This is a genomic window from Chryseobacterium fluminis, assembly GCF_026314945.1.
In the GTDB taxonomy this organism is placed as follows: domain Bacteria; phylum Bacteroidota; class Bacteroidia; order Flavobacteriales; family Weeksellaceae; genus Chryseobacterium; species Chryseobacterium fluminis.
In genome coordinates this window covers 3,863,996-4,094,681 of the sequence record NZ_CP111121.1, presented here as the reverse complement: position 1 = coordinate 4,094,681, position 230,686 = coordinate 3,863,996, and the positions used below count along the sequence as shown (strand labels likewise).

The following is a 230,686-nucleotide window of genomic DNA, read 5'->3' as shown; positions in this document are numbered from 1 at the left end:
TCTTTGTTATTCTTTTCTTCGCTTTCAGATATTTACTGGTGGGAGAATTCGGGTTTAAAGCAGTAGAAATGGGACAGCTGATCAAAGGAGTTATTTATCCTTTCATTTATGCGGCCGGTATTGCTTTAGCATTCTTAATTATGAGCTCTGCTGAAAACAAGGTGGAAAAACAGAGAATCTGGGTAATTTATATCGTATCATTCTTTATTATTTTCTTCTGGGCAGCTTTCGAGCAGGCAGGTTCTTCATTAACATTTATTGCAGATAATCAAACAGACAGAAACATCTTCGGATGGAACATGCCTCCATCCATGGTTCAGATTTTTAACGGTATCTTCGTTGTCCTATTGGCGGTACCTTTCAGTCTGTGTTGGGATAAATTAAGAGCTAAAGGAAAGGAGCCGGTATCTCCTATGAAGCAGGCGATTGGTTTGGCTTTGATTGCATTAAGTTATTTTATCATTGCACACAACGTAAAAGATCTCGGAAATTCTGGTTTATTGGCTATTAAATGGTTAATGCTTTTATATTTCATTCAAACTTGCGGGGAGCTTTGTCTATCACCAATCGGTTTATCATTGGTAGGTAAATTGGCTCCAAAAAGATTTGCCTCTTTATTATATGGAGTATTCTTTATTTCCAATGCTGCCGGATATGCATTGGCAGGATCGCTGGGAGCATTGATTCCGGCTACGGGCGATAAATTCTCCAAAGCACAGGAAATCGGGGTAAATCTTCAGGATGTTTTAGATAAAAAGGTTACCTTAAATGCAAATCAGGTGGCCGCTTTTGAAAAGGCTCAGTTACCTTTGGCAAACCCTACGTTCGCCGGATTTGAGATCCATAACTTATTCGAATTCTTTATGGTATTCGTGGTACTGTGTGGTATTGCTGCTGTAATTTTAGCTTTAATCTCTCCTATTTTAAAGAAAATGATGCACGGTGTAAACTAACTGCATTAATAAAATACAATGAAAACCTCTGCCAAGTCAGAGGTTTTTTTTATTTTCGTAAGATGGAAATTTCCGAAGATTCTTTATTTCAATCAGTAAGAGAGCTTATTACCCAATCGCGCGAAAAAGTTTTTCGAATGGCGAATTCTACTCTTTTGCTTACGTATTGGCAAATCGGAAAACTCATCGTTGAAGATGAACAAAAAGGAAAAGAACGTGCAGCGTACGGAAAATTTACTTTAAAAAACCTTTCAAAAAAGCTGACTGCAGAATTTGGAAAAGGCTTTGACTACACGAACCTTTCCAATATGCGTAAGTTTTATACTGCATTTCCAATTGTTGACGCATTGCGTCAACAATTGAGTTGGACCCATTACAGATTATTAATAAAGCTTGATAATTCAGATAAAATGAATTATTATATCAATGAATCTGTTCAAAACCACTGGAATTCCCGGGACCTGAAAAGACAGATCAGTTCTCTCGCTTATGAAAGAGTTCTGGAACATAAAAAGAACACCGACGAAACGATTCATAGTGTCTTAAAAGATCCTTACATTTTTGAATTCTTGGGACTAAAAACCGATGAAAAAATTTCCGAAAAAGAGATTGAAACGGCTATTATCGATCATATTCAGAAATTCTTACTGGAATTTGGGAAAGGCTTTGCTTTTGTTTCAAGACAACAGCATATTTCCACAGATACTTCAGATTTTTATATCGATCTGGTTTTTTACAATTATATCTTAAAATGCTTCGTTATTATCGATTTGAAAACCGGCGAACTTTCACATCAGGACATCGGCCAGATGGACATGTATGTAAGAATGTATGACGATCTGAAACGCGGTGAAGGTGATAATCCGACGATCGGAATTTTACTGTGCTCCGAAAAAGATGAAACCATTGTAAAGTATTCGGTTCTTAATGACAAAAATAATCTTTTCGCCAGCAAGTATCTTCTGTATCTTCCCAAAGAAGAAGAATTAAAACAAATTATTGATCAGGACAGAATTCGTTTTGAACTCGATCAACAAGACTATAAAACCCCTAATTAAATTAATCATAGATCATTATGAGCTTAACTTTAGATGAAATACAAAATTTCAAAGGAAAATACCCTAGGCAAATCTGGAGTCTGTTTTTCTCTGAAATGTGGGAACGCTTCTGTTTCTACGGAATGAGAGGAATGTTGGTTTTCTTTATGATTTCACAACTCAATTTTCACGAAAGTGAAGCCAATCTTCAATATGGTGCGACGCAGGCTTTTGTGTATGCTTTTACATTTATCGGAGGGTTATTTGCCGATAAAATTTTAGGCTTCAGAAAATCTCTGTTCTGGGGCGGACTTTTAATGATTGTGGGAAGTCTGATTCTCGCAACAGATCCGCACAAATTTTTCTTCCTGGGAATTGCATTTACCGTGGTAGGAACCGGATTTTTTAAGCCGAATATCTCTTCTATGGTAGGACAGCTTTATAAGCCCAATGATTCAAGGGCAGACGCCGGCTTTTCACTTTTTTATGCCGGAATCAATCTTGGAGCCTTATTGGGCGGATATTTATGTATTGCGATCGGAAAAGGAGAAATTCTTGCCAGCTATATTCCCGAAGATCTGAGATGGCATCTTGCCTTTGGATTTGCAGCTATCGTTATGGTGATCAGTTTAATTAATTTTGTTTTTACCCAAAGAAGTTTAGGATCTATAGGCCTTCAGCCGGGTCATCCTGATCATGAAACCAAATCTTCTCCAATCCCGAAATGGCAGGAGTATGGGGTTTATGTTTTATCACTAATTTTTGTTCCCATCATCATGATCATGGTGGCAAAAACCCAATATACTGATTATTTTATGTGGACAATAGGACCATTAACCCTGGTCTATTTATTCTACGAGATGACAAAAGTAACGCCGTCGGAACGTAAAAAATTATGGGCGGCACTGGTCTTCATCCTGTTCTCCATTTTATTCTGGGGAATTTATGAGCAGAGCGGAGGTTCGCTAAGTATTTTTGCAGCGAAAAATTTAAATAAAGATCTTTTAGGGTTAGATCCGAACGGGGTTAACAATTCCGGAGGTGCATTTTTCATCATTTTCCTCGCTCCGCTTATCGGTCTGCTCTGGATTTGGCTCAATAAGCGAAAAATAGAACCCAACACCATTATCAAATTCGGTCTTGGATTCATTTTCCTCGGATTAGGATATTATGTATTATTTGCCACAAGACTTTTCGTAAACCTTCAGGGATCACCTCATTGAATTTCTTTACCATTGCCCTGTTGGTTATTACTTTAGGAGAACTGTGCCTGTCACCGATCGGTTTATCCATCATGACCAAGCTTTCTACCAAAAATCTGCAGGGAATGATGATGGGCATGTGGTTTCTGGCTTCGGCGTACGGACAATATGTAGCAGGAATTATCGGGGCGGGGTTAGCCACAGCTAAAGAAGGATCGACCAATTATGATGCCTTTATCACTTATACCGATGGATATAAACAATTGGGATTATACGCTGTGATTGCGGGCGTAGTGTTAATTTTGATCTCTCCTTATGTAAGAAAATTAATGCAGGAGGTAAAATAAAGATAAGTAAATTATGCTTATTTTTACTTAAATATCCAATCATGAAGAAAATAATAAGCATAATCTGCATTTTTTGGTTAAGTCTCAGTTTTGCCCAGGTAAAGTGGATGACGATTGAAGAGGCTTTACAGGCACAGAAAGAAAATCCTAAAAAGATCCTGATTGATTTCTACGCAGAATGGTGCGGACCCTGCAAAATAATGGACAAAAAAACATACGGACATCAGGTGATTGCTGATATTTTAAATGAAAATTTTTATCCCGTAAAATTTAATGCAGAAGAAAAAAAATCCGTTGAAATTTTCGGAAGAACTTTTGCCAACGCAGATAAAGAACACAAGAAAGGTAAAAACTCCCTTCACGAATTCACCCAATATATGAATGTGGGTGCTGTTCCAAGCACTGTATTTCTTGATGAAAGCGGCGGACCTATTACCATTCTTCAGGGGGAGCTGTCTGCAAAAGAACTGGAACCTTATTTAGAATTGATTTCCAAAGACCTTTATAAAAAAATAAAAACAAGACCACAGTGGGAAGATTACCAGAAGAAGTTCAAATCCAGAATTAAAGATTAATCCATTGTTTTTTAGGTCTGTTCTCAAAATATATAACTAAGACTTTCAATTTTTTTGGAAGTCTTTTTTATTTTACCGAAATTCGGGCTTTAATTTTCCGTTCAAACTTTGATCTGAAATCCCGGGTCTCAGATAAAATGACTTTAGAAACTTCCATAGAATATGTAAAGGGCATCGGCCCGGACAGAGCCAAACTCATCAAAAATGTGCTGGCTATTTCCAATGTAGAAGATCTTCTGAACTTCTACCCTATCCGTTATCTGGATAAAAATAAGGTATATACCGTTTCCCAGCTTCAGGAATCAAACCTTGATGTCCAGTTGAAAGGAAAAATTACAAATATTCAGGAGATCCAGACTGGTAAAACAAAAAGACTCGCTGCCAAGTTCAGGGATGATACAGGATCGATGGATCTGGTATGGTTTCAGTATTCAAAATGGCTGAAGGAACAACTTCCGGTCAACAAAGAAGTCTTTATTTTCGGAAAAATTAATGTTTTTAACAATCAGTACTCAATGCCGCATCCGGAGATTGAAGTTGAAGAAAAAAAAGAAAGTGACAGCCGTCTGAAACCCATCTATCCAAGTTCTGAAAAACTGACCAAAAGAGGATTAAACCAAAGGTTTTTCCAGAATGTTCTCAGAAACATCTGCAAAGAGATTCCTAATCTTATTGAGGAAAATATGCCTGACTATATGATCAGACATTTTAAGTTTTTATCAAGACAGCATACTTTTTTAAATATTCATTTTCCCAAAAATATGGAGTATTTTGAAAAAGCCAATTACAGATTAAAATTTGAAGAATCATTCTTTTTCCAGTTAGGATACGGACTGAAGAAGCTTCACCATAAAACCCATAATTTCGGGAATCCTTTTCCCGTTGTGGGTGAATATTTTACCGGTTTTTATGAAAACCATCTGCCTTTTGAGCTTACCGGTGCTCAGAAACGGGTCTTAAAGGAAATCCGGCTGGATATGAAAAGACCGGTCCAGATGAACAGACTTTTACAGGGCGATGTGGGTTCGGGAAAAACAATGGTTGCCTTACTGACCATGCTTATCGCGATGGATAACGGTTTTCAGAGCTGTATGATGGCTCCTACTGAAATTCTTGCCCAACAGCACTATAACGGAATTAAAGATCTTCTGGCTGAAACCGGTATCAACGTACGGTTATTGACCGGTTCTTCAAAAGCTTCCCAAAGAAAAATTATCCACCAGGAACTTGAAAACGGTGAACTTTCCATTCTGGTGGGTACCCATGCCATTCTGGAGGATAAAGTAAAATTTAAAAATCTGGGATTAGCCATTATTGATGAGCAGCACCGGTTTGGGGTGGCACAGAGAGCCAAGCTCTGGGCAAAAAATAAAATTCCCCCACACATTCTGGTAATGACTGCAACGCCCATCCCCCGAACGCTGGCTATGAGTTTCTATTCTGATCTTGATGTTTCCGTGATTGATGAGATGCCGGTAGGCAGAAAACCTATTATTACGGCTCACCGAAGAGAAAAAGATCGGGCGTATGTCTATGATTTCTGCCGGGAGGAAATTCAGAAAGGACGACAGGTATATTTTGTTTATCCCCTGATAGAAGAATCTGAGACATTAGATTACCGAAACCTGATGGAAGGAATGGACAACGTAATGGATAATTTTTCAAAATATAATGTTACCATGCTTCACGGGAAAATGAAACCTGATGAAAAAGATGCGGCTATGAATTATTTTGCCTCCGGAAAAGCGGAAATTATGGTGGCGACCACTGTAATTGAGGTTGGAGTAAATGTTCCGAACGCTTCGGTGATGGTGATAGAAAGTGCTGAAAGATTTGGTTTATCACAGCTTCATCAGCTCCGTGGGCGCGTAGGTCGTGGTGCGGAACAGAGCTACTGTATTCTGATGACTTCCGATAAATTATCTTCCGACAGCAGGACCAGGATAAAAACCATGACCGAGACCAATGACGGTTTTAAAATATCTGAAGTTGATATGCAGCTGCGCGGGCCCGGCGACATCCTGGGTACTCAGCAAAGCGGAGTGGTAGATTTTAAAAGACTGGATCTTGTTCATGATTCGGCTATTATAAAACTAACAAAAAAAACGGTAGAGAAAATTCTTGAAAATGACCCGCATCTCAACAGACCTGATCACATTGCTATTAAAAGTTATTATCTGAAATATTATAAAGGGAAAAATAAATGGAGCAAGATTTCTTAAAATAAAAAACCGCGCAAAGATTCTCTTCACGCGGCCCCCCTTATAAAACTGTTATTTAGAAGAAATTACTATTTCAATTTATTAGCTATGGTTCCTATATTCACAAAATTTATATAAATATCAAGGATGGTAATAACCCGGGTGACGACTAAAATAAAAAACAAAATGAATTATGTTTCCAATCATTATTATAAAAACTAACAGGCTTTCGATAAAGGATATTTAATATGAACACATTAAAATCCGTCACTACTTACGAGTTTTCATGATTGTACCGTTTTGTTTAAAGATCTTCTGCGCTTATCAATTGGAAAGTGATATAATTCATTTTGTTTAACTAACATTGTGATCTATATAATTCAGTTTCAATACTGAAACAACTATTTTTTTTATTTACCTGTCTTTAAATGCTTTATTCGCATTGCTTGTCTGTCGTTACAAAAATGATGATACCTGAGGAAATAATCTTTATATGATTTCAATAATTAATTACACAATTTTCACCTTTGTGTGAATACTATGTTACGAATATATTCCTACCTGATGAACGAACAGACCGTATTTATATTGAAGTCTTTAAATTTTCAGAATAAAATTATCTCTATTAAGTCCTGAGGTCTGGTACTGCCATATTACGGCAACTACATCTGAAACGATCTTTTTAAGATCTGCATAGGTATTAGGTTTTCTGATAAAAACATGCGCACCGGCTACAAAGAAATCCTCTATTTCACTTTCAGGAAGATTTTCACCATAAACTGCGATAATCATATTGCCAAACCTCACTTCTGATCTGATCTCCTGAATAGATTCTTTACTTATTCCTCCCGATAACGTATTATGGAGCAGTAAAATCTCAGGGATGCGACCCTCTGTACTGTTCAGATAATCCATTACCTGTATCTCACTCTGGAAACACTGAACCATGATCTCTATTTTTAATTCCTTAAATATACTTTTCAGAAGAATTTGGCCGGCTTCGTCGTCATCAGCAAGGATAACATTCAGAAATTCCCTATTCATAATTCATTTGCGAAGTAATCATGAGACTTTTTGCCTTTCTCTTTTTCATTACAATCCGATGAAACTGCGAAGGGGTAATTCCTGTGGTGTTTTTAAATTGCGTACTTAAATGAGCAACACTGGAATAATTCAGCTTATGAGCAATTTCTGTAAGACTCTGCTTATTTCCTATGATCAGTTCTTTGGCATGTTCAATTTTCTGAAGGATAATAAAATTCTCTATAGAGGTATGGGTAACCTCAGAAAATAAATTTGAAAGATAGCCGTAGCTGTGATTTAATTTTTCCGCTATATAGATAGAAGCTTTCACCGGTATTACTTCTTCTGAAAAAACCAGCTTTACAATAATATCCTTTATTTTTTGAACCAAAGTCGATCTTTGATTCTCAATAATCTCAATACCGTAATCTTCAAGATTCTTTTTAAAAGTTTTATGCTGCTCCTGAGTGAGCGTTTCATAAAATTCTACTTCTCCAAAATTCAGCAGTCGGTATTTTAAGCCGTGCTCTTTAAGCTTTTCATCCAATATCTTTTTGCAAAGAGCATTGAAATCAAATTTTACATACATTTTCATCCTGATTGAGTGTCTAAATTTCTTCGTAAATATACTAATTTATTTCATATCAGCGTGAAATAGAAAATCTTTCTGTATTTTCCTTTTAAACACAAAAAAATTCCTGCATAATGAAATACAGGAATTTAAACACTAAGGATGAAAAAAATATACTGATAAAAAGCTTTACAGCTTAAACCAAGCATATGAATGTATTGTTATAGGTGATTTGGTTCTTATACAAAGATCTGACAAAATTAAATATCACTTGTTATAGAATTACAGGATAATGTTACAGAATTTTAAGTCTATTCCATGTGAATTATGAATTCCATCAGATAATCGTCCATGACATAGTTGTTACCAATATCAAAAACACCTTCATCATATATTGTATATCCCTGAGATTCATAAAATTTTCTTGCAGGGTTGTATTTATTGACATTCAGAATAATTCTTGTATCCTGATTTTCCGAAACTTTTTGGGTTAAAAACTGTAATGCTTTTTTGCCAAGACCTTTTCCTTTACTCCCGGGTACCAGGTAAATCCGGTGAAGCTTTGTCGTTGTGTCTTCATAGTGATTTTCATATCCGATGAAGCCTTCAAAGGCATCATTCATGTCATCCTGAATTAAATAATAATGATAATTGGGATGCCGTAACTGGCCGGCAATTTCATCGTGTGAATACATGGCTCTCAGCATATACTCCATCTGTCCGGCAGACAGGATATCTGCATAAGCATTCTCCCAGGATCTTTTTGCCAGGTCCTGAATCAGAGGAATATCATTTTCTGTTGCTTTTATAAATTTCATTGTTTTAAACTTTGTCTATTGTTAATACAGAATCTTAAATATTTCTAAAGAAACAATGGTATAGAAAAAAGGTGAAAAGTAACGGACTTTCCACCTTTAAATCTCATTGTAATGTTGAAAATTTCACAGGAAATTTCAGTTTGTCTTATCCGGCAATTTTTGCCATTTCAGCTTTAATTTTAGCATACAGTCCTTCCGAGGCAGGAACCAGAGGAAGCCTCAGGTAATTTTTAATAATTCCCTTTTCTGCTAGAACTACTTTAATTCCACAAGGATTTCCTTCAGCAAAAATTAATCGTGTAATATCCACCAGCTTATTGTGAATAGCATAGGCTTCTTTTACTTTTCCCTCGAAAGCTAACTGTACCATGGAAGAAAATTCTTTTGGATACCCCTGTCCAATCACAGAAATTACACCATCACCACCCGCCAGTGTTACAGGAAGGGTGAATTCATCATCCCCGGAAACAAGAGAGAATCCTTCGGGTTTCTTTCTTAAGATATCAAAATACTGGAGAATATTGGGTGACGCCTCTTTGATCAGGAATAAATTCGGAAATTCATTGGCTAAGCGCAAAGTCGTTTCCGCCTCCACATTTTGTCCTGTTCTTGAAGGAACATTATAAATAATAATATTTTTACCTGTAGAAGCCAATGCTTTATAATGCTGATAAAGACCCTCCTGATTTGGTTTGTTATAGTAAGGAGATACAGAGAGTACCGCTTCGAATTCCGATAAATCTGTTTCCTCGATCTGTCTTTTAACTTCAAGCGTATTATTCCCACCGATTCCCAACACCAAAGGTAAGCGTTTACTGTTCACCTTAATGATATGATTTACCACCTGTTTCTTCTCCTCATTGGAAAGCGTTGCTGCCTCTGCTGTAGTCCCCAAAACAACTAAATAACTGGTTCCGTTTTCGACATTGTATTCCACAAGTTTCGTTAAACTGTCGAAATCAACGGATAAATCTTCATTAAAGGGTGTTACCAACGCAACACCTACTCCTTTTAAAATGCTCATCTGTTAAAATTATTTTTGTCAAATTTAATAATTTACGATAAGAATTTATAATAAATAAGAATGTTTTATTATACATATAATTATATTTGCATATACTAAAAGATGATATGAAAAATAAATTCTTATTACTGGGAATTGCTCTGGCTGCACTTTCTGCCTGTAAGACGGCTTCTCCGCTACAGGTAGCCTATGTGCAGGCTCAGGAAAATATTTCTATTAATAATGAGCTGAGGAATGATGAGGAGTTTGTAAAATTTATCGAACCCTATAAGCAAAAGCTGGACAGAGAAATGAATCAGAAGATATCTCATACCAGTACGGATCTTACCAAACAGGGCGACAACAGCAATCTGGGCAATCTTTTAGCAGATTATACTTTCGATGGCGCAGATGAATGGGCGAAAAAAAACCTTCAGAAAAACGTAGATGCTGCCCTGATCAATATCGGAGGAATCCGAACTACGATCGGAAAGGGTGATATTTTACTCAAAAACGTCTTTGAAGTAATGCCTTTTGAAAATGAAATCGTCATTGTAAAAATGAAAGGAACCGATTTACAAGGACTTTTTGACTATTACGCAAAAACCCAGGTCAATAATCCGGTTTCTCATTTATATATTGAAACCAATAACGGACTATCTGCGAAATCTTTAATCAACGGAAAAGCGGTAAACCCAAATCAGGAGTATTATATCGCAACGTCTGATTACCTGGCTTTAGGTGGTGACAACATGAAATTTTTCGCAAAAGGAGAATCTATTCCGACAGGATTGAAAATGAGAGATCTATTTATCGATTATTTTAAGAAAAATCCTGAGGTGAATGCAAGTACAGAGGTTCGTTTAAATTTTATCGGCAAAAAGTAATGGATAGAAAAAAGTTTTTAAAAGCAATAGGTGGCGGAACTTTAGCGATGACCTTAGCTCCCAATATGATGATGGCAGAAGGGTTGAATATTCCTGATTTAAAATCTGCCCGTAAACTGACTATTCTTCATACCAATGACCAGCACAGCAGGATAGAACCTTTTGATGCAAGCTATACCAAAAACCCGAATCAGGGTGGTTTCGCAAGAAGAGCCAGTCTGATTCAGCAAATCAGAAATCAGGAAAGTAATGTATTGCTTCTCGATTCCGGTGATATTTTTCAGGGAACGCCTTATTTCAATTTTTTCGGGGGTGAGCTGGAGTTTAAACTGATGTCTATGATGAAGTATGATGCTTCCACCATGGGAAATCATGATTTTGATAACGGCCTGGACGGGTTTTTAAAGGTTTTGCCAAACGCGAAATTTCCTTTTATCTGTTCGAATTATGATTTTAAAAATACCGTTCTTGACGGAAAGACTTCCCCTTATAAGATTTTCAGTAAAAACGGCATCAAAGTAGGCCTTTTCGGCGTAGGCATTGAGCTTGAGGGACTGGTTGGCAAAAAACAATATGGAGAAACCGTATATTCCGATCCTGTAGAGGTCGCGCAGCATTATTCCAACTACCTCAAAAATGAACAGAAGTGTGATCTTGTGATCTGTCTTTCGCACATTGGCTACGATTACAGGGATGAGTCCGATAAAATAAGTGATAAAGTCCTGGCGGCTAAAACAGAAAACATCGACCTTATTTTAGGGGGACACACCCACACCTTCCTGCCGGAACCTCAGACTTTTATCAACCGGCAAGGTAAAAATGTCCTGGTAAACCAGGTAGGCTGGGCCGGGCTTCTTTTGGGAAGAATAGACTTTTTCTTCGATTCTAATAAAAACGTAAAACATATTTCCTGGAATAATCAGGTTATTGACAGCAGCATAATAGCATAATATGAAAAAACTTTTAATCTCTCTTGGTATTCTGGCGTCACTGCCATCGGTACAAGCACAAATTATTTCTTCTAAAAAGTGGCAGGATCTTTTCTCCTACAATAATGTTTTGGCGATGAAGGAAGACAACGGAAAAATTGTTGCCGCTACAGAGAACGGAATATTTTATTATACAATTTCATCAGGAGAAATTACAAAGTTATCCAAAGCCAATGGCTTACATGAAGTGAAAATTTCTGCTTTTGACTATAATCCGCAGACCAAAACAGGACTGGTAGGATATCAGAACGGATCGCTGGATGTCATTACTCCGGACGGTGTCACATATATTGTTGATATTCCCATTGCAACAGGATACAGCGGATCCAAAAAGATCAATCATATCTCTATTACAGGCGATCAGGCGATCATTTCTGTAGGCTATGGGGTTTCTATATTTGACTTAAAGAAAAAGGAATTTAAAGACTCTGCATTTTTTCTTACGGCAGGGGTCTATGAAGCCAGCAATGAGGCCACCATTCTCGGAAACAAAGTATTTGCCGTTACCAATACGGGTTTAAAAAGCCACGAACTGAATACCACATTTCCTGTATTCACAACCTGGACAACGGAAATGCCGGGAAATTTCAAGCATATCGATTCTGAATCAGCATTGGTTTATTCGTCGGCAACTACGGCTTATCTGTATAATAACGGGGTATCAACGCCCCTTTCGCAGACTTTTACCGCTGTGCGGGATATGGTGATTAACCCCAGTAATATTATCGTAACAGACCAGAACAGGACCTATACCTTCAATACCAACGGAAATTTTCTTGCTGCAGCAAGTTTTGGTGAAGAATGTAATACGTCGACAACCATTGGCGGAAGGCTTTATGCAGGAACCGTATTATCAGGAATTAAAGATGAGACCAATAATCTTTTCAGACCGGACGGACCTTATAAAAATACTTCTTATAAAATTTCGTTGTTAAACGACCAGATATGGATCTCTACGGGCAGTATGGAAAGTTATAATGCCCCTAGCTACAGAAATCTGGGTTATTATCATTTCGACGGCGGAAAATGGAATTATCCTGATTATTTTATCAACAATCCTATTGTTTTCAATATTCTGGATGTCGCACCCAACCCATCCAATGCGGGTGAAGTTTTCTTTGTGAACTATTCCTTGCGTCCCAACGAAAAGGGGATCTACCGTATGGAAAATAATACGTTCAAAAAAGTATATAAAAATAATGACTCCAACAGCAACTACAATCGTCCGGGAGGATTGGCTTTTGACGAAAACAATCAGCTTTTTGTATCATTAGGAGTGATCGAAAACCAAACAGCAAATACAGGATATTATTTCTATAACAGAAGCGGAGACGACTTTGCGACTGTTCCTGTCATTGCAGGCGGAAATGTACTGAAACCCCTGACCAAAGACGGGATTCTTTATATTCCAAGTCCGTTTTTTGATCCCGGCGGCTTAATTATGAAGCAGTATGGCAGCAATCCTACTTCTACCTCTACCCCTTTAAAAATTATCAATAAAAGTAATAATCTGCCGGCGAGCGGAACAGTTTCTGCCTCTGTAGATAAAGATGATAACGTCTGGATCGGAACCCGGGGTGGATTAAGGATTCTTTCCAATCCGAAATCGGCCATTACGGAAGCTTCCCCGCAAACGGAGGCCATTGTCATTGAACAAAACGGTATTGCCGAAGAATTATTCCGGGATAATACGATTCTACAGATTGAAACAGATTCCGGAAATCACAAGTGGGTATCTGTAGATGGCGGTGGTGTATATTATATGTCTGCAACAGGCGAGCAGACCATAAAACACTTTACCAAGGAAAATTCACCTTTGCCCACCAACAGCGTAACGGATATTAAAGTCGACAGTAAAACCGGAAAAGTATATTTTGTGACATTGGATGGCGTTATGGTCTATCAGGGAGATGTCGCTGATGTAACTTCCGGATTTGGAAATGTACTGGTATATCCGAATCCTGTGGTCTATTCAAACTTCAAAGGAAAAGTAACCATTAAAGGTTTAGCGGAAAAAACCAATATCAGAATTACAGATGCTGCCGGAAATGTAGTACATGCTGCCGTAGCAAGAGGCGGATACTACGAGTGGGATCTTAATAATAACAAAGGAAAGAGAGTAGCTTCTGGAATTTATTTTGTACTGATGACCAATGAAGATGCTTCCGATAAAGCTACTGCAAAAATAGCTGTGGTCAATTAATGAATGCACAAGACAGTTTTTTACTATCTTACATAAAATACGGTGAAAATGATGCCGTCCTCCACTGCTTTTCAGAGGAGGACGGTTATCAGACCTATTTTCTGAAAGGTATCTATTCCAAAAAAAATAAAAAAAAAGCACTGCTGCTGCCTTTAAATAAGCTTAACTTTTCGGTTAACCCGGGCAGAGGCAATGGTATCCAGTCTGTTTCCAGACTGGAACTGGTAAAAAGCAATGATATTTACAACGATATTAAAAGCACTACGGTTATCTTTTTTATCTCAGACTTCCTGAACCAGGTCCTAAGAAACGAAAATAAGAACTTAAATGTTTTTTTCAGGATCGAGGAGTTTATTGAGGAGCTGTCGCATCAAAATTATCAGGCCCACCTGATTTTTCTGGTCATTATTTTAAAAATACAGGGCGTCGCCCCGCTGATCAACCAGGGGAATTTCCTGGATCCTGAGACCGGCACATTCTCACAAAATACGACCCATCCCCTGTTTACTGAAGAGATTTCCATGATCTGGAAAAATATTCTTATCACCGAAAATCCTTACCAGATTAAGATTCATTCTTCTTTCAGGAAAGATTTTTTAGACAGTCTGCTGGTTTATTATCATTATCATGTCACTGATTTTAAAATTCCGGCATCGCTGGAGGTCATTCAGCAGATCTTTGAATAACGATCGTGAACAGAACTTTGTCAAAGTTATCGTGGATCATCCGGCATTTCCGTTTCAGCTTCTGCAATGTCTTTACGGGTAAATCTTGGCTGAAGGATCTTTGCGATGAGCCCGGTCCATCCGGTCTGATGAGAAGCCCCTGCTCCACGCCCGTTATCTCCGTGAAAATATTCATAAAAAAGAATATAATCCCTGAACCCCGGATCAGTCTGAAATCTCGGATACTGCCCATTCACCGGCCGCATTCCGTTTTCATCTTTCAGAAATATGGATGATAGCCTTTTGCTTAAGGACTCCGCTATCTGATCCAAATTCGAATAATTTCCGCTTCCCGTAGGATATTCTACCATAAAATCGGGGCTGTAATAAAAGAAAAAACGCTGTAGGCTTTCTATGATTAAAAAATTAACCGGAAACCAAATCGGACCACGCCAATTGCTATTGCCGCCAAAGAGACCGCTGTCGCTTTCTGCGGGTGTATATTTCACGGTATAATCCGTTCCGTTTAGATTTAACGTATAAGGATTTTTTTCATATTCTTTTGACAAAGCACGGATCCCATATTCACTCAAAAATTCATCAGGGTTCAGCATTCTGTGAAGCAGTCTTTTTAAACGGTGTCCGCGTAAAAGCGAAAGCAGATGTTTTGAATCCTGACCTTTTACTTCCCAGTGAGACACCAGAGCGGCCAGTTCAGGTTTGTTTTCCATGACCCATTTCATTCTGGCTTTAAAATTCGGAAGATTTTCTATCATTTCATCATCAATTACCTCAACGGCAAACATGGGGATCAGCCCCACAATTGTACGCAATTTCAAATACATATGATTTCCGTTACCGGAGGAGATGGCATCATAAAAAAATTCATCATTCTCATCCCAAAGGCTGAAGCATTCGTCTCCCATATTATCCAGAGAATTGGCAATGGCGAGGAAATGTTCAAAAAACTTCGTCGCCATTTCCTCGTATACCTTATTATACTGAGCCAGTTCCAGTGCAATTCTCATCATATTGAGCGCGAACATCGCCATCCAGCTGGTGCCATCCGACTGTTCCAGGTGCTCACCGTTCGGAAGCGGCGTATTCCTGTCGAAGACCCCTATATTGTCAAGTCCTAAAAAACCTCCTTCAAAAATATTATTGCCATTGATGTCTTTTTTATTGACCCACCACGTGAAGTTCATCAGAAGCTTCTGAAAAGCACTTTCCAGAAACTCGATATCCGGTTTATCCTTAAAATATTCGTCAATTTTAAAAACCCTGAAAACGGCCCACGCATGGACCGGTGGATTGACATCGCTGAAATTCCATTCGTAGGCAGGAAGCTGCCCATTAGGATGCATATACCATTCAAAAAGAAAAAGTTTCAGCTGTTGTTTTGCAAAATCAGGATCTATTAATGAAAAACTGATGGCATGAAAAGCCAGGTCCCAGGTCGCATACCAGGGATACTCCCATTTGTCGGGCATAGAAATAATATGCTCATTATTGAGGTGCTTCCATCCGTCATTTCTTATCTGTTCTCTGGATTTTGAGGGTTTTATGCCTTCAGGATCACCCTTCAGCCATTTTTCCACATTATAATGGTAAAACATTTTATTCCAGAGCATTCCTGCAAAAGCTTGTCTCTGAACCAGCTTTTCATCTTCGGTCTGAATTCCCTGCTGGATTTCAGCATAAAACTCATCACATTCCTGTTGTCGCAAATTAAAAACCTCATCAAAATCTTTAAAAGGTTCTTTCAGATCCTTATCAGACATTCTGAATTCGAATATTTTGGATTCTGAGGCGGCAAAATTTTCATCAATCAGGAAGGCTGCTTTTGTTCCGATATCTTTCGGGTTTACGGCTTGGGAGTTGCCCTTAATGATAAATTCATTGATTCCGTCTTTTGTATATTTCGACGTATTAGTCGACTGATAAAGCCTTTCATTATTTGTTTCATTATCACAGAACAATGTTTTCAGCGATTGTTTGGCATAAACGTTTTTAACGTCTGAATCGTGATGATCTACTTTAATGGTAGTTGCTTCTTCTGAGTTTAATTGGGGCCTATAGTTATTATATCCCCAGTTCCATGTATTTCTGAACCAGACGGTCGGAAGAATAACAAGAGAAGCTTCTTTTTCGGACCTGTTGACAACCGTAAGTTTCACCAGAATGTCAGTCTGACTTTCTTTTGCATATTCGATAAAGATGTCGAAATATTCATTTTGGTCGAAAATCCCTGTGTCTATCAGTTCATATTCAGGTTCATCTTTTGTTCTTGAAGCGTTTGTTTTTACAAGATCTTCATATGGAAATGCATTCTGCGGATATTTATACAACATTTTCATATAAGAATGGGTAGGTGTAGCATCGAGGTAATAAAAGTATTCTTTAACATCTTCCCCGTGGTTTCCCTGATCATTGGATAACCCGAAAAAACGTTCCTTCACCATTCTGTCCCTTTTATTCCAGAAGGCGACGGAGAATACCAGTTTCTGCATATCATCACAGATCCCACAGATTCCTTCTTCGCCCCACCGGTAGGTTTTTGCTTCAGCAGAATCATGGTTCGTATAATTCCAGGCATCTCCGTTGTCGCTGTAATCTTCGCGCACCAGTCCCCATTCCCGATTGCTCACGTAGGGGCCCCATTTTTTCCATGAGACCTCGGACAGTCTTTCTTTTTCTTTCATATTGATGTCAATATCTGATGTTGATTGAGAAAACTCTGTGCGTTTCCAAACCTGACAATTATTTTAATAGTATATGCTGAAGGCTCTGAATTCTCATTCCTGATTACAAAAGTGTGAATCGCTATCGTATCTCCGAACCTACGGCCATTATAAGATTCACCTGCGCCCCGGATTGAACGGTCTGTCTGAGCTCTTTTTGTAAGCCTGGGAAATGCAAGGCACAAAAAAGCGAGTAGTGAAAGCCGGAGATGTGCGCCCGAAACTATCCGCCGTTCGAAAAACTTTCCAAAGTCGTCATGCCTCCATCCACAAAGATGCTGGCTCCTGTAATATAATCTGAGAGGTCGCTCGCCAGGAATGCAGCCAGATTTCCTATATCCTGGGGCTGTCCGATTCTGTTGTACGGAATTAAGTCAAGCAGAGCGTTCAGTGCTTCGGGGGTTTCCCATGCGTCTTTATTAATTGGAGTCTGAATGGCACCCGGACAAATGGAATTGACGCGTATTTTATCGGCGCCATATTCCTGAGCTAACGTCTGCATCAGCATTCTGACGCCACCCTTACTTGAGGCATAGTTAGCATGACCTGCCCATGGAATAGTTTCATGAACTGAACTGATATGAATGATTTTTCCACAGGCCACGGAACGGGAGGTATCGATTCCGCGTCGCAGAAATTCTTTAATCGCTTCTCTTGCACACAGAAACTGACCGGTAAGGTTGATGCCCATAACCGTATTCCACTGGTCGAGGGTCATTTCCGTAAACTTGGCATCTTTCTGTACGCCTGCATTATTGACCAGGATATCAAAGGTCCCGAATCTGGAAATGACATCCTGAAACATTTTGATGACCTGATCTTCTTTAGAAACATCACACTGATAAGTAATTCCTTTTCCACCCGCGTCGGTAATTTCTTTCAAAACGGCTTCCGCCTCTTCTGTAGATCTTTCCGAAGAATGGTTGACAATAACGGTTGCTCCTGCTGAAGCAAGGGATTTTGCAATTCCTGAACCGATTCCGCTGGAGGCTCCTGTGACGACAGCAACCTGCTGATGAAGTGATATTTCCATATTGATTATTTGATGTATCCGAATTTATGGAAGAATCAAGCCAAACAGAAATGCGGTCCTTAAAAATTCCTTAAAGTTTCAGATCATGGGTATGAATGATATTACAGAGATCTGTTTTCAGTGAATTTTAAAGTTTTTTGGACATTAAATACTGCGGTCCGCTTCTTCCTTCTCTCATATTACCCTCAAAAATATACCCCGATTTTGCATACAGCTGAAAAGCCGATGTATTTTTTTCATTGACGGCCAGAACAATCTCGTTGCAGTCTGAAAAATGCTCTCTTATAAAATGCTCTGTTTCAGTCATGGCAGATCTGCCGATTCCCTGACCCTGAAAAGCGGGATTCACAGATAATGAACGTAATAAAACCGAATCAGGATTTTCGGTAAGACCCAATTTATCTTCCCCGAAATCCAGCACAAAGAAACCGGCCACTTTTTCTTGATAAAGAATCGTGATCGGATAGGCAAAAAAATCTTCATTCTGGTTTCTCGCTTCGATTTTTTCCAAGGCCTGTTTGGCCGTTGCCGTATACTGCGACTGAATTTCGTCCAGTTCGTAATCGAGTTCAGGAAAATCTTCGGGCTCGTAAAATTTTAGTTTAATCATATCTATTTAGTGATGGTAAATATCTTCATACATGACACCGGCACGGATTTCAACCGGCAGTCTATTTTCTTCAGGAACGATCGGGCAGTTGTAATCGTAAGCATTATATGCACAGAAGGGCTGATAGGATTTATTAAAATCCAGCACAATGGTATTTCCTCCGGGAATGGTGAGATCCATATATTTTCCGCCCCCGTAGGTTTCTTTTTCATTCGTAGCATCACGGAAAGGAAGAAAAAGATAATTTTTGTATTTCTTCTGCTTCATTAAGTCGAGACTTTGATATACGGTTAATGTATATTTTTTACCGTCCAGATCGAAACTTGCTTTCCCATATTCTCTATAAGATTTTGTTTTCCCGGAAGAAGTGGGAAGATCAAAAGGTTTGGAGTTTTCAGTTTTTACCCATGTGGCGTTTACCCTATATTTTGGATCAAACGGAAAAAACGGGTGTCCTTTAAAATTTTTAAAATGATCTCCTCTCAAAGGAGTTTCCTTTGGATTTAAATACTCAGCATTAAGATCTTCCTGAAATTTTTTCACTTCCAGGATTTCTTTTGAAACCATTTTCTGAGAAAAGACAAACAGGGGAACAACCAGTAAGATCAGTATTAATTTTTTCATAAATCGTTTTTAAAGTTTAAAACTATGTATTTTTGATGGTCCCCGTTTCAAAAGCTTACAAAATCAGCCAACCGTAAGAATATCCGTTCCGCTTCACCGGCCGTATATAATACTGCGGTACAGGAACTCATAATATATGCTCTCAGAGCCATTCCTGATCAGTAGGATTCTGAAATTTTCACCCGATATATATCTGAAGAATTCCTTTTGATTGATTCCACAAAGAAACCGCCTTCTTCGGGGATGACTTCTTTCAGGTCAAAACTTCTGCAGTCTTTCGGAAGGCCGGAAAACACCAAGGTAAACCAGAAATCACGCATGAAAGGAACGGGTGTCCAATTCGGAAACACGGTGATATTTTCCGTATGAATCAAAGAGCTCCGGTGCTCAGACTGATTATCGAAAAGATAGGTGGAATGCCAGATCCTGATCAGGTTTCCTAAAAACGGGGATGCAGGAAAACAGCAATGTACGATTACCTGCTTCTCCTCTTCTATTTTTGTCTGAAGAGATTCCAGCAATTCTTTAGCAATAACAGGTTTAATAACGACTTCTTCCACTTTTTATGAGATAACAGAATGAGTAATAAGTAATGGTAAAGATACTCCATTTACTTATTACTCAATGTTTATTATGTATTGCTAATAGTCCAGTTCCAGTTTTTCTTTAGTATAATTTCTCACCTGATCTGTAAGTTCAGGATTGGCAGCCAGCTTCTGACCGTAAGAAGGAATGATTTCCAACAGTTTATCTTTCCATTCGCCATTGATCTTTTCAGGAAAACATTTTTCAAGAACATTCAGCATCGCATATACTGCTGTGGAAGCTCCCGGAGAAGCCCCTAACAATGAAGCGATGGTGCCGGCTTTATTGACGACAACCTCAGTTCCGAACTCCAGTTTTCCGCCGTTTTTTTCATCTTTTTTGATAATCTGAACCCTTTGTCCGGCTACTTTAAGCTCCCAATCCTCTTCTTTGGCATCTTTCACAAATTCTCTCAAATGCTGCATTCTCTGGGTTTTATTCATCGCCACCTGCTGAATGAGATATTTCGTTAAAGGGAGATTGTGCCACCATGCCCCGAATAAGGATCTTATATTTTTTGTGTTGACACTTTCCGGCAGATCCAGATAGCTGCCCTCTTTTAAAAATTTTGTAGAAAATCCGGCAAATGGTCCAAAGAGCAGCGCTTTCTGTCCGTCAATGATCCTGAGGTCAAGATGAGGTACAGACATCGGCGGTGCATCTACCGTTGCCTGCGTATATACTTTTGCCTGATGTTTTTCCACCAGCTCCTGATTATGGGTTACCAGCCACTGCCCGGAAACAGGAAAGCCTCCATATCCTTCACTTTCTTTAATATCGGAACTGTCCAGCAATGGAAGTGCATATCCTCCGGCACCGATAAACATAAAATCGGCAACAACCTCCTGTTTATGCTTGTGGATTCTGTCTTTTACCTTCATTTCCCATTTTCCGTCGCTTCTGGGATCGATATCTTTCACTTCATGGTACAAGAAAACATCTACGTTAGAATCTTCCACCAGATGCCGTCCCATTTTTCTGGTCAGAGTTCCGAAATTCACATCGGTTCCCATTTCCATTTTAGTAGCTGCCATCACTTCGGATTCTTTTCTTTTGCTCATGATCAAAGGAATCCAATCTGTAAGTGTTTTATGATCCGTGGAAAATTCCATGCCTTTAAAAAGAACAGATCCGCTCATTTTATCATGTCGTTTTTTGAGGTATTCGGCATCTTTTTCACCGAACACCAGACTCATATGAGGGCAGGAATTAATAAAATCCTTAGGTTCCTGAATATATCCTTTAGTAACCAGATAAGCCCAGAACTGCTTTGAAATTTCAAACTGTTCTGCAATGCTTTCCGCTTTGGAAATATCAATGCTTCCGTCCGGTTTTTCCGGGGTATAATTCAATTCGCAAAAAGCCGAATGCCCGGTTCCGGCATTATTCCAGGCTGCCGTACTTTCCTTGGCAAACCTGCCCAGTCTTTCGAAAATCGCGATCTCCAGATTGGGATCAAATTCGTGAAGAAGGGTAGCTAAAGTGGCACTCATAATTCCTCCACCTACGAGAACAACATCATATTTTGGTTTCGGCGTTCTGCTTATCAGCGATTGTGGCATAATTCTAAATTTTATATCAAATTTCGGTAAAAGTTTTTAAAATTAGAGATGCGTTTGCCAATTTATTTTTTAACAAAAGCAAGTTTTTCTTATGCTAAAAAATATGATCGAAATTATCAATTAACCGGTATTGAAACGATTAATCAGATTCGATAAGAGAAATGCTGCAACGTCAAGGATGTCACGTTTAATAAATAATCCGGATAATGTCGGCGATCTTTCCGAAGGGTCTCTGAATCGCTTAATTTAATTTTGAAGTCAGTTTCTTAAACTGTTTTTCAGCATTTTTTCCTTCATAAAGAATGGCATAAATAGTATCAATGATAGGAAGTTCCAGACCTTTCTGTTTGGCTGTCTTATAAATAGAATCTGCCGCATAATATCCTTCCGCAACCATGTTCATGGACTGAATCGCTGATTTCACCGTATATCCTTTTCCAATAAGATTTCCCAGATTGCGGTTTCTGGAGAATAAAGAATAGGCCGTTACCAGTAAATCTCCGAGATAAGCACTTTCATTAACATCTCTTGGCGCTTCATAGATCGCTTCAAGAAAAATTTCCATTTCTCGGATGGCATTAGACACAAATACAGCCGTAAAATTATCACCATAACCCAGCCCGCTTGCGATTCCCGCTCCGATAGCGAAAATATTCTTCAGGATGGCGCTGTATTCATTTCCTAAGATGTCTTTACTCGAATGTACTTTTATAAAATCGGAATTAAAGATATCTACCAGTTTTTTAGACGTTTCTTCTTCAACGGTTGCCACTGTAAGATAAGAGAGTCTTTCCATGGCAACTTCTTCGGCATGACACGGTCCTGCAATGACCGCCTGGTTTCTGAAACCGATTTTAAATTCGTCTCTCAGATAATGTGCCACGACATCATTGACTTTAGGAATAATACCCTTGATCGCGGAAACAAAGATTTTATCTTTACATTCACATTTCATTTTATCCAGGGTATCTGACAGATAAATAGACGGGGTCGCCAGGACCACAATATCACAGGCTGAAACCAGCTCATTGATGTCTGTTGTCAGTTTCAGATTTTTAAGGTTGAAATTAACGGCGGTAAGGTAGGTTGGATTGTGTCCCCGAAGTTCGATTGCTCCTTTTACAAACTCATTTCTTACACACCAGTGTACCAGTTTACAGTTTTCAACCAGCATTTTTACAATTGCCGTCGCAAAACTTCCGCTTCCTACAACACCTACCGAAATATTATTTTTATTCTTTTTCGGATTCGAAGATTCCGAATTCGTTTTCTTTTTAGCCATAAAACAAAATGTGATTTGCAAATATATTAAAACAAAGGTTGAGAAGGGCTTTCGCCAGCATGATAAAAGTGATTTTTTGATAAAATTAACACTTTCAGATGATTAGTTCTTACAATAAAATAATTATATATTTTAAGTTCTATTTTTATTGTTTAGTTACCTACTTTTTTAGTGGTTAGTAATTTTCATTATCAGATCAACAGGCGTTCGACATTGCAGTGATTACCTCTCCAGACATGTTTCGGAGGTATGGCTGAAAGTTGAGGCGATAACTTCGCTTAACATCCTTGGATAATGTATTAAATGAAGAAGGTTATCCGAAATGGGATAACCTTCCTGATTATTAAGGTAATCTATGCTGCCTGCAGGTATAGGAACAAAAATTTCGTTTAATCTTTTAAAATTTTCTGAGAAACTGTTTCGTTATTAACAGTTCCGGTAATAATATAATTTCCTTTCTGCAAATCTGCGATATTTAAAGCTTCATTTGTCTTTACGGAAGAAGTTTTAACTAACTGTCCTGAAATCGAGTAAATTTTAAGATCTTTTACATCAGTTCCGAATACGATTTCATTGTTCTTAACTAAAGAATTCTTAATAAATCCGTATCGTGTAGACTGGTTGGTTATATCATTTACCGCCAAAACTCCGGATTGTGGTGTAGGAGCAGTAGCTGTAAAATCTACGTTATTATTATTGGTATCCCCTGAAACTCTCGTAATTGAATTTAAAATGCTTGGAGAAGGAGCTGCTCCCGAACCTTCGTATTGATTAGCCAGGCCATATCCTACAAAGTCTAAAACATTTGATGCAGTAGATCCGGTAACCTGTGTGGTATTGCTTGCCAAAGCAACCTTTCCTGAAGTGAGTGCGAGACCTAAGCCCAAACCTACGGTAGGACCGGTTCCGTCAAAATTAAGCACGACGTTAACGATAAGGTTGGGGTTGACAAGATTGATGATCCCGCCGCCATCAGAACCTTCCTGAATTAAATAGGTCTGTCCGGGAGCCAAAGTAATAGCAGGAAGTGTATGGTACTGGGTAAACGGCCCGGAAACGGGTCCATACTGTATGGTTGCGCCAGTAAGCGTAGAGGTAGAAGTCCCAATATTTTTCAGTTCTATAAAATCATTGGTCAGCGTTGCTCCTAGAATTCCACCTCCCGTATAAATTTCATTAATTACAATCTGAGCATTACAAAATGCAGCTGTCGAGATAAGCCCGATAAGAGTAAAAATTTTTTTCATGATATATTAATTTGTTTGGTTAATATAATTTGTGCAATTTCAATGCCAAATAACCAAACATATACCACATTTTATGCGATATTGACACCACATAAAACATGAATGTAAATTTATTCAGAATGCTAATTAAACTAAATGCTGAATGTTGAAGCATTCTATAGAAGTTGTCACGAGATGTAAAATAAGCGTATTTAAATAAAATGATTTTTGTTGATTGATTAAGATTAAAGAATTTTATTAATTAAATACTTAAAACAATAAACTATTTTCTCACTGATAATATTCAGAATTCAGAGAAAATAATATGAAGCATTTTTAGAGTAATCTGCAATGAGAAATGAAGAGCAATAAAATTCAGGTTTATTGCTCTATTTATTAATTTCTTCTATTACCGATTGTAGCTTCTATCCGTGATCAATAAAATCTCAAACAGATCAAATGCAATGAAACAAAAGGTCCAATTAAAGTATTCGTTTTAATATATTCTGGTAATCTATTGAATTCAAATAGTTAAGACAATCTAGTATTGTCTTTTTTGTTTAAATGATAAGCCGCAGAACACAATTCAAGATTTGAGGTATCCAGATTCCATGATGGCTCATTTTTGTTGATCACAACAAGTGAGCGGTCGTTCATATCAAATTTCTTGACAAAACAATAATACAGATATTTGTATAGTCTTATCTGAACCCGTTTGCCATTATAACTTAAGTTGGTATACAAGGTGGAGTTTGTATTGGAACGAGTGTCCAGAAAAAGAGCAATAATACGCTCGTTATAAAAAGTTTTGTTTCTATTCTCACTCCAGCTGTCCAGTCTTTTTATTCTTCCTTTATTGGAAATGGCAAAATAACCTGTAAGATTAGGATTCGGTTTCCACTTTTCACCGGGAAGGTCTTCCAGTGATAAATTCATACACGCAGGAGGATTATCTTGATCAAATTATAGCCCATAATAAACTTCCGATAGGACTTTAAAATAAAAAAGGCCGGAAAAAATTCCGACCTGATTAGATTAATCTTCGTTTTTCTTTTTTGACGTTATTACGCTTATAGCGACGGCTGTCACTGTAGCGGCCACAGCCATTTTCAGGAGAAAATTTTTCCTGTTATATTTCCATTCGGCTCCCCAGCCGCGCTCGGCAAAAATATTGGGCAAATGACCTTTCTTCAGGTCATCAATAATTCCTTCCACTGCGCCGACACGGTCTGCCAGGACAAGAGGAAGCCATCTGCCATAGCTGGATTCACTATATTTAAAAGCAAATTTTCTGATTTCACCGTTAAGACCTTTAGGCGGTGATGCGGTACCAAAAGCAGCAGTTAAGTTGGGCCGCTCTACGGATTTCAGAATTTCTACGTCTTCAGGTTGCTGTGGCGGTCTTTCCCATGCATAGCCATCATGTTCTTCGTTGGTACGCTTTTTCATGGGATAAACGGGATCATTTTCAGGATCGGCATCTATTCCCCAACCTTTTATATGACTGTAATCTGCCTGTTCACTTTTTTTAAAATCGGAGGGTTTTGTTTCGTCTGTAATCATGTCGTGATTTTTTGAGTTAAAACTAGTTAAGCAGTTGGCGGAATAAGCACTGTCTTTATGCAGCCATCCAGCTTGCGCGAAAATATATGATAGGCCTCGGCCACTTCTTCCAGTGGTACCCGGTGAGTGATGATCTGTTTAGGATCAAGAATACCGTTTTTTACGTGTTCAATAAGCTTTGGCAGGTGACGTTTTACGGCTGCCTGGTTAGCCCGGATCGTAATTCCTTTATTCACGATATTTCCAATAGGCACCAAGGCATCCGTAGGACCGTAAACACCTACAACAGAAACAATTCCACCCTTCTTCACCGAATTAATGGCCCAGTGAAGTGCCGTGGTAGAACCGCCCTGTAAAAGTAATTTTGTTCCCAGGATCGTATTGGTAAGATTTCCTTTCGCCTCGCAGCCTACTGCATCTATACAGACGTCTGCACCCAAGGAATCGGTTTGTGTTTTTATAAAAACCACCGGGTCGCCGATACTGTTAAAATTATAAGCTTCGCATTGTGCATATTTCGCTACAAAATCAAGTCTGTACTCCAGAGAGTCGATCACGATTACCCTTCCTGCACCAAAAAGCCATGCAGATTTGGCTGCCATAATACCGATAGGACCTGCGCCGAAAACCACTACGGTATCGCCTTTCTGAATACCTGCCATTTCTGCCGCCTGGTAGCCTGTAGGCACTACATCGGTAAGCAACACTGCATCGTCGGGATCCATCCAGTCAGGAATCACAGTAGGACCTACATCTGCATAAGGCACCCGGGCATATTCTGCCTGCCCGCCCTGATATCCGCCGGCTGTGTGGGAATAACCGAAAATGCCTCCCACTGCAGTTGCCATTGGATTTGATTCGTGGCAGTTACCGTAAAGTTCCTGCTTGCAAAAAGCACATTTTCCGCAGGAAATATTAAAAGGTACCATTACCTTGTCGCCTACTTTCAGTTTCTGTACAGAGGAGCCAATTTCAACCACTTCCCCGATAAATTCGTGTCCGAATGTAGTATCTACTCGAGTATCGGGAACAAGGCCATGGTAAAGGTGCAGATCGGAACCACAGATACAGGATCTTAAAACCTTCACAATGGCGTCTTCCGGATGTTCTATTTGCGGCTCTGGCATATTGCGGTCTGCGCGCACGCGGAAAGGTCCGCGGAAATTCATTGCTAACATAAGTGTATATTTTGTATTGGTGTGAAAAGATTAAAGCAAAATAGAGACCGTGATAAGGGCTTAACTATAATTTATGATTTTTTTTGAAGGAAAACCGCATTCAGCAATGAATGCAAAATATTGTTTTTCATATACTTCAGCTAGATCTGTCGTAATTTCTGTCTGTATGTAGACCTATGATCTATAAAAAAATATTTAAACAGCTGTTTGATCAATTATCCGTTTGAAAGCATTGTGATCTTTCCCTCTGCTAATATGAAACCTAATCCGAAAGACAATAAGAAATCCTATATCACATTGCGTATATTTAGTATCTTGTTATCGCAGAAGTTATGTTTGAAATCGTAAAATATTAATGATGGTGGAATAGAAATTACCATCACAAAAGATACACACAAATCACTTTCTGAACTGTATATGTTGAAACTTATTTTGAAAATAAAAAAGCAATATATGAAAAGCAATATGAAAACGGAGAACTCAATACTGTTTCTTTTTATGCCTACTCTGATGATGAGGTAGAAAGTATTCTGAAGGATAAAAAGGGGAATGCTGCAATTACATTTATCTCTTATCATCAATCCTATAAAATAACAGAACATTTAGCCTTCAGAGAAAATAAGCTCGAAAGTAAAATGAGTACAGTTCAGGACAAAAATGCAGATCATATTTGCTTTAAAAAATATGAATGGCAAGGTTCAGAACTGGTTTGTACGTATACAGATAAAGCTTTTATGAGAATGGCGCGGAAAAATTCGCCTTTACTTATAATTATGATGGAAGCTGTTTTATGATTGATAGCGTTGAAACCTATCAGCAGGATATCTTCGCAGGGGATATTGGGACATCTAAAACAGATTTTACCCGGATGGATTTAAGTATTATAAAAATTCCGAGCCTTTAGTTCCCTATTAACATAGTAAACGGGCATATTGAATTGTCGCATGCTCTTATGCAAGTCATTTTAAATAATCATACGTTCTCTGATAAATAAAAAGACTGCCTTTTTAGACAGTCTCTGAATGTACCTGATAGGAAATTTGATAAGGGTAGAATTTTATTAAGAACGTTCATCTCATATTCCGGTTATAGCTCTATTGCATGTATCGAATTTCCGGAGAGAATAATCTTCTTTATTGCTGCTTACTCATCTTTTTTATAACCTTACCGCCCTGATCATCTTCCATAACGAAAATATACATCCCCGCGCTCAATTCCTCCAAATGTAAAACTGAAGTTGGATTTCTGATCATCCTCACCATTTTTCCTGATACATCATAAATACGAATGGACTTTATATTTTGATCCCGATCAATATGTAAAGCATTTTTAAAGGGATTAGGATAGATCCTTAACTGTTCTTTTTCAGCATCTCCGACCGCCAGGAGAGGCGATTCTTCGTAAATGATATCATCGATAAGAACACTATAGGACGGATTTCCGGTGTGTTTCATGGCCAGCCTGTTTACTCCAGCAGGCAACACCGGTATTGCAAACGAGAAATTATCAACAGCAGTGGTGCTGGCAGAGGTGTAGGTCGTCAGTACATTGAAATGATCAGAACTGTCCAGATAACCGATCTCTACCGTTCCGCCGGGAGTTGTGTTGGCTCTTGCTTTAAATTTTAAACGATGTGTCCCCAGCTGTAAGGTATTTACCGGAGGCAAAGATATAAATCCGGTAGAAGGTAGAAATGTATGGATATACAAAGCATTGGGAGCGCTTCCCACTGATTCCTGCTGAATTCCCGCATAATTCCCGGCTCCCAGATTCTTCCAGCACCCTGGTAACTTACCCACCTGACCGGAGTCAAAATTCTCAGTAAAATTCGCAATATCTGCGCATTCGGTAACGAAATTGGCAATCGCACTCCAGACACTTTTTTCTGATGCCGAGCATACCGATCTCACCCATATGTAATATTTTGACGCCGGATTTAAGTTGGATAAATGAACGGATGACTGATTGACAGCACCTGTAGGTACCGTAGCGCTGCCCGGAGCAGTATTACTGGTAGAAATATAATATTCGTACCCGTTTGTGGGTGGTGAAGCCGGAGCTGCCCATTGGACGGAAGCTGTACTGCCGGTTATGGTATTCACAGCTACATTCGAAGGCTCATCACATAATGGCGCCACGGTAATATTGATATCATCTAACTCCAGCCTGTTCATATTAGCATCCGAATAGGCTTTAAATCCTAAATAATAAATTCCGCTACTGGCAGGAGTAAAATCTGCAGAGTTACCGGCGGCGATGCTGTTCGTTATATTGGGATGGTCTGCCAATGGATAAAGCATTCCGGATTCAGAGGCTGAAATACCGTAGGCTACTTTTAATTTTTCAGGGTAGGAAATTCCGGAATTTCCATATTTATATTTTATTCTGTATCGGGTTCCGCCGGTAAGATTGATTCCCCGTGAAAAAAACCAGGTATTGGCAGGATTTGTCTGGTGATACTGATACCTTAAAATATTGCCTGTAAAGCCATTGCCGTGAAAATTTACGATTTTCCAGCTGTTTCCTGTACCGTAATTAATTACCGAAGTACATTCCGGAAAGAGTGGAGGCACGGCTGAATCGAGAGGGACAACGTAAGGGACATTCACCGCGTTACAGGCATTGGATTGAGCTTTAAAAAAACCAACAAACGTGATGCTGATGATAAAGGCTAAGGATATTTTTTTCATGAATATATTTTGTGACAAATTTAAATATATTTAGAATAAATAAAAATAACAAGCCTGTTATAAGGTCCTCAACGATCCGGCTCCGGAATTCTGATCTCTCTCTGAAGGCAAGGCTTATTAAAAATAACCTACTGAATAGCAGAATTAAAACAAAAAATCCCGAACATAAGGTTTTTCATATTAATTTATCCCTATATAGAAATTATCAATAGCGGTTATCAATTGAAGAGTCCACAAAATAAAGACTCCAAAAGTTGTCATATGTTGAATTCTTTTTGCGCGAATGATTTAGCTTTTCAGGAGACTCAGCTATCGAAGTATATTCTGCAGCTCATTGAGCGATTTGAGCAAAACCCGCACTCTACCTGATCGCATGAACTGCAGAACAAAGATTAATTCAACTGCAGGGAAGCCGGTCCGAATTCTTCAAAATGAATATGCTTTTTACTGACCCCATTCTGCAAAAGAAACTGGTAATGTTTGCTGATAAACGGCGCAGGTCCGCAAATATAGAAGTCGGATTCAGGCATCAGGACATCTTCTTTAATCATGGACAAATCTACCCAGCCGGAGTGAAAATCAGCACCGTCTTTTCCCGGAATGTCGTAAAAAATATGTTTTTTTAAGCAATCCAGATTTGCCAGTTCTTCTAACCTGTCTTTAAATGCATGTACCGCCTCGCTTCTGCAGCCATGAATCCACGTGATCGGCACACCAGCCGCATTATCATTTGAAATTAACTTTTCAAGCATAGACATGAGCGGTGTCTGGCCTACCCCTCCGCTGATAAATACTTTCGGATGATCGGAATTTACATCTAAAACAAAATTTCCGGCAGGAGCAGATACCTCAACTATGTCACCTTCCTGGATAAACTGATGAAGACGGTTACTGATCATCCCATCAGGATGCTGGCTTCCGGCTTCGCGTTTCACCGATATGCGGTAATACATGCCGTTCGGCGAACTCGAAATACTGTATTGTCTGGGCTGTAATAAATTGAGTTCCGGAAGAAACAGCCTTACACTGAGGTATTGTCCCGGAATAAAATCAGAAACAGCTCCCCCATCTGACGGATATAAATAAAAAGAGGTAATCTCTTCCGATTCTTTTATTTTTCTCTGAACTACAAATGATCTCCAACCGGCCCAGCCCCCCTTTCTGATCGTTTTCTGATCGTAAATATCCTGCTCATGACCTGCCATTAATTCGGCTAATTGCTGATAAGCTACCGTCCAGGCTTCCAATAATTCATCACTGGCGTCATCTCCCAATACTTCTTTAATGGAAGCAATTAAATGCTTTCCCACAATGGGATAATGATCGCGTCTAATATCTAAGCTGGTATGCTTATGACCTATGCTGTCTATTACCGGCAATAGTACACCCGGATCTTCAATATGTTCAGCATAGGCCAGAACAGTCATAGCCAAGGCGGTCTGCTGCTTTTTATTCTTCTGATTTCCCATATTGAAAACATGCTTCAGCTCAGGATTGTGCTCAAACATCCTGTTATAAAAATGGCTCGTCAACAATACTCCATGCTCTCTTAAAACAGGGATTGTTTTTTTCACTAATTCTTTTTGATTTTCTGTCATTTTATTAAAGATTATAATAAAGGACAAAAATGTCCTTTATTTGATTAAATTTTTTTTTCACTTATTTAAAGTTAACTGTCCATTGATTAATTCATTATTAAATTTTCCGATGGTGGTCTGATGCAGCATGAGCGTAATTTGACTTCTTACTTTTTTGAATTCGTCGTGCAAAGGACATGGGTTAGATTCCGAACAGTAACTCAGACCCATTCCGCAACCTTTAAACAGATCGTCTCCCTCTATCGCAGAAACAATATCGGCCAGCGGACGGCTCAGATCCTTCTCGTCCAGATAGAAGCCTCCATTCGGGCCTTTTGCAGAACTGATCAGTCCTTCTCTGCTAAGTTTCTGCAGAATTTTAGCCAGAAAAGATTCCGGAGAATTGATATTTTGTGCAATTTCCCTGATCCCTGTTTTATGGCCCTGATGTGATTTCTGAGCAATATAAAATACTGCCCGCATCGCATACTCACATGTCTTAGAAAAAACTCCCATATCAGATTCTTTTTGCGTTATTAAATCTCCACACCACTTTGGATCCGTATTCTACTGTCTGATCCTTGACCAGACATCATATGGCATTTCCAAAATTAGGATAATTAATTTTTATTGGGTAAAGATATAAAATAAAAGACAAAAACATCTTCTATTTTGTAATTTTTATTTACAGCTAATTCTGCTATTCTGCCCCGAATAAGTTGCGAAGCTGAAAGTTAAAATAGAAAGTTAAAAAAAATTGTACTCAAATCTTTCCGGGCACACTAAAAAAGGGGATTATCCGTTATTACCGGATAACTACACAATTGAATGTTAAATAACATCCAATCAAGTCAAAGAAATATTAAGTAAGAACGAACACATAAACTTATTAAGTTAATAAAAATAATGCTGAAAATTTATTTTTATTTAATTTTGCAGACTTAAACCGCTTTGTTTCATACTAAGAAAAGAAAAATGAAGAAATTTCTGAGCCGCAAAAAGAATGTGAATTTCCTTTTGGGAGCACTTCTGCTTATCGTTTTTGCACAGGGTATTTTTATAGCCAGCTTATTTTCAAAAAAAGATGATAAAACCTATGAAGTAAATCTTGTAAAAATAAACACAGAGAAAGACAGTGTCGATTACTTAAAAATCAAAACAGACCTTACCCTGGTAGATCAGACGGTTACCGAGCTGAATACGTTTCTGAAATCTAAAAATGTCCCGAGTGAAAAGGTAACGGTTCTGAGCAAAGACAGTATTTCAAACGCCATTTATCTGGCTAAGCAGGCCAACCGCTACAGCCAGTACCTGATGGATCTTCAGAAAAAACTGATGCAGGTCCCTTTGGGAATGCCTACCGACGGCTATATTTCATCTAATTTCGGAATCAGAAAAAATCCCATTCCTTTTAAGACGGTATATGCATCGGTAAAGGGAAACACAGCCGCTGAAACAAAACCTGCCGTGGCGGCCGCTCCGAAACCAGAAGTGAAGGCAGAACCCGTTGAAAAAATCATTGAAATTACCGACAGCTATGGAGATAAAAGGCAGGTTAAAGTGATGGTAACTCCAAAAGCAAGTTCCGCGCCTGCTGCTGCCCCTGCCGCGAATTTACCCGTAAAAAATACAGCAACGACGAAACCGCCGGAAAAAAATAATCCACCTGCCGAAGCTGATCAGATGCAGTTTCATAAAGGACTTGACATTGCTGTTCCGTTTGGATCCGATGTCATCGCTACTGCTGCAGGAACCGTCATTTTCTCGGGTCAGAAGGGAGGCTATGGAAACTGTGTCATTGTTTCTCACGGGAATGGGCTGGCCACCCTTTACGGGCACCTGTCTCAACTGATTGCCAAAGTAAATGATAAAATAAAAGTGGGTCAGGTCATTGCGAAGTCCGGAAACTCAGGCCGTTCTACAGGTCCTCATTTACATTATGAGGTACATAAAAACAATACGCCCGTCAATCCGAAATTATTTATGAATTTGTAAGAAATTTTCAGTTAATAATAAACGGCCGTTTCACTTTATCATGAAACGGCCGTTTTATTAATTTTACCGGCTCCCTGAGTAATCTGGTGATCATCTTCAGCGCCTCTATTTTAATTTGATTAACAGTAAAATAACAGATTAGTATGCTGCTGTAAATCGTTCTCGGATGTGATTGTTCTGTTCCAGTTCGTCTACCAAAACCACCGCAACATCTTCTACCGAGAGCACACTTCTTCCATTTTCATCAAAAACGGGGTTTTCCAGCGCCGTTCTGTATTTCCCTGTACGCACGCCTGCAGTTCCCTGATGCATCTCAATAGCCGGGCTGAAGAACGTCCAATCCAATGTACTGTTTTCTTTAATTTTATTTAAGTAATCTCTTGCTGCCGTAGCTCCCGGTTTGATGTCTGCAGGGAAATCCGGGCCGTCTACCAGTTGTTTCCCGTCGATATAAAGGCTTCCTGCTCCACCCACGGTAATGAATCTTTTTATCCCGGAATTTTCAACTGCCTTTTCTATATTGACGGATCCGTTTAAGAAATCATCATAAAGATTAGGATTGGTCCAGCCTGCATTAAATGCACTGATGACGGCATCATTTCCTTTAACGGCATCCGACAGTTCTTCCACATTATTCACATCAACGCTTTTTGCGCTTACCTGCTCACTTTCCTGAACTTTTGAAGCATCTCTTACAATTGCTTCTACCTCATAACCTCTGTTAACCAGTTCTTTTACAACCTGTGCTCCCACAAATCCTGTGGCGCCGATTACTGCTACTTTTTTCATAATATTTATTTAATTAACTGTAATAAAATTTGTTACATTTAAAGTCAAAAAAATTTATTCAAACTGATCTGTAAATTCTTTCAGACTCTTATTCCCTAAAAAATTAAGCACCAGTCTGTCTGTTTCAGCAAACAGATCGGTTAAATGATCGTTAATATCCCTTCCTACACTACAGACCGGATTAGGGTTTTGATTTTTTTTACCCAGAACGTCTGTATTTTTAACAGCTGAATAAATTTCTGAAATCGTAATTTCATCTGCATTTACTGAAAGCCGGGTTCCTCCTTCTTTTCCCTGTCTGCTGACTATTAATCCTGCTTCCCTCAGAACGCTCAACTCTTTCCGGACAACCGCGGGATTGATATTGATACTGCCAGCCAGCCATTCAGAAGTAAGCCACTCCCGAGGACTTTTAGCCAGTAAGGTCATGATATGTACTGCCGTAGCAAATCTTGTATTATTCATTGAATTACCGGACAAAGGTAAATAAAATTTTAATTGTAACAAATATTATTACAGTTAAATTCTTCTTAAAGAATTAATTTATCCAGATCCAGGAGTAAATAATTGATATTCTGATTAATGGTCCTGGTGGCAGACTGCATCTGATTAAGCATGGCTGCACGGTTATGGAGATCATCCGCGCGGTAAAAACCTCCGTCGCTGAAAATAACAGACTGGTCCGCTGCGGCCTTGTCATCATCAAACTGATAATGGAGCCACCTTTCTCTCATACTGCTGATGATGGAATGCTTTTCCATATTTGAAAACTTTTTTTCTGTATACATATACCAGATAAATGGTGGAAAATTGGGCGATTCCAGTTTATCTTTCCATATATCCCGCAAAAGATTTCTGGAATGGATAAATTCTACTTTTTTCCCTTTCGGATTAAGGGTTGCGAGACCAAATCCTGCTCCCAATACCCCCCCGCTGATATCTATCGCATTACTCCACCCGTTATCTTTCACAATGCCTCCGGCAATAGAGGCAGCAGCGCCCGCTGCAATAGAATATAGAATAAGTTTATTATTCCTGGAAGCATTCAGGTTATCCACATAGTTTCCGATTTGGGCTACCCTTTCCCCTTCGCAGTCAAATTCCGCGGCTACGGCGTCCAGTTCGGTCAGTGCGATGGTAATTTTACTGTTGATGATGCTCTTCAGCTGTAAAACCTTCACCTGGGACTGTATGGTCGAATCTTTTTTAAGTTCAACGATTTTATGTACTTCGTCAAGATTTCCAAGGGCGTTCAGAATCAGGATGCTTTGATCAGAAAACAATCCTTTCAGTTCCTGATTGGCCGCTATAATAGAATCTGAATCGGAGGATGGTAAAGTATTAGTGTAATGATACAGAAAAGGTGCTTTACAGTAGCTGTCTCTTAAGGTAAGAATATTCTGCCTGATTACCTGGTTCCGCTTTGAAACGCAGGACATCAATAAACTGAAAACAGCAATAAGATAAAATATTTTTTTCATTGATGTGTGCTATTAATTGCCGCATTGTGCACCGGAGCTTCTTTATACGAAGATACATAAATAAAAAAATTTACCCGGAAACCAGGTAAATTTTTAAGCTTTTTTTAATCTGAATTTATTTAATATCCAACAATTCCACTTCAAAAACAAGGGTACTGTTAGGTCCGATCTCTTTACTGATCTGCTGGTCTCCGTATGCCAGATGCGGGGGTATAATCAGTCTCCATTTGCTTCCTACGGGCATTAGCTGAAGCGCTTCAGTCCATCCCTTAATTACTTTATTCAAAGGGAAAGATGCTGGCGTTCCTCTTTTTACAGAACTGTCGAAAACCTTACCGGAAATTATTGTACCGTGATAATGACATTTTACGGTGGACTTCGGACCCGGCTTTGCGCCCTCTCCTTCTGTAATAATTTCGTACTGCAACCCGCTCGGCAATTCTACTACGCTTTCTCTTTTGCCGTATTCTGCCATATATTCCTGACCGTCTTTCAGGTTTTTCTCTGCTTGTTCTTTTTTACGTTTAAATAACATATCTGCTACTCCCATACTTGATAATTTTTACAAAGATAAGATTTTGAGGTAGTCCTATGGTGAAAACCTGAAGTTTTTGATAGGTGATCCGATATTTAGATAGATGCCCGGTGTGGCTTTGGTTACACCTATTACGGATACCATTCTACATAAAGAAAAAAGTTAAAAAGAAGATTTGATAAAGGGAAATGCTTTGATGGACAGGTAAAAACCTGATGGAATAAGAGTGTGTTTATTATCAGGATATTAATCATACTTATCTCGTTAATATATAAAGAATTTAAAAATTCAAATAACATTAATACTCCGTTAACGTCCTTCTCAAAACTTGGCGCTATAATTGAATTTAAAAACTAAATGCCAGATCCAGTAAAATATAATAAGAAATTTGATCAGCTTTCTGATGAGGAAAAAGAACTACTCGACATTGCAAAAAACAGCATTGCTGATTTTGTCGAGCATTCTCCTTCGGTAAGTGATGTAAACTATGCTACCAGAAACGCCCATGCCAAAACGTATGGCGTCGCAAAAGGTGATTTTCTGATCAGTAAAAATATTCCCGGGCAGTTTCAGAAATTTTTTGACAGGGAAAAATACGCTTTAACCATTCGTTTTTCAAATGCCCATCTGAAGATAAACCATCATAAAAAAGATATTCCTGCGTACGGTTTTTCTGTCCAGATTAAAGAGGAAAATGGTGACCTAATCGCCAACTATCCACTGGTTAATTTCCCTTTGTTTCCCATCAATTCCGTGAGTACTTTTCTGAAGTTATTTACTTCAGTCAATCGGTTTTTCATAAAAAAATGGAGTTCATTTTCTTTGGTGAGCCAGATACTGAAGGTCATCCCCTCAACATTCACAGGTTCATTTCTGAAGAATCTTTTTAAATTATGGTCTAAAAGAAATGATTTTCTGCTGTCATTTGACTACCATTCTGTAGGTGCTTACCGACTTGGTGAAAATATGATCAAGATAAAACTGAGACCGAAATCCGTTGACAGAAACTACGGTAAGAAGCTGGAGGTAAAAGAAGCTCTGGAAAACTACCTGAGAAATTCCGATTTTACTGCGGAAGTTCTGATCCAGATCTGCTACGATCTGGAAAATCAACCGGTGAACCGGTTGAATGTAGAATGGAAAAAATCACCTTTCATCAAAATTGGAGAAGTAAAAATAGATCAAAACAACCTCTTAGATCCGCGATCATGTGAAAACGAGCTGCTGTCTTTTAATCCTTTTGAAAGTAAGCCATTTTTTCAGCCTGTGGGTAAAATACAGACCCTGAGAAAAGAAGCATATAAAGTTTCCATGCAGACCAGACTGAAGATTAATAAGCTGTTGAAGTACAAATGATAAAATCCGGATATTTATACCGCTATTCCGGATTTGAATTTTAATTTCTACCACGTACGCGCACATCAACTGCTGACATTTCATCAAAAACAAATAAAAAAGGCTTTACCGTGATCTGCAAAGCCTTAATTATTTATATGATTCAATATTCAATCAATGTTATAGAATCTAATATTGCATCCATTTGAATGGATATCACTGAGTTTATTTTTCAATTTCTTCTTTATTCTGTATTTCTTCCTTTTTGTCAGGGAAAATAACGGATAAAATAACGGAAATGGCCAGCACTCCTCCTACGATTCCCAACGAAACCGGTGAAGAAATATGAATCCATGGTGCGATCAGCATTTTCACCCCGATAAAGGACAGGATAATGGCCAGTCCATAAGGAAGTTTGCTGAACATATGAATAAAATTGGCCAATAGGAAATATAAAGATCTAAGTCCTAAAATAGCGAAAATATTTGAGGTATAAAGAATGAACGGGTCATCCGAAATCGCAAAAATTGCAGGAATGGAATCTACTGCAAAAAGTACATCGGTGAATTCGATAACGGCTACAACTACTAAAAGCGGAGTTGCCATTTTAATTCCGTTCTGAACGGTAAAGAATTTATCTCCGACATAGTTATCGGAAACCTTCCAGAACCTTTTGATCAGTTTTGCACCTGCCGTATTGCTGTAATCTTCATCGTCATCATCATCACCGTCACCCCAGGATTTTATTCCCGCGTACACAAGGAAAAGACCGAAAAGCACCATCACAATATTAATCTGAACAGCTTTTCCAAAAATAGTCATTTCAGGTAAATAGGTCAGATTAATCAACCCTACTCCCGCAAAAATGAAGATGGCCCTGAAAATCAATGCTCCGATAATTCCCCAGAAGAGAACTTTGTGGTGCAGATATTTAGGAACTTTGAAGAATCCGAAAACAAGGATGAATACGAATAAGTTATCCACCGACAATGCTTTTTCAACCCAATACGCGGCCTGGTACTGTGTGAATTTTTCTACTGCTATGTCGTGGCTCATCGGAGATCCGTCGGTATTGAAAACCCAATACACCACGCCCGAAAAGATCATAGACAGCGAGATCCAGACGATTGACCAGATTGTGGCTTCTTTGGAAGAAACCTCATGACTTTTTTTATTGAAAACTCCTAAGTCAAGCAGGAGCATGATAACGACTGTTACCGCAAATCCCCACACCAGTCCTGGATGAAGATCTAAAATACCTTGATGTTTGTCCACTTTTATACTATGTTATTATACTACAAAAGCAATAGCTGTACGATGTACAATTATTGCCAGTTTTTTCACTTTAAAAATATAATTTTCAACAGCAAATAAATTTTTACGAAAAAAAATCGCAATTTTCGATTAACCTATTGCTGCTCAGTATTAGATTTTACAAATATTTCTGCTTAACCGTTTCAATAGTCTCCTGCAATTTTTTATCTGCTGTAGGATCTCCTATGGCATTGAATTTCCACTCGTTATTTCTCTTATAGAAAACACCCATCACCATAGAAACGTGTCCTTTGAAAGACGCATCATTGGCAATATCATATTTGGCAAAAACGTCTTTTACCTGGGTTGGAGAGCCTTCGAAAATACGGATTGACGCAAAAGGGATCGACCCGAAATCCTGACCTCTGTAGCTGTTCAAAACCATCGCAACATATTCAACATTGGAATCCAGACTGCTGAAATCTACCGTAATAACCTCATTATCGAGACCATCGTTGCCGTTGACATCCCCTGTTAAATCATCTCCACTGTGTCTTACAGATCCGTTTTTTGATTTCAGGTTACCGAAATAAATGACCTCAGTCGAGTTTTTGTTGGAGTCATACAGAATACAGCTTCCATCCAAATCAACCGCTTCCTTGGTTACCCCGCCGAAGAAACCTTTTTTCTCGATTGCTCCCCAGTTTATTCCTACACATGCCTGCGTAAGAGTGGTTCCATTTTCCTTCGTAAGGTTAATTCTTTGACCTTTTTGTAAGTTAATAGCCATCTTTTTATGTTTAGTTTGTTATTTAAATGAAAATCCGAGCGCACTGCCCTTTTCATTTTTAATTGTTATTTAAGTTTAAATTAAGCATTGCCCGTAAAATATTTGTTTCCTCATTGATATCAAATATTTTGCTCATAATATCTACATTTTCGAGATTTTTAAGATAATCTGCCAATACCCCGATAACCTGTTCGGGTAATACCCGCTTTCTTTCGTTGATGGTTTCTTCCAGATGTTCATTTTTTCTCCGTAGTTGATGAACAATCGTTCCCTGATTGGATTCGTTAGGCATCGTATTCAGTTTTTCCAGTTTTTTAGGATCTATTAAATACATTTTTTTGCCTTCGATGTCAAAAATGAACTGATCATCCGACTGGAAGATCTTAAAAAGCTCATATTCATTTCCCGCAATCGCATATCCACAGACAAAACGAACTTTAAAGTTCTGAATATTCAGTCTTCCCAGTAATTTCCTTTCGATCTGGTAATCCTGGTACTGATACGCCGGAAACGATCCTGATTTTAACAGTTCTTCATCAACATCAGACCTGTAAAACTCGGCAGCATATTTTTTATAAAAATACAGAACATTATCCCAGTTTACCCGAAATTTATCTTCCGTAAGATCTTTATAAATATTTTTTAACTGATTGGAAAACACACTGCTGTACATTTTCCTGTCGGTTTCAAAGCCATCTGTCTTTTTTTCTTCGAATCCTGAGATGTACTTATTATTAACGTCAATCTCATTAATAACAGCGAGCAGATCGGTTTCTTTCTGACGTTTGATTTTGGTTAGCAATTCGATCAGGCTGTCGGTATACTGAAGATGAAAAAGCTCAAGTTTACTGTAATCCAATCCGGTATTATCCTGAAAAAGGTGATGAATGATATCGGTCTTAATGTAGATCGATATGATGTCAACATTTTCAAAAAAATTGGCAAGAAGTTTAAGCTTGGTTAATCTTCTTTTGCTTTGAGACAGTATGTTTACCGCTTCATCATCCACCTTTACACTTTGTTATTTATCCTCTTACGTTTGCTTTTAATTCGTGTTCTAAAGTCATCAAATCCTGATCCAGTTTTCTTCTGCCTTCTGCACCCTGTTTCTGAATCTGCTTCACCTCGTTTAAGGTACTGATTAATTTCGAAGTGGTCTCCCTTAATGTATCAATAGAAACAATGGTCTGTTCATTGGCCCTGGCAACATTAACTGAATTCTGCCCTAAACGCTCAGCATTTTTTCTCAGAATTTCTTCTGTGGTGGCTGATACTTTCTGCTGAATTTCAATATTCTGCTGCTGTCTGTACATGGCTACGGCAAGAGACAGCTGGTTTTTCCATAATGGCAGGGTTGTGGTCAGAATCGTCTGCGCTTTTTCAGCGATCGAAACATTATTGTTCTGCACCAGTCTGATCTGGGGAAGCGACTGCATCATGATGACCCGTACGACTTTGAGATCAGCCAGCCTGCGGTCTAATCTCGCGATGAAATCTCTTTTATCTGCAATCTGGTAATCCTGGTAATTCTGGGGTGCGGCTTCCATCCCGGCCAGTTCCACTCCTGCTTTTTCCATTCTCATTTGCCCGGCAATGACAAGACCTTCGATTTGCTTGACTGCATTAACATTGCTTTCAAAAATCGTTTGTAAAACCGCATTATCCTTGGTAGAAGTAATAATCCCTGCATTTACCTTATAAGCGATCTGATCGATATTATTAACGATCTTATCATATTTTGCAAACAGATTCTCAATCTGCGTTACAATGCTTTTCATAAAGGGCAGCTTGCTTAAAAAGCTTTTAAATTTATTCTGATTTAATTCCTCTACGTCTACATAATTAAGTTCGACCAATAAATTATTAATCAATTCACCTACTTCCCCGGAATTTGATCTTCTGACATTTCCAAGGAAACTGTCACTCTGGTTAGACAGTGTCCTCTGAAGGTCGGCCCCGAAATTCACAATGGAACCCGGATTGGATTCATCAATGGAATCTGCCAGGACTTCATATTTCTGGCGTTCCTCTGGCTGCAGCTGAGCGAGGTTTACATTTCCTTCCCGATCGACAAGAACGGCAGGGGCTGCATTCTGGGCAGGCTGGTTCATCGCCGGTGCAGGCACAGGTGTCGGTTCGAATGTTTTAAGCGGCTCAATTGATCCCAGCGGATCTATGGGTTGATTTTCCTGATTATCCATGGTAAATTATTGATAGATTGATACAAATTTTTCAAGACCTTCTCTCTGTCCTGCTCCTACTGCTTCAAATTTCCATTCTCCGTTTCTGTTATAAATTCTTCCGAATTCTACAGCGGTCTCAATTGAAAAATCTTCATCCAGCTCATATTTCAGGATTTCCTCATTTGTATCGGTATTGAAAATTCTGATAAACGAATTTCTTACCTGCCCGAAGTTTTGTCTTCTCGCATCTGCATCGTGAATTGTCACCACTACCGTAATTTCTTTTACGGCATCATCTATTTTGGTAAGATCAATCCTGATCTGCTCATCATCACCGGCACCGTCGCCCGTAAGATTATCTCCTGAATGGATCACTGCTCTGTCCGGAGATTCGAGGTTATTATAGAAAATAAAATGATTATCAGAAACTAACTTTTTGTTCTCACCCAATAAAAATAAAGATGCATCTAAGTCGAATCCTGTTCCTGTAGACGTATTATTGGTATCCCAACCTAAACCTACAGTAAATTTAGGTGCATTTATATTTTCTCTCTGTCCTTTTTGTAAGTTAATAGCCATAATATAATTCTGTTTTCGTTAAAGTGTTAATGTTATTTCCGTATTCTTCTATCAAGTGATAATTGTTACTGATTGCCAATTCCAAAAGGCTATCCATGTGCTCCTTTGTTATTTTAGACGTAAGATACTCAAAATTACCTGAATCTAAGCTTAAAATATATTTTACAATCCTGGTATTAAACCGGAAACCGGGCTTCAGCATTACTTCAGCAATATGTTCAACATTTTTTACTGCATAATAATTAAAATAATTTTCAATTTTAGGATCCAGTTCAAAATTGACCAGCTCGGCATAATACATAAATAGGAAATCTGCTTCTACATGGTATTCGTCAAGAATTTTATTCACCGTATACTCATGACTTCCTGTTATTTTAATATCATCTATAAAAATACAAAGTTTTCCTTTTAAAAAATCTTTATCCAGATAATAAGTATCATTGGCAATCAGATTTTTACGGTCTTCAAAGCTTAAATTCCCATAATCTGTAGTATACGTATGGTTTCTGTTGATCTTTGATAATATGCTGGATTTTTTTCCTCGTTGAAACAGATAAAAATCCAGATATTTTTTAAAATAAAAACATAAAAAATTGGAAGCGGTCGGAATGGCCATATAAGGACTCGGCAATACGACAATTTCTTTATCGGTATTTAAAATTTCTTCGTGACTGGAAACAAATCCTTCGAATAGTTCTTTTGCAAATTTTTCGGCATATGACGTATCGCCATATTTGAAATAGCTGTATTCTGCAGGTGAAAAAGTAAATTCATCTGCCGAATGAATGTGGTGTAAGCTATACCTCTTGTTCATAATTATATTTTGTGGGTAAGTAAGTGTGCGTTGAAACCAAAATCTTTTGCGCCTTTATAATCTGCTATCGGGTTATCTCCGATATGCAGAATCTGATGCATTTCCAAATCCTGATTTTTAATTAACTTTTTTACTTCCTGAAAAATCTGCGGATTTGGTTTCGAACAGTTGATTTCATCAGAATAAATATGGAAATCGATAAACGGGTCCAAATTTTCACTGGCCAGGAATTTACGCATGGTTTTTCCCTTGATAAATCCGGTATTGCTTAAAATATTAATGGTTTTTCCCTGATTTTTGATTTCATCAAAAAACTGATGCAAACCGTCGAATATCACCACAGGTTTATATTCCAGGAACAGATCCTCGCTCTTCTGATAAAACTCATTGAGCTTACCGGGGTCCAACTGTTTCAGATCTATCCCTAAAGAATTCAGAATCAACAGATAGATTTCATAAGTATCCACATTACCGCCAATTACTTCATTGATCGTATTGCAGAGATCGTCATAATATTTTACGACTTTTGCCACCTCTTCCATCGGTTTTTCGACTTCAAAAAACGAGGAGAACAGCTCAACTCTTTTTGCTTTAAATTCAGGATGAGATTTTATCAGGGTAAGCCACAGATCAAAAGAAAAATGGGAGTGACTGCGGATGTCTATATCTGTTTTCAAAATAATGTAAGTTAAAAGTTTTTATTTAGCTTTGAAAAAGATTTAAATGGTTATTTTTAATTGTCATCAATCCGTGTTTAAAATTTTCCAGTTCTCCCAAAGATAGAATTTTTCTTATTAATGGATAAATGTAGGGTGATGTTTTAAGATATTTTTATGATTTCCCGTAATTAATTTATTTTTTTCAGAACGTTGAAATACGATCTGAAGATTCAGATCTCAGAATGGTAAAATGTATTGGCAGTATCTTTAACTATTCGTCCTCTCCAATTCCCGGCTTTACACCTTTTCTACTTTTCAGGCATCACTTTGTAAGTAGGGTCGTCCTGAATGTTTACCTCAATGACGGCTTCGGCATTCTTCAGCATTTTCCTGCAGTCTTCGCTCAGGTGTTTTAAATGCAATTGTTTATCTAACAGAGCATATTTTTTTGAGAGTTTATCCAAAGCATCAATCGCGCTCATATCAACAATTCTGCTGTCTTTAAAATCAATAACAACCTGCTCAGGATCACCGGCGGGATCAAATTTATCGGTAAAAGCTGTTACAGAACCGAAGAATAAAGGTCCGGAAATCTCATAATATTTGGTTCCGTTTTCGTCAATATACTTTCTTGCCCGAATTCTTCTGGCATTATCCCATGCAAAAACCAATGCTGAAATAATAACACCCACTAAAACTGCCAACGCCAGATTATGCAGTATTATTGTGATTAAGGCCACCGTAATGCCCACAAATATATCTGATTTCGGCATTTTATTGATAATTCTGATTGACACCCACTGAAAGGTACTGATGGCTACCATCATCATGACACCTACCAAAGCAGCCATCGGGATTTTCTCAATGAGCGGAGCGCCTATCAGAATAATAATCAGAATGGTAAAAGAAGCAATAATTCCCGACAGCCTCGCCCTTGAGCCAGCATTAAGATTTACAAGAGTCTGAGCCACCATTGCACAGCCTCCCATTCCGCCAAAGAAACCATTGGTGATATTAGCAAGCCCCTGAGCTACAGATTCTTTATTGGCGTTTCCTTTAGAATTGGTAATTTCATCAACCATTGAAAGGGTCAGAAGAGATTCGATCAAACCGACTCCTGCCATAATTAAAGCATACGGAAAAATAATCTGAAAAGTTTCCGGAGAAAACGGGACTTCCGGAAAATGAAAACGGGGAAGATGACCACTGATATGAGCAATGTCCGCCACTGTTTTTGTATGGATATTAAATCCAAAAACGATGGCAAAAACAATAATAATGGCCATTAGTGAAGCCGGAACTACTTTGGTGAGCTTTGGAAAAAAGTAAACGATCGCAATGGTAAGCGCCGTTAATCCCAGCATAACATATAAAGAAGTACCCTGAAGCCATCCGGCTGTTCCGTCGGTATTAATAATTTTAAACTGCTCAACCTGAGCCATGAAAATAATAACTGCCAGACCGTTTAAAAAACCGTACATTACCGGTTGGGGAATAAGCCGGACAAACTTTCCAAGTCTGAAAAATCCGACCAGCAGCTGAAAAATACCGGCCAGAACCACTGTTGCAAAAAGATATTCTATACCATGGGTCTTTATTAATGCGATTAAAACTACAATGGTAGCACCTGCACCACCGGAAACCATTCCGGGACGGCCGCCCAAAACTGCGGTGACCAGCCCCATCATGAAAGCGGCATATAATCCGGTAAGAGGGGAAAGCCCCGCCAGGATAGCAAATGAAAGTGATTCGGGAATCATGGTCATTGCTACAGTAAAACCTGCCAGAAGCTCGTTTTTGTAGTTTATTTTTTTCGAAAAATCGAATAAAGCAATAGTATTTTTCATGAGATCGCAAAGGTAGGAAGTTGAGAAGTAACGTACAATATTTTATAATAATATGCATATTCATGGACAATTTTAACATTAAAACAGGCTATAAAACATTATCTATAAGAATATTATATTTCACATAATTGTCCATTTAATTTATAAATTTTTCATTAATAATAATATTAAATAAAAAATATAAAGCTAATTCTTTGCATTGACTTATATTTTTTTTAATTTTGACTGCCAGCAAGTTGATTTCTTAAGGATTTCTGACAATCAGGATATTTCCTTAGCATTCGACATAATTATGGCAGAATTAATACACAGCTAAAAGAATAGCATGAAAGTGCTTTGGTAGTAATATTTTTGTACTTAGAGGATATCTTTACTACATGAAGTCAGATGATAACAGGAATAAACGCTAAAAGCAAACAGATGATTGAATGCGCAGGAAATTCTTTAACACGACTTATAAGTAGATTAATTCAACAGAATTTATAAAGATTCCACAATGAGTATTGTCGTAAATAAATGAAAACATTTGGTTGACGTCTTCACTCATCGAAAAATTTACTAATAAAACTTACAATCATGCGACATTGTTTAACACAAAAGAAATATTTTATTTAATAAAATGTTATATAAAGACATACATATAGGTCAGTTTATCAAGGAGAGGGTAAATGATATGGAAATTACCGTTGACAGAATCTGTAATTTTTTGAATAAGGACGAAGATTTCGTCGAGAATATCTATAACAGTAAATCTATTGATACCGATCTGCTTTTAAGGTGCTCCAAACTTTTAGAATATGATTTTTTCAGACTTTACAGTACACACCTGATCTTATATTCTCCCCCTTCAGCGATCAACAAATCTGCAAAAACAAAGACGAGTACGATTCCTTATTTCAGGAAAAACATTTATACCCAGGAAATTAAGAACTTCATTATTGGAAAAATTATATCCGGAGAAATGACTCATAATGAGATCATTAAAGAATATTCTATTCCAAAAAGTACGCTTCACCGCTGGTTGCAGAAAAAGTAGTAATAACGGATAAATAAAAAGCAATGCGTCCCAACTATAGTAAAATTTATTATGATATGCTGAAGCAGGATGATCCTGAAAAGTTAAAAGACCCCAAAATAAAGGAGCTTTTGAAGAAACTCAATACAACAGAAGATGTATTGAATTTTAACGAAAAAATCTTTAAGCAATCTAAAGAGAGCCAGCAGAATAACCAGAAACTGAAAACTTACGACAAAAAAACCATGCTTAGGCTGTTACAGTATCAAAAAAAGCATGAACTTTCCACCAGTTTTATGTCGAAAAAATATAAGATCAGCAGAACCACCATTGCCAAATGGAGAAAAACTTTTGAAAAGGAATTAGAAACAGCATCCGGTGAATAATTTCACCGGATAATTTTCTTGCTTTTACGATAGTTCTATATTAGCACAAGTTTTTATTTGTAGTTTATTTTGTGATTTAATTCAATTGGATTATTTTCTTGTAAAATATCATTTTGCATTTCTTTACTCTTTATTGAAATATCCATTGTATTACCATTCGGGTCGGTAAATGTAACTGTTTTTCCCATTCCCACTTTTGCATTTACATCATATGGATCATTAAAATATGATTTTGCAAGTGTTTCATATTTTTTCCAATCAATTTTTATTGCTTTTGTGCGGGCGTCAAATATATTCCCGCCTTTTTTGACTTCTATCAAATTAAATGAATATTCATTGTTTGAATCTTGAATAGAAACAATCAACCCAGGTAAACCATTGAAAATATATGGACCGTCTCCAAAAGGCAATTCTGTAGTAAACCAAGCAATCCAGTTTCTTCCTCCATAATTTGTTTCTGCTTTTTGAGATTTATATTTTCCGATTATTTTTTGTTCGGAAGATATTTTCCAATTTAATATTTCCTCAATCGGAAGAAAATAATCTGTTCCCAAATAAGTTATTACTTTTTCAATTCTTTTTTGAGTTAGATTCTTTTTGACATAGAATTGGTTTTCAACACCCATTTTAAACCTTCCGTTTCCATTATTCAACTTTATTGAATCTGTTTTTTTGTCTTGTGATTCTCTAAAAATTGAAATATTATTTTTTAAATCCAAAATCATAATATCGGAATTAACATCATCTGGTTTTTCTGAATTCAGTTTGTATTTTGTTTCGTAAATAAAACTAAATTTTTGGGAGAAACAAAATGTAGAAATTCCAAGAAAAAATATTATAAATTTCATTTTTTTAATGTGAGCATCAAACTCTTTACAAAAATCATCATTTTGTACAAAAATATTTGTAATTTGGCCTTTCAAAACCATACGCAATAATTCGTTTAAACATTTGAACATCAAAACTTTGAATATACGAATTATTACTTTTTCATACAAATTTTATTTCATTTCCTTATCCCGAACTCAGGTTGTTATTATTCTCTTGATTTGATTGAACAAAACAAGACAGGCTTTGTTTTCACAAAGCCCGTCTCTATAATGACAGTTACTAGTTTTCCTATTTTGCAAAAATTTCTTTCAGCTGGGAAACAATGTTGCTGTTTCCGGAAACCGTGATATCTCCGATTTTATCGGCAATTTTCTCCATATATTCCATTTCTTTCAGCTTCCAGAGCACTTCATTTTCTTCCATAAGTTTTGCCGTATTCAGCAGACTTCTTGTGGAAGCGGTTTCCTCCCGGCGCATGATACTGTTGGCCTGGGCTTTTTTCTCCGCAATCAGAACCTGATTCATGATTTCTTTCATTTCCCCGGTTAAGATCACATCGCGGATTCCTGCATCGGAAACTTTCAGTCCCAATTCTTCAGCTTTATTTCCGAGATTTTCCAGAATTTCTTTTCCTACAGCATCTTTTTTCACCAACAATTCATCCAGTGTCACTGCCCCGACCAATTCACGCAAAGCCAGCTGCATCAGAATATATAACTGTTTATCATATTCTTTGTTTTCCATTAATGCCTTTTCAATATTTTCCACCTGAAAACGCACATAGAAATTGATACGCAACATCGCTTTATCTTTTGTCAGCAATTCCTGACCCGCAATCTCCATCTGCTGCATCCGCATATCAACGGATTTTACCTCAACGGAAATCTCATTATTCCAGAAATAGTATGTTCCCGCATTCAGAATGCTGTCCAGTTTTCCGTCTATTAACAGCAATCCTTGATATTGATTTGTCACAACAAACTTTCTTGTGAAATTTTTAAGTTTCATGTTCTCCAGGATGGTCTTCGAAATTTTTTCTGTGATGTCAACTTTCGTTAAATCCACTTTCTGAAATGCTCTGTTTATAATACCTCTCCAGAAAGCGTGCTGGCCTACACTTAATACTTCCCTGAAAATTCCATTTTCATAAACCAGGACAATTTCACCGTCTTTTACTTCTATTACTTCAAGCATTGCGTTCAGATTTTCATTCCTCAGCAAAAGATTCAGATCTTCACTGGTCATAAACTTATTTTTCAGGTCATAGATCTCTACGGTTTTATTTCCGAAAATCCATTGGTTTCCTTCTTTTAAAATTTCAGTCAGATTACCGTTTCTGAAAACCAGACCTACCTGATAGGCTTTAATCTGTATATTTTTAAACATCATATTTTATTTTAAAGTGTTATTAATTTTAACTTAAAAAAGGAAAAACTGAAATTTTCTCTTCCAAAAATGGCGGAATCATAGTTTTTCAGAAAACTCCATTTGTTTCAGAACAGATATTAAAACTTATGATCTAATGAGTCAGATCCCGGGCGTGTCCCTAGCCATCGCTGAAAGCAACAGCCCGGGTCGCTACGTTCGCTTCTACTCCTCGTTCATCGCCTTCCGGCTCTTCCCTGCGGGGTATCCGCTACCATCGCTCACGCGGAAATTGTCCTTCTTAGACCATTCTGTCTAATATTACGTATTCATCATACAAATCTTATTTCCGGAAAAAATCTTTTCTTACAGGCTTTTCAGAATGTTGATCCAACAACTGAAAAAAATTCAGATTTTCCATAGTGAACATTTTTAACGAGATGTTCAACTCTAATGAAAATAGATGAACTCTATTTCCAATCTACAGTGAAAGTGTAGTGCTCTGACCAACTGAGCTGCCTCATTCGAAGTGAGGGTGGGAGTCGAACCCACGCATCCAAAAAAGCTATTACTCTAACCGGACTGAGTTATATTCCCCGAAGGAAACAGAAGGATTCGAACCTCCGACCCATAGCGCATGGCAGAAGTTTTTTGGCAAACTCCCAAAGCCTTCAGGTCAAGCTGAACAGAATCAATAATGTCTTTCAACAAATTCTCCTGCAATGGTGCTGTACAGAAACACTCAACAAGACCTGCCTGATATTTTGACTAAAATTTATTTCACAAAATTTCAGTATTGTTTTATGTTGATGATGCAAAGTAATAATACGATTACGCAATCTTTTTGCGCAGAATATGATGATGATAAAAAAAAGACATTTTTAATAAAAAATGTCTTCATTGTATTCGCAGATAAGAATTTAAAACTTATCTTGCTTTGAAAATCAATCCATTGCTGCCGATATAAAACCAGTCTTTCGGATGATCAGTATAAACAGGGATGAGTTCAAGATTTCTGACAGGACCTGAAGTATAAAGCGTTTTATTCCAGCTATGCAGTTGGTATTTGGGTTCTACATACTTTTGGGTATCAATAAAATAAAACCCTTTTCTGTTATATTTAGTAAAGGTTAGCCTATCGTACCGGTCTTCTATTTCCTGAAAATCAACCGGGATTAATGAGTTTCCAAGCTCATCTATCAGAAGATTTTTTTCATTTTTTGTTGCCAACAGGTATGTTTTGTCACCGGATGATTTTATAATTTTCAGGCTTTCATATTCGGGCTTTGTTTTTTTATTCAGTTCAAAATCATAAAATCCGTATTTATTGTTCTGCCTGTAAATACACTTTTCTTTATAATAGGGATCGCATTTTGAAAGATTGTATTTAGCCTTTAGTTTTTCAACAGCTGCTGCATCAGCAGTCTTTGTGGCCCCGGGAGGAGAAAACCCTTCCTGATAAATAGAACGCGTGGATCTGTTGGAGAACTTTGCTGCAGGCGTAGTGATATATTTTGTTTCTTTATCATTAGAAACCAGCCATTTCACCTCTTTGGCATTCCCTTCAATATAGTTAATCTGCTGATATTCTACCGGGATAACGGTTTGTCCGGTATGATCAATCATGCCGATTTTCCGGTTCTTTTTAACTAGAAAAGAGTCATTTCTTATCAATTCGATTTTATCAAATTCTTCGGGATCAGCAATGTGTTAAAATTATATACCCCAAATTTTCCGTTTTCATTTTGTACGATGACAGACATACCGTATTCACCACGGTCGATATCAATCATTTTATATTTTGCATCCAAAACCATTTTGCCTTTTTCATCGATCAGTCCGTATTTTCCCTTATCATTAACCTTGGCAAAACGATGGACATTTTCCTCGGTGAATTTCGTTTCAAAAAAAGTAACACTGTCATATTTCGGACTGATCTTTACGTTTCCGGATTCGTCGCTGTATCCCCACAGATTTTTATCACGATACGGAACGAGGGTCTGTGCATTCATGAAAGAGAATACAGATAAAAAAAAGAGAGTGATAAAATGTTTCATCATTTTTTTTCGAAGATTATTTGAGTATTGGATTTCTTAACATCAGCAGTGGAACTGTATTCGTCCAGGTGACTGTTTAAGCTTTTAATCGATTTTAAAAATCCTGTTGCTTTCAGGTCATCATAAAAAAATTTTGGAGCGTTTTTTTTCTGGATTTCGCAGACCACAAGTTCATATTTTCCCGTGGTTGGATATCTCAGAATCAGAATGTGATCTTCATTCTCTTCTATTTTTTTATAGTCACTCCCTTTACATTCATCATTGAACCTGTAGGCTCCGGTATAGTAAAAAGTACCCTCTTTCAAACTTCCGGTTAAAACGGAATTATTGGGCTGATCATAATAATAGGCTTTATTTTCATTCGTCTTTTTATCCGTGAAAGATCTGATGAAAGTGGTTCTGGTATCATCTGAAAATCCGGAATATTCTCTGGTAAACTCCCTACCTGTATATTTTTCTGAAATTTCATACGTGAATTTTTTTTCTTTAGGTATTGATACCAATGCCAGATCCAGTTTCCGGTTTTCTTCAAAGTTTTTCATACACTTGCTGTATTCCGAATTTCCACCGCTCCAGATAAAGTTTTCCAGACTGCTTTTCATAAAACTTTTTTCCTTTTTCCCGGCAGTGCTGTTATCAAAAACGATATCATGAAGACTTACTCCGACCAGTTTTTTATTTTTAGGGATATTTTGCAGTACATTCAGATCCTTCAGATAACCGTACATTTCATTTTCGGCCTGGGTTCCGTCTGCAAACCACAATTTAATCGGAGAAATATCGCTGTCAAAATTATATTCTTCAGCTTTTTCTCCCAGGAAATTTTTCGTATTACCTGTTTTATAGAAACCTTTTTTAGGGAAGAGTTCACCAAAACCATAAAAATTCACCTGCCTTCTGTTACTGACGGCGTAAATATTCAGAAATTTTATATACAATAGGGATTTTGCTGTTTTGTTATCAAAAAGCAAGCGGTTCATAACATAAAATTTATTTTCATAATTATTGAACTGAAATTTCATTTTATAATCCTGATCGTTCTTTGAAATATCCACAAAGTACATATTCTCCGTGTTTGGATAAAAAACTTCAAAACTTTGGGCCAAAGCAAAATTTGAAATCATTAAAAATAGAAATGCCTTAGTTTTCATGTCGGCAAAGATAGAATAATTCATCATCGCTATATAAATAAAAACTCCCGTTTTAAAAAAGGGAGCCAATAGTATACAAATAAAATTGTTACATTGTTACATTGTTACATTATTATACTGGTAAATTGTTAAATTGCTCACTGCTACACTGCTACACTGCTACATTGCTACATTGCTACATTGTTACATTATTCATCCGCTGCAGACACCAGTGTAAAATTTTTGCAATGTTCTTTGCGTCATCCACCCCCCTGTGATGGGTGCCTTCAAGTTTAAAATTCAGCTCGCCTAAAGCCCTTGCCATTCCGACACTTTTGCGGACGGTCGGATGCAGTTCTCCGAACAATGTTTTCACATTGATATGAGCATCACTTAAAGGATAATCGACATTAAACTTTCCTGCCTGATCTTTAAGCATATTCAGATCATAGTTTCCGTAACTCGCCCAGGTCAGGTCTTCAGAATCGTATTCTGCTCTCAGAATATCTAATGCATCTTCCAATAGAATGCCTTCGTCATCAAGCATCTCCTGGGTAATAGAAGTCAGCTCCGTACAGAACGGGCTTACTTTTGAAAATTGTGGTTTTACGAGAATTCCCTCATTTTGTGAAATCCTGCCGGTTTTTGCATCCATGATACAGACGCCGATTTCTATAATTTCACTTGCCTGACCTCTCGGCGGGCGGTCATTCCAGCACGTCGCTTCGAGATCTATAATTAATATATTGTCTGTTGTTTTCATTCGTTTAAATTTTTATTGACATAAGTCGCAGATCATCTCTTACTTGATAAGTAATATGTCTTTTTATATTCTGATAATAGGATTTTTTTACACTTAAGAATACTTTAGTTTTTTTAGTTGATCACTTTGAAAAATAGTAGGTCACATAAGAAGAAAATCAGAGATTTTCATAAACTTACATGTACTTTTCACAAGCATTATTTTACTTAATACTGCTTTAGTGTTAAAACATGATGTCTTTTATAGTCTGCTGCTAAGATTTTTTTACACTTAAGAACACTTTAGTTTTTTTAGTGGATCACTTTGAAAAATAGTAGGTCACATAAGAAGAAAATCAGAGATTTTCAAGACTTACGTGTTCTTTTCACAAGCATTATTTTTACTTCATACTACTTAAGTGTTAAAACATGATGTTTTGATAATCTGCTGCTGAGATTTTTTTACACTTTAGAACACTTTAGTTTTTTTAGTGGATCACTTTGAAAAATAGTAGGTCACATAAGAAGAAAATCAGAGATTTTCAAGACTTACGTGTTCTTTTCACAAGCATTATTTTTACTTCATACTACTTAAGTGTTAAAACATGATGTTTTGATAATCTGCTGCTGAGATTTTTTTACACTTAATAACACTTTAGTTTTTTTAGTGGATCACTTTGAAAAATAGTAGGTCACATAAGAAGAAAATCAGAGATTTTCATAAACTTACGTGTACTTTTCACAAGCATTATTTTTACTTCATACTACTTAAGTGTTAAAATGTGATGTCTTTTATAATCTGCTGCTGAGATTTTTTTACACTTTAGAACACTTTAGTTTTTTTAGTGATCACTTTTAAAACTAATATTACCTGAGTGTCAGTAATCTGCAAATTTCTGTTATTTAATTGGTTAATCATCAGCCCAAAATTTCTCTTAAAATTCTGGCTGCATTGTAAGCATCGTCTGCTCCGTTGTGATGATGGCCTTCAAAATTCATATTCATCGCGCGAAGAGCTCTTTTCAAACCCATCATTTTATGAAGTCCGTTATAATTGCTGAATAGATTCATCACATTAATATAATGTTGCGAGAAAGGATTTTCAATACCGAGAGCATCACATTGCTGCATCATCTGTTCTTTATCAAAACTTCCGAAACCTGCCCAGCTAAGAGAATGAGAGTGATATTCCTCTTTAATTTTCTCGCAGGCATCTTCGAAATCAATTCCTTTTTCTTTAATTAACTGCGGTGTAATTCCTGTTAAATCCGTACAAAACTTACTGATTTTAGACCTTTCAGGAATGATATAAATGCTTTGCTTTCTGGAAATTATTTTGCTTGTTCTGTTTAATTCGCAAATTCCTATTTCTATAATATCGACTTTCTGACCCGTCGGGATCCGGTCGTTCTCCCAACATGTAGCTTCCAGATCGACCATTAATATTTCGTTGGTTGTATTCATTTCTTTTATTTCATCTGTTCCAAGACTCAAAAGGTCCTTAGTAGAATTTTATCATATTTTCGTGCCTAAGTGTTGGTCTGTTGTAAAAAAAATATAAGTTTTTTTAATTTCCGTGAAACGCTTTATAAAATGCCTCTTCAATTTCCAGTTGATCGCTTTCTACATATCTTCGGGAAAAATGGATTGGGACCGATTCTTTTACTTCACATTCTTTCATGATTCTTCCGGATGCAGAGGCATAACTGTGGTAATTAATCTTGGCAAATTCCTGATCTTCATCTTTGTAAAATGTTTCGATATACACCTTATCCGCTCCTGTAAAAACCTTTTTTATTTTTTCATAATTGCTTTCACAAACGGCGTGATCCATGATTACCCCTAATGTATAACCTTCATTTCTTGTCAGAAGATAAAATAAATCGGAAGCATTGTAAACGGCTTCTTCTATCTGAATTTTCCGGTCCGGATCATCATTTTCAAAAGCAGCTTTCAGTTCACTGATCCATTTCCCATTTTTAAATACGGAAGCATTTTCATGAAAGGTAATCGTGTCTTTTTCCCTGAACAGATACGCTATAGAATCTGTTTTATGATCCAGAATGGCAAAGTCAACGTTCACATAATCGTCTTCAAAAAGGAAATTCTGGCGGGTCACCAATTCAAGATTCCAATAGGGCGGATGAATTTTATAAACATGGATTTCTTTTTCCGAAACAATTTCACGTATCTCATACTCAATTGCTTTTTCACCCACCAAATTCCAGGTGTAAGATTTCAACCTTGATTCAACTTGTAAATGTATATTTTTTGGTCCGCAGATCACAACTTTTTCTCCGCTTCCTATCTGGTGCCTGAAAATTCCGTCAAAATTTGAAAAGTGATCAATATGCGTATGGCTGATGAATATTGCTGAAACGGACTGCACTTCTCTAACGGTCAGTAAACCGGCTTCACCGCAATCACACAGGTAATGTTTTCCGGAGTTGGGAATTTTTATTAATATGCTGATGTCTTCTTTTAAAAGATTTTTTATTTCTGCCTGTATCATTTTTTAATTTTTATTAACCATAAAAACTCTGGAGACGTTTGTCATTCTGAAAGAATCAAAGCACGAGATTTAATCATTACTTCCGCAAAGTTTACTAAATCTTTACTGGATAACAATTGTATTCAATCAATAAAACCTTTGTCATTTTATGGTTCAGTTTAACACTTAAAAAGTTTCGGTCATTAACTACCGAAACTCCAATTTTACCGTCATTAATTCTTCTTTTACCAGATCAATGGCTAAAGAATTCATTTTTTTGTTGATTCTTTTCTGTTCTTCTTTTTCTATGGTTGTAAAAACTTCCGGAAAATCTTTTTCAAAGTCCTCCAAAATATCCTGTGCCAAAAGCCCGATCACTTTCCCCATCATTTTAGGTTCAAACTCACCAGTCTTGCTGATAACGTTATTCAACCTGTTTACAGTAACATATTTTTGGATTTCATCCCAAATATCCTGAGCTTTTTCGCTAAAGTTAACTGTTTTTTTAACCGTTTTATCCTGTTTTCTGATCACCCTGGATTTTTCAATCCACTTTTCATTTTTATTTTTCAGAATGACCCTTGAGCCATTGCCGAAATATTTGGTTTTCAACGTTTTTATAATGGTTCCTTCACAGCTGTTATTTTCCAGTTCAGGTAATCCTAACCATGCCGGAATTTTAGAATCGAAAGCGTTGGGGAATTTCAAAGCCTCATCCAAAGTCCCTTGAAACAAGATTTTTGCATAGAAAAATCCGGTTTCTTCAAAAATTAGGTTGACTAAATCCGTATCCAGATAAGTTACACCATTCAGTTTAATATCGAATGCGTAAAATTCGTTGTAAGGCGCATATTCAATACCTTTCTGAACTGTTACCGCGTCTTTTACAGGCTCAACTTCTTTGTGTCTGTAGCCACCCCCGAACAATTCTCCGTAAATAATAACACTTTCGACATCCGGATACATAGTTTTCACTTTTTCGAAGACACTGATTACATTTTTTCTGTAACGTTCTAAGATTTGATGGGCATTGTAGAATTTTTCACCCTTCTCGATAAAGGCGGTTCTTTTGGCAATTTTAATTTCCTTTCCATCGGTAAAGAAAGAGAAATTAGCTCCGTGAACTTTCTCCTGCACGATGAAAACCTCATCCCCAAAACCCTGCAACCTGATCTGATCGATCACGCGGGCCTGGTAAGCATTTTCCATAGAATTGTATGTTTTAAAAATCATTTTTTTAGTTTTAATAGTTATTGAAATTTCTTAAAAGGCTTTCAATATTTTCCTTTCCAACGGGATTCATGGAGTGACAGTAGAATTTTGGCAAGTTCAAATAATGATCCATACAATACTCTACCAGCCATTTTGCGCAGTCGTATCCTGTTTTTTCAACCCTTTCCCGGGAATTGGGGTCCCAATAATGTTCATCAGCAAGGTCATGGTCAAAAGAAATCATTTCGGGAAGTCCTTTTTCCAGGATCCGGTTAATGAACTGCTCATAATTCCGGACAATATGCCAGTCTTTTCTAAGGAAAACATCTTGTTTGGTATACCGGTATACCTCAACCGGATATCTGATATCATCCAGGAACAATAATCTTTTTGTCATTTCCATCGGTTTATTTATTAATGGGAAAAGTAAATATTCAATGCTCTGAAGATACTTTTCACATTGGTATTCGGATAAAATCCGGAACTGTTGATACAGTTGATTTCCACAATCTTCCAGCCTTCACCGGTTAAACAAATATCCATAACAAAAGCTTTTTCAAGATCGAAAATCCGGATCATTTCATTGGCAAAATGCAATCCGTCTTCTGAAACTTTTTCTTCAAAAAGAATATAATCATCAAATTTGTAATATCCTGCATCGATTATTTTCCCGCCAACAATCCAGAGCCTCGCTTCTTTTATGGGCCGTTTGGCTTCAGAAACCTGAACCAGGGAATCTACTGAAATTCTGTTGGATTTATTTTCTATTGATTCAAAAACAAAATCTTTCCATTCTGATTCATTGAAAACTTTTCCTGTGAAAATTTTCGCTTCGCTGTAAGGTTTGATAAATTTTATTTCATTATTTTTCCAGATCAATTCTTCCGAAATTTTATGAACAGATACGGTATGATTGAGAAGGTTTTCACTATAATATGTTGAATACACTTCGTACAGATGATTGCCTCCGTAAAAAGATCCGGGAAACCAGCCGGCATTTTGTTTTGCCAGCCTTGCTAGGGTCACCGAGCCATATACAAAAATATCTTTTCTGTCGGTTTCAAAGTCTATTTTTTCTGCAGTCGGAAGAATATTAATGACGGTGTACTCAATATTTAATTCTTCCAAAGCATCAAAAATTTTGTAATGATCGGGATCTAAATAGACATTAGCCTGAATTAGAAAATACATGGTTATTAGTTTTTATGGTTTATTTATTTTTAGATGGAAGCCGGAGGGATGGAAGTAATTGAATCGTTTAAAATCCAGCCTTTTACACCATCATATCGGCACAATTGGAACTTGCGAATGCGTAAGGTTTTGCTTTAAACACATACCCCATTCCAAGGATATATCCCATGGCATCTTTCAAAGCCACATTGGATTTGAAATCCGGATCGGTGTTAATATCTGCGTGTACCTCCATTTCCACTTCATAAGTTTCCAGTATCGAGCAAATAGCATAGGCAATTTCTACGGATTTGTTGACTTCATTCAACATTCGCTCCTTGATACTGATACGCTGTATTTCTCTTTCTTTTCTGATAAAGGAAAACGCTCCTTTTCCCTCGCGAATAAAGACTACTGCCGTGGCATAATTAATGGCGTCACCATATACGTGGGAGTCTGAACCTACACATACTTTCAGCCGGTGTCCACTGGCCTGTTCGCGGATGATGGCTTCTTCTACCAGCTGTGTGATAGCGTGCTGGAAAAATTTCCCGTTCATATTCTGCCATTTTGGTTGTTGCGTTTCCATTTTTTCTACATGTTTTTAAATTTGTTTTGTAAATTATTTTAATAATAAGCTATAAATCAACACACTATTGATGTATACATTGTACGGAAAGAGGGACTCGAACCCTCAAAACCCTGAGCCTAAATCAGGTGTGTCTGCCATTTCCACCATTTCCGCGAATAGATGAGTTCTAAACATCAGCAGAATTAAATCTGCCTTCCAATATTAACATTGTACATCATACATTGTACTTTTTACATTATACATTATACTTTTTACATCATACATTATACATTGTACTTTTTACATTATACATTGTACATTATACATTGCTACCACTCACCGTTAAGGTCTGAAAAAGTACTCTATAAGGGAATCGAACCCTTATTTTCTGCCCGAAAGGCAGACGTTTTGAACCGTTAGACGAATGGAGCAAAAAAACACTGACCAGGAGTCGAACCTGAACAACAAGAGTACATTTCCTGCATGCTGCCATTACATTATCAGTGATATTGGTAGAAGTAATAGGATTCGAACCTATTCAGCAATGAAGCAACAAATTTTAACGCTATTTTTCATTTTTTAGAAGAATTGTTCAATTCATTTCTCTTGTCTCTGTGCCCCGACTTTTCAGCTTTGGCGTACTTCCGGTTTTATGAGTTGACCGTTTTGGATCATACCAGATTCCTGAATTCTGGCATCTCATTTCTTTTTTGTGAGGAAAAACAAAGCCTGTATTTAATTTTTAGTTTGATGTAAGAACTTCTGCGCTCGACAAACTTTTTCTTTCTTCGGAACTCATCTCATTTTAGTTATTAGAGATGGTTATGGGATTCAAACCCACTCAGCTTACGCAGCGGTTTTGCAGACCGCCCCGACTCTTCCACTTCGGCGAACCATCGTTTTTCAGGATCCATACTCAGAAATATTTCTTTATAATTTCTGATCTTAAATTATTTTGAAAATAAAGCCTGTCTTCATTTTTTGTTTGATATAAGAACTTCTGCGCTTTGACAAGCTTTATTTACCTAAAAATGTAAATTATGTTTAAACTTTCCTCAGCAATTTTAATCATCCAGCTTCAAGTGAGTTAAGAAAAAGCCTGCCTATATTGTGTTTTTGGCGTAAAGATCTTCTGCTCCCGACAGACCTTTTCTTTTCTCTTCTGAAACAATTAACATTTAGTTTTTGCGATTCCGGAAAGATTCGAACTTTCAACTTCTGGTTTAACAGACCAGTGCTCTACCATTGAGCTACGAAATCTTTTGTGCTCCATACGGTAAATCGAACCCTTATTTATTGCGTCTTAAAACATTAGACGAATGGAGCAATGGTCTGGAAAGCAAGATTCGAACTTACGACCTCCCGCGTCCAAGGCGGGTAAACAACCACCGTTATCTTTCCAGTTTTGCAGATTCACTTCAAAATTCTATTCCGAGAGACAGTCGGATCAGAAAATTATCCGTGAACCTGTGCGGTCTGTGCGGGAATCGAACCCGCAGTGCCTGAGCGACAGTCAGGCAGGTTAGCCATTACCTCAACAGACCTTTTTTTGTAATCGCAGAAGGATTCGAACCTTCAGCCTTCGACGTATCAGGTCGATGCTCTAACCCGTTGAGCTATGCGATTTTATAAATTTGGGTCTCTCCGGGAATCGAACCCTGTTTTCCGGTGCCACAAACCGACGCTTTACCAAATAAGCTAAAGAAACCATAAAAAAAACGCCTCTTTTCGGGAGGCGCTTTATATTTTAGACGTGTCAGTTTATTAGCTGACCGTTATATATAAGCACCTTTTATCCACAAATTCCTTATCAAGAAGCATAATGCAAGCATACCCGTTCCCTTTCGGTTCCTGTCTGTATAGTCCTGAAAATGTATCAGATATGTTATGCAATGGTTTCATAATATTCTTGTTATTTAAAAATTGTTTTCACTGAAAGGCTGAAAACTTGTTGCTTTCAATTTTCGGTTGCAAAGTAAAGATGATTTTTTTTAATCTGCAAATTTATTTTTTATTTAAAATATTGATAATCAGTTATTTAAACGCAATATTTAGGGTAGAAGATTTCCGTCCGTAATATTTTACAGATGCCTTAAATACCTAAATGACTGTCTCTCACCGGATTATTGATCACGCTTTATTTTCTTATTAATGGTTCATTTGTTATTAAATAATTTTCAATTTTATGGTTATTTTTTTTCATTCTAAATAATTTACACCCTTAAAAACACAAAAAACGCCCCGGTAACCGAGGCGTTTCTGCAGTATTTTGATTAAATCTTTACGAGTTTACAGTAAATAATTTTCAAAGCAAGCACATTTCGCCTCATCTGATATCATCCATTCATATCCAAACGATCCCTTTAGTAAAGGGCGATCGCATAGATTTAAACTGATATGTGCTCTTTGTATTGTCATAATTTTATTGGTGCAAAGATAAATGATTTATAAATATATTTCATAATTTGTTATTGCTAACCAAAGGTGAAGCAATGTATATTATATAATTTCACTTTGAGATTGCTTCGTCGCTTTGCTCCTCGCAATGACGAAGCATTACCATCATTATTAATTCCTGAACATCTTATTTCTCCCTGTCTTATATCTGGAAATATCCTTTAGAATCACCTGATCATCGGGATTGAAATATTTTAATTCATTAACGATTTCAGAACGTGTCGCCACTTTTTCCGCAATGATTTCATAAGCTATATTTCTTGAGGTGTTCTGAAGTTTCTGATCTTTTTTAAATTCATACTTCATCGCTTCCAGATAAATGATTTTTTTATCGGACGGTGTTTTGTCGTACAATTCCTGAATTTGTATGTTGAGTACTTTCACGTCGGAAATATTGGCAAAATAATTATTCAGACAGTTAAATGCATCTTTATTTTCTTCCCAGCCTTTCAGCAGAATTTTCTGTGCTTCACCTGGCATTTCCATTTTCTGTCGGTAGATCAGAGATCCTTTTACCATCTGCCCATTGCTTACATAATCATCTATCACCATCTGATAATACAGGTGTGCATTTTCAGTATCATTCATCTCTTTATACAGATCTCCGACTTTCTCTTTATGCTGTAGTTCCCGATAAAGGTCGATTGCCTTTCGATACTGCTTTGCCTGGACATAACAGTCAGCGGCTTCTACTTTACTGTTCAGCCTTTTTAAAAATACGGCAGCAGCTTCATTATACAGGCCGCCTTCCTTTAAGGTCTGGGCAGCGCGATAGTCATTTTTCAGCAAATTCATATATACGACGGCTGCTTTTTTATATTCTTTTTCAGCAATATGCTTTTGAGCGATCTCTTCATAGATACTTCTCAATTTATCAAATAGTGAAGGATCTACATACGTTCCTTTTCCTATTCCTCCGGCGTTTCTGCCTACAGGTGCCGGTGACGCATCCTTTTGCTTGTCCCGTAAAACGACAATGATAAAAAAAACGATGGCTGCGATGATGGCAAATAATACAAGATTCCCCAGAACGGTCACCAGGTCAGCACGGGAGAGCTGCACGAGTATTCCCACTATTTTTAGGGCCGCAAGGATAAAAAATACCGTCAGAAATTTATCTAAAAACTTTTGTTTATTCATTTTTCCCGGATTTTAAAATTGTTTCATCTTCACTGAACAAACGGTACAGAACCACTGCAATAACCACTACAAGAATCCATACCAGCCAGTTGTATCCGAACATCGAAATCAGGGGATAAAAAATATACAATATCATTCCTGCAAGCAGTGTCATCAAGAGTATTTTAATTCCCTGCGGCATATGGCTCCCACCTATATCCAGCGGTTTGTCTTTTACAAAGTAGATGTAAAACGCTACCGCTCCTCCTATTGAAAGCAGTAATAGAATAAGTCCGGGAAAAGAAGCTCCGGATTCTCCTGACGAATTTTCATTAACCTTAAACATCTTTTTAAAAGAATTATTTTTATAAACAACAACAGGATCGATGGTATTAGCGGTTCCGTATCTATTCGTCAGCGAGTCTGTGATTGCCATTCTCCGTTTTTCTACCGTTTCATCCATTAAAAGTTTTCTTGAAGCAGAGGAAATGGTTATATATTTTCTCAGAGAATCCGCTACTTTTTCCTTGTAGAACTTTGTCTTTTCATCAACATATTCGGCAATTTTTTCGTTATAGATCACTTTAAGTGAATCACGTGACTGCTTTTCCCGTACCCGGTAGCCTTCAATTTCCCAGTTTAATGAAGATGGGATTTCCCCCGAGGAATTTTCTGCTATCGCGGCATCATAAGCAGCCATCAGTCCGGCTCTTTCCTTTCGGTACAGAGAATCTATTTTCATATCAATTTCCGTAAATCCGGATTCAAATGCCAGTGTTGCCATCTTCTCATCACCGGTCGGAGCCGTCTCCACTGCAGAATCGCTGTAAAGATCCGCTGATTCTGATTTTATTCTGCTCTTATGATCCGAACCTACCGCAAATCCCACGACAATAACAAGAAGTAATACGGCCATCAGAATTTTATGGTAATCTTTTGATTTTCTCTTCGGGCTGTTATTTGATTCTGGCTGACTGTGATCTCCCTCCGGAAGAGCATTTCCGAAAAGACCGGCAAACCAACCCGGGTCAAAATTAAAATTGCCAAATCCATCTCCCCGGAATGTGCCGCCGATATCTAAAGGAATTCCAAGATAAATTGCCCGTTCGGGATACCTGGTAATATAAGCAAGGTATTTTTCAATTTCTTCCTGATTTCCCTCCAGGAGCTTCTTTTTGTCAAATGGAAGATTTTTCATCCACTCTTCATCCGTCTGGGGTTTTTCCAGCTCTTCCAAGAGACGGTCATCATTCATCTCCACCAGAAATGTTTTGATCTCCTGAGGAATGGGTACACCGTTCAACGGTTTTCTGACGAGATCTTCAGCTTTCGGAGATTCCTGCAGCAGAGAAACCCAGTCTATGGGTTCCTTTAACTTTACCAATCCGAATTCAGGATGAATAATTAAATATTCGGTGTCTGCATTTTGCCAGTCCTCTGCATTTATTTTTGGATAAAAGTCTGTATTTTCGGGGATAAACAGCATATCATCAAAACACTGGAAATAGGCATTCTTCCCAATTTCTGCCGGAATATTCTGATCAAAAATCAAAAAGCAGCCATACAGAACATTCGGCTCGTTGGAAGGAACTGCAAAAGATTTTACCACACTGATGTCAATAGCAAGAGCATCGATTTCCCTAAGCCATACCAATGGTGACGCACCTTTAACTAAAAGTCCTTTTCTGGGGTACTTATTTTTCGGAAACGGTTTAATTCTCAACTCCATAACTCAGCACGTGATCTATAAATTTATGTAAATAATCTTCGCACATTTCCTGTATCGTCTTCACTTTTAACAAGGTGCTTTCAGGCAAATAATACTCAGATCCTCCAAATTCGGTTTCCGTTGCCAGCGCCGCAGCACTGAATTTTACAGTGGGCATATAAAATATCGGGATATTGGCATTGATACTTCTGAAAGTCAGCATTCCCCGGGAATCGGCAATGATCTCACTTCCATCTGAAAAAGTAAATTTATTTTTATTCTGACTGGCCACAACTTTCATGGCCGATTTATTTCTGTATAAGCAGATAGAACTGTTATACATGGTCATCAGCTCACTTTGTGAAATCACCAGATTATCATTTTTATTGATTCCGATCTGCGTAAAGTTGCTTAGAATTTGATGTTTATTATTCAGTAATTTTCCTACCTCAACCTTCACTTTAGCTGTATTTTTCTCAATTTCCGGATCACGATCCACGGCCTGTAAAGAAACATCCCCTTCTATATTAATTTCAAAAAACGAATCTGCTTTCTCTCCGTACAGGTAAAAATGTTTATTAAAATAAATCAATTCAAAATGGGAAGGGATATGCCACCCTGTTACATTCAGCTCAGAATATTCCTTTGTATTGATATTAAGTTTTGAGAGCAGCTTTTTATCCGGTTGATACTGGCACAGTATAAATTCATGCTGTTTATTTTTCGCCAGGGCAAATATGCCTTTATCTTTTATGGAAATTTCATCAAACAACACGGAGCATCCGTGGAATGTCCTATAGTGATCATAATACGTTTTGTTATAATAATTATCTGATAAATACGTTCTTAACAGTTGTTTTTTACTGCTCAGAATAAAGTACTCTCCTTCATGCATAAATCGGGTGATCTGATTTTGAGGAGTCGGAAACAATATCGGGTAATTCTGAGGCACCTCCGTTTTATTGCCTTTCTGAGTGGAGGTATTTGATCTTTTGTGTTTATTTTTAGGCGGATCCGACCACAATTCCTGTAAAGGCAGCACTATTCTCTGGACATGCTTTCTGGTTCCCTGATGGTGTTTATAAAAATTCAGTTCACCGTCAGCAGACGTGGTGATTAGAAATTTAAGTTTATTCCTGTTTTTCTGAATGACCTTCTGTAATTTTTCATGGACCAGATTTTCATGATGGGTTATAAAAAATACCTCCAGATCTTTTTCGGTATGCACTTTTTGAAAAAAAGTCTCCAGCGTTTCCGAGATATCCAGAATTCCGCTGACAAGATTCAGATTTTCGATGACCTCGCTGATATTATTCAGGGAAACAGGGATCGCGGTCTGTCCCAGCGCAAAAACTCTACATTCTGAATGTGCTTTCGGATGTCTGACTACTGCAATAGCCGATGCAAAAGCCAAAACCTTCGGCGTTCCCCAATTTTTCAGGGAAGTATCTATTAAAATAATTCTTTCAAAAACATTCTCTTCCGGCGGAATTTCCCTTTGAATATATAAGGCTTCGTTATTGGCCACGCGGTTCATGAAGACCTCATCTTCATTGGCAAATTCGGATAAAAGCATTCTGTGGAACTCACCTTTATTTGCCATATCGGAAATTCCTCCAATGGGCTGTTCTCCCGGTGAAAGATCGCGCATGGGGATTTTCAGTCCGCTCCATATTCTTTTAATTAAGCTTCCGACCTGAAAAGTTTTAGGCTCTTCAGTCAATTCTTCAATAAAACCACGGCCTGATTCTGCAGCGACCACTTCATCTGTAATTTCTGCATCAAGCTCAGGCTCGCTCCCTATTCCCTGCATGGCATTTACTATCGCTTCTGTCGTGGGATATTTTTTATAGAGTAACGAAAGCGTCCGGATATCTTTTGATATTACAGCATCAGTCAGCGGGATTTTAATGGCCGCATGAAATAATTCCTGAGGCCCTCTATTGAAGCTCTTGATGATATATCCGGATTTTTCTGCAGACATCAAATAATGAGAATCTTTGAAAATAGTCTGCAAAAGATTGATCCTGTTCTGTCCTTTTTTAAGAGATCTTCCTATTTTACTTAAATTTTCTAAAAATAAGCAGGCATCTTTTATGTTATCATTAATCTGATTGTTTTCCTCTTTTTTTAATCTTCTTAAAAAATAAAAAACTCCATCAAGATTTAAATATCCTTCCTGAGTGGCGTACATTACCAAAAGTAAGGACCCCAACGGAGGAATTCCCTGCCCCTGCAGTTCCTTTAAAATCTCGATTAGATAGGGTCTGTAGGCAATGGTTCCTACATTCGGAATAGAAACAAGGTTATTTTCATGGTACCCGGAATTGTCACGGAGATCGTTATCGGTCTCCCATTCCCAGAAATAATTTTCATACGATTGGAAATATTCTATCAGTTCCATGCTCTTGCTTTTTCAGTCAGACGAAACGAGCTTACAGACAGTTTCCGGAAATCTTTTTTACTGAGGGCTAAAACACTTCCGTTTTCATTCCATAAAAGCCAGTGCCCGTGATCTGCATTATATTTTCTCTGTAATAAAACGCTCAGATTTCTGAATTCGAAATCAAAACCCGACGGCAAAAGATGTCCGTCTTTCGTCCAGTAGGTTTTTCCCGGAAAGCTCAGCAGTGGAGTTCCGAGGAATAATGCTTTATCATTAATCACAATCCAGCTCATTTTTTCCGCTTTGAATTTGGGTAAAGCGATAACCGTTTCTTTGATTTCCTCTATTGAACTCAGCAAAGCATAGGCAGGCTGCTCTTCGTCACTGGGCTGCAGTCTGACCTGGATTTTCTCATCAATGCCGAAAAAATTCTGATTGGAAGGAGGAAAAGTTAGTCTTAAAGCTCTGTCAATGGGTGACCAAAACAAAGCTGTCCGTACTTTCTTACTCGGTACCAGGGCATCCCTGCGAAATAGAAGACCTTCTCTTAATTCATACAACAAAAAATCAGGAAACTGCCTGATTTGTGATGAGGCAGCCTGCTCATCAGTAAAACCTTTCAGCCATATCACTTCTTCTTCTACCGCCATCTGAATATTTTTCCAGTCCCGTATCGAGCCTAAAAAATCTTTATTTGCCCGGGGAAGCTCTGCCCAGAATTCTTTTACACTGTCTGAAGAATCTTTTGCCATAGACTTTCGATTTCCTGTTGAATATATTGTTTTTGTTCGGAATTTCCGATCCAGTCGCAGCGTGTCTGAAGGTATCGCAATTTGTCTTTAATTACATTTTGTTCTTCAAAGCTCAAAGTTTCACTGTTCCATTTTTCCACCAAAATCTTTATGTCTTTCATTACTTCCTCCGGATTCGGCGTCTTGTTCTGCAAAGCCTGCGGATGAGATGCCGGGTGATCTTCTTTTTCAATCGTTCTGTTAATAATTCCTTCAAGAATTTCAATCTGCTCTTCAGTATCCCAGATGTGTTTCAAAACCCACAAATCTGAAAGAATGGCTTCACCACGACCACAGATTAAAGCGCTTGCCGCAATCAGATTCTGAAGTTTTACGGCTCTTCGGTCTGAAATCGCTATTCCTGTATTCCTGAGACTGATAATGGTGTTCAGATATACCTCATAAATAGGTTTAAGATCTATGGTTTTACACTGATGCTGAAGTTCTGTGATCTCATGCGGCAGAATTTCAGGGGTTTCCGTATAAATATTGTTTTCAAGTTTCCTTCCGGCTAAAAGTACCTGCTGAAGAAGATCCGGATTCACATAATCTACTTTAATTCTGATCAGAAAACGGTCGAATAAGGCATTCAGTGCTTCATCCTCGGGAAGAACATTGCTTGCTCCCACAAACATCAGTGCCGGAAGATTTTTCGTTTCTTTTCCTCTTTTAAAAATCTTTTCATTTAAGGCCATTAAAAGCGAGTTCAGAATGGCAGAATTCGCGTTGAAAATCTCATCCAGAAAAACCATAGACGCTTCCGGCATCATGCCATCTGTATTGGTAAGCAGTTCGCCTTCCTTTAATTTTCTGATATCAAATGGTCCGAAGATCTCGTTAGGTTCGGTAAAGCGGGTCAAAAGATATTCAAAGTTTTTACCGTCTTTTACGGTTTTTGCCAAGGTTCTTACAATAGCTGATTTTGCGGTTCCGGGAGGACCGTACAGAAAGGCATTTTCCCTTGCCAGCAAACAGATTCCCAATAAGTCGACGACGTCATTTTTACCGACAAAGGTATCTTTAACGTAGGTAAGAACTGTGTTTAATTTTTCTATGTTTTGAGTCATTAATTAGATTTTAAAAATTCCACCGGTTTTTATTTTCCGGTTTTTCTTCTTTATTTTAAGCATCTTTATCTTTTTTCCAGACAAAAAGGCGATTCTCTGATGCGCATCGGTAATATCAAAATACAATTCAGATCCGTCTTCCAATGTTAAAACATCGGGATATCTACCTTCATTTTTCATTAACCTCTGCTGAATATGTTTTTTTCTTTATTCTTTAATCTGGTAAAGCTTTTCCATAATATCCACGTCATCAGAGTGAGAATTTTAGTCCGGACTGGTAATGACTAATTCTCTGCATGTAAGAAAATTTTCTTTTGTGAGATCTTTGATCAAATCAAATACTGTTTCCTTGCTCATTATCCTTTGGGTTTATTTTTAATTCTCGCCAGAAAATATCCTTATATATTCCGAATTCAGCGGTCAGCAACTGAAAGATATAGGGAATTCCTGCCAGATGATAAGCCTTTTTATCTACAATTCTTTCCAGGTACAATTTCCGGTAGGTTTTATCTTTTAGTTCTTCTTCCCATCTTACATTTTCCAGATCAAGCTGAAGTCCTATTCCTGAATAATGAAATTGTTTTAAAATATTTTCAAGCATTGTTATCAGAGGATCCTGTGGGTCAGCATTTTTCAGGACAGCTATCATCTGTGGTAAAAATCTCAGTGAAAGATCTGCAGATAATATAGCTGATACGCCTGTTTTTCCATTAAATGCCGGAATTAATGTATGTAAATCTTTTGCGGTATTTCCTCTTATCAGATGTAGCTGTGCACTATGATAAAACACTTTTCCCGCCCACACTGCCGTTTCACTGTCGCAGTCTATGCTGTCCGAGAGAAATTCCAATCTTTCTTTCTGAAATTCAGATTCAAAATATGCTGCAGCGTCCTGCTCTTCTTTTCTGGAAATCTCCTGAATATCTGTATAAACAGTGATACACTCCTCCTTCCGAAGCAGAAACAGGGTATCTAAAAAGGGACATTCGGTTGGCATCATGTAACAAAAATAAAATTATTTCTGAGAGAATAAAATTTTTAATTGAATCATTATGAATTAAATAGTATTTTCTGTTTCTTCTTTTTAAAGATAATTATATATAATGATGTACCAATCGATGATTTTAAATTTTCAAAATCATAACAAATAACAAAATAATTATAAGTTTCATATCATTTAAATAAGGGTATTCATCAATTAATGTTGACAATAGTTTTTTACTATCAAATTGCTTGCTTTCGTTAATTTGAAGGCTTTCTTGTATTGCTTGTTTTAACGATTTCATAGTATCTTATTTCGTCAGATTATAAAAAATACTTTATTTTTCTTCTGATGCAGGTTCTTCAGAATTTGGTTATCCAGCTTCTTGAATGTTTGTTTGATTAACTTCAGGATTTTGTTCTTCCTTTATAGGGTTTTCGATTGGGCTTTCTAATTGTTCGTTGATAAATTCTTTTAAGGATTTCATATTATTGAAATTTATATATTGAACTCATCTCGACTTTTTCATCATCTTTTTACAGGCAATAACAATAAAAGCTAAATAATTAAATCCTATCCAGCTGGTAATGGTGGTATCAAACCTGTTGAGCACCGATCTGAAACTATCCAGCCAGGCATTTGTTCTTTCTATGGCGTATCGCTCTTTGTATAGTTGATGATCAAAATAATGGTCATTATCTGTATTAGAGTTTCTTTTATTATGAGCAATATTGGCTATTATCCCCAATTCTGACGCTCTTAAACGTAGATTCTCCGCATCAAATCCGGCATCAAAATTCACAAAAAGACCATCCAATGAGATACCCGACTCCTGTAAAAAATTGGTCATTTCTGTAAAATGTTTTTCAATATTAAACAAATCGTTATGATTTCCACACACAGGGATCGACATGGCCAGTGGCAAGCCATTTCGATCCGACAAATAAAGGGCATTAGTTGTTTTACGCTTTTTCCTACCCTGATATCCAACGGCTTCACCTCCCCTTAACGCCGGAGTGTGGCTGCCGTCTACATCTGCGCTGGACAAATCGATCATTGATTTATTGTTTTGTAAAATACCACTCCAGCAGGCTCTCCATATTCCGGCTTTACACCATTGACGGTAGTAGCCGAAAACTGTCTTATAATGTAGAACTTCTTTACTGAACAATTGTAAAACAGGTAAAAGATACCATTGAATGCCTGTTTTAAGTTTATATAAAATACAGTTAATAATCTCACAAATAGGTGCTTTTGATTTGAAACCTCTTTTTCCAATTGGAATATAAGGTGCAATTTCTAATTCTATTGTATCTTTGCTTAGTACTTGGTACAAGGGATAGGATTTTTTTTTGTTTAGCGGCACTAATTTCCTAATCCCTTTTTTTATAGCAAACAACTAATCTATTTTTTTTTAATAAGTCAAGATCACTTCATTTATAAGAATATTTCTTCAACTGATGCATTGAGTAACTTAAAGTCAACAAACGAAAAAGATTAGCTAGCGGCTAATCTCGTTCTAATTCTATTGGGTTTTCGTATTTTTTATTTTCTTCTTTTTCTTTTTGTCGTTGTCTTATAATTTCCTGGCCTTGTATAATTGTTGTTTGAGAACTTTGAAGTGCACCAATTAAATTCGCATTAGCATCTTTTAATGCTTTTTCAAATTTAGGCCGAGTAGTTTCTATAGCGTCGGTATACCTACTTTTCTTAATGGTAATTAATTTATTTTTTAATTTAGATGCAGGTATAGATTTTACTAGTTCAAAATCATAATCTCCTTTGTCGTCTGTTATTTTGACAATTAATCCTGGTAAACCTCTAAATTTATATGGACCATAAGGCAGCGGAATTTCAGGAGAATACCATGCTATCCAATTACGACCTTTAAAAGTAACTTCTGCTTTCTTACAATTGATTGTATTGATAATTTTTGTTTCATTTATAAGTTTCCAATTTTTTATTATTGGTTCTTTATAGGTGAGTATTGACATTCCAACTAAATTAAAATACTGTATATTTTCATTTGATTGTATTATGGTAAAGGAAAATTTTGTTTTTGGAACGGATACTCCTTTTGAACTTAATAGCTTTGCTCCATTTTCTAAATTTTTTATTGGAAGTGCTTGGTATACTGAATCTCTTTTCAGTGATTGAATACTCGCAAAAAATGCGCGTTTATCACCTATCTGCAATGAAAAAAATTCTTCATATTTATAATCAGGAGTTAATGTATTCAATTTAGCTTTTAATAAATAGGTAAATTCACCACGCAGAGTATCTTTTTTATGCAATTGAGAAAAAAATAAAATACTAAAAAATAAGGCTAATAATTGAAATAGTTTTTTATAATAATACATAGAATTATCTTTAATTGTAAAGCAAAATGCACCTATAACTTTATTAGGTCATAAGTGCAAATAATTAATATGAACAAATATTAATTACAGTAATTTGCTTCAAGATTAGCCAGCCACTGATTTGCTTGTTGTGGTGTCCAATCTTGAGTTGTTGTAGCAGTCTGACCACAAAATTCTGCAATCCACACTTGTTTAGCTCCACCTTTTACAGTTTTAAGGTCTTCACGAGTTAACTTTTTTAATTTTTTCATAATTGTATGTTTTTTAAAATTAAGTTTCAAATATATACAATTAATTCATATCAAAGAGATATTTTTTATTATGTTAAGTCCCTTATTTAGTACGGAAAACCGTAATTTATATTTAAAAATATTTCTCATTATATTGAATTAATTTGTCTTATTATGTAAATAAAAAAGCATTTTTGACGAATGCTTTTGATATTTTTGTATAAGTTAAATAATTAACATTAGACAGAAATTTTTAAAACTGAAAGATGTTTAATTATTTGGTATATCATTGTCTATAATTATTACAAAGGACACCTAAGACAGATCATTCCACTATTTCGATAATTGTTATCTTTGTCCATTCAAAATAAAATTATGAGTATTCACATCAGTGCAGAAAAAGGAGAAATTGCTAAAGTTTTGTTGCAGCCGGGGGATCCGCTCCGTGCACAGTATATTGCTGAAAATTATTTGGAAAATGCAAAATTAGTCAGCAAGACGAGAGGCATTTTTTATTATACCGGTCTTTATAAAGGCAAGGAGATCACCGTTGGTGCAAGCGGAATGGGTTTTCCAAGCATCGGCATCTATTCTTTTGAGTTATTCACAGAGTATGAAGTGGATACCATCATCAGAATCGGAACCTGCGGGGCCTATACTACCGATTTGAAAACTTTTGACATTTTAAATGTTGAAAACGCAGCCAGTGAAAGTACTTATGCAAAGTATGCCTGGGAAATTGAAGAAGATCTTCTTTCTCACCAGGGGACTATTTTTGATACCATAAATGCTACAGCGGCTGAACTGTCGTTAGAAGCAAAAGCCATCAATGTTCACAGCAGTGATATTTTCTACAGAAAAGATCCGGCTGTTCCTGCGATCGCTACAAAATACAACTGTCCGGCTGTAGAAATGGAAGCCTTCGGATTGTTTGCCAATGCGAAACATTTAGGAAAAAATGCAGCGACCATTCTTACGGTGACAGATATCATCCCTACCCACGAAAAAATTTCAGCAGACCAGAGAGAAACAGCATTAAAACCAATGATGGAACTGGCTCTGGAAGCCGCCTGGAAAAGTTTATAATAATCTATGTCGGATAAGTCATGTGCCGACCGTTATAAAAAGAGTTTTACACAATCTGTAGAACTCTTTTTTTATATCCCGAAAAATTGACGGGTGACTTCTGTGGTTTTTTCGGCAACTTCAGCAAGGCTTAATTTTTTTAAACCGGCGATCGTCTGTGCGACGTAAGGTAAAAATGAAGGTTCATTCCTGCGATTCTGCACCCGCGGCATATTTTTCGGAAGCATAAAAGGCGCATCTGTTTCGATCATTATCCTGTCGAGAGGAACATATCTTATGATGTCTTCCAAATGTCCGAATCTGTTCCGATCACTTATTGCTCCTGTAAATCCCAAATAAAATCCTTTGTCTAAATAAATTTTAGCTTCACTTAAAGTTCCTGTAAAACAGTGGACGACCGCTTTTGGAAGTTCAGACAAATATTCATCTGTCAGTTCATTAAACCTTCTGAAAGCTGACCTTTCGTGAAGAAAAAGAGGTTTACCTACTTCAACAGCCAATTCCAGCTGAGCCTGGTAACATTTTTCCTGAACAGGTCTCGGTGAAAAATCCCTGTCGAAATCAAGTCCGCATTCTCCGACAGATACGACGTGTTCCTTTCGCAGCAATTTTCTTAATTCGTTAATGCTTTCATGATTAAAAGATTTGGAGTCGTGCGGATGAATTCCCGCTGTTGAAAATAAAATTTCCGGATAGTCTTCTGCAATTTCCGCGGATTCTTTACTTCCACGGACACTTGTTCCCGTGAGAATCATCTGCTCCACTCCCTGATCAAGGGCCCGATTGATGATCTCTTCCTGTTCGTTGTGAAACTGTTTATTGGTTAAATTGATACCAATGTCAATGAATGTATTCATTTTTATCTAATTAAATTTCTTGTTTTATTTTTATTCTGAGTTTCCTGATATTTTTAGCAATTTTATCAATTTTTGTAATCAAAAGACATCATTCCTTTAAGGCATGTAAGTGTAAAACATGATTCCCCTTTCCGTGCTTAAAAAGATTGGATCAGGAAAACCTCTTTCTTTGTATCTGCATCGGCAAAATTATGTGTATTATACGCAATGTTTTTACGCAGGGAATATTTTTATGAGGAAATGACATATGTTAGGAGTACAAAATATCCAAATAAGATTTGAATCCCTAAAAATCAAAATCATTTGTCCTGATCATACCTTATTGCTTAAAAATGATTCGTTTACCTAGGTTTTAATTTATTCACTGTTAAAAACTTCCAGAAATCCGATGAGGTTTGTTCCGCTGTGACTCCAACGGATTCCATGGCCGCCTTCTTCCCTGACTTCGTAAACAAGTTGGTGTTTGTAATGAAAAAATACGTTCCACCATGTTTTATGATCCAGAATATAACTGATTTTTTCCATGACGAGTTGCTGTTTCTGCTGATTATTTCCTTTGATCTCACCCCAAAACCTATCGTCTCTTCTTCCCACATGTTTTTCCCAGGCTCTCTGCGCCATGGTGATCTCATGATTAAAAGGCTTTTCGCAGGCCTCTATCAATCTGTCTTTCAATGGCGGAACGGCATTTTGATCCCGCTGACTTGCCGGGGTTAAGCGTTGTCCTAAAATATTCAGCCAATGTTCAAAAGAAGTTTCTTCCAGTTTTTTGGTTTTAAACGCCTCTGAATTTTGTGATTCCAAGATACCAATGAATTTTTTAAAACTATTCTCCCGATCAATTTTAAGTTCATCAATGAAGGAAGGCTGATCCCAGTTTAACGTCCGCTCTTTAAATTTCTGAATATTTTCACTTAAACTTTTTACATGCTCTTCGGCTAAAATTACATTATATTTTTCTTTCCATTCCTGAGAGAAATAGGGTTCCAATTGCCCGAATACATTCATCATAAAAACATTTTTACCAGATTAACAGAAAGTCGTTCTTCGTGAGTTAGAAAGGCTGCAAGATTAAACCAATTTTTACAGTGATCCAGGATCCATGCATCGGAAGAAACGACGATTCCGGCATTCTGAGCTAAAAATTTATCCGGATTAAATTCCAGTTCAACTTCCCAGTTCAGAGTATCTGCTTCGGTAAATTCCATAATAATTTCTTTAATTCTGCCACTGTTGAAAACGGGTTTATCGAAAATCCAGATCAATTTTCCGGCACCAGATTTCTGAAAAAAAGATGCAATAAGTTCAATGGCAGTTAAAGTTTGATTTACTCGTTTATAAGTCCCATGAACGCCTGAAAGATCTCTAAAACAGCCATCGGCTCCTTCAAAAATATAGGCTTCTGAGAGTAGGCTTTCCAATAAAATCAGAATATTGAAACCATCGAGGTAGATGGTCTTATTCCGTAAATCTGAAATTTCCAGTTCTTTTGATTTTCTGTTCTGAATCTGATTTACCGACGCAGAAGCTCCACGAACGGCCTGAATTTGTCTGGATTTTAGTCTGTAATGATTTCCAACCAGTTCGGAAGACGTTTTTTCGGCGTAGTTCCTTCCCAAAAGATAGTGCATATCCTGAACTGCATGCTGAAGTTTATCAATCTGTTTTTGCGAAGAAAATAAGATATCGTCACCTGTATTTTTTCCGCGATTCCTGTTGTTCATGATCAAATGTAGACGTTATTTTTCGGTATAAGTATAATAATTCGCATCAGAATCAAAAATCATAAGAGCGTTTTCCTTTACGCCGTACGTTGCATTACCACCGATATAATCAAAATTTTCAGTTAAACTTTCTCCGTTGATTTTTAACAGATTGTATCGGCTGCCTTTTTTGAATGCCCCGATAACTTTAGCCTGATAGGCAGGCGTAATACATTCTACCGGAGTTGAAAGAATAAGCCTTAGCTGATTATTTTGATAGAGATAATAATTCCATCTTTTATTTTGGAGCAGCATGATATAATTTCCTATGAACCTGGCATTTTCATATTGTGTCTGGAGAATTTCACTTCCGTTGGTGTGAAACAGCCCATATTTATTTTTCTTTTTCACAATTAATATATTTCTGCCTGAATTTCCTTCATACAGGAAATCAGTACGGGCTATGATGGTATCCAGTTCTGTTTTAAATACCTTTTCATTTTTTTTGTTCCTCAAATTATATTTTCCGGTTTTCGATGTTGTCAGAAAATAGTCGGGAGTGGCGGGTTCGGCACAATAAATAGAATGTTTTTGTAAAGTGCCGGAGCTTAGATCATACATTATGGTATTATCAAATACTGCATATTGCTCGTAAGAAGTTAGTTTTACAGGATAATCGGATTCCGAATAATAAATAAATTTTCCGCTTCGGTCAATCAGCCCCCACCGGCCTTTATATTTTACAACAGCTGTTTGTCCTACAAACGGATAAGCCATTTCAAATCCGTAAGGAAACAGTTTTTTTTTCGTTTTACGATCACGAAAATAAAAATCGCCGTCGTTGGTAGAATCAGGTGCCTCATATTGGTATGTGCTGCTGACAAAAATACTGTCATTTATAGTCCGGGAAACAAAATTCTCCAATAAATAGAAATCTGTTTTTTCCTTAAACTTATCAAGTGGATTCTGTGACGAAATCCTCTCCGAAAACGATATTAATATTAAAAAAGTGCCTAATATCCGAGTCTGCCATCTCATGGTGTACAATTATTAATAGTCTCACAAAACTATTCAAATAAACCATAAAAAAAGCCGGAATTGTTTCGTAATTCCATTTTCGGGGGAACTCAGATCATTTTCTGTCTGCTTTATTTGAAAAATTATCTTAAAAATAAGGTTATAGAAAAACGATTAACATACTGTTAAATAATAAACTAAACCTACCCTTATCATACAAAATAAGATATTGTAAAAATTTGATTGCATATTACATAAAATTATTACATTTAACGACTATGAATTATTAATAAAACATCCGTTTTAATTGATAATTGACATCGAAAAATCAATCGGACTGTACAAACTCCAAAATATTATCTGTTTAAATAAAAAGATGTTTTGGAATTGCGGTCAGAGTGTAATCGATTGCATCTAATTGAAAATTTAATTAAACAAAATATAATGGCAATTACATTAGGTAACAAAGAATACTTTAAGGGAATCAGCAAAATCCAATTTGAAGGGAGGGAATCCGATAATCCTCTTGCTTTTAAATTCTATGACGAAAATAAAGTGGTTCGCGGAAAAACCATGAAGGAATACTTTAAATTTGCCACTGCTTACTGGCATACCTTCTGTGCCACAGGAGGAGATCCGTTCGGGGTGGGAACGCAAAATTTTGACTGGCTTACAGCTTCAGACGCAAAACAGAAAGCCACCGAAAAAATGGATGCTGCTTTTGAATTTTTCACCAAATTAGGGGTTCCTTACTACTGTTTCCATGATTATGATCTGATAGACGAAGCCGATCATTTCAAAGAGTCTACCAAAAGACTGGAATTCATCACGGACTATGCCAAAGAAAAGCAGACTGCTTCCGGTGTAAAGTTACTGTGGGGGACATCCAACTGTTTTTCCAACCCAAGATTCATGAACGGAGCTGCGACCAATCCGTCTTTTGATGTATTGGCCTATGCAGGCGGGCAGGTAAAAAATGCACTGGATGCCACCATTAAGCTGGAGGGCGAAAATTATGTTTTCTGGGGTGGACGGGAAGGATATATGTCCTTACTGAATACCGACATGAAGCGTGAGCAGGAACATCTGGCAAAGTTTTTACATCTGGCAAAAGATTATGCCCGCTCCCAGGGCTTCAAGGGAGTTTTCTTTCTGGAGCCCAAACCTATGGAACCTACAAAACACCAATACGATTTCGATGCCGCCACTTGTCTGAACTTCCTGCGTCAGTATGATCTGCTGGATGACTTTAAGCTTAATATTGAAGTTAACCATGCGACGCTGGCTCAGCATACTTTTGAACACGAACTTCAGGTGGCAGCAGACCATAATGTATTGGGAAGCATCGATGCCAACCGCGGGGATTACCAGAATGGCTGGGATACAGACCAGTTCCCTGTTGATTTATATGAAATGACTCAGGCCATGCTGGTGATCATCCAGGCCGGGGGCTTTCAGGGCGGCGGTGTTAATTTTGATGCAAAAATCAGAAGAAACTCTACAGATTTAGAAGATATTTTTATTGCACATATCAGCGGAATGGACAATTTTGCACGGGCTTTTCTTGCTGCGGATGCTATTCTGGAAAAATCTAAATATGCTGAAATCAGAACCGACAGATATTCCTCTTTCGATAGCGGAAAAGGAAAAGATTTCGCAGACGGAAAGCTTTCTTTAACAGATCTTGCCGCTCATGCTGAAGGCCTGGGAGAAGTGGGAAGAGAAAGCGGAAAACAGGAATATCTGGAAAGTTTAATTAATCAGTATCTATAATATTCCGGATAGTGTTTGTTGGTAAAACGCACGGATGTAACGTATCTTAAATAAATTATCTCTGTGCAGTTTACCGACGCTAAAATCCTACAGCTTAACCATTTAAACTATGAAACTATGCAAATAATAGATTCGGGTCCGAAATACTCCCCCGGAACCAAGGCGGAAATCAATATGACCTATGTTACTATGCTTACCCTGGTTGCCACTTTGGGCGGGCTTTTGTTCGGATACGATACTGCCGTGATCTCCGGAGCCGAGAAATCGATTCAGGAATACCTCATCATTCCTCTCGGCTTAAGCTCTCTGGCGCACGGAGCCACCATTTCCAGCGCCTTAATCGGCTGCATTATCGGAGGAGCGGTCTCCGGCTATTTTTCGTCTAAACTGGGAAGAAAGAAATCATTGATGCTTTCTGCTTTCCTATTTTTTATCAGTGCTTTAGGAGCTGCATATCCTGAATTTTTGTTCTTTAGGCAGGGCGAGCATTCAATAGGTGTTTTACTGGCGTTTAATTTTTACAGAATTATCGGAGGCATCGGTGTTGGGCTAGCATCTGCAGTGTGCCCGATGTATATCGGAGAAATTGCCCCTGCAGAAGTAAGAGGAAGACTGGTCTCCTTAAATCAGTTTGCTATTATTTTCGGGATGCTGGTCGTTTATTTTGTGAATTGGGGAATTGCCGACGGAAAACCGGTAGCGTGGATCAATGATATCGGATGGCGTTATATGTTTTTATCATTAACGATTCCTGCAGCCTTATTCGGAATTCTACTATTCTTCGTTCCTGAAACACCACGTTACCTCACGTTGATTAAAAAAGATGATGAAGCGCTTAAAATTTTAACCAAAATTAATGGTCAGCTCCGCGGACATCAGATCTTCAATGAGATTAAAAGCACTGTTGCCGCACATAAAAGTGAGATTTTCGCTTTTGGAAAGACGGTTATTATTATTGGTATTTTACTATCCGTTTTTCAGCAGTTTGTAGGGATCAACGTTGCATTATACTATGCGCCCAGGATTTTTGAGAGTATGGGGGTACACAAAGATGCATCGATGCTACAGACCGTCGTGATGGGACTGGTCAATGTCATTTTTACCGTTGTCGCCATTTTTACCGTTGATAAATGGGGGCGGAAACCTTTATTGATCGTAGGTTCTGTCGGAATGGCAATTGGAATGTTTGCCATCGCGGTTTTCTCATACCTGCACATTATCGGTATTGCTACTTTAGTATTTATCATCGTATATACCGCTTCATTTATGATGTCCTGGGGACCGATTTGCTGGGTATTAATTTCCGAGCTCTTTCCTAACAAAATCAGGGGATCTGCCATTGCGATTGCTGTAGCAGCTCAGTGGGCGGCAAATTATTTAATTTCTTCAACCTACCCGTTCATGATGGAATTCAGCGGAGCTTTCACCTATGGTTTTTATGGGGTAATGAGCCTTTTATCATTGGTTTTTGTATGGAAGATGGTTCCGGAAACCAAAGGAAAATCATTGGAAGAAATTGAAAAGATCTGGAAGAAATAAAATATTTTTTCACATCATACTTAGTAATTCAGGGACATCGGTTTTCGGTGTCCTTTTCAGTTGAGCCAATGATTATTTTCTGCCACCTTTTACCATAGAAGCAACAGCTGTTTCAGTCTTATCCAACCATTGTCATTCAGTTCAAAAAATCATTTATCCGCAGCAATACGCAATTTAATTTAAACATAATCAATCACTTAAAAAAATATGACAGGCATTTGAATTGCCGTTAAAACCCATCTTCTATAAAATACATAATATTTAATTTTTGATAGATATAATTTGATTAAATTTACGTCATCATGTATTTCATTTTGACATACGAAAACAGCCAGAAAAAAACATCTATGAATAAAAAAGGTGCCACCATATACGATATTTCGAAAAAGTTAAATGTAAGTGTGGCCACTGTTTCCAGAGCACTTAATGATCATCCGAGAATAAGCCAGGCAACCAAAGACCTGGTCAAGAAGACTGCTAAAGAAATGAATTATAAGCAGAATAATCTGGCCAAAGCTTTAAAAAGCGGTGAAACAAAAAATGTGGGAATCATTGTGCCTTTTGTGAATACCAACTTCTTTTCGTCCGTCATCCGTGGCATTGAGGAAGAGCTTTCGCCGTTCGGTTATCATGTGATCATTTGTCAGAGTCATGAAGACGTTACTATAGAGAAAAGACACCTGAATACTTTGCTTAACGCACAGGTAGACGGGATCTTTATGTCGGTTTCGAAGACGACCGTTGATACGGAGCATATTCAGAGTATTTTAGATACGACCAATACCCCCATCCTGTTTTTTGACAGGAAGAAAGATATTCCCGGAATCAGTACCGTTGTTATCGATGACTACCGCGGAGGATATATCGCCACCGAACATCTTATAAAAGAAGGGTACAAAGATATCTGTCATTTTTCCGGTGATCTTAATCTTGAGATCTATCAGAACCGTTTAAACGGATACAAACAGGCTTTAATAGATCACCAATTCCCAGTAAAGGAAGAAAATATCATTACCACCGGAAGTTCAATTGATGCCGGCATTGAAGCGATCAAAAAATTATGGGACCGAAAGTCTATTCCTGATGCAATTTTTTCTTCAAGTGATTTTGCTGCATTAGGGGCCTGTCAGGAACTGAAAAAACGGAAGATCAAAATCCCTGAAGAAGTAGCTGTTATCGGCTTCTCCAATGAACCTTTTACCCAGTTTATGGAACTTCCTATGAGTTCTGTAGACCAAACCCCAGTGACAATGGGAAAAATGGCAGGACAGGTTTTCCTGGAAAGTGTAAAAGAGTATGGTTCGGGAGTTTCTACCGAGAAAAAAGTGGTTCTGGCGCCTCAGCTTTATATCAGGAAGTCTTCGAAAAGGCAATAGTTTAGATAATAAATAGCACGGATTGCAAATCCGCGCTATCAAATACAAAAATATTTTGTAGATTTAAATAAAAACACAAATGTCTACAAAGTACAAAGCCCTGAATATTGATCAGGCCTATTTTATTACCATAACTACTGTTGGATGGATCGATGTATTTACAAGATTATCTCAAAAAATGGTTATTATAGAATCGTTAAAATACTGTCAGGCTCAAAAAGGTCTCATCATTTTTGCCTACTGTATAATGTCAAACCATCTGCATTTATTTTGCCAAGCGGATGGTAAATATACCTTACCCGAAATTATGCGTGATTTTAAAAAATTTACTTCAAAAAAAATTATCGAAACGATATTTTCTGAGGCTGAAAGCAGAAGAGAATGGATGTTAGCATATTTCAGCAGAGCGTGTGAACATCTGTCCAGACAACAGAATTTTAAAGTATGGCAAGATGGATATCATGCGGAAGAAATCTTTTCAAAGAAATGGATCAGGCAAAAGATTAATTACATTCATCAAAATCCTGTGAAACAAAAAATAGTGACAGAACCGGAACATTACTATTTCAGTAGTGCCCGAAACTATGCTGAGTTGGAAAGTCCGTTAAATGTTATTGTTGTTAGTTAAGCACGGATTACAAATCCGCGCTATCATTTTACCGCGCTATCATTTTACTCCGCGCCATCATTTTACGCTATCATTTTACACCCGCGCTATTATTTTAACGCGCTATCATTTTAACAAACCCTCGCTATTATTTTAACACTGTCATTTTAACACCACCATTTAACCGCGCTAACATTTACCAGCGAGGAAGAAATGGTTTATTATCCGTCCTGAGCAATAGGCTTTTATAACACGAACTAAAAATTTTGTATTATTATTAATTTCATTATTTTTGCCAGATTATAGTTTGGATTGGTGCATTGTGTACAATCAAATCGTAGCACAAATTTTATGATGATAAATCAAATTACTTTTACCCGGTTTTTAGCTGCAATATCAATTGTGATATTTCATTTCGGACATAATACTTTTTTTTATGAAAATGATTATATCAATTTTATCATTTCTCATGCTAATATTGGTGTAAGCTATTTTTTTATCTTATCGGGTTTTATTATGGTTATAGCCTATAATAATAAAAGTATTAATGCATTTGATTATTATAAAAACAGATTTGCCAGAATATATCCTATGTACATTTTTGCATTACTGTTGTTTTTAACAATTTCGGACAATAACAGTAAGACACTGATTCTTTATCATATTTTAGGTATACAATCGTGGATCCCCGGATTTCCTTTAACATTAAATATGCCTGGATGGTCTATTTCTGTTGAAATATTTTTTTATAGCTTATTCCCTCTCATTTTTTACTTTCTTAAAAAGTATACTTTTAAGACCGTATCAATAGCTATAATTACATTTTGGATTATAAGCCAGTTATTTACCCACTTTTTTCTTATGTATTTTTATGAAGGATATCCTTCAAAAAGCCATGATTTTGTATTTTATTTTCCAGTCATACATTTAAATGAATTTCTAATTGGAAATTTATCCGCATTGTTTTTTTTAACAAAAATAAAAGTTAAAAACTATGACATTTTAATAATAATATTTGTATTAATAACAATTATCATTTTCAAATTCACATCATTACAACTGCATAATGGTTTGTTGGCTGTAACATTTGCTCCACTAATAATTTTGATATCTGCAAATAATGGTTACATAACAAAAATATTTAATAATAAAATATTACATTATTTAGGAGAAGTCAGTTATTCACTATATATACTTCAATATCCTGTTCATGTAATAATGGAAAAAGCATGTATACATTATCATATACCAACTAATAACCTACAATTCTTTTCTATTTTCGTTTTGGTTTTATTAATTTTTTCAGCAATTTCATATGAATTAATTGAAAAAAATGCCAGACGGTTAATAAAAAAATTTTCCTAGAAATTATTGAATAAGCCCATTTACTATATACAAAGTTTAAAAGTTGGTTTATTTCTATTAGTATCTATATTTTAAAAATGCCTGTACTTTTGTGGGCAAATCAAAAGAAAATGCCTTCCATCAATGGAAAGCATTTTCAACCCTAATATTTATATAATTAAAACAATAATTATTAAATTAAAATTAATTATAAGCTTACTCCTCTTCTCCAGGGAATAAAATCATTTTGATTAAGAATGGCAGCCTTGGTTTTTACTCCTCCGCTGGCAACTTCTATAATAAATTCCAACAGTTCTTCGGCTTTTTCATCGATCGACTTTTCACCGGTAATTACATCACCTGTGTTGAAGTCGATGATATCAGGCATTCTTTCTGCTAATGTTGTATTTGAAGAAATTTTCACTACCGGAACGACAGGGTTTCCTGTAGGTGTACCCAAGCCTGTGGTAAATAAAACCACATTGGAGCCGGAACCGACCAAAGCGGTCGTACATTCTACATCATTTCCGGGTGTGCACAGCAGATTTAAACCGGGCTCCCTGATGTATTCTGTAAAATCGAGCACATCATTGATTGGCGATGATCCGCCTTTTTTAGCCGCTCCTGCAGATTTCATAGCATCGGTTATTAGTCCATCTTTAATATTCCCCGGCGACGGATTCATATCAAAGCCAGATCCTGCAGCAACGACTGAATTTTCAAAATCTTTCATTAATTGTAAAAACCTTTCTGCATCAGCTTCATTCACGCAACGGTTAACCAGCTCCTGTTCTACTCCACATAATTCCGGGAATTCAGAAAGAATGGTTGAACCTCCGATTCCTGCCATTAAATCCGACAATTGTCCTAAAACAGGATTGGCAGAAATCCCTGAAAAACCATCTGAACCACCACATTCCAATCCTAAAACCAATTTAGAGATCGGGGCAGGTTTTCTTTCTATTTCATTAGCCTGTTTGATGGCCTGGTAGGAATCTTTGATGATTCCGTTAAGCATTTCATCTACCGTTCCGGACTTTTGCTGCTCGTAAACGATGATCGGTTTTTTGTTATCGGGACTTATCTTTTCTAAGGCCTCTCTAAAAATCTGAACCTGCAAATTCTGACATCCCAGGCTTAAAACCGTTGCTCCTGCCACGTTCGGATTGTTAACGTATCCGGCAAGCAGTCTTCCCAGTGCTTCGGCATCCTGACGAATACCGCCACAGCCGCCCTGATGTGTAATGAATTTAACATCAATATTTTGAAATACTTTTGTTTCTTTTTCTTCTTCAACAGGAGTTTCTGCTTCAGAATTATTAATTAGTGATCTTAAAAGCAACTGATGCTTTGTCACTTTTTCAAACAACAGTTCTTTCTCAAAAACATCTTTTAAGATCTCGACATTTCTATTTTCACAAAAAACCAATGGAAAGAACAGCCATACGTTTTCCGTTCCGACCTGTCCGTCTTCACGGTGATAGCCCATGAAGGTTTTATCTTTCCATTTAGCCACATCCGGAGCCGTCCATGAAGTGGTTTCTGTTTTTCCTTGTACTTTTGCGCTTTGGTGTTTTACATTTTCAGTGGTAATCACTTCTCCTTTCCGGATCGGCTGACTGGCTTTTCCTACCAAAACACCGTACATGATGATAGAATCACCTACGGCGAGGTTTTCGGTCACGAATTTATGTTTTGCTTTCGTGTCTTTTATGATTTCATAAGTCAGTTCATCCAAAGTAACCGTTTCCCGCTGCGCAAGATCTACCAGCGCAACCGCTACATTATCTCTGGGATTTAATTTCAGTACTTTCTTTTGCATTTTTTTAAGAATAAAATTGTATAAAGTTGTGATAGGCCTTTTCTACACCATTGTGATCTATTTCCCACAAGGCTTTTGCCACCGCCTCTTTCAGTCCGTTTATCTGTGTAAGATCTAGATTCCAAAAGATGGTTTCACCTAATGACAGTTCTGCTACTTTCTCATAATCTGCATTTTTCCAGATTTCTTTGAATCGATCAACAATAGCTTCCTCATCATTAACAGGTAATGATTTTTCTCCAAAACTTCCCTGATAGAACCTGATTAAACTGGCTAAAGAAAATACCAGATTCAGCGGTAATTTTTTGTTGATTTCAACATAACCCAGCAAGCTCGGAAGAATTCTGACTTTAAATTTAGAAACAAAATATAAAGCGATACTGGCCTGATAATGCTTAATAAAAGGGTTTCTGAATCTGTCGAAAACTTCATCTGCAAAATCCTTCAGTTCCGATTCATCTAGCCCTAAAGTAGGATTCACTTCATTAAAAATGGTTTTCTTTAAAAATTTACCGATAAACGCATCTTCAATAGATTCCTTTACTGTTTCTTTTCCTGATAAAACCGCCGGAGCCAGCATTAACGTATGACCACCATTCAGAATTCTCACTTTTCTCAGGCGATAAGGCTGAATATCGTTCACTACTAAAATCTGTTCATTGATCTGATCAAAAGGGATTCTGGTTCTCAGATTTCCGGCATCCTGAATCACCCAAAGCAGGAATGTCTCAGAAACCACCATCATCTGATCTTCGTAATCCAACTGATTCTCGTATGATTCTGCGTCATCTTTAGGATAACCCGGAACAATCCTGTCCACTAAGGTATTATGAAAATAATTATTCTGGTTAATCCATTGCACAAAGTCAGGGTCTAGGTTCCAGAGTTCGCTATACTTCAGGATAATATCTTTTAATGCAAAGGCATTGTCTTCAATTAACTCACATGGAATAATTCGGACGCCCTTATCGCCCGCCCCATTAAAATGCTTAAATCTCTCATAGAGTAAAACCGTTAATTTTGCGGGAAAATTTTTGTGCGGTCCAAGATAATTATTCTCCGATTCATCGTAAGCAATTCCTGTTTCTGTGGTGTTTGAGAAGATAAATTCTAATTCTTCTTCTTTTGCCAACGCTAAGAATTCACCGTAATTTGTATAGGGATTGATCGACTTCTGAATTGCAGAAATTACCTGTTTTTCATCAATGATCTCTCCTTTTTTAATTCCTCTTGTAAAAAGTGTGTACAGATTATCCTGCTCTTCCAGTTTATGAACCGAGCCGCCCGCCGTTGGCTGAACATTTACAATTCCTGCATTAAATCCTGCTTCTTTATTTAATTTATCAATTACGTAATCTGTGAATCCTCTCATGAAATTCCCACCTCCAAACTGTACAATTTTGACTGGAAGTTTTTCCTGGGAACCTTGTAATTCACGATTTAATTTTTGTTTTGTCTGATTTTCCATCTTTTTATTGATGATTTTATTTTTAACACAAAAGGCGCTAAGGTTTCTTTTTAAAACCTGATATATATATTTTTTAAATCAAACCTTCAAGGTTTAAAAACCTTGAAGGTTTAATACTAATTTATTTATCGAATACTATTTACTTATTACTTTATATTTCGGAACCAATGTTTTCATGACCGTCCATGCGATAAGATAAGCTACGGCACAGACTGAAAAAATGATCATATATCCCTTATCAATTCCGTCTTTTATAATGGCTCCTGATTTCTCCAATTGCTCAAAAAATCCATCCGGCAATCTTTCATTAATATACTGAGGATATTTTTCCAATAAAGGAATTCCGTCAACCGTTGACCAGGCTTTATGCGCATGATCAAACAATAACCCCGAAGATTTATTGATTAGGAATGACCCGATTCCTCCAGCCATCCCACCAATTCCTGTAATAGTGGCAATCGCCTTTTTAGGGAACATATCGCCAACGGTAGAGAAAATATTTGCTGACCATGCCTGGTGCGCTGCTCCTGCAATCCCGATAATTAAAACCGGAATCCAATAGGTCGCTGAACCTAAAGGTTGCGCCAATAATGCCAATAACGGGAAAAATGCGAAGATCAACATGGCTTTCATTCTTCCTGAATAAGCATTCATTCCTTTCTTTTCAACAAAATATTTCGGAAGCCATCCTCCTATGATAGACAACAACGTAATCATATACAGAACAAATAACGGGAATGCGCTTTGTGTGGAATCCATTTTGTATACTGAGCTCAAATAGGCCGGAGTCCAGAATAAAAAGAACCACCAGACTCCGTCTGTCATGAACTTTCCGAAGGCAAAAGCCCAGGTCTGTCTGTAGCTGAAACATTCTCTGAATGTAAATACCTTTTCCGGAACCGAAGTATCTTCGTTGGGAAGATCGTCCTGATCCTGATTGATATAATTTAATTCATGCTCATTAACTCTTCTGTGTAAATGGGGCTTCTTGTATACGAAAACCCAAAGTCCCATCCAGACAAATCCTAATGCACCAATGATGATAAATGCCCATTCCCAGCCCATTGACTTTGCAATGAAAGGAATTGTGATGGGTGCTGCCAAAGCTCCTACCGTAGCTCCTGCATTCCATATACTGGTAGAAAATGCACGGTCTTTTTTAGGAAAATATTCTGCTGTGGTTTTAATAGCTGCCGGAAAATTTCCGGCCTCACCAATAGCTAAAACAAAACGGGCAAAAATAAACAGAGTTACGCTGGTACTGATGATGGCAGAGGTATTGGATACTGTTCCTATCAGGTCTTTAGATCCCTGAAAACCTGCCAGCCAATTGTCTGTAAGAATACCTGCCGTTGCCATTCCGCAGAATGCGTGCAGAACTGCACCAACAGACCATACGCCGATGGCCCAGAGAAAACCTCTTTTGGTATCCATCCAATCTACAAACTTTCCGGCAAAAAGCATTCCTATGGCATAAAAAATAGAGAATAGCGCAGTGATATTGCCATAGTCATTATTATTCCAATGAAATTCCGGAGCGATGAAGTCTTTCCACGTCAATGATAAAACCTGACGGTCTAAATAATTAATAGTGGTGGCGAGGAATAACAGTAAACAGATAGTCCACCTGTATTGACTTGGTTTAAGAGATTTAACCGAACTCATAATAATATTTTGAATTAGTTATATTGTTTTTTTGATAATGAAATTATTTTAGTGCAGAGTCCGAAAAGATTTATTGAATACGATCTGTTCCAGAGAACCTTACCCTGCTGAACCATTACTGCTTTAAAGTCTGAATAATTTCCAGCACCTTCCTGGTTTCATTTTCTATCGTGAGATAGTCTTTCGCAAGCATCAATTCTTTGCTTACCAGTTTACTACCCATTCCTACTGCGGCAACACCGGCACTAAACCAGCTTGCAATACTTTCTTTAGTGGTGTCTACACCACCGGTAGGCATAAATTTCAGATTTGGGAAAACATCTTTAATGGCACTCATAAAACCTGTTCCCAAAGCATTTCCAGGAAATAATTTAATGAAGGTTACGCCTGCAGTTTCAGCCGTAATAATTTCCGTAGGTGTCATACAACCCGGGCTGTATAACAGATCTTTGGGAATTAAATAGGCGGCCACTTCTGCTACAAAACCAGGACTGATGAAAAAATCCGCTCCCGCTTTATAATATTCCTCAGCCTTCTGTAGATTTTTTATGGTTCCGATTCCCAAAAGCATTTCGGGCATTTCCTCGTTACGAACTTCCACCATTTTAATGAAATTACTCAACGCAGCTTCCCCACGGCTTGTATATTCTACTGCACGGATTCCTGCTTTGTAAAGTGATCTTAATATCTCTAAAGTTACCGTTTCATCAGCATTATAATACAGAGGTAAAGCTCCCTGATTGATGATGGTATTGGTAACTGATTGAATCTTTGTCATTTTATTAAATTATTTTGTTGAAAATAATCTTTAATAGGATTAAATCCATCCTTTAGTATGCTGTTCTTTCAAGACTTTTTGGAGAACTTATCTCTTGATACGTCCTCCGGAGTTTCCGTCCATTACTTCGAGAATATCTTCTGCGCTGCTGTAATTAATGTCGCCCAAAATCGTGTGTTTTATAGCACATGCCGCGTTCGCAAAATTTAGAGCTTTTGCGTCATCGTAATTCATTAAACCATAAATTAAACCTGCTGCGAAAGCATCTCCTGTTCCGATTCTGTCGACCACAGGATTCACTTCCAAAAGATTCGTTTCAAAATAATTGCCGTTTACTAAAGCTCGTCCCTGCGTCTGCTGGGAACTCGCCGTAACACCGATTCTTATTTTGTCGAAGATTTTATGAACAGAAGGACATTGCTTCTTTAATTCTTCAGCAGCTTCCAGAAAACCTTCTTTATCTGAAGGAAACTGAGTTTCCAATATTTCATTAATTTCATTCACTCCGCCGACAAAAATCGTTGATAAAGAAACCAGCTCTTTCAGAACTTCATTTCCGTTTTTACCATATTTCCAAAGATTGGAACGGTAAGCAGGATCGGTGGTCACTTCTATTCCCAGTTCACGGGCAGTTTGTAGACCTTCTTTCAAACTTTCGTAAGCTGCATGGGAAATTCCCGGGCTGATGCCTGTCCAGTGAAAATACTGACAGTCTTCCAGTGCCTTTTTCCAGTCAATTTTTTCAGGCTTAATATTGGCAAAAGAGCCGTTCAGCCTGTTATAGGCAATTCTGCTGGCACGCACTGACGATCCTACTTCTAAAAAGTACAAACCTAAAGGATGTTCATTTTTAGAAATAAAACGGGTGTCAATTCCGAAACTTTTAACAAAAGAAAGTGCCGATTCTCCCACAAAATCATCAGAAACACTACTGATATGCCTCACATCACAACCCATGGTTGCCAATGAAGATGCTACATTAAGCTCTGTTCCGCCGAAAAAGAACTCCATTTCGTGACTTTGTTTCATGGTTCTGTTTCCGGGTGGGGAAAGTCGCATGATCACTTCTCCGAATGTGACTATTTGGTTACTCATTTTTTTAAACTTGAATAGAATTTATTCTATTTTAATTTGAAATTTTGTTGAAATCAAAGATAAAACACGTCGACAGGCTCAGTGTGACATTTCGAGTGCTAAGTGTAACTTCAACGCTGTCATGCTTAGCCTGTCAGAGCATCTCATCGTTTTCAGCTTTAGTTATTTAAAAATCAAAATAATTTTTAGCATTATGATAACAGATATCTGAAATGGTTTTCCCGATAAGCTCGATATCATCCGGCAGTTCGCCGTTTTTCATTTCTTCTCCGAAAAGATTACACAATACTCTTCTGAAGTATTCGTGTCTTGGGTACGAAAGAAAACTTCTGGAATCCGTTAACATTCCGACAAAACAGCTGATCAGCCCCATGTTCGAAAGGGCGTTCATCTGCTTGATCATCCCGTCTTTCTGGTCCAAAAACCACCATCCTGAGCCGAACTGTACTTTTCCTTTGATGCTGCCGTCGTTGAAATTTCCGATCATGGTCGCGAAAATCTCATTGTCTGCAGGATTTAAATTGTATAAGATTGTTTTCGTTAATTTATCTTTACCATCCAGAGTGTTTAATAACTTAGACAGAGTTTCAGCCTGCACGAAGTCACCGATAGAATCCCATCCCGTATCCGGACCCAGAATTCTGTGCATTCTTTCATTATTATTTCTCAAAGCTCCCAGGTGGAACTGCTGAACCCAGCCGTATTGGTGGTAAGCTTCACCCAGGAATAATAAAATAGCAGTTTTAAACTGATTCACCTGTTTTTCAGCGATCACTTTTCCTGAAATTTTATCATTGAAAATTGTGCTTACTTCTTCTTCTGTAAATTCTTCGAAAGAAATATTATTTAATCCGTGGTCGCATAATCTGCATCCGTTTTCGTGGAAATACTCAATTCTTTTCAGTAAAGCATCACACAAGGTCTGGTAAGAATTAATTTCTATTCCTGCGGATTCTCCCAATTTCGAGATATAATCTGCAAAATTGTGGTTCTCGATTAAAATGGCCTTATCCGGGCGGAATGCCGTACTTACTTTAATACTAAAATCGCTTTTCGCCAAATCCTGGTGATAATTCAGAATATCTGTAGGATCTTCCGTTGTGCACAGCGATTCCACATTCATCATTTTTAATAATCCTCTTGTTGATTTTTCAGGCGTCTGAAGCTGAGCCGTGATGTTTTCATAAATTTCAGATGCATTATCTGCATTGAGCAATTCATTAATCCCGAAATATCTTTTTAACTCCAGATGCGTCCAGTGATACAGGGGATTTCGCAGAGTGTAAGGAACGGTTTTAGCCCATGCTTCAAATTTTTCTTTATCTGAGGCATCTCCTGTAATGAATTTTTCATTCACGCCCATGGTACGCATGGCTCTCCATTTGTAATGGTCTCCTGCAATCCAGACCTTTGAGATATTTTCGAAGACCGTATCTTCTGCAATATCTTTAGGAATCAAGTGATTGTGATAATCAATAATGGGTTGTTTTTCTGCATACCTGAAGTAGAGTTCTTCAGCGTATTTATTTTGTAATAAAAATTGATCTGTTATAAAGGGTTTCATTCTAATTTGAATCTGTTGTTACTCATTAGCAGGTTTCCCGATGGTTGCCAAAATGCCTCCATCCACGTAAATAATCTGCCCGTTGATGAATCTGCTGGCATCAGAAGCTAAGAAAATAGCTGTTCCTGCAAGGTCTTCGGGATTTCCCCATCTTCCTTCGGGCGTTCTGCTGATGATAAAATCATTAAAAGGATGTCCATCTACCCGTATTGGTTCTGTCTGGGAAGTAGCAAAATATCCGGGACCGATTCCGTTTACCTGGATGTTATGTTTTGCCCATTCTGTAGCCAGATTTTTGGTAAGCATTTTCAGGCCGCCTTTAGCAGAAGCATATGCTACTACATTGTCGCGTCCCAGCTCACTCATCATCGAGCAGATGTTGATGATCTTTCCGGATTTTCTTTTTATCATATGTTTGCCAATTAATTTCGACATGATAAAAGGTCCCGTAAGATCCACATCAATTACTTTTCTGAAGTCTTCCACGTCCATTTCAATGGCGGGAATACGTTTGATGATTCCTGCATTGTTGACTAGGATGTCTATTTTTCCATGGGTAGCTTCCATTAAAGCTACTTTCTGAGCGGCTTCCAGCTCGTCCGTTACGTCAAAAAGGTATCCGGTTGCCTGGTATCCTTTAGAATGGTAATAGTTTAAAGCTTCCTCTAATTTTGACGGGGTTGTACTGGTGATCGCCAGTTCAGCACCTGCAGCGGCCAGACCTTCTGCCATGGCCATTCCTAATCCGTGAGTACCGCCTGTAACGACTGCTACCTTACCGGATAAATCAAATAAATTCATCAGAAAAATTACTTTAGTTCGTTTGTTTTGATACCGTCCATATCACCGTAGTCCATATTTTCCCCGGCCATACCCCAGATAAAAGTATAATTGGAAGTTCCTACTCCCGAATGAATAGACCATTCCGGAGACAGTACTGCCTGCCTGTTGGTCATAAAGATATGACGCGTTTCATCAGGCTGTCCCATGAAGTGGCTTACCGTCTGTCCTTCTTCCAGGTCGAAATAGAAATAAGCTTCCATTCTTCTGGTATGGGTATGTGCAGGCATTGTATTCCATACGCTTCCAGGATGAAGTTCGGTCATTCCCATCTGAAGCTGGCAGGTTTCCAGTACAGAATTTACAATTAGCTTATTGATGGTACGCTTATTAGCATACTTTTCTTCACCCAATTCTACAATTTCGGCTTCAGCCTTTGTAATTTTTTTGGTAGGATAAGTGTGGTGTGCAGGCGCTGAGTTGATGTAAAAATAAGGTTGTGCATCGCCTGATTTTTCAAAAACCACTTCTTTTGCCCCTTTTCCGATGTATAAGGCCTCTTTGTTTCCAAGCTCATATACTTCTCCGTCTACTGTTACTTTTCCGGCATCTCCCACATTGATGATCCCAATTCTCTTCTGTCCAGAAAATGCTGAGCCTTCAGATCATCAGTAGGTTCCAGCCTTAAAGACTGTGCAGAAGGCATGATACCTCCTACAATGAGCCTGTCGTACATAGAATAGACGAGTTTGATTTTATCTTCACTGAATAAATCATGGATTAGAAACTCCCTCCTAAGATCTTCAGTGGTATACTTTTTTACATCTTCGGGATGATGGGCGTAACGAAATTCTGACTGTAACATACTGCTTTATACTTTTCTTTTGCGGTTTTAACAAAACCTGTTATACATTGCGTAATCGATTGCATAAATTACACTAAAATCTGATAGAAATACTTATGGGATAAATATATCATTATTCTTCAATTAGTTAACAAAAAATTAATTTTAATTTATAAAATACTGACTGTCAGTTCAAAAAAATAAAATCGTTATGCAATTTAATAGAAATTAAGAGAAAAAAAGGTATTGAACAATTACCAAAATAAAGGTTGAACTAAAGTATTAATATAAAATCATGCCAAAATAAAACAGTCATTATCGAATAATGATTTGATAAACATATGTGAAATTTAAGCTATATCTTATATACAATACCGATAATTATTATTAAGTATCAAATATGACCGTTTATATCTTTATAAAAGATGATAAAAATCAGGTAACTTAGTAAAATTTGGCTCGCTCCTGACAATTTTGGGAATTTTTTATGATAAAAATTAAGCAATTTTTAAGCAAATTTTAAGTTTTTAAATAGTTAATTAATAGATTTTTTACTTTTCAAGTATAATTTGTATTAAACTTAATAAATCATATAAAATATTCATTTACAACTATTTAAATTCACCAAAGAAATGATTGTGCTTTTAATTTTAATAAATCAAACGGTCAAATTAATAGAAAAATAATATTTTTTTCTTTGTGTATTGGAAAATAATATTAGTTTAGGAGCCAGGATATTTTATTACGATCAATTACGCAATCGATTGCACTCTAAAGCGTACGACTTCTAAAATATTGACCGCTATTATTAACATAGAATACTTACAAAATCCACAAAAAAACAAAGATTGAGAAAACTTTCAACAAAGAATTAAAACTATAAGGATACTAAAATGGATAAAAGAGTACATTCAATAAAGTGGTTATATTTAACTGTCTTTCTACTTCCTGTCCTTGCTATGGCTCAAGAAAAAGAACCGAAAAAGGAAATCGAAAAAAACATTGATGAGGTGGTTTTGGTGGGATATACCAAAGTTTCTAAAAAAGATGTTACCAATTCTGTTGCTTCTGTAAAAGCAGATGCGATCAAAGATATGCCTTCCACCAATGCTGCTGAAGCAATTCAGGGAAGAATGGCCGGGGTACAGGTTTCATTAAGTGAAGGCTCTCCGGGAGCTGATGTGGATATCGTCATTCGTGGAGGTAATTCTATTACGGGGAGCAATGCCCCCCTGTATATCGTGGATGGAGTACAGATGGATAATGCACTATCGGTCTTATCTCCAAAAGAGATTGAGTCTATCGAGGTTTTAAAAGATGCCTCTTCTACCAATATCTATGGAGCCAGAGGAGCTAACGGAGTTGTTTTGATTACAACGAAAGGAGGCCGTAAAAGAGCTAAAACACTGATTAATTATAACGGATTTTTAGGCGTAAGAAAAATACAGAATACCATTGACGTATTAGATCCCTATCAATTTGTGCTCTATCAGTATGAAGTATATAATAAGGGTGGCGTACAGACCGATATGGATGCATTTGTAGCAAGATACGGTACGTATGATCAGCTTGAAGACTACAAGACCGTAAAAAAAAGAGACTGGCAGGATGAAGTATTCGGAAGAGAAGCATTTAACTTTACTCATAACCTCTCTGTCACCGGAGGGTCTGATAATTCTTCTTTCTCTTTATCGTTAAATAATGTGGAGGAAGACGGAATCATGATCGGATCCGGCTTCAAAAGAAATATGGCCAACTTCAAGTATGATTACGAGATTTCCAAGAAATTGAATATGACCCTGAATGCCAGGTACAGCAGACAGACGATTTTCGGAGCGGGAACATCATCTACGGGTTCACAAAGTACCAACAGGCTTAGAAATGCGGTCAGGTATCAGCCTTTTGAAGGAGGTTCTTCAGTAGATGTGGATGATTTCGACCCATTGTTTGCCAATGAGACCAATCTTGTAAACCCTGTCCTTTTAGCCAATAACGAGATCAAGGAAAATGGCAGAAATGATTTACTACTTAACGGGACCATAGAATACAAAATCAGTAAAGATTTTACATTCAGAAGTGTGATCGGATATGTACAGAGAGATGAATACATCAATCAGTTTTCCGGACCGATAACATCCGTTGCAAGACAAAATAACGATCAGCCGGTTGTTCTTTTAAGTAAATCTCAAACAAGAAGAATCACGAATACCAATACTTTAAATTACAGAAAAACATTCGGTAATCATAAAGTAGATCTATTAGCCGGTCAGGAAATTGTAAAAACTGACGGCGAATCGTTAGCAATGACCATTAAGTGGTTTCCCAAATCTATCAGCGCTCAGGAGGCATTTGCCAACATTCAGTCGGCGTCTCCCCCGGGAGGATTGGTTCAGGATGCACCGAGAGCGGGAAGAAACCCCGATCGTCTGGCATCATTTTTTGGGAGAGCCAATTATATTTTCAAAAATAAATATATCCTTACCGCTTCCATGAGAGCAGATGGTTCCAGTGTTTTCGGGCCCGGAAACCGATGGGGATATTTCCCTGCCGCTTCTGCAGCCTGGAAGATCACCGAAGAAGATTTCTTAAAAGGCAATAAAACAGTCAGCGAATTAAAACTTCGTTTGGGATACGGACTTTCAGGAAATAACAGGATCGGATCTTTCCTGTATGATACCTTCTTTATAACATCTTCTGATTACGGATATGCATTCGGAAGCAATGTAACCCCCGGTGCGACAACCGGAAACATCCTGGCGAATAAAAACGTAAAGTGGGAATCTGCAACGTCTAAAAATATTGGTTTAGACTTCGGATTATTTAAAGGAAGAATTTACGGAACCCTTGATTTGTATCAGACCGACACCAAAGACTTGTTACTTTTAGCACAGATTCCTAAAACCACAGGATACGAATATCAATACCAAAACTCCGGAAGCACTACAAATAAAGGAATTGAATTTTCCATAGGAAGTACCCTTATCAGCAATGATAAATTCACCTGGAAAATGGATGCCAATATTTCGTCAAACAGAAATACCATTCAAAGTCTGGGTGACAATGCTTCGCCAAGCTCTTTTTCTTACCTTTATCCTTCAGGATGGCAAAACAGCCTGAATGACTTCCTGGTACAGGTAGGTAAGCCTGTAGGTACCTACTGGGGATACCAGACGGCAGGAAGATATGAGGTAAGTGATTTCGATTATAACGCTGCTACGCAGGTATATACTTTAAAAGCAGGTATTCCAAGTTCTGCTGCGGCAGCCAATGGTGCGAAACTGGTACAGCCTGGAGATCTGAAACTTCAGGATTTGAATGGTGACGGCATCATCGACAATAAGGATATGACTGATTTAGGAAATGCACAACCTAAGTTCTACGGTGGTTTCAACCAGACTTTCCGTTACAGAAACTGGGACATGAGCTTACTATTCAACTTTTCGGTCGGAAATAAAGTGTATAATGCCAATAAAATCGAATATTCAACTCAATATTTATATAGAGACAACAATATGCTTGCTGAGGTGGCAGACCGATGGAGATGGTTTGATGATGCAGGGCAAAAGGTGAATGATCCCGCTGCTTTGGCCGCTCTTAATGCCAATACTACCGGATGGACTCCTCCTGCAGGTGCCTATTTCTTACACTCGTATGCTATCGAAGACGGTTCTTTTTTAAGATTAAATAACGTTACTATCGGTTATTCCCTTGGAAAAGAATTTACCAAACAACTGGGTCTTTCAAATTTCAGATTGTATTTTACCATGAACAACGTATTTACCATCACCGGATACTCAGGATATGATCCGGAAGCCAATACAAGAAGAAACCCTTTAACCCCCGGGGTAGATTATGCTGCCTATCCACGCAGCAGATTTATCTTATCCGGAGTTGATATCACTTTTTAAACCCTATTATTATGAAGAAGAATAAATTTTTAGCTATAGTCTTTTCCATTGCAGGATTAATATCTTTAAGTTCATGCGACCAGTATCTGGATGTGGAAAGCTTATCCAACACCGCAGAAGCACAACAATTCGACTCTGCTTCCGACACTTTCTCTGCATTGGTTGGCGTTTATAACGCAACGATGGGTGATAATACCTATGGCCAGAGAATGAATCTTATCCTTACCCAATCCGGAGATGATCTAAGAACTTCCGGAGACTATAATGCCAATGACAGAAGAGGAATCAGCTGTTTTGGGGCTATTACTACCAATACAGAACTTTTAAGACCTTTTTTAGATACCTACGCAGGTATTGAGCGAGCCAACCTTGTTATTAAAAATATTCCGCTTTCACCGGTTTATAAAACAGGTTCCGATGCAGATAAAAAACTTATGGACAGGTATCTGGGTGAAGCTTTAACGCTTAGAGCTCAGTTCTATTCTGATCTTATCAAGAACTGGGGCGATGTACCTTTTCAGGATGTTCCTTCAGCAGATCTTCCAGACTTATACCTTCCGAAAACAGACAGAGACATCATCTATGATAAAATTCTCGATGATTTGTTAAGGGCTGAAAGTCTGGTTCCATGGAGATCAGAAGGAGGCACCACTGCTCAGAGAATTTCGAAAGGAGCCGTTAAAGGACTGAGAGCACGAATCGCGCTTGCAAGAGCTGGTTACTCATTAAGAAGAGCACCACAGCAAATGCTGCAGGGATCCAATCCTCAAAAATATTATCAGATCGCTTATGATGAATGTAAAGATATCATCAATTCCGGACAGCATCAGTTAAATCCAAGCTACGAAGGTTTATTCAGATCTTTACATACCAATTCTCAGGATGCAACGAACGAGGTTATCTATGCTATCGGAGCATTCGGAGGAAACTCCAGAACAGACAGTAAAATCGGTTACTACAATGGTCTCAGACATGATGACACCGACTGGAAATCTTCAGGAGGTATCAGTGCCATCCCGACTTATTTTTATGAATTCAGCAAATACGATCTGAGAAGAGATATCAATATTGCCATCTTCAGAGTCAACACGACAAAACAGGAGGAACTTCAGACTTCCATCAACTGGAATGACGGGAAATTCAGAAAATCATGGTCCAATATTACCGGTACTTCCCAGAACCTGGGTATCGACTGGCCTCTATTAAGATATTCGGATATCCTGTTAATGTTCGCGGAAGCAGATAACGAATTGCACGGCTCTCCTTCCCAGGAAGCGATCGACGCAGTAATGGCGGTGAGACGAAGAGCGTACACGGGTAATCTAGGTCAGGTAGGAACCATTCCTACAGGCAAAACCGCCTTCTTCAATTATATTGTAAAGGAAAGACAATTGGAATTCGGAGGGGAAGGACTGAGAAAATATGATTTGATCCGTTGGAATCTGTTAGAAACCAAAATTAATGAAACAAGAGCTAAGCTTACCCAGTTTATGAATGGTACAGGCGAGTACGCGAATGTTCCGGAATATATTTTCTATAAGAAAGTAGCCTACGACAAAACCAAAACGGCTCAACAGAACATTTCGGATATCGATTTCTATACTGCAACAGGAGTTGCAAAATCAGATATTTTCTACACGCCGAACCAAAGTGTGGCAACACCTTCCGGCTATACAAAAGTAAACTGGAGACTTGCCATGACGCAGCCATACATCAGTGGTGACCCCATTAAGAGTTATGCCTATTATTTCCAGCCCAACAGAAAAGAATTGCTTCCATTAGCGTTGGATGTGGTAAACTCAAACTATAATCTTACTCAGGATTACGGCTATTAGACATTAAAAGTACATTCATATCAAGTTAAGAATACAGGCTTAGCCCCAGGTTAAGTCTGTATTTTAAACAAATTTAAAACTTTATGAAAACTCCCCGGATTTATAAAAATCTTACCTTTATTTCAGTATTTTCTATACTATTGTTAAGTCTTCTTTCTTTTAAAGCTGCCGATAAAACAATCGTGGTTTCAAAAGACGGAAAAGGCAACTTTACCACCATACAACAAGCGGTAGATGCAGCTGAAAACGGGTCTCTGACAAGAACAAAAATTATAATAAAATCCGGAGTTTATAAAGAAAAAATTATCATCCCTGAAACAAAAGGGGCCATTATACTGGAAGGAGAAAACCCTCAGAATACCATCATCACCTATGATGATTTTGCTTCAAAAAAGAATGCTGAAGGAAAAGATATCGGAACGACAGGTTCTTCCACGATTTTTATTTATTCCAATGACTTTACAGCAAAAAACATCACCTTTGAAAACAGCTCGGGAAGAGTCGGACAGGCTGTAACCATCCTGACTTCCGGTGACCGGATCATTTTCGAGAACTGCAGATTTTTGGGAAACCAGGATACGGTATACTTAAAAGGCGCTCAGGATTCACCTGATAAAACAAAACCCTCAAGAAATTATTTTAAAAACTGCTATATCGAAGGTACTACCGATTATATTTTCGGAGCCGGAACCGCTGTTTTTGAAAACTGCACCATCTACTCCAAAGAAACAGCAAGCTATGTGACTGCCGCTTCTACTCCACAGGAAAACGAATTCGGATTTGTTTTTATCAATTCAAAAATTACCGGAAATGCTAAGGAACACTCCGTGTATTTAGGAAGACCCTGGAGGCCTTTTGCAAAAACGGTTTTCATCGATTGTGAAATCAGTTCAACGATAAAACCTGAAGGGTGGCATAACTGGAATAAGCCTGATGCCGAGAAAACCACTTTCTATGCAGAATTCAATTCAAAAGGAAGCGGAGCCGGGATTTCCACGAGAGTCCCTTGGTCGCACCAGCTGACAAAGGAAGAAAAAAAGAAATACACCCTGCAGAATATTTTAGGAGGAAAAGATCACTGGAACCTTAAAAAAAGTCCGAAATAAATCGACTCCCAACCTCAGAAACACCAAAGAATTTTCAGTCATGAAAAAACACTTCATAAAGCTCTCCACCATAGCAATTTTATCCGGTATTTCCACATGGGCAAATGCTCAGCAAGTGTTGAGTTTCCCGGGTGCAGAAGGTTTCGGAAGATATACTACAGGGGGCCGCGGCGGACAGGTTTATTTCGTGACAAAACTAACGGATGACGGTTCAGAAGGAACTCTGAGATATGCTTTGGACCAGAAAGGGCCAAGATATATTGTCTTTAAAACGGGCGGGACCATTTACCTGGAATCGCCATTGAAAATTAAAGAGGGCAATGTAACCATTGCAGGACAAACTGCTCCCGGAGACGGAATTACGGTGGCCAACTACGAAACTTTTATAGGTGCAGATCATGTGGTTATACGTTACATGCGTTTCAGAATGGGTGATCAGAAAAATTTCGAAGGTGATGCGTTAGGGGCAAGATTCATAAAAAACCTGATCGTAGATCATTGTTCGATGAGCTGGTCTACGGATGAGACGGTTTCGATCTATGTTAATGAAAATACAACCCTTCAATGGTGCATCATCACGGAAAGTTTAAGAAACTCTGCCCATCAGAAAGGCGCTCACGGATATGGCGGAATTGCAGGAGGAAAATTTGCATCTTTTCACCATAATATCTACGCCCATCACGACAGCAGAAATCCAAGACTCGGAGAGTATGCAGGAAGTAAATTTGCCCTGACTGACCTTACGGATTTCAGAAATAATGTGATCTACAACTGGGGACACAACAATTTGTATGGAGGTGAAGGAATGAATGTAAACATCGTCAATAATTACTACAAACCGGGTCCTGCAACGCTGACCAAAGACCGAATTGTGGCCATCGATAAAAATGAAAAACCCGAAACCGAAGTTTACAACATCTGGGGGAAATATTACATCAGCGGAAATGTGATGGAAGGAAATCCTGAAATCACAAAAGACAACTGGACACAAGGCGTTTTTGCCCAGATGAAACCTTCTTATAACCTGACGGCTCAGGATAAAAGCAAGATAAAAATCAGTCAGCCTCATGCTATTCAGAATAATGTAAAAACGGATACTCCGAAAGAAGCCTATCATAAAACATTGCAGGTTGGAGGGGCAAGCCTCGTGAGAGATGCAGTAGATCTTCATGTTTTACAGGATATAAAAAACGGAAGCTTCACTTATAAAGGTTCAAAAGGCAGCAGCAATGGAATCATCGATTCTCAGAAAGATGCAGGTGGATTCCCGGATCTGAAAACAGGAAAACCTCTACCCGATTCTGATGAGGACGGAATGCCTGATGAATGGGAAATGAAGAACCAATTAAATCCAAGAGTGGCCAATGCCAACGGAAGAGATCTGGATCAGAATTACGATAATATCGAAATTTATTTTAATGATATTGTAAAAAAAATAACTGAGAAACAATAAGCGATAACCATGAAAACTCTTTGTTAAAATCAGTTATCTAATGAAAAATATTATGAAACTCAATTGGTTTAAAATAGTAACGGCAGGAGTATTAGTATCTTCAAATCTTTCAGCACAGAATTCTGTGATTGAAAGCATCAGAAAGAATCCTAAAATGCCATTTTCATACGCAGAGCTTTCTGTAAAGGAGGGCGGAAAATGGGAAGGCAATAAATATGTTGGCGGAACATTCAAAAATATTCAGGAAATTACCCTTCCCGAATCTCATACCGATCACTCTACTTTCATCAGATATGAAGGTATCGGACTGGAAAACAACCAGATTGCCTACAGATTATATCTGGACTGGAGAAATGCAACGGATATTTTCGGTAAAAAAGTAAACACTTTGGTTTTACCTGAAGTGGGACAGGACGGTTTTGAGTCGTATCATCATGATGCACCCTGGGGACAGGATATTCTGAAATCCGGACGGACAATTGGCGTGGGTTCCTATGGAAGGTATGATGAACAGAATGATTTTGTTGAAACATTTAAAATTGTAAAAAATACAACGGCAAAAGTGGTCAATGAAAAAGATCAGTCTTATGCAACAATTGATTACAAAGGCTGGAAAACCTGGGGTGAAGCCATCGATTTAACCTCAAAATTAACGATCTTTAATAAAGACCGTTTTGTAAAAGTAGATCTGAACCTGAGTAACAGCATTTCAGGTCTCTGCACCGGCATTGTTGCCATCAAAAATATTCCCCTGAAAAACGGAATCAGTAAAAATAAAAAATGGGCTTACATAGCCACTTACGGTCAGCAGACTTTAGCCAAAAAAGAAGATAACCTCGGAATGGCCGTCTTCTACCCTCTCGAAAGTTTTGATAAATATGTCACTACGAAATCTACTCATACCGTCGTTTTTAAAAAAACGAAAAATGTATCGTATTACTTTATGGGTGCATGGTCACAGGAACCAAACGGCCTGGCAACAGAAGAAGCCTTCTATCAGGATTTAGATAAAAAACTGGACATTTTAGATAAAAATAATCAACTTTAAAGTTTAGAATCATGAATTTCATCAATCATACAATAAAAGTATACGCCGTTGCCATTTTAGGATCAGGAATGTTCCTGGCATGTGCACAGACCAAAAATGCAACTGCAGCAAAAACTGCTTCAACTGAAACTTCAAAACCTGGTAAAAAAGTTCCGACCAATCTTAAATGGTCCGAAAGAATGCTGCTTTCCGAAATGCACAGATTCCCTGAAGCCTGGATGCTGGATTTCAGTAAAAGTCCGAAATGGACTTACCCGTCAGCGATCGTTCTGGATGGTGCAGAAAAAGTATATGCAAAAACAGGTAAAAAGGAATATTATGACTATATCAGCGGTTTCGGTGAAGATTTGATTAAAGAAGACGGGACCATTGTAACTTACGATATTTCGAAATATAATATCGATATGCTTAACAGCGGAAATGTTCTTCTTTACCTTTATGAGAAAGAGAAAAAAGAGAAATATCTGAAGGCCCTTCAGACTTTGCGTTTACAGATCGACGGGCAGCCACGAACCAATGAAGGGTCTTTCTGGCATAAAAAAATCTATCCTAACCAGGTATGGCTGGACGGATTGTATATGGGAATGCCTTTTTACACGCATTATACGAAAGATTTTACCAAAGGGGCCGATGCTCAGAAAGCGTACGATGATATTGTGTTCCAGTTTGATTCTGTTCAGAAAAATCTTTTAGATAAAAAAACGGGATTGCTGTATCATGCCTGGGATGAAAGTAAAAAAGAAGCATGGGCCAGTAAGGAAACCGGTCTTTCGGCGAATTTCTGGGGCAGAGCAATGGGCTGGTATGGGATGGCTATGGTAGATGTTCTGGACTATTTACCAAAAGATCACCCGGGAAGAGCAAGATTAATTTCTTATCTGAAATCCTATGCAGATGCTGTCATTAAAGTGCAGGATAAAAACTCCGGTCTTTGGTATCAGGTTTTAGACAAACCCCTCAAAAACGGGAATTATGAAGAAGCTACCGCATCTGCCATGTTTGTGTATACCATCATCAAATCGGTGAATGAAGGATATCTTCCTAAATCATACAAAGCTGCCGCAAAAAAAGGGTACGACGGAATTATTAAAAATTTAATCACGGTGGATGAAAACGGAGTGGTGAATCTAAATAAATGCTGTGCCGTTGCCGGATTGGGAGGAAAACCTTACAGAGACGGCTCATACGAATATTATGTAAATGAGGAAATCCGTTCCAACGACGGGAAAGGAACCGGGCCTTTCATATTGGCAAGTTTAGAATTTGAGAAATAATTAAACAACAATAAGTTAAGCCATTTTAAGTAAAGCTTTAAAAAATTAAGGATAACCAAAGGTTACCCGATATGAAAAGTTAGCCAACAGATTTAAATCTGGATTTTATGAAGACGAAAAACATTGTAAATATACTTTCAGTAACCATTTTTTCAATGGCATCAAGCTATTTGAATGCACAGGAAAAAAATTACGTTTCCGAAGTGTGGACTGCCGATCAGGGAAAGAACTACAGAAATCCGGTTCTTTATGCAGATTATTCAGATCCGGATGCCATCCGTGTAGGTGAAGATTATTATATGACCGCTTCCAGCTTCAATGAAACTCCCGGACTGCCGATTCTTCATTCGAAGGATATGGTCAACTGGAAACTGGTTAATTATGCGATTCAGGATGTTTTGCCAAAAGAACATTTCTCCGTTCCCAGGAGAGGAGATGCCGTTTGGGCGCCAAGTATCCGTTTCCATAAGGGAGAGTTCTACATTTATTGGGGTGATCCTGATTTCGGAATTTATATGGTGAAAACCAAAGATCCGCTTGGAAAATGGGACGAGCCTGTTTTGGTGATGGAAGGAAAAGGACTGATCGATTCGTGCCCGTTCTGGGATGAAGACGGGAATGCCTATCTCGTTCACGGTTGGGCAGGAAGCCGTGCCGGAGTAAAAAGTATCCTGACGCTCAATAAGATGAATCCTGAAGGAACAAAAGTATTAGATAAAGGCGTTCATATTTTCGACGGTCACGATGCCCACCCTACCGTTGAAGGTCCGAAAATGTATAAAAGAAACGGCTATTATTACATTTTCGCACCGGCCGGAGGAGTAGCTACGGGCTGGCAACTGGTTTTAAGATCAAAAAACATTTATGGCCCTTATGAAGAAAAAGTCGTATTGGAACAGGGGTCATCAAAAATCAACGGGCCTCATCAGGGAGCCTGGGTTGATACCCCTTCAGGAGAAGACTGGTTTTACCATTTTCAGGACGTGGATGCAGGCGGAAGAATCGTCCATTTACAACCGATGAAGTGGGAAAAAGACTGGCCTGTTATCGGAATTGACAATAACAAGAACGGAATCGGAGAACCGGTTTTAACATACAAAAAACCAAACGTCGGCCGATCCTATCCTATTGTTACGCCTCAGGAAACAGATGAATTTGATGGTGAAAAATTAGGAATACAATGGCAATGGAGTGCCAACGAAAATATGGTCTGGTCTTCAAAACTTCCGGGACAGAAATTTTTAAGATTATTCTCTGTAAAAGTTCCGGAAGGGGAAAAAAACCTTTGGAACGTCCCGAATTTATTAACGCAAAAATTCCCGGCTCCGAATTTTGCCGCTTCCACCAAAGTTAAATTAACCCCGGAGGATGCTAAAGAAGGTAAAACTGCAGGACTTCTGGTGATGGGATTAGACCATGAATCCATTGTAATTACCAACAAACCTGACGGATTTTATCTTCAGTTGAGAAGAGCAGAAAAAGCAGATAAAGGAGGGGAAGAAAAAATTTTATTTGAAACCAAATTAAAAGGAAACGAAGCTTATCTGAAAGTAAATGTGAGCGAGCCTAATGGCCTGTGCCAGTTCAGCTACAGCGAAAATGGGAAAAACTTCACAAAAGTCGGCGATGTTTTTCAGGCCAAACCGGGAAAATGGATCGGTGCAAAGGTCGGTTTATACAGCGTAAGTACAACAAAAGCACCTCGCGGAGGTTACGCAGATTTTGACTGGTTCAGAATAACTAAAAATTAAGATGGCGTTCCAATGTAAGCTTTATAGGTTTTCGTAAGGATTAACCCAATATATCAATGAACAGGAAAATTTATAATATAGTTTCATTTTTATTCGTTGTTTTGCTGTTGTCGGCATGTCAGTCACAAAACAATGCCCAAAAGGCAACGGCAAAACACAATAAAAAAATCACCTATATCTACCTTATCGGAGATTCCACAATGGCAGATTATACCGGAAACTACGAACCTGGAAAAGATTATATGAAAGTCCGTTACCCGATTACAGGTTGGGGCCAGGTTTTTCAGCCTTTTTTCGTGAAAGACAGTCTGGCATCACTAAAACCGGGGCTTATAACAGATTCAGTGGTCATTATCGACAGAGCGCATGGCGGAAGAAGTACAAGAACATTTTTCCAGGAAGGAAGATGGAGATCGGTTTATGAACATCTGCAGCCTGAAGATTATGTGATCATGCAGTTCGGTCATAATGACGGTTCTGAAAAGCATACGGAACGGTACGTAAATATTGAAGGGTATAAAGAATTTTTAAGATTATTTGTTAATCAGACCAGACAGAAAGGAGGATTCCTGTGATCTTAACACCCGTAGCCAGGAATTATCCCTGGAAAGACGGGAAACTGGAAAATGTACACGGTGAATATGCCCGGGCTCCGATTGATATCGCCAGAGAGCTGAATGTTCCTTACATCGATTTAAACCGTCTCTCCATGGAATATTTTTCCAAAAAAGGACAGGATTTCACAACAAATCATTACTTCATGAATCTGCCGGAGAATGTGTACGAAGCCTATCCGAAAGGACAGAAGGACAATACGCATTTTCAGCCGGAAGGAGCGGAAGCAGTGGCGTCAATAGTATATCAGGAATTTAAAAAAGTAATCAAAACTCAAAAAAAATAAAATGAAGAAGTCTCTTAAAGTGATCGGTTTAGCAGCAGCAATGATATTTTCAGGGCAGATCTGTGCTCAGAATCTGGATATTTATAAAAACATTGAGTTTAAAATGCCGCAGGTTACCGAAACATCATTCGCCGCCAACACAGTTTCCATTACACAATATGGAGGCGTTGCGGGCGGAAATGTAAAAAATACGGAAGCTTTCAAAAAGGCCATCGCCGATTTAAGTAAAAAGGGCGGCGGAAAACTGGTTGTTCCGAGAGGAATGTGGTTAACCGGTCCTATCGAGCTGAAAAGTAACATCAATCTTCATGTTGAGGAAGGTGCTTTTATCGTTTTCAGTAAAGATAAAAACGATTATCCTTTAGTAGATGTAAGTTTTGAAGGATTAAACACCATTCGATGCCAGTCCCCTATTTCTGCGAAAAATGCAACCAATATTGCGATTACGGGAAAAGGGGTCATCGACGGAAGCGGCGATGCGTGGAGAGCCATCAAAAAAAGCAAAGTTTCAGAATCTGAATGGAAAAACATCGTAAAATCCGGAGGTGTATTATCTGCAGACGGAAAAAACTGGTATCCGTCAGAAAGCTATAAAAAAGGATTTGAAAGCAGCTCGAGCTTCAATGTTCCTGATAAAATTTCCAAAGATGAATTAACGTCCGTTAAAGATTTTCTCCGTCCGGTAATGGTAAGTCTTGTGGGTTGCGACAAAGTGTTGTTGGATGGTCCTACTTTCCAGAATTCTCCGGCATGGAATCTTCATCCTTTAATGTGTTCAAATTTGATTTTAAGGAATCTTACGGTTAGAAATCCGTGGTTTTCCCAAAATGGCGACGGTGTAGATCTGGAATCCTGTAAAAACATTCTGATTTATGACAATACGTTTGATGTCGGTGACGACGCGATCTGTATTAAATCCGGAAAAGATGAGGATGGCAGAAAAAGAGGAATGCCGACTGAAAATGTAATCATTAAAAATAATGTCGTCTATCACGGTCACGGAGGTTTTGTTATCGGAAGTGAGATGTCCGGTGGCGCAAGAAATATCCACGTTTCCGACTGTACTTTCATCGGAACCGATATCGGTCTGCGTTTTAAAACAACCCGCGGGAGAGGCGGGATTGTTGAAAATATTTACATCAAAAATATTGATATGATCAATATTCCGACACAGACCATTGGTTTTAATATGTTCTATGAAGGCGCTTCTCCGGTTTTGGAAGACGGACAGAAACAGGAAGGCAACAAAGCACCGGAAAAAGTTTACCCGGTAACCGAAGAAACCCCTACTTTCAGAAATATTTTCTTTAAAAATATCAATGCGGTGAATTCTGATGAAGCCATTACCTTATTCGGGTTAGCAGAAATGAATCTTAAAAATATTGTCATTGAGGATTCACAGTTTGATACGAAAAAGGCCTTAACTATAGTAGATGCAGACGGAATTCAGTTGAAAAACGTAAAACTGAAATACTCCCAGGGAACGGGAGCCACCATTTACAACAGTAAAAACATCAACCTTTCAACAGTGAAGTTTGAATCTTCAAACAAACCGGTTGTGAAAGTTTTGGGAAATAAAACAGGAGCAGTAGTGTTGCCGAAAGAAGTTACAGCTGATAAAAGTTCGCTTTCTATCGGAACGGACGTTGCGAAAAATGCAGTGAAATAGTTGGTAAATCGCAAAGACACAAAGATATTTTATACTTTATGTCTTTAAGACACAAGGATTTTATCTTTGATAAAATTTCACACTGAATCTTGTTAGACTGATGCTACGACAAGCTCAGCATGACAAATTATGACCAGTTAGTATTAGAGATGTCACACTGAGCCTATCAAGGGTCTTTGAGTCTTAAAATACATTCTAAAAACAAAAAAACTTTGTGTCATTGAGAAAATCCAACCCATCAAAAATAAAAAACAGTATTAAAAAAATTTCGTAAACGAATGATTTTTAACAGAAGACATACTTATATTTCTATTTTTTTTGTAGGGACCATGGCATTCGGGCAGGTAAACCGCCCGAATGCTACTCCTTATACCAACGAAGGTACGTTTGAAAAATTCAGGAAGAAATATCCTTTTACCACTCCCATAGACCGCCCGGTTCCGCAAAATATCGGGATTGATAAAGATGTGGAATATTCCCATATCAACGGAATTTCTTTAAAATCTGATGTATACTATCCCTTCGATAAGTCAAAAAAATATCCGGGCATTGCCATGGTTCATGGTGGCGGATGGATCTCAGGAAGCAAAGAAAATGAAAAATTTATGGCCATGGAACTGGCTTCAAAAGGCTATGTCGTGATCGCTATCGGTTATCGGCTGGCTGATGTGGCAAAATACCCTGCCGGCGTCGAAGATATCGAAACAGGTATCCAATGGCTGAGAAAAAATCACAGAAAATATTCTTTAAACAAAAAGAAAATAGCGGTGCTGGGTGAATCTGCAGGAGCACAGATGGCGACTTTGGTCGGCGTTAAGAAAAAGAACAGACTACAGGCCATTGTGAATGTAGATGGCGTGGTTTCTTTTGTTCATGAGGAATCCGGTAAAGAAGGGACTTATGATGCCTACTGGCTCGGTTACCCACAAAAAGACAATCCGGAAATCTGGAAAGAAGCCTCACCGTTGGAATATGTGGATAAAAATACGCCTCCTACTCTTTTCATCAACAGCTCTCAACCCCGTTTTCATGCCGGAAGAGATGATATGATGAAAAAGCTGAAGAGCTATAATATCCCGACAGAGTTTCATGAAATCAAAGATACCCCCCATTCTTTCTGGTCGGCAGAACCCTGGTTTACAGAAACCTTGAATTTAACGGTTGACTTTTTAGATAAAGTTTTAAAGTAAAATTAATGATGATTTTAAACGCAAAGATTTATTTAATCTAATGAATTTTTAGTGGGCAAAGATGAATCAGCAGGTTGATTTGATGAAGTTATCGTCATAGCTTCGCTAAGCAGATTTTATTTGCCTTTGTTTTCTAAAATTATAAGTTTCATAAAAACCTTTGCGTCAAAAAAATAATTCAGTCTATGAAAAAATTATTTTTAATTCTATTCATTTCGATGATCAATTTCCTCTTGGCAGGAAATGATCCTTATCTCAAAATTACTGTTGCCAAAGACGGTAGCGGGGATTTCACTTCCATTCAGAAGGCGATCAATTCCGTGAGGGATCTGGGTCCGGCTGAAGCTTTGATTACCATTAAATCAGGAACGTATCATGAAAAGGTGGTTATTCCCTCTTCAAAACATAAAATCACATTGGAAGGTGAAAATAAAGACCATACGATTATCACCAACAATGATTTTTCCGGAAAATCAGATTCGTTCAATGAAAAAATGACGACATTCAATTCCTATACTTTACTGGTCATGGGTGATGATATTAAAATCAGCAATCTGACCATTCAAAACGCTTCATGCAATGAAGGACAGGCGGTTTCTCTTCATGTGGAAGGTGACCGTTTTATGATTAAAAATGCTAAAATTCTGGGATGCCAGGATACGGTTTATTCGGCGACAAATCACAGCAGACAATACTTTGAAAACTGTTATATCGAAGGAACCACCGATTTTATTTTCGGCCAGGCCACTGTTGTTTTTAAAAACTGTACCATTAAAAGTCTTGCAGATTCTTATATTACCGCAGCCGCTACAAAAGCCGACAGACCCTATGGTTTTGTATTTTTCGACTGTACCTTAATCGCAAAAGAAGGCATTACAAAGGTTTATCTGGGAAGACCCTGGAGACCTTACGCAAAAACGGTTTTTATCAATACCGACATGGGAAAACACATCCTTCCGGAAGGCTGGAATCCCTGGAAAGGCGATAAAATGTTTCCTGATAAAGAAAAAACGGCTTATTATGCAGAATCCGGAAGCAAAGGTGAAGGCGGAAACCCGTCAAAACGTGTAAGCTGGTCGCATCAGCTGACCAAAAAAGATTTGAAAAATTATACTATTGAAAAGATTTTTGATGGATGGAATCCAAATAAATAATAAATTATTGAAATGTTTCAACCAACTCAACATGACAACTCAACATTAACTGTCCCATTTCAGCAACATCGGTAACGGTATGATGCTGAGCCTGTCGAAGCATCTTCAAGTTTAAACAAATAAATTAAAATGAAAAAAATAATTTTAATATTCACCTTAGCGGTATCAACTTTAATTCTGGCTCAACAAAAACCAACGCTTTTCCTCATCGGCGATTCTATGATGGCCAACAAAGAAAATCCTGAAAAAAATCCCGAACACGGCTGGGGACAGGTTTTAGGGCAATTTATGACTACAGGAATTGAAATTCAGAATCATGCAATGAACGGAAGAAGCTCAAAAAGTTTCAGGACGGAAGGCAGATGGGATAAGGTGGAAAAACAACTGAAAAAAGGAGATTTCGTAATCATTCAGTTTGGGCATAACGACCAGAAGGTGAAAGATTCGACGAAGTTTACCAATCCTTACACTCAGTACAGAGCCAATCTGGAAAGGTACGTGAATGAAGCCAGGGCAAAGGGGGCGACTCCTGTTCTGATGACTTCTATTGTCAGAAGAGACTTTACGGAGAACGGTGTCCTGGTAGATACTCATAAAGAATATCCTTTGGTGGTAAGAATGGTAGCCAATGATCTGAAGGTCCCGTTTGTGGATATGCAGTTATTGACAGAACAACTGGAAATTTCTTATGGTCCGGAAAAGTCCAAAAAGCTACATTTGCACTATAAAGAAGGCGAAGAACCTTATTATCCGAAAGGAAAGGATGATGATACGCATTTATCAAGATTAGGGGCGGAGTCTGTTGCAAAACTGGCAGTAAAAAATCTGAAGACTCTGAAAATTGGTTTAGAGAAGTATATTAAATAAAATTCGCGCTGATTCTGCAGATTACGCTGATTTAAAATAGTCCACACTTTTCATCTATGTTTATTATTCAGAATGAAGCAAGCGGAGTCACCAACCTGGATTCCTTCTTAACCGGCATAAAAGATAATGTGGAATAATTTAGTTTAAAATATCAAAAATATAAACAATGAATTTTAAAAAAGAACCCTTCTTTGATGGGAATTCAGACTGGGAAGATTTAGGAGCCGGTGTTTCAAGACAGTTTATAGGCTACAATTCTCAGGTGATGATGGTGATTGTAAAGTTTGAAGAAGATGCCGTAGGAGCATTGCATCAGCATTTTCACTCCCAGATCACTTACGTTGCTTCAGGGAAGTTTGAAGTGACTGTAAATGATGAGGTTAAAATTTTACAGCAGGGTGACGGTTTTTTTGCCCAGCCCAATATTTTTCACGGTGTAAAATGTCTGGAAGCCGGACAGCTGATTGACGCTTTTACCCCTTTCAGAGAAGATTTTCTGAAAGATTAATTTAAAAATAAAACCTTCAGGGTTTTAGAGACCCTGAAGGTTGGAATAATAAATAATTTACCAAATCATCGGTTATGAAAAAAATAGCTTTCCTGGTATTAATTTCCCTTTTCATTCAATTACCGGCACAGGAAAAAATAATGGTCTGGCCAAAAGGTCAGATGCCTAATTCTAAAGGATTACCATTAAAAACGGAAGAAAAAGACGGAAGAATTATACAGATTAAGGAAACTGAACTCTTTGCTTTTTTACCTCCGAAGGAAGAGAGAAAACAGATGGCCGTTGTTGTGATCCCCGGGGGAGGCTATTATAAACTGACGTACGATCTAGGGGGCTATCAGATTGCCAAATGGTTTAACACCCAAGGAATTTCGGCTTTCGTTTTAAATTACAGGCTTCCGACTTCTCCCGATCTGAAACAAAAAGAAATTGCTCCGCTGCAGGATATTCAGGCAGCAATAAAATATCTCAGAAAAAATGCTGACCAGTATGGCATTTCACCGGACCAGATCGGTGTCATCGGAACTTCCGCAGGCGGACATCTGGCGGCGTCGGTAAGTAATATTCCTACAGACTATACCGAACTGAAAGGAGACTGGGCTCCAATTCCGACTGTTCCCAATTTTGCTATTCTGGTTTCCCCGGTTATTGATTTGGGAGAATTTGCTCACGTCGGAAGCCGGAACAGCCTGCTGGGGGAAAATGCTTCTGCTGATAAAATCAAAGAATATTCGATGCAAAACCGGGTGACGGAAAAAACGCCGCCTACTATTTTGTTTCATGCTCAGAATGATAAAACAGTGCCTGTGATGAACAGCATCATGTATTATCAAGAAATGGTGAAAAATAAAGTAAAAGGAGCCCTGTTTATTTTCCCTGAGGGTGAGCATAAAATCGGGATTACCAATAAATCTGAGCTTACGGATAATTGGAAAACGTTATGCTCGGACTGGCTGAAAACAATACCTAAATAATAATTCTGAACTGGGTTAAAAAATTGTTCATATAACAGCGTATCGAGAACTTTTGAATTGGGAATAATGTCTTTTTCTCACCGGCTCCGGATACATTTTTCTTAAATATGCCTCGAAAAAAAATCGAACTGACGGAGTGGATTTTATAGCGTAAATGTTCTCCCTTTTAAAAAATAAAAAATGCTGAAATTCATTCAATATAAAATATTTTCAATAGCTTTCGTAAGCGTATTTTCAGTTTCTGTCCAGGCACAGCAGAGTTTAAAATTAATGTATCATAAGCCTGCCGAAAACTGGAACGAAGCTTTACCGATCGGAAACGGAAAACTGGGGGCAATGGTCTATGGCGGAGCTTCACAGGAACATCTTCAACTTAACGAAGAAACCATCTGGGCAGGAGAACCGGGAAATAATGTTCCGAAAAATACGTTTGACAGCATTCAGAAGATCAGAATACTCCTGAATGAAAGTAAATTTCAGGAAGCACAAAATGTTTCCAACAGAACCTATCCGAGGCAAGCTCCCAAAGATCTGAATTACGGAATGCCCTACCAGACCATGGGCGATCTGTTCCTGGATTTCAAAGGTCATGAAAATTTTTAAAATTATACCCGCACTTTAGATATTGAAAAGGCAGTCAGTACCGTTTCTTATGAAGTAAATGGTGTGACTTTCAAACGTGAAATTTTCTCGTCTTTTGCAGATCATGTAATTATGATTAAACTGTACTCCAGTAGAAAAGGAAGTTTGAATTTTTCCATCAACGCCTCTACTCCACACCTGCAGAAATCAATTTTTACAGAGAAAAACCAACTGGTAGTTTCCGGAACCAGCGGATCGGTGGATAATAAAACCGGTAAAATTAATTTTAAAACAGTGGCTGTTCCGGTTTTAAAGGGCGGAAAATTAACCTCAACAAAAAATCAACTGGATATCTCCGGAGCGGATGAAGTGGTCATTTATGTTTCCATAGCGACGAATTTTAAAAAGTATAATGACCTTTCAGCAAATCCTGATGCAAGAGTTTCAGAATATTTAAAATCTGCTTTAACTAAAAAATACGATACCGAATTAAAAGCTCACATTGAAAAATATCAGAAATATTTCAAGCGGGTAAGTTTAGATTTAGGAACTATCGGGCAGGCCAAAAAAACAACCGACCTCCGGATAAAGGAGTTTGGAAATTCAAAAGATCCGGATTTAGTGGCTTTATATTTTCAGTTCGGACGCTATCTTCTGATTTCCTCTTCACAACCCGGAACTCAGCCTGCCAATCTCCAGGGCATCTGGAACTATCAGCTGAATCCTGCCTGGGACAGCAAATACACGGTGAACATCAATACGGAGATGAATTACTGGCCTGCTGAAAACACCAACCTCAGCGAAATGCACGAGCCTTTATTTGATATGATTCAGGACCTGTCGGTGACAGGACAGGAATCGGCAAGAGAAATGTACCATGCGAGAGGCTGGAATATGCACCATAACACAGATTTGTGGAGAATAACGGGAATTGTAGACGGTGGTTTTTACGGAATGTGGCCGATGGGCGGAGCCTGGCTGACCCAGCATCTTTGGAATCATTATCTGTATACCGGAGATAAGGAATTTTTAAAGAAATATTATACTGCTTTAAAAGGCTGTGCTTTGTTTTATCTTGATGTTCTTCAACAGGACCCTACGAAGAAATACCTGGTGGTTTCTCCTTCTATGTCGCCTGAAAACACGTATATGAAAAGTGTCGGAATCACATCGGGAACGACCATGGATAACCAGTTAGTTTTTGATGTATTTAACAACTTTATTCATGCTTCAAAAATTTTAAATGAAGATCACCGCCTTTCGGATGAAGTTCAGTCTGCTTTAAAGCAACTTCCGCCTATGCAGATAGGTCAGCATGCCCAATTACAGGAATGGCTGGAAGATAGGGACAGAACCGATGATAAACACAGACATATTTCACATTTATACGGTTTGTTTCCTTCGGGACAGATTTCGCCGTTCAGAAATCCTGATTTAACGGAAGCTGCAAAAAATTCTATGATCTACCGCGGCGACAAATCCACAGGCTGGTCGATGGGCTGGAAAGTAAACTGGTGGGCAAGACTGCTGGACGGAAACAGAGCATTTAAATTAATTTCAGATCAGCTGACTCCTGCTCCGATGGAAGGCAAAGGTCAGTCGGGAGGTACCTATCCGAATCTTCTGGATGCGCATCCGCCCTTTCAGATTGATGGAAATTTTGGCTGTACTTCAGGAATTGCAGAAATGCTGCTGCAAAGTTATGACGGCTGTCTTTATATTTTACCGGCTCTTCCGGATGCTTTACCTAACGGTTCAGTAAAAGGTCTGAAAGCACGTGCCGGTTTTGAAGTAGATATCGACTGGAAAGATTCCAAGCTGACAAAACTGGTTGTAAAATCTTCTTTGGGAGGAAACGCGAGAATCAGGATTTCCAGAGATACTACAATCAGAACCAAGGCAAATTTACAATTGGCAAGAGGTGAAAATCCTAACGAATATTATCAGGTCAATTCGATTAAAACGCCTTTAATTTCAGAAAAAGCCCCATTGAAAGGGTATCCTGTCCCACAAACCCATGTATTTGATTTTGAGACCGAAAAAGGGGGTACCTATATTTTCTTAGGGAAGTAATCCCGTCAATTCCATTATATTTCCAGAAAAAAGATAAAAAAAACCTGACGGTTTTGAAGATCCGTCAGGCATAGTAAGTCGTTATACTTTTTTATTTTTATCAAGCCATTTCGGAAACTCTTTATTGATCAGCTTATCGGCAAAATCACCGAACCAGCTGTAGCCGTTTCGTCTTTCTTCGGAAACTTCGTTGTAATCGTATTTTACACTTCCGTCACGGTCTCCGAAAAGGGGTTTATTGGTATTGATATCATAGAATCTTGCCCAGATCACCGAATTTTTATCTTCTGCCAGAGTTCGTACGGCTTTGCCGTTGACTTTGGTTACATTGTAGCTATAGCCTTCTATTTTATGTTGTTTAAACCAGGTAACCGCTGACTCTATTGATTTTTCAATTTCGGGAGTCACCGGCTGCATCATCAGAAACCTGACAATACCTACTGATTCTGCGGTGGCCAGGGAAACAGGCTCAAAAGCCCGGGCTTTATCGGGCTGAAGGGTAATTTCGTTGTACTGATCGCCCCAGATGGTAGGTATTCCTTTTTGCAAAACCTGGGTTTTTAGGATGCATTCAATTCCTTTTTGTACGGCGATTTTAGACTTTTCTTTTAGGGCCGGGCTGACTCCGTCAAAATTATTTTTTCCTTCTGCTGCATTGTATAAAACGGTCAATGCATTAATCATCGCATTATCATTATAGGTGATCTGTTTTCTGTACAATCCGGTATTGGGATAATACTGCGGAAAACCACCGTTTTTATACTGCATAAGAAGAAGATAACTGATTCCTTTTTCTGCAGCTTTCAGATACTGGCTGTTTTTAGTTTCGGAATAGGCTTTTATCAATGCATTGATTTCTCTTGAAGTGGCATTGTTATCAATGGTGGCATGATCATCACCCGTCTCTTTTATTTTCTTTAAGAGGGCTTTGTCGATGGGGACATTATAATCAACCACCGATTTATCATTCAGCTGTTTTCCCCATCCGCCGTTGGGAAGCTGATAAATCAGCATTTTTTCTGCCAGGGTATCTTTCACCTGTGCAAAGTATAAAGCAGAAGCCAAAGAAAGTATGGCTATTGAAATTTTCATGTGTATCATTTTACATCTTTAATAAACTTAACAGCTATGGGATTAGCTACGATCTGCGATTGCCTGTCCAGGATCTTCTCCCAATCTGCCTGCGTCTGAACCTGTCCGCTTTTCTGCCATGCAAATCCTGCATAATAGATCAGTTTTTTCTGAGGTTTTGTCACCACTAACAGATTGCTCTGATCGGGGGTTTCAGTTCTGTGCGCTACAGATTTCTGGACGATGTTCGGATTGACGACAATGCCTTCTCCTACAAAAGCATCATCTATCTTTTCCCAATGCAGATAAAATCCCTTTCTGTCATTTAATTTGGTAAGCCCTTCGTTTTTATGTAAACTGATTCCGATGGTATAATTCGGAACGGGATTCTGGGATATGAAATCAGATTCGAATCTGGAAAAATTGGATCCGATGTCCAGGGATATTCTTTTTGTTTCCTGTACTTTATAATCACTCCACGGAAAGTAGGTCAGTTCGAAGACAGTCCTTAACGGACCTTCTGCAATCGTTCTTGAGCTGATAAAATTCTTTGAAACCTGCAGCTTTTCATTGACCCAGATTCCGATTCCTCCTGTTCCGCGGCTGTCCCCTACATGATACGGATCGTACCCTTCTCCCCTTGTATCTTTATGATAATACATCGGATCGGTAAGGTATCCTTTATACCATTTATTAATCACCGGCTGATCTGTTTTTTTAAACCAGATATCCACGCCACTGGAAAGTGTACTTCCTTTAACGCCCTGTTCGGCTTCCTTCTGACCTTTCGGACCATATACTCTGAAAGCTACCTTATCATTTTCCCAGGCATAGTCATCCACTCTCTCCGGAACCAGTCTGGAGTAAGTGGTAACTTTTGGCTGAGGGATGACCGATTTTGAGTCGGCCACTAATTTATAGATGACCGATTTCTTCGCATCCATGTTGGCCAGAAAAAGCAATTCATCACTTTTTCCATCATTATCATAATCAATCCACTGAATTGGAATAAATTTATTATTTTCGTCTTTAATTCTTAGATCTGCTTCTCTTGTTTTCTTTAAAACTGATTTCAAATCGTTTACAGAAAGGGAAAGCACCTCATTTCTTGGAAAATCAAGTGGATTGGTGAGCTCAATTGATTGTTGTGCCTGTAAAAAGTTCACCCCAATGCAACCGATTGCACTCATTAATCCCAGCAAAGAAAATTTAGTTTTAAACATCATTTTTCTCAATTTGTTATTTCATCAAAAGTAAAAATAATTTTCGGGTGCGCATAAAAAATGCTCTTTAATCCTTCTAATTTAACATTATTTTAAGATCCTGACTATCATTAACTTGTTAAGGTTACATAAAATCTTCCTGTTAATATATAATTTTAAAAGTCTGTAGTGCATTGGAATATAATAAGGCTGTACAATATCTCCTGCATTTGCCTGTGCTCTTGGTATTTCCGGCGGGCCGTCTGCGACGGCCCGCCGGAAATACTTGTGAAATTATATTCAGCAAGCCGCTTTTGAAAACTTAACTGTTGAACTTTTTAATACATCAGGTGTTGTTTGTCTTTATTCCTCCACCCTGCCTGACTGTCGTATTTTACAAAAAATATTTTTAAATCTGCCTGGCTTTCGTAGTCGGTAAAATATATTTTTTTCGCCGCCTGACTTTCATACTGGGTGAAAAACCATTTTCCATTGTTGTTTCCGGCCTGGCTGTCATACGTTACTTTATAGACTTTCAGATCTGCCTGGCTTTCATACTCCGTCACAAAAACTTTTACCTCTGCCTGGCTTGAATATCGGGTGGAAAATACCTTCTGGGCACTCAAATTGGCTGTCAGGACAGAAAAGGAAAGTACGGCGATACATTTTATCATTTTTGTATTATTCTGTGATAGAAGATACAAAATTTATTTCCCGATGCACTACTTTCCATAAAAAGCGCCCGCATTTCTGCGGGCGCACGAACTAATTTGTGTTTCTACCTAACCTATTAATATTAAAACTCGAATTCTCCTATTAAAATACCGTTTCTGTTGCCTCCGGGATCTTTCTGATTCTGAAAGACAACGATTTTTCGCTCCTGCTTTCCGGTGGCATAGTTGATATAAACTTCAGCCATAATCGCGGTAGGTCCTGCGATATTGATCTGCCTTTCTCCAAAGAAATTTGTCTGAATCTGATATTTCCCTTTGACTGCTTTTTTCAGTAAAAACTGCTCCGGGCCAAAGCCCCCGGTAAAATCGTTGCTTATTCTTCCTCCGATCTGAGTCGATTGATGAGAATACATACATCTTTCCTGATTAGGATCCGTCACCCAGAGATCGATGTCGGTATCGTCTTTGTTCCAGTTCAGAACCACGCGTATATTTACGGGCAGATCGGCAATAATTTTAGGATTGATATTTTTTACGCTAAGCCTGTCACTGTGCCTGCTGATCAGTTCATTGATCTCCATGATGATGGTCTCTTCAATTCCGTAATCACGGGCAGCCATTTCACGGGTATACGTCTGATTCAGAATTTTATATAAGTTATCCAGAGCCTCCTGGTATCTTCCGTTATCTTCCAGGGCCAACGCATAATCTCTGTAACTCTGAGGATCAAAAGGCCTCCACTCCAACACTTTCTGACTGATCCAAAGCTCTTTATCAAAAATATCCTCCTGCTTTAGCCGGTAACCCAATAATTTATACAACTCTTCATTTTCAATATCCAGATCTGCAATAGAACTTAATACCTTTAATCCTGACTTTTTATCATTCATTTTGAAAAGAAGCTGGGCAACATCAAAATAATATTGCGGGGTTTCCTGATAATCAAGCCTGTTATTAAGGTACGTCTGGTAAATTTCGGCCGGTTTTTTATAGCCTTCAAAGAGCTTCATGTATTCCGCATCGGATTTCACATCAAACGTGCTGATTTTTCCTTTACTGATTACACTTTCCTGAATCTCTTTTCTCTTATCGCCCAGTGAGCTCATTCCTCTTACTGACACATTAACACCGGAAACGGAACCCTTTAAACTTGAGATTCTGTCTGCTACTGCCGATTCTGCGACGATTGAACTGCTCACCGTAGCTATCGAATTGGGAGCTCTTTTTGCAGAATACCCTAGCATGACCACCTCTTCAATTCTTCTTTCACGCTCCGTTGTATCTGTCTGAGACTGCCTGCCTGACGGCTTGGGGTATATTTTTTCTCTCTGCTCAAAATCTGTATTCCACCATGCTTTAAGATTTGCGGTAATGCTTTCGGCTCTCTGCATCAGGTCACTTACCCGCTGATCTTTGAACTGCTGATTATTTTTTACGATCCTGTCATATTCCTGGCGTAATTCAGCAGGAGGAGTGATTTCATACCGGACATAATCCGTGATATTCTCCAGCACCATCAGGCTCATATTATTGCTTACCAAGCCAAATTGTCTGCTTAGATTTTTGATATCTGCCTTGTTTTTCTTTTCAAAAATTTCCAGTTCGTTCAATTTTTTCTGAGCCCAGAATTGCGATATTTCCCAATCTGTAATAGTCTGACTGTCTGCATTCAGATGGATTATTTTAGATTCTGTCACTTCATTTCCATACCCGAATAACACTTTTATTGTGGCCTGATTTCCTTTTAAAATACCCGTTAGAAGGAAATGATCTGAAACCGCCTGCGGAAGTGACGGGTATACTTCTGAAACAGCAGCATCCTTTTCTACTCCTAAGAACTTTAAAGGTTCATAAAGCAGTTTCTTAACCTCTTTGGAGGGTAGATTTTCATTAATGTTCAGAAATTCACCTCCCGTTTTACTGCTGATAAATTTTAACTGATTAAAATTGGCATTATTGGAAGCTGCCACAGTGTACACCGGATTTTTCCATACTAGATTCAGCTCTCCGAAAGACGAAAGACCATCTGTAAAAAACAAAATTTCGTCTTCCCTGAGGGGTTTTAACTGCCCGAAATCCGTACCTCCGTCATATGTTGCCTGGGAAAGGTAGGTCTTAAGTTCGGTCCAGTCTCCTCTGCTGATCCTGAATTTTTTGCCTTCATCAAAGCTGTTGTTAATGAAATATACGTTGACAACAGGGCTTTTATTTGTTTTAAAATATTCATTCAACAATTCAAATTCCTTTTTGTGATCACGTTTGGATCCGCTTAAGGAATTATCCCAGACAATAGCTATTCTGTTGGCCGGATTTTTTGCTCTTTCCTTTGCTTCGGCTCCCAAATCAGCAAGAAAATAAGAAGACCGGTCTGATGCTTTCTGCATTAATATGCCTGGATTGCTGTCATTCTGAGGTACATTTATTTTAAGATTGTGAGACGGTCTGTAATTGGTTTTATGGGTTTCTGCAACCCAGACGTTTCCGTTTTTCGTGAAATTGAAACTTCCGTCGGGTTTTTCTTCCAGCTGCGGCGATACTGCATTTTGAAAAATGCTTGTCTTTATGGTAAAGTCGGGAATTGTTTCCGGATAATTCAATGGCAAAAAGTACTGAAAATCATTTCCCGTCTTTTTTAATTCATAATGGTAAGTAATCTGAACCGTTCTTTCTCCCCCGTTGGCGTTGATCGGATAAATTCTTGTTCTGAAATTATTTCCTTCCACTTTTTCAAGAATACCCGGGTCTACCTTTCTTTTTTCGATGGTTTCAAAAACCTCTTTTGCCTTTTCTTTTTCTACAGGAACCGCATTTCTGAGCTTTCCGTTGATATCCAGCGCATAGCCACTGACATTGACTCCTTCCGGAAGCGGAAAAGTAAGTCGGCCTTCCATCAGCCGGCTTGACTTATTTCTAAATACCATGGTGATGATATTGGTCGAAATTCCGCCCGTGATTTTTGTTTCAATACTGAGTTTCTGCAGTACAACCTGTGTATTCTTATCAAACCCTCCTTTTCTGTCCGGTGTTTCGATAACCGGGATCTGTGCCCAATATAATATGGGAAGCACCAATAGAAATGCAATATATAAGTTTTTCATTGTATTCTCTTTTTGTTTTATGAGTCTCATTACTATTAAAGATGTCATCCGGAGCAAAAAGGTTGGAATTACTTCTGAAATTTTTTAAATAAAGGTAAAACACTCTTTATAAAACACTGTATTGTGATTTATTTTTATTGAATTTACCCTTTATACATCAAATAATCAAGAAAAAAGAAAACCAGAAGATGTTAACTACACTAGAGTGTAGCTTGTATCATGTCACATCCCCCTACATTTGTATCAAAGCATCAGTTATGGAAGCACAATACACCCGAAACAGACTTTATGTACACGAAGAAGAACAGAACAGGATAAAAAATATTCCGATATTACTTGCCGGAAGCGGTATCGGAAGCAATATTGCCGAATGTGCCCTCCGTTTTGGTTTTGAAAATATTACGATCGTAGATGGTGACACCATTGAACAGTCCAACCTTAACAGACAGAATTATACTCATAAAGATATCTCTACGTTTAAGGCAGAGACTCTCTATAACCGGTTGAAAGACATTAATCCTAGAGCAAATATTCAGTTCCGGAAAGAGTTTATCACCCATGAGAATGTGCACGACATCATTGAAGGGCATGGCATTGCCATTAATGCGCTCGATTTCACGAGTGATATCCCTATCGTTTTTGACAAGATATGCCAGGAAAAAGGCTTGCATATTTTACATCCTTACAATCTTGGCTGGGGAGGCCTGGTTGCTGTCATCACGCCGACAGGATTATCGCTGGACAGCCTTACGGATGAAAATTTCAACGAGCTGAAAATGGTCGAATATGTCGCCGGATACCTGCGGTTCTGGGAACGCCCGAATGAATGGCTCGAAAACATCATCCATGAGTACAAAACAGAACAGCAGAATCTTCCCCCGCCGCAATTATCCATCGCTTCATGGATCGTTGCGGGAATGTGCACGCATGTGATGTTTAAAATTGCTACCGGAAAGCCTTTTAAAACGTTTCCGCAGTTCTACATCAATGCCATTTCGGATTAAGAGTTAGATTATATCAATTTATAGCTGGTAGCATAGGACATTGCTTCCGTAATATTGTTGACTCCCATTTTATCAAACAGTTTCCTTCTGTGGAATTTGACGGTATCTCCTGTCACAAATATTTTTTCTGCGATCTCATTGATCGTAAGCCCCTGTGCATACAGACGCAGGATTTCGACCTCTCTTTCGGAGAGTTTAATTTTCTCATCTTTTATCCATTTACTCTCACTGAGGTCATAGTTCCAGATCTCATCGGTTCCTTGTTTTACAATGGAAATGTTTCCTGACTGATGATTGTGTGAAAGGGATACCAGACACATGGCTTTCCAGATTTTCCCTTCTGAGGAAAGGAAAAGCGGCGTCAGCTTATGGTTGATAAGGACCGCATTCTTATTTTCGTTAATCAAGTGGAAATCGTAAGAAATGGTATATAGTTTACGATCTTCAACAGGCAGATTCTCATAAAAATCGAACCCTACTTCATTGATCTTTAAGAGCAGTTCCAGATCTTCTTTCTTCACATGTCTGAAATAAAAGGCATATCCCATGGTTTCTACTTCCTGAGGGGTATGATCACACAAAAACAGAGGATTGTCGGATACATATTCGAAGTTCTGTTTCTGGTAATCGATCACGTACACACTCATGTAGGTAATTCTCGAAAAAGCTTTAATGACTTCTAAGTAATCAGCGGTCTGATTGCTTTCTGACTCGGAGATACTCTGGATACTGTTTTTTGTTGTAAAGAATTTATTTATTTCTTCCATGGCTTAGTTTTAAAAAGAGGATTTTCCTGTGACTACACTATAGTGTAGACTTTAACAAATCTACACAAAAGTGTAGCATTATTTACTATTCAGTGAAATAATTTTACCTAAAGATAATAAAAATATGGAATATTTTAACTTTTGTTCTTTAAGTAATAAAGACCTGCGCGAACTCTCAGAATTCGTTGTTACAGAGAATTTTAATCATCACGAAAATGACACAGACGCGGAGCAGTTCAGGGCTGAAGTAGATGACATCTATCAGGAAGAAAAAAGTTTTAATAATTCTAAAATTTTTGTATCCCGCGACAGCGATCAGAAAATTAATGGATCAATCAGGGTGCTAAAATGGAATCGTACGGATGTTCTGCCATTGGAAAAACTTTTCAGTATCAATCCTCAGGATATTATCAAAAACAAAGGCACCGATATCTGGCATATCGGAAGATTCGCCATCAAAAAAGGAATTGATAAAACCGGGTTCGGCGTTTTCAAAACTTTAATGGCTTATGCGCTTAACGAAGTTTGCCAAAATGAAAATTCTGTTGCCATCGCGGAGTGTGATGCCAAGCTTTTAAAAGTTTTGAAGTTAATGGGTATCGAAGCCATCACTCTGGCCAAGCCGATTCATTATTTAGGCTCTGAAACGATTGCTGTTCTTCTGACTTATAACGGATTGAAAAGGTTTCTTGACAAAAACTGCCATTTGATGTCAAAACCTGCGAGCGACCTACACCAAAGTGTAGTATTGCAGCAGATCGCCTAAGACTACCCAACAGTGTAGCAAGAAAGAAAACACAACCTGATACTTTTGAAATAAATAAAAGACATGACACAGAAATACTTAATATCACTATTATCCTTCATAGGAATGAGCATCAGCTTAAGTGCTCAGAGTATTTCGGGAAAAGTATCTGACGAACAGGCGAAAAATATTCCCTATGCCGAAGTGATGCTGTCAGCAGATAAAAACAACTATTCCGCGCTTACCGATGAAAATGGAAATTTTACCATCAGCCTGCCCAAAAATGATGCGTATACCCTGAAGATCTTTTTGAACGGAAATCAGGTATTGGAGAACAGGATCACGATAGATGGCAATATCAAGGAAAATTACACGATCAAAGACACCCCTGCTACCAACAAAGAAATTCAGGAAGTTACCCTGAGTAAAAAGAAAAAACTCGTAGAGAGAAAAGTGGACCGCCTGGTGTTTAATGTGGAAAACTCGGTGTCTGCAACAGGAGGAACCGCTCTGGATGCTTTAAAAACCACTCCGTTGGTCCGGGTACAGGACGAAAAAGTGTCCATTGTCGGAAAAGGGGAAGTTCTGGTGATGATCGATGACAGGATCCAGAGAATGTCGCAGGATGATCTTTCGGGTTTATTAAGGTCGATACCTTCGGACAATATCCAGTCGATTGAGGTGATCACTACCCCACCGGCAAAATACGACGCGGAAGGGGACAACGGATTAATCAATATTAAACTAAAAAAAGCTAAGGCCAACTCATGGAATGCCAATATCGGAGGGTCTTATACACAGAAAACGTATGCGGGAGGCGGCCTTCAGGGAATATTCAATTATAATTATAACAAACTGTCATTACAGGTTTCTGCCAATACCAACTCCCAGAGACTGCGTACCACTTCCGACAGCAAGATCTATTATCCTGACGAACTCTGGTTAATGAATGTAAAAAATAAGTCTGAGGAAAGCAGCCTGGGCCTGGGATTTGGAATCGATTATAAAATCAGCGAAGCCTGGACGACCGGAGCTAAATATCTTGGAAGTTTCACAAAAGATACCTCATCGAACAGTCCGCTGACGACAAGGATTAATAATACAACAGGCGCTGTAAATTCCTATATCGCATCTGATGTGGAGGCCAATAATAAGCCTGATATGAATTCTGTAAACTGGTACAATACCTTTAAGATAGATACTGCAGGTACAAAAATAACAACCGATTTTGATTATTTCAATTATAAAAAAAGGGATTACAGTTTCTTTGCAGGCAATGAACTCGACAATCAGAAAAACATCATTCCGCTGAGCTTTTTCTCAGCAACCAATACCAATGTAAACCGCATAGAAAACTACTCCGGAAAAGTAGATGTAGAAATGCCGCTGAAATGGGCAAATCTGAGCTTCGGTGGAAAATATACCTATACCAATACGGATAATGACCTGGTCGTATTTGACCAACAGACGGGCGTTCCCGTGCTGAACACCGATCAGACCAATGTATTTAATTATAAAGAATATAATGAAGCATTATACGTTTCGGCAAATAAAAAACTGGGTGAAAAATGGGAAACCCAGGCAGGACTGAGAATGGAAGCTACCCAGACAACGGGGTATTCTCAGAATCTTAACCAGACGAATAAAAACGATTATGTTAAACTTTTTCCCACCGCTTATGTGACGTATAACCCAAATGATCAGAATTCTTTTTCCCTCAACTACAGCCGGAGGATCCGAAGACCTACCTTTGAATATCTGAATCCTTTTGTGATCCGTACAAGCCCATATTATTATTCTGAAGGGAACCCTTTTCTGAAACCATCGGTGATCGATAACCTGGAATTTTCCTATGTCAGAAACCAGAAGTGGGCCTCATCGGTTTATTATTCGCAGGTATCCGATTTCAGTCAGGAGCTGGCCATCCTGGATCCCAATACCAATATCACGAGAAGTACTCCTCTGAACTATGCAAATACCTATCAGATCGGTGTGTCCACCTATTACAACTTTAATAAATGGTCCTGGTGGAACAGTTTTACGGGATTTAATATCAATTATCAGAATGTAAAATCCAAAACAGATGTTATCCGGTCCATTGATGGCTATAATGCCTATTTCTATTCAAACAATGATTTTACCCTGAACAAATCGAAAACGACATTTTTCAGCATTAACTACGGATTGCAGCTGCCGGGCCGTTATCAGATCTTTCATATCTCAACGATGAATATCCTGGATATTTCGATGAAATTTTTACTGCTGGATAAAAAATTAACCTTAACGGTGACCGGACAGGATTTATTGAATGGACAAAGACCGGTAATCAGTTACGAATCCAATGGCGTAAAGACAGACTTCAAAAGCTATGGTGACACAAGAGGCTTCAGGATCTCTCTAAGCTACAAGTTCGGAAACAACAATCTGAAGTCCGCACAGGACAGAAACTTCGGAAACGAAGACGAAAGAAACAGAGTTAACTAAACAGAAATATACTTGCAAGTAAGGTCCAATAAAGGTTTTAAGACTTGAAAAGATAACCGGAAACTAATCATTTTAAAATTTAAACATCATGCACAAAATCAAATTAACCAAAGGTTTACAGATCAACAAAGAGCAAATCAGCAAACTGCAGGAAGAGCAGATGAACAGCCTTAAAGGAGGAACCAACAGCCTACAGGCGGCGGCTCAGTCTTGCGGACAGTGTTCTTGCGGTGGAAACACAGTGGTAAAAACAAGAATTGCTTAACAGACATCTACACCAATCACATTATATACTTACAAACAATTTAAAAATTAACATCATGCACAAAATCAAATTAACCAAAGGTTTACAGATCAACAAAGAACAAATCAGCAAACTGCAGGAAGAGCAGATGACCAGCCTTAAAGGGGGAACCAACAGCCTACAGGCGGCGGCTCAGTCTTGCGGACAGTGTTCTTGCGGTGGAAACACTGTGGTAAAAACAAGAATTGCTTAACAGGCATCTAAACCAATCACATTACAATAATTACAAACAATTTAAAATTAACATCATGCACAAAATCAAATTAACCAAAGGTTTACAGATCAACAAAGAACAAATCAGCAAACTGCAGGAAGAGCAGATGAACAGCCTTAAAGGGGGAACCAACAGCCTACAGGCGGCGGCTCAGTCTTGCGGACAGTGTTCTTGCGGTGGAAACACAGTAGTAAAAACAAGAATTGCTTAACAGGCCTCTAAACCAATCACATTACTATAATTACAAACAATTTAAAATTAACATCATGCACAAAATCAAATTAACTAAAGGTTTACAGATCAACAAAGAACAAATCAGCAAACTGCAGGAAGAGCAGATGAACAGCCTTAAAGGAGGTACCAACAGCCTACAGGCGGCGGCTCAGTCTTGCGGACAGTGTTCTTGCGGTGGAAACACTGTGGTTCAGACAAGAGTGGCGAAATAATCCATTCCTTATAAAATTCGAAAATATTTATATAACAATCTAAAATTAAACATCATGTACAAAATCAAATTAACCAAAGGATTACAGATCAACAAAGAGCAAATCAGCAAACTGCAGGAAGAGCAGATGAACAGCCTTAAAGGAGGTACCAACAGCCTGCAGGCCCCGTCTCAGTCTTGCGGACAGTGTTCTTGCGGTGGAAACACAGTGGTTCAGACAAGAGTGGCGAAATAATTTATTCCTTATAAAATTCGAAAATATTTATATAACAATTTAAAATTAAACATCATGTACAAAATCAAATTAACCAAAGGATTACAGATCAACAAAGAGCAAATCAGCAAACTGCAGGAAGAGCAGATGAACAGCCTTAAAGGTGGTACCAACAGCCTACAGGCCCCGTCTCAGTCTTGCGGACAGTGTTCTTGCGGTGGAAACACAGTAGTTCAGACAAAAGTGGCGAAGTAATCCTTCCCTATAAAAAGAGGGAGATCTTAAAGTTCCCTCCCTCTTTTTAACCTTTTATATAATCTCACAGCTCTCAGATCATGCAAAAAGAAAGACAAATCATCTCAGAAATAGAAGAATGCATCCGTACAAAAGAAGCTAAGCTCACGAGCATAGGTCTTAACAACGGGATTCTAAGTGCCTCTATGTTTTACTATTATCATTATCTAATGACCCAGGAGTCTGAATCATTAGAACGGGTAACCCATTATATCGAGAAATCTTTATCTGTTTTAACGGAGGATTATAAAAGTCTTCATTTCAACGATGAAATTAGAGAGCTGGGATTATATATCATTTTCCTTAGACAGCAGGGAATTTTAGACAGCGATACCGATTCTCTACTGGAAAATATAGATGATATACTGGAAGAAATACTGATTCAGAAAACAGGGAAAGGTGATCTTGACCTTACCAGCGGTTTTCCGAGCTTTGCCAAATATTTCGTATTGAGAAACCTTGATGCTAAAAGACATTTGCTGTATAAAACGCTTGATAAAGTCATAGAACTTGCACAATCCCATGAAAATGGAAGTTACTGGATATTTAACCTGAGAAACCCTGAAGATCCTTATGTAGAGCTTGGTTTGGGACATGGTGTAACAGGAGTGATCAACTACCTTTTATTCCTTTACAAAAACAATGTCTACAGTGATGATTCTATAAGGCTTATTCATGAAGGGTTATCATTTATCTGGAGCTGCAAAGAACACGATTCTGAAAACATAAATCTTTTCCCATTCAACGCATTTGAAGATGTTTATATCGATTATCACAACCTGGCTTACGGAGAAATAGGAATCGGCTATACCTTTTACAATGCCGGACTTCTCCTACATCATCAGGACTATTGTGACAGAGGATTACACATCTTACTAAACACAACCAAATTTAAAGATGCTGATCGCGAAGCCATCCTGGAAGCAGGACTTATCTATGGCTCAGCAGGATTATCTGCACTTTATAAAAAACTGTATCACCTGACGGATCATAAAGATTTTCTGAATGCTAAAAACTACTGGCACCAACACCTTCTTCAGTTCAAAAAAAATGAAAATTCAGGCTGGGCAGGATTCAAAGCATATTACAACAGTGAATACGACAGCATCAATATGGCCTTCGGGCAGGGCATCGCCGGAATAGGAGTTACCTTGATGACCGATGTGATCAGTACCGGTCACGACTATGTTTCATTCTATAATTATGATCTATAATGGAAACTTTACGCTCTAAAAATATTGCTGATATCGTTAAAGAATACGACCGGAAGATTCTTGATTTCGATTATAGAGCATTACCCGACGACGGACTGCTGTTCGGAAAGCTGGGATTGCTTCTTTATTTTTTAGCCAATTATCACGCAAATAAAAACGAAGCCTATTTACATAAAGTGGGCGAAATCCTGGAAGAAGTTTTCGAAAACTGCAACACCGGGAAAGAAGGCAATGTGTATGCACTCCCTACTCTATCCAAAGGAATGACAGGCTTAGCCATCATCCTGGATTTATTAAAAAAAGACGGATTAACAGATGATGATTTTGATGATCAGATTCAGGAAATCGAAGAACTGATTTTCGAACAATCTGTAAAAATGCTGCAGGAAGACAATTTTACTTTTTTTGACGGACCCATCGGAAACCTATATTATTTCAATACCGTTAAAAATGAAAAATACAGCAGCGGAATTGTAGACATTCTTTATCATGAATGCATTTCCAAACCCATTCCATTTGAAAACAAACTTAACGACAGTTATGCAGATGGGATTAACTTAGGATTCAATTACGGCTATCTATCCATTGTTAATAATCTTTTATCGCTTCCTGTAATGACGGAAAAAGCAAAATATATTATTGACCGATGCATGAATTTCATTATTTCTAATTTTGATATTCATGAAATAGAAAATGCCAGAATATATAAACCCTATAATTACAAAGGAACCCCGGAGCAGCTGAAACCTTACCATAACAACCGGCTTTGCTGGTGCAACAGCGATCTCTCCTTCTCGTACCTGCTCTACAAAACCGGAGAAATCCTACAGGAAGAAAAATACCGCATACTGGCCCGCGAAATTGGTCTGGAAACCACAAAACGAAAAATGATGGCCAACACCGGAGTGGAATTTATCCAGTACTGCCACGGAACTTCAGGAATTGTAAAGCTCTACGATGAAATTTACAGGAAAGATCCTCGTCCGGAGTATAAGGAGGCCAAAGACTTTTGGCTCAAAAAATCCCGGGAAATTCTGGAAAAGGAAACAGATCTGCCCTTCACGGAGCCTGACAGCTCTTTAATTTTCGGAAAAACCGGAGCTTTAATCGCTCTTAATGATACTATTGAAAAAACGAAATATCTAAAATTTTTACTGTAACATGAAAACAAATAGCATAGGATTACTAGAACTGGGATACAGAAGCGGCAAAGACTCAATCACTGCTCTTAACGACGTAGTGGATTATGCCCTTCATGCAGAGAGACTGGGATACAGCAGATTCTGGCTGGCGGAGCACCATTACTCCGACATCAGAAATCTCGCCTTCTCCAATCCGGATATTCTGATCGCCATGATCGCCGGAATGACAGAAAAAATCAGAGTAGGCTCTGCAGGAACTTCTGTTCCGAGCTACTCTCCTTATGCCGTAGTGACCAACTATAAATTAATCAACAATATATTCAGCGGAAGAATCGATCTTGGATTATCCAAAGGAGTTCCCGAAAGCGAGCACACCAAGAACCTTTTAAATCCGGATATGCTGGAAAAAGGAATCGGAAATGTTTTTAAAGAAAATGCAGAAGAGATCCATAATCTCCTGTATTCGGAAACCGAAAAAAATGAGAAACAGGGGATCCTGATCCCTCCGTACGGCGGACTCATTCCTGAACTCTGGTACCTGTCCTCTTCTCTAAATAATGTAGATGATGCGGTTAATCTGCATGCTAACTACTGTGTATCCTCATTTCACAACAACGGCAGGTTCCTGCAGGATCTTGAAGGTAAAAAAGAGGAAATTACCAGATACAAGGATTCATTTTCAGAGAAAAACGGCTTTGTTCCTCAAGTTTCCCTGGCATTGGCTATCAATCTCTCGGAAAACCATATCGTAAAATCCGATGCCGTGCAGGAATCGGAATCCTTTAAAATTCTTGACCTCGGTTTTGAGCAGCTTTTTGAATTGCTGGAAACGCTTGATGAAAAGCTTGCAATCGATGAATTTATTCTGTACGATACAGAAGGAGACAGTGATAGAAAAACAGCCAATGCCGAGACGATAAGCAACTTCTTTAACCTGCAATCTATTCAACATGAAAACGCAATTAGATAACATCAATATTGGTTTTATGAGGAACGCCCTTTACTCATTTAAACAATTTAAAGATATTCCCAAAAGTACCACGGATCTTGATCATTTCGTTCTGGAATTATGGAATGACAGCATCTTCAGAGAATCTATTTTTCTGGCATCTTACGAGTTGTATAACGAGTGGGCAAGATTGTGCCAGGACGATCCGTCTTTATCTGCGGTAAAGAGAAGTAAAATCAATAATTCCATTCTGAAATATTACATCAGAATTACCACGAGATCTACTCCCTTCGGAACATTTGCGTCTCATTCGGCGTTCGAATTAAACTCAGAAAATAAGGGTATAGAAATAGAAAATATGAATTCTATCAGTCGCTATACGACCCTGGATTTATCTTTTCTTTTTCAGGTGATCGCATTAATTAACAGAGATTTTCCGGAAGTTCACGAATATGCGCTTAATGATTCGGTTTACAAATTAGGTGACTATTACCGCTATATTGAAACAACGATACAGAACGAGAAAAGAATCTATACTTTAAGCTCATTGGAAAAAGATGAACTTCTGGACTTCCTGGTTAATACCACTGCCGGAAACCATTACTCTTTCAAAGATCTGGTAGCTCTGGTCGCAGAAAACGTTGAAGGTGTTTCTGAAGAAGATGCAAGATATTACATTTTCAGTCTTATTGAGGCACAGTTCTTTAAGAGTACTTTTGATATCTGCCTCAATGAACATTCACCTTTACACCAGATCATTGTCTACCTTCATTCGAAGAAGGATTTTCATGCTGATCTGGAAGAATATCTGAAGATCCTCATTGAAATGGACGGCCTTCTGAAGATATTAAATTCCGGTGTAGGACAGCCCCAGGACTATTATGATGATCTTTTCACCCTTGCCAATCAGTTTGCCGTTCTATATGACCGCAAGCATCTGATTAATTCATCCCTGAAGAGAAACCTTGACTTTTCACCGGTTTCAAAAGATGATCTTGTGAAAATTAAGAAAGCAGTCAATGCGCTTACCTGCTTTTATGACAAGGAAAATGAGATCGTAAATGAAAATCTTGAAAAATTTAAAACTGCATTTTATTCACGGTATGAAGAAAGTCTGGTTCCTTTGGTGGAGGTATTGGATAATGAAAGCGGAATCGGATATATCCAGGAACAAAACAGCGAAAATGATTTTTCCTCTCTGCTGGATACCCTGAGCTGGCCAGATATTGATCAGGATTCTTTCACAATCACTTACAATAAAAAGATTCATGAGTTCTGGAGAAGAGCGATTAATAAAGCGATTGGAAACAGCGAAACTGAGATCGACTTAAGTCAGTACGACCTCAACAGCATTAAAGGTTCCGAAGAAATCAACCTTTCCAAATCTTTATCCGTGATGATAGAAAAAGTGTCGGATAAAATTGCGGTAAATACGGTAGGAGGCACCAGCGCTGCGAATCTTATTGCCAGATTTTCCAATGAAGATGAATCTGTCGTGGCGCCGATGAACAGAATTATCCATGAAGAACAAAGTGATGACCATTTCATCTACGCAGAATTACTGCATCTACCGGACAACAGAGTGGGAAATATCCTGCTGCGACAGGTGAAGAGGGGAAATCAGTTATCCTATCTTACCAAGGCTTCGGCTTCAGAAAACACGATTAACCTGACGGATCTTTATATTAAAATGATGGATGGCCGAGTGGTTTTATTCCATAAGGAACTGAATAAGGAAGTCAAAATCTTTCATTCTACAGCGCATAATTTTGATTATAATTCCCTTCCCGTGTATCAGTTCCTGTGTGACCTGCAGAATCAGGATATTTCAGCATCCCTCATTCTGAATATTGGAGATACCAATTACTTAATGTACGACCATATTCCCCGCATTACTTTCGGAAGCGATATTATTTTCACACCGGCGCTATGGAGAATATATCAGAATGAAGTCGCAGGAATTAAAGTTAAAAATAATGCAGAAAGCCTTAAAACACTGAAACAGCATCTGTCAGATAAAAAGACAGGCCGCTATTTCTTTATTTCTCAGGGGGATAATAAATTGCTGATCGATTCTGAAAATGAAAACTTATTACTGTTTCTGGTTGATGAGCTGAGATCCAAGGAAATGGTAACGTTAACAGAATGTCTCTATGACCTCAATACGGATGAATTCAACAATGAAATTATCATCCCGATGATCAACAGAAATTATAAACCTTTAAAAACAGCACTGGACGGACATGTTTTACATGTAAATGCATCTGACAATAAATTTATTCCCGGAAACAAGTGGCTGTATTACAAAATCTATTGCGGAACTAAATTTTCTGATAAAATACTCCAGGATGTTTTCCCCGGCCTTTTACCCCAGCTGAGTGCAGAGGAGCTCATCAAAAAATGGTTTTATATCAGATACAACGACCCGGATAATCACATCAGGCTAAGAATGGAAATCAACGATGGCGACTCCACTAATACTGCTAAAATCATTACCGCTTTCAACGATTATTTTGACAGATACATCGGTGAAGGTATCGTGAACAAAGTAGAAATAGGAACGTATGACAGGGAGTATGAAAGATATGAAGGTGAATTCATCAATGTAGCAGAGCATATCTTCCACTATGACAGCCTATTATCTACTGACCTATTGAAAAACATTCAGAATAATGACGATCTCTGGCTGTATGCTATTAAAAGTATTGACACGTATTTTACTGTTTTTAATCTTGATCTGGATAAGAGATACGAAATCATCAGTAAGCTGTACACCGGGTTCCAAAAAGAATTTAATGTGGACAGCAATCTTAAAAAGCAGCTCGACCTGAAATACCGGAATAACCTGAATATCATTACGGAGATCGTAGAAACAGAAAATAGCGGTTCTTATTTCTCGGACTTTGCAACTTCCATTACAGAAAACTGCAGAGAAATAGATAATCTGAAAACGGAACAAAAGGAAAGATTAGTCAGCAGTTTCATCCATATGCACATTAACCGGCTGATCAGATCCAGACACAGAATGCACGAACTGATTATTTACGGTATTGTGGAAAAGTATTACAAAATGAAAATCGGCAAAAGAAAATATCTCGTATCATGAAGCTAAAATTTATCCCTCAACACGATCAGATGGACTGCGGCCCTGCATGTATCGCCATGGTGGCTTCTTACTTCGGTCAGAATATTCCGCTCCATTTTTTAAAAGAAAATGCCAATCTTTCAAGAGAAGGCGTTAGCTTACTAAGCATCAGCGAACTGTGCGAAGAGATCGGTTTTGAGACCTATCCTGCCAAACTGACACTGGCTACGTTGGATGAAAACGGCAGCTTACCCTGCATCCTTCACTGGAACAAAAACCACTTTGTCGTGCTGCTCGATGTAAAGAAAAGCCTGATCTCTGGCAAAAAAAGATATAAAATAGCCGATCCCAGCCATGGAATGATCTGGATGAGCGAAAAAGATTTCCTGAAAAGCTGGCTTTCTGACGGAGAAAACGGAGTAGCTCTTTTTGTAAGCCCTACCAACAGTTTCTACCAGCAGACTTTTCCCGAAGAAGAAAAAATAAGCCTTTCTTTTGCCTTAAAGTATTTTAAAGAACATAAAAAGAAATTTCTTTTCCTTTCAGGAATGCTTTTAATTGGAAGTTGCCTGAGCCTTGTTTTTCCTTTTCTTACTCAGAATCTTATTGATAAAGGAGTAAATACAAAGGATATAAACATCATCACCGTTATCCTTATTTCCCAGATTGTTCTGTATTTGGGAAGTATCACCATAGAAATTTTAAGAAACTGGCTGATGCTGTATATCGGAACAAGGATAAGCATCTCCATCATTTCAGATTTTCTTAAAAAAATGCTGCTCCTTCCGATGGGTTTCTTCGACACCAAAATGAAAGGAGATTTCACCCAGAGAATCCAGGATAATGAAAGAATAGAAGATTTCCTGACCTCCCAGAGTCTGATGACCTTCTTCTCCATGATCACCTTTCTTGTATTTTTCGGAGTTCTCTGGTATTATAATGTTGCTATCGTATTAATTTATTCAGCTTTAACGGCGTTATCATTAGGCTGGGCGCAATACTGGCTTAAGAAGAGAGAAATCCTGGATTATTACCGTTTTAGGGAGAAAGGAGAAAGCCAGGAAAGTGTATATGAAATTCTGAACGGGGTTTCAGAAATGAAACTCAACCAGTTTGAAGACTATAAAAGACAGGAATGGGAAGGTATTCAGAACAAACTTTTCAAAACTACCCTCCGCATCTTACGGGTTGACCAATACCAGTTTTCGGGATTTGAATTCCTGAATCAGGTAAAAAACATACTGGTAACTTTCTTTGCCGCCCTACAGGTGGTAAAAGGAACCATGACGATCGGAGAATTATTGGCGATCTCCTACATCATCGGACAGCTGAACTCTCCTGTTAATCAGATGATCTCGTTTTTCCGTTCCTTACAGGATGCCAAATTAAGCCTTTCCAGGCTGAATGAAGTTCAGAACCATGAAGAAGAGGAAAAAGAAGGAATGAAAGCTCTTGCCGTGGACAATACCACGATACAAAATGAAGAAGAGAGAGGCATCACCTTAAATAATGTTTCTTTCCAATACGAAGGCCCGAAATCACAGTTTGTTTTAAAAGATGTCAACCTGTTTATTCCGGAAGGTAAAGTTACCGCCATCGTCGGAGCCAGCGGAAGCGGTAAAACAACTTTGATGAAATTATTATTAAAGTTTTATGATCCGACTTACGGATCGATTCATTACAATGAGGATGATATTCTTACCTTATCACCGAAAAGTATTCGCGAAAACTACGGCGTAGTGATGCAGGACGGATTTATTTTCTCCGACACCATAGAAAGAAATATTGCGACCAGCGAAGTGGAAATCAATACCCGGAAAATGGAAAATGCCGTAAGGGTAGCCAATATTTCATCTTTTATCGATAATCTTCCTTTAGGCTATAATACCAAGATCGGTGCTGCAGGAAACGGAATTTCGGGAGGCCAGAAACAGCGGGTGCTTATCGCAAGAGCCGTCTATAAAAACCCTCATTTCATTTTGTTTGATGAAGCTACTTCTGCTCTGGATGCCGAAAACGAGAAGATCATTCATGATAATTTACAGGAATTTTTTAAAGGCAAAACGGTTATTATCGTAGCACACCGTTTAAGCACCGTGAAAAATGCTGATCAGATCATTGTTCTGAAAAACGGATCGGTGGTTGAGAAAGGAAATCATCAGGATCTAGTAAACAGAAAAGCAGACTATTACAGTCTTGTTAAAAACCAGCTTGAACTGGGGAATTAATTAGGTTACAGTTTTTTAGATATATCATTTTCACAGTAAAACTCCCTTGATTTTTCAGGGAGTTTTCGTTTGCATAAATGGATAAAAACAAAAAAATATTACAGTAATCATCAAAAGTACTGTAATAATATCCATGTCCTTTCTTCTGAATTATTCAGATGTATATTCTATTGATCTATCTCATCAAGAGCATCCGATGATTGTGAAAACAAATGAGCACCACTTACGGATTCCCTTAATTATTAATGATTTAAATCCTGTACTATTGTATCAGATTGCAATCCCAAATAATTATTAATCAAAAATGTGTAACTATGAAAAGTTTAAAAAAATTGAGCCGGAATGAACTTAAAAATGTAAAAGGGTCCGGACCGGCAAATCCAAGTTTTGAAACCGGGAATTGTGGAGATTCATGCGGAATTGGTGATGGGGTGTGTGAGAGGTTCGGTTTGTCCTGTGGATTTTTTGCACTCACCAACGGTCAGGGCATCATTACTTCTACCTGTATGAAATGTATGTAAACCATAAAGGAGGTGTTTTCATCTCCTTTATACTAATATATTTAACATGAAAAAAATTATTCTAACCCTCCTGTTGATGTTATCAAATATACTGATGTCTCAAAATTTATCTTTTGTCTATGAACTTAGGTATAAACCGGATTTTACAGAAAACGGCCTAACTAACAAAATATTTATTTTAGATGTTTTAGGGAAAGAATCTGTATTCAGATCTGAACAGGAAAGGAGATCTGACTCCCTGAAACAGAGAACAGGATTCGGAACCGGACAGAGTGTGATTTACTCTGACCAGATTTATATTCAGAAAAATCTTATCCGTAATCATATTATAAAAAGTATCACGACACCTTTTATTAAAGAAGATTATTTTATCACAATTTCTGAACCGCTGGAATGGAATATTGTTTCCGAAAAACAAAAAATAGGCGAATACGATACTCAGAAGGCAACAGTGCGTTACGGTGGAAGAAACTGGACCGCCTGGTTCACATCCCATATTCCTATTCAGGAAGGACCTTATATTTTTCACGGGCTTCCAGGCTTGATCGTGAAAATTTCTGATGAAAAAGCAGAATATGATTTTAATCTGATCAGCACCAGAAATTCGAGCAATACCAGTCTCTTCATCCTGAAAAAAGGCAGAGAAATAACCTGGGATAATTTAAAAAAACTTCAACTAGACTATTATACAGATCCATCCGCTCCCATAAAATCAACCGGTGCCAGGATAAAAATTGTTGATCCAAAAGGAAATGAAATTAAAATGGATACAAGAAATATTTCTCAAAATATTAAAAAAAGAATCAGAGATCAAAACAATTCTATTGAACTTGACAGATTGGTCATTTATGAATAAAATATCATTACGGTATATCCTGAAAATTTATTCACTAATTTAGAGTCACCATATATTTCTGAACGGCAATTAAAACTTTTAACATGAAATATAGTCAATTAGGTAGCAACCTGAGAGTAAATGTGTTAAAGATGTTTATTCGAATCACGATTCTTACAACAGGATTTTCTGTCCAGGCGCAAGACGGAACTTACGAATTGAAAAATAAAAATGGATCTTACAGTTACATTTCATTAATTAAAAAGCAAAATCATATTACTGCTGAAATATTTGCTTGGTGGAACACCACTACTGCACAGACCGGCTCATATTACGGGACAGGAATTCTGGCAGACCGGCAGTCTGTCTTAAAAAGTGATGAAAACGACCCTGACTGTACGGTAAGACTAAAACTCATCAATAATGCTCTACATGCAAAGTTCGAAAAATGCGCCCCGGATCATTTAACCGAAGATTTCAATGGAATGTATACCAAAATTTCGGATGCGACAGCAGGAGACTATAAGGTAACATCCGAAAAATCATTTCTCTATTCGGAACCGGCTGAGAAATATAAACAGAGCGCATATTTAATAAAAGGGGACACAGTCACTTTAAATCTTGACCGTATAACAAAGGGAAACTGGATTTATATTTACTTTAAAAGTGCAAACGGCAAAGAAACTTCCGGATATATAAAGCCAGGTGATGTCAGAAAGATATAAATTCATACAAACCTTCCACTGTTACATGCGCCACAGGCTCCATTCTGATGTTACGGCCTCTGGTCTGATTTCTTTTACTCTCTGATAAAAATTACGGAAGTTTTTATTCCAAATGCTAAAATTGTGTGTAAACTTATATTCTATGAGCTCTGGACCCCTGTATACTTTGATCTTCCAGACCCGGCTGTTGTTCAGCTGAGTCGAGGTACTGCAGAGTTCAGCGATATCTGACAGCGGATATTTTAATGCCGATGTTCCGTCATCCACTGCGTAAAAAAAGTCCCGGTCAAAATAAAAATCTTCTTGGCTGACGAAACTTTTTTCTATGCCCAGAAGAAATGGTTTCCGCGAAATCCTGAAAACAGATGTACTGTCAAAATTTACAGTGTTACTTCGATCAGAAGCACCCGCCGATGGCCTGTTATCCTGAGCTGAGCGTCTGAAGTACTGGTACACCCCTAGAGCAAAGAAAACAGCAAAAACCATATTCAGTAAGACCAGAATGGTAACGAATGACTTCTTTTCAGAAATGGTAACCGTAAGAAGTATAGTCGCAGCAGCATAGATTGCTGCCAACAGTAAAATTCTTTTTATCATATGAGTAGATTAATATCTGCATCAGCTTACCATTCACGTGATTTTCAAACCCTATGTAATTAATCATTCATTATCTCACATTACAGATTATGGCAATTTTCAAAGGATTAAGATAATTGTTCGTTGCTATCTATCTAAAAGCATGCCTGACAACTCAATGGTATGCGGCGGCTTAACTATGTCATGATCAGTTTCTAGTATAAATCGCCTTTTATAATGATCTCAGGATGATAAACAACAGCTTTTTCCAGGAGATGTTTTCTCTGCACAGGATTACTGTCGATTGAGAAAAAAAAAGACCTTCCTTTAGTTTTTTTAAATATAACCAGTTTATTTTGCCTTCCTCTGGTGAAGATATTGGTCTTTATCTGAATTTCTTTTAATTCTGAAAAGTAAAAGTCGGGTTGTCTGAGCCAGGTAAAGATCCTGATTTTTCCGGAGTAAATGATAAATGAAGGAAGATATTTTTCCAGCCAGAAGCGGGATTCACTTATTTGGATTAAGGTCTGCAGATCATCGTCATTCATTATCCTTAATACTTCTGTGTAACTTTTAAAGAAAAAAAGATTGAGAACCAGCACCATAATTAAAAGCATCAGTACAATGATAAAAAGTATTTTCGCAAAACTGTAGACGTGCAGTTCTTCATCAAAAATACTATAGATCACAATACACGCCGAAATGAGCGTAATGAATATTCCCAGGATAACCCCCGTGATTATTCGTACTCTGTTAATCTTTTTAAGGAACCATTGACGATTATTTTTATTTTGTATCATGTGTATAGAAATTCAATCTCATAATTACTAAAACTAAATAATATTATTTAGTTTATTTTGATATTTCTTTAAAAATTTTAATTATTTTTACCATATAACATCATAATAATTAAATATGAAAAAATATTTAGTACCAGCACTTCTTATGTTAGCTATCTCTGGCAATGCGCAGGTAGGCATTAATAACGTAATTCCAAGGGCAACGTTAGACATCTCTGTCGTTAACAGCAATACGCCAGCCAATACAGACGGACTGCTCATTCCCCGGATTAACTCGTTTCCGGTGACTAATCCAACGGCGGATCAAAACAGCATGCTGGTGTATTTAAGCTTACCTACACCCGCGGGATCACCTTTCGGAGCAAATTCTCCGGGATATTATTACTGGAACTTCCCTCAGTTAACCTGGGTTCCCTTGAATAATTCCGGATCGGTCTGGCTCATCAATGGCAACAGTTCCACAGTAGACGGTACGAACTTTTTAGGGACTATCGACAATACCCCACTGAACTTCAGAATCAATAACGAACGGTCCGGAAGAATAAGTACGATACAGACTTTCTTCGGATACAGGTCGGGGAACAGTGACGCCGGAAACAATAATGCAGGAATCGGCGACAATGCCTTATATGCCAACACTACGGGAAATAATAACGCTGCTTTCGGTTCAAGCACATTATCCAATAATACTTCAGGAAGTGAAAATGTTGCTGTTGGAAAAAATGCAATGAATCAAAATACAACTGCTTCCGGAAATACGGCAGTCGGGTTTGAAGCCTCCTATTCCAATGCTGTTACCGGCGGAAATGTATCTGTAGGTTATCAGGCTCTGAGAAACAACACAACAGATTCCAATACGGCTATAGGATACCAGGCTTTAACCGGAAATGTATCCGGCAGCGCCAATACGGCCATCGGGCGAGGGACTTTAAGTGCCAGCGGTAATGGGAGCTCCAATACGGCCGTTGGCAAGGAATCTATGCAGAATAATACCTCCGGAGAGAATAACAGTGCGGTAGGCATCCAGTCGCTGCGAAGCAATACTACCGGAAATGACAATACAGCATCCGGCGCTTTTGCGCTCTACTCCAATACGACCGGTACCAACAACTCGTCTTATGGAATCAATTCCATGAGATCTACCATTACAGGAAGCAGTAATACAGGGATGGGTAAAGAAGCCATGTATAACAATACCACAGGAAATGGTAATGTAGCCCTGGGGTTTGCCTCTATGTATGCCAATATGGATGGTAATGATAATGTAGCTGTAGGTACAGACGCGGGAAGAGACAACTCGTCAGGATCAGGGAACGTGGCAATAGGCCATGACGCTTCCCGCATCAATACTTTAGGCAGCTGGAATGTGGCCGTAGGTAATCTGGCCCTTTACAATAATATAAATGGCAACAATAATACCGCGCTGGGTAATAGTGCCGATGTTACAGCTGCCAATATCAGCAATGCCACTGCGATCGGGAACGGAGCCAAGGTCAATATTTCCAATAAAGTAAGAATCGGTAATGAAAATGTCACGGTGATTGAAGGTCAGGTAGCGATGTCGGTGGCCTCAGACAGAAGATATAAAGAAAAAATAGCTCCGATACCATTGGGGTTAGACTTTATCAACCAACTTGAACCTGTAGAATATATTAAAAAAAATGATCCCGAAAAGCGGATGGAATGGGGACTGATTGCTCAGGACCTTGAAAATACACTGGGTAAGAATAATTACAAAAACGCAGCCATTATCAATAATGGGCGATCGGATAATGATTTTCTTTCGGTACGGTATAATGATCTTTTTGCCCCGATTATCAGAAGCATTCAGGAATTATCTGAATCAGACAAAAAAAATGAAAAACTGGAAAAAATTATTAGTGAGCAGGAGTTAAAAATCATGGATCTACATTCAAAACTGGATATGCTGGAGAAAAGAATAAATGAATTGACAGCTTCCGGCATCCGATAACCAGTAATAAGCCTCACAAAAAAATAATGTATAGTATGGATTTGCATTTACAGTAGAGAAAGATGATTGGATTGATTTATTTACAAATAATTGAAAATAACTTTTAGGTTTAAAATTTATTTTTATAAAAACTCTTTAATTAATATCTACTTTAAATGTCTACATTTGTACCTTCTTATCCATGTTGAACCGATTGAGATTTAGCGGGTAAGCTTTATAAAATTTATCTCTTTTAAATCTATGATTGGATTTTTCTCTGCCTTGGGTACGGAAGCACTTCTTGAAATTCTTAAACAATCCAGTGATGCAACAGCGATCTATACAGGATCAGACATTACGATACAGCTTGCTAATGATGCTATGCTTACCATTTGGGGAAAAGACCGGTCTGTTCTGGGAAAACCGATTGAAGAGGCTTTACCCGAAATAAAAGGTCAGCCTTTCACCCAGCTGTTAAAACAGGCATGGCAAACAGGCGAAACGTATGAAGCAAAGAATACGCCTGCCACCCTTGAAATTAATGGCGAAATGGTCACCTCCTATTTTGATTTTATCTATAGACCTATCCTGAACGATGAAGGAAAGGTTTACTGTATCCTCCATACCACCGTGGATGTGACCGAAAAGGTCAGAGCATGGGACTTGGTGAAGGAAAAGGAAGAACGCGAACAAAAAATCAATGAGGAGTTAGCTGCTGCCAATGAAGAATATAAGGCGACTAACGAGAAACTCAACGATACCCATAACCGTTTGTCAAAAGTATTCCAGAAGCTGGAGTTTACCGAAAACAGAATGCAGGAATTGGTGAGGACCACTCCCGTCGGACTGGCTTTATTAAGAGGTCGTGATATGCTCATTGAAACAGCCAATCCCGAAATGCAGACCATCTGGGGATATACGCAAAAAACAGTATTAGGCAGACCGTTACTGGAAATCTTCCCGATGCTCAAAGGCCAGGTTCTGTCTGATCAGCTTGATCTTGTTTATTCTTCAAGCACAGCGATCTCCATCAGGGAAATTGTTTTTAATGCTTATGCAGATGGTAATATAGAAATGAAATATCTCGACATCAGTTTACAGCCTCTTCTGGATGTTAACCGTCATGTAGATGCAGTAATGGCAACAATTGTAGATGTTACGGAGAGAGTAACGGCAAGAAAGGAATTGGAGGCACGCGAACTCAAGTTACAGGAGTACACTGAAGAGCTTACGGCTTTAAATGAAGAGATACAGAGCACTAATGAAGAACTGGGTACACTGAATGAGGAATACGCTGCCACCAATGATCACCTGGATGCAGCCAATCAGCAGATTACGATATTAAACGATCTGCTGCAAAACCAAAATGCTGACCTCAGGGTAGATAATCAAGGGTTTCAGAAGGATATTTCCAATTTGGACAGCTCTAATAAACTTCTGGAAGACAGAAACAGAGAACTCATCCAGTTAAATAACACTATTCTAAAACTTAATGACCAGCTTTCTGACAGTGAGACAAGCTTCAGTAATCTTATTGCACAGGCGCCGGTAGCCATGATGCTGGTCAAAGGAGATGATTTTATCATTACGATGATTAATATCTCTATGTTGGAACTGATCGGTAAAGATATTTCAATCATAGGGAAGCCATTATTTGAAGAACTTCCGGAGCTCAAAGGGCAGCATGCAGCCAATATGCTGATCGAGACCTACCGGAAAGGATTGCCTCATTCGGATTATTCCAATTCTGTGAAACTAAACCGTGGCGGGAAAGAAGATAAAGGCTTTTTTAATTTTACCTATACCCCATACATGGAAAACGGTAAAGTGACGGGAGTAATCGATATGGCCATGGAGGTCACGCCGCAGGTTTTGGCCATTCGGCAGAAAGAGCAGACGATCCTGGAGAAGATTGCGCTTGAAGAAACACTCAGGAGCAGTGAACAGCGTTTACACAGTATTCTGGAAACAATGGCTGAAGGAGTGGGTGTAACAGACGCTAGCGGGCAACTTATTTATGCTAATCCCATGGCACAGCAAATATTAGGAATAAGTGAAAGTACCATCAAAGACAGAACCTACGATGACCCGCAATGGCAGAACTTAAGGCTGGACGGCTCTCTCCTCCCTTCTGAAGAACATCCCATGTCTATTATGTTTGCCACAGGAAAACCGGTGTTCGACCACGAAATCGGAGTACAGCCTCCGGACAGAGATAAATTCTACATTTCCATTAATGCTGCACCGATCTTTGACAAAGAGGGAAAAATTTCCGGAGGTATCGGAACTTTTATGGATGTAACGGCCCGCAGAATGATTACACAGGGAAAAGATGACTTCATCAGTATTGCCAGCCACGAACTTAAAACGCCGGTCACGGCCTTAAAGGCTACCCTGCAGCTTCTGCAGCGTTCTCACGAAAAACTTTCCGGTGAAACCAGAGCAAGACTTCTGGATCAGTCCGTTAAAAGCTTAGATAAACTTTCGCATTTAATCTCTGATCTTTTAGATACCAGCAGAATTGAGCAGGGACACCTGAGACTGGATAAAAAACCTTTTGTCCTCTCAGAACTGTTTGACAATTGCTGTTCTAACCTAGGAGACAGTACAAAACAGGAAATTATATTCCAGGGTGATACGGCCCAGATGGTGAATGCTGACAACCAGCAGATTGGGCAGGTGATGATCAACTTTATCACCAATGCGATTAAGTATGCTCCCCAGTCGGAAAAGATTTTCGTAAAGGCTGAAAAAATAAGTGAAGAAGAAATAAAGATCAGTGTAAAAGACAACGGACCGGGGATTCCAAAGGAAAATCTTATTCACCTGTTTGAACGTTATTACAGAACCAATTATCATGGTCAGAAGTTTACAGGTCTTGGTTTAGGCCTTTACATCAGTGCGGATATTATAAAAAATCACGGGGGAAAGATCGGAGTGGAGAGTGAGCTGGGAAATGGCAGCGAATTCTGGTTCACCTTGCCGCTTGAGAAAAACGAGTAAGGTGGATAAGATGATAATGGCGTATCATCTTCATCAATTCTACAGTAAAGTCATCTTTAAGGTATGGGCTCATATCACAGAATTGCAGGAAAGTTCTTCCGGGGCTCTTAGGACCAGAAAAATTTGATCCGATGATCACATGTGCCTATTCATAATTCAGCTGAGCTTTTGTCCGTTTATCGGTAAAATAAATGAAAATACAGTACCTTCTTCCGGCAAGCTCCGGACCTCGATAGTACCACCGTGAAGTTCAATAATTTCCTTACAGAGATAAAGTCCTATACCAAAGCCGGCGACTGATGTGTCATTAATATCCTTTACTCTGTAGTAGCGCTCAAATATACGCTTCTGATCATCCGCGGAAATCCCTTTTCCGTAATCCTGAACATTTACTTTCAAACGGTTATCACCAATCGTGAGATATTCTACGGTAACTGATGTGCCCATCGGGGAATACTTCACTGCATTTCCGATAAGATTATGAAGTACCTGCGAGATCTTCTCACGGTCTGCCAATATAGATTGCGATCCCGAAGACTGAAAGATAAAACTGTGGGTAAAAATAGTGGAAAGAACCTCATCCTCAATTTCCGAAAACAACACCTGGAAATCAAAGACTGTTTTATCAATATGCATCTGTCCTGAGTCAAGTCTTGAAACATTAAGAAAGCCATTAATCATTCCCGTCATATTATCCACCTGCTTTAAAGACTTTTCCAGCGTATTTTGCTGCAGGAGGTTTTCTGTTTTTACTGCCATCCGGTGTAAAACCTGGAGATAGGCCCTGAGTGAAGTAAGCGGTGTTTTGAGTTCATGACTTACCATCCCCATAAAATCATCTTTTCGTTCTTCCTCTTTCTTCTGTTGAGTAATATCCCTCAACGTACCGTTAAGGCTCAGCGGATTACCCTGCTGATCATAGAAAACTCTGCCGTTGGCCTGGAGCATCCTTATCTTTTCGTCGGTATTATTTTTAATCCGGTATTCTATAAAATAATAGCCATCCGAATCTTTCGTAAAAGAGTTGGTAATCGCTGCCATTACCCGATCCCGGTCCTCCGGCAGGATGACCGCCAATGCTAGGGAAAGCTCTACATCTTCATCGGAGGACAAACCAAACCAAGTTTTGAGAAGAGTATTTCCGGAAAAGAGATTGGTCGCGGGCTGATAGTAGAAGGTGGCAAGTTCCCCTGCATCTATGGCAAGGGCCAGCATCTGCTGGTCATTTTCATTCTTCTGCCGCTCCAGGACCTGTCGGGTGATCTCTTCCAGAATGATCAGAACTCCTGAAATATTACCGTTATCAGAAAATATAGGCTGGTATATCGAGTTTACGATGGCATCTCTCAATCCATCTTTATGGCGCAACTTTACCTTAAACTCAGTATTTATTTTAGGCTTTCCGCTTTCGTAGACTTCCCTGAGCCAACCATTTACTGGCTGGTCCCGCAACTCGGGGCGGGCATTTTCATGAGGGTGGCCAATAACCTCCGCCTCTGTGCGACCCCATATCGTGAGAATGGCCGGGTTGGCAATTTCAATGATATGTTCCGGGCCTTTCAGCATGGCAATTCCTACAGGAGCCTGTTCAATGATCGTTCGGATGTACTCCCTGCTATCAGCCAGCTGCTTTATAGAATGGCTGAGCTCTTCATTGGTACAGGTCAGCTCTTCAAGCGTGGCGGCCATTTCTTCATTAAGAGCGTGCTCCCGTTCTTCTTTCTGCTGTATTTGCTGCAAAAATTCACGGCGTGAAGTTACTTCTAATGCCGTATTAAGTATACACCATGTTTTATGATCATCACCAATCAGTGCTTTATATTCGTAATCAAAATAATCGAGCGTTTCCTCTCCGTTTTTTATCAGTTTTGCAGGAGCATCGGATACCGAATACGTTTTGCCGGTACGCCAGACCTCCCGCAACAGTTCTAAAAAGGGCTGTCCTTCCAGCTCCGGGATTGCCTCCATCAATGGCTTGCCTATTACGGATGAGTCTTTGCCCCACAGCGCTAACATGCCCGCATTGGCAAAACGAATGATCATATCTTCTCCTGAATAGATGGATGTAGGTGCCGAAGATGAGGTTAATGCCTGAATGATTAAATCCAGGCTGAAGCCTTTATCCGACAAACTTTCTTGGGTAATCATAATATGACAAATATATACAAAGTAATTTATTTGCCCATCTAAAATGGTATATGAATACCAGAAAAAATCATCTTACCTAGTGATGTCTTTCCCGGAATGATAAACCCTGCCTATGTCCTCTGAACTTGAATGGAAATTAAATTAACATGAAAATAGATTACAATAATTTATAAATCGTAGGTCAAACGGCATAAAATTAGTTTTTATAAGTTGATTAAACATTTAATCGATCCTTAAATCCATTAAATTTGAGGATTATATATACCCAAACCATCACAAAATAGTAAATCTCATGGAAAAATCTATTACACGAAGAAATGCTTTAGGAAAAATAGCATCTACCATTGCTATTGCAACTGTGGCTCCGGCAGCGCTGGCACAGTCATCTCAAAATCAGAAGCCACGAAGTATGACAGGGCCTGACCTTACTGACCCAACGACCAAATATCCGAGGCCTCCTTTCAAAAGTCAGTTTCAGCCCTTTCCCGGACTGGCCAGTAAAATGGATCCGGTTCCGGACCATGGTGAAAAAAGCTATGTAGGATCCGGAAGACTGATGGGCAGAAAAGCACTGATCACCGGAGGAGATTCCGGGATCGGCCGCGCAGCAGCCATTGCCTACGCGCGCGAAGGTGCCGACGTGGCAATCAATTATCTTCCTGAAGAAGAATCTGATGCCGCAGAAGTTATTGAGCTGATCCGGAAAGCGGGACGCAAGGCCTTTGCCATTCCCGGCGATATCCGAAATGAGGAATTCTGCAAAAAACTGGTCGCCCAAGCCGTACAGCAATTGGGCGGACTGGATATCCTGATTAATAATGCCGGTCACCAGAAAAGCAATGATTCGATACTGGATATCAGTACCGAAGCGTTTGACAGGACCATGAAGACCAACATTTATGCGCCGTTCTGGATCACAAAAGCAGCACTTCCGCACCTGAAGCCAGGCTCTTCTATAATAGGGCTTTCATCAGTTCAGGCTTATGACCCTTCAGAAAATCTGTATGATTATGCCCAAACCAAAGCAGCAACCACCAGCTATGTGAAGTCTCTGGCCAAACAGCTCGGACCTAAAGGAATACGGGTAAACGGGGTGGCACCGGGACCGGTTTGGACCGCTCTGGAAGTCAGCGGCGGGCAGACCCAGGAAAACCTTGTTAAATTTGGAGAAGATACCCCGTTAGGAAGACCGGGACAGCCTGCTGAACTCGCTTCGATCTTCGTTCAGCTTGCTGCCAATGATGCCAGCTTTACCACTGGGCATATTTATGGAGCTGCGGGCGGAAGCGGGCAGCCATAAACATTTATGAAAAGAACCTGCCCGGCCACTGAATGACCGGTAGAAAATTATAATATAAAATCATTTCCGCATAGGAAGCTAACAAATATATAAAGGCCATTTCATAGATTGAGACGGCCTTTTTCAGAATCTATTGCTTTTGAACTCTTACAATAAACTGCTACCGCACGATTCTATCATGTGGTATTTTATTATCTCAATCCCATATTCACAGCTTATCATATAAAGACCAATTACATAATACAGCAAAACCCTCTATAAACATCTCAACAACGCTACCGCACGATTCTATCGTGTGGTATTTACTATCTTAATCCTATATTCACAGCTTATCATATAAAGACCAATTACATAATACAGCAAAACCCTCTATAAACAGTTCAACAACAACGCTACCGCACGATTCTATCGTGTGGTTATCTACTATCTCAAACCTAATCCACTTTAGAAAGCTTAAAAAAATACCGCAGAATTAAGTGTACCTCAGAAGAAAATCAAGATTCAACAAAGCTTCCGTGTACTTCTTCTGCACAAAGTATACTACTTAAATAACTTAAGTGTTAAAAAAACTTTTGGATTTCAGACAACCACACGAAGGGATTCGTGCGGTAGCGGTGTGGTATTTACTATCTCACACTTAAATACACTTTAAAAGGTTAAAAAAAATACCATAGAATTAAGTGCGCTTCAGAAGAAATTAAAGATTTTCAACAAAACTTTCGTGTACTTCTTCTGCGCAAAGTATACTACTTAAATAACTTAAGTGTTAAAAAGACTTTTGGATTTCAGACAACCACACGAAGGGATTCGTGCGGTAGCGGTGTGGTATTTACTATCTCACACTTAAATACACTTTAAAAGGTTTAAAAAATACCATAGAATCAAGAACACATCAGAAGAAAATCAAAGATTTTCGAGACTTATGTGTACTTCTTCCACGTAAAGTAGATTACTTAAATAACTTAAGTGTTAAAAAAACTTTTGGATTTCAGACAACCACACGAAGGGATTCGTGCGGTAGCGGTGTGTTTATTTACTCTCTCTTTAAGTAAACTTATAAAGCTAAAAAAAATACCGTAAAATTAAGTGCGCTTCAGAAGAAATTAAAGATTTTCAACACAACTTCAGTGTACTTCTTCCAAGCGAAATATATTACTTAACCTGAGTTCGGGATAAGGAAATGAAATAAAATTTGTATGAAAAAGTAATAATTCGTATATTTAAGTTATTGATGTTCAAATATTTAAACGAATTATTACTTATGATTTTGAAAGACCAAATTACAAATATTTTTGTACAAATTAATGATTTTTGTAAAGAGTTTGCTGCTCAAATTAAAAAAATGAAAAAACAGGCCCTTGGGGATAGCAAGAAAAGAAGAAACAGAACATCCAGAATGTCTGATTCTGAAATTATCACCATCATGATAGGATTTCACTTAGGTGCCCACAAAACATTTAAGCATTATTACAAAGAAATAGTTTGTGGGTATTGGAAAGATTTATTTCCCACCAGTCTTTCATACAATCGGTTTATTGAACTTCAGCAAAGAAACTTTGTGGTTTTGGCCTTGTTTCTGAAAGAAAAATGTTTGGGAAAATGCACCGGAATAAGTTTTATGGATAGTACAGCTCTGAGAGTTTGCAGAAATCAAAGAATACACAATCATAAAGTTTTCAAAGGTTTGGCAGAACGTGGAAAATCTTCAATGGGTTGGTTTTATGGCTTTAAGCTTCATTTGGTTTGTAATGAAAAAGGAGAACTCTTATCCTTCTATTTAACAAAAGGAAATGTAGATGACCGAAATCCAAAACATATAAAAAAAATGACTCAGCAGCTGTTTGGAAAATTATTTGCAGATAAAGGATATCTTTCAAAAGCTCTATGGGAAATGCTTTTCGCTGATGGCATTCAGCTTTTTACCAAACTCCGAAAAAATATGAAAAATCATATTATGAAGATGGAAGACAAAATTTTATTAAGAAAAAGAGCAATAATTGAGACTATAAATGATGAACTTAAAAATCATTGCCAGATAGAACATACCAGACATAGAAGTGTGAACAATTTTATAATCAATATTTTGGGAGGATTAACCGCATATTGCTTCTTCCCTAAAAAACCCTCACTAAACCTCAATAAAGGAAATGACGGCCAATTGTTTTTACAATTCGCTTAAACCGAACTCAGGTTACTTAAATACCTTAAGTGTTATAGGTATACTGCTATCCGATGATGGTTTTTTCAGTATGCTCCTTTGCACAGTTTAACGCTTCTTCAGCAGCATCATACGGTACGTTCATCGATATTTCGAATCCGTTAGCCATAAAAAAAGTTACTTTGCCTTCTACATTAAAACTAAGAAAGCCTATCTGGTTAACATTAACAATTACCGGCTTACCCAAAATTTTCGCCCCGTCAATAGCATTCGGCTTTTTTACATTGATCACTCTGGATGGCCATATGTAAATAAGTCCGGCTGTAGTTGTTTTCAGTATATATGACATAGAAATTTTAAGCTAAATTACTAATAGAAGATATGGTTTTCTGAGACCATCTTATAAACCCGCTAATAGTCTCATTAAATAACTGCCCGTTATTTATATTCGCATCAAAAGGAGGAAGATATTCCTGTTTCTGCAGAGATACAAATACCAGATAATTAAAAGGTCTGTTTCCCTGGCAGGTATCTGATGCTGATACCATCTTTATAAGATTTTACTTTAATCTGCTCAGAATGGGCTATCTTGTACCTGCAGTCAGCTGTGCCACTTTATCCAGGAGATCATCCATATTAAAAGGTTTGCTGATGAATGCATCGGGTCTGCAGGCCTGATCTATTTCAATGGCTTTGGCATGGGCACTCATTATAATAACCGGTACATTGCAGGTTCCGTCTGTCTGTTTAACATAGTTGCACACGTCTATGCCCGAACCGTCCGGCAGCATTACATCGAGAAGATACAGATCGGGAATCACAGTAGATGATTTTGTGTAAAACTCACTCACGTTAGGGCAACAGATCACATTATAATTATCAAACGATAATAAAATTTCTAAAGCTTCTCTTATATTTTTTTCATCCTCAAGGATAAAGACTGTTTTCATATTCTGATAGTTTAAGGGATGCTTGCCATACTTTGACAGGCAAACTTCAATATGCAAAAATTATGCAATGAATACGGATGTGGTACCTATTTTCTATTGATCAGACATTTTTTTAAACCTGATAGTAAAGGTAGTCCCCTGTCCCGGCTCACTTTCAACCGATACGGAAGCATTAAGTTTATCCGCAATTCTTTTTACAATAGAGAGCCCGATACCTGAGCCTTCAAAGCCATCGGTATTTGGCAGTCTCTTAAAGATCTCAAAAATATTGAGGTTATCCGATAAATCCATTCCGATTCCGTTATCCGTAATGGTATAGCAAATCTCGTTGTTTTCATATTCACTGTACACTTCAATGGCAGGTTCGGTTTCTTGACTGCTGTATTTAATGGCATTTCCTACGAGGTTTAAAAACAGCTGGTACAACAGTGTTCTTTCGCCCCATATCGGAATACAGTTTTTTAGCGTAAATCTAAGATGTGGAACCTTATATTGCTGCATGGCATTTTCTATTATGCTCAGGATTTCAGATTCGGGATCGATCATTTCAAACTCAAATTCTACCTGGGTCACCTTGGAGATCTTATAGACTTTATCCATCATTTCGGTAATGAGTTTCGAACCCTCGATGATATTAGCCGCCATCTTCAGCTTCATTTCTTCGGAAAGATTCTTTTTGCCTGAAATCAGCTGTGCCGACAGCTGAATGGACGTCAGGGGATTTTTCAGATCATGCATAAGCGTGTAACTGAACGTTTCAAGGGCATTATTTGAACGGACCAGTTCCTTATTAAGCTCTTCAATCTCGCCACCGCGTTGGGCGATAGACTGCTGAACAATCTGGCCGATGTCTTTTAAAAACTGAATTTCAGACAGCTTCCACTCCTCTGATTTTCCTTCCGTAGTTTTGATCCAGGCATCAAACGATGTACGTGGTGAATAGAAGCTTACGCCATTAACATTGTCAACCTCCTGTATCTTTACAGGTTTCCCGGCCCAGATTTCGTCTACGATTCTTTCCTTCCTGAAAACATAGATATACCAGTTACTACTGGGAATGACATCCAATCGGACCACACCCGGAAAGATCCCTGCTTTTCCTGATTCCTCATTCTCACCATCCGTCCTGAACTGATGGGTCGAATAAATCGCTTCGTATCCGCTTTCGCCAATGGTGTGGTCCATCTGTAAGATCTGTTCCGGCGAAGGTACTTCTCCATACTGTTTAAATCCCTGATCGTGGCGGATGATCACCCCATCAGCAGACATGATATCCATAATCTGTGAACCGAACTTTTCTAAAATAGTAAATCTGCCCCTGTTTACCAACAGTTCGGTTTTTAGCTCAGTCTCCATATGACCGATCGTATCCTGAAAAGCTAACATTTCTTTCTGTTTTCCGGCCAGATAGTTATTCACTGCATACTGTGTCAGAAAAACGCACAAATGCCTCTGCGAAAGATCGACATGTCGGGGGTGATAATGCTGGCAGGTAACCAGACCCCACAGCTCACCATCGATAATAATTGAAAAGCTGGCACTGGCCTTTGCCCCGGAGTTCCGGATATACTGAAGGTGTAGCGGTGACATGGCCCTGATACTGCACCGGCTGAGATCCACAGATTCCTTCGACAGTCCTATCAGCCCATGCACAGGTGCATCGACATCAGCCGTATGTCTGGCATGAAAAACTTTATAGAGTTCTCTTGCCTGTCTCGGTATATCAAACTCAGGATAACGATACCCTAAAAATGATTCGATATCGTCCCGTTTCGATTCTGCGATAACCTGTCCCCCTTCATCTTCCAGAAATTTATACACCATCACCCGATCAAAACCTATAATCTCACGAACCAGATCGGTAAGCGACTGCCATGTGCCAATACGGCTCTGATCTTCAATATATTTAGCATAATAATACAGTTTGGTGGTCTTGATCTGTTCGGGATGTGCCAATTCGGTTTCCAGATAGATCCTACCATCGTATTGGTAGATGCTCAGAAAATAATCATGCTGTGCCAAGCGGATCCGTTCAACAAAACGGTAAAATATCTTATCCTGAATATTCTGTTCGACCTGTTCAACGCTATACCCAGGTAACAGACTTTTAAGGATGTCAGCCAGAGAATTCCCTACCAATGAGGAGGATTCCCATCCTTCGATACGGGCATTGTCACTTGCGGCGACACAACATCTGTCCTGGAAGACCAATAGAAAGCCTAAATCCTGTACCTGACCGGCGAGATGGATCTTTTCCTCATGACACTCGATTATTCTCATAAATTTCTATTCGTATTAAAGTCATAACCGACAAAACTATCAAATGAAATCTAGTTAAATCAAATAATCCGGAATGGTTTAGACATTTTTAGATGGTGTAAATGTATTAATTTTAATGAAATCTGTCAATAGTGTTTATTGATGTCATTTTGTTTTTTTTGTATGTTCAGCCATTGATCTTATTGGCAATATTCGTTAACTAAATACTACAGTATAAAGGATTAGAAATATTTAAAATAAGCTTCTATAAGTTTCATATCTTTTTCGGAAACATTTGTCAGATAAAATGTATAGTTACTGAATGCGTTTTGCGATTCAATTTGCAACTGCGCCGTATGGGCTCCTGTTTTTTCAAATTCCTTTATAAGAAATCCTCCAAAAGTAAGGTGTCTTTTTTACATACCGTAAAAGGACCATTATAAATTCTAATGGGAAAAAAAACGTCAGTATTATTAATTTTTAATTAAACATATTTTAATTTTCAATCTCCTTACTAATTTTTAATTGTTTTTCAGAGCTCTATCTAATTTTGTAATTCAGGGTTCAAAATATTCGGCGATTCCTGGTAAAGGAAGTGAAAATAAATTATTCTTCACTCATGTTTACGATTTCAGCAGAAATTTGACTGTTGGCTGCAAATTTGTTAGTACCATGACCTTCTTATTATCTATTCACAAAAGTAAAAACTATGAACTTAGATTGGAACGAAATATTCATCGGAGACCTTAATTTCAGCTTTGCCCTTGAAATTGTCATACGCACACTCATCATGTTCAGCATGGTACTTCTTATTTTACGACTCTCCGGGAAAAAAGGTGTACGCCAGCTCTCCCTGTTCGAAGTGGCGATCATTATTGCCTTAGGTTCTGCCGCCGGCGATCCTATGTTCAGCAAAGAGGCGCCGATAGTTCCGTCTGTTATTGTATTTGCAGCCATCATTCTCCTCTACCGTGTCATTACCTATTTTGCCATTAAGAGTGAAAAGTTTGAAAACATTATCGAAGGGGAACCTATCTACGTGATCGAAGACGGCGAATTTGTAATGGGCATCAGAAAAGATCATACTTTCGCTAAAGACGAGTTTTTTTCTGAAATGAGACAGGAATCTATTGAGCATATCGGGCAGGTAAAAACAGCCATCCTGGAAACGACGGGAAAAATCAGTTTCTATTATTTTACCGATGATGAGGTTAAATATGGTCTGCCGGTTCTCCCTAAGCCCTACCAGAAAAAATCAGAAAATGTCTCTGATGAAGATATCTATGCATGCACCTATTGCGGACATGTCAAAAAGCTAGTTCCCGGAAATCATCAGTGTACCCGCTGCGACCAATCTGAGTGGGTCCGTGCTATCAATACTGTGAGATTAACCTGATGTGATGTAGATCATCATTACGGAGGCCGGATATACTTTTCTCTCACCGCTATCGGACTTTGTTCCGGAAAAGACCTCTGCCTTGCAGCCTGATCTTATTTTGATTGAGGACCACCTTTATCACCTTCCGCAGGGCCGGGAAATAAGCCGCAGCCAGAAAAGATCAGCATTAACTTCTTCCTACCCATTATCATCATGACGACCACCATAGAAACAGGAAATCTGCTGTCGGAATCTGAGGCTGATGCTTTGCTCATAAAGCCGTTCGACATAAAGAGTCTTGAAACTTTGTTGTACCGTTGTGTTCAGGATAACAGGCTGATATAAGTATCCGTCCATAATGGATTTCAACCGGTATTACCAATAAAGGCATCCTGTTTGTATAAATTCAGGATGAGCAGCAAAAAACCTACCTATTTAAATTTCAATTCTGCAGACTATCCCTGGAAACCGGACATCGATTACAGGAAATCTCCGGAAAAATACAGAGTGGGTAAAGGTGAACAGGGCGTACTGATCTGTGAGCCTTACAAAAGTGAAATTGGCCGGTACTGGCGGTTCAAGACGGCCGATATTGCCACCGAAAGTTCTGATAAAATCTATTCCCTTTTTCTTCAATACCTGGACACCGCAGACTTTGTAGGTGCAGACATGGCCCGAAAATACCTTCAGATGGGATTTACGCGTGCCAGACGTTATTTTAATTATAAAGGCGGTAAAAAATATGATGCTGAACATGATTACGAACCCCTGAAGCGCGGAACCGGTGATCCTGAAAAAGCGATCGCCGCCGACATCTTTTTTAAAAAGTGGAAAGAGGCAGAGCAGAATGAAATCTACACCCGCCTGAAAAAGGAATGGAAAGAAAAGTACGGATAAGTGTCTAGTAGAAAATAAGGGGCAGCCATAAATATATTTTCAAATATATTCATGAATTAGCGGCATGATGTATTCGATCCAAAGGTCAGATTGATTTTTAACTAATTTTTCAGATATTTTTTTATACTTTAAACTAGACTTAAATGTTGTGCTAAATTTCAAATCACATAAAAATAATTTAGAAGAATAAATTCAATTACTCCAGTTCAATGGGGTTATGTCCTTTTTTCTCCGTCTCGGTTATTTTGGGTCTGGTCTGGTCTTGTGAAAATACAGTACCCATACTTTCTAACTCACGTCTGGCGTTTGCTCTAAAATTTTTTCTTGCTTCTGACAATTCTTTTTGTGTGACCAATTTAGCCCCTTGATACCGTGCTTTATTTACTGTGACGGTTTTACCCTTTAATTGATGACTAGGCACTGCTTTAACTAATTCATAATCATAATCTGCTGTTTTATCAGTTATTTTTACTATTAAACCCGGCAGACCACTGAATTTGTATGGACCATAGGGGAAAGGAATTTCGGTAGAATACCAAGCGATCCAGTCTCTGCCTTTAAAATTTACCTCTGCTCTTTTGCAATGAATGGCATTAATCACTTTCGTTTCATGAATCAACTTCCAATTATGAATTACGGGATTAGTATATGATAACAGAGTCATTCCAACTGACTCGTAAAATTGTGAATTTTCGTTTGTCTGAATGATTAAAAAGTTAGATCTGGAAACAGGAATACCGCTTAAATCAATAATACTGCCCTTTTTATGGTATTCCGCCGAAAAAGCTGAGTCAAATTTCAGTTTATTTTCACTACTAAAAAAAGAACGTTTATCTGTGATTTGTAATGTATATAATTCTTTTATAATGTGATCTCCATGTAAAGTATTAGGCTTATACTGAAGCAAGTAGGTAAATTCACCTCTTAGCGAATCCACCGTAGCTGTCTGAGAAAATGAAACAGCGAAAATCAATAAAAATAGAGTTATGAAGGTTCGTTCTTTTATAAGATTCATAATTTAGTACTTGAAAAAAGTTCAGAAAATATTTATAGGTCTTTCTTCCACATTATATCTTAATGAGTTAGCTACTAATTACAGTATAACTTTTTAAAAGCAGACACAAATATTTTTTGAACGATTTATTTTAGATTAATCTAGTTAATCAACGTATTTCAATAGTTGAATTTTGTGCACCCATTAAGGTGTATACGGGCTGTCATACATACAGTAATTGCTTTGAATATTAGTCCCCCATGTATTCCATTGATCTTCAGACCAGTTCTGACAAGTATATGCAGATGTACATGACACTACTACTGTTCTGCATTCTGCACGCACAACGGCTTTAGCTGCTGTAGTTCCTTTACTTTTGTTTTTTTAGTTTGAGATTTTACTGTACTCTCTTTTTTTATACTACCAGATTTTGCATTTCAATATCGGAGCCTAAAATATCAGAACTCTTCGCAAATCCCAATGTTGTAACAGTTGATAACACTGCTGTAAATAATAATTTTTTCATCGTTATAAAATTAATAAATTAAAGGCACATTTAGCTATCGATAACACTTCAAATATAATATTTTATTCAAAATATCAAAAATAAAATCGATAAATTTTACATATGTCGTTTTTATTAAATTAAATATTTAAATAGAAATAATTTAATAAGCTGTATTAATTTTAAAAACAGCACGATTTACAGTTACTTATTTCATATTTTAATGATTTATTGTTAAATTATTTATTTTTGATATGCCTTAATAATGAACTCCTCTTGATTTTAAAAATTTTTTTATAGGTAACAATAAAAATCAGCAAAAAGAACATAAGATGATAAAGAAGGACAAGAACTGCTGAATCTTATGGTGACCAATGTCTGTTGAACGGTAATGATTTCAATGTACAGTATGACCTGCCATAGTACTTTAAACTGTAATTTTAGGCTCTTGAATTTACTTGGAAAAACTTCTTTTTGAATAAAGCTATCAAACTACTATATTCACCATACGCCTGTGATAATGCGAAATATATAGCTTCCTGAAAACTGTGATTATGACCAACTATTTCTAAATCTTCACTAGAAATTAGAGTCATTGGCTCTTTCCTAGCAGAAAAATATACTCATCAAAAAAAATAATATGGGAAACGAGACCTTATTTTTTATTGTTTTCTTTGAGCTGATAGTCAGGATGTCCTAATTGCCATAATGCAAATGCGAAAATATTTGATAGATTGGCGTATTTCTGTTTTAAAAGAAGATCACGTCCACCATGTCCGCCATTATAGTCCACTTTAAGCAAAACGGGATTCTTGATACATTATCTGCTTGCAATTTTGCGGCAAATTTAACAGGCATCCAAGCGGCTACCCGCGGATCGTTAATCCCAGTGGTAATAAAGGTTGCCGGATATTTTATATTTCATTAGAACACGATCAACCAACTAAATTCTGCTCTTGTATGCAAATTATCTACACTTTAAAAGAATAAAACATATAAGTGAATGGGTATTTTACAGATAATTTTTTAATTTCACTATTCAAATAAATTAACAGAAATGGCTTATCTTTAAGCCTTTAAAATTTTGATTACCGCTATGGAACAGAGAATACATCAGGGCAGAAATGTGAAACGCTTTAGAGAAATGCTTGGCATCAAGCAAGAAGCTCTGGCTTTTGACTTAGGTGAGGAATGGAATCAAAAGAAAATTTCTCTGTTAGAGCAGAAAGAAGTCATTGAAGAAAATCTTTTGAAAGTAATTTCTCAGGCTTTGAAAATTCCAGTAGAAGCCTTTCAGAATTTTGATGAAGAAGCTGCTATTAATGTTATATCAAATACATTTACTAGTAATGATGAATCAACGTTAAACGCAGTTAATCCATATTGCACCTTCAATCCTATTGATAAAGTTGTTCAGTTATACGATGAAAAAATTGCTTTGTACGAAAGAATGCTGAAAGAAAAAGACGAAATGATGGATAGGCTTGAGAAGCTTATCAATAGATAGAACATTAGTAATTCGGGATAATTAATTTTCATTTGAAGTATTGGTTTAATTAAATATCTCGATTGTATATCTAGGGCAAGCACCAAAACTATTAAATCTGTTGACCTAGCTTCTTTAAAGAAAAGTTAATTTTCACAATAATTACATTTTAGGGATACTAAAAAAGGACACTATTTTATGAATATAATTGAACAATCTTAAAAGTAAATAAACAAAAAAATCCTTGTATTACTAATGATACAAGAATTTAACTTTTAGCTGTGTTTAGTTATTTTTAACTGTTTTCAGTCCATATGGTCCCACCTGGGCTCGATGTTTTTTATTTTACCTTTTATTTATAGGAGTTTCAAGCAATTGTATTTACAAAGGGGAAATTATAGGGGAAACTTTTCTTTAAATCATGTAAAAATATTTAGTGTTTCTATAATTATTTTCTAAGACAAAAAATTAATTATGGTAAACCGTAAATGCTACATTTACTAATGTTTGTATATTTGAAAAAACTAATCGAATGTAAACAATTTAAATATGGCAAAAAAATTCGAAAAAATTGGAGAAAATTTAGAAGTTAAAAATATAGTAATCCATCAGCTATTAAAAGATGCTGGTAATAGACTTGTTAATCCTAAGGCTGCTAATAATTTATTAACAATTGGAGAAAAGGAAAAAACATTTCTTGGAAATCTTGATAAGTCTTATCATAAAAAATCTAGTCCAATTTATGGGATTTTCGCGGAAGAACACCCGAAGTTTAGAGATTGTTTAGTTGATTATATAAATGGTGACTGCCAATTTTATGATTTTTCTATTAATGTGATGAATCATTATAAAATTGTATTAGAAAATACCGTAGCTGCAACTGGCGGTTATATGATTATATGCGAATATAAAAATATAATAACATCCAATGATCTACTTTTAATTTTAATGATTAACAACAAGGAAGGATTCGTTATTGATGAAAAAAGTTTAACATTAGATAATATTAAAAACTTAGATTTAAGTAAAGTTGATGTTGCTTGCTTAATCAATCTAACAGAATGGGTAAATATAGAAAATAATCTTCCTTCAGAGAGAAAGACATATCTATCCTTCGTTAAAGGAATGAAAGAAGTCAGTTATTATTTTATGTCATTTATTGATGTTGATAATAAAAATACAAGTACAGAATCTACAAAACGGTTAATTCATGCCATTGAAGCATACGCTGATATTGAACAGTGGGATAGAAATACAAAAATTAATAAAAAAAATAAAGTATTTACTTATTGCCACGATTGTATAGATAATAAAAAAGAAATTCTTTTATCGACAATTTCTAGTATTCTAAATCCTGATAATCCTGAGTATTTTCAAGATTTTGCTACTGAAGAAGATTATAGAGTTAGTGAAATCATAAGCGGAGATAAAGCACGTATGAAGTTCCTAAAAACAATTACTTATTCTGATAAAGAATTTAAAATTGAGTTTGATACCAAACTAATTTTAGATAATACAATTGTCTTAGATAGCAGTGGGAACAAATTAACTATCAAAAATATTTCTCCTATATTAAGAGACAAAATTAAAGAATGTAAATCGTCAGCAAAAAGTGGACATTAGACATTAAAAATTTAAGGAGTGTTTTCATAAAAAGAGTAATTTTAATTATGGCAACACCGAAAAAGAAACCGACCGAGAAATTCGTAAAAGATATTCGGCAGAACACCCGCAGAATATTCACTGCAGAGCAAAAGATTTTAATCGTGATGGAAGGTCTTCGAGCGGAGACTTCCGTAGCCGAACTTTGCAGGAACCATAATATTGCACAGTCGCAGTTTTATGCCTGGAACAAGGAGTTTATGGAAGCAGGAAAGAAGCGCTTAAATGGAGATGTCGCTCGCGAGGCTACGAGTGATGAAGTATCAGATCTGAAGAAGGAAAATGCACGTTTGAAAGAGATCGTAGCTGATCTGGTCGTTCGCTATGACATTGTAAAAAAAAGTTTAGACAGGCTGGATTAATCGATAAATACAGGAAATATATGAGATTATCGGCAGCTGAGAAATACGAGATCATTCAAACGGTAACCACAAGTGAACTCGGCGTGAAACGAACCTTGGAAAGTTTTGGAATTGCTAGAAGCAGCTTTTACAAATGGTATCAAAGCTACTTGGAAAACGGCTATGATGGCTTGGAAACTACGAAAAGAACAAACCATAGGCAATGGAACAGCATTCCTGAAAGACAGAAAGATCTGGTAGTAGAGATCGCTTTGGAACACACCGAATTATCTGCAAGGGAACTGGCCTACAAAATTACCGATGAGCAAAGTGTTTTTATTTCAGAATCTAGTGTTTACCGGATTTTGAAGCAAAGAGACTTAATCCCGGCACCGAATCATTTTCTTCTTTCGGCAGCAAATGAGTTCAAAGACAAAACGGAATTTGTGCATCAAATGTGGCAGACAGATTTTACTTATTTCAAGATCATAGGCTGGGGATGGTACTATCTGAGCACGATCTTGGACGATTACAGCCGCTACATCATTCACTGGGAGCTATGCGACTCAATGAAAGCCGAAGATGTGAAACGAACGGTGGACACAGCCATTAAAAAAGCAAAATTAAAGACCAAAGCCAAACCGAAACTGCTCTCGGACAACGGTTCCTGCTACGTCTCCAATGAGTTGAAAAGCTATCTGAAAGACGATTTAAGGATGAAACAGGTTCACGGAAAACCAATGCATCCGCAGACCCAGGGCAAGATTGAACGTTATCACAGAACGATGAAAAATGTAGTGAAACTAAATCATTTTTATCATCCCGAGGAACTCATCCAGGCACTGGAGAAGTTTGTAGAAAACTACAATAACAAGCGCTATCACGAGTCGATAAATAACCTCACTCCAGCAGATGTGTACTTCGGAAGATCAGAACAGATTTTGGAAAAAAGAAAGCAAACAAAAGCGGAATCCATCCGAAAAAGAAGACAAATATATAACCAACAAAAATTAGTAAGTTTATAAATCGAAAATCCTCCTTAAGGATTTAAACTAAAATGTCTAAGTTGGTTTGAAGACGTACAATTAAAGAATTGAGCAACAAAAATGCTTAATCAAATAGTTGATATAATTAATGCTTCATCCTCAAAAAGTATTGAGGATAATGTTTTATTTTGCCAAAATGTAATTGACGATAAATCATTTTTAGATACACTATACAATTCAGAATTAATTGAAAATTCTGATATTGATGATTATTCACTAGGAGATTCTATAACTTTAGAATTTTCTCTCCCAAGACTTTCTAGTATTGGTTTTTTTGAAACTAGAGAATCATTTTTAAGAAAAAATTATTACAATATTCCTCGTGATGAAATTTATATTTTTGAAAGAAGCTCTTATTTATCGAATGATTTACCTTTTCATCAAAATTATTCTCTAATTGTTAATTTAATATCCAAAATATCCAGTTTTTCAAAACATACTTATGAAGATGCAGAAGTTTTGAACGCAATTATTTTAAGAGAGGAAATTTCTTTATTTCTACCATTAACATATTCCTATGAAGATTTAGAATCCTTGAATGTGGATGTAGCAAACAGAATAGAACAGTTTGTTTCACTTCTCCAAACTAATGCTTTTGTAGATAAGAAAAATGTTTATTTGAACTTTTTAGTTGAATATCTAGTTCCAAAAGAAGAAAATATTCGTTTTTCATATTTAATCCAAAATTTTTATGATTACGACGATAAAGCGGAATCTAGTTATAACTATTATTTACGGAATTTTTCATATAACAAACTGAAAGTCGAGCTTGATTCAAAAGCGTTGGAATTTAATCAAAAATTACAGTCTGTTATAAATGATTCACAAACAAAACTAATTGCCATTCCAACTGCCTTAGTATTCACTTTATCTACGTTGGACTATCAAAGTATAAATTCTTTTAAAAATTATTTGCTAATAATAGGATTGATAATATTTTGTGTATTCATTCAAATCTTTATTAATAACCAAAAATCCTCTATTGGCTTCATTAGCGACAATATTCTTCAATATAAATCAACTTTTGAACAGAATAAAATTATAGAACTAGAAAAATCTTTTAGTAAGGTTGAAAAAGAAAAAATAAAGCAAAGTAATAGAATACTATTAATGCAGCTTTTCTTATGGCTATCTCCCTTATTATCCATTTCAACAGTTTTATTTTTGAACGCTTACAAATTAATAGCAATACTGACAATGTTAGCTTATATTATATGTTCGTTGATTTTTTATTTTATTCTTGTTTTCAAAAAATAATAATATAAAATTAAAACTTAACTATTAGAAAAGTATTTATATTATTTAAAATAGCAAACAACCAATTAATAATTTATTTGATGACAACAATATTATCCCCCATACCGTATAAGACTACTGCTAACGAAGAATTAGCAGGTGAAACTATAATCCGGATTGAAGCATCTAAATTTGACAGCATTGATTATCAAGAAGGGAGGCCATCTATATCATATGTAAATTGCAGATTTACAACATTGCATATTGAAAATCAAGAAGAAATTGAATTTAGAGATATTAATATAAACTTTTTAAATTGTTATATTGGAGATTTAAAAATAAAGGAAATAAAATCAACAAATATTTCATTACATTTTAGTAGTTCTATAATAAGTGGAAATATAAACAATCAAAATATTAATTATGTTGGAATTAACAATTGTATAATTAACAATAATATTTTTATTCAAAATATTAACAAGGTTTACATTAGCTACACAGAGGAGAATATTTTTGCAAAGAGATGGATTAATCTATTTAAATCAATAAACACAACTTTTGAGCAAATCCTACCAAAGAAAAACTCATTCTTTATTAATGACTGTAAAGAATTAACTTTCCAATTTAATGAAGATAGTAAAACTGGATTTAAATTATCAGACAGGCACACTACAGGAGAAAAAAGTCTGCATTATTATTTGACAAATGAAGATAAAAACAAACTTAGTATTAACCTAAATCTAAAAAATTCTGCTGGTAAAGGTCATATAATATCAAAAATACATAATTCAATACTTAATAGTTTGTCTATCACCGGCAATTTTGAAGGAGAAATTCAATTAGAAAATTCAAGTATTAACAATTTTTATTTACATAATTTTTCAACAGATAAGGGAGCAATTTTCTTTGATATAAAACCTCGTACTATTTCTGATACTGTAAGTACAAAACTAGAACTTCACAAATCAAATTTAGATAACGTCATTTTTGATAATTTCTCATTAGCAAAATATGCTGAAATTTCATTATATAGAAATAAATTTGGGCAAAGCACATCATTTATATCTTGTGATTTTCCAAATAACTTTGCTGAATTCGAAAAAATAAAAACCATTGAAAATATACATTATCCTGAAAAAAAGGATGATAATTATTACAAAAACAGATATGAAGTTTTTTTAAAATTAAAAAAAACAGTAGAAAATTCAGGAAATTTTTATGAATCACAAAAGCTTCAAATGGTTTCTAATGAAGCTTTAAAACAAATAGAATCCATTCCTGCACAAGATAAGTTAATACTATGGGTTAATAGCTTCTCTAATAATCATGGACTTTCAATTGGCAGACCTTTTAAATGGCTTATCATAGTTTCAATAATTTTTTATATCTGCTATCTTTGGACTCTTGATAAAATTTTTATTTGTTCTTCAATAGACTGGAATCTTATTGGTTATTATTTTTCATTTCTAGATATCACACACAGGACTGATTTTTTAGTTAACAAAAATGAACTTAATGGTCTAAGTCTTTTTATAGACTATTTTAATAAAATTATTACAGGATTCTTTATCTATCAATTTGTAGCTTCTTTCCGAAAATACGGTAAAAAGTAAGAATATTTAAAGCTTGTATCACTACGGTACTTCCAATTCTTAAGGGTAAAAGTATTTGGTAATTCGCAAAAATAAAAACGTCATAATCAAAAACTAATTATAACATTAATTCTTATTCTCAAACACGTTTTTTAAGGGATCAAAATACTCTTTTAAGTACCATGGTGGGAAAATATATTACTAAAAAAAGAACATCGAAATTTGTCTTATTAATTACCTCCTCGTGTTTATTAGTTCGTACATAAGTTTCATTAACTATGATAAAGACTTTGAAGAAGAAAAAATAAGCTAAGTTAGTTATAACAGTTAAAGTAATAAAATTTAATTCATAGATAATCAACGTCTTATGCTTTCATTTTCATTTTTACAGTCTAAATTCACCCTAAGTCATATTCTATCAGAATCAGGTAATAGCATTTCTTTTGAAAACACTACGCCATTGAAGCCCTTCAGGAATTAAGGATCAACTACCGTTGGGAAGCTGTAGAGCTGGAAAACAGACTGCTCGATGAAGCAAAGAAAAACAGGGAGCCTATTGAGATAGAAACGTTTGAAAACAGTGATACCCGCAAACAGCTTCTGGCAAGAAGCCGGTATTTACTCTACAAAGCAGAGAAAAGTGGACGCCTTCTCAAATTCAGAGGGCTGAAATTTTATTTACCGAATATCCCGATTTAAAGAAGGCTTATGGACTATCGGATGGACTACGAGAGATTTACAATCAGAATATTCCCAAATCTATTGCCATGACAAAGTTGGCGCATTGGTTCAGAGATGTTGAAATATCAAATCATTCTCCGTAAGGAAAACAATAATAAATCATTACAGCGATATCTTAAATTTTTTCGACATAAGAAGTACCAACGCTTCAGCAGAATCTTTTAATGCTAAAATCAAAACTTCAGATTACAGCTTCGGGAGTAAAAGACAAAGCGTTTTTCCTGTCCAGACTCGCTCAACTTTTTGCATAGTCCCCAGCTTTGTTCATGATCCATGATCCCTAAACTATCGCAAAGCATTTTCACTACAAAAAAAGCACCTACATTTCTGTAAGTGCTTGATTTAAAAAGTGGTCCCACCTGGGCTCGAACCAGGGACCACCTGATTATGAGTCATTGCAGGATTTTCGTAATCCACTGTCAATCAAGGGGACAGAAAAGGGGACGTTTTATTTTGTTTGATCATTTCCTATCTTCTATGACCATCTACTATAAAAGTCTTGCAACAAATCTTGCAACAAATTGTGGAGTTGGAGGATATAGAACTTCGTCCTAGCCATAGTGGTTTATAATAGTGAATTTATTTTTGCTACCACTGTTGCTACCACTTTAGTTATTAACATGTCATCATCGGTTTTTTTTTATTCTTTCAGTTAAAGAATCTCTAAAATTAGACGCTAAATATTTGGCGTACCAATAGATGAACTCTTTAATGTTTTCTTTTGTCGGTTCATCGGCAGCTTTGTCTTTCTGAGTTCTCCAATAAAAAAGACAGCCTAAAAGTCTATCTATAATAAACTCTTGATTTTCATCCTTAGTTTTATCAATTCTAAAGGTAGTAAAATGTAGACCCCACAATAAGTAAATATTTTCATTTCGATTACCGATTGTGTGCTTTTGTGCATCTATAAAAGTGTTTAAGATAGGGTCTTTATTGAGATTTTTATAAAAATCCTCTGCAACATTTTTAGCTGTCAAATTATCAATTTTCCAAAGTGTTCCAATATAAAATCTAGCACCGGATTTGATAAAGGGATCCGAAATTCGTGACCAAGAGTTACATGTATTATTAAAAATTATAGGATGATTATCACCTGATGCAAGTATGTTGAACAAAGCTTGATAATGATAATCTGAACATTTTATGGATGAAGATCCTCTAACATTATTTTTTTTAATTCTTTTTTTATCAGGATTTTCGAAAGAAGAGTTCGTCATGTCTTCAAATACATAATGGGGATACTGTTGATCTTTAAGTTCCTTACTTCCCCAATTAAAACCATCAAGCTTTCTCCAAAAGTTTTTAGTAGTAACTTTGATTAATTCCTTACCCGGTTCCGGTGAAAATGTTACAACTTCATCATATTGAATAGTGTGTGACACACCATCTCTATCTATAAAATTATGATTTATTTCATATCCGTCAATTTCGCCTCCGTGACTACATATGTGAAATAAATCATATGGAAATAGTTTAATTAAGTAATCCAAATTTATCGCAGTTGCATTTTTACCAATTAATTTTTCTACGAATAAATTTTTGTTATTGAGTTCGTTAATTACTAAATCTGTTTCTTCATCTTTAAATTCTTCCGGAGAAAATACAACACCTGCTCTGAGAGTACCATTACTTTCAAAATATATATTGTTGAAAATAAACAAATCCGGATAAAGATTTAAATTAACATGTGTTGTAGGGAGGATATTGTTTGTTATTAAAGAATAAGGTATGTGAACTGTAAAAAATGTTAGGTATTTATATTCTGAAAAATTTATACCCTCAATAGAAGGATATATTGAAGTCTTTAGCTCATACATCGCAGATTCGATTCCATTTTGCCAATCTTCAATAAGATTCTCAACGGTAGATTTGTTAAGAATTGGACGAGGTATTATCCTAATTTCAGCATTGATCGATACTCCATAATTTATAGCTATTACTATTGATGTTCTTGCGTAATTTTCAATGACAATTAAGACTTCCGAGGGTCTATCAATTTTTAAATTAAAATCAGAAGATTCATTATTAATTTGTAAAACGAGGTTATGATAACATGCGTATGGTAGTGATTGAATTACATCTTCTTCTTTTACCGAAAGTTTTTCTTTACCTGTTATTATTGGTTCTAAAAAAAACTCAATGTCTTTGATATCCTGAATTTCAATTATATTATATTCTGAGGTAAATGACAGATAACTTTTTTGTTCTTCTGTTAAACCGACTAAGATCAAATATTTGCAACCACTAATTTTTTGTAAAATATTTTTTATTTTTATACTAAATTCTCGTGCCCGATTCCGGGACGGCTGGTCTTTATCAATTATATTACCGGACACTTCCTTTTCAAAGTCTGTTACATTTGAAAATTCATACATAGATGTGTAAGCATCAGTTTTGTTAATATAACTGCTGACGATTGCAGACAAGATATATGAATCAATATTTGAGATGCAAAAAAATTCATTGTCAATGGCTGGAATATTCATTTAGAATAATTTGGGAATGTAATTAATAAAATGTTTTATAGATATTTAAATGCCACAATTAGTTATCGTATGAATATTCATCTTCACATTTCATACAGAGGTTTTCAATCATATCTTCTTTGTTAAATTCATTTCCACATTTTTCGCATGTAATGGTTTCTTTTGGAATTATATAGCTTGGCTGACTTCCTTCGTAATAATCATAAGGTTCTATTTTATAGCTTAACCCGCAACCTTCACATTCTTTTTTATCATCATATTCATGTTCCCATACTGCATTTTGTGTACCGCATTTGACGCAGATAAAGTGTTCAGTATTGCACCAATCGCATGACCCTACTTCGATAGAACTGTATGTTTTGTTATACGAATGCTGGTGAACTTTTTCTTCTTCAAAATCAAATTCAAGTTTTAGCTGAGATTCGTCGTTTTCGGTAAAAATTCTTTCGTCTATAAGATCATGCTTATGATAGGAAACGTGATTTAATCTGTTGTGCATTTCATTACAGACTTCACAATAATACGGTTCGTAATCTTTTTGTAAATATTCTATAAGATTTAATTCTTCCTTGGATATGAAATCCTCTTTAATCTTGTTAAATCCTTCACTTAAAGTTTTGTAAAAATGAGAATTTGAATCTGTAAATTCTTGCACTAAGTCTGAGTGTAAGGACTTCTTATCATCGTTTTCACAAAAATCTTTAGTATTATAAGAGATAAACATACTGTTTTCTATTAAATGAGATTTGATGTAATCCAAAAAGCTAAAAACAATTAATGCATCGGCGTAACTATTTTTCATTCCGAAAGGTGCTTTTTTTTCAAGTGCAAATTTTCCGGCTTTTACATATATGTGGTCTGCGATATTGATTACAATTGCTTTAGTCCTAAAAATTTCATCTATAATTTGAATGTTTTCTTCAATAACATTTTCAATTTCATTTTTTCTCTCTTTAAATTTATTGATCAACTCTTTAAGTTCTTCCTTATCTGACTTGTCTCCAAGTAAAAATCTCAGGGCATTATCTTTATCTCCTAAGTGTTTTAAAGTCTTTTCGATTTCTTTCAGTGAGTTGTTGAAACTCTTCAAAGATTCTTTTTTTACAGTTCCATTTTTATGTTTATCCCATTCATCCTTTACGATTGTAGGTAACAAGACGGCAATTTCAGAAGTAATTACTTGTTGTCTAATTTGATGGAGTAAACGTGCAGGTTCTGTTCCATTCGCTAAATAAATCCAAGTATTGGTATCAAGTGCAATGTATATCATACGGTTATTAGTTTAAATGAAAATACGTCATTTAAAATTATTTAGAAAGACTTTATTACATATTTGATCTAAAAGAAAAATTAGATCTTGCTTTATTTACCAATAATCTAGAAGTCAAGACCGCAAAATTTGTCATTTGAAAAACAAATTTTAAATATTTTGTGCTTATTCATTTGAAAGAATATAAATTTCCACCTTCAATTATATGTGCCTTGTATTGTAAGATAAACTAACCATTATTTTCAGATTCTATAATTCAAATTTTGTATTTTAAAGGAAATTAAATTTTCTTAGTTTAATTTTAAACTAATTAATATCAAGTTAAGGATAAGAAACACCACTTTACAAAAATTAAGCCTTATGAAATAGTTTTGGAGATGTCCTAAAAGTACAACTTTAGTGAGATATTTATTTAATTATAGTTTTTGGGCAGCTTATATATTTTATATTTATCAACTTCTTTGATCCAAGTATCATTATCGAGAATGTTTTTAGAAGGATTCTGAATCATTTGTGGAATATAGTTTGCATTGTTAATTTTATCACGATTAACGAGATATAACCAGTATAATTCTTTTTTTTGTTTTGCTACCGAAAATTCATTTCTAGACCAAAAGAAATACGGAATTTCTCCTTGATACGATTTGACCTCAATGAATCTGTTATGTTGCTCATCCTCTTCAGAATTATATGAAATAATGTCAAACCCTTCATTTGCTACATACTCAGCGACCCAATTTACATCTTTTGTATTATTTAATCTCTTTGTTTCAAATGCTACTACAAACATCTCAGCTTCTTCGCCGTTGATTTGTTGTTGTCGTATAGATATATTTAATTCTTCTATTCCTATCTTTCTTTTCTTTATTTCAGGAAGAATTGACTTGTCGAATAACTTTTTATATCTGCTATTTATAATATAATTTTTGATCTCAGGAGTGGGGTGTGAGTATATAATCTCAAAATCAATCAATAGCTGTTTAAAATTAGAGAACTTAAATCCAAAAGCGTTATTTCTTATTTGAATTGAGTTATAGATAACATCATACGCCAAGTGTTTTGATGAGAAAATATTCAATAAATCCTCATCCTCTTTTAAAGCTAAAAGAAGGATTTCATTGAACTTATCTGACATCTGTCGAATACTGTTTAGTGAATGCTTTATCGCTTCAGACAAACATATATTCTTGCCATCATCTAAATAAAGTAATTTTATTGTAAAAGCTAAATGAATACATCCATCAAAAATTGTTCTACCTTCTATTGACCTATTATAGAAGAAATCCAAAATATCATTTTCTTTTAACTCTTGATTTTTCACAAGATTTAAAAGTTCATAGAAATACAGTGGCGAGCCAAGATTATTATATTTTCTAAGATCTTTTAGCATAACTGGCAATCAAATCTTTGATTAAGTCGGTTTCGTCAGTATCATTGATTCTACTGAATAGAGGAATATCATCATTAATTATTTGTTCCATTCTTTCAACTTTTTGTCTCAGTCGATAATTGATTATCTCATCTATAGAGTTCTCTGAAACAACATAATAATAATTTGTTTCAATATTTTCAGGAAGACCGACCCGATGTATTCTATCTTTTGATTGAATGAAATTCGATGCATTATAATCTCTTTCTAAGTAGATTGCATTATGACATCCTTTATGCAAGGATATAGATTCAGCAACAGAGAAGGGATTTGCAATAACCACAGAAAATTCTGAATTATTGGGGTCATTGAACTTAGAGATAGTGATTTCTCTTTCCGCCTGAGATATTTCTCCAATCAATAAATTACTATTTATACAATTATTCTCTAAATATTTTTGCAGTTCTTTTGCATTTTGAATGAATATAGTCCAGATGATAACCTTTCCCTTCGTCGGAAGAATCTTTTCTTTTATAATGTCTAAGATTGCAATGAATTTACTTGGTGTTTGTAATTCTGAATATTTTAATATCTTACTGAAAAAATCTGAATCATCTAGAAACTCTTCACTATATTCTAAAAATTTATAATTAGGGTCTGTATCCCATTTTTCCTCTCCAATCTGTAGGGAATCCTTTAATGTTTTTGACAATAAGGAAGGATTCGTAGAAGCTTGTCTTAGCCGTATCAATTTTGCCCTGTTTAAAATATCCTTGACATCTGCAGATGGGTTCTTCCTAAATTCATCAATATATTGATTCTCGATGAAATCATAGATCTCACGTTGTATATCGTCCATTGGTATATTAATAACTGATTCCTTAACAGGAGGTAATTTTAGGTCATCCTTTTTAATTCTTATGAAAAAAGGAGAAATATTATCTTTTAAATGTTGAACTCTTTCACTATCTGGCGAAGCATTTCTTGTTAGATCTACTAAATTTTGGTAGTGAAATTGCAATATTTCTTTATACTTGAAAGGATAAAGAAATTTATATAGATTGAATATGTCTTGATAGCCATTAGGTATTGGAGTTCCTGTTAAGATAACTCTTGCAACAGCTTCTTTAGAAACTTCGGTAACACTTGTTCCCCAAACCCCTTCATGATTCTTTATTCTATGCGCCTCATCGACAACGATCATTGTCTTATTATTTTTCAAGAAATCTGTAATCTCCTTTTGCAAAAAAGATACTCCTCCATGATAAATCAGGGTTACTTCGCAAGGATTGGCTGAATACAGATGTTCGACCTTTTCCTTTTTGCTTATATTTATATCTCCCGAAAGTCTTTGGAAAGTTGTCGTTCTTCCAAAACAATCAATATATTCATTCTCCCAAGGTGCAAATGAAGATAGTGGACCGATGACCATTAATTTATCAACGTGTTTTGGATGGTCATGTGGAAGATTTTTTAAATAAGCATATGCACCATATACGATAGATGTCTTTCCTGCTCCGGGAACTGCAAAATTACAAGCGTTTTGAGCAAATGCTAAATGGAACGATGAAAGTAATTGTAGGTCGTATAAAGTTCTTTTCAATTCCGACCCTACTATAGATTGGAATTGATCGAAATCTTGGATAAGATCAGGATAATTATCAAATTCATTGTTCCTTATCGATCTAGCCTTTTCTGAGAATATCTCGAATAGTTTGATCTCCCTTTCATAATTTGATACTTCATCAGTAGCTGACTCAGAAAGATCTTGTTGTATCCCAAATTTTGTAAAAATATCTTTTAATTCCTGCAAAATTGCGATCTGGTTCTCTTCTCTAAATGGAATAAAAAAAGCATTATCCTTTATAAAGTATTTAAGTCTTTTAAGAGATAATATCAACCGTTTGTTTTTAGATAATAGTTCAGTATCTCCTTCTATTTTAAAATGAGGAACGTCTGTATCGTTTATAATATCAATTAAAACATTTATCATTATAGGGCCTTATGAATGGTATATCCTAAAGACTGTATCTGTTTCGTTTTAGCTTTAACATTTTCGATCTCAGTTTCTGGTATCTTATCCGTATCAATTTCATCCAAGAGTCTAATGATATGATCTAAAACCTTTGATGGCGATTTTTTTTGAAGTGTGTCAAAGACCTTATTTCCTAATTCTTCTACTAAATTTTGTACTTCATCGGATTCGAAAATCTTGTGACCGGTTTTAATCGCTTCAAATGTTTGCATTGCTCGCTTGACCAGTTTACCCGGCTCTCCTTCTGCTTTTTTATAACCTATTTGATACTGATGATCTTTTACGTTTTCAATAAACTCGTTGTCACCATTTTCATCATTAGCACTTTTAAAAAATTCATTATCCCTCGCATTTAAGTGGGCTTCTAAATTTGAAGAATCATAGTCTATTTCAGTTTCTTCAGGTAAATTCTCTTTTATAGCAAAATGTTTATCCCTAAAACTTTCCCAAATTTTCTTTTCACCAAAAAAATGTTTGTCTTTGTTACCATCTGCAATTATTCTAAAATCTTTTCCTTCGAACTTTATCCTTATGTAGTCATAGGCAATAATCTTTAAATCATCAACATCATTGTTGGTGTATCCATCAAAAGCACGATTGCTTTCCTTATTATAAAAATTATCAAGCCATTTAGTTAAATTAAGAAAAGGATCTTCTCTCTTATCAAGTTGTGTATAGATACCATCATACTCCAAATATTCCAAATACTCATCCATAATAGCCATTGTGGTTAAATATTTTTTTATTTCTGAGTTAGGTTTTCCCATCCAGTCAGCAATTTTACTTACTGCCTCCTCATTTAATTCTTGAATATTTAAGTTGGAACTTGATGTAAGCCTTAAATAAATTTCCTTTGATTTTATGTACTTTTCTGTAGCATTATAATCTAACTTTTCATCTTCCCCCATTTGGAAAAATGTCTCAAGTTTTTCGATCTCAATTGGATTTTCTTCAACAGTTACAGGTAAAACCACCGCTTTGAAATAATCATATTTCCCTGATCTTTGTAAAAGCATAGCTCTACGATTTCCATCTATTATGATACCGTCTTTAGTGATTATTCCAACTTTTTGCTGTCCAAAATCGGAAATATTCTTTAAAGTTTTAGCATTTCTTTCTATATGTGATTTCCAAAGTAAATCTTCAATGATTTTTTTATCTAAATCTGTTTCAGGATTAAGAATACGCCCTTGTTTTTCCAATGATTTAGTTCTACTTAGAATCCTACCATTATATTTGTTGTAAACAAGTAGCTCAAGAGGTATTTTATAAACCTTCATTGGTTTTAACCCATCTTCCCAAGGAATTTCAATCTCAAGATATGGATTGTTCTTATCTCTTTCTATAATTTCATGTATCTTTTGAGTTCGTACAGCTTTATCCATACTTTGGTCATTGTTTTTGATTAACTTTTGAAGCGATCCTATTAACAGCATATAATGCAAAAAGTTGAGAGATAGGAACTTTCTCTTTATTTTCAAATATAACTATTTCATCTTGTTCAAATAGTTCATTTGGACAACCAACACTTTCTATGATCTCAGGAATTTTATCGATTAATATCGTTGGTTCTAATAAATTATCTATACAAACCTGTTTTTCATACATCTCTTGTAATTGTAATTTATTTCCGATTTTTTCTGAAAAACCATTATTGATTATTTCAATAAATTTTTTTCCTTCATCGAATCTTTTAATTATTGGTTCAAGTTTTAAATAATACCCGTCATCAACCATTTGGATTGGAAATCCTTTACCTGTTCCATATTGTATTGATGTAAACCAATTATCTTTAGTTTTAGAATTACTATCAATATCATAATTTGATAAAGTAACCGTCATATTCCCTACTTTAAAGGGGTGTCTTCTAAATCTTGCGCCCTTATTCTTAATTGGTGGATTATCAAATGTTTTAGTATTATAAGTATTAAGATTGGGAACGTTTTCTAACTTGGGAATTAATCTGACATTTAATGGTGAATTACTTTCTATTTTTAATTCTTGAATAACCACCTTTGCAAGAGCTCTACTTACACAGCAACAAACAGCATTGCCAACTAATCTCCATTTAGTACCTTCGGAACCTAAAAATTGGTATGTGATAGGAAATCCCATAATAATAGCAGCCTCTCTTACTGTAGGCAATCGATATTCTCCATTTCCACTTCTTTTTATTTCTGATCTATAAATAATTGATTCTCTTGAATGAGATATTTTAGTAGCGGTAATTGTTCTACTTGGATTATTTTCATTTTCAGGGAATGACATTTTACCCATATATGGATGGTTTATTTTCCAATATCTAGAAAATTTCCATTCTACCTCATATACACCGGTGTCATAAAAATGATCAGTTATCTCATCTTGTTTTATGCTAAGGTCATATTGTAGGTCAGAAATTATATCATTGCTTTTTTTGCTGAAAGGAGAGGGAAAGTTATCTCTCAACAATTTTACAGATTTATATAATGGAAGATTGGATTTTGCTTTTTGTGATCTATAGGTTGGAGGTGGTATGACAAGTTTTTTCTTTTTTATAACTTCTCCAGCAATTAGCCTTATTCTTGATTGTATGGCACCGTATTCTGCGGAATTTATACTCGTTGTATTTTCCAGTAATTCAATAGCGATCTTATGTGGGCTAATTCGATGAGAAGCTGCCCATTCTGAAAGACCAAGATCTTTAAAAGTGTATGATGGTTGGAGATATCTTTTAGAATTGGTGACATTTTCCATAAACCATGCTTTTAATTTAGAATTGGGTTGATGCTTCTTTATAGCAACAATTCTCAAAAAAGTCTCAGTTAAATCTACCCCTAAGGATTTGTCTGCTTTACCGGATTTGTTAGAACTCGAAAAACTAACACAAGGAGGGCTTCCAATAATAACATCTGTATCTGGAATCTTTAATATTTCTTCAATGGAATCCTTAAAATCTAGAATGTTTTTAGGTTCACAATCCAAGTCAAAATTGTGATTAAAAGTATCTACCGCGGGTCTCCAGTGATCATAGCCATATAAAATATCAAAGCCTAGCTGGCGAAATCCCTCAGAAAACCCTCCTGCACCACAAAAAAAATCTACAACGGATAATTGCTCCATAATATTATTTCTTAATTAGCCATCTTTTTGTAGATGTATCCTGAATGATGACACCTTCGCCATTCATAATTTCTAATAGAGCTCGAGGTATATGACCTTCATGTTTACCACTGTGACCATGGTAAATCCCTAATTTTCTACCTATTTCAGCATTTGTCATACCATTCTCTCCGGCATCGGTCAGCAATGTGAGTATCGCTGACTTTAAGTCGGCTAAAGCTCTTTGAGCTATTTGATAGGTAGTATTTACATAATTCATTTAGTATTCTTTATATTCTATTGACATCAGTTGAAATCTTGTTTAATTCAACTGATAAGTTATTTTTACTTATTCCAGAAGTTTCCGAAATCTTTCATCTCGAAAAAAATTGTATATAGATTTATACTTCAAGAATATATAAATGTTAGATTTACTCCGATAGAATTTCAAAGTGAATTAACATTATAATATTTCTTAGTATTTATTTACCACAAAATTATGATAATATTAATTATCTAAATTACGGTTTCCCATAAATTGTACTTTAAGCTAATAGCGAAACTTACACAATTTATATTATTGTATAATTAAAAATTTTCAGTTTCGGTTTCGTCATAATTAATCTCTTCTTCTAATTCTTCGAAATATTCCTCTTCATATTTTAATGAAGAAATCTTATCAATAAATAAGTCAATTGGCGGAAACTTCGTTACTCTATCTGATGGTTTTATTAATTTTGAATGACCATATTCAAATCTATGTATATTTTCAATATCTTCTGCATGTAGATGACCACTTTCTGCTCTTACCAATTTATCCGTTGTTCCGATAACTCTAATAAATAATAGTTTTCTTTCCAAATCATAGTCACGCCACTCCTCATTTAATTTTACAATGAAATGATTTAATTCTGCTAAATCTCCTATTTGTGGAGAAATTCGGTAGTTAAATCTCGTACTAATAAGATTATATATATTTCTTAAGACTGGTATATTATTTATAGATAGTAAGCTTGCTATATGTGAACCCTTATGAGGTGTCCCGTAAGTAATAAGCATTTTAATTTTTCTTATATCTTTTTGAGATTTTCGACAATTTACTAAGTATTGTCTTGCAACTAATCCTCCCATGCTATGTGCCACAATAATAATATTGCTACAATTTTTGCACTCATTATCAATATATTTATCTAATCGATCTGCATTGTAATCATTTCTCTTTGACCATACTGACTTAATAATAAAACTTGGAAAAATTGGAAATAAGAAGCTAATAACTTTATTCTCAAATAACTCTTTATAATATGAAAAAAATAAGGTCATAAATCCAAAATCCAACTTCCAATTTTCACTCAAATACTCAGAAAATCTCTTAAAGGTCTTTTTGCTTCCTCTTAAACCATGAATAAACACAATATATTTATCCGAGTTTGGATCTTTAATATGTGTTATCATTTATAATTCTGCTCTTTTTAATATGGCATTTTGTGAGATATTTTCTAATAGTTTGGAAATTTGTTCTACTTCTTCTTCGGGAGTTTCAACAATTTTTAATTTTACTATGTAATTTAATATTCTATTCAATTCTTTTAATGTGGCATTTCTATCTGCTAATATTTTAAGCTGAATTTCTCCTTCTGTCAAATTTTCTTTCAATGGCAAACCAATCTTGTCCTGAAAATCATTGTCAAGTTTATCAAATATTTCTTCATTTGATTTATCGGGATAAATTGGTTTTACAGAACTAAAACTTGTTTCGTTATATGAAGCTTTAATCATTTTATGGTTTTCATAAAAAGGAATCCATAAGTCTTGCTTTGCGAAAAGGCTTTGTGAATTATTGGGATTTCCGATTATTCTAACACGTTGTACCGGCACACCCAATCTGATATAATCAAAGTAAACTTCCTTTAATTCAATTACATTTATATTACTAGCTTTATATTTTTTTATATAGTTATATAAGTCAACAAAATGACCTTCTTTTTTATCGAGTCTGGTATAGACTTTTGGGCTATCTAAATAAATCAAATACTCATTCATTAGACTTAAAATATCTAACCATTGGTTTATTCGATGTACCGATTCAGACATTAGTTTTGCTACTTCATTTATATCAACTTGATGCTCATGAATTAACTCATGGCATCTTAAATATTTTTCTATTGGCTTATATTCAACTTTATTATCAACTCCCATTTGGTAGTTAGTTTCCAACTTGATTATTTCAAGAGGATTGTCTTCAAGTTTCTCGTCTAATATAATTGCTTTGAAAACATTAGTTTCAATTTTGTCTTCACGATGTAATTTATTTAATAATGAAGCTCTACGATTTCCATCAATAATTATCATATCACTGGTAACAATACCAATTTCTTGCTGCCCATAATCTTGTAAACTTTGTAAAGTTTTTTCATTACGATTTGCAGCAGAATCATATAGATATGACTCGATGATACCTTTATCTTTAGTATCTGTTGCATTTAATATTCTACCAATGCCAGATTCATATGATAAAACTAAACTTTTAATTCGTCCATTATATTTATTGTAAATTAATTTTGATAATGGGATCTCACTAATAGGAAAATCCTTCATTTTTCCCTTATACCAAATTTTTTTTATTTCTGTTGTCTTTTTTATTTCCATGGTTTAAGTTTTTACTAAAGCTATACTAAACTAATTAGAGATTAGTAATTCAATATTTTTAAATGTTGTTTCCAACTTATTTTTTAATTCACATTCCCAAACGGTGACGATTTGCCAACCATCATTTTCTAGAATTTTATTTTTCTCCTTATCTCTTTTGATATTCTTTTCAAACTTCTCTTTCCAGAATTCAGTATTATTCTTAGGTAGTGTTAAGCTACAGTGTGGACATCTATGCCAAAAGCATCCATTTACAAAAATTGCAATCTTCTTGGATAAATAACAAATATCTGGTTTTCCGGGGATTGTTTTTGGATGTATTCTATAGCCTTTTAAACCATTATTCCATAACATTTTTCTAAGTAATAATTCGGGTCTTGTATTCTTTGCCTTATTTTTACTCATTATCTTCGAAACATTCTCATTTAAGGCTAAAGGTGATCGTTTATCTTTTAAGTAACTTTTTTGTTTCTCCATTATACATATAAATTATCGATAAGTTTAACAATTTTAAACTTAATGTTGAAGTCCTTGATAATTAGGAACTAAATATAAATGTTTTCTTAATAAAATAAAAAAAATATTGGTTTAAATTTAAATCAAATTGCTTTGCGTTAATGGTCAAGATTAAAATAAAGATTTAAGTTTTTGATATCCTTTCTCAATTCTAAAAACATATCTTTCAAATTACAATTTTCGAAATTATCCGGTTCAAAATCTTCTGGAAAAATTCCTGATGCATACTGCCAAATTTCAACAATTTCTCTTAAAGGAATTTCATAAGGTTCATAGAATGAATTATCAGCAACAACAGTGAGTGTTTTTTTCTTTTTTTCTTTGAGTCTTTTATAAGAAATCCCATCATTCAGGGTTACAAAAACATAACTTTTATTGGATTTTAAATCTTCAAGATTCTCAATGTATTTTCCAATAATAAAAGAACCGTCTTTAAATGGAGGCATTGAATCTCCTGTCGCAGGGAATGCCCTGTATTTTCCATTAGTAAGATAAGGTAATGAAATTCTTTGCAAACTTTCAATATATTCGGGATCACTATAACCAGACAGATATCCCATAGATGCCTTCTGAGGGACAATTTCAATGCTATTGTTTCCTAATTTATCAACAACAACAGGTAAAACAATCCTATTATCCGGTAGTTTTAAGACATCTTCTAACGGATATTTTCTTATATCAACTGTAAGTAATAAATCAATACTTACATTGAAATACTTTGAGATTCCGATTAATAATTCATAAGGTGGTTCAGAACGTCCGTCTTCGTATTTTGAATAACGAACACGACTTATTGAAATTTTATCTGCAAGTTCTTGCTGAGATAATTTTTTTTGAGTCCTTATAAACCTGATGTTATCTGAGAAAATTGACATTGATACAAATTGTATCTACAAATATATAAAAAATGATACAATTAGTATCTAACTTTGTAATGTGAATAAAGCAATTGTACATATGGACATGGATACGTTTTTTGTATCCTGCGAGAGGCTTAACAACTCTCAACTTGACGGAATACCTCTAATAATTGGAGGTGGAGACCGTGGAGTGGTTGCATCTTGTTCCTATGAAGCAAGAAAATTCGGTGTACGTTCAGCTATGCCAATAAGAATGGCTCTTCGATTATGTCCCGATGCGAAGGTAATTCGGGGTGATTATGAAATGTATTCTGACTTATCTCATACTGTAACAGAGATTATCCAACAGAAAGTTCCGGTGATGGAAAAGGCAAGTATAGATGAATTTTATCTGGATCTTTCAGGAATGGATAAATTTTTCGGATGTTATCAGTGGTCGAAAGAAATTGCATCAGCTGTAACTAAAGAAACAGGACTTCCAATAAGTTTTGCCTTATCTACTAACAAAACAGTTTCAAAAATAGGTACGGGCGAAGCAAAACCAGTTGGACGGTTGGAAATTCAAAAGACAGAAATAAAACCTTTTCTAAATCCATTGTCCATCAAAAAAATTCCGATGGTTGGAGACAAGACCTTTCAATTATTGTCACGAATCGGAATCCGTACAATTCATACATTGTCTGAAATGCCGTTACTTGTTCTTCAGCAAATGATTGGTGTAAATGGGAAAGAACTTTGGAAGAAGGCGAACGGTATTGATGAAAATCCCGTTGTACCTTATTCTGAAAGAAAATCAATTTCAACGGAAACAACATTTAACAATGATACAATGGATATTATCAAATTGAAAAGACTGATATCTGGGATGGTAGAAAAACTAACCTATCAGCTAAGACATGAAAAATGGCTGACTTCAACCGTTGTGGTAAAAATTCGATACGCCAATTTCGACACTGAAACCAAACAATCCAAAGTAGCTTATACTTCAGTGGATCATACGTTATCAAAGGTTGCCCTCGAACTGTTCAATAAGGCTTATAACAGGAGAATGAGACTTAGATTAATAGGTATTAGGTTTACAGGATTGGTACATGGTAATCATCAAATGAATTTGTTTGAAGATACCGAAGAACAGATGAGTTTATATCAAACAATGGATTATCTCAAAAACCGATTTGGAATTGATGCAATTGGTCGTGCTTCGGGTTTTGATTTTGGAAAATAAATGCTACAAATCTTTCAAATATGTTTTTGAATTGTCATTCTTATCACAGCCTCCGTTATGGTACCTTATCAATTGAAAAATTGGTAAAGCAGGCGAATGAATTAGAGGTTAAACAATTGGTCTTGACCGATATCAATACAGTTACTGGAATTTATGATTTCAAGAAAGAATGTGAAGCAGTAGGAATTAAACCTATTGTTGGTATGGAAGTAAGAAAAGATGGTAAACTTTTTTATATAACAATCTCAAAAGAGTTTTCAGGAATAGGTGAAGTGAATAAAGTGGTCACAGAGTACAACTGTGAAAATAAAGAACTGTCAGAGGTTGCACCGGAATTTAAAAATGTTTTTGTGATATATCCTATGAGTAATATTCCGTCTAAATTGAAGGAAAATGAATTTATAGGTGTACGGATCGATGAACTAAATTTTTTAATCAGACCTGAATATAAAAAACATATTTCTAAAATGGTGGTTCTTCATTCTGTTACTTTCAAAACTGATGACGAATATGAATTACATAAAATTCTACGAGCAATTGATAATAATACATTACTTTCAAAATTAACAAAGAAAGAATTTTGCAGGCAATCTGAATATTTTATTTCTGAAGAAAAACTTTTAAAAATCTTTGAAAGATATCCTGAGATTATAAGCAATACAAAAAACATTATTGATGAATGTCGTTTTGAGTTTAATTTTAAACAAGTTAAAAATAAAAAGTTTTATACCAAATCCAAAGAAGATGATCTGAAACTTCTCACCCGATTAGCATATTCAGGTTTAGAAAAGAGATATGGATTGAATCATGAGATCGCAAAAAAAAGAATTGAGAAGGAATTAAAAGTAATAGATGAGCTTAATTTCTGTTCCTACTTTCTTATTACATGGGATATTATTTTTTACAGCAATAGTATGGGATTTATGCATGTGGGTAGAGGAAGTGGTGCAAATTCTATTGTGAGTTACTGCTTGGGAATTACAGATATTTGTCCATTGGAATTGGATCTATATTTTGAAAGATTTCTAAATCTTAACCGAAAAACACCACCCGATTTTGATATTGATTGGTCTTGGCAGAACAGGGATATAATATTAGAATATATTTTTGATCGCTACGGAAGAGATCATGTTGCGTTTTGTGGGACTAATGTTGAATTTAAATACAAATCAATTTTCAGAGAGGTTGGAAAAGTATTTGGTTTGCCTAAGGAAGAGTTGGATAATCTAGCAGCAAAACCGATAGAAACTCATGACCGAAATTCTGTGGTGCAAATGGTTCAGAAATACGGGAGACTATTAGAAAAGTATCCTAATCAACGGAGTATGCATTCATGTGGGATCTTGATCTCAGAAGAACCAATTACAAATTACACAGCACTTGAAATGCCTCCAAAAGGATTTCCGATTGTTCAGTTCGATATGAATGTGGCAGAAGATATAGGACTTGAAAAATTTGACATTCTTTCCCAAAGAGGATTAGGAACTATTAATGATACGGTTAATCTCATTAAAAAGACAAGAGGATTCACAGTTGATATTCGGGATACAGCACTATCCAAAGATGAAGGAAAATGCAATGAATACTTATCAGTAGGAAGAACGATCGGATGTTTTTATATTGAATCTCCGGCAATGCGTGGATTACTAAGAAGATTAAAATGTGACAATTACAGAACACTTGTTGCTGCTTCATCTATTATCAGACCGGGAGTTGCCCAAAGCGGAATGATGAAAGAATACATTTTCAGACATAATAATCCCGATAAATTTGAATATTTCCATTCTGTATTTGAAGAAAATTTGAAAGAGACTTACGGGATTATGGTTTACCAAGAGGATGTAATTAAGATCGCACAGTATTTCGGGGGATTGTCATTAGCCGATGGTGATATCCTGAGACGAGCAATGAGTGGAAAAGGAAGATCATTAAAAAAACTTCAACAGGTGAAAGATAATTTTTTTAATTCCTGTAAAAGAAAAGGACACTCGGAACAATTAACTGCCGAAGCTTTTAGACAAATCGAATCTTTTGCAGGATATTCTTTCTGTAAGGCACATTCAGCATCTTATGCCGTAGAAAGTTATCAAAGTCTTTATTTAAAAGTATATTACCCTTTAGAATTTATGGTTTCAGTCATTAATAATCAAGGCGGTTTTTACCGAACCGAAGTTTATATTCATGAGGCAAAAATATCAGGAGGAAATGTTCAGGTTCCATGTGTCAATTTAAGTGACTTTCAAACAACATTAAAAGGAACAGATGTTTATTTAGGATTGATGCTATTAGAAGGATTGGAAACAAAAGTAGCACATGATATTGTAAAGGAACGTGAAACTAACGGAGATTATAAATCATTAGAAGACTTTATCAGACGGATTAATATTGGGATTGAAACAATACAGATTCTAATTTTTATTGGAGCATTCCGGTTTACTGCTAAACCAAAAAATGAATTGCTTGTTGAAGCAAGATTACTACTAACAAATTTTAAACCTGAGAATAGAGGTTTGATGTTAATTGAAGAACCTGTTCAGGAATTTAAACTTCCACAACTGAAAAGAGAGAGTTTCGAGGATGCATTTGATGAAATTGAGTTAATTGGATTTCCTGTTTCATGTACTCCGTTTGATTTGCTGAAAACTAAATATAGAGGATTTGTATTCGTAAAAGACTTACTGAAATTTCATAAAAAACAAGTAAAGATGTTAGCATATCTTATTTCTCGAAAACATGTTCCCACTAAAAAAGGAACGATGTATTTTGGAACTTGGATTGATGTCAACGGTGATTATTTTGACACCGCGCATTTTCCAAACAGTTTAAAAGAATATGATTTTCAGGGAGGTGGTTGTTATTTATTACTCGGAACGGTTGAAGTTGATTTTCACTTTCCAACCATTACTATTCATAAAATGGCAAAGATGCCGATGATCCCGGATCCCCGTTATTCTTACGATAAAGAAAAACAATATGATATTCACCGTCAAATTAAAGAGGATGTAAGTATGACTTTTAGGAAACCATATCCTCAGGAACATGAAATTGGACTGCCAAGAAATAAATTTGGATAAAAAAATAAAACCTGAAATAATTTTCAGGTTTTGATTTGTATTATTATTAAGGAATATATCTTAGGAAGTTTCAGAACGGTAAACTTTAATACATATAAACAGATGGAATATAAAAAGTCCCATTAGCGCAAAACAGATGATTCTACCGGAATCTAATATAGAAGTCATTGAGAAAATTTCGTATTTTATTTCTTTGTGGTTTAAATTTAAATATTCTATAAGTTTATCGCCGTATTCGACATAATTATCAATAATTTCGAAACACAATACAATTCCTAAAATACTTATTAAAATTCCAATAAGTGATAGTGTTTTCATAAGTATGATTTTAATTTTAATATCCTCTATTATTTTTAAATTCTTTTTCACATTTTAAGGAACAGAATTCTTTCTTTTCGGTAATACATTGAAACTTTATACCTTTTTGATAGTCTTTTATATAATTATAAATTTCCGATGTATTCCATCCACTTTCCATGAATGTCATTCTAAAACCCAAAACTTCGCCCATAGCCAAATAGGTAGGTTTAAGTAATTTTTCTTGAGAAAAAACATTTCCGCACCATTTACATTTTCCATCTTCATGTCCACAAACTTCAAAAGAGGTAACTTCACTCAGGTTTTTTATGTTGTTAATATCTTTTACTAAATATTCAAACGTTTGGAGATACTCCGGATCTTTCTCTAATCGTAAAAGTTCTTCATGAGTTGGAATGTATGATGTCTCATCACTGGGAGTGAAATTGGTTGAAAAATTATTTTCGAAATCATTACTTTTCTCAACTTCATTTTCTACAGATAAATCTTCATCGTGATGTACGCTTCCAAAATTGGAGAATCGAAAGTTTTGAACACCTTTTCGATCTTCATTATCATAGATTGTAAGAATAGAGAAAGATATGATTAGATAAAAAAAGATATTTGAAAATATCGTAACCTTATTCTCATCATCTTCAGATTTTCCAATAGAAAAAAATAAAAGTGATAAAATCTTTAAGACAACTATTATACCTATAAAAGGTAGTAGAAAAGATGTTTTAAAAAGGATATCAAAATTGAATTCTTTTAAATAATTTATGTAACTCATGGTTTAGTTATTTTTTTAATTATTTCTTATAATAATTCAATCTCTTTTCTTTTGTACCATCACCATTTTGATCATAGTAGTCATAATCTTGAAGAATTAATTCCTTGGAATCACTATGTTTAATGTAATAACGTTCTCCATCAATATCTAAAATATTTGTTGTTGCGTTATAAGAATAAGGATATGTTTCTATACTCCCTATTTGTTGACATTGTTGAGTGGAAGAATTTAAAACATAATTTGTCAATAGGTATTTACTGTTTGTTGTAAACTCATGTATTGCTTCTATTTCACATTTAGCATGATTGTAAGAACTTAGGGGAGTGTCGGTTTTACCGTTGAGAATTACCGTTTTGTAGCGGTGCCATTTACCGACAAATTGTTGTGATTGATTTTTGTTTTCTTCTGTGGTTTCAGAATCATTGTTTGAACATGAACCTAATAAGATTACAGTTAATAGAGATAAATAAACTTTTTTCATTGTTAAAAGTTTTTATTTCTTTTTAGCCCCAAAAAAAGAATTAATATTAAATAAGAAAGCGTGAGGGCAACTAACTTATTTTATCGGATAGGTTCTGGTAAACCGCTGGAGTCAAATAAGTAGCACCCCCACGCCATATAGATATATGACATGAGAGTGACTAACAAATTCCCTCCATGTTAAATTTACCAGATTTATCCGAGGATGTCGTTAGACAAGCTTTCTGTTTTCGAAATGTCGTGAAAAGGATTAAATATTCCTTTTAAGGCAAATATAATTAGTCTATCATTAAGGTGAAAATTTATTTACGTAAATATTGTGGCAGAATCTACAAAACTCAAAATTAATTAGTTGAAAGTGTACTTTATATTAAGTTATTAAGACTTTATGTATACTTATCAGTACATTTAAGGTACATTTTTGCCGTAAATTATAAGAGATTTAAATTTAAACCGGAGAATCAGAAATCTTCATTTGATGACGTGTAATGGTGATTATGTCGAATGTATTACAAAAACCAATATTATTTTGCACTCAAAAATACCGTACCTATTAACAAGCAAGTGCTAGTTTTTTTTAAAAATTCAAAATTTAAGGGTAAATCCAATGGATTACGCTTAGTTACATTTACATCATATCAAGTTTGACAGCAACTTTTTTTACCTTTTGTACTGTTTTGGTTGACATTTCAAGGAGTTTTCCAATCTCTCTTAATGTTCTTCCTTTTTTTAAATATTCCAATGCCTTTTTATTTTTTGGTTTATTAATAAAGGTTGCATCACTTTCATTGCTTCCATTGGGTCTCCCGAAGATCACGTTCCCTTTTTGACGGGCGACCATTCGACCTACTTCACAACGTTGACGTTGTGTCTCAAGTTCGTTTTGGTACAGCGAGCTTAGTATAGTACTGACCATTGTCCATATAGGATTTTTCTGTCCATTGGGACGTGATTGTAGTCCCATGTTTCTTACCACCACATTAATCCCTTTCTGATCGAAGAACTCAAGGGTCTCTAAAATATTTCTTGTATTTCGCCCCAGACGGCTAATCTCCTCCACCACTAATTCTTTTATTTCATTTTTTTCAGTCAAGTTAATTAGCTCCCGACCCTTTTCTCGATCTCTAAAATTTACTGTACCTGAAACTTTGTCTAATAATACCAAATCATATTTATCCGTATCTGCTTCAAAACGATTTCCTGTCTGACCTAAAGTAGAAACTCTATTATATTTAACTCTCATTTTGTGGTAATTTAAAATCTGAATTAAATTTACAGCGAAATCGCCGTTCTGCCTACGCTTTTAGCACTATTTAGCGTTTAAAATAGATTTAGTTTTTGTTTTAAATTTTATTACCGCAGAAATATGCAAAATAATAATCACATGCTGTTGATCAGGAATGGAGTTTGGTTTTTATAGTTGGAGAGCAAAATAAAATTAAGCTCTCAAGGTCCCTCGGTGACTGCAGTAAACTGAAGAGCAAAATAATCTTTAGCGCAAATCCTGTAGAAGTCTCTAGCTGTAATTGCGCATGTAACCGCTGTATCTCCGGATAGAAAATTTATTTTTACTCGTTTGGGCAATATTTCTTTTTTCAGGATATATCAAATTTACTATAGCCCCCGGGAGCCCGGGGTATCAAATCCCCCCTTGCCCCTGTGGGTGTATAGAACCTTGAAAAACCAAGCTCGAATGTGTATACGTAGTCTTAGGTTTATTACTTTGAGATTTTTTTAAAACCCATTTTTAAAAATAAAATTTTTCGTTTTTTTTGTTCAGAAAACTGACTTTGCAAGATTTAAATTTAAACCGGAAAAAATTTTGCTTAAAAAAATAGACCCCAAAATAAAAATAAAATTTTTCCATTTTTTTGTCTAAAAATTGGACTTTTGATAATTACGTTATTTTTTTAATCTCGAATTTTCCTCTTGAAAATCATACGATATTTACAGATAACTTTTCAATAGTTTACTTATAGGATATACTATTGTACACTATATTATGTATGATAAATTACCGATAAAATATAATCATATTTTTTGAAAAAGTTCTGGTGATAATTGTATTTGAGTTCTGTAAGAAAATTTCCTAAAAATTATTCCAATAACTAATGTTGATATGTTAGCAAATAATTGTTCATTATTAGTAATGAACACTTTATGGTAAACGCCACAAATAGTTGAATCTAAACAATGACTTGTAAATGATTTTTAATCATTTGATAATTTAATAAGTTATTATTTTATTTTTCATAAATATCACTTAAATTTACATAACTATAACCATAAAATTTAATTACATGAAAACAAGAGTGATCTTATTTGCACTATTATTCTGTGTTACATCACCAATATTTGCACAGAACAAAGCAGTTTTGACTGTCAAAAATTATATTACGACTGATATTACTATATTTATTGAGTCGTACGATGACAAGGGGAAACTAAAAGTTAATGAATCTAAAATGGTAGCTAAAGCAACTACTACCACAACTAATTCTGACCCACTCATCAAAAGTGTTACACCCAGTGAACTGGCAATAACTACATTAGCTTACAAGGGAGGTAATATCAAAATTAAATATAGTCCATCAGAATCAAATGTAAAGTATAATTTGGATCCCATTGCAATACCAAATTCAAAAAATGATGTAAACCAAATAATTTCTTTAAGCGGATTACAATTATATAATGGGACTGAGAACAAGGAACGACTCTTATCAATCGGAACAAATCTTAAGTTTGATTCTAAGACTGAACTAATAAGATTAATTGATGTCGAAAAACAATTAGGAGGGCTTGTTATTGGTAGTATGGAAAATGGTAAGCTAGTAATTCGTGATATAATTCCGTTAAAAAGTCTTTCTATTATTTATTCACAACCATCTGTTTTGAAAGAAAGTTCTGTAACTGACAAAAGTACCGTGTCTAGTTTGAAAGTTTCAATACCTATCTATGGGAGTGTTGAAGCTTTAATGTCAAATTCCGATTTACATCATGTAAAATGGGATATTTCGTACTATCCAGTAATGAGCAATACGAGTTTTTCTGAACTTATAAACGATTTAGATAATAATGGAAAAAAAGCATTAGTCAACAAACTTAAACTTCAAAAAAGTTCAGATAAAATCTACCTTTTGAGAAATTTTGATGTGATAGAAAGTGGAATATTTTCGGTTACGTCAGGTGTAAAAATAAATACAGAAGGAAACGCTGCCATAGCATCTGTATTCACAGCAAATGCAGCATATGCTTTTCGATCAGAAGATTCAAAGTATATTTCGATACCAAACAAAGCGTATAATTTAAAATACGAAGAGTGGCTATCAATCAATGATTTGGTAAATGTAATTAATCCCCCTACAACTTCTCAACCAATTCTACCTTCTGAGAATTCAAGCAATCTTAAGAGCCTTTTACCAATTTTTTCCAATAAATAATTAATAAATCGAATTAACCTATTAAAATAGGTCAAAAAAAAATCACCTACTATTCCAGGTAGGTGATTTATGATTAACTACATGAAAGTTGCAAATTTAAACTTACATTTTGTATCTTAAATTGGACTTTTAATGATTACGCAGATTTCTTTTTGATGATAAATTCGTCAGATATTGATAATGGAAGTCCGGAATAAACCTCTGCTATACATTCATTTCTTAAAGTTCTTGCCCTTCCAACTGCCTGTATTAAATCTGATTCTATTAAGGGAATTTGAATGTTCCTTAATTCTTCATTATCAAATGTATTGAACATAAATTTGAACCCATTGTATTCAATTTTTTGATACCGGAACGGTGAGTTGAAGTAATCGAATTTTACTCCCATTAATTTGGCAAGAAGAAAATATTCAATATTGTTTCGGTGTGGTGTTCCAACAACGGTCAAGTCTTTACCACTAAGATAATCGTATCCGGAACAGTTCCCAAAATGGATATCTTGTGTTGGATTATTAAATAATTCTTTGAGTCTTTGAAATGTAATGACTGTTTTATCACCAACTTCGTCACTTATGCTCTTCCCATATCTTTCCAGACCACTTCTTGAACATGAACGTCCGGTATATTGGACTACCTTTCCAACCTGTTCCACATTTCTTATGTTAATAGATTCAAATTCAATATTTGGATAAAGTTTTTTATAAAAATCAATTGGAATGGTCGCTGAAAGGATAATATTCTTTGTGTTTTCCGATAATTCCTTTTTCATAATATAATGAATAGAATCTTCATGTCTGATAAAGAATTTACTGTTGAGGAAATCAAACACATTGGTTTCCAATATTCTTTTATCATCAATAAATTTAAATAAATCATCCTCATCTATATTAAATAATGGGGTTTCATAAATTCCCTCTTTAAGACCTAAAAGGTGGTCTGTTACCGATTTTAAAGGTGTATAGAGATACTGCACTCCAACTATATCTTTGACTGAAGTTGTTTTTATTTCAATTAATGTATTTAGAGGATCTTCATCAAAAATTACGGTATTGTGCAAAAGAGAATCAGAATTGATTATTCTTTTGTGTGTTGATAAAACGGTTATGTCTGGATTATCACACAGGTCAAGTTGATGACAGTAATCTATTGCCAACTGTACATCTTCCTTGTTGGATGAATATTTTCCTTCTGCAATATTTCGTATGATTTTCATTGATTTTTTCGGTAATCCGATCTGATAAAAATATTCAATTTTTTTATTAAGAAAGGGGTCATTAAATTGAATCGAATCCGGTGAATAAGTATACGAAACATTCATTCTTTCCATTATTTCATTTTTCAAATGATTGGTCGGTAAGGCAACAATACATTTTTCCACATTTTCAAGCAACCGGGTTTTACCAATAGCGGTTGGCAGTGAGAAAATATAGGTTATACCGGTTTCATCATTTGAAATAACCTCATTGAATTTTGAAATCATTTTTTCCTCCGCCTCTTTGAGACTTATATTCTGTACCGGTGTTATGACCTCGATATGTCCCCGGATATTGCGAACTTTGGTTATAATATCATGAATCTCCTGATCTTCCTGATGGGATGAAAACCTATGAACTGGAATCGGATTATATTCTTTAAGTTTTACATAAGGTAATATGGCAAAGTTATTTTTGGAATATTCCGTTTCACCAGATTTGTTAAATTTATTCATGATTGATTTCATTTTCTTTAATCCCCCTCTCATATACATTAGATTGGTCGCCAATCCAAATAATTCCTGATGATGTAACCATTCTCCGGTATTGAAATCATTTAAGATTTTTATTTTTTCACACGCCTGATTCCAATCAATTACTTGTTCCCCTGCCATAGAAGTACAATTTAATTTATTATGTGATGCTAAAAAATGTACATTCTTATTATTAGTATATAAGGATTTACAAAAATTAGCATCAATTGAACTAGTATCAATAGTACTTCTGGTAAGATTATTATCTCTGGCAATTGTATTGATATCTATAAATTGAATAAAATATTCTAGAGAAAGAGGAATTTTATTTTTTATATGAACATTGGTTCCACCATAGAAAATTCGGGAAGGATTTTTACAGCTGGGATCCGTGGAGAATAACTTTTCCAAAGTTCTCATTATTTTTGTGTACATCTTTATACATTTAATCGGACTATCAAAAAAGAGAACAACTCTGAATTTATGTAGTTGTTCGGAACTACTGAAAGTATCATAATGCAAATTTGGAATAATATCAAATTCTCTAAATTTTAAATACACATCTTCCAAAGTGATTTCTCCTTTATCAAAATCCATCCCAATGATTGAAGATTCAATCCAGTTATTATCACTTATTAATCCTGAAAATGTACCACCACACCAACTGTGTGCCTCCGGCTTTAAAATTAATTTCGAAAAGTCTTCTATTGTTGATTTTATCGGAATCATTGAATTATATATGGTTTTAAACTGACCATCCTCCAATTTTTTGTTGAATATTCTTTTACTTACAGAATATTTAAATATTTTTTCTTCCATTATTGTATTGTTTAGGGAAGTTTATGATTTCGGAAAAACCGACCTCAATAAAAATATAACCGCAAAAAATCGAAAAACCAAAAAAGAGAATAAACTTTAGCATTTTTTAGCGTTTCTTGTTTATTTTCCAAACAGTCGCTACATTTAGGGTTTAAATTTTCAGAATGAATATTATTGTTACTGCACTTCCTCAATATCCACAGGAGGAATTGGATGAAGTTGTAAGACTACTCAATACTGTTCCCGGAACGGTAAAATTTGTTAAAGGTGAAACAATACCCGCCGAAATACTCCAACTACAGATTAAGAATTATTCTCTTCAAAAACGGTTATCCTTTGTACAGTATTGGGAAATCCTGAATATGTACAGGATTATTAATAAAATCCCACCTGAGAATTATGCTGTATTAATATCACCAAATAAACATGATGAGAGCTGGTTCAGTGGTTTTAACGGTCATAATATCTTTGTGGATTCCAACGATTGGCAGTATTTTTCGGATAAAGATTCAAAGTATGGAATTGCCTTTCAAATTGTAGAGAATATTATTCAGTCTTTAATGAAATTAAATATTGATGATATTTTTTCTGAACCCAATATTCACATGGAATCTATTGGATGTATAAATGACTTTTGTGGAAATAAAAAAGAAATTATGTTTAAACTTCGTCAGGGATATATCTGCGATTCATGTGTTCAGAGAATTTTGAGTGAAAACATTGATATTGTCATAATAACTCATCTAAAGGCACTTATAGATTCTATCCGGAATTCAATGGTTGATAATTTTAGTTTGATTCTAAACCAAATTCCAAAAGAACCGATACGTGTGGATGAAAAGGGAATACTTACCATAGGAAAACATGAAATTCGTTTGGGACACCAACCTAAATCATTGTACTATCTTTTTCTGAATCATACGGATGGTATTTTAACAAATAGTTTGGATGAATATGAAGTGGATTTGTTTGAAATTTATTTTACAGTTAGACATCCAACTACGAAAACATTAAAGAATATTGAAAAAAATAAAATTAGGGAAGATAATTTGAAACTAAAGAAGAAGGAGATTCTTGAAGCCGTAAAAAAATTACTTGAAAATGATTCTGGCTATAAAAGATTTTTAAAAGAAAAAAACTCCATCAATAAAGAAATTAATAATACTCTCGGCGTGAAACTAGCTGAGTTTTACATGATCAATACATTTACTGAAAACCCTGATAAATACTATAAAATCAACATTGAAAAAGACATCATTTCTATGGACGAAAGATACGTTTTGAATAAGAGCAAAACAACATAATTGTCATTTTTGTAACGTTACGAAATCCGGTTTGTAATGTAATTTGTCTTCACATTTTTTCGTAATCTATAGTCCTTTGCATCATAATATTTAAATAATAATATCATGCAAAAACAAACATTATCAGCAGGAGTGGTTTTACCACTATTTAACAGAGTAACAAAATTGCAATTATCTCAACTCGAAATTCCTGAAGAATGGGATGAAATTTTTGAGAGAAAAGAAAAGAAACAATTTATTGAAAATCTTAAAAAACAGATCGTAAAGTCGGGTTATTGTAATCCCATAGTTGTTTTTAAATTTGAAGATAAATATGTTATCGTCGACGGTGTCTTACGATTCTTAGCGGTAAAGGATTTAAATTTAAACGAGGTCGATTGCATTATCCTTGAAAATTATCCTAACTCCAAAGATGAAGTGAAGGATTGGATTATTGAATTTAACTTAAAGTCTGTTCCAAGTCTGGAAGAACGCAAAAGACTTCTTTCTCATTACTTAAGAGTTGTTGATACCGAATCAGAACTTGATGAAAGTACTTATAATGAAAAGTACAAGTTTATATCTGAACAATACGGGAGAGGCTGGGGAAGAAACAATGTTATTACTTTTAAAAAATCTTTGGTTTTCGAAAAAGAGAATCCTGAAAACAGCCTAAATCTTTCCAATAAACTTTTGGAAAACGAAGTATCTTTTGATCGTGTAAAAGGTGTCTTGGATATTTTGAATGATAAAAAAAACAATTATGATTTGGAGAAAGAAAAAGAAGCCAAGGTCATTGAGGGATTTTTAAGTAAAAAATATGATTTAAGAAAAACAGAATCTCTTGTTCGTCAATACAATCATAAGAAAGAAACTGGAACTACTAACATTGATATTGCTACAAACATAATATCTGATAGATACATTATTTTACCGGGGAATTCTCTTGATGTGAAATTTCCCGAAGGAACGTTGATAAATGGTATTTTAACATCAATACCGTATTATAATCAGATTGAATATTCTGAAAAAGATTCCAAGAACAGCGAGTTCGAAATCGGAAGAGAAAAGAAACCGGAATTTTTTGTAAGAAACATTGTTGACGTTATGAAAATCGGTGCGGATAACATGACCGAAGATGGTGTCATCATTATTAATCTTCATGACTCATATCAGGACGGTATTTGTGTGGGTGTAGTTCCTTTACTAATCCTTGAGATGAAAAAAGAAGGTTTTTTCTTCATAGACCAGGTAATCTGGCAGAAATCAAATAATAAACCACAGGGGAACAAAACCAAAAGATTTACCAATGGTTATGAATCTGTACTGATATTTTCCAAATCTAAGGATTACTATTATAATCAGTTGAAGATCTATGATCCAAGCAAATCGGCTACCGTCAAAAGAGGATGTTCAGAACAGGGTAACAAAGATGCAAACCTAAAAACTTCATATCATATTTCCAACCAATATAAGACAATGAGAAATTTTCTCTGTGACAATGATATTGAACAGATTTTGAAATTGAATATCTCAAAGGAAAGATCACAGCAGAGTGGTTTACAAACTGGTTTTTTTGGTTCTTTTCCCACCTTGCTTCCTTTACCTTTCATTTTATCCTTCATACCTGAGGAAGGAAGAGTTTGGGATCCATTTGCCGGTACGGGGTCCGTTGGTCGCGCCGGATTGATGTTAAACCGTAAAGTTATTATGACTGAACTTTATGACAAGAATATTCCAAAAATCAAAGAGGTTCTTGAAAAAGGAATTTCCGAGTATGATGAGAATGAATATCATACTTTAAAAAATGACTTTGTCTCTTCCGATGATCAAATTGATCTTGCGGCATAGAAGTTTCTATAAAAACTTTATGGTAACATCTACCTCTCCTCTAATTTAATCTAAAATTTTATCGAATTTTTTAATTCACAGCTTCTGTGAACAGGATGATCTATGTGTAAAATTAGGGAAGAGAAGATTAAAGCTAAAATTTTCAACTGCCGGTTTGGCAAAACCAAAACAAAGGCTTAGCATTGCGACGCCTTTGTTTTCAAAAATAACATTAATTATGGAAGAAAACAGATATATGGATCTTAATTCATTAATAAAATATATCCCTTTTACAAAGGCAACGATTTACTCAAAGGTAAATAGAAAGCAGATACCTTTTAAAAAAATCGGAAAAAAACTGATATTCAGTAAACAGGAGATTGACCGTTGGATTGATGAAGGAGGGAATATGACTAGTGAGATAAGAATTCCGGTTTTAGTGGTTTAAATTTAAATATTTTCAAAAATGGCAACATGTAGTCTTGTACTTGATAAAAGAGTGAAGTTAAAAGATGAAAACTATAATTTGAGTATTCGCATTATTGATGGAAAAAACCAACTGTATCTCAACATTTCGAAGATGACTGAAAGCCAATATAACAAAATCTTTATTAAAAAAGATATGGGACAGAATACAATTGAGTTTCGTCGGCAATGTCAGGAACAGATTTCAAGAGCTGAAAAAATCATTTCAGAGATCAAGGTTTTCGATAGAAATGTTATTAAACAATCTTTCTTTAAAGAGGATACACAAGAAAATCAAACGAAAACGACTCAAATATCATTAAAATTAGATGATTTATTCAAAACATATTGTGAAGAAAATGAACATTTAAGTATTAGAACGAAAATTCATATTAAACAGTCAAAAAACGTTTTTACAAGAGAAAACAATGATCTAACGATTCTGGAAATCACACCGGAATTTTTGAAAAAAATTGAACGAAAAAGATCACAGGAAGGTGTATCGATTTCATCTATAAATTCAAACTTTAGAGACCTCCGAACGGTAATAAATTATTTCATGAAAAAGAAAAACATATTGCCAGCTCATTATTTTTATCCCTTTGGAAAAGATGGTTATTCTATTTGTGAATATTTCCCGAAAAAACAAGTTTTTACTAATGATGAAATATCTAAAATTATAAATTTGGATAAATTTGAGAGTGATGACGAAGAGTTTGCCCGTGATATTTGGGAATTACTGTATCGATGTAATGGTATTAACTTTGCCGATCTTTTAAGACTACGATGGGATCAGAGAAATGGTAACTGTTTTGTATTTTTTAGAAAGAAAACAGAGAATACCCGAAAAAAAATGAGACAGGAAATTGTTGTTCCGATAAATCATAAGGTAGAAAATATTTTAAGTAAAATTGGTGATAAAAATAGTCCTTTCGTACTTGGATTTTTAAAAGAAAGTTACACTGATGAAAATTTTGATTACATGAACCGTAAAATGAGAAAAAGTATTAATAAATCTCTTAAAAAAATCTCACAATGTCTTCAATTATCAATTACCCTACAACTAAAAACCGCTCGCGATTCTTATGCGACAGTGCTAAGGAGAAAGGGTGTTTCAATTGATATAATTTCTGAAATGTTATCACATTCAAATACAACTGTTACAAAACATTATTTGGACAGTTTAGATAATGAAACGGTATTCAAAATAAATGAAAATTTAATCTAACAGAGAATATTGAAAATCAAATATATCAACAATGAGGTTTTTATTTCTTGTGATAGACTTCTGCCATTCATTAAATTCAAGCTTATCTCCCGGATCTCCATTTTGATTTAGATTAATTAGTTTTGCAAAAATATTGAGTGCCTTCTTCGTATACGGCTTTGTATATCCAATGATAAACTCTTTAGTTTCACCTTCATAGTTTATTCTCAATTTTAAAAAACCATGGTGTTCAAATTCATCATAATTGTCAAGACCATAAATTCTTGCAGGTGTTGAAGAATGGTTTAAACGTAATCTCATAGTGTGAAAAATTTATTGAATGTTTAAATTATTATTTGACAGTTTCATGTAAATCAATTCTTTTTCGCCAGAATTATCAATCATAATTTCATATTTATCATCAAAAGAACTGATAATTTCAGATCCGGTTTTAGAGTTTTCTGTTTGTAAAAGAGTTTCTAAAAACTCAAAATCATTTGATAAATCTTCTTTCAGATTTTGGATCTGTTCCTTATTTTTAGAGAATATATTTTGAAAAGCACTATCTTCCTTTTGTGATAGATAATAATTAAGGTTTTCTTTAAAATCTTTGAAAACTAACTTTATATCATCTTCAATCTTTGGTGACGACATATTATTTTCCAAGCTTTTCTTTAGTTCGTCAATTTTACCAATTCTATCTTGATCTAAATTTCTAACTTTAAGATTTGACTGGAGTTCAACTACTAGTAAATTGTCAAATAATCTCTCTGCGGTAAGAGCAACTTCTCCATAAGTAAAAAGATCAAATTCTTTAAAACTCATTAATAATTTAGACACATCAGACTTGGAATGTTCAAAAAATAATTTTGTTTGTTTCCATACTTTCTTTACAGAATTATCAGGAAAATTGTTTTCTTCATTCAGTACAGGATTTACTGTTAGACTGTGTTTTTTCTGAATATCAAATAATGCTTTCACAAATAATTGATAAGATTCATCCTTTATAACCTGTAAGTCATATTTAAAGGAATTTATTAAAACAAAATCTTCACCGGTAAAAAAAGAACGTTTATATAACTCTTCCAACTGAGTGTTTATGTATTTTAGTTTTGCAATCCTCTCGTTTTTATGAAAAGTTAATAGGAATGAAATTTTATCGTTTATAAGATTTAACTTTTTAGAAATTTCCTGCATGTGTGCTTGGGCAGTAACCATTGTTAAAACCTGAAACGCTATCATTGGTGTCATTACTCCGATATTACCTTTGACAAAACCAACATGTTTTGAAAACTTTCCACCGTCAGTAATTATTGAACTATAGGTATTATTAGCATACCTCATCAATTGTGAAGGACTTGCAGTAGTAGTATAGAAGGAATTTGCCATATATTTGGCGGTTCCTACATTTGAGGATAATCCTGCAAATGAAGAAAGTAATCCTTTGCTAGATTCTTCGTTAGAAATTAAAGTAAAACCATTGATATTTTTCCCTAATTCGTCAGTATCAATCCTTTTAAAGGTAAAGTTTTCATCCAATACAATTTCATTAGAAATTTCAATCTGATCATTTTGAGTAAGCTCAATATTGTTATCTTTTGTAACAGTCAAATAATGTTCATTATCTTGAACTTTATTGAGTAGATCAATTAGTTTTTGTTCTCTTTCTTTTTGAACAGTCTCATATCTTTCAAAATCTTCACTCTGTTTTTTAGATAAAAGTTCCAACCGTTCAGCAGAATTTTCTAACTGGTTAATACCAAATAAGTTTCTAAAATACTTTTTCATTGGTGTTTATTTAAAGTTTATCTTGATACTTTTTTCTAACAAAGTCTGCTACTTTATCAACTTCTGGAAACAACGTGGATTGATTGATTCCCAACTGTTCAAGTTCTTCTAATATTGACCTTTTAGAGTCCTTGTCGACCAAAATTCTTTCTTCGTCGATTCCTTTTAAAATCCACTCTCTATTTAGATCAGCCATAGGCTTAAAATTGCCAAAACCTGTAAATTGAACTTCATGAATACCAAAAATTAAAAATGCACCATGCTGTCTCACAATTCTTGGATTATCTAATTTAGGTCTAACTGCAAAAACTTTAGACACATCATAGGGATCAATTATGGAATCAAAATATGCCTTATCTTCTCGAATATTATGTAGTAATTTTCCGAAATGTCTATAATTAACATTTTGAATACTTTTGCTTACTCCTATTTTGTAGATTCCTATTAATTTTTCAATAAATGAATTTCTGAAATCTTTTAGAGCTACATCGATAAGCCCTCCTTTATTTTCCTCAAAATCTCTTTTTAAATTTTCATAAAATGTTTCTATATTTTCTAGCTCATATTTCTCTGCTTCTATCCATTCATTTATCGTTGTATCTAAAATAAAAAAATCAGTAATATCTTGATTAAATGTTGATCCAAATCGTTCGGTCAACTCAATCTCTACTTTTTTAGACTTTAATTCATCAATTTTATTTCTGTAGAAGGGCACTAGTCCAAAGTTAAAATTAAAATCTTTTCCACATTTAGCAATATTTGATAAAATGGTTACTCGATCACTATTATAGTGACCGACAAACTCGTCAGGAATGTCGAAAATAATAACTTCACCATTTTCATTACCTTTATTGACAGCAAAGAATAAAGCAACTAAAGAGTTTTCTGTGAGATCTAAAACCCGAGTTGGTGACTCATAATGTTGCATTAACGCTAATGATTCTAATGTTGTTTTTCCAACAAACTCTTGTGGCGATTTTGAAATCACTTCTCTGAAAATCTGGTCTTCAAATTCAACCAAAGTTTTATCTCCCTTTACCTTTCTATATATACCAGGTTCAAGAACATAATTCTCATTTGCGTGTCCTCTAAAAAAGACATTGTCTTTTATTTCTAGTCCCTTGATTAATTCAAGATACTCTGTTACAGATTTAATTGTTGTCATGGCTAGTTTTATTTTGTTATTAGTTATTTCTTATCAATATATTCCCCAAATCCCACTGGTTCAATTTTCTCTTTTCTAATCCATTCAAGTGCGTAATCCAACTGATCAATAAATCTTTTCTTCTTATCATCCCAATCAAGGAAATCTTGTTTCAAAATATCATCGGTGAACAGTTCTTTCTTTATCAATCTGTTATTCCAAACAGCATACATAGTTGAAATCATTTCACAAAACTCCCAGGTCTTCGCTTGAAACTTATCTAAAAGATTGTTTATACTTTCAGCCTGATCTTTAAACTCTCGGTTAAATAAAGATGGTAATTCCTTGGATGCTGATAAAGGAGTGTAGGTGACTTTGGATGCTTTGCCAAAATCATCTTTCTTTATTTCAAAAAATCTTAGAGACTTTAATTTTGGTTCTATTACATGTTCCAATTCCCAGGCGTAAGGTCCGGCTACATTCTTCTGATATTTTAATTCTGAAGACAATTGACAATGATACTCTACCAGATGAAGCATCTTCTGTAATTTCACCCGACCAAAATCTTTTGAATTCTGAGTACTTAATTTTTTTATGATATAGCCTGCAAGAATTGCCATATCTCCGGTATCACAATTTTTGTTAATTGTATTTTGGATAGAATATATTGGAGATTCATCTGCAACTAATTGTAGATTTTCATTTTCTGCTTCATTCTTTCCTTCAAGTACTTCTCTTAAAACCTGTTGAAGAAGTTGTTCATTATAGTTTTGACTTTCTTTTACTGATTTTTCTAATTCATCACAATAATTCATCAGTTCATCTAATTTAATAACAATACGATTTTGAATTTCAAGTGATGGAAGTGGAAACAGTGTATTTTCAAAAGTATCATTAGATATACTTGGAGAGTTGAATCCAACCATTAATTCCTCAAATTCTTTATTTAAAACAGGATTTAACAAAAAATAAAATACGAACTTATTTAAACATTGGTGAGTTTTGAAAACTACAAATCCAGTTGAACCTATATAATTTTCTAGAGATTCTTCGATGATAGCAATATTTTTTAAATAGGGTCTAACAGTAGAATATATTAAATAGTCTTTTTTAAGAATTCTTCTTGCTCGGGATGAAAGTTCAGATACTTTTTTTTGCTTTGCCTCTTTGATAATATATTTTTTATTATCAATCGCATCAATATCCACATAGTTTATGACTGTATCCGAAGCCAATCTCTTTTGAACATCCAAATTATCCGTATAAGAAATAATATCACCTAATCTACACCATATCCAATTGTCAGGAATTTCAAGTAGAATTTCATCATCAGAAATTGGAGGTAAAGGTTTAGATTTTTTAATCTTTTTTTCTTTTATTAACTTTTCCTTTTCTGCTTGAATTTCCTGTAATAGTTCAGCACCGGTTTTCCCATCAGAAGTTTCGTTACTAACTAATTTTCCTTGCATTGCTTCTCGGAGAAATGCCTGACGTAGTTGATTAATAAGAACTATTTGCTCGTTATGCTCCTTTTTTAAATTTATAGTTGCAATTCTTATATCACTGAATTTTTGAACCAACTCTTTTTGGTATTTTATCTCAGGGATAGAAATTTCAAAATTAAAAAACTTATCTTTTTGCAATCTAATTCTTTGAGTAGTTCCATCGCTACTTATTTTACAAATGTGATCAAAAAATTTTGTTGATGTAAGGAACAAGAAAAAGTGCTTATCTAATAAATTTTCATTTGGAGTCAAACACCAAAAGTCATTAGTAATAATTGCGCCATCTAATTCACTAGGAACAATACCGAATGCACCATTTCTAGCATCAATTCCAGATAATACGAAATCACCACCATTTATTTTAAACATTGTTGATTTTATTTTGGACCCAAATTCTTCATCACGTAGAACAACCCCTTTATGATTCATCCGAATTGTAATTCGTTTAAACTTAGCATCAGGTACTAGTTTAACCTGGTCCTTTTTTCTGATAAGTAGTTCAGAGAGTTTATATTTTTTGAATACCATTATGAAACACTATTTTTAAGAATTTCAAAAATCTCTTCTGACTTTTTAAATGATAGTGACAATTTTTCTAGAAGTTCTATTGAAGAATATTCCGCTGTTTCTTTAGCTTTATATGGATTTTTAATATCAAGATCAAAATTACGGTCCTTTAAAATGTCAATTGAAACTTTCCAACATATTTCCGATTCCCTACGATCATTCCACCATTCTCTAATCGGATCAAACTCAGATTCTTTAATGGGTTTTGTTTTGCTGTAAGACTTTTGGCCTTCCGGTAATCGGTGTTCATAATACCAAACTTCTTTTGTAGCAAAACATGACGTATCGTTATTATGATGAACTTTATCAAAAAACAACAGATTTGTGGCTACAGTTGCGTAAGGTTGAAACACAGAATTTGGTAACCGGATAATAGTATGTAATCTACAATCTTTTAACAGTTTTTCTCTGACTCTTTGTTTTACACCATCTCCTGTTAAAGATCCGTCCGGTAAAACAATTCCTGCACGTCCGCCAACTTTTAATAAATGAATCATCAAAATAAGAAACAGATCTGCAGATTCTTTGGTACGGTAATTCTGAGGAAAGTTGTTTTCATTGTTATTCGCTACAATTCCCCCAAACGGAGGATTTGCTTCGATAACATCCACACGATCCTTTTCACGATATTCTGACAAAGGTTTGTCTAAGGAATCACGGTAGGTAATATTAGGGATTTCAACATCGTGTAAAATTAAATTGGTGGTTGCAAGCAGATACGGTAATGGTTTATATTCCCACCCGATAATATTATCCTGTAAAGATTTCAAATCCTCTAAAGAAGAAACTTTTTTGGAGATATTTTCAATTACCGCAGTTAAATATCCACCTGTCCCGCATGCCGGATCCAAAACCTTTTCTCCTAATTTGGGATCTAGAATATGAGTAATAAATTGAGTAATCGCTCTCGGTGTATAAAACTCCCCTGATTTTCCGGCGGACTGCAAATCTTTTAAAAGACCTTCATAAACATCTCCAAAGGCATGTTTATCTTTTGTATTGTTAAAATCAATTTCATTAAGTTTATTCAAAACTTTGCGAATATTGATTCCACTCTTCATGTAGTTGTTATTACCGTCAAAAACTTCGTGTACAATACGTGCACGTTGATTTCCGGTACTTAAATCTAAGTTTCTAAGTGCAGGAAACAGCTCACGATCAACAAAATTTAATAATATCTCACCAGTAATGCCTTCATCATTTCCTGCCCAATTTTCCCATCTATATTTTTCAGGAATTGGAGAGACATAATTTTTATCCATAAGTTCCATTTCCTGATCTTTATCACAGAAAACCTTGAAGAACAGCATCCATCCTAATTGTTCCAAACGTTGTGCATCACCGTTCAGTCCAGAATCCTGCCACATTATCTTTCTTATACTTTCTATTACGCCTGTAATACTCATTTTTTATTTTTCTAATTTGCAAAAGTACGTTCCTAAAAAATCTACACCAAGATTATAGTAACATAATTTAAGCTATTGAGTAGATTTCATTTTCAAGTTCCTTTATAGCACTGAGATACATTTCTCTCCCGCCAAAAGTTTTTACAATTTCCATGGGCGAACCAAATTCAGAAATCGGGTTTAGTTTCAATACTTCCATTGATTCAATAGTCTCCACACCTTCATCTGCATACTTATCCACCAACGCAGTTAGAACATTTCTTGCCTGCTCACCGTACTTTGCAAAATAATTTCTTTTTTTCACCTCATTTGCACGTTCCTTACGTGTTAAAGGTTTTTGATCAAAAGCAACGTGACAGATAATATCAAAGAGATCACATTCTTTGTTTACTGCCTGCAAAAGTTCTTCAACCATGACACCTTGTTCTGCCAATTCTTGAATAATCGCATCTTTTCTATCGGAATTCTTCCAAAGATTTAAGAACTGATCTAATGAAGAATATTTTTCACTCAGAAGATCTTTAGTATAATCTTTTAAACTCACTGTAATCGGTTTACCTTCTTTATCAAAATATAATTCTCTTGAGTTTAGTACAGTGACATCTACACCATTTACGTAGACTTTTGACGGTTTTGTTTTCTTTTCTGTAAATGGATCTGGATATTCTGGTTTAGGGTCATTTACTTGATCAATACTTCCTTTTTCGTCAGTTTGGAATTCGTCTGGAATATCATTATCGAAATCATCGTTTGCCGGAGTATTTTCATCAATAATTTTTATTCTTACCGGATCACCATCAAAATTAGGATCAGCAAACAAATCTGTCACATTTCTAAAATCCATAATGGTAAAATATAACTTACCAAATTCTTCATTCACTCTGGTTCCACGCCCGACAATTTGTTTAAATTTCGTCATTGATCCGATTTCGGTATCTAAGGCGATCAGTTTACAAGTTTGGGCGTCTACTCCTGTAGTCATTAATTCAGATGTTGTGGCGATAACTGGATAAGTCTGTTCCGGATCAATGAAATTATCCAATTCTCTTTTTCCTTCATCATTGTCTCCGGTAATTCTCATAACATACTTATGATTTTGCAATACAAGATCGGAGTTCAGACTTGCAATTGCAGACCTCATTCTCTCAGCATGATCTATATCTCTACAAAAGACAATTGTTTTATTAAATCTGCTTGTATTTTGAAGGAACTCGGTTACTTTTTTTGCGACTGCCCAAGTTCTGTTATCTATAACTAAATTTCGGTCAAAATCTTTTCTATTATAAATCCTATCTTCAACAACATTACCATCTTTATCTCTTTTATCTTTTTCAGGTCTCCAACCTTCCACATCTACATCTAAGGTCACTCTAACAACTTGGTAAGGTGCTAGAAACCCATCTTCAATCCCTTGTTTCAAACTGTAAGTATAGATTGGATCACCAAAATATTCTGAATTACTTACGGTTTCAGTTTCTTTTGGTGTTGCAGTAAGACCTATTTGTGTCGCAGATTTAAAATACTTTAGAACTTCTCGCCATGCTGAATCTTCCTTAGCACTTCCTCTATGACATTCATCTATAACTATTAGATCAAAAAAGTCTTCACTGAACTGTTTGAAAATGTTCTTCTCATCCTCATTTCCAGTTAAGCCTTGATAGATTGCTAAATATATTTCATAGGATTTATCCACTTGTCTCTTTTGAACAATGGTCATTTTATCACGAAAATGCTTGAAATCACCTCTTTTGGTCTGATCAATTAAAGAGTTACGATCTGCAAGAAATAATATCCTCTTTTTGGTTCTTGACTTCCATAAACGATGTACAATTTGAAAAGCGGTATAAGTTTTACCTGTTCCGGTTGCCATCACCAACAATATTCTGTTTTGACCTTTAGCTATGGCTTCAAGCGTTAAATTTACTGCATTCTGTTGATAGTATCTTGGGGATCTTCCGGAACCATCAAAAAAGTAGTCTTGTTCAACAATAGATTTTGAATCGTCTTCATTAAGACCTTTAAATTTCAAGTATTTACTCCATAATTCTTCTGGTGAAGGGAAATCATCTAATTCAATTTCGGTTTCAACATTTGTAGAATTAGTTTTGTCATGAAATAAAAAACGGTCTCCGTTGGTTGAAAAGATAAATGGTAACTGAAGAATATCAGAATATTCCAATCCTTGCTGCATTCCTGCACCGACTTCATGATTATTTTCTTTTACCTCAATAATTCCTATTGGTATATTGGGTTTATAATATAAAATATAGTCTGCCCTCTTTTTTTTGCCACGAGTAGATAACTTGCCACGAACGATGATTCTACCATCTGTAAAATTAACTTCCTCTCGAAACTGTTTCATTTTATCCCAACCAGCATTTTCTAATGCCGGAGTTATAAATTTTGTACAAATATCTCTTTCCGAAAATAATTTTTTACTCATGTTTAATTGTTTAAACTATCGTATTATCATGATTAATATTGCAATATAGCACATAATTAAGAATTGTGGTATATTTTTAAATCATTAAGTCTATTTTAAGTGATTAACTCGTATTATTGTATTTTAACTTAGATTTAAATTTAACCAACATTTACGCAATGTCAGATGAAAGAAAATTGAAATACATTTCAGCAAATGATTTTAAAAAACTAATGAATTCAAACTTAGTTTTTGAAGCAATAGAATTTATTCGAAATAATAATATAGAATTAATCAAATCTACCAAATACTCAATTCTGATTGAGGGCAAAACCTATCCTCCAAAAGAAATTATGAGATATATGGCTCAATTAAGACAATACAAAATAGATGAAAGCACTTTATTTGGTGGTAAAGTAAATAAACCTTTTCAAGATTTGGGCTTTGAAATTGTCGTAAACAAAGGCGATTCAATGGTAAATCCAGAAGTCTTAAATTCCTGTGTAAATAGATACAATAACGCAATTACAAACACCGATTGGCTAAAAACACAAGAAATTTACAAATTCAACTTTATCGATTGGATTCAAAAAAATATTGATTTTCAAAATGATTCATTTGAAGAAATAAAATCGAAAATAGAACTTTCCCAAAAGCAAACATATTCACCAAATTCCACTGTAAAAGGGGTCAATTTTATTCTAACAATAATCAGATATCAAGATGACTTTGTCACAATCGAAGATCTTCTAAAGATAAACCAAATTGTGAATGGTGAAATTTCTGTCAATAAAGAAAATCTCACTTTATCTTTTAGTAGTTTTCCAAAAACAAGTGCATTTCTTTCTTTTTATAAACCGGAAAGATTCATAGCATACGACAATGAATCTCTACCATCCCATATGTTTCTAACAAGTATTCACGATGCACCCAAAAGAGATTTTAAAGCATTCGAATTCTATCAAGAATTCTATATGACAGTTAAAGAGTTATTGAAAGAAAGCAAAATAAATGTCCAAAAGATAATAGAAATATTAAATATTGAAAAGTTAACGGAATTACACTGGAATTTCATAGCTCAAGATTTTTTACTATACATAACCAGAAAAATAATGTCTTTAAACACATTACAAAAAAAGTATGATTTTTTCATTGAACATGAAAAACTGGAAAGTTGGGAATGGTATCAGGACATCAAGCTTTACACAGAAGTTATAGCTCAGTTAAAGAAAAATTGTGAAAACAATAAGTACACTTCCTACAGTGAATTAAATTCTGAATATAAAATTATTTCAAATAATATCAATGGGGACTTCTTAGAGAGATATCTATTCATGTCCAGTAACGGATTTTCAACGATAAGAAATCAATTGATCAAATTAACTGTTCGTAAAAAAATTAGGGAGAAAGTTTCAAATAATTTTTCCATTCTTCTTAATATTTTATTAGAAAATGATATTCACAAATGCTTCAAAAAAACTCAAACCCTAATTGAAGGAAATAATTGGACTGTTATTTATCGATTTCTAAGGTCTCTATTTCCATATAATTTAACTTCGGTTGATGCTCCAAACCAATTTGATTCTTTATTGAAAAAACTTAATGATGACTTTGAAATCGCTATTGTGCCCGACGATCAAATAAATAAGAATAAGGAAGTTTTAGACCAGATTAGCTATCAGGATATTTATAAGGCACAAATTTTCTTTTGGATGTATAGGATTGAAGATAAGACAGAAAATATAAATAATACGGAAACCTCTCAAGATTCAGAAATAGCAGATATGACAACAAAATTCCCCTTAAACCAAATTTTATACGGAGCACCCGGAACAGGCAAGACATACTTAACAAAAAAAATAGCTGTAGAAATAATTAATGGTATCCGTAAAAGAAGCAGAGGAGAAATTTTAAACGAATATGAAGATTTAAAAAACTTAGGCCATATTAAATTTACAACCTTTCATCAAAGTATGAGTTATGAAGATTTTGTCGAAGGAATAAGACCTGAAGAGATTAATGGACAGATTATCTACGAAAAAAAATCTGGAATTTTCAAAGAATTGTGTAATGTGGCTAAGTCAGCCAACGTCGCTACTAATTCGCTAGATACCGATTTCGATAATTGTAATTATTTCAAAATGAGCTTAGGCGGTTTACAGAATTTAGAAAAACACCAATGGTCAATTGATAATGGGTTACTTTTCTTAGGATGGGGTGAGGATAAAGACTTTACTGATTTTAAAGATATTGAAGAATGGAATTTGTTCAGAGATAAATTTAAAGAAAAATATTCTGAATTAGTTAAAGAAAGTAAATATGTAATCCAAGCAATGTTTTGGTTTCAAAGAATGAAAATTGGAGATATTGTTTTAGTATCAAAAGGCAACAAAATAATTGATGCTATTGGGGTGATTGAAAGTGAATACTTTTATGATAACAAAAAAGATCTGGAACATTATCAATTTAGAAAGGTAAAATGGTTGGCTACAGATTTAAATTTAAACTCAAATGTTTTTGTCAGTAAAGGAATATCTCAACAAACAATCTATCAGTTCTATGACAAAGATGTTAAGAAGGATGTAATAAAAGAAATGTTCAAGAAAGAAAAAGATTCTGTTCAAAAAAATTATGTTCTCATCATTGACGAAATTAATAGAGGAAATGTTTCAGCTATTTTTGGAGAACTAATCACTCTACTTGAAGCTGATAAAAGAAAAAGTGTTTATGTGGATAATGATGAATATATAGAAACAATCTTACCATATTCCAACGAAGTATTTTCAGTACCTGAGAATCTTTATATTGTAGGAACGATGAACACTGCAGATAGAAGTGTTGAAGCAATGGATACAGCTCTACGCAGAAGATTCTCATTTACAGAAATGCCTTCCGATCCCGACTTAGTAGAAGCCAATAAAATTATTTATGATACTTTATGGCAATATGAAGATGTCGGATGGGATGACAGTAGATGGATAGAGGTTGAAAACGGACTTAAAGAGTTATTCGAGTTTAACCTTGATTGGGAAGAAGATAAATTTAAATTATGGGACAGTTTTACTAAAGAAGGTTATAATATAAAGAATGCTGAAAAATTAAATCCTTACTTCGAAGAAAAAGTAAGCTTGAAAACTATTCTCAAAACTATTAATGACAGAATAGAATTTTTGATTGATAAAGATCATCAAATCGGTCATTCATATTTATTAAAAGTGAAATGTCTCAAGGATTTGTCAAATATCTTTGCAAATAACATCATTCCTCTTCTGGAAGAATATTTTTATGGTGATTATGGTAAAATAGGTTTAGTTTTAGGCGGTGGATTTGTAATTTCTAAAACGATTAATGGTGAAAATATTTTGGCTCAGAATTTTGCTTATAATACAGAAATTTTGGATGAAAAAGAAGTTTTCAAGTTCATTCCTCAAGATTCTTGGAATGCTGCAACATTTATTTCAATCTATAATCCTGAAAAATTAAAACCATCTGATGTCCAAAAATAAACCAATACAAGTATTTGAATACCAAAAATTAAAAATTGGACAAGATGGATTTACTGAAACTCATTTCCAGTCTCTTGTATTGTTTAATGAGAAAAACGGTAATAAATATTTTACAGCTGTACATAAAGGAATTCTATTTAATTGTTATGTGGGGGTTATTCAAATTGGGGGATTAACTATCGAAATTTTACCGAAAGCAGACAACAACGATAATAAATTAATTTGGCGTGATGTCTTACTTCATATGTTGAAGGAATGCAAACTTATTCAGGTTGATAACGTATCTGAAACCCATCTTAAGAAGAAATATAATTCTGTTCTTGAGGCTTATTATGACATTTATTTGAATGAAATAGAGTACTTAATAAAGAGAGGTTTAATAAAAAAATACAGGAAGAATCAAAGCAATCAGCTTTCATTAAAAGGAAAACTGTTGTTTTCTCAGAACATCCAAAAAAATCTGGTTCATAAAGAAAGGTTCTACTGTTCCCATCAAGTATATGATAGAAATAACTTAATCCATCAAATTTTACTTGAAGGTTTATCCGTATTACAACATTTAGAGACCAGAGGATTTACTGATAGAATTAATCGGATTATGTTAGAATTTGATAAAATTGACAAAGTGAAGATAACTCCAAGACACTTTGCAAAGATTCAAACAAATCGGAAAACCAAGCCTTACACAAATGCGATTCAAATTGCAAGAATGCTAATTCTAAACTATTCACCAAATATTAGCTCTGGTAATGAGAACATGCTAACCTTGTTATTCGATATGAACAAACTTTGGGAAGAGTATATTTTTAGAATTCTTCATAAATACAAACCAGCAACTTACAAAGTTTCTTATCAAAATTCCGATAAGTTTTGGGAAAATAAAAGAATTAAACCGGACATATTGTTAACAAAAGAAGACAGAGAAAATTTTATCATTGATACAAAATGGAAAATTACTACATCCAATAAACCTTCCGATGAAGATTTAAAGCAAATGTTTGTATACAATCTACATTGGGAATCCCCGAAAAGTATGTTATTATATCCTCAAATTGATCAAAAAGATAGTGAGTTTGGAAATTATAAATTCAAGTATAATGACAGGATAAATCAGTGTAAATTGGGATTTGTAAGTATCCTTGATTCCGGAAGAATAAAAAAGGGTAAACAATTATGTGACGAGATTCTTAGCAAAATACAATAATAACCGGAAAACATTACAAAATCACCGTATTTGTCAATAAGATTTATTCCCGACAAAGTATTATCACTTTTAAAACCTTGCAACTTTCTTGCAATAACATAAAAAAAGACACCTACATTCTTGTAAGTGTCTAATTTTCAGTGGTCCCACCTGGGCTCGAACCAGGGACCACCTGATTATGAGTCAGGTGCTCTAACCAACTGAGCTATAGGACCTCAAAATTTGGTTAAATTTTGTGATTGCAAAAATAGTAAAAATTATGGCATTACAAAATTTTTTATTGCTTTTCTTGACAAAGTTCTACCAGGACCCCATTGGTGGATTTCGGGTGAAGGAAGACAACTAATTTGTTATCAGCACCTTCTTTGGGTTCTTCTGATATAAACTGAAATCCTTCTTTTTTTAATCTTTGTATTTCCTCCGTGATATTTTCTACGCCAAAAGCCAGGTGATGGATGCCCTCCCCTTTCTTTCCGATAAATTTTGAGATCGGACTTTCTGCTTTGCTGGCTTCCAGAAGCTCAATTTTGCTCTCGCCGGCGGCATAAAATGAAGTAATGACCCCTTCCCTTTCCACCGTTTCTTTTTTATAGGATTCCTTTCCTAAAAGTTTGGTGAAAAGTTCGTCAGAAATCCCCAAAGACTTTACGGCGATACCGATATGTTCTAACTTCATAAATAAAAAGTATAATTTTAGTTGTAATTTTGATACAGACTCCAAATTTCAAAGTATCAATTCAAACAAAAGTACTAAATTTGCATAACTTATGGAAAGTAACAGACAAAGAAAAGTAGCACAGATTATTCAGGAAGATTTCGCAGAACTTTTCCGTAAACAGGCTGCAGAAAGCAAACAGAGCATTTTGGTATCGGTTTCGGATGTGAAGGTATCGGCAGATTTAGGAATCGCAAAAATTTATTTAAGCATTTTCCCTCAGGAATTCCGTTCTGCGGTGATGAGAGAAATCGAAGAAAACAAAGCACAATACAGAAATTTCATCGGTCAGAAGATGGCCAAACAGGTTCGTGTCATTCCCAATCTTAATTTTTATCTTGATACAGCGCTGGATGATGTAGAGAAACTGGAGAGAGAGCTGAGAGGAGATGGTGACAACCCTGTTTTATAGATTTTGAAGAACATTGCATTTTATATCGCTTCCCGTTACCTTTTATCCAAAAAAGGAAGCACTGCCGTTACCTTTATTACGTGGCTGGCGGTCGGGGCCATGACGGTTGCCGTAACGGCAATGTTCGTTATTATTTCGGTTTTTTCGGGACTCGAAGATCTTAACAAAGACCTTATTTCCAATCTTCATGCAGATCTTACGATTAAAAGCACTTCCGGAAAGACCATAAAAGACCTTAAAAAAGTCACCACTGTTTTAAGTGATCATAAAGATATCAGTCATTTTTCTAAAATGATCGAAGAAAAAGTATACATCAGCTATAACGGAAAAGGTGATATTGCTTATTTAAGAGGAGTGGATTCCGCTTACGTTACCGTAAATCCCATCAATAAAGAGGTGATCTACGGATCCTATCCTGGTTTTGATTACTCCAATGAAGTCATCATGGAAAATTCCCTGGATAACAGGCTTTCTATCCCCGTTGACACCTCCAACGCTTATGCGACCGTGCTGATGCCGAAGCCCGGAACGGGAATCATCAGCAGAGAAGACGATATCTATAATAAAAAGGACATCATCGTCACCGGAGTTTTTCCCGGAAAAGACCAGCTGGACAATTATATCATCGCCCCGCTGGAGTTAGCCGAAGAATTGCTTGATCTTCCCAAAAAATCTGCATACCAGATCGTTATCAAATTAAAAAATCCCGAAAACGCAGACGCCGTTAAGCAGAACTTACTGGCATCCCTGGGAAAAAACATCCAGATCAAAACCAAAGAAGAAGAAAATGCAGCCTTCTGGAAAATGATCAATACGGAAAAACTGTTCATTTATCTGATTTTCGCCCTGGTTATTTTCATTACCACCTTTAACCTTGCCGGAGCCATCATTATTCTTCAGCTTGATAAAAAAGAACAGGCAAAATCACTGGTTTCCTTAGGGCTTCCTTTAAGAGATCTGCGCAGAATATATTTTTACACCGGAATACTGATCGTTGTTTTAGGAATTATTTCCGGATTACTCGTAGGAACGGCACTATGCTATTTCCAGCAGTACACGGAGTTCTTCAAGGCCAATGAAATGTTGCCTTTCCCGGTAAAGATCGTAGGAAAAAACTATTTTATCGTTGCACTTACCGCTGCCCTGTTCGGATTTATCATTTCCCTGGTATTTTCAAAAATAAGCAAAGAGTATATTACTAAAAGTTAACAATCATCCGGGCTTATTTTTTTGTACCTTTACGGCCCAATTTTTTTAGGATGAAACATACTTTACTCTCTTCTTTAATGTGCTTTGTATTCGCGGGTACATTTGCACAAATCCCATCGGGATATTATGATGGAACGACCGGTCTCAGCGGTGCGCCATTGAAAACAAAACTGAAAGACATTATCTCCGCCGGTCACCAGGATCATGGATATGGCGGATTGTGGATAGGATATCAGACTACTGACCGTGATACGACTTACGAAAACGACGGAACCATTCTTGACATCTACTCAGAAAACCCTAACGGCGCAGATCCGTATAACTTCACGTACCAGACCAACCAGTGCGGAAGTTACAGTGCAGAAGGAAACTGCTATAACAGAGAACATATCGTTCCGCAAAGTCTTTTCAATGAAGGCTTTCCGATGAAATCAGATATTCATTTTATCCGTGCAACCGATGGAAAAGTGAACGGAATGAGATCCAATTATCCTTTCGGAAAAGTAGGAACAGCAAGTTTTACTTCTCTAAACGGGTCTAAATTAGGAAATTCTGCTTCTCCGGGATACGGCGGTATTGTTTTCGAACCGATCGACGCTTTTAAAGGAGATGTTGCCAGGATGATCTTTTATTTCGTAACCAGATATGAAACCCAGCTTTCAGGTTTCAGTTCAGGAAACATGTTGGGAGGTTCTTCGTTCCCGGGATTACAGCAGTGGGAACTTGATCAGCTGCTGGCATGGAATGCTATGGACCCGGTTTCCCAGACTGAAATCATCAGAAATAATGCCTCATATGTATATCAGGGGAACAGAAACCCTTTTATCGATCACCCGGAATATGTAAACCAGATATGGGGAACAACCGTAATTGACACGCAGGCTCCTACAGCGGCAACCAATTTATCAGCAAGTAACCCGACCTCCAATTCTGTTTCTTTAAACTGGACCGCAGCAACGGACAACATTGGCGTTGCAGGATATGACATCTATGTAAACGGAACATTCTACAGCACGGTTTCAGGAACTTCCACAACGGTTTCAGGCCTTAATCCGTCTACAACATACACCTTTTATATCATTGCAAAAGATGCTGCCGGAAATCCTTCCCCACAGAGTAACATCGCTACCGCGACTACTTTAGCCGGGCAGCCGGGAGGCGGAAGCTGTGGTACAGAAGATTTTGAGAATATTCCTAACGGAGGAAACGGCTACGGAACAAGAACATGGACCAATGCCGGAATTACATGGACTGCCACTGATGCAAGAACAGACGAGACCATTTCAGGGAAAGCGATCACTTTGAGAGTCGGAAACCTTACCAGCTCTACTGTTTCAGGAGGCGTTCAGAGTTTAACCTTAACGACCGCATTGAAATACGGAACCGGACCCGGAGTTTTAAATGTTGAGATCAACGGAGTGCAGGTAGGTACTATTCCTTACGGAGCGACAGCCAATACCAACACAACGACGACCATCAGTAATATAAACGTAAGCGGTAACGCGGTGATTAAAATTACAAACCCTATTGCCAGCCAAACAGGCGCCAGAGTAGCTATTGACAATCTTAGCTGGACCTGCTACAGCAACTCTTTAGGAACGGTAGAAACAACAAAGGAAAAAGGATTCAGCATCTATCCGAATCCTGTAAGAAACAACGAACTGTTTGTAAAAGGGGAAAACCTTACCACCATTTCAAAAGCTGAAATCTATGACCTTTCAGGAAAGTTAATTGATGCTATTGCTAATCCTTTCAAGCATTCAAACAAGATCAGTCTTAAAGGATTAACAAAAGGAAATTATATCCTGAAGACAGACCGTTTTGTGACAAAATTCATTGTAGAATAAAACGTTAACAATATTTTATACAAAGACCGGCTCTGTCCGGTCTTTTTTTTATAATTTTATAGAATGGATTCCAATAAAAAACTAGGCTTAATCGGAAAAAACATTTCCTATTCTTTTTCTAAAAAATTCTTCGAAGACAAATTCCAGAAGCTGATGCTGAAGGGATATTCTTACGATATTTTTGATCTTAGTGAAATTAATGAAGTGGAAAACCTGTTTTCAGTGCCTGACCTTCTGGGTTTCAATGTGACCATTCCTTATAAAGAAAAAATAATCGATTATCTGGATGAATTGAGTGATGAAGCCGAAAAAATCGGAGCCGTAAACTGTGTTCTGATCCAAAATGGAAAAAAAACCGGCTATAACACCGATGCTTTCGGATTTGAAAAGACGCTGCTCCTTCATAAAAAACCGCACCATACCTCTGCTCTGATACTCGGAAACGGAGGCGCTGCAAAAGCAGTAAAATATGTCCTGGATAAACACGGGATTTCCTCAGTCACTGTTTCCAGAAATACCGAAGTTAATCTTAAGAACTTAGACAGGGAAACCGTCGACAGTCATAAAATAATTGTTCAGTGTACACCTGTCGGAACCTTCCCGAATGTGGAAGAATGTTTAAGTTTCCCCTTCGAAGGAGTCTCCGGGGAGCACTTAATCATCGATTTAATTTACAATCCCAATTATACACAGTTTATCATCAACGCGTCTGAAAAAGGAGCCAAAACTGTGAACGGGTATTATATGCTTGAACAGCAAGCAGAAAAAGCCTGGGAAATTTGGAATTTTCAAAAAAAATAACATAAATTAGTATTTTATTTGGCTTTTGCTATATATTTAGAGGATAATAACGCCACTCACATAAACGACTTGCTATGACTACAGAAAACAACCTTTCTGAAAACGAAGAAAAGAAAAATTCTAATGGAGAATCTCATCATGAGACGCCGGAAAATCAGGTAACTCATGATGAAAACCAGCATGAAGAAGATACGGAACATGAAGAAGAACACGAAGAGGTAGAGATCTCCTTAGCCGATGCTCTGAAAGAAATGGAAAAAATGATCAACACCCCGAATGCGGGTGAAAATTCCAAAAAATTCAATCTGCTCAAAGAAAAGGCAAGTCATTACATCCATGATGAGATCGAGGACAAAAAGCACGAATATACCGATGCCGGAAATGCTCCTGAAAATTTCAGTTACGAACATCCTTCGCAGGCCAGATTCTCGGCCCTGGTGAACATCTTCAGAGAAAAGCATGATACCTATCAGAAAGGACAGGAAGAAGAACAGAAGAAGAATCTTGATCACCGCCAGGATATTATCGAAAGGCTTAAAAACCTGTATACCAATTCTGAGCCGGGAACCAATCTTTTCAAATCCATTCGTGAAATCAAAGAAGAATGGTCCAAAGCCGGACAGGTAGCAAAATCCGAATTTAAAATTCTTAATAATAATTATTTCCATCATCTGAATCAGTTTTACCAGATGCTGGATCTGAATAAAGAGTTTCTGGAGCAGGAATACAATCATAATCTTGAAAAAAGACAGCATATTATCGCCCGCGCCAGAGAACTCGAAAACGAGCCTGTCATTCAGAAGGCTTTAAATGAGCTGCAGTACCTTCATAAACTCTGGAAGGAAGAAGCAGAACCGGTAGCAGAAGAATTCCGTGAACAGACCTGGGAAGAGTTTAAAGAAATTTCCAATAAAATCCACGAAAGAAAATCCGAACTGTCGGTTGCGATTGAATCTGAACAGAATGCTAATCTTGAGAAAAAAAATCAGATCATTGCGGAAATAAAGAAACTCTCTGAGCCTGCAGAAACGCCCAATCACAATTACTGGCAGACCTCCATCAGAAGAGTGGAAGACCTGCGTTCGGAATTTTTGAAGACCGGAAGTGTTCCGAGAAAATTATCAAACCAGAACTGGAATGAGTTTAAAACAACACTGAGAGGTTTTAATACGACAAAGAATACCTATTATAAATCTTTAAAAGGTTCCCAGCAGGCTAATCTTGAAGAAAAGCTGAAACTGATCCAGACAGCTCAGGATAACAAGAATAATGAAGAATGGGACATCGCTGTTCCGTTATTTAAGAAGCTTCAGGAAGACTGGAAAAAAATCGGTCATGTCCCGAAAAGCATGACCAATAAGATCTGGGACGAATTCCGTGATGCCTGTAATACATTCTTTAACAATTACAGGGAAAAAAGCAATGCATCCACTGATAACTGGAAAGAGAATTATAAAAATAAAAAAGTTCTTCTTGATGAGCTGAAAACCGTTACCGATGAGGAAGGCAGCATCGAAAAAATCGAAGCCATTAAAACAGCATGGAATAACATCGGGAAAGTGCCGAGAGATAAAATTTCAATCAACTCCGAATTTAATAAAGCACTGAGAGAGAAATTGAGATTGAATAAAATTAATGAGCTGGAACTTAAGGAGGAAGGTCTTTCTGAAAATCAGCTCACCGATAAGGCAAGAAAAATCAAGGGTCAGATTTCTGATCTTGAAGCTGAAATCGTGAAGCTCGAAAATAATCTTTCATTCTTCAAAAATCCGTCTAAAGACAATCCTTTACTGAAGGATACCTTCAATTCAATTGATGATAAAAAGGCGCTTTTGGAAACATTAAAACAGAATCTTCACAATATCATTGCCGGAGAATAAAATTATTTAACTAAATAAAAACAGGCGGAGCAAAGAAATTTGTCTTCGCTTTTTCTTTCATATGCAGGACGAATTTTATATTAAAAGATGTATTGAACTTGCTCAGAAAGCATTGGGTAAAACATATCCTAACCCATTGGTAGGAAGCATCATCGTGCATAACGGTAAAATTATAGGCGAAGGCTACCATCATAAAGCAGGTGAAAATCATGCAGAAATTAATGCTATCCATTCTGTAGAGGACAAAAGCCTCATTCCGGAATCTACCATTTATGTTTCTCTCGAGCCCTGTGCTCACTATGGAAAAACACCACCCTGTGCCCTGAAAATTAAAGAAATGGGCTTCAGGAAAGTTGTGATCGGGGCCATGGATTCTCATGATAAAGTGAATGGAAAAGGAAAAAAAATCATTCAGGATGCGGGAATTGAAGTTATTTCCGGAGTATTGGAAAAAGAATGTATTGAATTGAACAAAAGATTTTTCACCTATCATGAAAAGAAAAGACCTTACATTATCTTAAAATGGGCAGAATCCGGGGATGGATTTTTAGACAAAAACTTCAAGCCCTACTCTATTTCCAATGCTTTGGTCAATCAGTTTGTACATCAGTTGAGAGCCGATGAACACAGTATTTTAGTGGGGACACAAACCGCTTTGAACGACAATCCGGGTTTAACCGTAAGAAATGCAGTAGGGATAAATCCGGTGAGAATTTTAATTGACTTTGAATTAAAAGTTCCCGCAGATTTTAAGATATACAATGATGAAGCAAAGACGCTGGTTTTTAACTGCATTAAAGAAGAAAGTCATCAGAATATTCATTTTATCAGGATCGGTAAGGAGAATTTTCTCCAGGATTTAATGGATGCCTTGTATAGGCAGCAGATTCAGTCGGTCATTATCGAAGGCGGGAGTTTTACTTTACAACAATTTATTAATGCCAATCTTTGGGATGAAGCAATGGTTATAAAAAACGAAAATCTGAAGCTGGAGAATGGGACAAAGGCTCCTGAGTTTGATCTTAAACCCACCAAAATTTCAAATTTCAGAGATAATAAAATTTCAACGTATCTGCCCCAATTTTAATAAAATTTATTTTTCATCACTATTTTATTTAAATTATTCACATAAAATTATTAATTTGGTTAAAAATTAAAACGGAATCCGAAAAGTTTTAGAGTAGGAAAAACCCAAAACCAAATTACTATGAAAAATTTTAAAAAAATGAAAACTCTTACGAGAGAAGACCTGAAGAAAGTTTCCGGTGCTGTTAAAGCTCCATGGGTAGAAGATGGCTGCGGTTGGCCATTATGCATGAATCAGTTCGGAAGATGTTCCGCCTTCGCTTGCGGCGGTGTAGAACAGATTTAAATAAAAACATTAAAATTATAAAAGGGCTTTAGGGCTCTTTTTTATTTTCTCCTGTTTGAATATAGTTGTAAAGCGTATTTTTGTAATTATAACAGAAATACTGAATGCAGTTCGAATACAAAACCATAGAAAAATCCGTAGAAAATACCTTACTAAAGGAAAAAGGAAGCAAGTTCATCGGATTTGCTTTTCCCGTAAACAATGAAAAGGAGCTTAAAAATGCTTTAGAAAAAGTAAGGACTGAACATCCGAAGGCGACCCATCACTGTTATGCTTTCAGAATGGGTCTGAATGGTGAAAACTATCGCGCCAATGATGACGGAGAGCCTTCCGGAAGTGCAGGTCTACCGATTTACAATCAGCTTTTAGCCCATGAAATTACCAATGTACTGGTCATCTCCGTCCGGTACTACGGAGGGACAAAACTGGGTGTTTCAGGTTTGGTGAAGGCTTATAAAGAATGCGCAAAAATAACTTTAGAAGAAGCGAATATTGTAACCAGAGAGCTGGAAACGGAAATTGACATCCGGTTTAATTTTAACCAGCAGAATATTATTTTTACCCTTTTATCAAAATTTGACGCAAAAATCATCAGTTTTGACTCCCAGGAAAAGGCTTCCATTCTTGCTAAGATAAAATTAAAACATAAAGACGAAATTTCAGAGTCCTTATCCAATTTACAGCATGTAGAATATACGCTCTCATAGCATTTATAATTCTGTTCTTTTCTGAGTTCTGTGATTGTAAAGCATTATTTTCAGGTTACCCGCCGAGTACTTATGTTTTAAATAAACGGCAATTTTTTCATAAATTTCAATTTCCGGAACCGGGACAGATTTTATTTCCTTCAAAGCCCAGTTGTGCAGATTTACAGAATATTCTGTTTTACAGATATTATGCGTCCCTGCATCCAGAAATGGCCGGAGTTCCCGGGGATTTCCGGAGATGCAGATATACATTTTATCTCCCTTTCCCGAATATAAATTGAATGATAAATACTGATACCAGCCTCCGGAAAGACTGAAAAACGGCAACACAAACCAGAGGATCAGCCAATACAGATGATACGTAAACATTTTAGTCTTCGCAGGCTCAAAAGGCTCTGCATAAACAATTAACAAGATACATATCATGGCCAGGTTCCATGGCCAGATGACGGTATTATACTGCAGACCGAACGGCCCGATAAAAATCAAAATACTCAGATGCATCAGAATCAGGAAATAGCTGACTTTTTTTCTTAATTTCGGGACAAGGAGCAATAGGGCCAGTGCTATTTCAACAAAAGGTATGATCAGGCCAATAAAAAACAGTTTGTATTTCAGTATAACATCCATTGAAATTCCCAAAAAATCTACAAGCACCATATTGAGCCATACTTCAGAGAGAAAATCCCTGCCAACCTTGTGCAGTCCGCTGAAAAAATAGATGGATACTAAGAACAAATGACTCAGCAATAGTATATTTTTGGGCCTGTTATCATTAATTATAATAATCAGCAAAAAGCATAGATACATATATTCCCAGGGTTGCCATCGTACCGTATCCAGGGAACAGCTCAGCAGTTCGGATAAAAATAGAACAATAAGTAAAACCTGTTTTCTTCTGAAAAATAAAGTTATAACCAATAATAAAACAGAAAAGACAAATAAAAAATAATGCAAAAAATCCGGAATATTCTTTAAGATTTCTAATGGAGGGATCACCGGATACACCCTTTCTGTGACCCATGTTTTATAACTCAGGATTTTGGCAATAAGCCAGAAGAAAGCGATTGCTTTTATCAGATAACCAATTTGCACTTCGGATCTCTCACTTTTCTGCGTTGGTAATTTTACCGGTATTATTGTTTTCAGAAATATAATTTCGGCTGAAGTTAAATAAATTACGAATACGTTTGTCAGAAATAGCCAGTTAAAACTATTAATTAAAAAATGGGAGTCGAGAAAATAAACCTTGGCAATTTAAAGCCTGAAGTACCGCTCCGGATATTCACAACACTCATGCTCTCCGTTTATATTTTAATGGTACAAAAAAAACGTGTAATGAAGTCAAAAAAAAGCGTCCCGGATAAACTTCCGGGATGCCCTATATGATCTTAAGTTTAAAATTAATCTCTTCTTCCGCCCATCAGCAGAGATGCCCAGTACAGAAGCTGTGCCAGGGAACCGAGAGCAGCAACAACATAGGTTCTTGCAGCCCACTTCAGACTGTCTTTTACCCCTACGTATTCTTCCGAAGTCACGGTACCCGTATCTCTAAGCCACTTCATGGCTCTGTTGCTGGCATCATATTCTACAGGCAGGGTAATAAAAGCAAAAAGCGTGGTGCAGGCAAACATAATAACCCCTATTGCCAGAACTAATGTGTTTCCCCTCGGATTTTCTATCGACGCAGTCGCTGACATGATGACCAACCCTGCAATAATTACAAACTGCATTAAATTAGAACTGATCTGCACTACCGGAACCAACTTGGATCTCAGCTGCAGCATCGAATATCCTACAGCGTGCTGCACTGCGTGACCGCATTCGTGTGCCGCAACAGCCGCCGCTGCCGCATTCCTCTGCATATACACTGCTTCTGAAAGATTAACCGTCTTATTTTCAGGATTATAGTGATCCGTTAACTGTCCCGGAACCGACATTACCTGTACATCATTAATGCCGTTGTCTCTCAACATTTTTTCTGCCACTTCCTTTCCTGAAAGTCCATTCCTGAGATGTACCTTAGAATAATATTCAAATTTCGATTTCAATTTCCATGATACATACCAGCTGATAAGCATGGAAATCCCTATAATTATATAATAACCAATCATTTTTTTAAACTTTATTGTGTATTTTTAGCCTGTATGATGTAAAAACTGTGCCAAAGTATTACATTTTATTTAATTATATTTGCCCTATAATTAGCCTTATTAAACTATGTCTGGAGTCGCACTAATTGAAGTAAAAACACGAGATGAATTAAAACAGTTCGTTAAATTTCCTATGGACCTTTATAAAAATAATCCCTATTATGTTCCGTCATTCATTAAGGATGAATTCAAAATCTGGGATCCCAAGGAAAATCCGGCATTAAGCTATTCAGAATCGAAACAATTTCTTGCAAAAAAAGACAATAAAGTAGTTGGGAGAATTGCTGTAATGATCAATCATAAGGAAGAAAAAGAACTGGGAATTAAAAAAGTCCGGTTCGGATGGATTGATTTCATTGATGACAAAGAGGTTTCCAAAGCGCTGATTCAAACGGTAATTGAGTATGCTAAAGACCATGGCATAGATAAGATCGAGGGGCCTATGGGATTTACAAATCTTGACAAGGCAGGAATGCTGACGATGGGTTTTGACAAACTGGCTACGATGATCGGCATTTACAATCATGCATATTATCCCGAACATCTTGAGGAACTAGGCTTAACGAAAGAAAAAGAGTGGGTGGAATTTGAAATGAATTTCCCGAAAATCCTGCCTGAAAAAGTGGAAAAATTCAGCGGACTTATCGCCCAGAAATACAAGCTTAAAGTTCTTCCCTTTAAAACAAAAGAGGAGATTTTACCATTTGTAGAACCCATGTTTAAGCTTTTGGATGAAACTTATAAACATCTTTCAACTTATACCCCTATTTCAGAGGAGCAGATCAAAACCTATAAGGAGAAATACTTCCCGTTTATTGATAAAAACTACGTCATCTGTGTGGTAGATGAACATAATGAGCTGGTATCTTTTGCCATTACGATGCCTTCTTACTCAAAAGCTCTGCAAAAATCCAAAGGGAAACTCTTTCCTTTCGGGTGGTGGCACTTCTTACAGGCAAGCAAGAAAAACGACCGGGCCAATTTTTACCTGATCGGAATTCATCCTGAATACCAGAGACGCGGAGTGACCGCAATTATATTTAAAGAAATTTTTGTCCGCTTTACCAGTATGGGTATTGAGTTTGCCGAAACCAATCCTGAGCTTGAGGAAAACAAGAGTGTACAGGTTTTATGGCAGGATTACAACCCGGTGAACCATAAAAGACGAAGAACCTATTCGCTGACGATAGGCTCATAATGATGAGCCATCGATGAATAATCATTCCGGCAGACAATCCTATTCCTAAATCTCACTCTTAACTTATAACTCAAAACTCCTTCCTATGAAATCCCACCTCGTTATTTTTGCAGTTTTAATCGCAGGATTTATCATTTACAACTTTTTTTTTAAGCTAGAAGATGACCGGTCTGATACGGTCGTTAATATCGTCTATGCGAGTGTACTATTCGGGTACATTTCATTTATGGCCTATGCTCTCCTCAGAAAAATGAAGAAATAAATCTTATTTTTACTGATTCTAAATTATCGTTTTCCCCTATTTTCATCCCACTTTTAAGCTTATTAATTTCATGCTTTCTTGTTTATTCGCTAAATTTGCAAATTGAGATAATAATGCAAAAATGAATTTACCTGAAAGTTACATTCCAATCCTTTTACAGGCAGGTGTTGCGATAGCATTCGTAGCGGTTTCTCTGCTTGGCGCGCATTTTTTAGGTCCTAAACAGAAAAAAGGAAATTCTGTTAAAAACCAAAGCTGGGAATGTGGAGTCCCGGTAGAAGGAAATGCAAGAACACCGTTTTCTATTAAATATTTTCTGACTGCGGTATTATTCGTATTGTTCGATATCGAAATCGTATTTTTTTATCCCTATGCTGTCAATTTCAGAGAATTCGGAATGGAAGGATTCCTGGCAGTGCTTACCTTCGTGGCGATTTTCTTCATGGCATTTTTTTATGTATGGAAACGCGGCGCATTAGATTGGGATAAATAAAAAAAATTAAATTAAAAATTAAAAATTTTAGATGATGATTTTTTGAATTCAAAGTTAACATTAACACTAATTCGGAATCTAATTTAAAATCTAAAATCAATTAAAATGTCTGATAACAAACCAGTAATAAGAACAGATGCCCCTGCTCCCGAAGGATTTGAAGGAGAAGGGTTTTTCGCAACAAAACTGAGCAGTGTAATCGGGATGGCAAGAAAGTTTTCGCTTTGGCCATTGCCTTTTGCCACCTCTTGCTGCGGTATCGAGTTTATGGCTACCCTGAACCCGACGTATGATGCTTCAAGATTTGGTATGGAAAGAAACTCTTTCTCGCCAAGACAGGCTGATATGCTGATGGTTTGCGGAACTATAGCTAAGAAATTGGGACCTGTCCTGAAAGAAGTATACACCCAGATGGCTGAGCCGAAATGGGTGGTGGCCGTAGGAGCCTGTGCTTGCAGCGGCGGTATTTTTGACACCTATTCTGTATTACAGGGAATTGATAAAATCATCCCGGTAGATGTATATGTTCCCGGATGTCCTCCGAGACCTGAACAGATTATCGAAGGTGTAATGCAGGTGCAGGCATTGGCAGAAAGCGAAAGCATCAGAAGAAGAGATATGCCGGAATACCAGAAATTATTAGATTCTTACAACATAAGCAACTAAAAGACGGAAATGACGAACGAATTTGTATTAGAAGCCATCACAAGGGAATTTCCGGAATCTGTAATCGCCAGTTCAGAGCCTTACGGGATGCTGACGATTGAGGTGAAGAAAGAAGATATAAAGAAAATCATTCATTATCTTAAAGATTCATCCTTAGAAATTAATTTTCTTACAGACGTTTGCGGAATCCATTATCCGGAATTTCCTGAAAAAGAGATCGGTGTGGTATACCACTTACAGAATATGATGGTTAACTTCAGGCTGCGCCTGAAAATTTTCATGTCCAGAGAAAACATCGAAGTAGATTCTTTAGTGGAATTATATGCGGGAGCTAACTGGATGGAAAGGGAAACTTATGATTTCTTCGGAATTAAATTTAAGGGACATCCCGACCTCAGACCTATTCTGAATATGGAAGATCTGGGATACCACCCTATGTTGAAAGAATATCGCCTGGAAGACGGTACAAGAACCGATAAGGACGATGCAATGTTCGGAAGATAAAAAATAATGCAATAAGCAGTAAGCAGTAAGCCATACGCTTAAAGCCTAAAGCCTATCGCCTAAAGCATTTAAATTATGAAAGATAACTCATTATCTAATATACTTAACCAATACGACAGTAAAGAGCAGATTGACGGTCAACTATATACCCTCAATTTAGGTCCTACCCACCCTGCCACTCACGGGATTTTCCAGAACATCTTAACCATGGACGGGGAAAGGATCCTTCATGCTGAGCAGACCGTAGGCTACATCCACAGGGCATTTGAAAAGATTTCCGAAAGAAGGAATTATGCTCAGATCACCACCCTTACCGATCGTATGAATTACTGTTCGGCACCGATCAACAATATCGGCTGGCACATGACTGTTGAAAAGCTGATTGGCGTTGAAGTTCCTAAACGTGTAGATTATATGCGTGTCATCCTGATGGAATTAGCAAGAATTGGTGATCACCTTATCTGTAACGGGGTAACGGGAATGGATTCCGGAGCTATCACCGGGCTTACGTACATGTTTATCGAAAGAGAACGGATCTACGATATGTACGAGCAGATCTGCGGAGCAAGAATGACAACCAATATGGGGAGAATCGGTGGCTTTGAGCGGGATTTCACTCCAAGATTCCACGAGTTATTACAGGATTTCCTTAAAACTTTCCCACCAAGATTCAAAGAATTCTGTACTTTACTGGAAAGAAACAGAATCTTCATGGACAGAACCATCGGAGCAGGAGCTATTTCAGCGGAGAGAGCGTTAAGCTACGGATTTACGGGTCCGAACTTACGTGCAGCGGGAGTAGATTATGATGTGAGAGTGGCACAGCCTTATTCTTCTTACGAGGATTTCGACTTCATCATTCCTGTAGGAACTGCAGGTGACACGTACGACCGTTTCATGGTCCGTCAGCAGGAAATCTGGGAATCTATTAAAATCATCAAACAAGCATACGACAATCTTCCTGAAGGACCATTCCACGCGGATGTACCGGATTTTTATCTTCCTGAAAAGGCTGATGTTTATCAAAAAATGGAAGCATTGATCTACCACTTTAAAATCGTAATGGGAGAAACGGATGTACCTAAGGGCGAAGTTTACCATGCTGTAGAAGGCGGTAACGGGGAATTAGGTTTCTATCTGGTGAGTGATGGCGGTAGAAGCCCTTACAGACTCCATTTCAGAAGACCTTGTTTCATCTATTACCAGGCATATCCTGAGATGATTACAGGTTCTGTAATTTCTGATGCGATCGTAACGATGTGCAGTATGAATATTATTGCGGGAGAATTAGACGCATAATTGAAATTATAAATTTTAGATTATAAATTTTAAATTAATCTGAAATAATTATTTAAGATAAATAATAAAAATGATAAGATTTTCAGACTATGATTTTTCATCTAAAATCTAGAATCTAAAATCTAAAATCTTTAAATATGAGCGAAACAATAGCTTTTAAACCGGAAAGTTTAGCACAGGTATATAAAATTATCGCAAGATATCCTGAGGGAAGACAAAAATCTGCTCTTCTCCCGGTTCTGCATTTGGCACAGAAAGAATTCGGCGGATGGCTGGACGTTCCTGTGATGGATTATGTTGCTGAATTATTAAGTATTAAGCCAATTGAGGTCTATGAAGTAGCGACTTTCTATACCATGTTCAATATGAAACCGGTTGGTAAATATGTTTTGGAAGTTTGCAGGACGGGACCTTGTATGGTTTGCGGAAGTGAAAAAATCCTTGACCATATCAGAACAAAACTGAACATTAAGGACGGACAGACTACGGAAGACGGAATGTTCACATTAAAGCCTGCTGAATGTCTTGGTGCCTGTGGATATGCACCTATGATGCAGTTAGGAAAATTCTTTCATGAAAATTTAACAATAGAGAAAGTTGACGAGATCCTTGATCTTTGCAGAGAAGGACAGGTTGATTTAGACTAATAAATTTTAACTAATTAAAAAAGGCGTAAGTTGTCACACTGAGTTTGTCAAAGTGTAGAAGCATTCGCTGAAAGCAATAAAAAATGAGTAAAAAACTTTTACTTAAAGACGCACATATAGAAGGTATCCGCTACTTTGAAACTTACCGGAAACAGGGAGGTTACACCGCAGCTGAAAAAGCCTTGAAAATGACACCGGACGAAATTCTGGAGGAGGTAAAAGCTTCAGGACTTCGCGGACGTGGCGGAGCTGGATTCCCGACCGGAATGAAATGGAGTTTTTTGGCGAAACCGGAAGGCGTCCCAAGACACCTGGTGGTAAATGCCGATGAATCTGAACCTGGAACCTTCAAAGACCGGTATCTGATGGAGTTTCTTCCTCATCTACTGATCGAAGGAATGCTGATTTCATCTTACTGTTTAGGCTCGAACGTTTCTTATATCTATATCCGTGGAGAATATTCGTGGATTCCTGATATTCTGGAAGAAGCGATTGAAGAGGCTAAAGCGGCAGGATTTTTAGGTAAAAATATTCTTGGAACTGGTTTCGATTGTGAAATTTATGTTCAGAGAGGAGGTGGCGCATATATCTGTGGTGAAGAAACAGCACTGTTGGAATCCCTTGAAGGTAAAAGAGGAAATCCAAGACTGAAACCACCATTCCCGGCCGTAAAAGGGCTTTGGGAAAGGCCAACGGTAGTGAATAACGTTGAATCTATTGCAGCCATCGTTCCGATCATTGATATTACAGGTGCTGAATACGCTAAAATCGGTGTAGGAAGATCTACCGGCACGAAATTAATTTCTGCCTGCGGAAACATCAACAAACCGGGAGTGTATGAAATCGATATGACCATCACGGTTGAAGAATTCATTTACTCTGATGAATATTGCGGTGGTATTAAAGACGGAAAAAGATTAAAAGCCTGTATCCCCGGAGGAAGTTCCGTTCCGATTGTTCCGGCAAATCTACTCTTGAAGACCGTCAACGGAGAACCGAGATATATGAACTACGAATCATTGGCAGATGGTGGCTTTGCTACCGGAACGATGATGGGTTCAGGAGGTTTCATTGTATTGGATGAAGACCAGTGTGTGGTAGAACATACCATGACTTTAGCCAGATTCTATAATCACGAAAGTTGTGGACAGTGTACCCCTTGCCGTGAAGGTACGGGTTGGATGTACAAGATTTTGAAAAAAATAGAGAAAGGAGAAGGGAAAATGGAAGATATTGATCTGCTTTGGGATATCCAGAGAAAGATAGAAGGAAATACAATCTGCCCGTTAGGTGATGCAGCAGCTTGGCCTGTTGCAGCAGCGATCCGTCATTTCAGAGATGAATTTGAGTGGCATATTAAAAACCCTGAATTATCTCAAACGCAAAATTATGGATTAGCAAATTATGCAGATCCTATCCCAGCTGCAGCAAGTAATTAATACGAGTCTGGAATTATGAAGAAGCTTATTGCTGTAGGATTATTGTTGTCTAATTTTGTGTTTGCACAAAATATCAAAGACACTTTAAGCAAAGAAGGAACTTTTGAAGAAGCATGTGCTTTTCCTGCGGCTTTACCGCATGCGAAAAAAGCAAAGAAAACATCTTTTGAAAAAATAGAGATAGAAACCACATCTTTTAAAAAGAATAAAAAAGAGGTAAATCCTTTTAAAAAAGGATCAGTAATGGTATTTTGGGGCTGGAATAATGCTGTATACTCAAAATCAGACATCCACTTTAAAGGAAATGGTTATGATTTTCAGCTGAGTAACGTTGTGGCTCATGACAGACAGACAAAATTTGATTGGGGGACCTATTTCAATCCGGGATCTATTACAATTCCTCAGGTAAATTACAGGATTACCTATTTCCCGAAAGACAATTTCGGTATTACCTTAGGAATGGATCATATGAAATATGTGATGGATCAAAACCAGACGGTAGATTTTAAAGGATATATCAATGATCCTGAATATTCTTCCCTGGTACAGAATGGTAAAGCAGATCTCAGTGATTCAAAATTGTTAACATTTGAACATACTGATGGTCTTAACTATATTAATATCGGCGCTCAGAAATACCACAATGTTTTAGATAAAAAAAATATTGATCTTTTTTTGAGTTACGGAGCAGGAATCGGAGCTTTATTGCCTAAATCAAATGTACAGCTGATGGGTAATGAAAGAAGCGACAGGTTCCATTTGGCAGGTTTCGGTACCGATATCAGAGCCGCCGTGAATCTGGTGTTAGTAAGACATATTGTTGTTCAGGCTGAGGGGAAATTGGGTTATATTAATATGCCTGACATTAAGACCACCCTGAATAATAAACCTGATAAAGCTTCTCAGGATTTTGTATATGCGCAGTTCAATTTTGGCATCGGATATACATTTAATACAAAAAAGTATAATTAAAATATAGCTTACCGCCTTAAAAGCATAAGCGAAAGCATAGAATATGAGCGAAGAGGTTAAAAAATTCAAAATAACTATAGACGGACAGACTACCGAAGTTTTGCCTGGAACTTCTATTTTGGAAGCAGCCAGACAGATCGGTGGAAAATCTGTACCTCCTGCAATGTGCTACTACAGCAAATTGGAAACCAGTGGAGGAAGATGCAGAACTTGCCTTGTGGAAGTTTCTAAAGGATCGGAAGCAGATCCCCGCCCTATGCCGAAATTGGTAGCCAGCTGCAGAACCAATGTCATGGATGGAATGGAAGTGAAAAATCTTACTTCTGAAAAAGCCCAGGAAGGCAGAAAGGCTGTTACTGAGTTTTTATTGGTTAATCATCCATTGGACTGCCCTGTCTGCGATCAGGCCGGTGAATGTCATCTTCAGGATCTGGGTTATGAATATGGAAATCCCGAAACCAGAACTGAATTCGAAAGAAACACCTATGATGCAGATGATCTCGGTCCCCATATCAAATTAAATATGGACCGTTGCATTCTGTGTGCGAGATGTGTTCTGACAGCCAATCAACTGACAGACTCAAGAGAGCACGGAATTCTTTTCAGAGGCGATCACGCTGAAATTTCAACTTATCTTAATAAAGCTCTGGATAATGACTTCATCGGAAATGTAATCGACGTTTGTCCGGTAGGAGCATTAACCGACAGAACGGCACGTTTTGCGAGCAGAGTGTGGTTTACCAAACCTATGAATGCTACCTGTACATGTGATAAATGTTCCGGGAAAGCTACCGTTTGGATGAAAGGTAACGAAATTATAAGAGTTACAGCCAGAAAAGATCAGTGGGGTGAAGTTGAAGAATTCATTTGTGATACATGCCGTTTTGAAAGAAAAGAACTGTCTGACTGGAATATCGAAGGTCCAAGACACATCGACAGACACTCCGTTATTTCATTAAATCACTACGAAAAACCAAAGGATGAACTAAGAGTTTTAGACAACCCTCTGGCTAAAGAAATCAGTGAAAAAGACGAAAAATTATAATAAATTATAAATTTTAATTATAGATTTTAAATGCACTTATAATCTATAATTTAAAATCTAAAATCTAAAATTCAGAATGGATTTACTTACATTTAAACTTATACTTGTACTAGCGCTTTTCCTGCTTTCGTTAACGATTGCAGCCTACTCTACCTGGGCAGAAAGAAAAGTGGCCTCTATTATGCAGGACAGAATCGGTCCCAACAGAGCCGGACCTTTCGGATTGCTACAGCCTCTTGCTGATGGTGGAAAGTTTTTCTTTAAAGAAGATTTTACCCCTGCTAATGCAGAAAAATTTCTTTTCGTACTGGGACCGGCCTTGGTGATGTTCATTTCATTGATCACGGGAGCGGTTATTCCTTGGGGTAAAAGTTTAAATATTGCAGGTACATCTTATGATCTTCAGGTCGCTAATATTGATGTGGGTGTCCTTTTTATCATCGGAATGGCCTCAATTGGTGTCTACGGAATCATGATCGGAGGCTGGGCTTCGAACAATAAATATTCTTTATTAGGGGCGATCCGTGCTTCTTCCCAGATGATCTCCTACGAATTGGCTATGGGACTGGCTTTGCTATCTATCATTATGATGACAGGAAGTTTAGATTTAAAAGAAATCACCGAAAGCCAGACAGGGGAAAACTTTGGGGGATTATTCCATGGGGTTCAGGAATGAACTGGAATATTTTCTACCAGCCGATTGCTTTCCTTGTATTCTTTGTAGCCGCTTTAGCCGAAACCAACAGACACCCTTTTGATTTACCGGAGTGTGAATCTGAATTGGTAACAGGATATTCTACAGAATACTCATCTATGAAATTAGGACTATACATGTTCGGTGAATATGTGAACATGTTTATTTCCAATGCATTTATGGTAGTTCTTTTCTTCGGAGGCTACAATTATCCCGGAATCGAATGGGTAACCCAGCATTGGGGTGAAAATACGGCCGGTATCCTGAGCATCGTCGCATTTTTAACTAAAACAGTAATAGGAATTCTGATCTTCATGTGGATCAGATGGACGCTACCGAGATTCAGATATGACCAGTTAATGCACCTGGGTTGGAAAACGCTTATTCCAATGGCATTGGTAAACTTATTAATTACAGGTGCTGTTATTTTAGCATTCGGAAATTAATTGACGAAACTAAACCTCTCAAGGTTAAAAAACCTTGAAGGTTCGATTAAATATTAAATTAAGATAACAGGCAATATGAGTCTAACATCTAATATCTATAATTAAATGAAACTTACGAACAGATCAAAAGTTGTTTCCAATAAAGAAATGACCCTTG

At 36.5% G+C, this 230,686-nt stretch carries 193 protein-coding genes, 9 tRNA genes and 5 pseudogenes (2 of these 207 cut by a window edge); 95 read left to right on the top strand and 112 right to left on the bottom strand.

What is annotated here, in order from left to right:
* The 5 genes and pseudogenes from ODZ84_RS18735 to recG form a co-directional block, all read left to right on the top strand.
* Nucleotides 1-953 carry the 3' portion of a peptide MFS transporter gene (locus tag ODZ84_RS18735; RefSeq protein WP_266173911.1) on the top strand. 799 nt of this gene lie to the left of the window's left edge, so 953 of the gene's 1,752 nt are visible here — the last part of the coding sequence; its start codon lies beyond the left edge, outside the window; the stop codon is at nucleotides 951-953.
* Between the two features lie 62 nt (nucleotides 954-1,015).
* On the top strand, nucleotides 1,016-2,011 hold the full coding sequence (locus ODZ84_RS18730; protein WP_266173910.1) for a PDDEXK nuclease domain-containing protein: 996 nt from the start codon (nucleotides 1,016-1,018) through the stop codon (nucleotides 2,009-2,011).
* 17 nt (nucleotides 2,012-2,028) lie between these two features.
* Nucleotides 2,029-3,539, top strand: a pseudogene (locus ODZ84_RS18725) (peptide MFS transporter).
* Between the two features lie 41 nt (nucleotides 3,540-3,580).
* Nucleotides 3,581-4,114, top strand: a complete 534-nt coding sequence (locus ODZ84_RS18720; RefSeq protein WP_266173909.1) for a thioredoxin family protein — start codon at nucleotides 3,581-3,583, stop codon at nucleotides 4,112-4,114.
* Between the two features lie 113 nt (nucleotides 4,115-4,227).
* Complete coding sequence (recG, locus tag ODZ84_RS18715; protein ID WP_266177404.1) at nucleotides 4,228-6,336, top strand: ATP-dependent DNA helicase RecG; 2,109 nt, start codon at nucleotides 4,228-4,230, stop codon at nucleotides 6,334-6,336.
* 576 nt (nucleotides 6,337-6,912) lie between these two features.
* Here recG and ODZ84_RS18710 read toward each other — a convergent pair.
* From ODZ84_RS18710 to dapA, 4 genes are all read right to left on the bottom strand, one after another.
* Nucleotides 6,913-7,359, bottom strand: a complete 447-nt coding sequence (locus ODZ84_RS18710; protein WP_266173907.1) for a response regulator — start codon at nucleotides 7,357-7,359, stop codon at nucleotides 6,913-6,915.
* The gene (locus tag ODZ84_RS18705; protein WP_266173906.1) at nucleotides 7,352-7,933 is read right to left on the bottom strand and encodes a helix-turn-helix domain-containing protein; all 582 of its coding nucleotides are present in this window, start codon (nucleotides 7,931-7,933) and stop codon (nucleotides 7,352-7,354) included. Before ODZ84_RS18705 ends, ODZ84_RS18710 begins: the two co-directional genes overlap by 8 nt.
* A 287-nt stretch (nucleotides 7,934-8,220) precedes the next feature.
* Nucleotides 8,221-8,727, bottom strand: a complete 507-nt coding sequence (locus tag ODZ84_RS18700; RefSeq protein WP_266173905.1) for a GNAT family N-acetyltransferase — start codon at nucleotides 8,725-8,727, stop codon at nucleotides 8,221-8,223.
* Between the two features lie 145 nt (nucleotides 8,728-8,872).
* Nucleotides 8,873-9,751 (bottom strand): 4-hydroxy-tetrahydrodipicolinate synthase, encoded by an 879-nt coding sequence (gene dapA, locus ODZ84_RS18695; protein WP_266173904.1) that lies wholly within the window; start codon nucleotides 9,749-9,751, stop codon nucleotides 8,873-8,875.
* Nucleotides 9,752-9,858: 107 nt separating this feature from the next.
* Between dapA and ODZ84_RS18690 the strand changes: the two genes are divergently transcribed.
* The 4 genes from ODZ84_RS18690 to recO are packed head-to-tail and all read left to right on the top strand — an operon-like array spanning nucleotide 9,859 to nucleotide 14,495.
* Nucleotides 9,859-10,617: a 5'-nucleotidase C-terminal domain-containing protein gene (locus ODZ84_RS18690; RefSeq protein ID WP_266173902.1), complete on the top strand. Its 759-nt coding sequence runs from the start codon at nucleotides 9,859-9,861 to the stop codon at nucleotides 10,615-10,617.
* Complete coding sequence (locus tag ODZ84_RS18685) at nucleotides 10,617-11,567, top strand: bifunctional metallophosphatase/5'-nucleotidase (protein ID WP_266173901.1); 951 nt, start codon at nucleotides 10,617-10,619, stop codon at nucleotides 11,565-11,567. The genes ODZ84_RS18690 and ODZ84_RS18685 overlap by 1 nt, the downstream gene beginning before the upstream one ends.
* A gap of 1 nt (nucleotide 11,568) precedes the next feature.
* On the top strand, nucleotides 11,569-13,809 hold the full coding sequence (gene porZ / locus ODZ84_RS18680; protein WP_266173900.1) for a type IX secretion system anionic LPS delivery protein PorZ: 2,241 nt from the start codon (nucleotides 11,569-11,571) through the stop codon (nucleotides 13,807-13,809).
* Nucleotides 13,809-14,495, top strand: a complete 687-nt coding sequence (recO, locus tag ODZ84_RS18675; protein WP_266173898.1) for a DNA repair protein RecO — start codon at nucleotides 13,809-13,811, stop codon at nucleotides 14,493-14,495. Before porZ ends, recO begins: the two co-directional genes overlap by 1 nt.
* Before the next feature lie 26 nt (nucleotides 14,496-14,521).
* Here the strand turns inward: recO and ODZ84_RS18670 are convergent, their stop codons facing one another.
* The 14 genes from ODZ84_RS18670 to ODZ84_RS18605 all read right to left on the bottom strand — a co-directional run bounded on the left by ODZ84_RS18670 (nucleotide 14,522) and on the right by ODZ84_RS18605 (nucleotide 31,661).
* A complete protein-coding gene (locus tag ODZ84_RS18670) occupies nucleotides 14,522-17,176 on the bottom strand; it encodes an MGH1-like glycoside hydrolase domain-containing protein (protein ID WP_266173897.1) in 2,655 nt (884 codons plus the stop codon).
* 262 nt (nucleotides 17,177-17,438) lie between these two features.
* Nucleotides 17,439-18,248, bottom strand: a complete 810-nt coding sequence (locus tag ODZ84_RS18665) for a glucose 1-dehydrogenase (RefSeq protein ID WP_266173896.1) — start codon at nucleotides 18,246-18,248, stop codon at nucleotides 17,439-17,441.
* Between the two features lie 127 nt (nucleotides 18,249-18,375).
* The gene (locus tag ODZ84_RS18660; protein ID WP_266173895.1) at nucleotides 18,376-18,858 is read right to left on the bottom strand and encodes a GNAT family N-acetyltransferase; all 483 of its coding nucleotides are present in this window, start codon (nucleotides 18,856-18,858) and stop codon (nucleotides 18,376-18,378) included.
* Nucleotides 18,859-18,864: 6 nt separating this feature from the next.
* Nucleotides 18,865-19,482 (bottom strand): DUF1684 domain-containing protein, encoded by a 618-nt coding sequence (locus ODZ84_RS18655; protein ID WP_266173894.1) that lies wholly within the window; start codon nucleotides 19,480-19,482, stop codon nucleotides 18,865-18,867.
* A 158-nt stretch (nucleotides 19,483-19,640) separates the two neighbouring features.
* A complete protein-coding gene (locus tag ODZ84_RS18650) occupies nucleotides 19,641-20,042 on the bottom strand; it encodes a hypothetical protein (protein WP_266173893.1) in 402 nt (133 codons plus the stop codon).
* Between the two features lie 81 nt (nucleotides 20,043-20,123).
* Nucleotides 20,124-21,629 carry a malate dehydrogenase (quinone) gene (gene mqo, locus ODZ84_RS18645; RefSeq protein WP_266173892.1) on the bottom strand — a complete coding sequence of 502 codons (1,506 nt, stop codon included), beginning with the start codon at nucleotides 21,627-21,629 and terminating at the stop codon, nucleotides 20,124-20,126.
* Nucleotides 21,630-21,870: 241 nt separating this feature from the next.
* Nucleotides 21,871-22,911 (bottom strand): NAD(P)H-dependent glycerol-3-phosphate dehydrogenase, encoded by a 1,041-nt coding sequence (locus ODZ84_RS18640; protein ID WP_266173891.1) that lies wholly within the window; start codon nucleotides 22,909-22,911, stop codon nucleotides 21,871-21,873.
* A 389-nt stretch (nucleotides 22,912-23,300) separates the two neighbouring features.
* Entirely contained in the window at nucleotides 23,301-24,158 is an 858-nt protein-coding gene (locus ODZ84_RS18635) for a lamin tail domain-containing protein (protein WP_266173890.1), read from the bottom strand.
* 510 nt (nucleotides 24,159-24,668) lie between these two features.
* Nucleotides 24,669-25,073 carry an NUMOD4 domain-containing protein gene (locus ODZ84_RS18630; protein ID WP_266173889.1) on the bottom strand — a complete coding sequence of 135 codons (405 nt, stop codon included), beginning with the start codon at nucleotides 25,071-25,073 and terminating at the stop codon, nucleotides 24,669-24,671.
* Nucleotides 25,074-25,172: 99 nt separating this feature from the next.
* Entirely contained in the window at nucleotides 25,173-25,700 is a 528-nt protein-coding gene (locus ODZ84_RS18625) for a hypothetical protein (RefSeq protein ID WP_266173888.1), read from the bottom strand.
* A gap of 26 nt (nucleotides 25,701-25,726) precedes the next feature.
* Nucleotides 25,727-26,878: a zinc-dependent alcohol dehydrogenase gene (locus ODZ84_RS18620; protein WP_266173887.1), complete on the bottom strand. Its 1,152-nt coding sequence runs from the start codon at nucleotides 26,876-26,878 to the stop codon at nucleotides 25,727-25,729.
* A gap of 1,133 nt (nucleotides 26,879-28,011) precedes the next feature.
* Nucleotides 28,012-29,568 (bottom strand): T9SS type A sorting domain-containing protein, encoded by a 1,557-nt coding sequence (locus ODZ84_RS18615; RefSeq protein WP_266173886.1) that lies wholly within the window; start codon nucleotides 29,566-29,568, stop codon nucleotides 28,012-28,014.
* Between the two features lie 392 nt (nucleotides 29,569-29,960).
* Complete coding sequence (gene hmpA, locus ODZ84_RS18610) at nucleotides 29,961-31,166, bottom strand: NO-inducible flavohemoprotein (RefSeq protein WP_266173885.1); 1,206 nt, start codon at nucleotides 31,164-31,166, stop codon at nucleotides 29,961-29,963.
* Between the two features lie 57 nt (nucleotides 31,167-31,223).
* Nucleotides 31,224-31,661, bottom strand: a complete 438-nt coding sequence (locus ODZ84_RS18605; protein ID WP_266173884.1) for an RrF2 family transcriptional regulator — start codon at nucleotides 31,659-31,661, stop codon at nucleotides 31,224-31,226.
* Nucleotides 31,662-32,120: 459 nt separating this feature from the next.
* Between ODZ84_RS18605 and ODZ84_RS18600 the strand changes: the two genes are divergently transcribed.
* Nucleotides 32,121-33,140, top strand: a complete 1,020-nt coding sequence (locus ODZ84_RS18600) for a M23 family metallopeptidase (RefSeq protein ID WP_266173883.1) — start codon at nucleotides 32,121-32,123, stop codon at nucleotides 33,138-33,140.
* Nucleotides 33,141-33,278: 138 nt separating this feature from the next.
* On the opposite strand, the gene ODZ84_RS18595 is transcribed toward ODZ84_RS18600, so the two are convergent.
* The 4 genes from ODZ84_RS18595 to ODZ84_RS18580 form a co-directional block, all read right to left on the bottom strand.
* Nucleotides 33,279-33,929 carry an NAD(P)-dependent oxidoreductase gene (locus tag ODZ84_RS18595; protein ID WP_266173882.1) on the bottom strand — a complete coding sequence of 217 codons (651 nt, stop codon included), beginning with the start codon at nucleotides 33,927-33,929 and terminating at the stop codon, nucleotides 33,279-33,281.
* 54 nt (nucleotides 33,930-33,983) lie between these two features.
* Nucleotides 33,984-34,394, bottom strand: a complete 411-nt coding sequence (locus tag ODZ84_RS18590) for an Rrf2 family transcriptional regulator (protein WP_266173881.1) — start codon at nucleotides 34,392-34,394, stop codon at nucleotides 33,984-33,986.
* Between the two features lie 65 nt (nucleotides 34,395-34,459).
* Entirely contained in the window at nucleotides 34,460-35,410 is a 951-nt protein-coding gene (locus ODZ84_RS18585; RefSeq protein WP_266173880.1) for a hypothetical protein, read from the bottom strand.
* 115 nt (nucleotides 35,411-35,525) lie between these two features.
* Entirely contained in the window at nucleotides 35,526-35,960 is a 435-nt protein-coding gene (locus ODZ84_RS18580; protein ID WP_266173879.1) for an FKBP-type peptidyl-prolyl cis-trans isomerase, read from the bottom strand.
* Between the two features lie 342 nt (nucleotides 35,961-36,302).
* Here ODZ84_RS18580 and ODZ84_RS18575 point away from each other — a divergent pair, with 342 nt between their 5' ends.
* The gene (locus ODZ84_RS18575; RefSeq protein WP_266173878.1) at nucleotides 36,303-37,301 is read left to right on the top strand and encodes a catalase family protein; all 999 of its coding nucleotides are present in this window, start codon (nucleotides 36,303-36,305) and stop codon (nucleotides 37,299-37,301) included.
* Between the two features lie 204 nt (nucleotides 37,302-37,505).
* On the opposite strand, the gene ODZ84_RS18570 is transcribed toward ODZ84_RS18575, so the two are convergent.
* From ODZ84_RS18570 to ODZ84_RS18535, 8 genes are all read right to left on the bottom strand, one after another.
* Nucleotides 37,506-38,555, bottom strand: coding sequence for a TerC/Alx family metal homeostasis membrane protein (locus tag ODZ84_RS18570; protein ID WP_266173877.1), 1,050 nt, complete (start codon nucleotides 38,553-38,555; stop codon nucleotides 37,506-37,508).
* A gap of 157 nt (nucleotides 38,556-38,712) precedes the next feature.
* Nucleotides 38,713-39,324, bottom strand: a complete 612-nt coding sequence (locus tag ODZ84_RS18565) for a TerD family protein (protein ID WP_266173876.1) — start codon at nucleotides 39,322-39,324, stop codon at nucleotides 38,713-38,715.
* A 58-nt stretch (nucleotides 39,325-39,382) separates the two neighbouring features.
* On the bottom strand, nucleotides 39,383-40,333 hold the full coding sequence (locus ODZ84_RS18560) for a hypothetical protein (protein WP_266173875.1): 951 nt from the start codon (nucleotides 40,331-40,333) through the stop codon (nucleotides 39,383-39,385).
* Nucleotides 40,334-40,349: 16 nt separating this feature from the next.
* Nucleotides 40,350-41,525 (bottom strand): toxic anion resistance protein, encoded by a 1,176-nt coding sequence (locus ODZ84_RS18555; protein ID WP_266173874.1) that lies wholly within the window; start codon nucleotides 41,523-41,525, stop codon nucleotides 40,350-40,352.
* A 6-nt stretch (nucleotides 41,526-41,531) separates the two neighbouring features.
* Entirely contained in the window at nucleotides 41,532-42,086 is a 555-nt protein-coding gene (locus tag ODZ84_RS18550) for a TerD family protein (protein ID WP_266173873.1), read from the bottom strand.
* Entirely contained in the window at nucleotides 42,076-42,900 is an 825-nt protein-coding gene (locus tag ODZ84_RS18545) for a phosphoribosyltransferase family protein (protein WP_266173872.1), read from the bottom strand. Before ODZ84_RS18545 ends, ODZ84_RS18550 begins: the two co-directional genes overlap by 11 nt.
* 2 nt (nucleotides 42,901-42,902) lie before the next feature.
* A complete protein-coding gene (locus ODZ84_RS18540) occupies nucleotides 42,903-43,577 on the bottom strand; it encodes an HAD family hydrolase (protein WP_266173870.1) in 675 nt (224 codons plus the stop codon).
* A gap of 290 nt (nucleotides 43,578-43,867) precedes the next feature.
* On the bottom strand, nucleotides 43,868-45,406 hold the full coding sequence (locus tag ODZ84_RS18535) for a SulP family inorganic anion transporter (protein ID WP_266173869.1): 1,539 nt from the start codon (nucleotides 45,404-45,406) through the stop codon (nucleotides 43,868-43,870).
* A 619-nt stretch (nucleotides 45,407-46,025) separates the two neighbouring features.
* On the opposite strand from ODZ84_RS18535, the gene ODZ84_RS18530 reads away from it, so the two are divergent.
* Both ODZ84_RS18530 and ODZ84_RS18525 read left to right on the top strand, forming a co-directional pair.
* On the top strand, nucleotides 46,026-46,442 hold the full coding sequence (locus ODZ84_RS18530) for a transposase (RefSeq protein ID WP_266173868.1): 417 nt from the start codon (nucleotides 46,026-46,028) through the stop codon (nucleotides 46,440-46,442).
* Between the two features lie 23 nt (nucleotides 46,443-46,465).
* Nucleotides 46,466-46,807 carry a helix-turn-helix domain-containing protein gene (locus ODZ84_RS18525; RefSeq protein ID WP_266173867.1) on the top strand — a complete coding sequence of 114 codons (342 nt, stop codon included), beginning with the start codon at nucleotides 46,466-46,468 and terminating at the stop codon, nucleotides 46,805-46,807.
* Between the two features lie 53 nt (nucleotides 46,808-46,860).
* Here the strand turns inward: ODZ84_RS18525 and ODZ84_RS18520 are convergent, their stop codons facing one another.
* The 30 genes from ODZ84_RS18520 to ODZ84_RS18375 all read right to left on the bottom strand — a co-directional run bounded on the left by ODZ84_RS18520 (nucleotide 46,861) and on the right by ODZ84_RS18375 (nucleotide 71,496).
* Entirely contained in the window at nucleotides 46,861-47,805 is a 945-nt protein-coding gene (locus ODZ84_RS18520; RefSeq protein ID WP_266173866.1) for a GLPGLI family protein, read from the bottom strand.
* Between the two features lie 121 nt (nucleotides 47,806-47,926).
* Entirely contained in the window at nucleotides 47,927-49,027 is a 1,101-nt protein-coding gene (locus tag ODZ84_RS18515) for a slipin family protein (RefSeq protein WP_266173864.1), read from the bottom strand.
* Between the two features lie 903 nt (nucleotides 49,028-49,930).
* Nucleotides 49,931-50,629: a WG repeat-containing protein gene (locus tag ODZ84_RS18510; RefSeq protein WP_266173863.1), complete on the bottom strand. Its 699-nt coding sequence runs from the start codon at nucleotides 50,627-50,629 to the stop codon at nucleotides 49,931-49,933.
* A 44-nt stretch (nucleotides 50,630-50,673) separates the two neighbouring features.
* Nucleotides 50,674-51,063, bottom strand: coding sequence for a WG repeat-containing protein (locus ODZ84_RS18505; RefSeq protein WP_266173862.1), 390 nt, complete (start codon nucleotides 51,061-51,063; stop codon nucleotides 50,674-50,676).
* Entirely contained in the window at nucleotides 51,060-52,211 is a 1,152-nt protein-coding gene (locus ODZ84_RS18500; protein WP_266173861.1) for a hypothetical protein, read from the bottom strand. The genes ODZ84_RS18505 and ODZ84_RS18500 overlap by 4 nt, the downstream gene beginning before the upstream one ends.
* Nucleotides 52,212-52,386: 175 nt before the next feature.
* Nucleotides 52,387-52,953, bottom strand: coding sequence for a 3'-5' exonuclease (locus tag ODZ84_RS18495; RefSeq protein ID WP_266173860.1), 567 nt, complete (start codon nucleotides 52,951-52,953; stop codon nucleotides 52,387-52,389).
* 896 nt (nucleotides 52,954-53,849) lie between these two features.
* Nucleotides 53,850-54,395 carry a 3'-5' exonuclease gene (locus ODZ84_RS18490; RefSeq protein ID WP_266173859.1) on the bottom strand — a complete coding sequence of 182 codons (546 nt, stop codon included), beginning with the start codon at nucleotides 54,393-54,395 and terminating at the stop codon, nucleotides 53,850-53,852.
* Nucleotides 54,396-54,498: 103 nt separating this feature from the next.
* A complete protein-coding gene (locus ODZ84_RS18485) occupies nucleotides 54,499-55,443 on the bottom strand; it encodes an MBL fold metallo-hydrolase (RefSeq protein WP_266173857.1) in 945 nt (314 codons plus the stop codon).
* Nucleotides 55,444-55,629: 186 nt separating this feature from the next.
* Nucleotides 55,630-56,655 carry an RNA ligase, Rnl2 family gene (locus tag ODZ84_RS18480; protein WP_266173856.1) on the bottom strand — a complete coding sequence of 342 codons (1,026 nt, stop codon included), beginning with the start codon at nucleotides 56,653-56,655 and terminating at the stop codon, nucleotides 55,630-55,632.
* Between the two features lie 10 nt (nucleotides 56,656-56,665).
* Nucleotides 56,666-57,037, bottom strand: a complete 372-nt coding sequence (locus ODZ84_RS18475) for a cyclic-phosphate processing receiver domain-containing protein (RefSeq protein WP_266173854.1) — start codon at nucleotides 57,035-57,037, stop codon at nucleotides 56,666-56,668.
* An 11-nt stretch (nucleotides 57,038-57,048) separates the two neighbouring features.
* Nucleotides 57,049-57,825 carry an ATP-grasp domain-containing protein gene (locus ODZ84_RS18470; protein WP_266173853.1) on the bottom strand — a complete coding sequence of 259 codons (777 nt, stop codon included), beginning with the start codon at nucleotides 57,823-57,825 and terminating at the stop codon, nucleotides 57,049-57,051.
* Nucleotides 57,826-57,907: 82 nt separating this feature from the next.
* On the bottom strand, nucleotides 57,908-58,393 hold the full coding sequence (locus ODZ84_RS18465; protein WP_266173852.1) for a ribonuclease H-like YkuK family protein: 486 nt from the start codon (nucleotides 58,391-58,393) through the stop codon (nucleotides 57,908-57,910).
* An 82-nt stretch (nucleotides 58,394-58,475) separates the two neighbouring features.
* Nucleotides 58,476-58,549: transfer RNA gene (locus ODZ84_RS18460), tRNA-Leu, on the bottom strand.
* A gap of 184 nt (nucleotides 58,550-58,733) precedes the next feature.
* Nucleotides 58,734-58,806 (bottom strand) — tRNA-Glu (locus ODZ84_RS18455).
* A 385-nt stretch (nucleotides 58,807-59,191) separates the two neighbouring features.
* A tRNA-Cys gene (locus ODZ84_RS18450) sits at nucleotides 59,192-59,273 on the bottom strand.
* A 290-nt stretch (nucleotides 59,274-59,563) separates the two neighbouring features.
* Nucleotides 59,564-59,635 (bottom strand) — tRNA-Asn (locus tag ODZ84_RS18445).
* 68 nt (nucleotides 59,636-59,703) lie between these two features.
* A tRNA-Pro gene (locus tag ODZ84_RS18440) sits at nucleotides 59,704-59,778 on the bottom strand.
* 69 nt (nucleotides 59,779-59,847) lie between these two features.
* A tRNA-Asp gene (locus tag ODZ84_RS18435) sits at nucleotides 59,848-59,919 on the bottom strand.
* An 8-nt stretch (nucleotides 59,920-59,927) separates the two neighbouring features.
* Nucleotides 59,928-60,001: transfer RNA gene (locus ODZ84_RS18430), tRNA-Ile, on the bottom strand.
* A gap of 10 nt (nucleotides 60,002-60,011) precedes the next feature.
* Nucleotides 60,012-60,084 (bottom strand) — tRNA-His (locus tag ODZ84_RS18425).
* Nucleotides 60,085-60,943: 859 nt separating this feature from the next.
* Nucleotides 60,944-61,972 (bottom strand): tetratricopeptide repeat protein, encoded by a 1,029-nt coding sequence (locus tag ODZ84_RS18420; RefSeq protein WP_266173851.1) that lies wholly within the window; start codon nucleotides 61,970-61,972, stop codon nucleotides 60,944-60,946.
* Entirely contained in the window at nucleotides 61,965-63,680 is a 1,716-nt protein-coding gene (locus tag ODZ84_RS18415) for an APC family permease (protein ID WP_266173850.1), read from the bottom strand. The genes ODZ84_RS18420 and ODZ84_RS18415 overlap by 8 nt, the downstream gene beginning before the upstream one ends.
* Nucleotides 63,664-66,063 (bottom strand): hypothetical protein, encoded by a 2,400-nt coding sequence (locus ODZ84_RS18410; RefSeq protein ID WP_266173849.1) that lies wholly within the window; start codon nucleotides 66,061-66,063, stop codon nucleotides 63,664-63,666. Before ODZ84_RS18410 ends, ODZ84_RS18415 begins: the two co-directional genes overlap by 17 nt.
* Nucleotides 66,054-66,797, bottom strand: a complete 744-nt coding sequence (locus tag ODZ84_RS18405; protein WP_266173848.1) for a hypothetical protein — start codon at nucleotides 66,795-66,797, stop codon at nucleotides 66,054-66,056. Before ODZ84_RS18405 ends, ODZ84_RS18410 begins: the two co-directional genes overlap by 10 nt.
* A complete protein-coding gene (locus ODZ84_RS18400; RefSeq protein ID WP_266173847.1) occupies nucleotides 66,770-67,903 on the bottom strand; it encodes an AAA family ATPase in 1,134 nt (377 codons plus the stop codon). Before ODZ84_RS18400 ends, ODZ84_RS18405 begins: the two co-directional genes overlap by 28 nt.
* Nucleotides 67,904-67,906: 3 nt before the next feature.
* Nucleotides 67,907-68,083: a hypothetical protein gene (locus ODZ84_RS18395; RefSeq protein WP_266173846.1), complete on the bottom strand. Its 177-nt coding sequence runs from the start codon at nucleotides 68,081-68,083 to the stop codon at nucleotides 67,907-67,909.
* A gap of 154 nt (nucleotides 68,084-68,237) precedes the next feature.
* A complete protein-coding gene (locus ODZ84_RS18390) occupies nucleotides 68,238-68,903 on the bottom strand; it encodes a hypothetical protein (protein ID WP_266173845.1) in 666 nt (221 codons plus the stop codon).
* Nucleotides 68,904-69,396: 493 nt separating this feature from the next.
* Entirely contained in the window at nucleotides 69,397-70,251 is an 855-nt protein-coding gene (locus ODZ84_RS18385; protein WP_266173844.1) for an IS5 family transposase, read from the bottom strand.
* Between the two features lie 142 nt (nucleotides 70,252-70,393).
* Nucleotides 70,394-71,245 carry a GLPGLI family protein gene (locus ODZ84_RS18380; RefSeq protein ID WP_266173843.1) on the bottom strand — a complete coding sequence of 284 codons (852 nt, stop codon included), beginning with the start codon at nucleotides 71,243-71,245 and terminating at the stop codon, nucleotides 70,394-70,396.
* Nucleotides 71,246-71,325: 80 nt separating this feature from the next.
* Complete coding sequence (locus ODZ84_RS18375) at nucleotides 71,326-71,496, bottom strand: bacteriocin-like protein (RefSeq protein ID WP_266173841.1); 171 nt, start codon at nucleotides 71,494-71,496, stop codon at nucleotides 71,326-71,328.
* A gap of 354 nt (nucleotides 71,497-71,850) precedes the next feature.
* Between ODZ84_RS18375 and deoD the strand changes: the two genes are divergently transcribed.
* Entirely contained in the window at nucleotides 71,851-72,561 is a 711-nt protein-coding gene (gene deoD / locus ODZ84_RS18370) for a purine-nucleoside phosphorylase (protein ID WP_266173840.1), read from the top strand.
* Nucleotides 72,562-72,632: 71 nt separating this feature from the next.
* Here deoD and ODZ84_RS18365 read toward each other — a convergent pair whose 3' ends face one another.
* From ODZ84_RS18365 to ODZ84_RS18350, 4 genes are all read right to left on the bottom strand, one after another.
* Nucleotides 72,633-73,418, bottom strand: coding sequence for a TatD family hydrolase (locus ODZ84_RS18365; protein WP_266173839.1), 786 nt, complete (start codon nucleotides 73,416-73,418; stop codon nucleotides 72,633-72,635).
* Between the two features lie 357 nt (nucleotides 73,419-73,775).
* On the bottom strand, nucleotides 73,776-74,429 hold the full coding sequence (locus ODZ84_RS18360) for a hypothetical protein (protein ID WP_266173838.1): 654 nt from the start codon (nucleotides 74,427-74,429) through the stop codon (nucleotides 73,776-73,778).
* A complete protein-coding gene (locus ODZ84_RS18355; RefSeq protein ID WP_266173837.1) occupies nucleotides 74,426-75,142 on the bottom strand; it encodes a DUF434 domain-containing protein in 717 nt (238 codons plus the stop codon). The genes ODZ84_RS18360 and ODZ84_RS18355 overlap by 4 nt, the downstream gene beginning before the upstream one ends.
* A 15-nt stretch (nucleotides 75,143-75,157) precedes the next feature.
* Entirely contained in the window at nucleotides 75,158-76,045 is an 888-nt protein-coding gene (locus tag ODZ84_RS18350; RefSeq protein WP_266173836.1) for a WG repeat-containing protein, read from the bottom strand.
* Nucleotides 76,046-76,582: 537 nt separating this feature from the next.
* Between ODZ84_RS18350 and xylA the strand changes: the two genes are divergently transcribed.
* The 5 genes from xylA to ODZ84_RS18325 all read left to right on the top strand — a co-directional run bounded on the left by xylA (nucleotide 76,583) and on the right by ODZ84_RS18325 (nucleotide 82,798).
* A complete protein-coding gene (xylA, locus tag ODZ84_RS18345; RefSeq protein ID WP_266173835.1) occupies nucleotides 76,583-77,911 on the top strand; it encodes a xylose isomerase in 1,329 nt (442 codons plus the stop codon).
* 117 nt (nucleotides 77,912-78,028) lie between these two features.
* A complete protein-coding gene (gene xylE / locus ODZ84_RS18340) occupies nucleotides 78,029-79,450 on the top strand; it encodes a D-xylose transporter XylE (RefSeq protein WP_266173834.1) in 1,422 nt (473 codons plus the stop codon).
* A 347-nt stretch (nucleotides 79,451-79,797) separates the two neighbouring features.
* Nucleotides 79,798-80,826: a LacI family DNA-binding transcriptional regulator gene (locus ODZ84_RS18335; RefSeq protein ID WP_266173833.1), complete on the top strand. Its 1,029-nt coding sequence runs from the start codon at nucleotides 79,798-79,800 to the stop codon at nucleotides 80,824-80,826.
* Between the two features lie 79 nt (nucleotides 80,827-80,905).
* A complete protein-coding gene (locus ODZ84_RS18330; RefSeq protein WP_266173832.1) occupies nucleotides 80,906-81,454 on the top strand; it encodes an REP-associated tyrosine transposase in 549 nt (182 codons plus the stop codon).
* 330 nt (nucleotides 81,455-81,784) lie between these two features.
* On the top strand, nucleotides 81,785-82,798 hold the full coding sequence (locus ODZ84_RS18325; protein WP_266173830.1) for an acyltransferase family protein: 1,014 nt from the start codon (nucleotides 81,785-81,787) through the stop codon (nucleotides 82,796-82,798).
* 187 nt (nucleotides 82,799-82,985) lie between these two features.
* Here the strand turns inward: ODZ84_RS18325 and ODZ84_RS18320 are convergent, their stop codons facing one another.
* The 8 genes and pseudogenes from ODZ84_RS18320 to kduI form a co-directional block, all read right to left on the bottom strand.
* Entirely contained in the window at nucleotides 82,986-84,599 is a 1,614-nt protein-coding gene (locus ODZ84_RS18320) for a UxaA family hydrolase (RefSeq protein ID WP_266173829.1), read from the bottom strand.
* A 4-nt stretch (nucleotides 84,600-84,603) separates the two neighbouring features.
* Nucleotides 84,604-86,067, bottom strand: coding sequence for a tagaturonate reductase (locus ODZ84_RS18315; RefSeq protein WP_266173828.1), 1,464 nt, complete (start codon nucleotides 86,065-86,067; stop codon nucleotides 84,604-84,606).
* 135 nt (nucleotides 86,068-86,202) lie between these two features.
* Entirely contained in the window at nucleotides 86,203-87,732 is a 1,530-nt protein-coding gene (locus tag ODZ84_RS18310; RefSeq protein WP_266173826.1) for an MFS transporter, read from the bottom strand.
* A 115-nt stretch (nucleotides 87,733-87,847) separates the two neighbouring features.
* Nucleotides 87,848-88,510, bottom strand: a complete 663-nt coding sequence (locus tag ODZ84_RS18305) for a beta/alpha barrel domain-containing protein (protein WP_266173825.1) — start codon at nucleotides 88,508-88,510, stop codon at nucleotides 87,848-87,850.
* Between the two features lie 87 nt (nucleotides 88,511-88,597).
* On the bottom strand, nucleotides 88,598-89,605 hold the full coding sequence (locus ODZ84_RS18300; RefSeq protein WP_266173823.1) for a sugar kinase: 1,008 nt from the start codon (nucleotides 89,603-89,605) through the stop codon (nucleotides 88,598-88,600).
* 166 nt (nucleotides 89,606-89,771) lie between these two features.
* Complete coding sequence (gene uxaC / locus ODZ84_RS18295; protein WP_266173821.1) at nucleotides 89,772-91,169, bottom strand: glucuronate isomerase; 1,398 nt, start codon at nucleotides 91,167-91,169, stop codon at nucleotides 89,772-89,774.
* 18 nt (nucleotides 91,170-91,187) lie between these two features.
* Nucleotides 91,188-91,970 (bottom strand): gluconate 5-dehydrogenase, encoded by a 783-nt coding sequence (locus ODZ84_RS18290; protein WP_266173820.1) that lies wholly within the window; start codon nucleotides 91,968-91,970, stop codon nucleotides 91,188-91,190.
* A gap of 8 nt (nucleotides 91,971-91,978) precedes the next feature.
* A pseudogene (gene kduI / locus ODZ84_RS18285) lies at nucleotides 91,979-92,814 on the bottom strand (5-dehydro-4-deoxy-D-glucuronate isomerase).
* Nucleotides 92,815-93,752: 938 nt separating this feature from the next.
* Here kduI and ODZ84_RS18280 point away from each other — a divergent pair.
* From ODZ84_RS18280 to ODZ84_RS23695, 17 genes and pseudogenes are all read left to right on the top strand, one after another.
* On the top strand, nucleotides 93,753-96,701 hold the full coding sequence (locus tag ODZ84_RS18280) for a SusC/RagA family TonB-linked outer membrane protein (protein ID WP_266173819.1): 2,949 nt from the start codon (nucleotides 93,753-93,755) through the stop codon (nucleotides 96,699-96,701).
* A gap of 11 nt (nucleotides 96,702-96,712) precedes the next feature.
* Nucleotides 96,713-98,536 carry a RagB/SusD family nutrient uptake outer membrane protein gene (locus ODZ84_RS18275; protein ID WP_266173818.1) on the top strand — a complete coding sequence of 608 codons (1,824 nt, stop codon included), beginning with the start codon at nucleotides 96,713-96,715 and terminating at the stop codon, nucleotides 98,534-98,536.
* 83 nt (nucleotides 98,537-98,619) lie between these two features.
* Nucleotides 98,620-99,642 carry a pectinesterase family protein gene (locus ODZ84_RS18270; protein ID WP_266173816.1) on the top strand — a complete coding sequence of 341 codons (1,023 nt, stop codon included), beginning with the start codon at nucleotides 98,620-98,622 and terminating at the stop codon, nucleotides 99,640-99,642.
* A gap of 40 nt (nucleotides 99,643-99,682) precedes the next feature.
* Nucleotides 99,683-101,095: a pectate lyase family protein gene (locus ODZ84_RS18265; RefSeq protein WP_266173814.1), complete on the top strand. Its 1,413-nt coding sequence runs from the start codon at nucleotides 99,683-99,685 to the stop codon at nucleotides 101,093-101,095.
* Nucleotides 101,096-101,135: 40 nt separating this feature from the next.
* On the top strand, nucleotides 101,136-102,143 hold the full coding sequence (locus tag ODZ84_RS18260) for a DUF4861 family protein (RefSeq protein WP_266173813.1): 1,008 nt from the start codon (nucleotides 101,136-101,138) through the stop codon (nucleotides 102,141-102,143).
* Nucleotides 102,144-102,154: 11 nt separating this feature from the next.
* Complete coding sequence (locus tag ODZ84_RS18255; RefSeq protein WP_266173812.1) at nucleotides 102,155-103,417, top strand: glycoside hydrolase family 88/105 protein; 1,263 nt, start codon at nucleotides 102,155-102,157, stop codon at nucleotides 103,415-103,417.
* A 107-nt stretch (nucleotides 103,418-103,524) separates the two neighbouring features.
* On the top strand, nucleotides 103,525-105,168 hold the full coding sequence (locus ODZ84_RS18250) for a glycoside hydrolase family 43 protein (RefSeq protein WP_266173811.1): 1,644 nt from the start codon (nucleotides 103,525-103,527) through the stop codon (nucleotides 105,166-105,168).
* A 56-nt stretch (nucleotides 105,169-105,224) separates the two neighbouring features.
* Nucleotides 105,225-105,743, top strand: a complete 519-nt coding sequence (locus ODZ84_RS18245) for an SGNH/GDSL hydrolase family protein (protein ID WP_266173810.1) — start codon at nucleotides 105,225-105,227, stop codon at nucleotides 105,741-105,743.
* On the top strand, nucleotides 105,740-106,069 hold the full coding sequence (locus ODZ84_RS18240; RefSeq protein ID WP_266173809.1) for an SGNH/GDSL hydrolase family protein: 330 nt from the start codon (nucleotides 105,740-105,742) through the stop codon (nucleotides 106,067-106,069). Before ODZ84_RS18245 ends, ODZ84_RS18240 begins: the two co-directional genes overlap by 4 nt.
* Before the next feature lies 1 nt (nucleotide 106,070).
* On the top strand, nucleotides 106,071-107,738 hold the full coding sequence (locus ODZ84_RS18235; RefSeq protein WP_266173808.1) for a glycoside hydrolase family 28 protein: 1,668 nt from the start codon (nucleotides 106,071-106,073) through the stop codon (nucleotides 107,736-107,738).
* Between the two features lie 278 nt (nucleotides 107,739-108,016).
* Nucleotides 108,017-108,928 (top strand): alpha/beta hydrolase, encoded by a 912-nt coding sequence (locus ODZ84_RS18230; RefSeq protein ID WP_266173807.1) that lies wholly within the window; start codon nucleotides 108,017-108,019, stop codon nucleotides 108,926-108,928.
* Nucleotides 108,929-109,113: 185 nt separating this feature from the next.
* Nucleotides 109,114-110,082 carry a pectinesterase family protein gene (locus ODZ84_RS18225; protein WP_266173806.1) on the top strand — a complete coding sequence of 323 codons (969 nt, stop codon included), beginning with the start codon at nucleotides 109,114-109,116 and terminating at the stop codon, nucleotides 110,080-110,082.
* Nucleotides 110,083-110,211: 129 nt separating this feature from the next.
* On the top strand, nucleotides 110,212-110,949 hold the full coding sequence (locus ODZ84_RS18220; protein WP_266173805.1) for a rhamnogalacturonan acetylesterase: 738 nt from the start codon (nucleotides 110,212-110,214) through the stop codon (nucleotides 110,947-110,949).
* A gap of 166 nt (nucleotides 110,950-111,115) precedes the next feature.
* On the top strand, nucleotides 111,116-111,457 hold the full coding sequence (locus ODZ84_RS18215) for a cupin domain-containing protein (RefSeq protein ID WP_266173804.1): 342 nt from the start codon (nucleotides 111,116-111,118) through the stop codon (nucleotides 111,455-111,457).
* Nucleotides 111,458-111,531: 74 nt separating this feature from the next.
* Entirely contained in the window at nucleotides 111,532-112,431 is a 900-nt protein-coding gene (locus ODZ84_RS18210) for an alpha/beta hydrolase (protein ID WP_266173803.1), read from the top strand.
* 180 nt (nucleotides 112,432-112,611) lie between these two features.
* Nucleotides 112,612-114,693, top strand: a pseudogene (locus ODZ84_RS23700) (glycoside hydrolase family 95 protein); the annotation flags it as partial.
* A 6-nt stretch (nucleotides 114,694-114,699) separates the two neighbouring features.
* Nucleotides 114,700-115,086, top strand: a complete 387-nt coding sequence (locus tag ODZ84_RS23695) for a glycoside hydrolase family 95-like protein (protein ID WP_408612441.1) — start codon at nucleotides 114,700-114,702, stop codon at nucleotides 115,084-115,086.
* Nucleotides 115,087-115,167: 81 nt separating this feature from the next.
* Here ODZ84_RS23695 and pelA read toward each other — a convergent pair whose 3' ends face one another.
* The 4 genes from pelA to ODZ84_RS18185 form a co-directional block, all read right to left on the bottom strand.
* Nucleotides 115,168-116,178 carry a pectate lyase gene (gene pelA, locus ODZ84_RS18200; protein ID WP_266173802.1) on the bottom strand — a complete coding sequence of 337 codons (1,011 nt, stop codon included), beginning with the start codon at nucleotides 116,176-116,178 and terminating at the stop codon, nucleotides 115,168-115,170.
* 5 nt (nucleotides 116,179-116,183) lie between these two features.
* On the bottom strand, nucleotides 116,184-117,383 hold the full coding sequence (locus ODZ84_RS18195) for a DUF4861 family protein (protein ID WP_266173801.1): 1,200 nt from the start codon (nucleotides 117,381-117,383) through the stop codon (nucleotides 116,184-116,186).
* Between the two features lie 314 nt (nucleotides 117,384-117,697).
* A complete protein-coding gene (locus ODZ84_RS18190) occupies nucleotides 117,698-118,033 on the bottom strand; it encodes a DUF6150 family protein (protein WP_266173800.1) in 336 nt (111 codons plus the stop codon).
* Nucleotides 118,034-118,155: 122 nt separating this feature from the next.
* On the bottom strand, nucleotides 118,156-121,131 hold the full coding sequence (locus ODZ84_RS18185) for a VIT domain-containing protein (RefSeq protein ID WP_266173799.1): 2,976 nt from the start codon (nucleotides 121,129-121,131) through the stop codon (nucleotides 118,156-118,158).
* A 257-nt stretch (nucleotides 121,132-121,388) separates the two neighbouring features.
* Here ODZ84_RS18185 and ODZ84_RS18180 point away from each other — a divergent pair, with 257 nt between their 5' ends.
* On the top strand, nucleotides 121,389-122,135 hold the full coding sequence (locus ODZ84_RS18180) for a ThiF family adenylyltransferase (RefSeq protein WP_266173798.1): 747 nt from the start codon (nucleotides 121,389-121,391) through the stop codon (nucleotides 122,133-122,135).
* An 8-nt stretch (nucleotides 122,136-122,143) separates the two neighbouring features.
* Here ODZ84_RS18180 and ODZ84_RS18175 read toward each other — a convergent pair whose 3' ends face one another.
* Entirely contained in the window at nucleotides 122,144-122,902 is a 759-nt protein-coding gene (locus tag ODZ84_RS18175) for a response regulator transcription factor (protein WP_266173797.1), read from the bottom strand.
* 124 nt (nucleotides 122,903-123,026) lie between these two features.
* Here ODZ84_RS18175 and ODZ84_RS18170 point away from each other — a divergent pair, with 124 nt between their 5' ends.
* From ODZ84_RS18170 to ODZ84_RS18095, 16 genes are all read left to right on the top strand, one after another.
* Nucleotides 123,027-123,668, top strand: coding sequence for a hypothetical protein (locus ODZ84_RS18170; protein ID WP_266173796.1), 642 nt, complete (start codon nucleotides 123,027-123,029; stop codon nucleotides 123,666-123,668).
* A 63-nt stretch (nucleotides 123,669-123,731) separates the two neighbouring features.
* Nucleotides 123,732-126,131: a TonB-dependent receptor domain-containing protein gene (locus tag ODZ84_RS18165; RefSeq protein ID WP_266173795.1), complete on the top strand. Its 2,400-nt coding sequence runs from the start codon at nucleotides 123,732-123,734 to the stop codon at nucleotides 126,129-126,131.
* A gap of 88 nt (nucleotides 126,132-126,219) precedes the next feature.
* Complete coding sequence (locus ODZ84_RS18160; RefSeq protein ID WP_266173793.1) at nucleotides 126,220-126,396, top strand: class I lanthipeptide; 177 nt, start codon at nucleotides 126,220-126,222, stop codon at nucleotides 126,394-126,396.
* A 55-nt stretch (nucleotides 126,397-126,451) separates the two neighbouring features.
* Nucleotides 126,452-126,628, top strand: a complete 177-nt coding sequence (locus ODZ84_RS18155) for a class I lanthipeptide (RefSeq protein WP_266173794.1) — start codon at nucleotides 126,452-126,454, stop codon at nucleotides 126,626-126,628.
* 55 nt (nucleotides 126,629-126,683) lie between these two features.
* Nucleotides 126,684-126,860, top strand: a complete 177-nt coding sequence (locus tag ODZ84_RS18150) for a class I lanthipeptide (RefSeq protein WP_266173793.1) — start codon at nucleotides 126,684-126,686, stop codon at nucleotides 126,858-126,860.
* 55 nt (nucleotides 126,861-126,915) lie between these two features.
* Nucleotides 126,916-127,095: a class I lanthipeptide gene (locus ODZ84_RS18145; protein ID WP_266173792.1), complete on the top strand. Its 180-nt coding sequence runs from the start codon at nucleotides 126,916-126,918 to the stop codon at nucleotides 127,093-127,095.
* A 54-nt stretch (nucleotides 127,096-127,149) separates the two neighbouring features.
* Complete coding sequence (locus ODZ84_RS18140; RefSeq protein WP_266173791.1) at nucleotides 127,150-127,329, top strand: class I lanthipeptide; 180 nt, start codon at nucleotides 127,150-127,152, stop codon at nucleotides 127,327-127,329.
* A 54-nt stretch (nucleotides 127,330-127,383) separates the two neighbouring features.
* Entirely contained in the window at nucleotides 127,384-127,563 is a 180-nt protein-coding gene (locus ODZ84_RS18135) for a class I lanthipeptide (protein WP_266173790.1), read from the top strand.
* 80 nt (nucleotides 127,564-127,643) lie between these two features.
* Nucleotides 127,644-128,816: a lanthionine synthetase LanC family protein gene (locus ODZ84_RS18130; protein ID WP_266173789.1), complete on the top strand. Its 1,173-nt coding sequence runs from the start codon at nucleotides 127,644-127,646 to the stop codon at nucleotides 128,814-128,816.
* Entirely contained in the window at nucleotides 128,816-129,976 is a 1,161-nt protein-coding gene (locus tag ODZ84_RS18125) for a lanthionine synthetase LanC family protein (protein ID WP_266173788.1), read from the top strand. The genes ODZ84_RS18130 and ODZ84_RS18125 overlap by 1 nt, the downstream gene beginning before the upstream one ends.
* A gap of 1 nt (nucleotide 129,977) precedes the next feature.
* The gene (locus ODZ84_RS18120) at nucleotides 129,978-130,928 is read left to right on the top strand and encodes an LLM class flavin-dependent oxidoreductase (protein WP_266173787.1); all 951 of its coding nucleotides are present in this window, start codon (nucleotides 129,978-129,980) and stop codon (nucleotides 130,926-130,928) included.
* Nucleotides 130,909-134,013 (top strand): lantibiotic dehydratase, encoded by a 3,105-nt coding sequence (locus ODZ84_RS18115; protein WP_266173786.1) that lies wholly within the window; start codon nucleotides 130,909-130,911, stop codon nucleotides 134,011-134,013. The genes ODZ84_RS18120 and ODZ84_RS18115 overlap by 20 nt, the downstream gene beginning before the upstream one ends.
* Complete coding sequence (locus ODZ84_RS18110; RefSeq protein WP_266173785.1) at nucleotides 134,010-136,220, top strand: peptidase domain-containing ABC transporter; 2,211 nt, start codon at nucleotides 134,010-134,012, stop codon at nucleotides 136,218-136,220. Before ODZ84_RS18115 ends, ODZ84_RS18110 begins: the two co-directional genes overlap by 4 nt.
* 314 nt (nucleotides 136,221-136,534) lie before the next feature.
* Nucleotides 136,535-136,741: a bacteriocin-like protein gene (locus ODZ84_RS18105; RefSeq protein ID WP_266173784.1), complete on the top strand. Its 207-nt coding sequence runs from the start codon at nucleotides 136,535-136,537 to the stop codon at nucleotides 136,739-136,741.
* A gap of 46 nt (nucleotides 136,742-136,787) precedes the next feature.
* Nucleotides 136,788-137,597 carry a GLPGLI family protein gene (locus tag ODZ84_RS18100; protein WP_266173783.1) on the top strand — a complete coding sequence of 270 codons (810 nt, stop codon included), beginning with the start codon at nucleotides 136,788-136,790 and terminating at the stop codon, nucleotides 137,595-137,597.
* Nucleotides 137,598-137,680: 83 nt separating this feature from the next.
* Nucleotides 137,681-138,301: a hypothetical protein gene (locus tag ODZ84_RS18095; protein WP_266173781.1), complete on the top strand. Its 621-nt coding sequence runs from the start codon at nucleotides 137,681-137,683 to the stop codon at nucleotides 138,299-138,301.
* Between the two features lie 21 nt (nucleotides 138,302-138,322).
* Here ODZ84_RS18095 and ODZ84_RS18090 read toward each other — a convergent pair whose 3' ends face one another.
* Nucleotides 138,323-138,898, bottom strand: a complete 576-nt coding sequence (locus tag ODZ84_RS18090) for a hypothetical protein (protein WP_266173780.1) — start codon at nucleotides 138,896-138,898, stop codon at nucleotides 138,323-138,325.
* Between the two features lie 194 nt (nucleotides 138,899-139,092).
* A complete protein-coding gene (locus tag ODZ84_RS18085) occupies nucleotides 139,093-139,677 on the bottom strand; it encodes a hypothetical protein (RefSeq protein ID WP_266173778.1) in 585 nt (194 codons plus the stop codon).
* A 115-nt stretch (nucleotides 139,678-139,792) separates the two neighbouring features.
* On the opposite strand from ODZ84_RS18085, the gene ODZ84_RS18080 reads away from it, so the two are divergent.
* Complete coding sequence (locus ODZ84_RS18080) at nucleotides 139,793-141,649, top strand: tail fiber domain-containing protein (protein WP_266173777.1); 1,857 nt, start codon at nucleotides 139,793-139,795, stop codon at nucleotides 141,647-141,649.
* A 240-nt stretch (nucleotides 141,650-141,889) separates the two neighbouring features.
* The gene (locus ODZ84_RS18075; RefSeq protein ID WP_266173776.1) at nucleotides 141,890-144,631 is read left to right on the top strand and encodes a PAS domain-containing protein; all 2,742 of its coding nucleotides are present in this window, start codon (nucleotides 141,890-141,892) and stop codon (nucleotides 144,629-144,631) included.
* 156 nt (nucleotides 144,632-144,787) lie between these two features.
* On the opposite strand, the gene ODZ84_RS18070 is transcribed toward ODZ84_RS18075, so the two are convergent.
* Nucleotides 144,788-146,779, bottom strand: coding sequence for a PAS domain-containing sensor histidine kinase (locus tag ODZ84_RS18070; protein ID WP_266173775.1), 1,992 nt, complete (start codon nucleotides 146,777-146,779; stop codon nucleotides 144,788-144,790).
* Between the two features lie 292 nt (nucleotides 146,780-147,071).
* Between ODZ84_RS18070 and ODZ84_RS18065 the strand changes: the two genes are divergently transcribed.
* Together ODZ84_RS18065 and ODZ84_RS18060 are read left to right on the top strand one after the other, a co-directional pair.
* A complete protein-coding gene (locus ODZ84_RS18065; protein ID WP_323136772.1) occupies nucleotides 147,072-148,079 on the top strand; it encodes an SDR family oxidoreductase in 1,008 nt (335 codons plus the stop codon).
* A gap of 1,261 nt (nucleotides 148,080-149,340) precedes the next feature.
* The gene (locus ODZ84_RS18060; RefSeq protein WP_323670686.1) at nucleotides 149,341-150,258 is read left to right on the top strand and encodes an IS982 family transposase; all 918 of its coding nucleotides are present in this window, start codon (nucleotides 149,341-149,343) and stop codon (nucleotides 150,256-150,258) included.
* A gap of 46 nt (nucleotides 150,259-150,304) precedes the next feature.
* Here ODZ84_RS18060 and ODZ84_RS18055 read toward each other — a convergent pair whose 3' ends face one another.
* The 4 genes from ODZ84_RS18055 to ODZ84_RS18040 all read right to left on the bottom strand — a co-directional run bounded on the left by ODZ84_RS18055 (nucleotide 150,305) and on the right by ODZ84_RS18040 (nucleotide 153,467).
* A complete protein-coding gene (locus ODZ84_RS18055) occupies nucleotides 150,305-150,586 on the bottom strand; it encodes a hypothetical protein (protein WP_266173774.1) in 282 nt (93 codons plus the stop codon).
* Between the two features lie 7 nt (nucleotides 150,587-150,593).
* The gene (locus tag ODZ84_RS18050) at nucleotides 150,594-150,785 is read right to left on the bottom strand and encodes a hypothetical protein (protein ID WP_266173772.1); all 192 of its coding nucleotides are present in this window, start codon (nucleotides 150,783-150,785) and stop codon (nucleotides 150,594-150,596) included.
* Between the two features lie 36 nt (nucleotides 150,786-150,821).
* Complete coding sequence (locus tag ODZ84_RS18045; protein ID WP_266173771.1) at nucleotides 150,822-151,187, bottom strand: response regulator transcription factor; 366 nt, start codon at nucleotides 151,185-151,187, stop codon at nucleotides 150,822-150,824.
* A 93-nt stretch (nucleotides 151,188-151,280) separates the two neighbouring features.
* Nucleotides 151,281-153,467: an ATP-binding protein gene (locus tag ODZ84_RS18040; RefSeq protein ID WP_266173770.1), complete on the bottom strand. Its 2,187-nt coding sequence runs from the start codon at nucleotides 153,465-153,467 to the stop codon at nucleotides 151,281-151,283.
* Nucleotides 153,468-154,155: 688 nt separating this feature from the next.
* Between ODZ84_RS18040 and ODZ84_RS18035 the strand changes: the two genes are divergently transcribed.
* Nucleotides 154,156-154,842 (top strand): DUF421 domain-containing protein, encoded by a 687-nt coding sequence (locus ODZ84_RS18035; RefSeq protein ID WP_266173768.1) that lies wholly within the window; start codon nucleotides 154,156-154,158, stop codon nucleotides 154,840-154,842.
* A 180-nt stretch (nucleotides 154,843-155,022) separates the two neighbouring features.
* Here the strand turns inward: ODZ84_RS18035 and ODZ84_RS18030 are convergent, their stop codons facing one another.
* Nucleotides 155,023-155,181, bottom strand: a complete 159-nt coding sequence (locus tag ODZ84_RS18030; RefSeq protein WP_266173767.1) for a hypothetical protein — start codon at nucleotides 155,179-155,181, stop codon at nucleotides 155,023-155,025.
* A gap of 54 nt (nucleotides 155,182-155,235) precedes the next feature.
* Between ODZ84_RS18030 and ODZ84_RS18025 the strand changes: the two genes are divergently transcribed.
* Nucleotides 155,236-155,721, top strand: a complete 486-nt coding sequence (locus ODZ84_RS18025) for a DUF4385 domain-containing protein (RefSeq protein ID WP_266173766.1) — start codon at nucleotides 155,236-155,238, stop codon at nucleotides 155,719-155,721.
* Nucleotides 155,722-155,917: 196 nt separating this feature from the next.
* Here ODZ84_RS18025 and ODZ84_RS18020 read toward each other — a convergent pair whose 3' ends face one another.
* On the bottom strand, nucleotides 155,918-156,736 hold the full coding sequence (locus ODZ84_RS18020) for a GLPGLI family protein (protein ID WP_266173765.1): 819 nt from the start codon (nucleotides 156,734-156,736) through the stop codon (nucleotides 155,918-155,920).
* Nucleotides 156,737-158,316: 1,580 nt separating this feature from the next.
* Here ODZ84_RS18020 and ODZ84_RS18015 point away from each other — a divergent pair.
* The 7 genes and pseudogenes from ODZ84_RS18015 (at nucleotide 158,317) to ODZ84_RS23485 (ending at nucleotide 165,601) form a co-directional block, all read left to right on the top strand.
* A complete protein-coding gene (locus ODZ84_RS18015) occupies nucleotides 158,317-158,727 on the top strand; it encodes a helix-turn-helix domain-containing protein (RefSeq protein ID WP_266173764.1) in 411 nt (136 codons plus the stop codon).
* 528 nt (nucleotides 158,728-159,255) lie between these two features.
* Nucleotides 159,256-160,329, top strand: coding sequence for a nucleoid-associated protein (locus tag ODZ84_RS18010; RefSeq protein ID WP_266173763.1), 1,074 nt, complete (start codon nucleotides 159,256-159,258; stop codon nucleotides 160,327-160,329).
* Between the two features lie 47 nt (nucleotides 160,330-160,376).
* Nucleotides 160,377-161,734, top strand: a protein-coding gene (locus tag ODZ84_RS18005; RefSeq protein WP_408612347.1) for an IS3 family transposase whose coding sequence is annotated in 2 segments (ribosomal slippage) — nucleotides 160,377-160,712 and nucleotides 160,715-161,734 — 1,356 coding nt in all. Because the reading frame shifts where the segments join, the coding sequence is not laid out codon by codon here.
* 81 nt (nucleotides 161,735-161,815) lie between these two features.
* Complete coding sequence (locus ODZ84_RS18000) at nucleotides 161,816-163,012, top strand: hypothetical protein (protein WP_266173762.1); 1,197 nt, start codon at nucleotides 161,816-161,818, stop codon at nucleotides 163,010-163,012.
* An 80-nt stretch (nucleotides 163,013-163,092) separates the two neighbouring features.
* On the top strand, nucleotides 163,093-164,604 hold the full coding sequence (locus ODZ84_RS17995; protein ID WP_266173760.1) for a hypothetical protein: 1,512 nt from the start codon (nucleotides 163,093-163,095) through the stop codon (nucleotides 164,602-164,604).
* Nucleotides 164,605-165,212: 608 nt separating this feature from the next.
* Nucleotides 165,213-165,407: pseudogene (locus tag ODZ84_RS23690) on the top strand (transposase); the annotation flags it as partial.
* Complete coding sequence (locus ODZ84_RS23485) at nucleotides 165,389-165,601, top strand: transposase (RefSeq protein ID WP_323670685.1); 213 nt, start codon at nucleotides 165,389-165,391, stop codon at nucleotides 165,599-165,601. The pseudogene ODZ84_RS23690 and the gene ODZ84_RS23485, both read left to right, overlap by 19 nt.
* A gap of 349 nt (nucleotides 165,602-165,950) precedes the next feature.
* Here ODZ84_RS23485 and ODZ84_RS17985 read toward each other — a convergent pair whose 3' ends face one another.
* From ODZ84_RS17985 to ODZ84_RS17935, 11 genes are all read right to left on the bottom strand, one after another.
* The gene (locus tag ODZ84_RS17985; RefSeq protein WP_266173759.1) at nucleotides 165,951-167,810 is read right to left on the bottom strand and encodes a hypothetical protein; all 1,860 of its coding nucleotides are present in this window, start codon (nucleotides 167,808-167,810) and stop codon (nucleotides 165,951-165,953) included.
* A 58-nt stretch (nucleotides 167,811-167,868) separates the two neighbouring features.
* Nucleotides 167,869-169,080, bottom strand: a complete 1,212-nt coding sequence (locus ODZ84_RS17980; RefSeq protein WP_266173758.1) for a PIN domain-containing protein — start codon at nucleotides 169,078-169,080, stop codon at nucleotides 167,869-167,871.
* A gap of 412 nt (nucleotides 169,081-169,492) precedes the next feature.
* Complete coding sequence (locus tag ODZ84_RS17975; protein WP_266173757.1) at nucleotides 169,493-170,470, bottom strand: DUF3883 domain-containing protein; 978 nt, start codon at nucleotides 170,468-170,470, stop codon at nucleotides 169,493-169,495.
* Nucleotides 170,454-172,442, bottom strand: coding sequence for a DEAD/DEAH box helicase (locus ODZ84_RS17970; RefSeq protein WP_266173756.1), 1,989 nt, complete (start codon nucleotides 172,440-172,442; stop codon nucleotides 170,454-170,456). Before ODZ84_RS17970 ends, ODZ84_RS17975 begins: the two co-directional genes overlap by 17 nt.
* Nucleotides 172,442-173,869 (bottom strand): hypothetical protein, encoded by a 1,428-nt coding sequence (locus ODZ84_RS17965; RefSeq protein WP_266173755.1) that lies wholly within the window; start codon nucleotides 173,867-173,869, stop codon nucleotides 172,442-172,444. The genes ODZ84_RS17970 and ODZ84_RS17965 overlap by 1 nt, the downstream gene beginning before the upstream one ends.
* 7 nt (nucleotides 173,870-173,876) lie before the next feature.
* On the bottom strand, nucleotides 173,877-175,586 hold the full coding sequence (locus tag ODZ84_RS17960; RefSeq protein WP_266173753.1) for a DNA cytosine methyltransferase: 1,710 nt from the start codon (nucleotides 175,584-175,586) through the stop codon (nucleotides 173,877-173,879).
* A 4-nt stretch (nucleotides 175,587-175,590) separates the two neighbouring features.
* Complete coding sequence (locus tag ODZ84_RS17955; RefSeq protein WP_266173752.1) at nucleotides 175,591-175,845, bottom strand: hypothetical protein; 255 nt, start codon at nucleotides 175,843-175,845, stop codon at nucleotides 175,591-175,593.
* 308 nt (nucleotides 175,846-176,153) lie between these two features.
* The gene (locus ODZ84_RS17950; RefSeq protein WP_266173751.1) at nucleotides 176,154-177,020 is read right to left on the bottom strand and encodes an esterase/lipase family protein; all 867 of its coding nucleotides are present in this window, start codon (nucleotides 177,018-177,020) and stop codon (nucleotides 176,154-176,156) included.
* Complete coding sequence (locus ODZ84_RS17945) at nucleotides 177,021-178,214, bottom strand: hypothetical protein (RefSeq protein WP_266173750.1); 1,194 nt, start codon at nucleotides 178,212-178,214, stop codon at nucleotides 177,021-177,023.
* Between the two features lie 30 nt (nucleotides 178,215-178,244).
* On the bottom strand, nucleotides 178,245-178,691 hold the full coding sequence (locus ODZ84_RS17940; RefSeq protein WP_266173749.1) for a very short patch repair endonuclease: 447 nt from the start codon (nucleotides 178,689-178,691) through the stop codon (nucleotides 178,245-178,247).
* Between the two features lie 137 nt (nucleotides 178,692-178,828).
* Nucleotides 178,829-179,605: an XRE family transcriptional regulator gene (locus ODZ84_RS17935; RefSeq protein ID WP_266173748.1), complete on the bottom strand. Its 777-nt coding sequence runs from the start codon at nucleotides 179,603-179,605 to the stop codon at nucleotides 178,829-178,831.
* Between the two features lie 61 nt (nucleotides 179,606-179,666).
* Between ODZ84_RS17935 and dinB the strand changes: the two genes are divergently transcribed.
* Both dinB and ODZ84_RS17925 read left to right on the top strand, forming a co-directional pair.
* A complete protein-coding gene (dinB, locus tag ODZ84_RS17930) occupies nucleotides 179,667-180,815 on the top strand; it encodes a DNA polymerase IV (protein WP_266173747.1) in 1,149 nt (382 codons plus the stop codon).
* A gap of 20 nt (nucleotides 180,816-180,835) precedes the next feature.
* Complete coding sequence (locus ODZ84_RS17925) at nucleotides 180,836-183,889, top strand: DNA polymerase III subunit alpha (protein WP_266173746.1); 3,054 nt, start codon at nucleotides 180,836-180,838, stop codon at nucleotides 183,887-183,889.
* Nucleotides 183,890-183,949: 60 nt separating this feature from the next.
* Here the strand turns inward: ODZ84_RS17925 and ODZ84_RS17920 are convergent, their stop codons facing one another.
* From ODZ84_RS17920 to ODZ84_RS17905, 4 genes are all read right to left on the bottom strand, one after another.
* A complete protein-coding gene (locus ODZ84_RS17920; protein WP_266173745.1) occupies nucleotides 183,950-184,207 on the bottom strand; it encodes a hypothetical protein in 258 nt (85 codons plus the stop codon).
* Between the two features lie 16 nt (nucleotides 184,208-184,223).
* Complete coding sequence (locus tag ODZ84_RS17915) at nucleotides 184,224-184,976, bottom strand: hypothetical protein (protein ID WP_266173744.1); 753 nt, start codon at nucleotides 184,974-184,976, stop codon at nucleotides 184,224-184,226.
* Between the two features lie 19 nt (nucleotides 184,977-184,995).
* Entirely contained in the window at nucleotides 184,996-185,457 is a 462-nt protein-coding gene (locus ODZ84_RS17910; protein WP_266173743.1) for a hypothetical protein, read from the bottom strand.
* 627 nt (nucleotides 185,458-186,084) lie between these two features.
* Nucleotides 186,085-186,699, bottom strand: a complete 615-nt coding sequence (locus tag ODZ84_RS17905) for a recombinase family protein (protein ID WP_266173741.1) — start codon at nucleotides 186,697-186,699, stop codon at nucleotides 186,085-186,087.
* A gap of 1,057 nt (nucleotides 186,700-187,756) precedes the next feature.
* Here ODZ84_RS17905 and ODZ84_RS17900 point away from each other — a divergent pair.
* Nucleotides 187,757-188,896 (top strand): hypothetical protein, encoded by a 1,140-nt coding sequence (locus ODZ84_RS17900; protein WP_266173740.1) that lies wholly within the window; start codon nucleotides 187,757-187,759, stop codon nucleotides 188,894-188,896.
* Between the two features lie 136 nt (nucleotides 188,897-189,032).
* Here the strand turns inward: ODZ84_RS17900 and ODZ84_RS17895 are convergent, their stop codons facing one another.
* On the bottom strand, nucleotides 189,033-191,441 hold the full coding sequence (locus ODZ84_RS17895; RefSeq protein ID WP_266173739.1) for a hypothetical protein: 2,409 nt from the start codon (nucleotides 191,439-191,441) through the stop codon (nucleotides 189,033-189,035).
* 164 nt (nucleotides 191,442-191,605) lie between these two features.
* On the opposite strand from ODZ84_RS17895, the gene ODZ84_RS17890 reads away from it, so the two are divergent.
* The 4 genes from ODZ84_RS17890 to ODZ84_RS17875 all read left to right on the top strand — a co-directional run bounded on the left by ODZ84_RS17890 (nucleotide 191,606) and on the right by ODZ84_RS17875 (nucleotide 196,247).
* On the top strand, nucleotides 191,606-192,745 hold the full coding sequence (locus ODZ84_RS17890) for a hypothetical protein (RefSeq protein ID WP_266173738.1): 1,140 nt from the start codon (nucleotides 191,606-191,608) through the stop codon (nucleotides 192,743-192,745).
* A gap of 105 nt (nucleotides 192,746-192,850) precedes the next feature.
* Nucleotides 192,851-194,575, top strand: coding sequence for a DNA methyltransferase (locus ODZ84_RS17885; protein WP_266173737.1), 1,725 nt, complete (start codon nucleotides 192,851-192,853; stop codon nucleotides 194,573-194,575).
* Between the two features lie 154 nt (nucleotides 194,576-194,729).
* Entirely contained in the window at nucleotides 194,730-195,002 is a 273-nt protein-coding gene (locus ODZ84_RS17880) for a helix-turn-helix transcriptional regulator (RefSeq protein WP_266173735.1), read from the top strand.
* A gap of 18 nt (nucleotides 195,003-195,020) precedes the next feature.
* On the top strand, nucleotides 195,021-196,247 hold the full coding sequence (locus ODZ84_RS17875) for a tyrosine-type recombinase/integrase (protein WP_266173734.1): 1,227 nt from the start codon (nucleotides 195,021-195,023) through the stop codon (nucleotides 196,245-196,247).
* Here ODZ84_RS17875 and ODZ84_RS17870 read toward each other — a convergent pair.
* The 6 genes from ODZ84_RS17870 to hsdR all read right to left on the bottom strand — a co-directional run bounded on the left by ODZ84_RS17870 (nucleotide 196,239) and on the right by hsdR (nucleotide 205,079).
* Complete coding sequence (locus ODZ84_RS17870) at nucleotides 196,239-196,547, bottom strand: hypothetical protein (protein ID WP_266173733.1); 309 nt, start codon at nucleotides 196,545-196,547, stop codon at nucleotides 196,239-196,241. The two genes, ODZ84_RS17875 and ODZ84_RS17870, sit on opposite strands and share 9 nt — an antisense overlap.
* Nucleotides 196,548-196,559: 12 nt before the next feature.
* Complete coding sequence (locus ODZ84_RS17865; RefSeq protein WP_266173732.1) at nucleotides 196,560-198,014, bottom strand: hypothetical protein; 1,455 nt, start codon at nucleotides 198,012-198,014, stop codon at nucleotides 196,560-196,562.
* A gap of 10 nt (nucleotides 198,015-198,024) precedes the next feature.
* Nucleotides 198,025-199,179, bottom strand: coding sequence for an FRG domain-containing protein (locus ODZ84_RS17860; RefSeq protein ID WP_266173731.1), 1,155 nt, complete (start codon nucleotides 199,177-199,179; stop codon nucleotides 198,025-198,027).
* 23 nt (nucleotides 199,180-199,202) lie between these two features.
* On the bottom strand, nucleotides 199,203-201,191 hold the full coding sequence (locus ODZ84_RS17855; protein WP_266173730.1) for a restriction endonuclease subunit S: 1,989 nt from the start codon (nucleotides 201,189-201,191) through the stop codon (nucleotides 199,203-199,205).
* Nucleotides 201,191-202,636: a class I SAM-dependent DNA methyltransferase gene (locus tag ODZ84_RS17850; RefSeq protein WP_266173729.1), complete on the bottom strand. Its 1,446-nt coding sequence runs from the start codon at nucleotides 202,634-202,636 to the stop codon at nucleotides 201,191-201,193. Before ODZ84_RS17850 ends, ODZ84_RS17855 begins: the two co-directional genes overlap by 1 nt.
* A 67-nt stretch (nucleotides 202,637-202,703) precedes the next feature.
* A complete protein-coding gene (hsdR, locus tag ODZ84_RS17845; protein WP_266173728.1) occupies nucleotides 202,704-205,079 on the bottom strand; it encodes an EcoAI/FtnUII family type I restriction enzme subunit R in 2,376 nt (791 codons plus the stop codon).
* A gap of 158 nt (nucleotides 205,080-205,237) precedes the next feature.
* Here hsdR and ODZ84_RS17840 point away from each other — a divergent pair, with 158 nt between their 5' ends.
* Nucleotides 205,238-208,564, top strand: coding sequence for an AAA family ATPase (locus ODZ84_RS17840; protein WP_266173727.1), 3,327 nt, complete (start codon nucleotides 205,238-205,240; stop codon nucleotides 208,562-208,564).
* Entirely contained in the window at nucleotides 208,551-209,768 is a 1,218-nt protein-coding gene (locus ODZ84_RS17835; RefSeq protein WP_266173726.1) for an McrC family protein, read from the top strand. The genes ODZ84_RS17840 and ODZ84_RS17835 overlap by 14 nt, the downstream gene beginning before the upstream one ends.
* A 141-nt stretch (nucleotides 209,769-209,909) precedes the next feature.
* On the opposite strand, the gene ODZ84_RS17830 is transcribed toward ODZ84_RS17835, so the two are convergent.
* Together ODZ84_RS17830 and mce are read right to left on the bottom strand one after the other, a co-directional pair.
* Nucleotides 209,910-209,983: transfer RNA gene (locus ODZ84_RS17830), tRNA-Ile, on the bottom strand.
* 62 nt (nucleotides 209,984-210,045) lie between these two features.
* The gene (mce, locus tag ODZ84_RS17825; protein WP_266173725.1) at nucleotides 210,046-210,444 is read right to left on the bottom strand and encodes a methylmalonyl-CoA epimerase; all 399 of its coding nucleotides are present in this window, start codon (nucleotides 210,442-210,444) and stop codon (nucleotides 210,046-210,048) included.
* A 91-nt stretch (nucleotides 210,445-210,535) separates the two neighbouring features.
* Between mce and rbfA the strand changes: the two genes are divergently transcribed.
* From rbfA to ODZ84_RS17785, 8 genes are all read left to right on the top strand, one after another.
* A complete protein-coding gene (gene rbfA, locus ODZ84_RS17820) occupies nucleotides 210,536-210,895 on the top strand; it encodes a 30S ribosome-binding factor RbfA (protein ID WP_266173724.1) in 360 nt (119 codons plus the stop codon).
* 3 nt (nucleotides 210,896-210,898) lie between these two features.
* Nucleotides 210,899-212,104: an ABC transporter permease gene (locus tag ODZ84_RS17815; RefSeq protein ID WP_266173723.1), complete on the top strand. Its 1,206-nt coding sequence runs from the start codon at nucleotides 210,899-210,901 to the stop codon at nucleotides 212,102-212,104.
* A 50-nt stretch (nucleotides 212,105-212,154) separates the two neighbouring features.
* The gene (locus ODZ84_RS17810; protein ID WP_266173722.1) at nucleotides 212,155-213,951 is read left to right on the top strand and encodes an endonuclease; all 1,797 of its coding nucleotides are present in this window, start codon (nucleotides 212,155-212,157) and stop codon (nucleotides 213,949-213,951) included.
* Between the two features lie 63 nt (nucleotides 213,952-214,014).
* Nucleotides 214,015-214,752 carry a shikimate dehydrogenase family protein gene (locus tag ODZ84_RS17805; protein WP_266173721.1) on the top strand — a complete coding sequence of 246 codons (738 nt, stop codon included), beginning with the start codon at nucleotides 214,015-214,017 and terminating at the stop codon, nucleotides 214,750-214,752.
* 74 nt (nucleotides 214,753-214,826) lie between these two features.
* Complete coding sequence (locus ODZ84_RS17800; RefSeq protein ID WP_266173720.1) at nucleotides 214,827-216,632, top strand: DUF349 domain-containing protein; 1,806 nt, start codon at nucleotides 214,827-214,829, stop codon at nucleotides 216,630-216,632.
* 61 nt (nucleotides 216,633-216,693) lie between these two features.
* The gene (gene ribD / locus ODZ84_RS17795; protein ID WP_266173719.1) at nucleotides 216,694-217,719 is read left to right on the top strand and encodes a bifunctional diaminohydroxyphosphoribosylaminopyrimidine deaminase/5-amino-6-(5-phosphoribosylamino)uracil reductase RibD; all 1,026 of its coding nucleotides are present in this window, start codon (nucleotides 216,694-216,696) and stop codon (nucleotides 217,717-217,719) included.
* Nucleotides 217,720-217,839: 120 nt separating this feature from the next.
* Nucleotides 217,840-218,004 (top strand): hypothetical protein, encoded by a 165-nt coding sequence (locus ODZ84_RS17790; RefSeq protein WP_266173718.1) that lies wholly within the window; start codon nucleotides 217,840-217,842, stop codon nucleotides 218,002-218,004.
* A 104-nt stretch (nucleotides 218,005-218,108) separates the two neighbouring features.
* The gene (locus ODZ84_RS17785; RefSeq protein WP_266173717.1) at nucleotides 218,109-218,711 is read left to right on the top strand and encodes an IMPACT family protein; all 603 of its coding nucleotides are present in this window, start codon (nucleotides 218,109-218,111) and stop codon (nucleotides 218,709-218,711) included.
* A gap of 3 nt (nucleotides 218,712-218,714) precedes the next feature.
* On the opposite strand, the gene ODZ84_RS17780 is transcribed toward ODZ84_RS17785, so the two are convergent.
* Nucleotides 218,715-219,806, bottom strand: a complete 1,092-nt coding sequence (locus ODZ84_RS17780) for a hypothetical protein (protein WP_266173716.1) — start codon at nucleotides 219,804-219,806, stop codon at nucleotides 218,715-218,717.
* 308 nt (nucleotides 219,807-220,114) lie between these two features.
* Nucleotides 220,115-220,825 carry a zinc metallopeptidase gene (locus tag ODZ84_RS17775; protein WP_266173715.1) on the bottom strand — a complete coding sequence of 237 codons (711 nt, stop codon included), beginning with the start codon at nucleotides 220,823-220,825 and terminating at the stop codon, nucleotides 220,115-220,117.
* Nucleotides 220,826-220,931: 106 nt separating this feature from the next.
* On the opposite strand from ODZ84_RS17775, the gene ODZ84_RS17770 reads away from it, so the two are divergent.
* The 12 genes and pseudogenes from ODZ84_RS17770 to ODZ84_RS17715 form a co-directional block, all read left to right on the top strand.
* On the top strand, nucleotides 220,932-222,062 hold the full coding sequence (locus ODZ84_RS17770) for a GNAT family N-acetyltransferase (RefSeq protein ID WP_266173714.1): 1,131 nt from the start codon (nucleotides 220,932-220,934) through the stop codon (nucleotides 222,060-222,062).
* Between the two features lie 85 nt (nucleotides 222,063-222,147).
* Nucleotides 222,148-222,324, top strand: a complete 177-nt coding sequence (locus tag ODZ84_RS17765) for a hypothetical protein (RefSeq protein ID WP_266173713.1) — start codon at nucleotides 222,148-222,150, stop codon at nucleotides 222,322-222,324.
* Nucleotides 222,325-222,445: 121 nt separating this feature from the next.
* Nucleotides 222,446-222,817 (top strand): NADH-quinone oxidoreductase subunit A, encoded by a 372-nt coding sequence (locus ODZ84_RS17760; RefSeq protein WP_089754018.1) that lies wholly within the window; start codon nucleotides 222,446-222,448, stop codon nucleotides 222,815-222,817.
* Nucleotides 222,818-222,922: 105 nt separating this feature from the next.
* Complete coding sequence (locus ODZ84_RS17755; protein ID WP_241614847.1) at nucleotides 222,923-223,483, top strand: NADH-quinone oxidoreductase subunit B; 561 nt, start codon at nucleotides 222,923-222,925, stop codon at nucleotides 223,481-223,483.
* 9 nt (nucleotides 223,484-223,492) lie between these two features.
* The gene (locus ODZ84_RS17750) at nucleotides 223,493-223,987 is read left to right on the top strand and encodes an NADH-quinone oxidoreductase subunit C (protein ID WP_266173712.1); all 495 of its coding nucleotides are present in this window, start codon (nucleotides 223,493-223,495) and stop codon (nucleotides 223,985-223,987) included.
* Between the two features lie 75 nt (nucleotides 223,988-224,062).
* The gene (locus ODZ84_RS17745) at nucleotides 224,063-225,286 is read left to right on the top strand and encodes an NADH-quinone oxidoreductase subunit D (protein WP_266173711.1); all 1,224 of its coding nucleotides are present in this window, start codon (nucleotides 224,063-224,065) and stop codon (nucleotides 225,284-225,286) included.
* Between the two features lie 137 nt (nucleotides 225,287-225,423).
* Complete coding sequence (locus ODZ84_RS17740; protein WP_266173710.1) at nucleotides 225,424-225,933, top strand: NADH-quinone oxidoreductase subunit NuoE family protein; 510 nt, start codon at nucleotides 225,424-225,426, stop codon at nucleotides 225,931-225,933.
* An 83-nt stretch (nucleotides 225,934-226,016) separates the two neighbouring features.
* Entirely contained in the window at nucleotides 226,017-227,372 is a 1,356-nt protein-coding gene (gene nuoF / locus ODZ84_RS17735; RefSeq protein WP_266173709.1) for an NADH-quinone oxidoreductase subunit NuoF, read from the top strand.
* A gap of 15 nt (nucleotides 227,373-227,387) precedes the next feature.
* Nucleotides 227,388-228,344 carry a hypothetical protein gene (locus ODZ84_RS17730; protein WP_266173708.1) on the top strand — a complete coding sequence of 319 codons (957 nt, stop codon included), beginning with the start codon at nucleotides 227,388-227,390 and terminating at the stop codon, nucleotides 228,342-228,344.
* A gap of 43 nt (nucleotides 228,345-228,387) precedes the next feature.
* Complete coding sequence (locus tag ODZ84_RS17725; protein ID WP_266173707.1) at nucleotides 228,388-229,389, top strand: 2Fe-2S iron-sulfur cluster-binding protein; 1,002 nt, start codon at nucleotides 228,388-228,390, stop codon at nucleotides 229,387-229,389.
* Nucleotides 229,390-229,465: 76 nt separating this feature from the next.
* A pseudogene (gene nuoH / locus ODZ84_RS23480) lies at nucleotides 229,466-230,529 on the top strand (NADH-quinone oxidoreductase subunit NuoH).
* 105 nt (nucleotides 230,530-230,634) lie between these two features.
* Nucleotides 230,635-230,686, top strand: the beginning of a protein-coding gene (locus tag ODZ84_RS17715; protein WP_266173706.1) for a NuoI/complex I 23 kDa subunit family protein. The gene runs 506 nt beyond the window's last position; 52 of the gene's 558 nt are visible here — the first part of the coding sequence; it begins with the start codon at nucleotides 230,635-230,637; its stop codon lies off the right edge, out of view.

Coding starts and splice junctions, on each gene's coding strand:
- ODZ84_RS18060 (WP_323670686.1), top strand. CDS start 149,341: ATGATTTTGAAAGACCAAATTACAAATATTTTTGTACAAATTAATGAT.
- ODZ84_RS17895 (WP_266173739.1), bottom strand. CDS start 191,441: ATGGAAGAAAAAATATTTAAATATTCTGTAAGTAAAAGAATATTCAAC.
- ODZ84_RS18125 (WP_266173788.1), top strand. CDS start 128,816: ATGGAAACTTTACGCTCTAAAAATATTGCTGATATCGTTAAAGAATAC.
- ODZ84_RS18105 (WP_266173784.1), top strand. CDS start 136,535: ATGAAAAGTTTAAAAAAATTGAGCCGGAATGAACTTAAAAATGTAAAA.
- ODZ84_RS18595 (WP_266173882.1), bottom strand. CDS start 33,929: ATGAAAAAAGTAGCAGTAATCGGCGCCACAGGATTTGTGGGAGCACAG.
- ODZ84_RS18635 (WP_266173890.1), bottom strand. CDS start 24,158: ATGAAAAAAATTTTTACTCTTATCGGGCTTATCTCGACAGCTGCATTT.
- ODZ84_RS18290 (WP_266173820.1), bottom strand. CDS start 91,970: ATGAATTTATTTGATTTATCCGGTAAGGTAGCAGTCGTTACAGGCGGT.
- ODZ84_RS23695 (WP_408612441.1), top strand. CDS start 114,700: ATGCTGCTGCAAAGTTATGACGGCTGTCTTTATATTTTACCGGCTCTT.
- ODZ84_RS18660 (WP_266173895.1), bottom strand. CDS start 18,858: ATGATTAAACTAAAATTTTACGAGCCCGAAGATTTTCCTGAACTCGAT.
- ODZ84_RS18590 (WP_266173881.1), bottom strand. CDS start 34,394: ATGAATAATACAAGATTTGCTACGGCAGTACATATCATGACCTTACTG.
- ODZ84_RS18730 (WP_266173910.1), top strand. CDS start 1,016: ATGGAAATTTCCGAAGATTCTTTATTTCAATCAGTAAGAGAGCTTATT.
- ODZ84_RS18195 (WP_266173801.1), bottom strand. CDS start 117,383: ATGATGTTTAAAACTAAATTTTCTTTGCTGGGATTAATGAGTGCAATC.
- ODZ84_RS18095 (WP_266173781.1), top strand. CDS start 137,681: ATGAAATATAGTCAATTAGGTAGCAACCTGAGAGTAAATGTGTTAAAG.
- ODZ84_RS17785 (WP_266173717.1), top strand. CDS start 218,109: ATGCAGTTCGAATACAAAACCATAGAAAAATCCGTAGAAAATACCTTA.
- ODZ84_RS18010 (WP_266173763.1), top strand. CDS start 159,256: ATGGCAAAAAAATTCGAAAAAATTGGAGAAAATTTAGAAGTTAAAAAT.
- ODZ84_RS18315 (WP_266173828.1), bottom strand. CDS start 86,067: ATGGAAAATCAGACAAAACAAAAATTAAATCGTGAATTACAAGGTTCC.
- ODZ84_RS18045 (WP_266173771.1), bottom strand. CDS start 151,187: ATGAAAACAGTCTTTATCCTTGAGGATGAAAAAAATATAAGAGAAGCT.
- mqo (WP_266173892.1), bottom strand. CDS start 21,629: ATGCCACAATCGCTGATAAGCAGAACGCCGAAACCAAAATATGATGTT.
- xylA (WP_266173835.1), top strand. CDS start 76,583: ATGGCAATTACATTAGGTAACAAAGAATACTTTAAGGGAATCAGCAAA.
- ODZ84_RS18190 (WP_266173800.1), bottom strand. CDS start 118,033: ATGATAAAATGTATCGCCGTACTTTCCTTTTCTGTCCTGACAGCCAAT.
- ODZ84_RS18530 (WP_266173868.1), top strand. CDS start 46,026: ATGTTATATAAAGACATACATATAGGTCAGTTTATCAAGGAGAGGGTA.
- ODZ84_RS18235 (WP_266173808.1), top strand. CDS start 106,071: ATGAAGAAGTCTCTTAAAGTGATCGGTTTAGCAGCAGCAATGATATTT.
- ODZ84_RS18665 (WP_266173896.1), bottom strand. CDS start 18,248: ATGGAAATATCACTTCATCAGCAGGTTGCTGTCGTCACAGGAGCCTCC.
- ODZ84_RS18155 (WP_266173794.1), top strand. CDS start 126,452: ATGCACAAAATCAAATTAACCAAAGGTTTACAGATCAACAAAGAACAA.
- ODZ84_RS18225 (WP_266173806.1), top strand. CDS start 109,114: ATGAAAAAATTATTTTTAATTCTATTCATTTCGATGATCAATTTCCTC.
- ODZ84_RS18270 (WP_266173816.1), top strand. CDS start 98,620: ATGAAAACTCCCCGGATTTATAAAAATCTTACCTTTATTTCAGTATTT.
- ODZ84_RS17905 (WP_266173741.1), bottom strand. CDS start 186,699: ATGAGAGTTAAATATAATAGAGTTTCTACTTTAGGTCAGACAGGAAAT.
- ODZ84_RS18255 (WP_266173812.1), top strand. CDS start 102,155: ATGAATTTCATCAATCATACAATAAAAGTATACGCCGTTGCCATTTTA.
- porZ (WP_266173900.1), top strand. CDS start 11,569: ATGAAAAAACTTTTAATCTCTCTTGGTATTCTGGCGTCACTGCCATCG.
- ODZ84_RS17745 (WP_266173711.1), top strand. CDS start 224,063: ATGAAAGATAACTCATTATCTAATATACTTAACCAATACGACAGTAAA.
- ODZ84_RS18400 (WP_266173847.1), bottom strand. CDS start 67,903: ATGACTCAAAACATAGAAAAATTAAACACAGTTCTTACCTACGTTAAA.
- ODZ84_RS17860 (WP_266173731.1), bottom strand. CDS start 199,179: ATGACAACAATTAAATCTGTAACAGAGTATCTTGAATTAATCAAGGGA.
- recO (WP_266173898.1), top strand. CDS start 13,809: ATGAATGCACAAGACAGTTTTTTACTATCTTACATAAAATACGGTGAA.
- ODZ84_RS17900 (WP_266173740.1), top strand. CDS start 187,757: ATGAAAACAAGAGTGATCTTATTTGCACTATTATTCTGTGTTACATCA.
- ODZ84_RS18600 (WP_266173883.1), top strand. CDS start 32,121: ATGAAGAAATTTCTGAGCCGCAAAAAGAATGTGAATTTCCTTTTGGGA.
- ribD (WP_266173719.1), top strand. CDS start 216,694: ATGCAGGACGAATTTTATATTAAAAGATGTATTGAACTTGCTCAGAAA.
- ODZ84_RS18495 (WP_266173860.1), bottom strand. CDS start 52,953: ATGAAAACAACAGACAATATATTAATTATAGATCTCGAAGCGACGTGC.
- ODZ84_RS17890 (WP_266173738.1), top strand. CDS start 191,606: ATGAATATTATTGTTACTGCACTTCCTCAATATCCACAGGAGGAATTG.
- ODZ84_RS18325 (WP_266173830.1), top strand. CDS start 81,785: ATGATGATAAATCAAATTACTTTTACCCGGTTTTTAGCTGCAATATCA.
- ODZ84_RS17940 (WP_266173749.1), bottom strand. CDS start 178,691: ATGGAGAAACAAAAAAGTTACTTAAAAGATAAACGATCACCTTTAGCC.
- ODZ84_RS18505 (WP_266173862.1), bottom strand. CDS start 51,063: ATGATGAAACATTTTATCACTCTCTTTTTTTTATCTGTATTCTCTTTC.
- ODZ84_RS17935 (WP_266173748.1), bottom strand. CDS start 179,605: ATGTCAATTTTCTCAGATAACATCAGGTTTATAAGGACTCAAAAAAAA.
- ODZ84_RS18100 (WP_266173783.1), top strand. CDS start 136,788: ATGAAAAAAATTATTCTAACCCTCCTGTTGATGTTATCAAATATACTG.
- ODZ84_RS18305 (WP_266173825.1), bottom strand. CDS start 88,510: ATGACAAAGATTCAATCAGTTACCAATACCATCATCAATCAGGGAGCT.
- ODZ84_RS18405 (WP_266173848.1), bottom strand. CDS start 66,797: ATGGCAAAAGATTCTTCAGACAGTGTAAAAGAATTCTGGGCAGAGCTT.
- ODZ84_RS17960 (WP_266173753.1), bottom strand. CDS start 175,586: ATGGAGCAATTATCCGTTGTAGATTTTTTTTGTGGTGCAGGAGGGTTT.
- ODZ84_RS17800 (WP_266173720.1), top strand. CDS start 214,827: ATGACTACAGAAAACAACCTTTCTGAAAACGAAGAAAAGAAAAATTCT.
- ODZ84_RS18070 (WP_266173775.1), bottom strand. CDS start 146,779: ATGATTACCCAAGAAAGTTTGTCGGATAAAGGCTTCAGCCTGGATTTA.
- ODZ84_RS17925 (WP_266173746.1), top strand. CDS start 180,836: ATGTTTTTGAATTGTCATTCTTATCACAGCCTCCGTTATGGTACCTTA.
- ODZ84_RS18525 (WP_266173867.1), top strand. CDS start 46,466: ATGCGTCCCAACTATAGTAAAATTTATTATGATATGCTGAAGCAGGAT.
- ODZ84_RS18555 (WP_266173874.1), bottom strand. CDS start 41,525: ATGGATAATCAGGAAAATCAACCCATAGATCCGCTGGGATCAATTGAG.
- ODZ84_RS18250 (WP_266173811.1), top strand. CDS start 103,525: ATGAAGACGAAAAACATTGTAAATATACTTTCAGTAACCATTTTTTCA.
- ODZ84_RS18265 (WP_266173814.1), top strand. CDS start 99,683: ATGAAAAAACACTTCATAAAGCTCTCCACCATAGCAATTTTATCCGGT.
- ODZ84_RS18410 (WP_266173849.1), bottom strand. CDS start 66,063: ATGGAACTGATAGAATATTTCCAATCGTATGAAAATTATTTCTGGGAA.
- nuoF (WP_266173709.1), top strand. CDS start 226,017: ATGAGTAAAAAACTTTTACTTAAAGACGCACATATAGAAGGTATCCGC.
- ODZ84_RS18390 (WP_266173845.1), bottom strand. CDS start 68,903: ATGATGCCAACCGAATGTCCCTTTTTAGATACCCTGTTTCTGCTTCGG.
- ODZ84_RS18015 (WP_266173764.1), top strand. CDS start 158,317: ATGGAACAGAGAATACATCAGGGCAGAAATGTGAAACGCTTTAGAGAA.
- ODZ84_RS18710 (WP_266173907.1), bottom strand. CDS start 7,359: ATGAATAGGGAATTTCTGAATGTTATCCTTGCTGATGACGACGAAGCC.
- ODZ84_RS18490 (WP_266173859.1), bottom strand. CDS start 54,395: ATGAATACAACCAACGAAATATTAATGGTCGATCTGGAAGCTACATGT.
- ODZ84_RS18550 (WP_266173873.1), bottom strand. CDS start 42,086: ATGGCTATTAACTTACAAAAAGGACAGAGAGAAAATATAAATGCACCT.
- ODZ84_RS18085 (WP_266173778.1), bottom strand. CDS start 139,677: ATGATACAAAATAAAAATAATCGTCAATGGTTCCTTAAAAAGATTAAC.
- ODZ84_RS18565 (WP_266173876.1), bottom strand. CDS start 39,324: ATGGCTATTAACTTACAAAAAGGTCAAAGAATTAACCTTACGAAGGAA.
- ODZ84_RS18320 (WP_266173829.1), bottom strand. CDS start 84,599: ATGCAAAAGAAAGTACTGAAATTAAATCCCAGAGATAATGTAGCGGTT.
- ODZ84_RS18670 (WP_266173897.1), bottom strand. CDS start 17,176: ATGAAAGAAAAAGAAAGACTGTCCGAGGTCTCATGGAAAAAATGGGGC.
- ODZ84_RS18655 (WP_266173894.1), bottom strand. CDS start 19,482: ATGAAAAAATTAATACTGATCTTACTGGTTGTTCCCCTGTTTGTCTTT.
- ODZ84_RS18180 (WP_266173798.1), top strand. CDS start 121,389: ATGGAAGCACAATACACCCGAAACAGACTTTATGTACACGAAGAAGAA.
- ODZ84_RS17790 (WP_266173718.1), top strand. CDS start 217,840: ATGAAAAATTTTAAAAAAATGAAAACTCTTACGAGAGAAGACCTGAAG.
- ODZ84_RS18300 (WP_266173823.1), bottom strand. CDS start 89,605: ATGAGTAACCAAATAGTCACATTCGGAGAAGTGATCATGCGACTTTCC.
- ODZ84_RS18515 (WP_266173864.1), bottom strand. CDS start 49,027: ATGATGTTTAAAAATATACAGATTAAAGCCTATCAGGTAGGTCTGGTT.
- uxaC (WP_266173821.1), bottom strand. CDS start 91,169: ATGAAACCCTTTATAACAGATCAATTTTTATTACAAAATAAATACGCT.
- ODZ84_RS17855 (WP_266173730.1), bottom strand. CDS start 201,191: ATGGTATTCAAAAAATATAAACTCTCTGAACTACTTATCAGAAAAAAG.
- ODZ84_RS17850 (WP_266173729.1), bottom strand. CDS start 202,636: ATGAGTATTACAGGCGTAATAGAAAGTATAAGAAAGATAATGTGGCAG.
- ODZ84_RS18055 (WP_266173774.1), bottom strand. CDS start 150,586: ATGTCATATATACTGAAAACAACTACAGCCGGACTTATTTACATATGG.
- ODZ84_RS18625 (WP_266173888.1), bottom strand. CDS start 25,700: ATGATTACAGACGAAACAAAACCCTCCGATTTTAAAAAAAGTGAACAG.
- ODZ84_RS17835 (WP_266173726.1), top strand. CDS start 208,551: ATGTCCAAAAATAAACCAATACAAGTATTTGAATACCAAAAATTAAAA.
- ODZ84_RS18215 (WP_266173804.1), top strand. CDS start 111,116: ATGAATTTTAAAAAAGAACCCTTCTTTGATGGGAATTCAGACTGGGAA.
- ODZ84_RS17730 (WP_266173708.1), top strand. CDS start 227,388: ATGAAGAAGCTTATTGCTGTAGGATTATTGTTGTCTAATTTTGTGTTT.
- ODZ84_RS18090 (WP_266173780.1), bottom strand. CDS start 138,898: ATGATAAAAAGAATTTTACTGTTGGCAGCAATCTATGCTGCTGCGACT.
- ODZ84_RS18030 (WP_266173767.1), bottom strand. CDS start 155,181: ATGGACGGATACTTATATCAGCCTGTTATCCTGAACACAACGGTACAA.
- ODZ84_RS17740 (WP_266173710.1), top strand. CDS start 225,424: ATGAGCGAAACAATAGCTTTTAAACCGGAAAGTTTAGCACAGGTATAT.
- ODZ84_RS18170 (WP_266173796.1), top strand. CDS start 123,027: ATGGAATATTTTAACTTTTGTTCTTTAAGTAATAAAGACCTGCGCGAA.
- ODZ84_RS18035 (WP_266173768.1), top strand. CDS start 154,156: ATGAACTTAGATTGGAACGAAATATTCATCGGAGACCTTAATTTCAGC.
- ODZ84_RS18365 (WP_266173839.1), bottom strand. CDS start 73,418: ATGAATACATTCATTGACATTGGTATCAATTTAACCAATAAACAGTTT.
- ODZ84_RS18640 (WP_266173891.1), bottom strand. CDS start 22,911: ATGGCTAAAAAGAAAACGAATTCGGAATCTTCGAATCCGAAAAAGAAT.
- ODZ84_RS17755 (WP_241614847.1), top strand. CDS start 222,923: ATGTCTGATAACAAACCAGTAATAAGAACAGATGCCCCTGCTCCCGAA.
- ODZ84_RS17995 (WP_266173760.1), top strand. CDS start 163,093: ATGACAACAATATTATCCCCCATACCGTATAAGACTACTGCTAACGAA.
- ODZ84_RS18510 (WP_266173863.1), bottom strand. CDS start 50,629: ATGATTGATCATACCGGACAAACCGTTATCCCGGTAGAATATCAGCAG.
- ODZ84_RS18050 (WP_266173772.1), bottom strand. CDS start 150,785: ATGGTATCAGCATCAGATACCTGCCAGGGAAACAGACCTTTTAATTAT.
- ODZ84_RS18685 (WP_266173901.1), top strand. CDS start 10,617: ATGGATAGAAAAAAGTTTTTAAAAGCAATAGGTGGCGGAACTTTAGCG.
- dapA (WP_266173904.1), bottom strand. CDS start 9,751: ATGAGCATTTTAAAAGGAGTAGGTGTTGCGTTGGTAACACCCTTTAAT.
- ODZ84_RS17980 (WP_266173758.1), bottom strand. CDS start 169,080: ATGATATACATTGCACTTGATACCAATACTTGGATTTATTTAGCGAAT.
- ODZ84_RS17805 (WP_266173721.1), top strand. CDS start 214,015: ATGGATTCCAATAAAAAACTAGGCTTAATCGGAAAAAACATTTCCTAT.
- ODZ84_RS18545 (WP_266173872.1), bottom strand. CDS start 42,900: ATGAACAAGAGGTATAGCTTACACCACATTCATTCGGCAGATGAATTT.
- ODZ84_RS18480 (WP_266173856.1), bottom strand. CDS start 56,655: ATGATTTTTAAAACATACAATTCTATGGAAAATGCTTACCAGGCCCGC.
- mce (WP_266173725.1), bottom strand. CDS start 210,444: ATGAAGTTAGAACATATCGGTATCGCCGTAAAGTCTTTGGGGATTTCT.
- ODZ84_RS17875 (WP_266173734.1), top strand. CDS start 195,021: ATGGCAACATGTAGTCTTGTACTTGATAAAAGAGTGAAGTTAAAAGAT.
- pelA (WP_266173802.1), bottom strand. CDS start 116,178: ATGAAAATTTCAATAGCCATACTTTCTTTGGCTTCTGCTTTATACTTT.
- ODZ84_RS18470 (WP_266173853.1), bottom strand. CDS start 57,825: ATGTATTTTCTAATTCAGGCTAATGTCTATTTAGATCCCGATCATTAC.
- ODZ84_RS17840 (WP_266173727.1), top strand. CDS start 205,238: ATGTCAGATGAAAGAAAATTGAAATACATTTCAGCAAATGATTTTAAA.
- ODZ84_RS18630 (WP_266173889.1), bottom strand. CDS start 25,073: ATGAATTTATCACTGGAAGACCTTCCCGGTGAAAAGTGGAAACCGAAT.
- ODZ84_RS18115 (WP_266173786.1), top strand. CDS start 130,909: ATGAAAACGCAATTAGATAACATCAATATTGGTTTTATGAGGAACGCC.
- ODZ84_RS18475 (WP_266173854.1), bottom strand. CDS start 57,037: ATGGAAATGACAAAAAGATTATTGTTCCTGGATGATATCAGATATCCG.
- deoD (WP_266173840.1), top strand. CDS start 71,851: ATGAGTATTCACATCAGTGCAGAAAAAGGAGAAATTGCTAAAGTTTTG.
- ODZ84_RS18040 (WP_266173770.1), bottom strand. CDS start 153,467: ATGAGAATAATCGAGTGTCATGAGGAAAAGATCCATCTCGCCGGTCAG.
- ODZ84_RS17910 (WP_266173743.1), bottom strand. CDS start 185,457: ATGAAAAAAGTTTATTTATCTCTATTAACTGTAATCTTATTAGGTTCA.
- xylE (WP_266173834.1), top strand. CDS start 78,029: ATGCAAATAATAGATTCGGGTCCGAAATACTCCCCCGGAACCAAGGCG.
- ODZ84_RS18120 (WP_266173787.1), top strand. CDS start 129,978: ATGAAAACAAATAGCATAGGATTACTAGAACTGGGATACAGAAGCGGC.
- ODZ84_RS18580 (WP_266173879.1), bottom strand. CDS start 35,960: ATGGGAGTAGCAGATATGTTATTTAAACGTAAAAAAGAACAAGCAGAG.
- ODZ84_RS18605 (WP_266173884.1), bottom strand. CDS start 31,661: ATGGGAGTTTTTTCTAAGACATGTGAGTATGCGATGCGGGCAGTATTT.
- ODZ84_RS18535 (WP_266173869.1), bottom strand. CDS start 45,406: ATGAAAAATACTATTGCTTTATTCGATTTTTCGAAAAAAATAAACTAC.
- ODZ84_RS18705 (WP_266173906.1), bottom strand. CDS start 7,933: ATGAAAATGTATGTAAAATTTGATTTCAATGCTCTTTGCAAAAAGATA.
- ODZ84_RS17775 (WP_266173715.1), bottom strand. CDS start 220,825: ATGATTGGTTATTATATAATTATAGGGATTTCCATGCTTATCAGCTGG.
- hmpA (WP_266173885.1), bottom strand. CDS start 31,166: ATGACAGAAAATCAAAAAGAATTAGTGAAAAAAACAATCCCTGTTTTA.
- ODZ84_RS17750 (WP_266173712.1), top strand. CDS start 223,493: ATGACGAACGAATTTGTATTAGAAGCCATCACAAGGGAATTTCCGGAA.
- ODZ84_RS18355 (WP_266173837.1), bottom strand. CDS start 75,142: ATGAACAACAGGAATCGCGGAAAAAATACAGGTGACGATATCTTATTT.
- ODZ84_RS18165 (WP_266173795.1), top strand. CDS start 123,732: ATGACACAGAAATACTTAATATCACTATTATCCTTCATAGGAATGAGC.
- ODZ84_RS18330 (WP_266173832.1), top strand. CDS start 80,906: ATGTCTACAAAGTACAAAGCCCTGAATATTGATCAGGCCTATTTTATT.
- ODZ84_RS17970 (WP_266173756.1), bottom strand. CDS start 172,442: ATGATAAATGTTTTAATTGATATTATAAACGATACAGACGTTCCTCAT.
- ODZ84_RS18000 (WP_266173762.1), top strand. CDS start 161,816: ATGCTTAATCAAATAGTTGATATAATTAATGCTTCATCCTCAAAAAGT.
- ODZ84_RS17870 (WP_266173733.1), bottom strand. CDS start 196,547: ATGAGATTACGTTTAAACCATTCTTCAACACCTGCAAGAATTTATGGT.
- ODZ84_RS17765 (WP_266173713.1), top strand. CDS start 222,148: ATGAAATCCCACCTCGTTATTTTTGCAGTTTTAATCGCAGGATTTATC.
- ODZ84_RS18615 (WP_266173886.1), bottom strand. CDS start 29,568: ATGAAAAAAATATCCTTAGCCTTTATCATCAGCATCACGTTTGTTGGT.
- ODZ84_RS17760 (WP_089754018.1), top strand. CDS start 222,446: ATGAATTTACCTGAAAGTTACATTCCAATCCTTTTACAGGCAGGTGTT.
- ODZ84_RS18395 (WP_266173846.1), bottom strand. CDS start 68,083: ATGAAAAATGAAGGTAGATATCCCGATGTTTTAACATTGGAAGACGGA.
- ODZ84_RS18135 (WP_266173790.1), top strand. CDS start 127,384: ATGTACAAAATCAAATTAACCAAAGGATTACAGATCAACAAAGAGCAA.
- ODZ84_RS18360 (WP_266173838.1), bottom strand. CDS start 74,429: ATGATGAATGTATTCGGGCAATTGGAACCCTATTTCTCTCAGGAATGG.
- ODZ84_RS18110 (WP_266173785.1), top strand. CDS start 134,010: ATGAAGCTAAAATTTATCCCTCAACACGATCAGATGGACTGCGGCCCT.
- ODZ84_RS18465 (WP_266173852.1), bottom strand. CDS start 58,393: ATGGAAACGCAACAACCAAAATGGCAGAATATGAACGGGAAATTTTTC.
- ODZ84_RS18420 (WP_266173851.1), bottom strand. CDS start 61,972: ATGAATAAACAAAAGTTTTTAGATAAATTTCTGACGGTATTTTTTATC.
- ODZ84_RS17965 (WP_266173755.1), bottom strand. CDS start 173,869: ATGGATAAAGCTGTACGAACTCAAAAGATACATGAAATTATAGAAAGA.
- ODZ84_RS17915 (WP_266173744.1), bottom strand. CDS start 184,976: ATGAGTTACATAAATTATTTAAAAGAATTCAATTTTGATATCCTTTTT.
- ODZ84_RS18220 (WP_266173805.1), top strand. CDS start 110,212: ATGAAAAAAATAATTTTAATATTCACCTTAGCGGTATCAACTTTAATT.
- ODZ84_RS18245 (WP_266173810.1), top strand. CDS start 105,225: ATGAACAGGAAAATTTATAATATAGTTTCATTTTTATTCGTTGTTTTG.
- ODZ84_RS18065 (WP_323136772.1), top strand. CDS start 147,072: ATGGAAAAATCTATTACACGAAGAAATGCTTTAGGAAAAATAGCATCT.
- ODZ84_RS17725 (WP_266173707.1), top strand. CDS start 228,388: ATGAGCGAAGAGGTTAAAAAATTCAAAATAACTATAGACGGACAGACT.
- ODZ84_RS17945 (WP_266173750.1), bottom strand. CDS start 178,214: ATGGAAATAAAAAAGACAACAGAAATAAAAAAAATTTGGTATAAGGGA.
- ODZ84_RS18210 (WP_266173803.1), top strand. CDS start 111,532: ATGAAAAAAATAGCTTTCCTGGTATTAATTTCCCTTTTCATTCAATTA.
- ODZ84_RS18130 (WP_266173789.1), top strand. CDS start 127,644: ATGCAAAAAGAAAGACAAATCATCTCAGAAATAGAAGAATGCATCCGT.
- ODZ84_RS18160 (WP_266173793.1), top strand. CDS start 126,220: ATGCACAAAATCAAATTAACCAAAGGTTTACAGATCAACAAAGAGCAA.
- ODZ84_RS18150 (WP_266173793.1), top strand. CDS start 126,684: ATGCACAAAATCAAATTAACCAAAGGTTTACAGATCAACAAAGAACAA.
- ODZ84_RS18720 (WP_266173909.1), top strand. CDS start 3,581: ATGAAGAAAATAATAAGCATAATCTGCATTTTTTGGTTAAGTCTCAGT.
- rbfA (WP_266173724.1), top strand. CDS start 210,536: ATGGAAAGTAACAGACAAAGAAAAGTAGCACAGATTATTCAGGAAGAT.
- ODZ84_RS17955 (WP_266173752.1), bottom strand. CDS start 175,845: ATGAATTATGTAAATACTACCTATCAAATAGCTCAAAGAGCTTTAGCC.
- ODZ84_RS17950 (WP_266173751.1), bottom strand. CDS start 177,020: ATGATAACACATATTAAAGATCCAAACTCGGATAAATATATTGTGTTT.
- ODZ84_RS17985 (WP_266173759.1), bottom strand. CDS start 167,810: ATGAATATTCCAGCCATTGACAATGAATTTTTTTGCATCTCAAATATT.
- ODZ84_RS17920 (WP_266173745.1), bottom strand. CDS start 184,207: ATGAAAACACTATCACTTATTGGAATTTTAATAAGTATTTTAGGAATT.
- ODZ84_RS18415 (WP_266173850.1), bottom strand. CDS start 63,680: ATGGAGTTGAGAATTAAACCGTTTCCGAAAAATAAGTACCCCAGAAAA.
- ODZ84_RS18575 (WP_266173878.1), top strand. CDS start 36,303: ATGCCAGATCCAGTAAAATATAATAAGAAATTTGATCAGCTTTCTGAT.
- ODZ84_RS18275 (WP_266173818.1), top strand. CDS start 96,713: ATGAAGAAGAATAAATTTTTAGCTATAGTCTTTTCCATTGCAGGATTA.
- ODZ84_RS18690 (WP_266173902.1), top strand. CDS start 9,859: ATGAAAAATAAATTCTTATTACTGGGAATTGCTCTGGCTGCACTTTCT.
- ODZ84_RS18020 (WP_266173765.1), bottom strand. CDS start 156,736: ATGAATCTTATAAAAGAACGAACCTTCATAACTCTATTTTTATTGATT.
- ODZ84_RS18230 (WP_266173807.1), top strand. CDS start 108,017: ATGATTTTTAACAGAAGACATACTTATATTTCTATTTTTTTTGTAGGG.
- ODZ84_RS18260 (WP_266173813.1), top strand. CDS start 101,136: ATGAAAAATATTATGAAACTCAATTGGTTTAAAATAGTAACGGCAGGA.
- ODZ84_RS18485 (WP_266173857.1), bottom strand. CDS start 55,443: ATGATACAGGCAGAAATAAAAAATCTTTTAAAAGAAGACATCAGCATA.
- ODZ84_RS17885 (WP_266173737.1), top strand. CDS start 192,851: ATGCAAAAACAAACATTATCAGCAGGAGTGGTTTTACCACTATTTAAC.
- ODZ84_RS18025 (WP_266173766.1), top strand. CDS start 155,236: ATGAGCAGCAAAAAACCTACCTATTTAAATTTCAATTCTGCAGACTAT.
- ODZ84_RS17810 (WP_266173722.1), top strand. CDS start 212,155: ATGAAACATACTTTACTCTCTTCTTTAATGTGCTTTGTATTCGCGGGT.
- hsdR (WP_266173728.1), bottom strand. CDS start 205,079: ATGAGTAAAAAATTATTTTCGGAAAGAGATATTTGTACAAAATTTATA.
- ODZ84_RS18280 (WP_266173819.1), top strand. CDS start 93,753: ATGGCTCAAGAAAAAGAACCGAAAAAGGAAATCGAAAAAAACATTGAT.
- ODZ84_RS18375 (WP_266173841.1), bottom strand. CDS start 71,496: ATGAAAAAATTAAAAAAGTTAACTCGTGAAGACCTTAAAACTGTAAAA.
- ODZ84_RS18500 (WP_266173861.1), bottom strand. CDS start 52,211: ATGAAAACTAAGGCATTTCTATTTTTAATGATTTCAAATTTTGCTTTG.
- ODZ84_RS17865 (WP_266173732.1), bottom strand. CDS start 198,014: ATGAAAAAGTATTTTAGAAACTTATTTGGTATTAACCAGTTAGAAAAT.
- ODZ84_RS18335 (WP_266173833.1), top strand. CDS start 79,798: ATGAATAAAAAAGGTGCCACCATATACGATATTTCGAAAAAGTTAAAT.
- ODZ84_RS18080 (WP_266173777.1), top strand. CDS start 139,793: ATGAAAAAATATTTAGTACCAGCACTTCTTATGTTAGCTATCTCTGGC.
- ODZ84_RS18620 (WP_266173887.1), bottom strand. CDS start 26,878: ATGTTAGCAATGAATTTCCGCGGACCTTTCCGCGTGCGCGCAGACCGC.
- ODZ84_RS18585 (WP_266173880.1), bottom strand. CDS start 35,410: ATGAAAAAAATATTTTATCTTATTGCTGTTTTCAGTTTATTGATGTCC.
- ODZ84_RS18145 (WP_266173792.1), top strand. CDS start 126,916: ATGCACAAAATCAAATTAACTAAAGGTTTACAGATCAACAAAGAACAA.
- ODZ84_RS17975 (WP_266173757.1), bottom strand. CDS start 170,470: ATGCTAAAAGATCTTAGAAAATATAATAATCTTGGCTCGCCACTGTAT.
- ODZ84_RS18175 (WP_266173797.1), bottom strand. CDS start 122,902: ATGGAAGAAATAAATAAATTCTTTACAACAAAAAACAGTATCCAGAGT.
- ODZ84_RS18310 (WP_266173826.1), bottom strand. CDS start 87,732: ATGAGTTCGGTTAAATCTCTTAAACCAAGTCAATACAGGTGGACTATC.
- ODZ84_RS18140 (WP_266173791.1), top strand. CDS start 127,150: ATGTACAAAATCAAATTAACCAAAGGATTACAGATCAACAAAGAGCAA.
- ODZ84_RS18700 (WP_266173905.1), bottom strand. CDS start 8,727: ATGAAATTTATAAAAGCAACAGAAAATGATATTCCTCTGATTCAGGAC.
- ODZ84_RS17770 (WP_266173714.1), top strand. CDS start 220,932: ATGTCTGGAGTCGCACTAATTGAAGTAAAAACACGAGATGAATTAAAA.
- ODZ84_RS18075 (WP_266173776.1), top strand. CDS start 141,890: ATGATTGGATTTTTCTCTGCCTTGGGTACGGAAGCACTTCTTGAAATT.
- ODZ84_RS18380 (WP_266173843.1), bottom strand. CDS start 71,245: ATGTATTATTATAAAAAACTATTTCAATTATTAGCCTTATTTTTTAGT.
- ODZ84_RS18185 (WP_266173799.1), bottom strand. CDS start 121,131: ATGAAAAACTTATATATTGCATTTCTATTGGTGCTTCCCATATTATAT.